Annotated in this window: 205 protein-coding genes, 1 tRNA gene, 1 other RNA gene and 4 pseudogenes (1 of these 211 running past the window's edge); 117 read left to right on the forward strand and 94 right to left on the reverse strand. The window is 66.3% G+C overall.

The window, feature by feature from the left end:
- Nucleotides 1–284 carry the start of a mitochondrial fission ELM1 family protein gene (locus B6S44_RS23795; protein ID WP_129159361.1) on the reverse strand. The gene continues 700 nt to the left of window position 1, outside the view, so the window shows 284 of its 984 coding nt (coding positions 1–284); its start codon is at nt 282–284; its stop codon lies off the left edge, out of view.
- 47 nt (nt 285–331) lie between these two features.
- On the opposite strand from B6S44_RS23795, the gene B6S44_RS23800 reads away from it, so the two are divergent.
- Nucleotides 332–835, forward strand: coding sequence for an Lrp/AsnC family transcriptional regulator (locus tag B6S44_RS23800; protein ID WP_129159362.1), 504 nt, complete (start codon nt 332–334; stop codon nt 833–835).
- Between the two features lie 122 nt (nt 836–957).
- Here the strand turns inward: B6S44_RS23800 and B6S44_RS23805 are convergent, their stop codons facing one another.
- The 4 genes from B6S44_RS23805 to carB form a co-directional block, all read right to left on the reverse strand.
- A complete protein-coding gene (locus B6S44_RS23805) occupies nt 958–1,434 on the reverse strand; it encodes a hypothetical protein (protein ID WP_129159363.1) in 477 nt (158 codons plus the stop codon).
- Between the two features lie 4 nt (nt 1,435–1,438).
- A complete protein-coding gene (locus tag B6S44_RS23810; RefSeq protein WP_129159364.1) occupies nt 1,439–1,921 on the reverse strand; it encodes a hypothetical protein in 483 nt (160 codons plus the stop codon).
- 73 nt (nt 1,922–1,994) lie between these two features.
- On the reverse strand, nt 1,995–2,468 hold the full coding sequence (greA, locus tag B6S44_RS23815; RefSeq protein WP_129159365.1) for a transcription elongation factor GreA: 474 nt from the start codon (nt 2,466–2,468) through the stop codon (nt 1,995–1,997).
- Between the two features lie 102 nt (nt 2,469–2,570).
- A complete protein-coding gene (carB, locus tag B6S44_RS23820) occupies nt 2,571–5,903 on the reverse strand; it encodes a carbamoyl-phosphate synthase large subunit (protein ID WP_129159560.1) in 3,333 nt (1,110 codons plus the stop codon).
- A 280-nt stretch (nt 5,904–6,183) separates the two neighbouring features.
- Between carB and B6S44_RS23825 the strand changes: the two genes are divergently transcribed.
- Nucleotides 6,184–7,245, forward strand: coding sequence for a methyltransferase domain-containing protein (locus B6S44_RS23825; protein WP_129159366.1), 1,062 nt, complete (start codon nt 6,184–6,186; stop codon nt 7,243–7,245).
- 78 nt (nt 7,246–7,323) lie between these two features.
- On the opposite strand, the gene B6S44_RS23830 is transcribed toward B6S44_RS23825, so the two are convergent.
- A complete protein-coding gene (locus tag B6S44_RS23830; RefSeq protein ID WP_129159367.1) occupies nt 7,324–8,535 on the reverse strand; it encodes an MFS transporter in 1,212 nt (403 codons plus the stop codon).
- A 137-nt stretch (nt 8,536–8,672) separates the two neighbouring features.
- Between B6S44_RS23830 and B6S44_RS23835 the strand changes: the two genes are divergently transcribed.
- Entirely contained in the window at nt 8,673–9,020 is a 348-nt protein-coding gene (locus tag B6S44_RS23835; RefSeq protein WP_129159368.1) for an ArsR/SmtB family transcription factor, read from the forward strand.
- On the opposite strand, the gene B6S44_RS23840 is transcribed toward B6S44_RS23835, so the two are convergent.
- Entirely contained in the window at nt 9,021–10,403 is a 1,383-nt protein-coding gene (locus B6S44_RS23840) for an amidohydrolase family protein (protein WP_129159369.1), read from the reverse strand.
- Nucleotides 10,404–10,546: 143 nt separating this feature from the next.
- Here B6S44_RS23840 and zigA point away from each other — a divergent pair, with 143 nt between their 5' ends.
- Genes zigA through B6S44_RS23855 form a run of 3 tightly spaced genes read left to right on the forward strand, consistent with a single transcriptional unit; the run spans nt 10,547 to nt 13,547 of the window.
- A complete protein-coding gene (zigA, locus tag B6S44_RS23845) occupies nt 10,547–11,761 on the forward strand; it encodes a zinc metallochaperone GTPase ZigA (RefSeq protein WP_248309736.1) in 1,215 nt (404 codons plus the stop codon).
- A gap of 37 nt (nt 11,762–11,798) precedes the next feature.
- Nucleotides 11,799–13,097 carry a YncE family protein gene (locus tag B6S44_RS23850; protein WP_129159371.1) on the forward strand — a complete coding sequence of 433 codons (1,299 nt, stop codon included), beginning with the start codon at nt 11,799–11,801 and terminating at the stop codon, nt 13,095–13,097.
- Nucleotides 13,098–13,142: 45 nt separating this feature from the next.
- On the forward strand, nt 13,143–13,547 hold the full coding sequence (locus tag B6S44_RS23855) for a GtrA family protein (RefSeq protein WP_129159372.1): 405 nt from the start codon (nt 13,143–13,145) through the stop codon (nt 13,545–13,547).
- Here the strand turns inward: B6S44_RS23855 and B6S44_RS23860 are convergent, their stop codons facing one another.
- On the reverse strand, nt 13,548–14,045 hold the full coding sequence (locus tag B6S44_RS23860) for an anthrone oxygenase family protein (RefSeq protein WP_129159373.1): 498 nt from the start codon (nt 14,043–14,045) through the stop codon (nt 13,548–13,550).
- Nucleotides 14,042–14,755: a class I SAM-dependent methyltransferase gene (locus tag B6S44_RS23865; RefSeq protein ID WP_129159374.1), complete on the reverse strand. Its 714-nt coding sequence runs from the start codon at nt 14,753–14,755 to the stop codon at nt 14,042–14,044. Before B6S44_RS23865 ends, B6S44_RS23860 begins: the two co-directional genes overlap by 4 nt.
- 154 nt (nt 14,756–14,909) lie before the next feature.
- On the opposite strand from B6S44_RS23865, the gene B6S44_RS23870 reads away from it, so the two are divergent.
- Both B6S44_RS23870 and B6S44_RS23875 read left to right on the forward strand, forming a co-directional pair.
- On the forward strand, nt 14,910–16,166 hold the full coding sequence (locus B6S44_RS23870) for an SAM-dependent methyltransferase (protein WP_129159375.1): 1,257 nt from the start codon (nt 14,910–14,912) through the stop codon (nt 16,164–16,166).
- 2 nt (nt 16,167–16,168) lie between these two features.
- The gene (locus B6S44_RS23875) at nt 16,169–16,978 is read left to right on the forward strand and encodes an inositol monophosphatase family protein (RefSeq protein WP_129159376.1); all 810 of its coding nucleotides are present in this window, start codon (nt 16,169–16,171) and stop codon (nt 16,976–16,978) included.
- Nucleotides 16,979–17,002: 24 nt separating this feature from the next.
- On the opposite strand, the gene B6S44_RS23880 is transcribed toward B6S44_RS23875, so the two are convergent.
- The 6 genes from B6S44_RS23880 to B6S44_RS23905 all read right to left on the reverse strand — a co-directional run bounded on the left by B6S44_RS23880 (nt 17,003) and on the right by B6S44_RS23905 (nt 19,543).
- Nucleotides 17,003–17,413 (reverse strand): GNAT family N-acetyltransferase, encoded by a 411-nt coding sequence (locus B6S44_RS23880; RefSeq protein WP_248309737.1) that lies wholly within the window; start codon nt 17,411–17,413, stop codon nt 17,003–17,005.
- 300 nt (nt 17,414–17,713) lie between these two features.
- On the reverse strand, nt 17,714–17,947 hold the full coding sequence (locus tag B6S44_RS23885; RefSeq protein WP_129159378.1) for a hypothetical protein: 234 nt from the start codon (nt 17,945–17,947) through the stop codon (nt 17,714–17,716).
- Between the two features lie 136 nt (nt 17,948–18,083).
- Complete coding sequence (locus B6S44_RS23890; protein WP_057190805.1) at nt 18,084–18,293, reverse strand: cold-shock protein; 210 nt, start codon at nt 18,291–18,293, stop codon at nt 18,084–18,086.
- A 170-nt stretch (nt 18,294–18,463) separates the two neighbouring features.
- Nucleotides 18,464–18,679, reverse strand: coding sequence for a hypothetical protein (locus tag B6S44_RS23895; RefSeq protein ID WP_129159379.1), 216 nt, complete (start codon nt 18,677–18,679; stop codon nt 18,464–18,466).
- An 83-nt stretch (nt 18,680–18,762) separates the two neighbouring features.
- The gene (locus B6S44_RS23900) at nt 18,763–19,173 is read right to left on the reverse strand and encodes a VOC family protein (protein ID WP_129159380.1); all 411 of its coding nucleotides are present in this window, start codon (nt 19,171–19,173) and stop codon (nt 18,763–18,765) included.
- A gap of 34 nt (nt 19,174–19,207) precedes the next feature.
- Nucleotides 19,208–19,543 carry a cupin domain-containing protein gene (locus B6S44_RS23905; protein WP_129159381.1) on the reverse strand — a complete coding sequence of 112 codons (336 nt, stop codon included), beginning with the start codon at nt 19,541–19,543 and terminating at the stop codon, nt 19,208–19,210.
- 165 nt (nt 19,544–19,708) lie between these two features.
- Between B6S44_RS23905 and B6S44_RS23910 the strand changes: the two genes are divergently transcribed.
- Nucleotides 19,709–20,296, forward strand: a complete 588-nt coding sequence (locus tag B6S44_RS23910; protein WP_129159382.1) for a MarR family winged helix-turn-helix transcriptional regulator — start codon at nt 19,709–19,711, stop codon at nt 20,294–20,296.
- Nucleotides 20,297–20,547: 251 nt separating this feature from the next.
- A complete protein-coding gene (locus B6S44_RS23915) occupies nt 20,548–21,486 on the forward strand; it encodes an IS110 family RNA-guided transposase (RefSeq protein WP_129159383.1) in 939 nt (312 codons plus the stop codon).
- 80 nt (nt 21,487–21,566) lie between these two features.
- Here the strand turns inward: B6S44_RS23915 and B6S44_RS23920 are convergent, their stop codons facing one another.
- Nucleotides 21,567–22,466, reverse strand: a complete 900-nt coding sequence (locus B6S44_RS23920; protein ID WP_248309738.1) for a DMT family transporter — start codon at nt 22,464–22,466, stop codon at nt 21,567–21,569.
- Between the two features lie 92 nt (nt 22,467–22,558).
- On the opposite strand from B6S44_RS23920, the gene B6S44_RS23925 reads away from it, so the two are divergent.
- Nucleotides 22,559–23,491, forward strand: coding sequence for a LysR substrate-binding domain-containing protein (locus tag B6S44_RS23925; protein ID WP_129159384.1), 933 nt, complete (start codon nt 22,559–22,561; stop codon nt 23,489–23,491).
- 111 nt (nt 23,492–23,602) lie between these two features.
- Complete coding sequence (locus B6S44_RS23930) at nt 23,603–25,648, forward strand: hypothetical protein (RefSeq protein WP_129159385.1); 2,046 nt, start codon at nt 23,603–23,605, stop codon at nt 25,646–25,648.
- A 26-nt stretch (nt 25,649–25,674) separates the two neighbouring features.
- Here the strand turns inward: B6S44_RS23930 and B6S44_RS23935 are convergent, their stop codons facing one another.
- The 3 genes from B6S44_RS23935 to carA all read right to left on the reverse strand — a co-directional run bounded on the left by B6S44_RS23935 (nt 25,675) and on the right by carA (nt 28,191).
- The gene (locus B6S44_RS23935) at nt 25,675–26,517 is read right to left on the reverse strand and encodes a prephenate dehydrogenase (protein WP_129159386.1); all 843 of its coding nucleotides are present in this window, start codon (nt 26,515–26,517) and stop codon (nt 25,675–25,677) included.
- 184 nt (nt 26,518–26,701) lie between these two features.
- The gene (locus B6S44_RS23940) at nt 26,702–26,971 is read right to left on the reverse strand and encodes a YARHG domain-containing protein (RefSeq protein WP_129159387.1); all 270 of its coding nucleotides are present in this window, start codon (nt 26,969–26,971) and stop codon (nt 26,702–26,704) included.
- The gene (gene carA / locus B6S44_RS23945; protein WP_129159388.1) at nt 26,971–28,191 is read right to left on the reverse strand and encodes a glutamine-hydrolyzing carbamoyl-phosphate synthase small subunit; all 1,221 of its coding nucleotides are present in this window, start codon (nt 28,189–28,191) and stop codon (nt 26,971–26,973) included. The genes B6S44_RS23940 and carA overlap by 1 nt, the downstream gene beginning before the upstream one ends.
- 134 nt (nt 28,192–28,325) lie before the next feature.
- Between carA and B6S44_RS23950 the strand changes: the two genes are divergently transcribed.
- Nucleotides 28,326–28,787, forward strand: a complete 462-nt coding sequence (locus B6S44_RS23950) for a GatB/YqeY domain-containing protein (protein ID WP_129159389.1) — start codon at nt 28,326–28,328, stop codon at nt 28,785–28,787.
- Here the strand turns inward: B6S44_RS23950 and B6S44_RS23955 are convergent, their stop codons facing one another.
- Nucleotides 28,788–29,174, reverse strand: a complete 387-nt coding sequence (locus tag B6S44_RS23955; protein ID WP_129159390.1) for a BrnA antitoxin family protein — start codon at nt 29,172–29,174, stop codon at nt 28,788–28,790. It lies immediately after the preceding gene.
- The gene (locus tag B6S44_RS23960) at nt 29,153–29,428 is read right to left on the reverse strand and encodes a BrnT family toxin (protein ID WP_129159391.1); all 276 of its coding nucleotides are present in this window, start codon (nt 29,426–29,428) and stop codon (nt 29,153–29,155) included. Before B6S44_RS23960 ends, B6S44_RS23955 begins: the two co-directional genes overlap by 22 nt.
- A gap of 250 nt (nt 29,429–29,678) precedes the next feature.
- Here B6S44_RS23960 and B6S44_RS23965 point away from each other — a divergent pair, with 250 nt between their 5' ends.
- The 3 genes from B6S44_RS23965 to rpoD all read left to right on the forward strand — a co-directional run bounded on the left by B6S44_RS23965 (nt 29,679) and on the right by rpoD (nt 34,436).
- Nucleotides 29,679–30,176, forward strand: a complete 498-nt coding sequence (locus tag B6S44_RS23965; RefSeq protein ID WP_129159392.1) for a hypothetical protein — start codon at nt 29,679–29,681, stop codon at nt 30,174–30,176.
- A 160-nt stretch (nt 30,177–30,336) separates the two neighbouring features.
- A complete protein-coding gene (gene dnaG / locus B6S44_RS23970) occupies nt 30,337–32,229 on the forward strand; it encodes a DNA primase (RefSeq protein WP_129159393.1) in 1,893 nt (630 codons plus the stop codon).
- A gap of 194 nt (nt 32,230–32,423) precedes the next feature.
- Complete coding sequence (rpoD, locus tag B6S44_RS23975; protein ID WP_129159394.1) at nt 32,424–34,436, forward strand: RNA polymerase sigma factor RpoD; 2,013 nt, start codon at nt 32,424–32,426, stop codon at nt 34,434–34,436.
- A 63-nt stretch (nt 34,437–34,499) separates the two neighbouring features.
- On the opposite strand, the gene B6S44_RS23980 is transcribed toward rpoD, so the two are convergent.
- Nucleotides 34,500–34,745: a DUF2798 domain-containing protein gene (locus B6S44_RS23980; RefSeq protein WP_129159395.1), complete on the reverse strand. Its 246-nt coding sequence runs from the start codon at nt 34,743–34,745 to the stop codon at nt 34,500–34,502.
- Nucleotides 34,746–34,976: 231 nt separating this feature from the next.
- Between B6S44_RS23980 and B6S44_RS23985 the strand changes: the two genes are divergently transcribed.
- The 3 genes from B6S44_RS23985 (at nt 34,977) to B6S44_RS23995 (ending at nt 36,346) form a co-directional block, all read left to right on the forward strand.
- Nucleotides 34,977–35,246 carry a hypothetical protein gene (locus B6S44_RS23985; protein WP_126109468.1) on the forward strand — a complete coding sequence of 90 codons (270 nt, stop codon included), beginning with the start codon at nt 34,977–34,979 and terminating at the stop codon, nt 35,244–35,246.
- 63 nt (nt 35,247–35,309) lie between these two features.
- Nucleotides 35,310–35,921 (forward strand): LysE family translocator, encoded by a 612-nt coding sequence (locus B6S44_RS23990; protein WP_129159396.1) that lies wholly within the window; start codon nt 35,310–35,312, stop codon nt 35,919–35,921.
- Nucleotides 35,921–36,346 carry a secondary thiamine-phosphate synthase enzyme YjbQ gene (locus B6S44_RS23995; RefSeq protein WP_129159397.1) on the forward strand — a complete coding sequence of 142 codons (426 nt, stop codon included), beginning with the start codon at nt 35,921–35,923 and terminating at the stop codon, nt 36,344–36,346. The genes B6S44_RS23990 and B6S44_RS23995 overlap by 1 nt, the downstream gene beginning before the upstream one ends.
- A 4-nt stretch (nt 36,347–36,350) precedes the next feature.
- Here the strand turns inward: B6S44_RS23995 and B6S44_RS24000 are convergent, their stop codons facing one another.
- The 3 genes from B6S44_RS24000 to B6S44_RS24010 all read right to left on the reverse strand — a co-directional run bounded on the left by B6S44_RS24000 (nt 36,351) and on the right by B6S44_RS24010 (nt 37,745).
- Nucleotides 36,351–36,917 carry a TetR/AcrR family transcriptional regulator gene (locus B6S44_RS24000; protein ID WP_164985942.1) on the reverse strand — a complete coding sequence of 189 codons (567 nt, stop codon included), beginning with the start codon at nt 36,915–36,917 and terminating at the stop codon, nt 36,351–36,353.
- Nucleotides 36,908–37,279 carry a hypothetical protein gene (locus B6S44_RS24005; RefSeq protein ID WP_129159399.1) on the reverse strand — a complete coding sequence of 124 codons (372 nt, stop codon included), beginning with the start codon at nt 37,277–37,279 and terminating at the stop codon, nt 36,908–36,910. Before B6S44_RS24005 ends, B6S44_RS24000 begins: the two co-directional genes overlap by 10 nt.
- Before the next feature lie 151 nt (nt 37,280–37,430).
- The gene (locus B6S44_RS24010; protein ID WP_129159400.1) at nt 37,431–37,745 is read right to left on the reverse strand and encodes a hypothetical protein; all 315 of its coding nucleotides are present in this window, start codon (nt 37,743–37,745) and stop codon (nt 37,431–37,433) included.
- Nucleotides 37,746–37,988: 243 nt separating this feature from the next.
- Between B6S44_RS24010 and B6S44_RS24015 the strand changes: the two genes are divergently transcribed.
- On the forward strand, nt 37,989–38,276 hold the full coding sequence (locus B6S44_RS24015; protein ID WP_129159562.1) for an HlyU family transcriptional regulator: 288 nt from the start codon (nt 37,989–37,991) through the stop codon (nt 38,274–38,276).
- Nucleotides 38,277–38,548: 272 nt separating this feature from the next.
- Nucleotides 38,549–39,763 (forward strand): putative bifunctional diguanylate cyclase/phosphodiesterase, encoded by a 1,215-nt coding sequence (locus B6S44_RS30145; RefSeq protein ID WP_129159401.1) that lies wholly within the window; start codon nt 38,549–38,551, stop codon nt 39,761–39,763.
- A gap of 1 nt (nt 39,764) precedes the next feature.
- Here the strand turns inward: B6S44_RS30145 and B6S44_RS24025 are convergent, their stop codons facing one another.
- Nucleotides 39,765–40,787 carry a 2-dehydropantoate 2-reductase gene (locus B6S44_RS24025; RefSeq protein ID WP_129159402.1) on the reverse strand — a complete coding sequence of 341 codons (1,023 nt, stop codon included), beginning with the start codon at nt 40,785–40,787 and terminating at the stop codon, nt 39,765–39,767.
- A gap of 191 nt (nt 40,788–40,978) precedes the next feature.
- Here B6S44_RS24025 and B6S44_RS24030 point away from each other — a divergent pair, with 191 nt between their 5' ends.
- A complete protein-coding gene (locus tag B6S44_RS24030) occupies nt 40,979–42,202 on the forward strand; it encodes an MFS transporter (protein ID WP_129159403.1) in 1,224 nt (407 codons plus the stop codon).
- Between the two features lie 144 nt (nt 42,203–42,346).
- Here the strand turns inward: B6S44_RS24030 and B6S44_RS24035 are convergent, their stop codons facing one another.
- From B6S44_RS24035 to B6S44_RS24045, 3 genes are all read right to left on the reverse strand, one after another.
- Nucleotides 42,347–42,766 carry a VOC family protein gene (locus B6S44_RS24035; RefSeq protein WP_129159404.1) on the reverse strand — a complete coding sequence of 140 codons (420 nt, stop codon included), beginning with the start codon at nt 42,764–42,766 and terminating at the stop codon, nt 42,347–42,349.
- 137 nt (nt 42,767–42,903) lie between these two features.
- A complete protein-coding gene (locus tag B6S44_RS24040; RefSeq protein ID WP_129159405.1) occupies nt 42,904–43,290 on the reverse strand; it encodes a hypothetical protein in 387 nt (128 codons plus the stop codon).
- Between the two features lie 231 nt (nt 43,291–43,521).
- Nucleotides 43,522–44,334 (reverse strand): helix-turn-helix transcriptional regulator, encoded by an 813-nt coding sequence (locus B6S44_RS24045; RefSeq protein ID WP_164985943.1) that lies wholly within the window; start codon nt 44,332–44,334, stop codon nt 43,522–43,524.
- Nucleotides 44,335–44,404: 70 nt separating this feature from the next.
- On the opposite strand from B6S44_RS24045, the gene B6S44_RS24050 reads away from it, so the two are divergent.
- From B6S44_RS24050 to B6S44_RS24075, 6 genes are all read left to right on the forward strand, one after another.
- Nucleotides 44,405–45,430 (forward strand): methionine synthase, encoded by a 1,026-nt coding sequence (locus B6S44_RS24050; RefSeq protein ID WP_129159407.1) that lies wholly within the window; start codon nt 44,405–44,407, stop codon nt 45,428–45,430.
- Nucleotides 45,431–45,440: 10 nt separating this feature from the next.
- Nucleotides 45,441–45,812: a hypothetical protein gene (locus tag B6S44_RS24055; RefSeq protein WP_129159408.1), complete on the forward strand. Its 372-nt coding sequence runs from the start codon at nt 45,441–45,443 to the stop codon at nt 45,810–45,812.
- A complete protein-coding gene (locus B6S44_RS24060; RefSeq protein WP_129159409.1) occupies nt 45,805–46,215 on the forward strand; it encodes an acyl-CoA thioesterase in 411 nt (136 codons plus the stop codon). Before B6S44_RS24055 ends, B6S44_RS24060 begins: the two co-directional genes overlap by 8 nt.
- A 362-nt stretch (nt 46,216–46,577) precedes the next feature.
- Nucleotides 46,578–48,980, forward strand: a complete 2,403-nt coding sequence (locus tag B6S44_RS24065) for a methyl-accepting chemotaxis protein (RefSeq protein WP_129159410.1) — start codon at nt 46,578–46,580, stop codon at nt 48,978–48,980.
- 134 nt (nt 48,981–49,114) lie between these two features.
- Complete coding sequence (gene mbfA / locus B6S44_RS24070; RefSeq protein WP_129159411.1) at nt 49,115–50,107, forward strand: iron exporter MbfA; 993 nt, start codon at nt 49,115–49,117, stop codon at nt 50,105–50,107.
- 40 nt (nt 50,108–50,147) lie between these two features.
- A tRNA-Ile gene (locus tag B6S44_RS24075) sits at nt 50,148–50,223 on the forward strand.
- A gap of 274 nt (nt 50,224–50,497) precedes the next feature.
- On the opposite strand, the gene B6S44_RS24080 is transcribed toward B6S44_RS24075, so the two are convergent.
- The 6 genes from B6S44_RS24080 to B6S44_RS24105 all read right to left on the reverse strand — a co-directional run bounded on the left by B6S44_RS24080 (nt 50,498) and on the right by B6S44_RS24105 (nt 57,198).
- Entirely contained in the window at nt 50,498–50,866 is a 369-nt protein-coding gene (locus B6S44_RS24080) for a hypothetical protein (protein WP_129159412.1), read from the reverse strand.
- 322 nt (nt 50,867–51,188) lie between these two features.
- Nucleotides 51,189–52,958 (reverse strand): glycoside hydrolase family 2 protein, encoded by a 1,770-nt coding sequence (locus B6S44_RS24085; protein ID WP_129159413.1) that lies wholly within the window; start codon nt 52,956–52,958, stop codon nt 51,189–51,191.
- On the reverse strand, nt 52,958–54,103 hold the full coding sequence (locus tag B6S44_RS24090) for a hypothetical protein (protein WP_129159414.1): 1,146 nt from the start codon (nt 54,101–54,103) through the stop codon (nt 52,958–52,960). The genes B6S44_RS24085 and B6S44_RS24090 overlap by 1 nt, the downstream gene beginning before the upstream one ends.
- Nucleotides 54,100–54,954, reverse strand: coding sequence for a carbohydrate ABC transporter permease (locus B6S44_RS24095; protein ID WP_129159415.1), 855 nt, complete (start codon nt 54,952–54,954; stop codon nt 54,100–54,102). The genes B6S44_RS24090 and B6S44_RS24095 overlap by 4 nt, the downstream gene beginning before the upstream one ends.
- A complete protein-coding gene (locus B6S44_RS24100) occupies nt 54,951–55,841 on the reverse strand; it encodes a carbohydrate ABC transporter permease (protein ID WP_129159416.1) in 891 nt (296 codons plus the stop codon). Before B6S44_RS24100 ends, B6S44_RS24095 begins: the two co-directional genes overlap by 4 nt.
- A gap of 73 nt (nt 55,842–55,914) precedes the next feature.
- Nucleotides 55,915–57,198: an ABC transporter substrate-binding protein gene (locus tag B6S44_RS24105; RefSeq protein ID WP_129159417.1), complete on the reverse strand. Its 1,284-nt coding sequence runs from the start codon at nt 57,196–57,198 to the stop codon at nt 55,915–55,917.
- Nucleotides 57,199–57,356: 158 nt separating this feature from the next.
- Between B6S44_RS24105 and B6S44_RS24110 the strand changes: the two genes are divergently transcribed.
- Nucleotides 57,357–58,382, forward strand: a complete 1,026-nt coding sequence (locus B6S44_RS24110) for a LacI family DNA-binding transcriptional regulator (RefSeq protein ID WP_129159418.1) — start codon at nt 57,357–57,359, stop codon at nt 58,380–58,382.
- A 396-nt stretch (nt 58,383–58,778) separates the two neighbouring features.
- Here B6S44_RS24110 and B6S44_RS24115 read toward each other — a convergent pair whose 3' ends face one another.
- Nucleotides 58,779–59,483: a LysR family transcriptional regulator gene (locus B6S44_RS24115; protein WP_248309739.1), complete on the reverse strand. Its 705-nt coding sequence runs from the start codon at nt 59,481–59,483 to the stop codon at nt 58,779–58,781.
- 193 nt (nt 59,484–59,676) lie between these two features.
- Here B6S44_RS24115 and B6S44_RS24120 point away from each other — a divergent pair, with 193 nt between their 5' ends.
- From B6S44_RS24120 to B6S44_RS24170, 11 genes are all read left to right on the forward strand, one after another.
- Nucleotides 59,677–60,510 carry a transporter substrate-binding domain-containing protein gene (locus tag B6S44_RS24120; protein ID WP_129159419.1) on the forward strand — a complete coding sequence of 278 codons (834 nt, stop codon included), beginning with the start codon at nt 59,677–59,679 and terminating at the stop codon, nt 60,508–60,510.
- Nucleotides 60,511–60,573: 63 nt separating this feature from the next.
- Nucleotides 60,574–61,236: an amino acid ABC transporter permease gene (locus B6S44_RS24125; protein WP_129159563.1), complete on the forward strand. Its 663-nt coding sequence runs from the start codon at nt 60,574–60,576 to the stop codon at nt 61,234–61,236.
- Complete coding sequence (locus tag B6S44_RS24130; RefSeq protein WP_129159420.1) at nt 61,233–62,027, forward strand: amino acid ABC transporter ATP-binding protein; 795 nt, start codon at nt 61,233–61,235, stop codon at nt 62,025–62,027. The genes B6S44_RS24125 and B6S44_RS24130 overlap by 4 nt, the downstream gene beginning before the upstream one ends.
- Nucleotides 62,024–62,779: an SDR family NAD(P)-dependent oxidoreductase gene (locus B6S44_RS24135; RefSeq protein WP_129159421.1), complete on the forward strand. Its 756-nt coding sequence runs from the start codon at nt 62,024–62,026 to the stop codon at nt 62,777–62,779. Before B6S44_RS24130 ends, B6S44_RS24135 begins: the two co-directional genes overlap by 4 nt.
- Nucleotides 62,776–63,903, forward strand: a complete 1,128-nt coding sequence (locus B6S44_RS24140; RefSeq protein WP_129159422.1) for an enolase C-terminal domain-like protein — start codon at nt 62,776–62,778, stop codon at nt 63,901–63,903. The genes B6S44_RS24135 and B6S44_RS24140 overlap by 4 nt, the downstream gene beginning before the upstream one ends.
- Nucleotides 63,904–64,002: 99 nt before the next feature.
- Nucleotides 64,003–65,283 (forward strand): NAD(P)/FAD-dependent oxidoreductase, encoded by a 1,281-nt coding sequence (locus B6S44_RS24145; protein ID WP_129159423.1) that lies wholly within the window; start codon nt 64,003–64,005, stop codon nt 65,281–65,283.
- Between the two features lie 104 nt (nt 65,284–65,387).
- Nucleotides 65,388–67,142: a thiamine pyrophosphate-binding protein gene (locus B6S44_RS24150; RefSeq protein ID WP_129159424.1), complete on the forward strand. Its 1,755-nt coding sequence runs from the start codon at nt 65,388–65,390 to the stop codon at nt 67,140–67,142.
- Between the two features lie 427 nt (nt 67,143–67,569).
- A complete protein-coding gene (locus B6S44_RS24155; protein ID WP_129159425.1) occupies nt 67,570–67,770 on the forward strand; it encodes a hypothetical protein in 201 nt (66 codons plus the stop codon).
- A 198-nt stretch (nt 67,771–67,968) separates the two neighbouring features.
- A complete protein-coding gene (locus tag B6S44_RS24160) occupies nt 67,969–69,255 on the forward strand; it encodes a flavin-containing monooxygenase (protein ID WP_129159426.1) in 1,287 nt (428 codons plus the stop codon).
- 79 nt (nt 69,256–69,334) lie between these two features.
- On the forward strand, nt 69,335–69,751 hold the full coding sequence (locus B6S44_RS24165; protein ID WP_110490447.1) for a RidA family protein: 417 nt from the start codon (nt 69,335–69,337) through the stop codon (nt 69,749–69,751).
- Nucleotides 69,752–70,020: 269 nt separating this feature from the next.
- Entirely contained in the window at nt 70,021–70,695 is a 675-nt protein-coding gene (locus tag B6S44_RS24170) for a DUF1028 domain-containing protein (protein ID WP_129159427.1), read from the forward strand.
- A 15-nt stretch (nt 70,696–70,710) separates the two neighbouring features.
- Here the strand turns inward: B6S44_RS24170 and B6S44_RS24175 are convergent, their stop codons facing one another.
- The 6 genes from B6S44_RS24175 to B6S44_RS24200 all read right to left on the reverse strand — a co-directional run bounded on the left by B6S44_RS24175 (nt 70,711) and on the right by B6S44_RS24200 (nt 76,514).
- Nucleotides 70,711–71,664 carry a LysR family transcriptional regulator gene (locus B6S44_RS24175; protein ID WP_129159428.1) on the reverse strand — a complete coding sequence of 318 codons (954 nt, stop codon included), beginning with the start codon at nt 71,662–71,664 and terminating at the stop codon, nt 70,711–70,713.
- A gap of 72 nt (nt 71,665–71,736) precedes the next feature.
- Nucleotides 71,737–72,885 (reverse strand): acetylornithine deacetylase, encoded by a 1,149-nt coding sequence (gene argE / locus B6S44_RS24180; RefSeq protein ID WP_129159429.1) that lies wholly within the window; start codon nt 72,883–72,885, stop codon nt 71,737–71,739.
- Nucleotides 72,886–72,926: 41 nt separating this feature from the next.
- Nucleotides 72,927–73,625, reverse strand: coding sequence for an ABC transporter ATP-binding protein (locus B6S44_RS24185; protein ID WP_129159430.1), 699 nt, complete (start codon nt 73,623–73,625; stop codon nt 72,927–72,929).
- Nucleotides 73,612–74,412 (reverse strand): ABC transporter ATP-binding protein, encoded by an 801-nt coding sequence (locus B6S44_RS24190; protein WP_129159431.1) that lies wholly within the window; start codon nt 74,410–74,412, stop codon nt 73,612–73,614. The genes B6S44_RS24185 and B6S44_RS24190 overlap by 14 nt, the downstream gene beginning before the upstream one ends.
- A gap of 4 nt (nt 74,413–74,416) precedes the next feature.
- Nucleotides 74,417–75,586 (reverse strand): branched-chain amino acid ABC transporter permease, encoded by a 1,170-nt coding sequence (locus tag B6S44_RS24195; protein ID WP_465246140.1) that lies wholly within the window; start codon nt 75,584–75,586, stop codon nt 74,417–74,419.
- A gap of 10 nt (nt 75,587–75,596) precedes the next feature.
- Nucleotides 75,597–76,514, reverse strand: a complete 918-nt coding sequence (locus B6S44_RS24200) for a branched-chain amino acid ABC transporter permease (RefSeq protein WP_129159433.1) — start codon at nt 76,512–76,514, stop codon at nt 75,597–75,599.
- A gap of 307 nt (nt 76,515–76,821) precedes the next feature.
- Here B6S44_RS24200 and B6S44_RS24205 point away from each other — a divergent pair, with 307 nt between their 5' ends.
- Nucleotides 76,822–77,958: a branched-chain amino acid ABC transporter substrate-binding protein gene (locus B6S44_RS24205; RefSeq protein ID WP_129159434.1), complete on the forward strand. Its 1,137-nt coding sequence runs from the start codon at nt 76,822–76,824 to the stop codon at nt 77,956–77,958.
- Nucleotides 77,959–78,179: 221 nt separating this feature from the next.
- On the opposite strand, the pseudogene B6S44_RS24210 reads toward B6S44_RS24205, so the two are convergent.
- Nucleotides 78,180–78,284: pseudogene (locus B6S44_RS24210) on the reverse strand (NAD(P)-binding domain-containing protein); the annotation flags it as partial.
- Between the two features lie 202 nt (nt 78,285–78,486).
- Nucleotides 78,487–78,597, reverse strand: a pseudogene (locus B6S44_RS24215) (SDR family oxidoreductase); the annotation flags it as partial.
- A 205-nt stretch (nt 78,598–78,802) separates the two neighbouring features.
- On the opposite strand from B6S44_RS24215, the gene B6S44_RS24220 reads away from it, so the two are divergent.
- The 7 genes from B6S44_RS24220 to B6S44_RS24250 all read left to right on the forward strand — a co-directional run bounded on the left by B6S44_RS24220 (nt 78,803) and on the right by B6S44_RS24250 (nt 87,565).
- Nucleotides 78,803–81,643 carry a heavy metal translocating P-type ATPase gene (locus B6S44_RS24220; protein WP_164985944.1) on the forward strand — a complete coding sequence of 947 codons (2,841 nt, stop codon included), beginning with the start codon at nt 78,803–78,805 and terminating at the stop codon, nt 81,641–81,643.
- Nucleotides 81,644–81,734: 91 nt separating this feature from the next.
- Entirely contained in the window at nt 81,735–81,974 is a 240-nt protein-coding gene (locus B6S44_RS24225) for a heavy-metal-associated domain-containing protein (RefSeq protein ID WP_129159435.1), read from the forward strand.
- A gap of 196 nt (nt 81,975–82,170) precedes the next feature.
- Complete coding sequence (locus B6S44_RS24230; RefSeq protein ID WP_129159436.1) at nt 82,171–83,670, forward strand: ABC transporter substrate-binding protein; 1,500 nt, start codon at nt 82,171–82,173, stop codon at nt 83,668–83,670.
- A 74-nt stretch (nt 83,671–83,744) separates the two neighbouring features.
- Complete coding sequence (locus tag B6S44_RS24235; RefSeq protein WP_129159437.1) at nt 83,745–84,689, forward strand: ABC transporter permease; 945 nt, start codon at nt 83,745–83,747, stop codon at nt 84,687–84,689.
- Nucleotides 84,679–85,554, forward strand: a complete 876-nt coding sequence (locus B6S44_RS24240) for an ABC transporter permease (protein WP_129159438.1) — start codon at nt 84,679–84,681, stop codon at nt 85,552–85,554. The genes B6S44_RS24235 and B6S44_RS24240 overlap by 11 nt, the downstream gene beginning before the upstream one ends.
- Entirely contained in the window at nt 85,551–86,600 is a 1,050-nt protein-coding gene (locus B6S44_RS24245) for an ABC transporter ATP-binding protein (RefSeq protein ID WP_129159439.1), read from the forward strand. The genes B6S44_RS24240 and B6S44_RS24245 overlap by 4 nt, the downstream gene beginning before the upstream one ends.
- The gene (locus B6S44_RS24250; protein ID WP_129159440.1) at nt 86,597–87,565 is read left to right on the forward strand and encodes an ABC transporter ATP-binding protein; all 969 of its coding nucleotides are present in this window, start codon (nt 86,597–86,599) and stop codon (nt 87,563–87,565) included. The genes B6S44_RS24245 and B6S44_RS24250 overlap by 4 nt, the downstream gene beginning before the upstream one ends.
- A gap of 43 nt (nt 87,566–87,608) precedes the next feature.
- Here B6S44_RS24250 and B6S44_RS24255 read toward each other — a convergent pair whose 3' ends face one another.
- Both B6S44_RS24255 and B6S44_RS24260 read right to left on the reverse strand, forming a co-directional pair.
- Complete coding sequence (locus tag B6S44_RS24255) at nt 87,609–88,799, reverse strand: nickel/cobalt efflux transporter (RefSeq protein ID WP_129159441.1); 1,191 nt, start codon at nt 88,797–88,799, stop codon at nt 87,609–87,611.
- A 137-nt stretch (nt 88,800–88,936) separates the two neighbouring features.
- Nucleotides 88,937–89,491: a GNAT family N-acetyltransferase gene (locus B6S44_RS24260; RefSeq protein ID WP_164985945.1), complete on the reverse strand. Its 555-nt coding sequence runs from the start codon at nt 89,489–89,491 to the stop codon at nt 88,937–88,939.
- Between the two features lie 111 nt (nt 89,492–89,602).
- Here B6S44_RS24260 and B6S44_RS24265 point away from each other — a divergent pair, with 111 nt between their 5' ends.
- From B6S44_RS24265 to B6S44_RS24280, 4 genes are all read left to right on the forward strand, one after another.
- Nucleotides 89,603–89,887 carry a metal-sensing transcriptional repressor gene (locus B6S44_RS24265; protein WP_110489659.1) on the forward strand — a complete coding sequence of 95 codons (285 nt, stop codon included), beginning with the start codon at nt 89,603–89,605 and terminating at the stop codon, nt 89,885–89,887.
- A gap of 62 nt (nt 89,888–89,949) precedes the next feature.
- Nucleotides 89,950–90,597, forward strand: a complete 648-nt coding sequence (locus B6S44_RS24270) for a hypothetical protein (protein ID WP_129159443.1) — start codon at nt 89,950–89,952, stop codon at nt 90,595–90,597.
- A 117-nt stretch (nt 90,598–90,714) separates the two neighbouring features.
- Nucleotides 90,715–91,170, forward strand: coding sequence for a MerR family transcriptional regulator (locus tag B6S44_RS24275; protein ID WP_129159444.1), 456 nt, complete (start codon nt 90,715–90,717; stop codon nt 91,168–91,170).
- 466 nt (nt 91,171–91,636) lie between these two features.
- Nucleotides 91,637–92,770, forward strand: coding sequence for an acyltransferase family protein (locus B6S44_RS24280; protein WP_129159445.1), 1,134 nt, complete (start codon nt 91,637–91,639; stop codon nt 92,768–92,770).
- Between the two features lie 241 nt (nt 92,771–93,011).
- Here the strand turns inward: B6S44_RS24280 and B6S44_RS24285 are convergent, their stop codons facing one another.
- The 4 genes from B6S44_RS24285 to B6S44_RS24300 form a co-directional block, all read right to left on the reverse strand.
- Nucleotides 93,012–93,458, reverse strand: coding sequence for a hypothetical protein (locus tag B6S44_RS24285; RefSeq protein WP_129159446.1), 447 nt, complete (start codon nt 93,456–93,458; stop codon nt 93,012–93,014).
- 189 nt (nt 93,459–93,647) lie between these two features.
- Nucleotides 93,648–94,667: an amino acid ABC transporter substrate-binding protein gene (locus tag B6S44_RS24290; protein ID WP_129159447.1), complete on the reverse strand. Its 1,020-nt coding sequence runs from the start codon at nt 94,665–94,667 to the stop codon at nt 93,648–93,650.
- Nucleotides 94,668–94,759: 92 nt separating this feature from the next.
- Nucleotides 94,760–95,944 carry a cystathionine beta-lyase gene (gene metC / locus B6S44_RS24295; protein WP_129159448.1) on the reverse strand — a complete coding sequence of 395 codons (1,185 nt, stop codon included), beginning with the start codon at nt 95,942–95,944 and terminating at the stop codon, nt 94,760–94,762.
- 144 nt (nt 95,945–96,088) lie between these two features.
- Nucleotides 96,089–96,964 (reverse strand): LysR substrate-binding domain-containing protein, encoded by an 876-nt coding sequence (locus B6S44_RS24300; protein ID WP_129159449.1) that lies wholly within the window; start codon nt 96,962–96,964, stop codon nt 96,089–96,091.
- 175 nt (nt 96,965–97,139) lie between these two features.
- Between B6S44_RS24300 and B6S44_RS24305 the strand changes: the two genes are divergently transcribed.
- The 12 genes from B6S44_RS24305 (at nt 97,140) to B6S44_RS24360 (ending at nt 108,453) form a co-directional block, all read left to right on the forward strand.
- A complete protein-coding gene (locus B6S44_RS24305) occupies nt 97,140–98,594 on the forward strand; it encodes a methyl-accepting chemotaxis protein (protein ID WP_129159450.1) in 1,455 nt (484 codons plus the stop codon).
- Nucleotides 98,595–98,661: 67 nt separating this feature from the next.
- On the forward strand, nt 98,662–99,129 hold the full coding sequence (locus tag B6S44_RS24310) for a response regulator (RefSeq protein WP_110488886.1): 468 nt from the start codon (nt 98,662–98,664) through the stop codon (nt 99,127–99,129).
- A gap of 115 nt (nt 99,130–99,244) precedes the next feature.
- Nucleotides 99,245–99,526, forward strand: coding sequence for an STAS domain-containing protein (locus tag B6S44_RS24315; protein ID WP_129159451.1), 282 nt, complete (start codon nt 99,245–99,247; stop codon nt 99,524–99,526).
- A 7-nt stretch (nt 99,527–99,533) separates the two neighbouring features.
- A complete protein-coding gene (locus tag B6S44_RS24320) occupies nt 99,534–99,893 on the forward strand; it encodes a response regulator (RefSeq protein WP_126109519.1) in 360 nt (119 codons plus the stop codon).
- Nucleotides 99,894–99,901: 8 nt separating this feature from the next.
- A complete protein-coding gene (locus B6S44_RS24325) occupies nt 99,902–102,169 on the forward strand; it encodes a chemotaxis protein CheA (RefSeq protein ID WP_129159452.1) in 2,268 nt (755 codons plus the stop codon).
- Nucleotides 102,170–102,172: 3 nt separating this feature from the next.
- Nucleotides 102,173–102,676 carry a chemotaxis protein CheW gene (locus B6S44_RS24330; protein ID WP_057190852.1) on the forward strand — a complete coding sequence of 168 codons (504 nt, stop codon included), beginning with the start codon at nt 102,173–102,175 and terminating at the stop codon, nt 102,674–102,676.
- Between the two features lie 75 nt (nt 102,677–102,751).
- The gene (locus B6S44_RS24335; protein ID WP_129159453.1) at nt 102,752–104,698 is read left to right on the forward strand and encodes a methyl-accepting chemotaxis protein; all 1,947 of its coding nucleotides are present in this window, start codon (nt 102,752–102,754) and stop codon (nt 104,696–104,698) included.
- Nucleotides 104,699–104,771: 73 nt separating this feature from the next.
- Nucleotides 104,772–105,572: a CheR family methyltransferase gene (locus B6S44_RS24340; RefSeq protein ID WP_129159454.1), complete on the forward strand. Its 801-nt coding sequence runs from the start codon at nt 104,772–104,774 to the stop codon at nt 105,570–105,572.
- Entirely contained in the window at nt 105,569–106,162 is a 594-nt protein-coding gene (locus B6S44_RS24345) for a chemoreceptor glutamine deamidase CheD (protein ID WP_129159455.1), read from the forward strand. Before B6S44_RS24340 ends, B6S44_RS24345 begins: the two co-directional genes overlap by 4 nt.
- Nucleotides 106,162–107,268 (forward strand): chemotaxis-specific protein-glutamate methyltransferase CheB, encoded by a 1,107-nt coding sequence (cheB, locus tag B6S44_RS24350; protein WP_129159456.1) that lies wholly within the window; start codon nt 106,162–106,164, stop codon nt 107,266–107,268. Before B6S44_RS24345 ends, cheB begins: the two co-directional genes overlap by 1 nt.
- Nucleotides 107,269–107,380: 112 nt before the next feature.
- Nucleotides 107,381–107,767 (forward strand): response regulator, encoded by a 387-nt coding sequence (locus tag B6S44_RS24355; RefSeq protein ID WP_110488895.1) that lies wholly within the window; start codon nt 107,381–107,383, stop codon nt 107,765–107,767.
- A gap of 128 nt (nt 107,768–107,895) precedes the next feature.
- A complete protein-coding gene (locus B6S44_RS24360; RefSeq protein ID WP_129159458.1) occupies nt 107,896–108,453 on the forward strand; it encodes a glutathione peroxidase in 558 nt (185 codons plus the stop codon).
- 114 nt (nt 108,454–108,567) lie between these two features.
- On the opposite strand, the gene B6S44_RS24365 is transcribed toward B6S44_RS24360, so the two are convergent.
- From B6S44_RS24365 to fliK, 6 genes are all read right to left on the reverse strand, one after another.
- Nucleotides 108,568–109,983 (reverse strand): mannose-1-phosphate guanylyltransferase/mannose-6-phosphate isomerase, encoded by a 1,416-nt coding sequence (locus B6S44_RS24365; RefSeq protein WP_129159459.1) that lies wholly within the window; start codon nt 109,981–109,983, stop codon nt 108,568–108,570.
- A gap of 103 nt (nt 109,984–110,086) precedes the next feature.
- Nucleotides 110,087–110,632 carry a molybdopterin adenylyltransferase gene (mog, locus tag B6S44_RS24370; RefSeq protein ID WP_129159460.1) on the reverse strand — a complete coding sequence of 182 codons (546 nt, stop codon included), beginning with the start codon at nt 110,630–110,632 and terminating at the stop codon, nt 110,087–110,089.
- Nucleotides 110,633–110,640: 8 nt separating this feature from the next.
- Nucleotides 110,641–111,648, reverse strand: coding sequence for an NAD-dependent epimerase (locus B6S44_RS24375; RefSeq protein ID WP_129159461.1), 1,008 nt, complete (start codon nt 111,646–111,648; stop codon nt 110,641–110,643).
- A gap of 61 nt (nt 111,649–111,709) precedes the next feature.
- Nucleotides 111,710–112,840: a GNAT family N-acetyltransferase gene (locus B6S44_RS24380; protein WP_129159462.1), complete on the reverse strand. Its 1,131-nt coding sequence runs from the start codon at nt 112,838–112,840 to the stop codon at nt 111,710–111,712.
- Nucleotides 112,837–113,118 (reverse strand): EscU/YscU/HrcU family type III secretion system export apparatus switch protein, encoded by a 282-nt coding sequence (locus B6S44_RS24385; protein WP_129159463.1) that lies wholly within the window; start codon nt 113,116–113,118, stop codon nt 112,837–112,839. Before B6S44_RS24385 ends, B6S44_RS24380 begins: the two co-directional genes overlap by 4 nt.
- Nucleotides 113,115–114,653 (reverse strand): flagellar hook-length control protein FliK, encoded by a 1,539-nt coding sequence (gene fliK, locus B6S44_RS24390; protein WP_129159464.1) that lies wholly within the window; start codon nt 114,651–114,653, stop codon nt 113,115–113,117. Before fliK ends, B6S44_RS24385 begins: the two co-directional genes overlap by 4 nt.
- 119 nt (nt 114,654–114,772) lie before the next feature.
- Between fliK and B6S44_RS24395 the strand changes: the two genes are divergently transcribed.
- Nucleotides 114,773–115,783 carry an aldo/keto reductase gene (locus B6S44_RS24395; protein WP_129159465.1) on the forward strand — a complete coding sequence of 337 codons (1,011 nt, stop codon included), beginning with the start codon at nt 114,773–114,775 and terminating at the stop codon, nt 115,781–115,783.
- 118 nt (nt 115,784–115,901) lie between these two features.
- Here the strand turns inward: B6S44_RS24395 and B6S44_RS24400 are convergent, their stop codons facing one another.
- The gene (locus B6S44_RS24400; protein WP_129159466.1) at nt 115,902–116,312 is read right to left on the reverse strand and encodes a DUF2000 family protein; all 411 of its coding nucleotides are present in this window, start codon (nt 116,310–116,312) and stop codon (nt 115,902–115,904) included.
- On the opposite strand from B6S44_RS24400, the gene B6S44_RS24405 reads away from it, so the two are divergent.
- Nucleotides 116,311–117,195, forward strand: coding sequence for an AraC family transcriptional regulator (locus tag B6S44_RS24405; RefSeq protein ID WP_129159467.1), 885 nt, complete (start codon nt 116,311–116,313; stop codon nt 117,193–117,195). The two genes, B6S44_RS24400 and B6S44_RS24405, sit on opposite strands and share 2 nt — an antisense overlap.
- A gap of 7 nt (nt 117,196–117,202) precedes the next feature.
- Here B6S44_RS24405 and B6S44_RS24410 read toward each other — a convergent pair whose 3' ends face one another.
- On the reverse strand, nt 117,203–117,526 hold the full coding sequence (locus B6S44_RS24410) for a hypothetical protein (protein WP_129159468.1): 324 nt from the start codon (nt 117,524–117,526) through the stop codon (nt 117,203–117,205).
- 82 nt (nt 117,527–117,608) lie between these two features.
- Complete coding sequence (locus B6S44_RS24415) at nt 117,609–118,250, reverse strand: TetR/AcrR family transcriptional regulator (RefSeq protein ID WP_129159469.1); 642 nt, start codon at nt 118,248–118,250, stop codon at nt 117,609–117,611.
- Nucleotides 118,251–118,351: 101 nt separating this feature from the next.
- On the opposite strand from B6S44_RS24415, the gene B6S44_RS24420 reads away from it, so the two are divergent.
- The gene (locus B6S44_RS24420; protein ID WP_129159470.1) at nt 118,352–119,092 is read left to right on the forward strand and encodes an SDR family NAD(P)-dependent oxidoreductase; all 741 of its coding nucleotides are present in this window, start codon (nt 118,352–118,354) and stop codon (nt 119,090–119,092) included.
- Between the two features lie 12 nt (nt 119,093–119,104).
- Here B6S44_RS24420 and B6S44_RS24425 read toward each other — a convergent pair whose 3' ends face one another.
- On the reverse strand, nt 119,105–119,908 hold the full coding sequence (locus tag B6S44_RS24425) for an MBL fold metallo-hydrolase (RefSeq protein WP_129159471.1): 804 nt from the start codon (nt 119,906–119,908) through the stop codon (nt 119,105–119,107).
- Nucleotides 119,909–120,101: 193 nt separating this feature from the next.
- Between B6S44_RS24425 and ettA the strand changes: the two genes are divergently transcribed.
- A complete protein-coding gene (gene ettA, locus B6S44_RS24430) occupies nt 120,102–121,754 on the forward strand; it encodes an energy-dependent translational throttle protein EttA (RefSeq protein ID WP_129159472.1) in 1,653 nt (550 codons plus the stop codon).
- Between the two features lie 68 nt (nt 121,755–121,822).
- Here the strand turns inward: ettA and B6S44_RS24435 are convergent, their stop codons facing one another.
- The 4 genes from B6S44_RS24435 to B6S44_RS24450 all read right to left on the reverse strand — a co-directional run bounded on the left by B6S44_RS24435 (nt 121,823) and on the right by B6S44_RS24450 (nt 125,310).
- Nucleotides 121,823–122,785: an SDR family oxidoreductase gene (locus tag B6S44_RS24435; protein WP_248309740.1), complete on the reverse strand. Its 963-nt coding sequence runs from the start codon at nt 122,783–122,785 to the stop codon at nt 121,823–121,825.
- A complete protein-coding gene (locus tag B6S44_RS24440; protein WP_129159474.1) occupies nt 122,782–123,663 on the reverse strand; it encodes an SDR family NAD(P)-dependent oxidoreductase in 882 nt (293 codons plus the stop codon). Before B6S44_RS24440 ends, B6S44_RS24435 begins: the two co-directional genes overlap by 4 nt.
- Before the next feature lie 83 nt (nt 123,664–123,746).
- Nucleotides 123,747–124,316: a TetR/AcrR family transcriptional regulator gene (locus tag B6S44_RS24445; protein WP_129159475.1), complete on the reverse strand. Its 570-nt coding sequence runs from the start codon at nt 124,314–124,316 to the stop codon at nt 123,747–123,749.
- An 88-nt stretch (nt 124,317–124,404) separates the two neighbouring features.
- The gene (locus B6S44_RS24450; RefSeq protein WP_129159476.1) at nt 124,405–125,310 is read right to left on the reverse strand and encodes a LysR family transcriptional regulator; all 906 of its coding nucleotides are present in this window, start codon (nt 125,308–125,310) and stop codon (nt 124,405–124,407) included.
- 90 nt (nt 125,311–125,400) lie between these two features.
- On the opposite strand from B6S44_RS24450, the gene B6S44_RS24455 reads away from it, so the two are divergent.
- Nucleotides 125,401–126,324, forward strand: coding sequence for a hypothetical protein (locus B6S44_RS24455; protein ID WP_129159477.1), 924 nt, complete (start codon nt 125,401–125,403; stop codon nt 126,322–126,324).
- Nucleotides 126,321–127,334, forward strand: a complete 1,014-nt coding sequence (locus tag B6S44_RS24460; RefSeq protein WP_129159478.1) for a DUF2891 domain-containing protein — start codon at nt 126,321–126,323, stop codon at nt 127,332–127,334. Before B6S44_RS24455 ends, B6S44_RS24460 begins: the two co-directional genes overlap by 4 nt.
- Before the next feature lie 28 nt (nt 127,335–127,362).
- On the opposite strand, the gene B6S44_RS24465 is transcribed toward B6S44_RS24460, so the two are convergent.
- A complete protein-coding gene (locus B6S44_RS24465) occupies nt 127,363–128,508 on the reverse strand; it encodes an alpha-hydroxy acid oxidase (RefSeq protein WP_164985946.1) in 1,146 nt (381 codons plus the stop codon).
- A 429-nt stretch (nt 128,509–128,937) separates the two neighbouring features.
- On the opposite strand from B6S44_RS24465, the gene B6S44_RS24470 reads away from it, so the two are divergent.
- The 3 genes from B6S44_RS24470 to B6S44_RS29475 all read left to right on the forward strand — a co-directional run bounded on the left by B6S44_RS24470 (nt 128,938) and on the right by B6S44_RS29475 (nt 131,877).
- Nucleotides 128,938–131,139: a glycoside hydrolase family 3 N-terminal domain-containing protein gene (locus tag B6S44_RS24470; RefSeq protein WP_129159480.1), complete on the forward strand. Its 2,202-nt coding sequence runs from the start codon at nt 128,938–128,940 to the stop codon at nt 131,137–131,139.
- 350 nt (nt 131,140–131,489) lie between these two features.
- Nucleotides 131,490–131,693 (forward strand): cold-shock protein, encoded by a 204-nt coding sequence (locus B6S44_RS24475; protein WP_057190882.1) that lies wholly within the window; start codon nt 131,490–131,492, stop codon nt 131,691–131,693.
- A 13-nt stretch (nt 131,694–131,706) separates the two neighbouring features.
- Complete coding sequence (locus B6S44_RS29475; RefSeq protein WP_164985947.1) at nt 131,707–131,877, forward strand: hypothetical protein; 171 nt, start codon at nt 131,707–131,709, stop codon at nt 131,875–131,877.
- A gap of 300 nt (nt 131,878–132,177) precedes the next feature.
- On the opposite strand, the gene B6S44_RS24480 is transcribed toward B6S44_RS29475, so the two are convergent.
- Nucleotides 132,178–133,041, reverse strand: coding sequence for a DMT family transporter (locus tag B6S44_RS24480; protein ID WP_129159481.1), 864 nt, complete (start codon nt 133,039–133,041; stop codon nt 132,178–132,180).
- An 84-nt stretch (nt 133,042–133,125) separates the two neighbouring features.
- Between B6S44_RS24480 and B6S44_RS24485 the strand changes: the two genes are divergently transcribed.
- Nucleotides 133,126–134,556, forward strand: coding sequence for an aminotransferase-like domain-containing protein (locus B6S44_RS24485; protein WP_129159482.1), 1,431 nt, complete (start codon nt 133,126–133,128; stop codon nt 134,554–134,556).
- Between the two features lie 14 nt (nt 134,557–134,570).
- On the opposite strand, the gene B6S44_RS24490 is transcribed toward B6S44_RS24485, so the two are convergent.
- Together B6S44_RS24490 and B6S44_RS24495 are read right to left on the reverse strand one after the other, a co-directional pair.
- The gene (locus tag B6S44_RS24490) at nt 134,571–134,957 is read right to left on the reverse strand and encodes a type II toxin-antitoxin system VapC family toxin (protein ID WP_129159483.1); all 387 of its coding nucleotides are present in this window, start codon (nt 134,955–134,957) and stop codon (nt 134,571–134,573) included.
- Entirely contained in the window at nt 134,954–135,202 is a 249-nt protein-coding gene (locus B6S44_RS24495) for a type II toxin-antitoxin system VapB family antitoxin (RefSeq protein WP_129159484.1), read from the reverse strand. The genes B6S44_RS24490 and B6S44_RS24495 overlap by 4 nt, the downstream gene beginning before the upstream one ends.
- A gap of 193 nt (nt 135,203–135,395) precedes the next feature.
- On the opposite strand from B6S44_RS24495, the gene B6S44_RS24500 reads away from it, so the two are divergent.
- The 3 genes from B6S44_RS24500 to metH are packed head-to-tail and all read left to right on the forward strand — an operon-like array spanning nt 135,396 to nt 141,077.
- Nucleotides 135,396–136,409 (forward strand): ArsR/SmtB family transcription factor, encoded by a 1,014-nt coding sequence (locus B6S44_RS24500; RefSeq protein WP_129159485.1) that lies wholly within the window; start codon nt 135,396–135,398, stop codon nt 136,407–136,409.
- Entirely contained in the window at nt 136,409–137,320 is a 912-nt protein-coding gene (gene metF / locus B6S44_RS24505; RefSeq protein WP_129159486.1) for a methylenetetrahydrofolate reductase [NAD(P)H], read from the forward strand. The genes B6S44_RS24500 and metF overlap by 1 nt, the downstream gene beginning before the upstream one ends.
- A gap of 4 nt (nt 137,321–137,324) precedes the next feature.
- Entirely contained in the window at nt 137,325–141,077 is a 3,753-nt protein-coding gene (gene metH / locus B6S44_RS24510; protein ID WP_129159487.1) for a methionine synthase, read from the forward strand.
- A 27-nt stretch (nt 141,078–141,104) separates the two neighbouring features.
- On the opposite strand, the gene B6S44_RS24515 is transcribed toward metH, so the two are convergent.
- Entirely contained in the window at nt 141,105–141,992 is an 888-nt protein-coding gene (locus tag B6S44_RS24515) for a LysR family transcriptional regulator (protein ID WP_129159488.1), read from the reverse strand.
- Nucleotides 141,993–142,109: 117 nt separating this feature from the next.
- Between B6S44_RS24515 and B6S44_RS24520 the strand changes: the two genes are divergently transcribed.
- Nucleotides 142,110–143,309 (forward strand): MFS transporter, encoded by a 1,200-nt coding sequence (locus B6S44_RS24520; RefSeq protein WP_129159489.1) that lies wholly within the window; start codon nt 142,110–142,112, stop codon nt 143,307–143,309.
- 200 nt (nt 143,310–143,509) lie between these two features.
- Here B6S44_RS24520 and B6S44_RS24525 read toward each other — a convergent pair whose 3' ends face one another.
- On the reverse strand, nt 143,510–143,695 hold the full coding sequence (locus tag B6S44_RS24525; RefSeq protein ID WP_129159490.1) for a hypothetical protein: 186 nt from the start codon (nt 143,693–143,695) through the stop codon (nt 143,510–143,512).
- On the opposite strand from B6S44_RS24525, the gene B6S44_RS24530 reads away from it, so the two are divergent.
- On the forward strand, nt 143,694–143,918 hold the full coding sequence (locus tag B6S44_RS24530) for a hypothetical protein (protein ID WP_129159491.1): 225 nt from the start codon (nt 143,694–143,696) through the stop codon (nt 143,916–143,918). The genes B6S44_RS24525 and B6S44_RS24530 overlap by 2 nt on opposite strands.
- A 154-nt stretch (nt 143,919–144,072) precedes the next feature.
- Here B6S44_RS24530 and B6S44_RS24535 read toward each other — a convergent pair whose 3' ends face one another.
- From B6S44_RS24535 to gstA, 3 genes are all read right to left on the reverse strand, one after another.
- The gene (locus B6S44_RS24535) at nt 144,073–145,782 is read right to left on the reverse strand and encodes a Na/Pi cotransporter family protein (protein WP_129159492.1); all 1,710 of its coding nucleotides are present in this window, start codon (nt 145,780–145,782) and stop codon (nt 144,073–144,075) included.
- A gap of 298 nt (nt 145,783–146,080) precedes the next feature.
- Nucleotides 146,081–146,470, reverse strand: a complete 390-nt coding sequence (locus tag B6S44_RS24540; RefSeq protein WP_129159493.1) for a nuclear transport factor 2 family protein — start codon at nt 146,468–146,470, stop codon at nt 146,081–146,083.
- Nucleotides 146,467–147,078 carry a glutathione transferase GstA gene (gstA, locus tag B6S44_RS24545; RefSeq protein ID WP_129159494.1) on the reverse strand — a complete coding sequence of 204 codons (612 nt, stop codon included), beginning with the start codon at nt 147,076–147,078 and terminating at the stop codon, nt 146,467–146,469. Before gstA ends, B6S44_RS24540 begins: the two co-directional genes overlap by 4 nt.
- A gap of 124 nt (nt 147,079–147,202) precedes the next feature.
- Between gstA and B6S44_RS24550 the strand changes: the two genes are divergently transcribed.
- The gene (locus B6S44_RS24550; RefSeq protein WP_129159495.1) at nt 147,203–147,568 is read left to right on the forward strand and encodes a winged helix-turn-helix transcriptional regulator; all 366 of its coding nucleotides are present in this window, start codon (nt 147,203–147,205) and stop codon (nt 147,566–147,568) included.
- A gap of 59 nt (nt 147,569–147,627) precedes the next feature.
- Here the strand turns inward: B6S44_RS24550 and B6S44_RS24555 are convergent, their stop codons facing one another.
- The 3 genes from B6S44_RS24555 to B6S44_RS24565 form a co-directional block, all read right to left on the reverse strand.
- A complete protein-coding gene (locus B6S44_RS24555; RefSeq protein WP_129159496.1) occupies nt 147,628–148,098 on the reverse strand; it encodes a VOC family protein in 471 nt (156 codons plus the stop codon).
- Between the two features lie 201 nt (nt 148,099–148,299).
- Nucleotides 148,300–148,647, reverse strand: a complete 348-nt coding sequence (gene grrA, locus B6S44_RS24560; RefSeq protein ID WP_129159497.1) for a GrrA/OscA1 family cyclophane-containing rSAM-modified RiPP — start codon at nt 148,645–148,647, stop codon at nt 148,300–148,302.
- A 307-nt stretch (nt 148,648–148,954) separates the two neighbouring features.
- A complete protein-coding gene (locus tag B6S44_RS24565) occupies nt 148,955–149,434 on the reverse strand; it encodes a hypothetical protein (RefSeq protein WP_129159498.1) in 480 nt (159 codons plus the stop codon).
- 118 nt (nt 149,435–149,552) lie between these two features.
- On the opposite strand from B6S44_RS24565, the gene B6S44_RS24570 reads away from it, so the two are divergent.
- Entirely contained in the window at nt 149,553–149,939 is a 387-nt protein-coding gene (locus B6S44_RS24570) for a hypothetical protein (protein ID WP_129159499.1), read from the forward strand.
- A 38-nt stretch (nt 149,940–149,977) separates the two neighbouring features.
- Here B6S44_RS24570 and B6S44_RS24575 read toward each other — a convergent pair whose 3' ends face one another.
- The 8 genes from B6S44_RS24575 to B6S44_RS24610 all read right to left on the reverse strand — a co-directional run bounded on the left by B6S44_RS24575 (nt 149,978) and on the right by B6S44_RS24610 (nt 158,623).
- Nucleotides 149,978–150,934, reverse strand: coding sequence for a sensor domain-containing diguanylate cyclase (locus B6S44_RS24575; RefSeq protein WP_129159500.1), 957 nt, complete (start codon nt 150,932–150,934; stop codon nt 149,978–149,980).
- A gap of 88 nt (nt 150,935–151,022) precedes the next feature.
- Nucleotides 151,023–152,255: an ABC transporter permease gene (locus B6S44_RS24580; protein ID WP_129159501.1), complete on the reverse strand. Its 1,233-nt coding sequence runs from the start codon at nt 152,253–152,255 to the stop codon at nt 151,023–151,025.
- On the reverse strand, nt 152,252–153,001 hold the full coding sequence (locus B6S44_RS24585) for an ABC transporter ATP-binding protein (protein WP_129159502.1): 750 nt from the start codon (nt 152,999–153,001) through the stop codon (nt 152,252–152,254). The genes B6S44_RS24580 and B6S44_RS24585 overlap by 4 nt, the downstream gene beginning before the upstream one ends.
- Before the next feature lie 11 nt (nt 153,002–153,012).
- Nucleotides 153,013–154,680: an efflux RND transporter periplasmic adaptor subunit gene (locus B6S44_RS24590; protein WP_129159503.1), complete on the reverse strand. Its 1,668-nt coding sequence runs from the start codon at nt 154,678–154,680 to the stop codon at nt 153,013–153,015.
- Nucleotides 154,681–154,794: 114 nt separating this feature from the next.
- Nucleotides 154,795–156,651, reverse strand: a complete 1,857-nt coding sequence (locus B6S44_RS24595) for a patatin-like phospholipase family protein (RefSeq protein WP_129159504.1) — start codon at nt 156,649–156,651, stop codon at nt 154,795–154,797.
- 84 nt (nt 156,652–156,735) lie between these two features.
- The gene (locus B6S44_RS24600) at nt 156,736–157,524 is read right to left on the reverse strand and encodes an N-acetylmuramoyl-L-alanine amidase (RefSeq protein ID WP_129159505.1); all 789 of its coding nucleotides are present in this window, start codon (nt 157,522–157,524) and stop codon (nt 156,736–156,738) included.
- Nucleotides 157,521–158,267 (reverse strand): TerB family tellurite resistance protein, encoded by a 747-nt coding sequence (locus B6S44_RS24605; protein ID WP_129159506.1) that lies wholly within the window; start codon nt 158,265–158,267, stop codon nt 157,521–157,523. The genes B6S44_RS24600 and B6S44_RS24605 overlap by 4 nt, the downstream gene beginning before the upstream one ends.
- A gap of 56 nt (nt 158,268–158,323) precedes the next feature.
- Nucleotides 158,324–158,623, reverse strand: a complete 300-nt coding sequence (locus B6S44_RS24610) for a glycine zipper domain-containing protein (protein WP_129159507.1) — start codon at nt 158,621–158,623, stop codon at nt 158,324–158,326.
- 313 nt (nt 158,624–158,936) lie between these two features.
- On the opposite strand from B6S44_RS24610, the gene B6S44_RS24615 reads away from it, so the two are divergent.
- On the forward strand, nt 158,937–159,593 hold the full coding sequence (locus B6S44_RS24615) for a lytic transglycosylase domain-containing protein (protein WP_129159508.1): 657 nt from the start codon (nt 158,937–158,939) through the stop codon (nt 159,591–159,593).
- A gap of 153 nt (nt 159,594–159,746) precedes the next feature.
- Nucleotides 159,747–160,150: RNase P RNA component class A (gene rnpB / locus B6S44_RS24620), an RNA gene on the forward strand.
- 60 nt (nt 160,151–160,210) lie between these two features.
- Here rnpB and B6S44_RS24625 read toward each other — a convergent pair.
- Complete coding sequence (locus B6S44_RS24625) at nt 160,211–161,164, reverse strand: MBL fold metallo-hydrolase (RefSeq protein ID WP_129159509.1); 954 nt, start codon at nt 161,162–161,164, stop codon at nt 160,211–160,213.
- A 120-nt stretch (nt 161,165–161,284) separates the two neighbouring features.
- A complete protein-coding gene (locus tag B6S44_RS24630) occupies nt 161,285–161,710 on the reverse strand; it encodes an organic hydroperoxide resistance protein (RefSeq protein ID WP_129159510.1) in 426 nt (141 codons plus the stop codon).
- Between the two features lie 206 nt (nt 161,711–161,916).
- Between B6S44_RS24630 and B6S44_RS24635 the strand changes: the two genes are divergently transcribed.
- The 10 genes and pseudogenes from B6S44_RS24635 to B6S44_RS24680 all read left to right on the forward strand — a co-directional run bounded on the left by B6S44_RS24635 (nt 161,917) and on the right by B6S44_RS24680 (nt 172,648).
- The gene (locus tag B6S44_RS24635; RefSeq protein ID WP_282568201.1) at nt 161,917–162,405 is read left to right on the forward strand and encodes a MarR family winged helix-turn-helix transcriptional regulator; all 489 of its coding nucleotides are present in this window, start codon (nt 161,917–161,919) and stop codon (nt 162,403–162,405) included.
- A gap of 386 nt (nt 162,406–162,791) precedes the next feature.
- The gene (locus tag B6S44_RS24640; protein WP_129159512.1) at nt 162,792–163,250 is read left to right on the forward strand and encodes a division/cell wall cluster transcriptional repressor MraZ; all 459 of its coding nucleotides are present in this window, start codon (nt 162,792–162,794) and stop codon (nt 163,248–163,250) included.
- On the forward strand, nt 163,247–164,251 hold the full coding sequence (rsmH, locus tag B6S44_RS24645) for a 16S rRNA (cytosine(1402)-N(4))-methyltransferase RsmH (protein ID WP_129159513.1): 1,005 nt from the start codon (nt 163,247–163,249) through the stop codon (nt 164,249–164,251). Before B6S44_RS24640 ends, rsmH begins: the two co-directional genes overlap by 4 nt.
- A gap of 2 nt (nt 164,252–164,253) precedes the next feature.
- Nucleotides 164,254–164,643 (forward strand): cell division protein FtsL, encoded by a 390-nt coding sequence (gene ftsL, locus B6S44_RS24650; RefSeq protein WP_110488944.1) that lies wholly within the window; start codon nt 164,254–164,256, stop codon nt 164,641–164,643.
- A complete protein-coding gene (locus B6S44_RS24655; protein ID WP_129159514.1) occupies nt 164,640–166,436 on the forward strand; it encodes a peptidoglycan D,D-transpeptidase FtsI family protein in 1,797 nt (598 codons plus the stop codon). The genes ftsL and B6S44_RS24655 overlap by 4 nt, the downstream gene beginning before the upstream one ends.
- Nucleotides 166,437–166,599: 163 nt before the next feature.
- Nucleotides 166,600–168,072 carry a UDP-N-acetylmuramoyl-L-alanyl-D-glutamate--2,6-diaminopimelate ligase gene (locus B6S44_RS24660; RefSeq protein ID WP_129159515.1) on the forward strand — a complete coding sequence of 491 codons (1,473 nt, stop codon included), beginning with the start codon at nt 166,600–166,602 and terminating at the stop codon, nt 168,070–168,072.
- Nucleotides 168,069–169,493, forward strand: a complete 1,425-nt coding sequence (locus tag B6S44_RS24665) for a UDP-N-acetylmuramoylalanyl-D-glutamyl-2,6-diaminopimelate--D-alanyl-D-alanine ligase (protein ID WP_129159516.1) — start codon at nt 168,069–168,071, stop codon at nt 169,491–169,493. The genes B6S44_RS24660 and B6S44_RS24665 overlap by 4 nt, the downstream gene beginning before the upstream one ends.
- A 17-nt stretch (nt 169,494–169,510) precedes the next feature.
- Nucleotides 169,511–170,593, forward strand: a complete 1,083-nt coding sequence (gene mraY, locus B6S44_RS24670) for a phospho-N-acetylmuramoyl-pentapeptide-transferase (RefSeq protein WP_129159517.1) — start codon at nt 169,511–169,513, stop codon at nt 170,591–170,593.
- The gene (murD, locus tag B6S44_RS24675; RefSeq protein WP_129159518.1) at nt 170,593–172,023 is read left to right on the forward strand and encodes a UDP-N-acetylmuramoyl-L-alanine--D-glutamate ligase; all 1,431 of its coding nucleotides are present in this window, start codon (nt 170,593–170,595) and stop codon (nt 172,021–172,023) included. Before mraY ends, murD begins: the two co-directional genes overlap by 1 nt.
- A gap of 163 nt (nt 172,024–172,186) precedes the next feature.
- A pseudogene (locus B6S44_RS24680) lies at nt 172,187–172,648 on the forward strand (cupin domain-containing protein).
- Here B6S44_RS24680 and B6S44_RS24685 read toward each other — a convergent pair.
- On the reverse strand, nt 172,645–173,157 hold the full coding sequence (locus B6S44_RS24685; RefSeq protein WP_129159519.1) for a DinB family protein: 513 nt from the start codon (nt 173,155–173,157) through the stop codon (nt 172,645–172,647). The pseudogene B6S44_RS24680 and the gene B6S44_RS24685 sit on opposite strands and share 4 nt — an antisense overlap.
- Before the next feature lie 96 nt (nt 173,158–173,253).
- Between B6S44_RS24685 and B6S44_RS24690 the strand changes: the two genes are divergently transcribed.
- The 5 genes from B6S44_RS24690 to murB all read left to right on the forward strand — a co-directional run bounded on the left by B6S44_RS24690 (nt 173,254) and on the right by murB (nt 178,579).
- Nucleotides 173,254–173,874 carry a TetR/AcrR family transcriptional regulator gene (locus B6S44_RS24690; protein ID WP_129159520.1) on the forward strand — a complete coding sequence of 207 codons (621 nt, stop codon included), beginning with the start codon at nt 173,254–173,256 and terminating at the stop codon, nt 173,872–173,874.
- Nucleotides 173,875–173,988: 114 nt separating this feature from the next.
- Nucleotides 173,989–175,128 (forward strand): FtsW/RodA/SpoVE family cell cycle protein, encoded by a 1,140-nt coding sequence (locus tag B6S44_RS24695; RefSeq protein ID WP_129159521.1) that lies wholly within the window; start codon nt 173,989–173,991, stop codon nt 175,126–175,128.
- Nucleotides 175,125–176,225, forward strand: a complete 1,101-nt coding sequence (murG, locus tag B6S44_RS24700) for an undecaprenyldiphospho-muramoylpentapeptide beta-N-acetylglucosaminyltransferase (RefSeq protein ID WP_129159522.1) — start codon at nt 175,125–175,127, stop codon at nt 176,223–176,225. The genes B6S44_RS24695 and murG overlap by 4 nt, the downstream gene beginning before the upstream one ends.
- A gap of 21 nt (nt 176,226–176,246) precedes the next feature.
- A complete protein-coding gene (murC, locus tag B6S44_RS24705) occupies nt 176,247–177,659 on the forward strand; it encodes a UDP-N-acetylmuramate--L-alanine ligase (RefSeq protein WP_129159523.1) in 1,413 nt (470 codons plus the stop codon).
- Nucleotides 177,656–178,579 carry a UDP-N-acetylmuramate dehydrogenase gene (gene murB, locus B6S44_RS24710; RefSeq protein WP_129159524.1) on the forward strand — a complete coding sequence of 308 codons (924 nt, stop codon included), beginning with the start codon at nt 177,656–177,658 and terminating at the stop codon, nt 178,577–178,579. Before murC ends, murB begins: the two co-directional genes overlap by 4 nt.
- Here the strand turns inward: murB and B6S44_RS24715 are convergent.
- Entirely contained in the window at nt 178,534–179,454 is a 921-nt protein-coding gene (locus tag B6S44_RS24715; protein ID WP_129159525.1) for a DMT family transporter, read from the reverse strand. The genes murB and B6S44_RS24715 overlap by 46 nt on opposite strands.
- A 104-nt stretch (nt 179,455–179,558) precedes the next feature.
- Between B6S44_RS24715 and B6S44_RS24720 the strand changes: the two genes are divergently transcribed.
- From B6S44_RS24720 to recN, 8 genes are all read left to right on the forward strand, one after another.
- A complete protein-coding gene (locus tag B6S44_RS24720; RefSeq protein ID WP_129159526.1) occupies nt 179,559–180,077 on the forward strand; it encodes a MarR family winged helix-turn-helix transcriptional regulator in 519 nt (172 codons plus the stop codon).
- 110 nt (nt 180,078–180,187) lie between these two features.
- A complete protein-coding gene (locus tag B6S44_RS24725; protein ID WP_129159527.1) occupies nt 180,188–181,102 on the forward strand; it encodes a D-alanine--D-alanine ligase in 915 nt (304 codons plus the stop codon).
- Nucleotides 181,099–182,034 (forward strand): cell division protein FtsQ/DivIB, encoded by a 936-nt coding sequence (locus B6S44_RS24730; protein ID WP_248309741.1) that lies wholly within the window; start codon nt 181,099–181,101, stop codon nt 182,032–182,034. The genes B6S44_RS24725 and B6S44_RS24730 overlap by 4 nt, the downstream gene beginning before the upstream one ends.
- Nucleotides 182,031–183,356: a cell division protein FtsA gene (ftsA, locus tag B6S44_RS24735; protein ID WP_129159529.1), complete on the forward strand. Its 1,326-nt coding sequence runs from the start codon at nt 182,031–182,033 to the stop codon at nt 183,354–183,356. Before B6S44_RS24730 ends, ftsA begins: the two co-directional genes overlap by 4 nt.
- 128 nt (nt 183,357–183,484) lie before the next feature.
- Nucleotides 183,485–185,191, forward strand: a complete 1,707-nt coding sequence (gene ftsZ, locus B6S44_RS24740) for a cell division protein FtsZ (protein WP_129159530.1) — start codon at nt 183,485–183,487, stop codon at nt 185,189–185,191.
- A 319-nt stretch (nt 185,192–185,510) separates the two neighbouring features.
- A complete protein-coding gene (gene lpxC, locus B6S44_RS24745) occupies nt 185,511–186,458 on the forward strand; it encodes a UDP-3-O-acyl-N-acetylglucosamine deacetylase (RefSeq protein WP_129159531.1) in 948 nt (315 codons plus the stop codon).
- Between the two features lie 279 nt (nt 186,459–186,737).
- Nucleotides 186,738–187,652, forward strand: a complete 915-nt coding sequence (locus tag B6S44_RS24750; protein WP_129159532.1) for an outer membrane protein assembly factor BamD — start codon at nt 186,738–186,740, stop codon at nt 187,650–187,652.
- Between the two features lie 59 nt (nt 187,653–187,711).
- Nucleotides 187,712–189,400, forward strand: a complete 1,689-nt coding sequence (gene recN, locus B6S44_RS24755; RefSeq protein ID WP_129159533.1) for a DNA repair protein RecN — start codon at nt 187,712–187,714, stop codon at nt 189,398–189,400.
- 6 nt (nt 189,401–189,406) lie between these two features.
- Here recN and aidB read toward each other — a convergent pair whose 3' ends face one another.
- Entirely contained in the window at nt 189,407–190,225 is an 819-nt protein-coding gene (gene aidB / locus B6S44_RS24760) for an AidB family quorum-quenching N-acyl homoserine lactonase (protein ID WP_129159534.1), read from the reverse strand.
- Between the two features lie 226 nt (nt 190,226–190,451).
- Between aidB and B6S44_RS24765 the strand changes: the two genes are divergently transcribed.
- Together B6S44_RS24765 and B6S44_RS24770 are read left to right on the forward strand one after the other, a co-directional pair.
- A complete protein-coding gene (locus tag B6S44_RS24765; RefSeq protein ID WP_129159535.1) occupies nt 190,452–191,543 on the forward strand; it encodes a Cj0069 family protein in 1,092 nt (363 codons plus the stop codon).
- Between the two features lie 236 nt (nt 191,544–191,779).
- Nucleotides 191,780–193,870: a DEAD/DEAH box helicase gene (locus B6S44_RS24770; protein WP_129159536.1), complete on the forward strand. Its 2,091-nt coding sequence runs from the start codon at nt 191,780–191,782 to the stop codon at nt 193,868–193,870.
- A gap of 60 nt (nt 193,871–193,930) precedes the next feature.
- Here the strand turns inward: B6S44_RS24770 and B6S44_RS29480 are convergent, their stop codons facing one another.
- Entirely contained in the window at nt 193,931–194,080 is a 150-nt protein-coding gene (locus B6S44_RS29480) for a hypothetical protein (RefSeq protein WP_164985933.1), read from the reverse strand.
- A gap of 112 nt (nt 194,081–194,192) precedes the next feature.
- On the opposite strand from B6S44_RS29480, the gene B6S44_RS24775 reads away from it, so the two are divergent.
- The 3 genes from B6S44_RS24775 to B6S44_RS24785 are packed head-to-tail and all read left to right on the forward strand — an operon-like array spanning nt 194,193 to nt 197,141.
- A complete protein-coding gene (locus B6S44_RS24775; protein WP_129159537.1) occupies nt 194,193–195,419 on the forward strand; it encodes an extracellular solute-binding protein in 1,227 nt (408 codons plus the stop codon).
- Nucleotides 195,420–195,471: 52 nt separating this feature from the next.
- Nucleotides 195,472–196,341 carry a carbohydrate ABC transporter permease gene (locus B6S44_RS24780; protein WP_129159538.1) on the forward strand — a complete coding sequence of 290 codons (870 nt, stop codon included), beginning with the start codon at nt 195,472–195,474 and terminating at the stop codon, nt 196,339–196,341.
- Entirely contained in the window at nt 196,338–197,141 is an 804-nt protein-coding gene (locus tag B6S44_RS24785) for a carbohydrate ABC transporter permease (protein WP_129159539.1), read from the forward strand. The genes B6S44_RS24780 and B6S44_RS24785 overlap by 4 nt, the downstream gene beginning before the upstream one ends.
- A gap of 127 nt (nt 197,142–197,268) precedes the next feature.
- On the opposite strand, the gene B6S44_RS24790 is transcribed toward B6S44_RS24785, so the two are convergent.
- Nucleotides 197,269–198,078, reverse strand: a complete 810-nt coding sequence (locus B6S44_RS24790; protein WP_129159540.1) for a DUF2189 domain-containing protein — start codon at nt 198,076–198,078, stop codon at nt 197,269–197,271.
- Between the two features lie 180 nt (nt 198,079–198,258).
- Nucleotides 198,259–198,516 carry a hypothetical protein gene (locus B6S44_RS24795; protein WP_129159541.1) on the reverse strand — a complete coding sequence of 86 codons (258 nt, stop codon included), beginning with the start codon at nt 198,514–198,516 and terminating at the stop codon, nt 198,259–198,261.
- Between the two features lie 22 nt (nt 198,517–198,538).
- Between B6S44_RS24795 and ligA the strand changes: the two genes are divergently transcribed.
- Complete coding sequence (ligA, locus tag B6S44_RS24800) at nt 198,539–200,689, forward strand: NAD-dependent DNA ligase LigA (protein WP_129159542.1); 2,151 nt, start codon at nt 198,539–198,541, stop codon at nt 200,687–200,689.
- Between the two features lie 239 nt (nt 200,690–200,928).
- Here ligA and pepT read toward each other — a convergent pair whose 3' ends face one another.
- On the reverse strand, nt 200,929–202,158 hold the full coding sequence (gene pepT, locus B6S44_RS24805; protein ID WP_129159543.1) for a peptidase T: 1,230 nt from the start codon (nt 202,156–202,158) through the stop codon (nt 200,929–200,931).
- A gap of 25 nt (nt 202,159–202,183) precedes the next feature.
- On the reverse strand, nt 202,184–203,212 hold the full coding sequence (locus tag B6S44_RS24810) for an AraC family transcriptional regulator (protein WP_129159544.1): 1,029 nt from the start codon (nt 203,210–203,212) through the stop codon (nt 202,184–202,186).
- A gap of 72 nt (nt 203,213–203,284) precedes the next feature.
- Between B6S44_RS24810 and B6S44_RS24815 the strand changes: the two genes are divergently transcribed.
- The 5 genes and pseudogenes from B6S44_RS24815 (at nt 203,285) to B6S44_RS30150 (ending at nt 207,454) form a co-directional block, all read left to right on the forward strand.
- Complete coding sequence (locus B6S44_RS24815) at nt 203,285–204,499, forward strand: MFS transporter (RefSeq protein WP_129159545.1); 1,215 nt, start codon at nt 203,285–203,287, stop codon at nt 204,497–204,499.
- A gap of 85 nt (nt 204,500–204,584) precedes the next feature.
- Nucleotides 204,585–205,448 carry an AraC family transcriptional regulator gene (locus B6S44_RS24820; RefSeq protein WP_129159546.1) on the forward strand — a complete coding sequence of 288 codons (864 nt, stop codon included), beginning with the start codon at nt 204,585–204,587 and terminating at the stop codon, nt 205,446–205,448.
- Nucleotides 205,449–205,465: 17 nt separating this feature from the next.
- Nucleotides 205,466–206,176 carry an AzlC family ABC transporter permease gene (locus B6S44_RS24825; RefSeq protein WP_129159547.1) on the forward strand — a complete coding sequence of 237 codons (711 nt, stop codon included), beginning with the start codon at nt 205,466–205,468 and terminating at the stop codon, nt 206,174–206,176.
- Nucleotides 206,173–206,472, forward strand: a complete 300-nt coding sequence (locus B6S44_RS24830) for an AzlD family protein (RefSeq protein ID WP_129159548.1) — start codon at nt 206,173–206,175, stop codon at nt 206,470–206,472. Before B6S44_RS24825 ends, B6S44_RS24830 begins: the two co-directional genes overlap by 4 nt.
- 32 nt (nt 206,473–206,504) lie before the next feature.
- Nucleotides 206,505–207,454, forward strand: a pseudogene (locus B6S44_RS30150) (PLP-dependent cysteine synthase family protein).
- Nucleotides 207,455–207,712: the final 258 nt, after the last annotated feature.

Raw genomic sequence — 207,712 nt, forward strand, 5'->3', positions numbered from 1 at the left:
CCGTTCGAGGCCTTCTTGACGGCGCGCAGATAGGCGACGGCGCGCCGGCCCGAGGCGATGGCGATGTCGGGGAAGGGGGCCCGGATCGGGCTGCCCGGCCGGTCGGGGGCCTCGCGCGGGTCGATCGGTCCGCGCGGCATCAGCCAGCTCCAGGGCCGGCCTGGATTGATCCGGCGGATCTCCGGGGTGACGCCAATGCGCTCGGCGACGCCGAGGCATTGCACCTCGTCGCCGGCCTTGCCGTCGGTCAGCACCCAGAGGGAAGGCGTCGATTCTGGCGGCACGGCGGACTGGCCCGGGTTTGACGTGGTCGACGCCTTGTATCGCGTCGATGGCGCGTCTACACCAGCGCGGCTGTTTTTCAGGAGGATTTGTGCGCGCCAAACTCGACGAGATCGATCTCCGTATTCTGGCGGAGCTGCAGAGCGACGGGCGCATGACCAATGTCGAGCTCTCGAGCCGGGTCGGCATCTCGCCGCCGCCCTGCCTCCGGCGCGTGCGTGCGCTCGAAGAGGCCGGCGTCATCACCGGCTACCGGGCGCTGCTCGACGAGCGCAAGCTCGGCATCGAGGTTGTCTGCTTCGCCTTCGTCCATCTCGCCAGCCAGGCCGAGGCCGATCTCGCCGCCTTTCAGGAGCGGATCCGCGAATGGTCGCTGGTGCGCGAGTGCTGGACGCTTTCGGGCGATATCGACTTCATTCTGAAATGCGTCGCGGCAGATCTGAAGGCCTTCCAGGACTTCGTCGCCGACCTGACGGCGCTGCCGAATGTGCGCAATGTCCGCACAGCGCTGGCGCTCGACCGGGTCAAGGACGCGCCGATCGCGCCGCTTTAGATATGGCGTCATGCTCGGGCTTGACCCGAGCATCTCAGGCCGGATGAGGCTTTGATCAGCGCCTTCTCGTCGAGAGATTCTCGGGTCTGCGCTTCGCTCCGCCCGAGAATGACGCTTGGTGGCTAACCCCCGACCGCGCGCCTGATCCATTGGGCGTTGCTGGCAACGAGCGCCTCTATCCTGCGCTGATCAGCGTCCGGCCGATACCAGGCCCCGCCGGAGCTCGGAGCCATGATGGCGAGGATCGGGTAGCGGGCGATCTCGCGGCCATCGGAACCGATCAGCACCGCCTCGCTTTCGAGCGTGTCATTGCCAAGCGTCGCCGCCGCGCCGCCGGCATAGCTCGTCAGATAAAGGCCGGTGACCGTGACCTGCAGGATCGCGCCACGCCGGCCATCGGCTGTGCGAAGGCTGGCGAGCTCGCGTTCCAGCATCGGCTTGATCTGGGCTGCGGTGGCGCTCTGGCCTTTGGCCGCAAGGAGGGCAGTATCGACGCGAATCGTATGGATTGCGGTGGGCGAACCAGTCCGAGCCGTCGTCTGGCAACCCGCCAGCAAGGCGGCGGCGAGGCCCGTCAGGATGATCCGGCGCGTGAGCATGGCGTCAGGCGCCGAGATAGCGCCCGATCCACTGGGCGTTGTTCTCGAGCAGGGCAGCGACGCGCCGCTGGTCGACATCGGGCCGGTACCAGGCGCCGCCCGAGGATGAGAGCAGCATCGAGCGGATATCGCGGCTGAAGAGGACGCGGCCGCGGTCGATCACCTCGGCGACGCTGTCCATATTGTCATTATCGCCACCATCGCCGGCGCCGCCGGTGCCGGTCGCGGTGTTGAGCCAGAGGCCCTGCACCGTGACGTAAAGGGTCGGGCCGCCGCGCTGGCGCAGTGGTGCGAGTTGGCGGGCGAGTTCCAGTTCCAGCGCGCGAGCAATCCTGGGCGCGTTCTCGCCCCAGCCCTGCGGGCCGAGCCGGCGCGCATCGACGCGGATCCCGCCGACGGCGATGCCTTGCGCCAGAGCCGGAAGCGAAGCGAGCCCGCCGGCGGCGAGCACGGCGGACCCGGTGAGAAAAGCGCGGCGCGTGGTCATGGGGCGGTCTCCGGCGGCAGGCTGATCTCTAATCTAGGGATTGCCGCCGGGCTGGCCAAGTCGCTCCGCTGTTTCAGCGGAAGGCGACGCTGACGACCTCGTAGGACTTGCCGCCGCCCGGCGTGTTGACGTGGACGGAATCGCCGACTTTCTTGCCGATCAAAGCGCGCGCGATCGGCGAGCCGATCGAGACCTTGCCGGATTTGACGTCCGATTCCGGCTCGCCGACGATCTGATAGAGCTTCTCTTCCTCGGTATCGTCGTCGATCAGCTTGACGGTGGCGCCGAACTTGATCGTGTCGCCGCCGAGCTTGCTGACATCGATGATGTCGGCGCGGCCGATCAGCGATTCAAGCTCCATGATGCGGCCTTCGTTCAGCGATTGGGCCTCCTTGGCGGCATGATATTCGGCATTCTCCGAGAGGTCGCCCAGCGCGCGCGCCTCGGCGATCGCCTGGATGATGCGCTGGCGGTCGACCTGCTGGCGCTGCTTCAACTCGACCTCGAGGGCGACGAAGCCGCCCGCCGTCATAGGAACCTTTTCCATCGTCCCGTCCCAGTTGCAAAAAGCGATTGCGCACGCGCCGGCCATGGCCAACGCGCCCGCATCGCTTTCGATCGTCAGAAAACCAAATCGCCGCGCGGCCGGTCAGGCGGCGCGGGCGAAATAGGATTGCAGCGACCTCACTTCGAGATCGCCGCTGCTATAGGCCTTGATGCCCTCTGCCGCGGCGATCGCTCCGGCCAAGGTGGTATAATAGGGCACCTTGTGCAAGAGGGCTGCGCGGCGCAGCGAGCGCGAGTCCGCCAGCGCCTGTGGGCCGTCGGTGGTGTTGAAGACGAGCTGGATCTCGCCGTTCTTGATCGCGTCGACGACGTGCGGCCGGCCTTCCAGCACCTTGTTGATCTTGCTGGCGCGGATGCCGTGTTCCTGCAGCAGGCGCAAGGTGCCGCCTGTGGCGACGACCTGGAAGCCGAGCTCGGCCAGCATCGCCATCGCGGGCAGGATGCGCGGCTTGTCCTCGTCGCGGACCGAGACGAAGACCGTGCCCTTGACCGGCACCTTCGAGCCGGCGCCGAGCTGGCTCTTGGCGAAGGCGACGTCGAAGGAGCGGTCGAGGCCGATGACCTCGCCGGTGGAGCGCATTTCCGGGCCGAGCAGGACGTCGACGCCGGGGAAGCGGGCGAAGGGGAAGACCGCCTCCTTCACGCCGACATGCTCGAGCTTCTCCTGCTTCAGGTTGAAGCTCGCGAGCTTCTCACCCGCCATCAGCCGGGCGGCGATCTTGGCGATTGGCTGGCCGATGACCTTGGCGACGAAAGGCACGGTGCGCGACGCGCGCGGATTGACCTCGAGCACGTAGATCACGCCGTTCTGGATGGCGTATTGGACGTTCATCAGCCCGCCGACGTCGAGCGCCAGTGCCATGGCGCGGGTCTGGCGCTCCAGTTCGGCGATGGTCTCAGGGCTGAGCGAGCGCGGCGGCAGCGAGCAGGCCGAATCGCCGGAGTGGATGCCGGCTTCCTCGATATGCTCCATGATCCCGGCGATGAAGGCGTCCTTGCCATCGCAGAGGCAGTCGACGTCGACCTCGATCGCGTCCGACAGATAGCGGTCGAAGAGCAGCGGGTTCTTGCCGAGGACGGTGTTGATCTGCCCGGTCTTGTCGTTCGGGTACTTGGCCTTGACCTCGGAGGGGATCAGCGAGGGCAGCGTGCCGAGCAGATAGTCCTCGAACATCACCTCGTCGCGGATGATCGCCATGGCGCGGCCGCCGAGCACATAGGACGGGCGCACCACGAAGGGCAGGCCGAGCTCGGCCGCGATCATGCGCGACTGCTCGACCGAATAGGCGATGCCGTTCTTCGGCTGCTTGAGCTGCAGCTTGTCGAGCAGGCGCTTGAAGCGGTCGCGGTCCTCGGCGAGGTCGATCGCGTCGGGCGTGGTGCCGAGGATCGGGATGCCGGCCTGCTCCAGCGCATGCGCCAGCTTCAGCGGGGTCTGGCCGCCGAACTGGACGATGACGCCATGCAGCGTGCCGTTCTGCTTCTCGGTCTCGAGGATCTCGAGCACGTCCTCGGCGGTCAGCGGCTCGAAATAGAGCCGGTCCGAGGTGTCGTAATCGGTCGAAACCGTCTCGGGGTTGCAGTTCACCATGATGGTCTCGTAGCCGGCGTCGCGCAGCGCGTAGCAGGCATGGCAGCAGCAATAGTCGAACTCGATGCCTTGGCCGATGCGGTTGGGCCCGCCGCCGAGGATGACGACTTTGTTGGCGGAGGAGGGCTGTGCCTCGTCGGCCGGCTTACCGGCGAATGGCATGGCGTAGGTCGAGTACATATAGGCCGTCGGAGAGGCGAACTCGGCGGCGCAGGTGTCGATACGCTTGAACACCGGGCGCACCTTCAGCGAGCGGCGGAGCGTGCGGACCTCGTCCTCACTCTTGCCGGCGACGGCGGCGAGGCGCTTGTCGGAGAAGCCCATCGCCTTGAGCTGGCGGAAGGCGATGGGCGTCTGCGGCAGGCCGTGCTTGCGGACCTTTTCCTCGGCTTCGACGATGCCGCGCATCTGCTCGAGGAACCAGGGATCGATCTTGCAGCTCTCGTGGATCTGCTCGTCGGTGAAGCCGGCGCGCATCGCCTGCGCGACCTGGAGGATGCGGTCCGGGGTCGGCGTCGAGAGTGCCGCCTTGATCGCATTCTTGTCGTCGCCGTGGCCGACGCCCTCGATCTCGATCTCGTCGAGCCCGTCGAGGCCGGTCTCGAGCGAGCGCAGCGCCTTCTGCAGCGATTCCTGGAAGGTGCGGCCGATCGCCATGGCTTCGCCGACCGACTTCATCGCGGTGGTCAGCGTCGGCTCGGAGCCCGGAAACTTCTCGAAGGCGAAGCGCGGGATCTTGGTGACGACATAGTCGATCGTCGGCTCGAACGAGGCCGGGGTGGCGCCGCCGGTGATGTCGTTCTCGATCTCGTCGAGCGTGTAGCCGACGGCGAGGCGCGCTGCGACCTTGGCGATCGGGAAGCCGGTCGCCTTGGAGGCCAGCGCGGACGAGCGCGACACGCGCGGGTTCATCTCGATGACGATCATCCGGCCGCTCTCGGGATCGACCGCGAACTGGACGTTGGAGCCGCCGGTCTCGACGCCGATCTCGCGCAGCACCGCCAGCGAGGCGTCGCGCATGATCTGGTATTCCTTGTCGGTCAGCGTCAGCGCCGGGGCGACGGTGATCGAATCGCCGGTGTGGACGCCCATCGGGTCGATGTTCTCGATCGAGCAGACGATGATGCAGTTGTCCGCCTTATCGCGGACGACCTCCATCTCGTACTCCTTCCAGCCGAGCACACTCTCCTCGATCAGCACCTCGCTGGTCGGCGAGGCGTCCATGCCGCGCTCGACGATGTCGATGAACTCGCCCTTGTTGTAGGCGATGCCGCCGCCGGTGCCGCCCATGGTGAAGGACGGACGGATGATCGCCGGCAGGCCGATATCCTCCAGCGCCTCCAGTGCGGCGCCGAGCGTCTTGACGTGGTGCGAGCGCGGAGTCGACAGGCCGATCTTGGTCATCGCCTCGCGGAAGCGCTCGCGATCCTCGGCCTTGTCGATTGCGTCGGCGGTGGCGCCGATCATCTCGACGTCGAATGTCTCCAGCACGCCCATCTTCTGCAGCGACAGCGCGCAGTTCAGCGCGGTCTGGCCGCCCATGGTCGGCAGCAGGGCAAAGCCGCCGGGCAGGACGTTGCGCTCCTTCTCGATGATCTTGGCGACGATCTCGGGCGTGATCGGCTCGACATAGGTCGCGTCGGCGAGGTCCGGATCGGTCATGATCGTCGCCGGGTTCGAGTTGACCAGGACGATGCGGTAACCCTCGGCCTTCAGCGTCTTGCAGGCCTGGGTGCCGGAATAGTCGAACTCGCAGGCCTGGCCGATGATGATGGGGCCCGCGCCGATGATCAGGATCGTCTTGATGTCTGTGCGCTTGGGCATGGTCTCGACCGGTTCCGTGCGGGCGCGCACGGCCCGTCCGATCGAAAGGAGCGGAGGCCAGCGCGTGCCCAAAGATGAATGCTAGGCGCTCGCTATAGACGGGGGAGGCGGCGGGGGGAAGCGGAAAGCGCTTCTTCCTGTCATGCGCGCACAGGTGGCGCATTTCTCCCTTTGCGCAGTTGAGCGTTGCCGAACGGGGTATAGCATCCGCTTCCGCGATGGCGTCGAGCCGGTTCGCGTCAGCTCCGGCCACGCCCTCCCCAACCAGAGGAGCTTGGCCATGCGTCAATCCGATCCGCAAAAGCTCGATGCCCTTGTCGGACGTCTCGTCGGAGACGTCGGAGCCTGCGTCACCGGTTCCCTCATCGTGCTCGGCGACCAGCTCGGCCTCTACCGGGCCATGGCCGACGGCGAGCCCGTCACGGCAGCGGAGCTCGCCGGCAGGACTGGCCTGAAGGAACGCTATGTCCGCGAATGGCTCTCGGCCCAGGCCGCCGCCGAGTACATCCAATACGACGAGGGAAGCGACAGCTTCAGCCTGTCGCCGGAGCAGGCCATGGCCTTCGCCGAGGAGGGCAGCCCGGCCTTCTTCGCCGGCGCCTTCGAGATCGTCCAGTCGATGTGGGTCGATGAGCCCAAGGTCGAGCAGGCCTTCAGGACCGGCACAGGGCTGGGCTGGCACGAGCACAGCAACTGCCTGTTCCGCGGCACCGAGCGCTTCTTCCGGCCGGGCTACAATACCAACCTGGTGAGCAGCTGGATTCCGGCGCTGGACGGCGTCGCGGCCAAGCTCGAAGCGGGAGCGGTGGTCGCCGATGTCGGCTGCGGCCATGGCGCCTCGACCATCCTGATGGCGCAGGCCTATCCGAAGTCGCGCTTCTACGCCTTCGACTATCACGGTCCCTCGATCGAGAAGGCGAGGGAGATAGCGGACAAGGCCGGCGTCGGCGACCGCATCGTCTTCGAGCGGGCCAGCGCCAAGGATTTCCCGGCGGCGAGCTATGATCTCGTCGCCATGTTCGATTGCCTGCACGACATGGGCGATCCGGTCGGGGCGGGCCGCCATGTCAGGGAGACGCTGGCCGAGGACGGCACCTGGATGATCGTCGAGCCGTTCGCCCATGACAATCTGAAGCAGAACATCAACCCGGTCGGCCGAATCTTCTACGGAGCGTCGACGATGATCTGCACGCCGGCCTCGCTGTCGCAGGAGGTCGGGCTGGGCCTCGGGGCGCAGGCGGGCGAAATGCGTTTGCGCAAGGTCGCATTGGACGCCGGCTTCACCCGGTTCCGCCGCGCCACCGAAACACCGTTCAACATGGTGTTCGAGGTCCGGGCCTGAATCTGACGGCTGCCGAAAAGCAGAACCCGCTCGCCATGATGGCGAGCGGGTCGATGCGGTTAACTCAGCCGGTCGTGGTCAACGCACGGGCGGGGCGATCGCGATTTCGCTGACACGGGCTGCATCACGCGCGGCCGCCTTGCGTCGCCGCGTCGCGATCAACAGCAGGGCAAGCGCACCGAGTTCGCAGGCCGCGCCGACGAAGCCGAGCTCCCAGGAGGCGCCATGGCGCAGCACCTGCTGGCCGAGTGCGGCTCCCGCGGCGATGCCGACATAGAGCGCCGAGGCATTGAGCGAGAGCGCGACCACGACGGCATCCGGCGCCATCGCGGCGAGGCGCGACATCTGCGAGGGATGCCCGGCCCAGCCGGCGCCGCTCCAGACCATCAGGATCACCGGCAGGACGAAGATCGCGATTGCGGGCGGCAGCGTCAGCGCTACGAGCGAAGCGGCGGCCAGCGAGGCGGCGAGCAGGGTGAGCACGAAGGTCAGCGTCGGCACGGGGCCGAAGCGGTCGCTGGCCTGGCCGCCCCACTGGTTGCCGAGCGCCGAGCCGATGCCTGTGATGACCAGCGTGGCGCTGAGCCAGTGGCCGGAGATGCCGGCATGGGCCGAGAGGAAGGGCGCGACATAGGTGTAGAGCGTGAACGCGCCGGTGGTCCAAAGCGCGGTTGTGCCGAGCGCGAGCAGAACGTCGCCACGGCGCGCGACCTGCAGCCGCTCGCCCAGCGTGTTGGCGCCGCGCGGCAGCCCGGCCGGCATCTTGAACAGCAGGCCGGCGAGAGCGACCGCGCCGAATAGCGCCACGACCAGGAAGGCGAAATGCCAGCCGAGCGTGGCGACGGCGGTGCCGAGCGGCACGCCCAGGATCAGCGAGACGGTCATGCCGCCCGTGACGAGCGCGATCGCACGGGCCCGGCGCTCGGGCGGCACCAGGGCGACCGCGACGGCGTTCGCCGCCGGCATGAACACGCCCGAAGCGAGCGCCATGACGATGCGCGCCAGCATCAGCGAGGAGAAATCGCTGGTGAAGGCGGCGACGAGATTGGCGAGCGTGAAGACCGTGAGCGAGCCGACCAGCACGAGCTTGCGGTCGAGATTGCCGAACAGCGTCGAGAGCACCGGCGAGCCGATGGCGTAGGCGATGGCGAAGATCGAGATCAGCAGGCCGGCCGTATCGACGCTGACGCCGAAAGCGGCAGCGAGATTGGGCAGGATGCCGGTGATGACGAGGCTGCCTGTGCCGATGGCGAAGGCGCCGCCGGCCAGCAGAAGAAGACGGATGTCCATGGCAGAGCGCTCCGTGGGGAGTTGCCGACTATTTCAATGATCGTTGAATCATGGGCGCCAGCTGGCCATGAGTCAATCCTAAATTCAAGGATCATTGAAACTTGTCAGGAGCGGCCGAGGCAATTAAGCCTGAGGTGATGAAGCAGCTCTTCCATCCGGAGATCGAGGACGTCCTGCCGGCCGACGTCTTCGCGGCGCTGGGCGACCCGATCCGCCTCGGCATCCTGGTCTCGCTCGCCGATTGCGACGAGATCGACAAGGCGCGCTGCGGCGCCTTCACCGAGCTCGCCTCGCCCTCGCTGCTCTCCTACCACTTCGCCAAATTGCGCGAGGCTGGGATCACGCGCTCGCGGGCGGAGGGGACTGTGCGTTTCCTCAGCATCCGCCGCGAGGAATTCGACCGGCGATTCCCCGGACTGCTCGACACTGTGATCGAGACGGCGCGGCGCGATCCTTCGGTGCCGCGCGCCAAGCTCGACGTCTGATCAGCCGCAGCACGGGCAGCCCGGGCCGAAGACGGCGCGGCTGCCAAGCGCCGCCAGCCTTCCGCGCCAGCCGGGGACATGCTCCCTGATCCGTGCCATCGTCCTGTCGCGGTCGAGGCGGGTCGGGCGGCCATCCTCGACCAGGATCGCGCCATCGACGATGCTCGTCACCACGTCGCTGGCCCGGGCGTAATAGACCAGCGCGGCGTAGCCGCCGTAATAGGGCTGGAGATGCGGCCGGTCGATGTCGACCATGATCAGGTCGGCCCTCTTACCCTTTTCCAGCGAGCCGATTTCGTCCTGGAGGCCCATGACGCGGGCGGCGCCGATCGTGTGCAGTTCCAGCGCCTGCGCGCAGGAGAGGGCGGTGGGGCTCCCCAAGCGCAGGCGCATGGCGTTGAGGGCATTGCGCATCCCCTCGAAAGGGTCGTTCAGCATCCAGTCGGTGGCGAATCCGGTCGGGATGCCGCGGGCCATGATCTCATCGAGCGGCGGATAGCGCCCACGGCGCGGATAGATCGTCGGGCAATGCGCGTAGGCCGCGCCCCTTTCCTGGACGGCGTCGAGATCGCCCGTCCCGGCGAAGACGAGGTGGGCGAGCACGACATCCGGGCCGAGCATGCCGACATCCCTGAGGAACTCGACCGGGCCGCAGCCATGAACCGCCTTGACCTGCTCGACCTCGGCCGCGCTCTGGGCAGCGTGGATATGCATGCCGATCCCGAGCCGGGTCGCCTCGGCGCGGGCCGTCCTCAGCAGATCGGCTGAGCAGGTGTCGGTCGCATGGGTGCCAATGCGCGCGGTGATGCGGCCATCGGCGGCGCCATGCCAGCGCTCGGCGAAGGTGACGCCATCGCGCAGGCGTTCCTCGCCGATATCGGGATGATGCGTGTAGTCGCCGCGCCACAGTTCGTGCAGGCGGACGTCGAAGACCTTGTGGGCGATCTGGGCGCGCAGGCCGCAGGCCTCGACCGTCTCGGCGAGCCGGTGCGGCGCGTACCAGATGTCGTTGATGGTGGTGATCCCAGCTTGGAGCATGTCGGCACAGCCGGCTTCCGCCAGCAGCGCCCACTCATCCTCGCCGATGTCCTTCTCCATCCGGAAGGCGACTTCGAGCAGCGCCGCCTTGGCGGCGTGGTCGTCGGTCTGGCTGCGGAAGACCAGCGAGGCCGCGTGCGAATGGCAGTTGACGAAGCCGGGCAGCACCGCCCGCCCGGAGCCGCCAATCGTGCGGGCAGGCGCCCAATGTCCCTCCGGCTGGCGTGGACCGGCATGGAGGATGCGCCCGCCGGTGATCGCGACCTCGCCGTCGGGGATCACCGGCATGCCGGGGCTGACCGGATAGAGGAATTCGGCGCGCACCAAGAGGTCGATCTCGATCATGGTGCGGGCTCCTCCATCGGGGTGGGAGGGCGAGCTTAGGGCGCGTGCTGTGGAAGGCCAGCGACGCTCCTGCACCGCAGCCTTGCGTCCGCAATCCGCTCTCGCTATGAAATGTTACAACGTAACAAAATATGAGATCCGAGATGGACTCCCGCCTTCCCGTCACCGTGCTCTCCGGCTTTCTCGGCGCCGGCAAGACGACGCTGCTCAACCACGTCCTCAACAACCGCGAGGGCCGCAAGGTCGCGGTCATCGTCAACGACATGAGCGAGGTCAATATCGACGCCGATCTCGTGCGTTCCGGTGGCGGTGACCTCTCGCGCACCGACGAGAAGCTGGTCGAGATGAGCAATGGCTGCATCTGCTGCACCTTGCGCGACGATCTTCTTGCGGAGGTCGGCCGGCTCGCCCGCGACGGACGCTTCGACTACCTCTTGATCGAAGGCACCGGTATCGCCGAGCCGCTGCCGATCGCGGCGACCTTCGAATTCCGCGACGAGGACGGTTTTTCGCTCTCCGACCTCGCCCGGCTCGACACCATGGTGACGGTCGTCGATGCGGTGAACCTGCTGAAAGACTATGGCTCGCGCGATTTCTTGCGCGAGCGCGGCGAGACGGCCGGCGAGGGCGACGAGCGCACCTTGATCGATCTCCTGGTCGAGCAGATCGAGTTCGCCGATGTCGTTGTGCTCAACAAGGTCGGCGATGCCGGGCCGGAGGCGGTGGCGCAGGCAAGGCTGGTGATCCGGGCGCTCAACCCGGATGCACGCCTGATCGAGGCTGATTTCGGTCGCGCGCCCCTGGACGCGATCCTCGATACCGGCCTGTTCGACCATGAGAAGGCGCAGGAGCATCCGCTCTGGCACAAGGAGCTCTACGGCTTCAAAGACCATGTGCCGGAGACCGAGGAATACGGCATCGCCTCCTTCGTCTACCGGGCGCGCCGGCCCTTCCACCCCGAAAAATTCAATGCCTTCCTCGCCCAGAGCTGGCGAGGGCTGATCCGCGCCAAGGGGCATTTCTGGCTGGCAACCCGGCCCGAATGGGTCGGCGAGATGTCGCTCGCCGGCGCGATCTGCCGCACCGAGGCGATGGGCTTCTGGTGGGCCGCCGTGCCGCGTCCGCGCTGGCCCGACCATCCGGAATGGAAGGCGATCCTGAACCGTCATTGGCATTCGGTCTGGGGCGACCGCCGGCAGGAACTGGTCTTCATCGGTTCCGGCATGGACGAGGGCGCCATCCGCGCCGGGCTCGATGCCTGCCTCCTCGGCGAGACGCCGACCATCGCCTTCAAGCCCGAACGCTATCGCGATTTGCCCGACCCGTTCCCGGCCTGGCGCCGGGCCACCGCCGCCTGAGGCTTCATCCCCTTACCGTCCGCTTCTGGAGACTGCCATGCGTCCGCTTTCCCTGTTGTCCACGTTCGCCATCTCGGCCGTGCTTTCGAGCCTGCCGGCACTCGCCCATGATCATGCCGTGCTGCGCGGCCGGCTGGTCTTCGCCGACCATGAGAAGCCGGTCGTGCGTGTGCTCGATCTCGACACCGGCGAGGTCACGCACAGCTTCGACCTGCCCAAGGCCAATCCCGGCTTCGCCACGGCGCAGGGTGGCCGCTTCGTAGTGATCAAGACCGGCGACGATGCCGGTACGATCCGCTTCCTCGATACCGGGCTGACGATCGAATCGCATGGCGACCACAACGACATCGAGAAGGGACCGGTGAAGCTCGTCGACCTCGTGCTGACCGGCCAGAAGCCAGCCCATGTCATCTCCGGCCATGGCCAGCTCGCGCTGTTCTATGACGGCATCCGTCCCTGGGACGGCCAGAGCACGGCGAAGGCGGTGCTGGTTGCAATCAATGATCTCGCCAAGGACAAGCCGGCGCTGACGGAATGGCCGAGCCCGGGGCCGCAGCACGGCATCGTCGTGCCGATGGGCGAGGGGCGCTGGCTGATGTCGGTGCCGAACCCGGTCTATGTGAAGGGTGAGGATCGCAGCGCCTCGTCGCGGCCGGACGGGTTCGAGATCCTCGACCGGGCGAAGGGTGGCTGGGCCAAGCTCGCCTCCTTCAACGATCCGGCCAAGGCCGACGCGTCCTGCAAGCTCTATCACGGCCATGCCGCGGCTGATGGCCAGCATGTCTTCGGCTGTGCCGAAGGGGAGGGCGGCGGCATGCTGGTGCTGTCGCAGGCTGGCGGCAAGTTCAGCGCGCACAAGCTCGCCTATCCGGACGAGCGCCGGATCAGTGCGATCAAGGCCAGGGTCGGCGCCAAGTTCATGGTCGCCAATTACGGCAAGACCTCACCCTATGACGGCCTGATCCGGGTCGATCCAACCGCCAAGTCGCTGTCTGCTACCGATATCCTGCCGATGCCCGGCGGCCAGTCGGCCTGCCAGTTCGAACTCTCCGGCAACGGCAGGCGGCTCGCCAATCTGACGCCGGACGGCAAGCTTCGTGTCTACGACGTCGCCGCCTGGAAGGAACTCGCCAGTTTCGACGCCGTGCCGGCCTTCGACTGCCAGTACGGTGCCAGGACGCCGACGCCCTCGCTCGCGGTGGTCGGCGGCAGCGCGTATGTCAGCGATCCCGGCAATGGCCGCATCCGCGAATACAATCTCGAGACACTGAAGCAGGCGCTCGACCTGCCGGTCGAGGGCATCCCGGCCAACCTCGCCGGCAGCGATGCGGGCTGAACGCCTGTAGGCTTCCGTTCAGCATCCGGGGTATAGGCACCCCGGATGCTGCAACGTCTTCCTCGCCAGAGCCGCCAGGTCGTCGCCTACGCCTTCTCGGGCGTTATGGCGGCGGTTGCGCATTACGGATTGCTGATCGGCCTGGTCGAGCTCGGCGGGGCCGACCCCGTTGTGGCCTCGCTGGCCGGTTTCGTGCTCGGTGGCGTGGTCTCTTATGTGCTGAACCGCTGGCTCACCTTCGAGGCGACCCGGACCCATGGCGAGGCGAGCTGGCGCTTCGGCCTGATCGCCTTCGGCGGCTTCCTGCTGACCGGTGTGCTGATGCACCTCTTCGTCAAGGTCGCCGGTCTGCCCTATCTGCCGATGCAGGTCGTCACCACGCTGATCGTGATGATCTTCACCTTCGCCGGGCACAAATTCTTCTCCTTCGCCGATCGCGAAGGCGCCTGATCAGGCCTGGCCGGCGGCGTAGAGCGCCCAGCCGACCAGCAGCAGGCTGACAAAGCTCGCGAGCGTGCGGACATGGTTCCACATCGTCCACGGACCGGAATAGTGCTGCCAGAGTGTCCGCGCTTGCTCGGGATCGGCCGGGATCGTGGCGATGGCGAGCGCCTCGTTCATCGGCACATTGGCGACGATGGTGATAAGGAAGGTGCCGGCCAGATAGACGATGGCGGCGAGCGCCAGCAGCAGCGCGACCTGCCCGGCGCCTTGCTTCCACCACAGCCCGGCGGCGACCAGCGCCACCACCGGCGTGCCGAAGAAGGCCGGGAAGAAGATCGCGTTGCGCACGACGATGTTGATGCTCTGCATCGAGGCGATCGCGGCCTTCGGATCGGCCGCGTCGAGCGCCCACATCACCGACATCGAATAGGCATAGAAGAAGCCTGCCATGGCGCCGGCCAAAACCAGCGTGACGATGGTGAGGGTGAGCGCGAGCGCGGTCATGGCCTTGCAGCCTCCAGCGTCAGCGGCTTGCGTGCCGAAAAGGCCATGCGATGCGGGTTATGGCCGAAATTCGTGCGGCGTGTGACACCCTTGAAGCCGGCCGCCTCGACCAGCGCGGCGATGCCGACGGCGCTGTAGGTCGAAAGACCGTACTGGGCGCGCAGCTTGCGGTAGTCCGAGAAGACGGTGCGCACCAGCCCGCCGAGCGCCGCGACGAGGAAGCCGCCGCGCCAGGCGAAGCCGAGCAATTCGGTCGCGTCGGTCAGCGGCGAGAGGTCGGGCGGGATCACGTCGGCGAGGATCAGCTCGCCGCCGGGCTTGAGCTTGGCGAGCCAGGTGGCCAGCGCTCGCTTCAACTCATCTTCGCCGAGATACTGGATCAGCGAATTGGCGACGACGAGGTCGAGCGAATCATCCGGCAACGCCTCGACCTCCTCCGGCGAGACGACCGAGAGATTGGCGAGCGCGCCGAAACGGGCCTTCAGTCTGTCGCGGACGGTCGGGGCCGCTTCGCAGAGGATCAGCTTGCCGCTGGCCGCGGCGACGAGATCGGCCGAAAGCGCTTCGCCGCAGCCGACATCGAGCACGGTTGCGTCCTTGGACGGCACGGCGGCGGCGATATCCTGCGCAATGCGGCGATAATGCAGGGCCTTGTGGCGATCCGAGACGTAGATCGCATGCTCGCCGTTCCAGAAATCGCGCCAGGACATCGGGTCTCCGTATCGAGAACGGCGCGGGCAAGCGCCTTCGCCCTAAGCCCTAGCATGACCGCGGCGACTGTGGAGTCAGGTTGATTGCACGCAGGGTTTGTGCTGCCTCAAATGAGCCAATAGCCTGCGCCGACCGACCGGAGCCGTGCCGACCATGCTGCTTTTGCCGAAACTCCTGAAGCGCTCGATCCGCAAGGGACGGCTCACCGTGATCGCGCCGGACGGGACGCGGCATGTCTTCGGGCCGGGCCGGACCGAGTTCACCTTCGCCGGCAAGCCGGTCGTCGCCGGCGAGGTGACGGTGCGCTTCAAGGATACGAAGATCGAGCGCGAGCTCTTCCTCAATCCCGAGCTGGCGCTGGCCGAAGGCTATATGGATGAGCGTATCGAATTCGAGGACGGCTCGACCATCCATGACCTTTTGACGCTGTTCTGGATCCAGCGCAGCGAACTGCGCAAGCACCCGCTGCAGGCTGCGATCCGGAAGATACGCTTCAAGATCCGGCGCTGGCGGATGCACAATCCGCTCGGCGTCGCCGGCAAAAAGGTCAAGCACCACTACGATATCCCGACCGATTTCTACCGGCTCTGGCTCGACGAGACGATGACCTATTCCTGCGCGTACTGGCATTCTCCTGACGTAGGCTTGGAAAACGCGCAAAAGGCCAAGCTCCGGCACCTCGCCGCCAAGCTGAAGATCGAGCCGGGGATGCGCGTGCTCGACATCGGCTCGGGCTGGGGCGAGCTTTCGATCTATCTCGCCAAGGCCTGCGGGGCGAAGGTGACCGGGCTCAACGTCTCGCCGGACCAGATGGCAGCGGCGCAGAAGCGTGCCGAGGCGGCCGGGGTCGGCGATGCCGTCAGTTTCATCAACAAGGACTATCGCGAGCTGACCGGGACCTTCGACCGCGTCGTCTCGGTCGGCATGATGGAGCATGTCGGCGTCGCGCATTACCTCGAATATTTCGAGAAGATCCGCGACCTGCTGACCCCTGACGGGATCGCGCTTGTCCACTGCATTGGCCGCGTCGGCCCGCCCGGCTTCACCGGCCCGTTCTTCGATAAATACATCTTCCCCGGCGGCTATGCCCCGGCGCTGTCGGAAGTCTTCGCCGCGGTCGAGCAGACCGGGCTCTGGCATTCCGACTGCGAGTTCTGGCGCCGGCATTATCACTGGACGCTGGAAGCCTGGCGCGAGCGCTTCATGGCGCACCGGCCGGAGGTGGTCGCCATGCTGGGCGAGCGCTTCGCCAGGATGTGGGAGTTCTACCTCTCCGCCTGCTCGATCTCCTTCGACATCGGCGGCGACATGGTCTTCCAGCTGCTGCTCGGCCCGCACAAGAGCGCCGTGCCAGTGATCCGGGACTACATCACCGAAGCGGAGGCTGAGCTGGAGCGGCGGGGCTTCTGACGATGGCGGGACAGGAGCTGATCGGGCAGGTCTCTGACCTGCTGCGCGAGGTCGCGGCCGAGGCGGTGATGCCGCGCTTCCGCAAGCTGTCGGAAACCGAGGTCCGGGTGAAATCGCCGGGCGAAGAAGTCACGATCGCCGATGAGGAGGCGGAGCGGTTGCTCACCGCCGGGCTCCTGGCGCTCCTGCCGGGATCGCGGGTGATCGGGGAGGAGGCGGTCTCGGCGCAGCCGGAGCTGTTGCAGGGGCTCGGCGAGGGCACGGTCTTCGTGGTCGACCCGGTCGACGGCACCGCCAATTTCGTCAAGGGCAGCCCGTGCTTTTCGATGATGGTGGCGCTGCTGCAAGAGGGCGAGCCCGTCGCCTCGTGGATGCTGAGTCCGGCGACCGATATGCTCTACGTCGCCGAGCAGGGCTCCGGGGCCTGGGGCAATGGCGAGCCTGTCAGGGCAGGCCAGCCGCCGCAGTGGAATGCGCTGCGCGGCGGCGTACTCACCCGCTTCCTGCCCGCCGAGATCAAGGCGCGGGTTCAAGCCAATGGCCGGGATCTCGCTGCCATCCTGCCGGGCATGCACTGCGCCGGCGAGGAGTATCCCGCGATCGTGCGCGGCGAGCAGCACTTCGTGGTGTTCTGGCGCGGCCTGCCCTGGGACCATGCGCCGGGCACGCTCTTCCTCGAAGAGGCCGGTGGACGGGCGGCTCGTTTCGACGGGCGCCCCTACAGACCGGCCGAGCAAGGCTTCGGCATCCTGGCGGCGCAATCGCCGGAGCTATGGGACGAATTGCAGCGGCGGCTTTTCGCCGAAGCTTAGGGTAGGCCTCGCCCACGCAGTGGATCAGGGCCTGCGCCAGACATAGCGGATGTCAGGCTCGCGCTCTTCATTGCGCGCGCCGTCGGTCAACTCGGCTTCGACGAAGCCTTGCCGCTCATAGAAGCGCCTGGCGGTGGCGTTGCGCTGAAACGTCCACAGGTTGAGGTCGGAGCAGCGCCCCTGTGCGACGTCCAGCAATGTGCTGCCGATACCCTGGCCCTGATAGGCCGGCAGCACGTAGAGCTGATCGATCCAGCCATCGCGGAAGGCGATGAAGCCGGCCAGCGTCGGACCGCCGAAGATGCCCCACAGTTCGCATTGGTCGAAGACGACGCTCCGGAAATAGGCGCGGTCTTCCTCGGGTGTATGGAGCCCGGCCAGCCAGGGCAGCCGATCATCGAAACTTTGGCGGTGCACGGCAGCCACGGCGTCCATGTCACTGCGCTGGAGCCTGGTCGGGGGACTGAGCATTTCCCCGAGTAGCAGAGGCTCGCTCAGCTCGGCAACGGCTGGTCGGTCGCACTCGAAGCCTCGCCGGCTTGGCGCCGCGAGGGGTTGAGGCAGAACGCCATCCGAGGGAAGGCGCGGGGCCAAGGCAGCGTCGCAGTCGATGGATGCGTGTCGAATCTCGATGTCGATATGTCGAGGCAGCGTCACTCGCCGCTGCCTGAACCCGCGCGACGGCAGAATTGAAGGCGGGGATACTCGCCACCGAGGCGAGCGGCCGGCTCGCGGTCAGGCGCGGACGATTTTGCGGCGCGCCTTGGGCTTGGCGGGTGCCAGGGCCTGCGCCTCGCGCTCCAGCGCTTCCTTTTGCAGCCGCAATTGCCTCAGCTTCGCTGTATTCGCATCGCGGGCCTGGGCGATGCTGTCAGCCTCGGAGATGATCCGGCTGCGGGCGAGCGACTGGGTCTGCACCTTCAGGAAATTGTTGTCGGCGTCGGTGCGCTGCTTTGAATGTTCAGCCAAGATGGCCTCCCGCTGGTTTCGATGGTGGGGTCAGGCGCATGAAAAAAGGCCAAGCATACGCTTGGCCTTCCCTTGGAAGTCATTCCAGTCAGTGGTGCCGGTACATCCATGGTCACCGCGACGAATGACGTCCGGATCACGCAGCCTGAAGCTGCTCGGCGGCCATCTTGCCAGACTTGTTGTCGCGAGCGACTTCGAAACTGATCTTCTGGCCTTCCTGCAGATCGCGCATTCCAGCGCGCTCGACAGCGGAGATGTGGACGAAGACGTCCTGGCTGCCGTCGTCAGGCTGAATGAAGCCGAAGCCTTTGGTGGAATTGAACCATTTCACTGTGCCGGTGGCCATTGAAGAACCCTCCTATTGGCAATACCTGTCGTCCGCCATGCGACTGCTCGGCGGATTCAGAACGATTTCGAAAGGGGGGAGTTCATCAGAAGCGTGCCGAAGCACGAAAATAAAACCGACCGTCCAAGCAAATATCGACAAGAGCAGACTACGTTTTTCTGGGCGAGATGTCAATCATCGCTCTTGCTTTTCATTTCCGCTGCGTCGAATTCGGGGCCTGAACTCGGGTTTTTAGTGAACGAAGACCAGGTTTTTGACCCGAGTCCAGTGAGGTTTCGTAGTATCGCCTGCTTCTTTATTTTCCATAGGCCGGGTGCGGCAAAGCGATTGAGCGGGCTTGCGCCCCACCGTTTCAAATTGACGATCACCACACCGGCCAGGGCCATGGCGCGCTCGAAGCGCTCCACCAGCGAGACGTCGCTTTCATCCCGGCCCCTCTCCTTCTCGGAGAGGGGCTCTTCGGCGTATCTCAGCCCGCCGGCATTGCGGACATGTCGGCGAAGACCGCCTCGAAAGTGTGGCCGTCGGCGTCCTCGAAGGCGCGATTGTAGAGCCAGCCCAGATCGGTCGCCGGCCGCGGATCGGCCTTGCCGCCGGCTACGGCTGCCGCTGCTACGGTCGCGTCGACCTCCGCGCGGCTGTCGAGCGTGAGCGCCAGCAGCACCTGTGCGCCGGCATGGGCGTCGGCGACGGGCTTTGCGGTGAAGGTCGCGAAATAGTCGCGGCTCAGCAGCTGGAAGGTGATCGTCTCGGACCAGACCATGCTCGAGGACTGGTGGTCGCTGAAATCCGGGTTCTGCGTGCAGCCGATCGCCTCGTAGACGCGGGTCGCGGCGGCGAGCTCGGCGACGGGCAGATTGACGAAGAGCATCTTTGGCATGGTGGTTCTCCTTCTTGCTCGGGTGGGGTGATTGTCAGAGGTTCTGCTGCAGGATCCGCCCGTTCGGGTGGACGCAGATGAGCTCCAGCCGGCCTTCGCCGACATTCTCGAAGCGATGCGGAATGTCGGGCGCGGCGACGACGATGTCGCCGGCATGACCCCGGGTGGTCTCGCCGCCGACGGTGAACTCGGCCTCGCCCTTCCGGACGATCCAGGTCTCAGAATAGGGATGAACGTGCAGCATCGAGCCCTGGCCCGGCTCTGCATCGACGATGAAGAACGAGACCGGACCGCCGAGCGCTTCGCCTTCGAAACGCACCGTGCGGTTGGCACCGCGCTGCTGATCTTCGGACCGAAGGACGTTGAACATAGCTGCCTCCCTGGTTGATTGCGGTGTGAATTATCTTTGCAGGAAGATATTTAGTTGAGAAATATCTTCTCGTCAAGATAATTATCTTCGTGTCGAGATATCTTGGCCGGAGAGCACACGCCGTGTATGTCTCGCTGTCGGGGCAGCGACAGCCAAGGCTCGGAAATGACAAACGAATCAGGAAACCAGGAAGGTGCAGCGGAGGATCATGTCGACCGGCTGCGCCGGCTATGGGCACGGGAGCTGCCGGATTTGAACACCGAACCGATGGCGATCCTCGGCCGCGCCTTCCGGCTCGGCAACATGGTCCGGCCGAGCATCGAGGCGACCTTCGCCGGCTTCGGGCTCGACCGCGGCGAGTTTGACGTGATCTCGACCCTGCGCCGTTCCGGCTCGCCCTACCGGCTGACGCCGACCGAGATGTACGCGCTCTTGATGATCTCCTCGGGTGGGCTGACCCACCGGCTCGACCGGCTGGAGAAGGCCGGGCTGATCCGGCGCGAGAAGTCGGCGAAGGACGGGCGCAGCGTGCAGGTGGCGCTGACCGATGCGGGCGCTGTGCTGGCCGAGCAGGCCTTTCGCACGGACATGGCGAGCGAGCTGGCTTTCCTCGATCCGCTCGATGCTGGGGAGCGGGAGGTGCTGGCGGGGTTGCTGCGGAAGCTCATTCTCGGGATCGAGGCAGACCTGCAACAGCGAGACGAAGAGCGCGGGGAACCCTCTCCTGGAAGGAGAGGGCAGGGTGAGGTGTAGGCGGTAAGACCAGTTCCGTGAGGCCCAAACGCGCGGTTGGGTTCAGGCTAACGTTTTCAGTCCGAACACCTTGTAACTCTGCCACGGCCGCAGCTGTTAAGGTTCCGGCTGCGGTGACGGGCGCAAGACCGGGAACACCGAGGGCGTCCGAGCCCGTGGGTGAGTTTTGGTCAGCGCCCGTCGTTCCATCGACCCCGAACAGTCGCTTGGGCCGCGCGAAGCGAAGCCCGTTTGCGCAAGGATGGGATCGGATGGACGCTGGTGTGATCGTCGGGATCGACGTCTCGAAGGCCCGGCTGGACGTGCATGTCCTGCCGATGGAGGAGAAGTTCGCCGTCGCACGTGACGGGGATGGGATTGCAGCGCTCGCGGACAGATTGACCGGGCTGGCGGTTGCGGCCGTCGGGGTCGAGGCGACGGGCGGCTTCGAGACGATCGTGGCGGCCGGGCTCGCGGCGGCCGGATTGCCGGTCGTGGTGGTCAATCCGGCACAGGTGCGTGCCTTTGCCAAGGCGCTCGGCCAGCGTGCCAAGACCGATCCGATCGATGCGGCGGTGATTGCTCGCTTCATTATGGCGACGCGGCCTGCGATCCGCGCGCTGCCCGACGAGGAGACCCAGCTTCTGGCCGATCTCGTCGCGCGCCGGCGCCAGATCGTGACGATGATCGGGGCCGAGCGTCAGCGCGAGAAGCGGGCGCCTGTCCGCGTCAGGCGCAGCATCCAGCGTCTGGTCAAGGCACTGGAGACGGAGCTCGCCAGCCTCGACAGCGACATCGATGACAGCGTGCGTGGCTCGCCAGCCTGGCGCGACAAGGAGGATCTGCTCGCCTCCGTGCCGGGCGTCGGCAAGACCGTCGCCCGCACGCTGATCGCCGAGCTGCCCGAGCTCGGCACGCTCGACCGGCGGCAGGTCGCGGCTCTGGTCGGTCTTGCGCCCTTTACGCGTCAGTCCGGTCAATGGCGGGGCAAGAGCTTCATCGGCGGCGGCCGGACGAGCGTGCGCGCCGCCCTCTTCATCGCCGCCATGGTCGCCGCCCGCCACAACCCCGCCCTCAAGGCCTTCCGCGACAAACTCGTCGCCGCCGGCAAGCCCAAGCTGGTCGCCCTCGTCGCGACCGCCCGAAAGCTCGTCACCATCCTCAACGCCATCCTGCGGGACAGACAGCCATGGCGCGCTCAAACCGCTTGACAAGCAAGACAGTCGCTCACCCTACCCTCTCCTTCCAGGAGAGGGTTCCCGCGTTTTGCTGGTCGAGGGCGCAGGGCCGCTCACCGCTTCAGGTTGACGATGACCACTCCGGCCAGCGCCATGGCACCGCCGATCAGGCCGAGCGTCGTCGGGATCTCGCCGAGCCAGAAGAAGCTGATCAGCATCGCCGCCGGCGGCACGCAGTACTGGAAGTTGGCGGCGCGGGCGGCTGGCAGGCGCGACAGGGTGATCGCCCAGGTGCCGTAAGCAACGACGCTCGAGACCAAAGCGAGCCAGACCACGGACCAGATCGCCTGCGCCGGGGCTGCCGGCAATTGCTCCAGCGCGCCGGGCAGGAAGGGCGTGAGCGCAAGCCCGCCGAGCGCCATGTTCCAGGCCGCGACGGTGAGCGGCTTGTGGCGGGCGAAGAGCGGCTTTTGCACCACGGTCGAGACCGAGTTGCACAGGGCGGCGCCAAGGATCAGCAGGACGCTGACGCCGATATTGAGGTCGAGCCCATTGCCGAGCGCGATCACGCCGATGCCGGCGAAGGCGAGTGCCGTGCCGAGCCAGGCGATCAGGCTGAAGCGCTCGTTCAGGACCAGCATGGCGAGCGCCGCCGTCATGATCGGGTTGGTGTTGATGATGAAGCTCGCCGCGCCCGCCGGCACGACGCGCTGGCCGAGATTGAGGAAGATCGCATAGAGCGCGATGAAGACGATGCCGCCGGTGAGGAAGCGCCAGATGTCGGCGCGCTCGGGCAGCTTCGGACGCATCACGATCAGGAAGAGCGCTGCGAAGATGCCGGCGATGGCAAAGCGCAGGGCCGCGAGTTCGAGCGCGCCGAAGCCGGCAAGGCCGGCCCGGATCGCGGGGAAGGAGGAGGCCCAGGCGATCACGGTGAAGGGGATGGTGAAGAGCAGCATGGCATCGAGGGTGGAGCCGGGCCGGGTGGGCGCGGCGGAGGATACGGTTGTCATGATGAGCCCCTTTCGGGCGAATGACGGTTCGCCCCGATAGACGCCTCGGCGAGCTGATTGACAAACGAGTAATTCGATGGCGAGCTGTGAGCATGGATCACAGCTCGCCACTTCCGCCATTGGACACTCTGCGCGCCTTCGAGGCCGCCGCCCGCTCCGGCAGCTTCTCGGCCGCGGCCGAGGCGCTGAACCTCACCCATGGCGCGATCTCGCGGCAGGTCGCCAAGCTCGAGCACTGGCTGGGCTTGCGCGTCTTCGAGCGCCAGGCGCGCGGGGTCGCGCTGACGCCGGAGGGGCAGCGCCTGTTCCAGCGCACGCAGGAGGCCTTCCAGGTCTTCGCCGACTCATCCGACCGCTGGAGCGAGCCGCGCGGGGCGGCAGTGGTGCGCTTCAGCGCGACGCCTTCCGTCTGCTCGCTCTGGCTGATGCCGCGCTGGCAGCGCCTCGAGAGCGGCGATCCCGCCGTGCGGATCATGCTGCAGGTCGACCATCGCAAGGTCGACCTTGAAGAGGAGGGTATCGACCTCGCCATTCGCTGCGGCCGCGGCGGCACGCCGGGGCGGGTCTCGGTGCAGCTCTTCGAGGAATGGTGCTATCCCGTCGCCTCGCCGGAGCTGGCGAAGGCGATCGGCGACGGCAAGCCGGAGCGCTTCCTCGACCAGCCGCTGATCCATGACTCGGACGCCGCCGGCTGGCGCGCCTGGTTCAATGCGCAGGGGCTCGATTTCCGGCCGCGCCAGCAGGACCGGCGCTTCGAGGATTACAACCTCGTTCTCGACGCCGCCGCCTCAGGGCTCGGCGTGGCGCTGTCGCGCCCGCCTTTGGCGCAGGCGCAGGTCGATGCCGGGCGGATCGCCAGGGTCGACCAGCGCACCGCGCTCAACCCGGTCTCCTATTGGCTCGACCGGCCGATGGGCCAGCCGCGCCCGGCGGCGGTGGCGCTGGCGACTAGGATCGCGACCGAGGCGGGCCTGCCGGCGGCCAAGCTGGCGGGCTTCCTGCGGCAGGAGGCGAAGGCGGCGTAAAGGGCGTGCGATGCGCCACCGATCGATGTGAACACCCGTTCATACCTTAATTGACGCGGGTTGCATCGGAGCCTCATCTTTCTCGCAGGGGTTGAGATTACGGGGCGCGCGATGCCGAAGCTGGGGCTGTTCTACCGGGGCCAGGTCGACGACGAAGATATCTTCACGACGGTCTATGACGGCACGAGATGGGCGGGTGACACCAACATCGCCAGCCAGCGAGGCGGCATCAGCCCGAGAACATGGGATCCACCCGCCGCCTGCCTGCACAATAATCGCCTGTGCCTGGTTTATGCCACCCGAGGTGATGGCGACCTCTATATGTCGCTCTACGATGGCTCCACCTGGTATGGTAACGAGAAAATCGGCTCCATCGAGGGGGAAGTCAGCCCGAGTTCCGTCCGGGGCCCAGCACTGATCACATACAACAACACATTGTACTTGATCTATATTAGCGGAGGAGCCGACCATGCCCTGCGCTGGTCCCGGTTCGACGGTAGGCGCTGGCAGGGCGATGAGGCGATTGTCACGGTAGCCGGCAGCACACTGAAATCGAACAGATCACCAGCAGCGGTCGTCTTCAACGACAAGCTCTATCTGATCTACAGGGGCGCGAGCGTCACCTCCGACAAGCTGTATATCGCCTGGTTCGACGGCCAGAGCTGGAACGGCGATACGTCAATCGGCGATCAACCCGGTGGGGTCGATCCCTGGTCCGACGAGGCTCCCACCGCGGCGGTGTTCAACGACAAGCTCGTCCTCGTCTACAAGGGGGCGACAGTACCGAACCTTTATATCTCGCGCTTCGACGGCAGCAGCTGGTCGGGAGACGTCGAATTGTCCGACGAGCCCGGCGGCCTCGATGCCAAGAGCGATGCGGGCCCGAGAGTGCTGGTCTTCGAAAACAAGCTCTGGCTCATCTATTGCGGGCACCGTAATCGCTCGTTCTTCGTATCCTGTTTCGATGGCGCCACCTGGTCCGGCGATGTGGCCGTCTCGAACCAGGCGGGCAATGTCGATCCCGAATCGGATGCGGGTCCCGCTCTTTCGCTGATGCCGTTTCCAAATCCGGTGGTGAATGTCCGCGACGTGCCTCAGGGCAGGGTCATGGATATGCGCACGAAGCCGATGCCGGCGGCGGTGTATCATGCTGAAAAGACCGGGATGGTGATGGTCAAGACGGGTCCGGAGGCGGTGACTGCGCCTGGCCTGGGTGGCGATCAGCCATCACCGATTCTCGACCCCTTGATCAGCGACATCAGCCTGATGGGGACGCATGACAGCGCTGCGATCAATCCTTGGCTGCGGACGTTCTACGCTTGCCACAACATGACGGTCACGGAGCAGCTTACGGCCGGCGTTCGTGTGCTCGACGTCAGGTTGAAGGTGAAGAAGTCGGGATCCGCCTTCGCGTTCGGAACCTGCCATGGCGCAATCGGCCTTGGCTTCGCGGCGAATGAATATCAGTCGTTCGAGTCGCTTTTGGACGAGTGCAAGGCATTCCTGTCACGGCAGCGCACGGAATTTCTGGTCATGTCGCTCAAGATCGACGACTGGAACGGCTTCGATTCAGGGCGCGATGGACCTGCCGTCTTTGACGCGCTGCGCGCGCTGCTCCAGGACTATCCGGTCATCACCAACAAATCCGCCATCCCCCATCTCAGCGAGGCGATGGGGAAGATTTACCTGCTCAACCGCATCAATGGCGAGCTCTCGCTCGGCGTGCCGATAGGCTGGCCCGACAACACCAACGGCACCTGGTTGCCGCGCACCAGCGACCGCGAGTTCGATGTCTACGTCCAGGACCGTTACAAGGGGCTGCCGGTTATCGCGGGTCCGGAGAAGTTCCGGCTCTTTGTCGACGCGGTCGGACAGTCCCGCCAGCGCGGCCAGATGCTGATCAATTTCGGCAGCGCGACCTATTTCGGCGTCGGCGGTATCAACATTCACCGCGGACTTCTGCGCCATCTCGGCGTGACGGCCAACCGGCCTTCCTTCTTCGGCTGGTCGTTGTTCGACTATGTCGACCTCGCCTACCCGACCAGCGTCTATCCCGCACTCACCTGCACTCAAATGATCAATGCGGCGACCTCCAATTATCGGGATTTCCCGAGTGGCTATGTCGTCTACACCGACGGACGCAATGAACAATTGTGACCGGGAAGAAGAGCCGGCGAGGTGACTTAACTGCCGCGCGTGCCTTGCTCCGCGAGTTCCGGCGCGAGATGGGTGCCCCGGTCGGCGCCGGCGCGCATCGTGCTCCGCACGTCGCGATCTCCGGTCTCGTCGAGATGCGCCCGCATCTCCTCGGCCAGGGCGAAGAAGCGGTCGCGCACCGGCCGCGCATGGGGGTTGGCCTGCTCGATCGCCATGAAGACGCCGGGGCTGTCATGGCGCACCATCTCGGTCGCGCGCATCAAGAGGTCGAAGCTCGCCGTGGTCATCCGGCGCGGCAGAGGCTCCATCCTGACCAGGATCTTGGCGATGAGATGAGTCAGGCCCTGGACCAGCGCCGCCTCGCGATCATGCGCCTCCGGCGTCGTCATGATGACCTTGAGCCCGAGCACGCGGCGCAGGAAGGCGGCGATGCGCCAGGCGCTGGCGCCGCGGATCGGGCAGATCGCGATCTTGAGGCCGGCAATGCCGTCGCGCCCGCTCTGCGGGCCAAAGAGCGGATGCGTGCCGACGATCTCGACGTCATCGGGCAGCTCGGCCAGCATGGTCATGGCCGGGCCGATCTTGACCGAGCCGACATCGACGACGATCGCCCCGGCATGCAGATGCGGCCGCAAGGCGGCGATCGCCTCGGAGAGGGCGGAAACCGGCACGGCGAGGATGACGATGTCGCAGGCGGCGATCTCGGCCGGATCGGCGGCGATGATGCCGCCCGCGGCTGCGTCGGCCGGCAGTGCCGGATCGAATGCCAGCAGGCGGCAATGCGGCTTGAGATGGCGGGCGATCAGGCGGCCGAAGGCGCCAAAGCCCATCAGGCCGACGGAAGGATTGATTTTGTTCGGGATAAGCATCGCGTGGTCCTCGGGAGGGGCCGCGATGCCGGGTGACTGCCTGATTTCAACCGCCAGCGCGGCGGTTGAGCATGGGAGTGCGACCGCCTTCTATGAGGACGGCGCGTAATAGTTGCGGGCGAGGCAGGTCGCTTGGTTCATGCTTGGCTTCAAGCGCAAGCAGTCCGGGCTGTCAACCGCAGCTTCATCTTGGGCAGTTGTTCTCGCGCTCGCGCCGCTGGATGTCGGCGATATCGGCGCGGTTGCGCGCCGTCAGCGGCAGGTCGGCGACATTGTCGTATTTGCAGCCCGCATTGTCGCCGAACGCCTTCCTGGCTCGCTCTGTCTTGAAGCAGTAACCGGCCTCGAAATAGATCGCATTGCGCTCCCCCCAGAGTTCGTCACAGGGGAACGCTGCCATCGCCGGCTGGTGCAGCAACGCGAAAGCCAGGCAGGCTGCCGGAAGGCGCGGCATCAGGCCGCCTTCTTCGCCTTCTCCGCTTCCATCAGCTCGACGAAGCGGGTGAAGAGATAGTGGCTGTCCTGCGGGCCGGGCGAGGCCTCGGGATGGTGCTGGACGCTGAAGGCCGGGCGGTCGTTCAGGGCGATGCCGCAATTGCTGCCATCGAAGAGCGAGACATGGGTCTCGGTCGCGTTGGCCGGCAGCGTCGCCGGGTCGACGGCAAAGCCGTGGTTCATCGAGACGATCTCGACCTTGCCGGTGGTCTTGTCCTGAACCGGATGATTGGCGCCGTGATGGCCCTGCTTCATCTTCAGGGTCTGGCCGCCGATCGCGAGCGCCAGCATCTGGTGGCCGAGGCAGATGCCGAAGGTCGGGATCTTCCTGTCCAGCAACTCCCGGATCACCGGCACGGCATATTCGCCGGTTGCGGCCGGGTCGCCCGGGCCGTTCGACAGGAAGACGCCGTCGGGATTGAGCGCGAGGATGTCCTTGGCTGATGCGGTCGAGGGCACGACCTCGACCTCGCAGCCGGCCTTGGCCAGCAGGCGCAGGATGTTGCGCTTGACGCCGTAATCGATGGCGACGACGCGATGCGCCGCACTCTCGCGCTTGCCGTAGCCGCGCGGCCACTGCCAGGGCGTCTCGTCCCAGTCATAGCGCTGGGTCGCGGCGACGAGCGGGACGAGGTCGAGCCCGGCCATGTCGGGCAGGGCAGCGGCCTCTTTCTTCAGGCGCTCGATGTCGAAATTGCCGGCCGGGTCATGGGCGATGACCGCGTTGGGCATGCCGTTCTCGCGGATCAGCGTGGTCAGCGCCCGGGTGTCGACGCCGCAGATGCCGACGATGTTGCGGGCCTTGAGCCAGGCATCGAGATGCTTGGCGGCGCGCCAGTTTGAGGGCTGCGTGACCTCGGCATGCAGCACGATGCCGCGCACGCCGGAGGAGGCGGCGGCGTTCACCGTCTCGGTGTCCTCCTCGTTGACGCCGACATTGCCGATATGCGGGAAGGTGAAGGTGATGATCTGCCCGGCATAGGACGGGTCGGTCAGGATCTCCTGATAGCCGGTCATCGCCGTGTTGAAGCAGACCTCGCCGGGCGCCTGCGCGATCGCGCCGAGGCCGAAGCCTTCGAGCACGGTACCGTCGGCGAGTACCAGCACGGCGGTCGCGCGCGGCTCGCTCCAGCCTTCTTGCCCGCCTTGCGCGGCGGGGTTTCCTTCGTGAGCGGTCATGTCTATGTCTCGTCCAGGCCGCTGGAAGCTGCGGCAAGCGTGAAGGCTGCGCGCGGGTGGCGCTGCCGGTCTGGAGCGCGAGCCTTAATCAGGCGCCCGCGCCCCGTCAATGAATGAAGAAGGTTTGCAACATCATGTCCAACCTGCGTGAGCAGTTCACCGCCGACCTCAAGACCGCGATGAAGGCCGGCGAGAAGGGCAAGGTCTCGACCATCCGCCTCGTCCAGGCGGCGCTGAAGGACAAGGACATCGAGGCGCGCGGGGCCGGCAAGGGCGAGGCGACGCCGGACGAAATCCTCGCTCTGCTGCAGAAGATGATCAAGCAGCGCCAGGAATCGATCGCGATCTACGACGCCAACAGCCGGCCGGAACTGGCTGACGGTGAGCGCGCCGAGGTCGCGGTGATCTCCGCCTATCTGCCGGCACAGATGAGCGACGAGGAGATCAAGGCTGCGATCGAAGAGGTCATCGCCGAAACCGGCGCGGCCTCCGTCAAGGACATGGGCAAGGTGATCGGCGCGCTGCGCGGCGCCTATGCCGGCCAGATGGATTTCGCCAAGGTCTCACCTATGGTAAAGCAGCTGCTCGGCGGCTGATCAGCCGGAGCGGCGGCGCTCGGTCGACTTCGTCTTCGCGCGCTGCTTCGAGGCCGACATGTATGAACGCAGGACGGCGTTGATTCGCTTCTGGTAGCCGGTGCCGCCGCGCTTGAAGAAATCCAGCACGTCCTCGTCGAGCCGGATGGAGATCGGCTGCTTGCGCGCGGGCCGCGTTATCTCGACCTGCGACCAGTCGATGTCGAGCAGCCCGTCCCAATCGGGATCGGAACGTGCGGCCTGCTCGATCTCCTCATCGCTGAGTGCGTCGACGTGTGTCCAATCGGTGCGGTCTTTCACGCGTTCGAGACGGCCGTCCTCATGCTCGACGATGTAAGAGTTATCGTCGAGTTCGGCGATGAAAGTTACGATGTGTTCTCGTTCCATCGGTTGCGCTCTTCGCGTCTGGCTGCGCGGGCCGAGATGATCCGGATCCGCTGGTCGCGCACTGTATAGATTACGGCGATTAGCCGACCCTCCACTCGCCCGATCAGGACACACCGCTGTTCAGCGTGCGGGCCTTGTGAGCGATATTCAAAGCCGTTCACATCGCTGAACGCCTTAAAGGCGATACCGTGCTTGCGAATATTGGTGGCGTTCTTGTCGTAGTTCCATTCAAATCGCGTTTCGGACGCTTCCATGGCTGTGACGCTCGCTGCCGGTCAGATCGATGATTCTGTTCATCGGGCTTCTCCTGTTTGAGCGCGGCATGATCGCGACCGCGGCGGATTACCGCCTTTGCAGCAGGTGGCTCATGCTTGCTGCAACGCCGTAACTGTATATACGATTGTATCGTTGTCAACGGTAGAGACTTCGGCTGCGGAGAGTCGATCCGCGAGCGCAGTTTTTTGCTAAATTGAGGGGTCAGCGTTTTAGCAAGGGAGGAGGCCGATGCCGAAACCTATGATCGCCATCCTGGCGCTCGGCCTCGCCTTGCAAGGCCCGGCAGCTCTCGCTCAGTCTAAGGGCTGGAGCACCGGCTACCAGATGGGTACGTCCTATGCCGGGGTGAGCGGCGCCGATGGGACGCGGCTCACCTTCTATTGCGGGGATGCGGCAGCTGCTCGTGCCAACCCGGCGATTGCGAGCGGCCCCTATCTGATGGCCGTCCTGCCCAAGACGCAGCTAAAAGACGCCTTGCCGTCGGCGATCGAGATCGTGGCTGACGGCAAGGCGACGCGCGTGCCGGTCAAGGCCCAGTCAGGCATGGACGAGGTCGAACTGACCTGGACGCCAAGTCGCGACTTTGGTCTTTCGGAGATGCAGCTGGTGGTGGTGAGCCTGCGCGAGGCGACGCGGATTGAATTGCGCGCCGCCGAGGCCTCGGTCCTGCTGCCGACGGAGGGCGTGGCGACGGCCCTGGCGGACGATCCGCTGCGCTGTCCGTGAGCAGCCTTGGCGCTGCCGCCCTATTCCGACAGTCGGGCACGCTCCTGCCTCACATCGCCAGCGGGGTCCGCTATCACGGCGCTGTGGAAAGGGCAGATAAGAGTGGGCGCGCTGCGATCGGTGATTGGCACAAGCTCTCCGCATCGCCAGATAGGAAGCCATGAAGTTCCCGCCCTCCGTCCTTGAGGAGATCAAGGCGCGGCTGCCAGTCTCGGCGGTCGTGGGCAAACGCGTGCGCCTCGCCAAGGCAGGGCGCGAATGGAAGGGGCTCTCGCCCTTCAATGCCGAAAAGACGCCGTCCTTCTTCGTCAACGACCAGAAGGGCTCCTTCTTCGATTTCTCCTCCGGCAAGAACGGCGACATCTTCAAATTCGTGATGGAGACCGAAGGGCTCTCCTTTCCGGAAGCGGTCGAGAAGCTCGCCTCGGAAGCCGGGGTCGCCTTGCCGAAAGTCTCTTTCGAGACGCAGGTGCAGGAGGAGAAGCGCAAGGGGCTCCACGAGGTCGTCGAGCTCGCGGCGCGCTTCTTCGAGGCCGAGCTGCAATCCGAGCGCGGCGGGCTGGCGCGGCGCTATCTTTCCGGGCGCGGGCTGGAAGCGCAGGCGCGCCAGCTCTTCCGCATGGGCTATGCCCCGCCCGACCGCTTCTCGCTGCGCGACCATCTCGCCGGCAAGGGCGTCGGCGCCGATGCGATGATGGAGACCGGGCTCCTGGTGCATGGCGAGGAGATCGCCGTGCCCTATGACCGCTTCCGCGACCGGATCATGTTCCCGATCCACGATGCGCGCGGCCGGGTCGTCGCCTTCGGCGGCCGGGCGATGAGCGCCGATGTCCCTGCCAAGTACTTGAATTCGCCAGAGACGCCGCTCTTCCACAAGGGCGCGCTGCTGTTCAACCACCACAATGCCCGCAAAGCTGCGCACGACACCGGCCAGGTGATCGTGGTCGAGGGCTATGTCGACGTCATCGCCATGACGCTGGCCGGCTTCCCGCAAGTGGTGGCGCCGCTCGGCACGGCGTTGACGGAAGACCAGCTCGGATTGCTATGGCGCATGGCCGAGGAGCCGGTGATCTGCCTCGACGGCGACAAGGCCGGCCGCAAGGCGGCGGGCAGGGCGATCGATCTGGCGCTGCCGATGCTGGAGCCGGGCAAATCGCTCTCCTTCGCGCTGCTGCCGGAAGGGCAGGACCCGGACGATCTCGCCCGCTCGGGTGGCAAGCAGGCGGTTGCCGAGGTGATCGGATCGGCAAAGCCACTGGTCGATATGCTCTGGGCGCGCGAGTTCGAGGCGAGCCAGCTCGATACACCCGAGCGGCGCGCTGCCTTCGAGCGCAGGGTGAAAGAACCGCTCGGCCTGATCCGCGACGAGGCGACGCGCCGGCATTACCGCCGCGAGATCGACGAGCGCGTCGGCCAGCTCTTTGCCCCGGCGCCGCAGCAGGAGCGTTTCGAGGGGCGCCGGCAGAGTGGGTTCGGCGGCAATGCGCGCGGCGGGCGCGGTTTTCAGCGCGGCCCGGAGAGGCAGCCGCTGTCGCAGGTGCGCGCGAGCCCGCAGCTCACCAATTCAGCGATGCTGCAGCGCCGGCATGGCGAAAACCCCCGCGAGGCCTTCATTCTGCTGGCGCTGGCGAGCCATGCGGATCTGGTCATGCGCTGTGTCGACGAGATCGCCGAGCTCGCGCTCGACGGGTTGGCGGCCGAGCGTTTCCGCCAGGCGCTGCTAGAAGCGGCCTTCGACGGCAGCTTCGACCAGGAGGCCTTCGGGCGCAGGCTGGAGCAGACCCGGGTGGCCGAGGCGAGGGCGGCGTTGCTCGCCGTCACCCAGCCGGCCGAGCGGCTGAAACTCTTGCAAACGGCTGATCTGGAATCGGTTTTTGATTCGATTCGTCAGGCTCTCGTCTTGCATCATCGCGCACGAACGCTACATAGCGAGCTGAAGGCAGCCGAACGCGCATTGGCTGACGAACCAACGGAAGCCAATTTCGCCTGGATGAAGGACGTCAAGGCCCGCCTCGAAGCAGTCGAGGGGACCGAGGCCAATCCCGAGGACTGACCAGGCTGGCTGCTTTGCTCGTTCGTCGGCAGATCCGGGGTGACTTTCGAGATGGTGCACGATTCATCAACGATGGTCGGCGCTATCTGTGACGGATGAGTAGGTTGGGGTGCGCGGCAGCAACGGCAGCCGCGGCGCCCTTTTCTGCGTCGGAGCGGCTGCATCCGACGCGCAAGATGGCGGAGCGCTGATTTATGGCGACCAAAGTGAGCGAGCGGGACAAGTCCGAAGCGGGTTCCCCCGAAGCGCCCCCGAGCACGGACAGCCCCCTGCTGGATCTCACCGATCAGGCCGTCAAGCGGATGATCAAGCTCGCCAAGAAGCGCGGCTATGTCACCTATGACGAATTGAACGAGGTTCTGCCGTCGGAGGAGTTCTCCTCCGAGCAGATCGAGGACGTGCTCGGCCAGCTCAGCGAGCAGGGCATCAACGTCGTCGACAACGAAGATCCGGAAGCTGCCGGCGAGGAGCGGGCGGCGCGCGGCAAGGAAGGCGAAGAGGACGAGCCCGAAGGCGGCGACATGGTCGAGGCGCAGCGCTCGGCGCTGCCGGTCGAGACCAAGCGCAATCTCGAGCCGACCGAGCGCACCGACGATCCAGTGCGGATGTATCTGCGCGAGATGGGCTCGGTCGAGCTGCTCTCGCGCGAGGGCGAAATCGCGATCGCCAAGCGTATCGAGGCTGGCCGCGAGGCGATGATCGCGGGCCTCTGCGAGAGCCCGCTGACCTTCCAGGCGATCATCATCTGGCGCGACGAATTGATGGAGGGCAAGGTCCTCCTGCGCGACATCATCGACCTCGAAGCGACCTATGCCGGCCCCGACGGCAAGAATCCGGACCAGCTGCCGGGCGAGGGTGAGGAGCCGGCCGAGGCCGAGGAGGCTACACCCGAGGGCGAGACCCCGCCCGAGGGCATGGACGACGACGACATGGAGAACAACGTGTCGCTCTCGGCCATGGAAGCCGAGCTGAAGCCGCGCGTGCTCGAAACCTTCGACTCGATCGCCAGCAACTACACCAAGCTGCGCCGCCTGCAGGATCAGGACATCGCCAACCGGCTGGAGAACACCAAGCTCTCGCCGTCGCAGGACCGCAAATACAAGAAGCTGAAGGACGACATCATCACAGCGGTGAAGTCGCTTTCGCTCAACAACAACCGCATCGAGGCGCTGGTCGAGCAGCTCTACGACATCAACAAGCGGTTGATTTCGCATGAAACGAGACTTCTCCGTCTGGCCGAGAGCTATGGCGTTGGCCGCGAAGACTTCCTGAAGCAGCATATCGGCGCTGAGCTCGACCCGAAATGGCTGCTGCGCGTCTCCAAGCTCGGCTCGCGCGGTTGGAGGGAGTTCGTCGCGCAGGAGAAGGAGCGCATCCGCGAATTGCGCGAGGACGTGCATACCCTGGCGTCAGAGACCGGCCTGGAGATCCAGGAGTTCCGCAAGATCGTGCTGATGGTCCAGAAGGGCGAGCGCGAGGCCAGGCAGGCGAAGAAGGAGATGATCGAGGCCAATTTGCGCCTCGTGATCTCGATCGCCAAGAAGTACACCAATCGCGGCCTGCAGTTCCTCGACCTGATCCAGGAGGGCAATATCGGCCTGATGAAGGCGGTCGACAAGTTCGAGTACCGCCGGGGCTACAAGTTCTCGACCTACGCGACCTGGTGGATCCGCCAGGCGATCACCCGCTCGATCGCCGACCAGGCCCGCACGATCCGCATCCCGGTGCACATGATCGAGACGATCAACAAGATCGTCCGGACCTCGCGCCAGATGCTGCACGAGATCGGCCGCGAGCCGACCCCGGAGGAGCTGGCCGAGAAGTTGGCCATGCCGCTGGAGAAGGTGCGCAAGGTCCTGAAGATCGCCAAGGAGCCGATCTCGCTCGAGACGCCGATCGGCGACGAGGAAGATTCGCATCTCGGCGACTTCATCGAGGACAAGAACGCGATCCTGCCGATCGACGCGGCGATCCAGTCGAATCTGCGCGAGACCACGACGCGTGTGCTCGCCTCGCTCACCCCGCGCGAGGAGCGCGTGCTGCGCATGCGCTTCGGCATCGGCATGAACACCGACCACACCCTCGAAGAGGTCGGCCAGCAGTTCAGCGTCACCCGCGAGCGCATCCGCCAGATCGAGGCGAAGGCGCTGCGCAAGCTCAAGCACCCGAGCAGGAGCCGGAAGCTCAGGAGCTTCCTGGACAATTGAGAACCCGGAAGGTCCGGAGAGATTCAAAAGGGCGGCGTGAGCCGCCCTTTTTTGTTGCGGAGATCACCCCGCCGGCGCGACGAGCATTGCGGTGAGCCGACGGGCCATCGGCAACGCCAGCAGCAGGACCGGGAAAGCGATCAGCCAGCTTAGGCCCCAGGCGCCGGGCCAGCCTTGCAGGAAGGCCGGCGTCGGGCCGAGGACACGCAGCGTCGAGATGCCCGAGACGATCAGGGTCATCAGGCCCGACAGGATCAACGGGGTGACGAGCGCGCCATAGCGCGCCGGCAATTTGCGGGAACGAGTCATGGGAACATCCGTAAGGACAGGCCGCGCCGTCATGGCCTCATTGCATCCTGGCGGCACTTAAAGCCGAGGGATGCGTTGCCTGACGTGAGACGCTTACGGCCGTCCAAAAAGGGACGCGCGGGGCTCACCTAGGTCGGCGGCGAGCAGGAGGCAAGCAGAATCTGCTCAGTCCGCCACAGTTCTGCTAAGGTCACCGCGAGGATGGTGATCTTTGCTTTTGGAGGAGCGCGCATGACCGGCATCCCTGATCCCGCCCAGATCGAAGCCGCCCAGGTGGCGGTGCAGGCGGAAGTCGAGAAGGAAGCACAGAAGCAATCGGGTTCGGTCACAGATGTGCTCGGCAGCGCCGCCGACATCGCCGGGAATGTCATGTTCGAAGGGGTCGGCGAGGTGGTCTACGCTGCAGTCGGGACTGTGGCCGAAGGCGTGGGCACCGTCGCGGTCGCGACCGGCGAGGCGGTCGTCACGGTGATCGGCGGCATCTTCGAGGGGCTGGGCTAGCAAGGCGTGCGCGACCGCGATATCGATGCGGCTCCGGCAGCGTCGCTGGAGCTGGAGTGAAGCATGTCCCTCGAATTCCTGCTGACCTCGCTGATCATCGTCGCTTCGCCCGGGACGGGCGCGATCTACACCATCGCCGCCGGGCTGACGCGCGGGGCCAAGGCCAGCGTGCTCGCCTCCTTCGCCTGCACGCTCGGCATCGTGCCGCATCTGCTCGCCGCGATGATGGGCCTCGCGGCCCTGCTGCACGCCAGCGCGCTCGCCTTCGAGATCGTCAAATATGCCGGTGTCGCCTATCTGCTCTGGATGGCCTGGCAGACGCTGAAGGAGCAGGGTGCGCTCAGTGTCGAGACCAAGGCCGACAAGCGTTCGGCCTGGCGCGTGCTGGTCGACGGCATCGCGATCAACGTGCTCAATCCGAAGCTCTCGATCTTCTTCGTCGCCTTCCTGCCGCAGTTCATCGCCGCCAATGAGGCGAGCCCGATGGCGCGCATGCTGGAACTCTCGGGCGTGTTCATGGCGATGACCTTCATCGTCTTCGCGCTCTACGGCCTGTTCGCAGCGGCGATGCGCGACAAGGTGGTGACGCGGCCCAAGGTCATGGCGTGGCTCCGGCGCACCTTTGCGGCTGCCTTTGTCGCACTGGGCGCCAAGCTGGCGCTGACCGAGCGCTGATGGCAGGTAAACAGACCTGCCTCGCGATCGAAACGCGCGGGACGGGGCTTTACGAATTCACCGACGCCGTCGCCCGCTTCGTGCGCGAGGCGGCGGTCGATCTCGGCCTGTTGACGCTGTTCGTGCGCCATACCTCCTGCTCGCTGCTGATCCAGGAGAATGCCGATCCGGACGTCAGGCGCGACCTTGCCGCTTTCTTCACCCGGCTCGTGCCGCCGGCTGACGATCCGGCGATGGCTTATCCCACCCATCGTGCCGAGGGGCCGGACGACATGCCGGCCCATATCAAGGCGGCGGTGCTGCCGGTCTCGCTCTCGATCCCGGTGAGCGGCGGCCGGCTGGCGCTCGGCACCTGGCAGGGCATCTACCTGTTCGAGCATCGCACCAGCCCGCATCGGCGCGAGGTCGTGCTGCATCTCGCCTGAGCTGTCAGCCGCCGGTGGGTGGGACGAGCAACCGCATGAACGTGCCGTAGCATTCGTGCAGGTCGTCCGGCGACAGGCCGAGATCGAGCTGCTGGAAACCGATGAAGGCGGCGTATTCGACGCGGGCCAGAGCGACGGCCTCGCTGGGCGTGAAGCGCCCGCTCTCGCTATGGAGTTTCTCAAGATAGCCGATGCGCTCGCGGTCGACCTCGGCGCAGATTGCTGCGACGCTGGCATCGAGCTGGGCGAGGCGTCGCACGCCCTGCTCGATGCGAATGTCGAGGGCCAGCGCCATCCGGTCGAGCGCGATCAGCCTGTCCTGCGCCGCTCCGCCCTTGTCGGCCTCCTGCATCAGGTGGAGCGTATGGGTCTCGCGCCAATGCAAGGCGAGCGCGGCGAGATAGGCCTCGATCGCCGGAAAATGCGCGTAGAACGAGCCCTTGGTCTTGCCAGCGCGACGGCAGAGCGCCTCGATCGTCAGCCCGGCCGGTCCTTGCTCGGCGAGCGCGGTGAGGCCGAGCGCGAGCCAGTCGGCCCGGCGGAAGCGCGGGGGAGGGAGAGTTACTGCCACAGGCCGATCGCACCGCTTACGGTGATCGCTGCGAACAGCGCCCATTGCGGGAAATGCGCGATCCGCAGGCGGAACAGGCCGACCATTGCGAGGCTCCAGAGGCAAAACAGCGCGGCGCCGACCGTCGCGAACAATGCGAGGTCGCGGCTGCCAAGGCCGACCGCGACGAGGCCGAAAGCGAGTGCCAGTGCAGCGAGCACGATCGTCACCAGATGCCAGCAATAGTACATGGTGAATTTCGGCACGGCATGCAGGCGCTCGGTTGCCAGCAGGGGCGCGGCGACATGCCGGCCACCAAGAATGAGGTGGATCAGCGTGGTGGCAGCGGCAAGCGCGGCGGCGATTGCAAGCCAAGCGTTCATGATGGCCTCCAAAATAGTACCATCTAGTATGGTATTATTTCGAGCTGAAGTGCAAGGCTGCTGATGTGGGGAGGCGATATTGGGAAAGGGGACGATTTTCCCGCTCCCGACGGGAACGGCGTAACGCTGCTTTTCCAGCCGACCGGGGGGCTCACCGCCCGGCGTAGTAATCGGGCTCCGGCGGCGGCTCCCAGGACTGCCCGGTGGCGATCAGGCAGCTCACGCCATGTGGCAAGGTCGCGAACAGGGTGAAGGAGCCATTCGGAGCGGCGAAGAGCTCGATCACGTTGCCGTTCGCGGCAAGGCCGTAGCCGATCCTGCGCTCGCCATAGAGTTCGTGCAGTTGTGTCGTCGCCATGCGGCGATCGGCGCAAGGGATACCGGCAGGGGATTGCGCGCGTGCCGTAGCGGACATCAGCGGCAAGGCCAGCAAGATCGGCAGAAGAAGTTTGAGGAAGCGCGTCATAGCTGCTCCTGCGACAGAGCGGGCCAAGAAGAGCGCGAAAGGTGGACGGGCCTCTATTCCGCCCTGTCTTCATGAAACATGGTGATGCTGGCGCCGTTTCGCCAGTGGCCTGTACCGCAGCAGACGCGCAAGCTCGTGCGGCGGGTCGCCATCGCCATTCTTCAGGCTCGCGAGGGATGGCATGGCCCCTTGGCCAAGCGGCCAACATCTGCGCTATACAGCGCGGGTCAGACGGAGCCCGCCATGTCCTTTCTCAAATCCCTGTTCGGTCGCAAGGAAGCCAAGCCGGCCGGCCCCGCCGCGCCGCTGAAGAGCACGGAGTACAAGGGCTTCACCATCCATGCGACGCCGTTCCCCGAGGGCGGGCAGCAGCAGCTTGCAGGCGTGATCGAGAAGGAGATCGACGGCGAAGTGAAAAGCCATCGCTTCATCCGCGCCGATCGTTTCCCTGGAGCCGAGGAGGCGGCGGATTTCGCCATCATCAAGGCCAGGCAGTTGATCGATGAGCAAGACGAACGCCTGTTCAAATAAGGATTTACGAAAGTCTCCGCACAATTGAGAGAATTGTTTCGTTTAGACATGCAAGGCAATTGATTTAAATTTTAATATTCAAGTGAATATCGTTGTTCCGTTGGGATAATCAAAGAATTTGACTTGAATTATACCGGTGTCGTGAATTGTTTCTCGATGAACCGCTTTGGTATTTGGATTGGGCCGCCGGCTGGGTTCCTGCCATTTAAAACTTTATTCGGTTTTTCGGGCTTTGATACCGTCACTTCGCCTGTCGGATCGAGACCGTTTTCATGCCTCCGAAGCCCCCCGGTGATCAGAAGCCGGACACATCCCAGGATATGGGGCCCGGCTCCGGCAACGATAGCTGGTTTCGCGAGCTCGTGGCGCGGTTGCCGATGGCGCTCTACACGACCGACGCCGACGGGCGCGTGACCTATTTCAATGAGGCCGCTGCCCGGCTCGTCGGGCGCGAGCCTGAGCTCGGCCGCGATCGCTGGTGCATCAGTCACAAGCTGTTCCGGGCCGACGGCTCTCCCTTGCCGCTCGAGGACAGTGCAATGGCGGTGGCGCTGCGCGAGGAGCGCGAGGTGCGTGGCGTCGAGGCACTGGCCGAGCGGCCCGATGGCAGCCGCGTGCGCTTCATGCCGCTGCCGACGCCGCTCTACGATGCCGCGGGCAAGCTCACCGGCGCGATCAGTCTGCTCGTCGACGTCACGTCGGGCGCGCAGGCCGGGCCAAGTGCTCCGAGCGACCGCCATCATCTCGCCGAAGATCTCGAGACGGCGATAGCGCAGAAGCAGCTGCATCTGCACTACCAGCCGGTCTTCTCGGCGGCAGGAGTTCTGACCGGCTTCGAGGCTCTGGCGCGCTGGGTGCACCCTGAGCGGGGCGTGGTCCCTCCCTCCGAGTTCATTCCGGCGGCGGAGGAAAGCGGGCTGATCCTGCCGCTGGCGCGGGAGCTGTTGTGCCAGGCCTGCACCGAGGCGGCGACCTGGGAGAAGCCGCTGCGCATCGCCGTCAACGTCTCGCCGTTGCAGTTCCGTCACGGCGACCTGCCGGGGCTGATCGACGAGATCCTGATCGAGACGGGCCTCGAGCCGGAGCGGCTCGAGCTCGAGATCACCGAAGGCGTGATGATCACCGATTTCGATCGCACCATGCTGGTGCTGCACCGGATCAAGGCGCTTGGCGTGCGCATCGCGCTCGACGATTTCGGCACGGGCTATTCCTCGCTCTCCTATCTGCACATGTTCCCGCTCTCGACGCTGAAGATCGATCGCAGCTTCGTCGCCAATCTCGGCGTCGCCTCGGAGGCGGCGGCGATCACGCGCGCGGTGATCGCGCTCGGCCATGCGCTCGACATCGAGGTGGTGGCGGAAGGCGTCGAGACGCGCGAGCAGCTCGACTTCCTGATCGACGAGGGCTGCAACTACATGCAGGGCTACATGCTCGGGCGCCCGCTCCCCGCCGAGCAATATGCCGACCTGACCGGGCGCAAGGGCTGAACTAGCCCCTCCTGGCGCTTGTTCGCAATTCAGCCAGCAGGGCCTTGCCGCTCCAGTTCTGTCTTCCGCCGCTCGCTTCGGCTGCATGGACGAGCGCGACGAGCCGCTCGTTCGCCGGCGCCCGCTGGCCGAGCCGCTCAGCGAGGCGGACTATCTCGCCATTGATCCAGTCGACCTCGGTCGGGCGGCCTGCGGTCAGGTCGTCGGCCATGGAGGAGCGGGCCAGCGGATCGATCGCCAGCATCCTACGGGCCAAGCGCGTGAAAAGCGCGTCGGGCAGGCGCAGCAGCCACGGAATCCATCGCGCCGGCAGTGGCGTCAGCCGGGCGGGCACGATCCCGGCCTGCGAGAGCAGCTCGAGCGCCTCGGCTTGAGCGAGCGCAAGGCAGCGGCGATAGTCGCGCTGCCCGAGCTCCTGCTGCAATGGCAGGCCGGAGAGGGCGTTGACGGCATTGTTGAGGTTGAAGAGCAGCTTGGCCCATTGCACCGGCAGCATCTCGCGATGCCGGCGCAGGGCGAAGCCGGCACGGGCGAAATCGGCGAGAAAAGGGGCCAGCTCGGCTGCGTCCTCGACCTCGGGCTTGCCTTCCGAAGCCTGATGAAAGGCGCCGGGGCCGCGCCTGACCACGTTGAACGGCACCATGCCGGCGAGCACGGTGCGGCCGGGCAGGGCGGCGCGTAGCGTATCGGCATTGCCGAGGCCGTTCTGGAAGCTGATCACGACCGCATCTGGCCGAATTACAGCCGCAAGCTCTGCCGCGGCCTGTGCGGTGGCACCCGATTTCACCGTGACGAGGACGAGACTGGCGGTCGCTGCTGCGTTCGGATCGGCCCCGAATGCGATGGCATCCGGCGCAACCTGCCAATCGCCGCCGGCATAGTGCGTCAACGTCAGGCCATGCGCCCGGAGCTCATCGCCAACGCCGCGGCGGCCAACAAAGCCGACCTCGGCGCCGCCGGCGGCGAGCCGTCCGCCGAGATAACAGCCGATCGATCCGGCGCCGTAGATGCAGATCCTCGCCATCACGCTCCCGGGGACAAGGCGCACAGCATGCCGGGCGGGCCGCTTCAATGGCAAGCGCTGAGGGCAAAGTGGCGCGATGCACCCACATCCGCGCTGCACCGCCCCGGCGCCCGCGCGCTTGTGGCGGCGTTCAACGCTGCCTAATGCTCGGGCAGAGAGAAGATCGTTCTCCGTCGGGCTCGCGAGGAAACATGGACGCCCAGGACGCGCGCTATGCGCCGGATTCGCCCTATGCCTGGTTCAGGCTGGCGCTTGCCCTGCTGATCGGGACGGTGGCCTGCGTCGGCTCGTGGTCGGCCGTGGTGGTGGTGACGGCGGTGCAGCGGGAGTTCGGCGTCATGCGCGCCGATGCCTCGTTGCCCTACACCTTCGCCATGATCGGCTTCGGCATCGGCAACATCGTCATGGGGCGCCTGGTCGATCGCTTCGGCATCATGTGGCCGATCGTGCTCGGCGCATGCTTGCTGGCCGCCGGCTATGCACTGGCATCCATATCCGGCACGCTCTGGCAGTTCACGCTGGCGCATGGCTTCCTGATCGGGCTCGGCGCCGCGACCGGGTTCTCGCCGCTGATCGCCGACCTGTCGCACTGGTTCAAGCGCTATCGCGGCCTCGCCGTCGTCTTCGGGGCGTCGGGCAGCTATCTCGCCGGCATGTTCTGGCCGCAGCTGATCAACTGGGGCGTCGAGACGCATGGCCTGCGCACGACGCATCTGTGGCTCGGCATTGCGGCGTTCGCGGTGATGATGCCGCTGGCGCCGCTGTTCCGACGCCGGCCGAATGCGGCGACCCTGGCGGCGGCCGAGGTGACGAGCGCCGGCGCACGCGGCAGCCTCGGGCTGTCGCCGAACCAGCTGCAGCTGCTGCTGGTCGTGGCGGGCTTCTGCTGCTGCGTCGCGATGTCGATGCCGCAGGTCCATATCGTCGCGTATTGCAGCGATCTCGGCTATGGCGTGGCGCGCGGCGCCGAGATGCTGACGGTGATGATGGCACTCGGCATCGTCAGCCGCGTCGGCTCGGGGTTCGTTGCTGACAAGATCGGCGGCACCGCGACGCTGGCCCTGTCCTCGCTGATGCAGGGCATGGCGCTCTTCCTCTATCTCTGGTTCGACGGGCTGAGCTCGCTCTTCGTCGTCACCGCCATCTTCGGCCTGTTCCAGGGCGGGATCGTGCCGATGTATGCGGTGGCGATCCGCGACTACATGCCGCCGCGCGAGGCGGGGGCGCGCATCGGCGTGGTGATGTCGGCGACGATCTTCGGCATGGCCTTCGGCGGCTGGGTCTCGGGATTGATCTTCGACGCGACCTCGTCCTACCGGCTCGCCTTCCTCAATGGCCTCGCCTGGAACCTGGTCAATCTCGCGATCGTCTGCTGGCTGATGCTGAAGGCGCGACCGAAGCTGGCGGTGGCGTGACACCCACAGCCCTCATCCTGAGGAGCAGACGTCAGGCTGCGTCTTGAAGGATGCTCCAGCTGGTTCTGGAGCCTCCGGAAGCATCCTTCGAGACGCCGCTTCGCGGCTCCTCAGGATGAGGGCTCCACTTGGTCCGGCTCTCGGTCAGGCCGAGGCAGCACCCGGCCGGTAGGTGCCGAAGCACCAGATGTGGCCTTCCGGGTCCTTGCAGATGAAGTCGCGGCTGCCATAGGTCTGATCGCGCGGCTCCATGCAGATTTCGGCGCCGGCCTTGCGGGCGCGCTCGCAGAGCGCATCGATATCGGTCGTCGCGATATAGGGCGAGGCGGTGGTGCCGCCGAGCTCGGCCGGTGTCTGGACGAGCTTGGCGAAGTCGGTGCCCTCGCTCGAGCCGAACATCACGATGCCTTCGCCGAGGCGCAGCTCGGCATGCAGGACCTTGCTGCCATCATCCGAGAGGAAGACGGCGTGCTTCTCGAAGCCGAAGGCCTCGACGAGCCAGTCGACCATCTTGACTGCATCGCGGTAGCGCAGGCTGAAATAGATGGCGGCGGGTTGCGACATGGCTTTCTCCTGTTCGGCGGCCCCAGAGAAGTGGGTGGGATGGTCGCCGTCTTGAACGAATCGGACGTCAGGCCGGCTCCAGAATGTCCCGCGGCCGGCATCGCTGCCGGCCCTCTAAGTTCGCCGAGAGCTCCCGCTCAGAAGCGTCGCGTCCGCATCGTGCCGATGCGGGGATCGCGCAGCATCAGCCGGCCGAAATGAAGGGCCTGCTCAACGGTCTTCGCCGGCACGACAGCGATCTCGGCATCCTCGCCGGACTCGATAATCCGCTTCATCACGAGCTGGTGGGTGTTCGGCTTATGCTTGCTCTCGTCCCACGGAATGAACTGCATGTTGATCGCATCGCGCAGGCTGTCCATGCCGGTGAAGTTCAAGTAGATGCACTCGCCGCGATGATACGTCAGAAAGATGCCGCAATCGGGCAGGGCTTCATCAGTGAAGTGGAGGGTCACTTTGCCGTCCGCGACCTTGGCGGTGGCAGCATGGACGAGGTCGAGTTCGACCGTCTGCTGGTGAGCAGTCATGGTAGGCTCCTTTGGTTCCGAGCAAGCGGCTCAGCGGCGCGTCCGATACGATATCGCAGCGGCATGCGTGTCGACTAGCGGGTCACGTAAAGTATATCAACCAGTATTATTTGCCTGAATACCGAGCCCGCAGCGCCTCGATCGCAATTCGGCATGGACGACCTTGCTTTCTCCTGTTCGGCCGCCCCAGAGAAGCGGGTCGGATGGTCGCCGTCTTGAACGAATCGGACTTCAAGCCGGTTCCAGAATGCCGTCGCGGCCGGCATCGCGCCGCGTCAGCGCCACTGGCGGCAGGCCGCTTAGCGCGGTGAACTCGCGGGTCAGATGAGCCTGGTCGGCATAGCCGGCCTCGTGCGCGATCCCGGCCCAGCTCCGACTGCACGGCATCGCGGCAAGGCGGCGCGCATGCTCGAAACGCTGGATACGGGCGATGGTCTTCGGCCCGGCGCCGGTCTCGCTGGCGAAACGCCGGGTCAGGTGGCGCTCGCTCCAGCCAGTGGTCGCTGCAAGCTCGCGCATGCGGCCCCTGCCGCGCCGCGCTGCCAGCCAGGCGAGGCCGGCGGCGACTTCCGGCGACAGGCTGCGCCCGCGCGCCAGCCTCTGGCCGATGACGCGGTCGAGCAAAGCGAAGCACTCGGCCCAGGACCGGCACTCGCGCAGGCGCGGACCGAGATGGCGCAACTCGCCGAGATCGTCGAGGTCGACGATGCGGCCGGCCATGTCGCGCTGGTCGAGCTGGAAGAAGCCATAGGCGCCGGCCAGGGTGAAATCGACCTGCACACAGGCGGCGAGGCCGGTGGAGGAGACCAGGACGGGGCGGTCGATCAGGCCGGCTGCGAAGCCTTGCGGCGCGGTGCTTTGCCCGCCAGCGACGGACAGCGCGAAGGGTGCGGCGAAGTTGACGATCAGCGGCAAGACGAGCACGGGCACTTCGCGACGCAGGACCGGCTCGGCGCGGTGCTCGCGATAGCCGGTGTAGCCGAGCACGGCGCCCGCCAGATCGCGCCGCGGCGGCGCCCGCACCAGTTCCCAATCCGCCTGCATTGCCGGCCCCGTGGTGTTCGGCCGATAGTGGCCCCTATCGGATGTCGGCTCAACGGCAAAGGGAAACGCCATGCTTCTGACCACGCTCGCCGGCAGCCTGCCGAAGCCGCTCTGGCTGGCGGAGCCCGAGCGGCTCTGGGCGCCCTGGAAGCTGGACGGAGAGGCGCTGGAAGCCGGCAAGCGCGACGCAACCATTCTCTCGGTCAAGCTGCAGGAGGATGCCGGGCTCGACATCGTCGGCGATGGCGAGCAGGCGCGGGTGCATTTCGTCCACGGCTTCCTCGCCAATCTCGACGGCATCGACTTCGCCAAGAAGACGATCATGGGCATCCGCAACAACCGCTACGAGGCGGAGGTGCCGACGGTGACCGGGCCGATCCGGCGCAAGGGCGCGGTCCACCGGATGGAGGCGGAAGCGGCGCGGGCGCACACGAAGCGCAAGCTCAAGTTCACGCTGCCGGGGCCGATGACGATCGTCGACACCATCGCCGACGAGCACTATGGCCGGCGCGAGGACCTTGCCATGGCCTTCGCTGCGGCCCTGAACGAGGAGGCGAAGGAGCTTCAGGGGCTCGGCGTCGACGTGATCCAGTTCGATGAGCCGGCCTTCAACGTCTATATGGGCGCGGTGGCCGAGTGGGGCATCGCCTGCCTGGAGCGGGCGGCGCAGGGGCTGTCCGTCACCACGGCGGTCCACATCTGCTATGGCTACGGCATCAAGGCCAATATCGACTGGAAGGCGACCCTCGGCGAGCAATGGCGTCACTATGAGGAGACCTTTCCGGTGATCGCCAGGAGCTCGATCGACCAGGTCTCGCTCGAATGCCGCAATTCGAAGGTGCCGCTCGAGCTGATCAGGCTGCTTGACGGCAAGGATGTGCTGGCGGGTGCGATCGACGTCGCCAGCAACGCCATCGAAACCCCGGAAGAGGTGGCGGCGACGATCCGCGCAGCACTCGCCTTCGTCGCTCCCGAGAAGCTCTACCCTTGCACGAATTGCGGCCTGGCACCGATGCCCTTCGATGTCGCCTATGGCAAGTTGGCGGCGCTTGCGGCCGGCGCCGCCCTCGTACGCCGAGAGCTCGGCCGCGGCTGAAAGGATCACGATGCCGCGCCTGATGCAATTCGAGCGCCGCCACGAGCGGCTGGTGCCGATACGGCGCTTTGCCTTGCGCATGGGGCGGGCGATGCTGCTCTGGCTGGCGCTCACCATGGCCGGCCTCGGCATCGGCATGATCGGCTATGCCGCCAGTGAGGGCATGAGCGCGACCGACGCCTTCGTTAATGCAGCGATGATCCTCTCCGGCATGGGGCCGGTCAGCGAACTCAAGAGCGAAGCAGGCAAGCTCTTCGCCGGCGTCTACGCGATCTTCTCAGGCCTGTTTGTGGTGATAGCTACAGGCTTCGTACTGGCGCCGATCCTGCATCGTGTGCTCCACTCCTTCCATATCGAGGAAGGGAAGGGCAACGATGACTGAGCCTGGCGTCAATCCTGCCGAGGAACCGTGCGGCACGCTGACCGTGCGCACCATCGCCATGCCGGCGGACACCAACGCCAATGGCGACATCTTCGGCGGCTGGGTGATGTCGCGCATGGACCAGGCCGGCGGCATTGCCGGGGTCGAGCGGGCGCAGGGACGTGTGGTGACCGTCGCGGTCGAGGCCATGACCTTCATCCGCCCGGTCAAGGTCGGCGACGTGCTCAGCGTCTACACCTCGGTCAAGTCGGTTGGCCGGACCTCGATGAAGATCCAGGTCGAGGCCTGGGCCAAGCGCTTCCGCACTACGCTCCACGAGAAGGTCACCGACGCGAGCTTCACCTTCGTCGCGATAGACGATGACGGCCGGCCGCGGCCGGTGCCACCGGTGTCGGAAGGCTGATTTTCGCGCCCCAAATCCTAACGGAACCTGAACCGGCCCGCAGGCCGAGTGATTCAGAAGAATCCGGCAACTTAAGCGTTCTTTAAGCGAACCTCCGCAATTCTGCCGTCGATCGATCCATCGGGATCGGTCGGCCTGGGGCTGGGAGGTCCTGCATGATCGATCGCCGTCGCATGTCGGCCGGCGTGGTCCGGCTCGCGCCGCCGCTTGCACGCGGCACGATCGAGCCGGCGAGCCTTTGCCCCGCATTTTTCCAAGCGCATCCATTTCACGGCTGACCATCGTCGGCCGCCGCCTCTCGTCCGTGATCCGCTACCGGTCAGCGCCGCGCTGCCGGGCTTGTCTTCAGGAGTACCGTGTCAATGTCGAAGACTGAGAAGCCTGCGCGCCAGAAGGCGTCGCGTGTCGGCATCGCCGCCCGCATCTATGCGGCGCTCGGCGTCCTGACGGTGTTGACGATCGCAGCTTCGCTGGTCGCATGGTTCTCCTATGGCCGGGTCGGCAGCACGGTTGCCGACATGGTCGAGCGCAAGATGCCGGTGGTCGAGCTTGCGCTTGAACTGTCGCAGGCCGCCACGGCCTCGACGGCGCTGGCGCCGCGCTTCATGGAAGTGCAGAGCGTGCGCGAGCGGGCGGCCCTGACCGGCGAGTTCGACAAGGTCGAAGCCCGGCAGTTCGACCTGGTTCGCAAGATCGGCGAGCAGGGCAATGTCGACAACAAGAAGGCTCAGAGCGCTCTCGACGGACTCTCGCGCCAGATCAACGACATCAACGACCTGACCGGCGAGCGCCTGCGCGTCGCCTCGGAAGCGGCAGCGGCGCTGGAGAAGCTCGGCAAGGCCTACGACGCCTTCGTCAAGGCGGCGAGCGGCGAGGCCGAGCAGGCCAAGTTCGCGGTGACCTTCGGGCTCGACGATCTCGCCGTGCTTTCCGGCGAGGCGCTGACCGGTGCGGTCAAGACGCTGATGGACCGCGACTTCGCGATCTTCGACCTGGCCCGCACGCTGCAGGCCAATGTCAACGAGATGGTCGGCGTTCTCCGCGAGATCGCGCAGATCAACGACAAGGAGAAGCTCAGCCTTGCCCGCGAGCGCTTCAACGGCATCGCCTATCGGCTGCGGACCCTGCTGGCCGACGCCGAGAAGATCACCTCGAACAAGGCGCGAGCCAAGACGGTCGAGGACCTGATCGCGGTCGGCGAAGGCAGCGAGGGGCTTGTCGATATCCGCACCCGCGACATCACCACCCGCGAAGGCATTACCCGGGGATTGAAGGAGGTTGATCAGGCGGCCGCCCAACTGCGCCGCGAGGTCGATGGACTGGTGCAGGGTGCGCGCGGCGAGGCGCAGGCGGCCGTCGTTTCGACGCAGGCGCTGATCGAGACGAGCAAGCTCTGGCTCGGCATCATCGGCCTTGGCTCGCTCATCGTCGCGCTGGCGCTGGCGCTGTTCTATGTCCGGCGCCAGATCGTTGGCCGCCTCAACCGGCTCTGGGCTGCGACCCGGGCGATCGCCGATGGGCAGCTCGAAACCCAGGTCGAGACCAAGGGCAATGACGAGATCGCCGACATCTCGAAGAGCGTCCTGCTCTTCCGCGACAATGCGGTGGCGCTGCGCGCTGCCGAGCTCGCCAAGGTCGAGGACGAGGAGCGCGCCCGCGAGCAGCGCCAGCAGATGATGGCGGAGCTCGGTGAAGCCTTCGGCGTGGTCGTCGCGGCGGCGGCTCAGGGCGATTTCAGCCGGCGTGTTGCCGCCAACTTCGCCGATGCCGAGCTCAATGCGCTTGCCGGTTCGGTCAACGAACTGCTGGAGACGGTCCAGGCCGGCCTGTCCGAGACCTGCGAAGTCCTCGGCCACCTGTCGGACGGCCGCCTGGTCGCCCGCGTCGAGGGCCGTTACCAGGGCGCCTTCGCCGAGCTCAAGAACGGCACGAACAGCCTGGCAGGCGAGTTCGAGAGCACGCTGGCGCGCCTGTCGGAGACCGTCTCGGCCGTGCGCAGCGCGACCAGCGAGATCCTCGACGGCGTCACCGATCTCGCCGAGCGCACCAGCGAAGAGAGCAACGCCGTCTCGGTGGCGACCAACCAGCTCGGCGCCTTCGCCAGCAATGTCCAGAAGACGGCCAAGGACGCCGCTCAGGCGGTCGGCATGGCCCAGAGCGCCGAAGAGCGCGCCCAGCAGGGTGAGCAGGTCGTCGCCTCGGCGCTGGAAGCGATGCACCGCATCCGCGTCTCCTCCAGCAAGATCTCTGAGGTGATCTCGATGATCGACGAGATCGCCTTCCAGACCAACCTGCTGGCGCTCAACGCCGCGGTCGAGGCGGCTCGCGCCGGCGATGCCGGCAAGGGCTTCGCGGTCGTCGCCAGCGAGGTGCGCAGCCTCGCCAAGCGCTCGGCCGACGCCTCGAACGACGTCAAGAAGCTGGTCGAGGCGGCCCATGGCGACGTCAAGGTCGGCGTCGGCCTGGTCGAGCAGAGCTCGGCCGTGTTCGGCAGCATCCTGACCTCGGTCAACGATCTCTCGGCGCTGATGAACGGCATCTCGCAGACCGCCCGCGGCCAGGCGACCGATGTCTCGACGATCAACCGCGAAATCGACGGCATCGGCACCATGGCGCACCAGAACGCGGCGCTGGTCGAGGAGACCAACGCCGCGCTCGCCTTGACCGACGAGCAGACACGCTCGCTCACCGAGCACATCTCCCGCTTCAGCTTCCGCGAGGGCGGAGCGGGCGAGCACGAGGACGAGCACGCCAGGGCCGCGTGACGCCCGGCGCGAACGACAGCATCCATCCTGCAGTCCGACGCCCTCCGCCGCAAGGCGGGGGGCGTTGCGCTTGTCCGGCTTGCGAAGTCGAGAAGCGATCTCTATTTTAGAATAATTCTAATAAGGAGATCGCGATGCTGTCCTCGCTCCTGCCCCCAGGCCTCAGTGGCCGGCGCCGCTTCGACAGCCTGAGTGAGCGCGAGATCCTGGCGCTGGCGGTTGCCTCCGAGGAGGAGGATGGCCGCATCTATGCGGTCTATGCCGAGAAGCTGCGCAAGGAGTATCCGGCCTCGGCAGCGGTGTTCGACGGCATGGCGACGGAGGAGGACGAGCACCGCCGCCGCCTGCTCGAGGACTACCGGCGCCGCTTCGGCGAGGTGGTGGTGCCGATCCGGCGCGAGCATGTCGCCGATTTCTACCAGCGCAAGCCGGTCTGGCTGGTCGAGACGCTCGGGCTCGAGCGTATCCGCGAGGAGGCGGCGGCTATGGAACGCCAGGCGCGCGACTTCTACGTCGCCGCTGCCGGACGCAGCACGGATGCCCAGACGCGCAGCCTGCTCGGCGACCTGGCGCAGGCGGAGGCCGGGCACGAGAGCAGGGCTGACGCACTCGCCGAGGACAATCTCACTGGCGATGCGAAGTCGGCGGAGGACGACGCGGCGCGCCGGCAGTTCCTGCTGACCTGGGTCCAGCCGGGCCTCGCCGGGCTGATGGACGGCTCGGTCTCGACACTGGCGCCGATCTTCGCCACCGCCTTCGCGACGCAGAATACGTGGACGACCTTCCTGGTCGGCCTCTCCGCCTCGATCGGCGCCGGCATCTCGATGGGCTTCACCGAGGCGGCGCATGACGACGGCAAGCTTTCCGGCCGTGGCTCGCCGCTGAAGCGCGGGCTGGCATCTGGCGTGATGACGGCGCTCGGCGGCCTCGGCCACGCCTTGCCCTATCTGATCCCATCCTTCTGGACGGCGACGGCGATCGCGCTCGCGGTGGTCTTCGTCGAGCTCTGGGCGATCGTCTGGATCCAGAACCGCTACATGGAAACGCCATTCGCCCGTGCCACCTTCCAGGTCGTGCTCGGCGGGGCGCTGGTGCTGGCGGCAGGCATCCTGATCGGCGGTGCCTGAGCCCGTTGCCGCTGCGCCCGCCGGATGCTAGGCGTGCTGCGGGCCGGTAGCTCAATGGTTAGAGCTCGCTGCTCATAACAGCGCCGGTGCCGGTTCGAGTCCGGCCCGGCCCACCATTCCGTTTCAGATCAATGCACTAGCCAGAGGATCGTGCCGGTGGGACATTCTGGTGGCGCATTCTGGTGTTCAATCCGGCCTACCTGCAGCGTTCCAAAAGCGGCATCTTCTATCTCCGCTGGCCGATTCCCCCGCGGCTTCATCCGGCCAACAAGCCGAGCACGCTGAGAATGTCGTTGAAGACCCGAGACCCGAAGCGGCATTGCGCCTCTCGCCATCCGCCAGCCAGTCAGCGGAACGGTTGTTCGAAGCCGGTGCGAAGCGGGGTATGCGCTACGACGATATCCGGTCGCTGCTGAGGTAGCATTTCCAAGGCCTATTCGACCCACGCGCGGAGCATATCGCTGCATTAGGGCGCTTGAGATCGACCCCGTCGAAATGCATCGCCAGCTCAACCATGGAGGCCGTGCGCGAGCGCTTCATCTCGCTCGGCAGGAAGCTCATCGTCTCGTAGATCTCGATCTTCTGCCCGAGCTCCTGCTTGTTACCGGCGGGAGCCTCGGCGATCAGCAGCGCGAAGGTCCGCGCCATCGAGCGCGCGCCTTCCGCCAACTGGCGGCCGTTCAGGTCGGCCTGGTCCGCATGGACCCGGTCGCCGTCATGGTCGAGCAGCAGCGCATGCGCCAGCGCCGACTGCCACATCGGGAACATCCGGGCATGTTCGGTGCTGAGCCGATAGGCCGGGCATAGCGCGCGAGGTGATCTCGCATCGGGCGCGCATCATCTTCGGCTGCCGCACCGTCGTTCATGGTCTTCATCGGAAATCCGTTCCGGTTCGAGAGCCCGGAACGGCTTGATCTGCTCATTCCCGGGGGTTCCCGTCAGCGGGTTCCGAAACTGCTTTCTCCATCAAGACATCCGCCGAAGGAGCTCGGATGCGATCAATCTCGCCTCTTGGGAACGGGCGTCTTTTGCCCATTGCCGACTCTCAGGACGTCCGCTTTACGGCCGTCTATCCGCTGAATCAGGTCCGCCATTCGGCGAAGAGCCCCGCCAGCACGGCGAAGGCCAGTTTGCGGGTTGTCTTGTCTTCTGCAATCAGGCCTTTTCGGTTGAAGCCCTTCTGGAAGCCGGTCTGGCGGCGCTCGGTCCGGAAATCGTAGAGCAGCCAGGCGGCGATCCCGGCGACATAGGGCGTCGCCGCCAGTCGCCTGACCTGCTGGCGATAGAACTCGGCCTGCCAGTCTTCCGTGAACAGGACGCGGCCGGCGCCGCGATGGCCGGACAGCGCATCGGCGCCGGTTTCGGAGACGATCACCGGCTTGCCGGGGTTTGAATTGGCCAGCAGGCGATCGAGCCCCGAGAAATCCGGTTCATACCAGCCGAAATACTCGTTGAGACCGATCACATCGAGATGCTCGGCGAGCCGGTCCTCGATGGCGAAGGTCTCGCGGTTGATCAGGCAGGCGGCGCCGACCAGGCGGGTCGGATCAGTGCGCCTGGCGGCCTGTGCGAGCCGCGACATGAAGGCGAGGCGCGCATCCGTGTCGGCGTTCTCATTGCCGACGCCCCAAAGGATCACGCTCGCGCGGTTGATGTCGCGGGCGATCAGCTCGCGAAGCTGGTTCTCGGCATCGGCATAGGTCTCCGGATTGTCGAAAGCGATCGCCCAGTACACCGGGATCTCTGCCCAGAGCAGCAGCCCCATCTCGTCGGCGATCCGCGCGACATGCTCATGATGCGGATAATGCGACAGGCGCAGGAAGTTGCCGCCGAGCTCTTTGACGTGGTGAAAGCGGCGGCGCACATCCGCTTCGGTGGAGACCTTGCCGAGCGCCAAGTCGTCCTCGTGGACGCAGACGCCCTTCAACCGGATCGTCTCTCCGTTCAGCAGGATGTCGGTGCCACGCGCCTCGATCGTGCGGAAGCCGATGCGCTCACTGATCCGGTCCGCGCCGCAGGAGAACTGGACATCGTAAAGCCGGGGAGCGTCCGGGGACCATAATTGCCCTGCGAACGGCGTCGTCACCTCACCTTTGCCGTTCCGGATGGGCACGGAAAGCGACAGACCGAGTTCGGGGATGTCGACCTGCGCGGTCGTATTCGACGCGTCGGATAGAACAACTGAAAACCGCACCTCCCGCCCTCCGGGCAGCAGCATGGCCTGCGCCTGGCGGATGAACACCGCCGGCAGGCGCATCAGCGAGATGTCGCGATAGAGCCCACCATAGTTGAACCAGTCGATATGCTGCATCGGCACGCGGTTCGGGGAGCGCCGGTTCTCGACCATGATCTGCAGACGATTGCGGCCGTCTCGCAAGTTGTCCGTCACATCGAGGCTGAACGGTGTCGAGCCGCCGCGATGGCCGCCGACATAGCTGCCGTTGACGAAGACGAGCGCCGAATAGTTGGCTGCACCGATATTGAGGATCGATCGCTCGCCGGCCGGGCCACGCTGCCAATCGACATGACGCGTGTACCAGGCCGCGCCCTCGAAATAGGTCCATTCCGGCTTCAGCACGTTCCAGCAGGACGGCACGGATACGAGCTCGCCCGCCTCGATCTCGTAGTCGCGCGGATGCGACCATTGCGAAGGCGGCGTCTCGTCGAGCAAGAACCATTTCTGCCGCAGGCCCTCGTCGAAGAGATCGAGCGTCAGCCGCCAGTCGCCATCGAGCGAGAAGACAGGCCGGCCGTGGATCGGCACATAGGCTTCGGCGCCGACGAGCCCGGCGAGATAGGGCCGGGCATAGTCCTCGTCGTGGAGATGCTGGAAGGGATCCTCCGCCGCCATCACCGTGCTCCGAGCCGGTAGCCGATGCCGATCATTCGCCGGAAGCGCCAATTCCAGCGTCCCGGGAACAGCACGTCGGCGATCATCGCGATCGTGATCCAGCGGAACCAGGTCGCGAAGGTGTTGGAGAGCCCCTGGGGCTCCTCATAACCTCTCACCCAGCCATCCTGCCGGCGCGTGCCGGTGCGCACGTCGCAGAAGCCACCATCGCCGTTCTGGTCGGCGAGCAGCGCGTCGAGCAGGGTCGAGAGCCAGCGGCAGATATCGTCGCGGCGATAGTCGAGCAGCACGAGGCCGTGGACGAGGACATCGACCGCGTCGACGTCGATACAAGCGGAATCGACGCGCGGCGGCAGCGAAAGGACATAGTTGACGGAGCGGTCGAAGGCCGCCGGGATGCGGCCTTCATGATACCAGATGTGGAAATTGTGCATGGAGCCGGCAAAAGCGTGCAGAAGCCGGGTCGCGTCCGAGAGCTGTCCGACGCCCCAGAAGCCGGTGCTCGGCTCGCGGTTGCGGTCGTGCCAGCCATAGAGGATTTCCAGCGCCGCATCGACGCGGGCCTTGATGGCGGCATCCCCGTCCCGGCGCAGGAGCAGGAAGAAGCCCGCCAGGTTGACGATGTTGTTCCCCTCCTGCCAGGGGTCGTTGAGGTCGCGGTCGGCGAGCCAGGCCTTGAGCGTCAGCGGATCGAGGAAAGGTTCGACGAAAGCCAGGTTCGGACGACGGCCGGGATCCAGCACGTCGAGCGCGCCAAGCGTGTAGTTGGTGACGTGGAAGTCGATATAGCGCCAGGTCTCGTCCCGGTCCGCCTTCTTGAACACCGCCTCCTCGGTCATGCCCGGCACGCGGACAATGCCGTCGGGGCGGCGATGTGCTTCGAGCCAGGTGACGAGCGCAGTCCTCTCGGCCTCGGAGAAACCCGCGAGCCCGCCGATCAGGTCGAGGCACATGATGCCGTTATAGGTGCCGTAGAGGCTGACGCCCGGCCAGCGGGTATGGTCCTGCGCCGCCGAGATGCGCATGACGCCCCGTGGTTCACCCGGCACCTGCAGCGTGGCGAGCCAGCCGAGCGAACGCAATCTTGCGGTCTCGATCGCAGCAGTGCGGCTGGTCTCGGATACGGCATCGAACATCAGGCTCATCCCTTTACGGCTCCGCTCGCCATCCCCGCCATCACCCGCTTCTGGGCGAGCAGGAACAGCCCCGCCATCGGCAGGGTGGTGATGACGGCGAGCGCCATGATTCCCTGGAAATTGGCACCCAGTTCGGTGTTCATCGAGAGCAGCGCCACCGGCAGCGTGTAGGTGTCCGGCGACGTCGAGATCACCAGGATCGGAAACCACTGGGCCCAGTTGAGCAGGAAGGTGATCAGCGCCACCGTCGCCGTGATCGAGGAGGCCATCGGCAGGACGATGCGGAAGAGGATCTGCACCTCGTTGGCGCCGTCGATGATCGCGGCTTCGATGACCTCGCCCGGGATCTTCCGGAAGAACTGCTCGAACAGGAAGAACTGGATCGGGCCGAGCGCCAGGAAGAGCACGATGCCGGCATAGGAGCCGAGCAGGCCGAGCTTGAACATCACCAGATAGACCGGGATCACCAGCAGCATGTAGGGGTACATGATGGTGACGAGGAAACCGTAGCGCAGCGCGGTGAACCCCGGCAGATGCGGCTTGCGCGTCAGTGCGTAGGCGCCCAGCGCGGTGACGACGACGCTCAGTACGGTCGAGGCCGTGGTGATCGCCAGTGAGTTGGCGATGTAGCGTGCCAGCGAGACGCCGCCGAGGCTGGCGATCTCCGTGAAGATCGAGAAATCGAACGTTTCCGGCAGGAGGCGCAGCGGGTCGTCCATGATCGCCCGCGTCGAGCGGAAGGCGCTGACCAGCATCCACCAATAGGGATAGAGGAAGGCGAGCCCGACCAGCCCGGCGAAAGCATACGCCGCTATCTGGGCCGGGCGGCTGATCCGCGTCATCTGGGCATCGGCACTCATCGCGCTACCTCCCTGTCGCCGAGGCGATAGATGCTCAGCGACACACCGATCACGATCAGGAAGAGGACGCTCGCCATGGCGGTGGCCTCGCCGTAACGGCCCTGATCGAAGAGCTGGTAGGCGTAGTAGGAGACGAAGTTGGTGGCCTCGTTCGGCCCGCCCTTCGTCATCACCACCACGACGGTGAAGGTCTTCAGGAACTGGATCAGCGCATAGACGGTGTTGATGATGAAGGCCGGCTTGAGTTGGGGCAGGATCACATAGCGCCAGCGCTGCCAGGCCGTGGCGCCGTCGACATGCGCCGCCTCTTCCAGAGCGCGATCGCGAATGGCGAGGTTGGCGTGGAAGATCAGCATGTAGAAGCCGGCATGGTGCCAGAGCTCGGCGATCAGCAGCGATATCATCGCCGTCGGACCGGTGGTCAGCCCGGCGAAAGCGGGAAGGCCGACGACATCGAGCAGCGCGTTGATCGCGCCGAAGGAGCGGTCATAGAGCCAGCGCCAGACGACGTAGCCGGCTACGTCCGGCGTGACCACCGGGAGAAACAGGGCGAGGCGCAGGAGAAGGCCGCCGCGCTTCAGGAGCGGTGAATCGATCAGCACCGCCATGCCGAAGGCGAAGCCGACATTCACCGCGACCGCCGCCGCCGTATAGAGGAAGGTGCGCAGCAGCGAGGCCAGGAAAGCCGGATCGGCGAAGATCGCGGCGTAGTTGGCGAAGCCGATATAGGTCGGGCTCGGTCGCAACGCCGTCGCCGATGCGGTGAACGACACCGTGATCGACAGCACGATCGGCCAGATGCCGAACAGGATCGTCAGCACCGCGAAGGGCAGGACGAAGAGGTAAAAAATCCGGTTATGCCAGACCGTTTCAAGGGTCGTGGTCATGTTGTCTGCCCTTTGGGAGGATGCTCGGCAGCAGGCCGCGCCAGGCGCGGTCTGCGATCGGATGACGACCGGGCTATTTGCCCTTCAGCTTGGCCGCGAGCTCGCGCATCTCCTTGGCCGTCTCCGCGATGAACGGCTTCCAGTCTGCCGGCGGATTGGCGATTCCGGAGAGCAGCTTCTTGTGAAAGGCCGCTTCGAGCTCGGGATAGAAGGAATGCACCGCCTCGGGGAAATCATAGGCGATGAGCGGCGCCTCGGCCTTGGCGAAATACTGCGAGCGCGGCGACAGGGCTGCCACTTCAATGTCACCGCGCACGGCCGCGCCGACATTGTCGAGCGAGGCCTGCTGGGCCGCCTTCGTCAGCATGAACTGGGCGAATTCCTGCGCCAGCGCCTTGTTGGGCGCGTTCTCGGGGATGGCGACGCCGCGCATGCCGCCGATGACGACATGGTTCTTCTCGTCCGGCGCGAATTTCGGCCATTTACCGACGAGGAAGTCGCCGTTCAGGACCTTCTCGCCGTCCCATTTCTTCACGTTCCAGTCGCCGACCCGGAACATGCCGCCGCGGCCACCCTCGATCACCTGGTACATCTCGGTGAAGGAGTGATTGATCGTGTCCGGCGCGACGAATTTGTAGCTCGTATAGGTCTTGAGGAACTCCTCCAGCACCGCCGCATGGCGCGGCTCGTCGATGGTGATCTTGCCCTCGGGGTCGATCAACGTATGGCGCAGGCCGGTGCCGAAGCTGAACAGGTCGAGGATGTGGATGAGGTCGCGTGGCTTGGCGGCCTCGAGCGCGAAGCCGAAGGTGTCGGCCTTGCCGTTGCCGTCCGGATCATTGTCCCGGAACTTGGCCGCGACGCGCTTGGCGTCCTCCCAGGTCTCGGGGAAGTTTTCGCCGACCTTGTCGAGCCAGCTCTTGCGGACGCCAAAGCCCATCTGTACGCGCTGGATCGGGATGATGATCTGTCGATCCTTATAGGTGGCGACCTTGAGATCGTCCTCGGTCAGGAAGGCCTTGTCGGTGACCTTGCCGAGCAGCGGCTTGAGGTCCGAGACCTTGCCGGTCTGGTCCTGGATGCGGATGACGCGCTCGTAGTTGTTGAAGATCAGATCCGGCGCCGTATCGGTGTTCAGCGCGCTGATGACGCGGCCGAACCATTGATCGGTCGGAAAGCTCAGGGACTTCACCGTCACACCGGGTCGCTGCCTGGCGAACTCGGCGGACATCGCGTTGAACCATTTGAGGCCGTTGTCGCCGAGATCATGCCAGACCGTCAGCGTCTGCGCTGCGGACGGCAGCGCACTCGCCAGCACCATGCCCGCCGCGGCAGCGATGTTCTTCAAGAAACCCATGGCTTCCTCCCATGAACGCTATTGAGCTGCGTCCTTCTGCTGCCCCGCCCATCAATGGGCTTGAGCGAGATTGAGGGTAAACGTTTACCCTTGCTGCACCCTATGACCTCCCGCTATAGAAGTGCAAGCGTTTTGTGGGCTTGGATCGAACGACTGCGATGACGATGCGGCGCACGGCGCTCAAGCCGCCCGATGCCCAGCAGGCATCGATTGCCAATGTGGCCGAACGGGCCGGCGTCTCGATCGCGACCGTCTCGCGCGTGCTCAACGGTGTCGCGAACAAGGCCTCGCCCGAGACGGTCGCCAAGGTCAGGCAGGCGGTGGCCGAGCTCGACTATCGCCCCTCCAGCGCCGGCAAGTCGCTTCGGCAGAAGCAGAGCAGGCTCGTGGCGGTGCTGGCGGCCAACCTGGCCAACCCGACCATGGCGGCGATCGCCGCCTCGACCGAGGTGGCACTGCGCAAGCAAGGGCTGGTCATGGTGCTCTGCGACACCCATGACGACCCGGATCTGCAGGACGAGTATCTGCGCGAGATGCGGGCGCAGCAGGCACGGGCGATCGTCTTTCTCGGTGCGGTCGCGAGCCCCATGCTGGACATGATGCGAGGCGGCTCCACGCCTCTCATCTTCGTCAACCGCCGCGACCCCGGCGACCCCGATGGCGACTTCGTCGGCATCGACAACGCGCAGGCCGGCCGGGATGTCGCCGCGCACGCGCTGGAGCGCGGCGTCAGGCGCCCTGCGCTCATCCACGCCCCGCTCGCCTCATCGGCGACACGGGCCCGAGTCGTGGCCATCACGGAAAGTTTTGCCGCGGCGGGATGTCCGATCCCGCCCTCCCTGATCCTCGGGCCGCCCGAGAGGGAGCATCTGGCGATCGGCTATGCTGCAGCCGGCATGCTGCTTCAGAACGGCGACCAGTTTGACGCCCTGATCTGCACGGGCGACCTGATCGCCTTTGGCGTGCATCGCTTCATCGAGGAAACCGCCGACCCAGCCCCGCCGCCGATCTACGGTTTTGACGACAACCCGCTCAACGATTGGGTCGCCCCCTGGCTCTCGTCAGTCCTGATCCCCTACAGCACCTTCGGGCAGGCCGTCGCCGAGCTCATTACGGGGGATCTGGTGGGGACTGACCGGCAGCGCGTTCTGCCTCACAGGCTGATCGAGAGGCGACGGTCTTAGGTCACGTTTCAGCTGCACGAACGCGAACATGCCAAGCCGGCGAAACGCTCTGTTCTAGCTCAACGGGAGTGGCGGGTGTGAAACATCTCTTTCCGCGATGCCCGCCATTGGGCGCCAATCCAACGTCTGCCGATGGCGCAAGGGTCCCCCACGTTAGGCGAGCTCGCGGCGCTATGCGAAGGGCAATTGCAGCCTATCGCGGCTGCGGCTTGCGATAGTTTCGAGTTTCCCTTGTCACCCATTCGCGGAAAGCCATGACGCTGTGCAACTGCGCCTTTCGCTCGGGATAGACCGCGAAATACGAGTCTCCTGACAATATTGGCGGGCCAAACGGCATATGGAGTTCATTGCGGGTGAGCTCCGCTTCGATATAGCAGGTCGGGACAATGGCGATGCCTATGCTTGGAGCGCGGCATTGATCAGCATCTCGGTATGCGCAAAGCGCGTTCCCTGGATTCGCCCCTGGTAGTTGAGCCCCGACAGGCGCAGCCAATGCAGCCATATGCTGGGACGGCTCGCGTTCTGAAGCAGGGGGAAGCCGGCAAAGTCCTTGTTCTCCAGCCTCGTCCCAAGCGGGATCAGCTTGGATGAGGTCACGACGGCGATCTCTTCGGCGAACAATTCGACCGATCTTGCATTGAGCCATGTCCCCACGCCCCGCAGGATGGCGACGTCCAGTCGCGTCGTCTCGAAGTTGAGATCGGCGGGCGCCAGCGTGACCTCGACAGGAATATCCGGATGCGCGTGGATGAACGTCTCGATGCGCCGGGGCAGCCAACGGGCTCCCAGGGTAGGGTGAGTGCCGATCATCAGCGAGCTGTCGACGGAGCGCCCGCGCACGGCATCGATGGTGATCTCCTGGAGCTTGTCGAGTGTCCGCGCAAGCTCGCGATAGTAGTTCGCGCCCACTTCCGTCAAAACGAGGCGCGGCCCGGATCGATGGAAGAGGGGGACTCCGAGAAATTTTTCGAGATTATGGATCTGCCGGCTGATGCCGCTCTGCGTCAGCCCGAGATCTTCGGCCGCCTTCGTGAAATTCATGAACCGTGCGGCGGCCTCGAACGCATGCAAAGCTGATAGCGACGGCAGATAGCGTCTCATGAGAACCTCGCGGTTATCATGATAAAAAATCATCATAGAGGAAATTTTCAACGTTTTTGTTTCGCCCCGGGCTCATTCAAACTCTCTTCTACCGGCTCATGAAAATTGAGCATGAGCAACTGATCCGAGGGGGACAGTGCCGTGCTCCGGCGTGCAAAATCGAAGCCGCAAGCGAACCGGAGAGGGGAAGAGTATGGACAGGCGCGAATTCAACAAGCTCGTGGGCCTGAGCGGGCTTGCCGCCGCAGCGGGTCTCTACACCGGCAAGGGCGCTCTCGCTGCCGGCTCGCTGGAGCGGGTGAAATCCTCCGGCACCTTGCGCATCGGTGCCGTTGCCGACGGCGCTCCCTACTATCAGAAGATGGTGACGGACGGCAGCTGGCGCGGCTTCTACATTGATATCTGCAAGAAGCTGGCGGACGATCTCGGGGTCAAGATGTCGATCCTGGAAACGACCTGGGGCAACTCCGTGCTGGATCTCCAGGCCGACAAGGTCGACGTCTTCTTCGGCCTGAATCCCACGCCGGAGCGGCAGAAGGTCATCGATTTCTCCGGCCCGGTTTTCAAGAACGCCTTCACGATGGTAACCAAGAAGGGGCTCGGCGCGAAAAGCTGGAGCGACTTCAACAAGCCTGAGATGCGGATCGCCGTTGACGCGGGCTCTTCCCATGACGCCGCGGTCACGCGCCTTGCGCCGCAAGCGCAGGTCTCGCGCCTGAAAACCGCGAGCGACGCAACCGCCGCCCTGCAGGTCGGGCGCGTCGATGCCCAGTGCCTCGTACTGATCCTGTCGCTTTCGCTGCGTGCCAAGAATGCTGCGCTCGGCGATATCGTGATGCCGACGCCGCCCGACTTCACGACATCGAATGCGGGCTTCCGGCGCGAGGCCGATCAATCCTGGCGCGAGTTCGTCGACGGCTGGATCAGCAAGCAGCGCGACAGCGGCTTCATCAAGAACGCGGTCGTGAAGAACATGGAACTTGTCGGCGTCAAGGAAAGCGACTTCCCCCCCGGTTTCGAAATCTGACCATCCGGTATGGCGGGGCTGCGGCCCCGCCACGCCCGATTTCGGTCACGGGAATTCACGACCATGTATGAATGGGATTTTTCGATCCTGTGGGGCTACCGATGGTTGTTCCTGCAGGGGCTGGGTGTGACCGTCGCCTTCACGGCCGCGACCATTGCCGGCGGCCTGACCATCGGCATGACGGCCGCCATCTGCCTCCTGTCGCGCTTCAGGATTCTGCGCGGTATCGCGCTTGGCTTCATCGAGATCTTTCGCTGCACGCCCGTGCTGGTGCAGCTGATCTGGTGCTACTACGCGCTGCCGATGATTGCGGGCATCGAAATGACGCCGATCACGGCCTCTCTTCTCGCCTTGTCCTGCTATGGCGGCTCGTTCTACGCCGAGATCATCCGCGGTGGCATCGTCTCGATCGATGTCGGTCAGTCTGAAGCGGCCTCGGCCTTGGGGATGCCGCCTGGGCTCGCGATGCGTCGCATCATCCTGCCCCAGGCGTTGCGCCGGATGTTGCCGGCGCTGATGAACCAGTCGATCCTCCAGTTCAAGAACACCTCGCTCGTGTCGGTTCTGGCCGTCCCGGACCTGGTCTATCAGGGCCAGATTGCCGCGCATGACAGCTTCCGCCCGCTGGAAACCTATACGGCCGTGGCTGTCGCCTATTTCGCGATCCTTTTCCCGCTGACGCTCTATGTGCGCAGCCGCGAACGGCGCCTGGGAGCTGCCCGATGACGGCGAAAGCATCGATGATCGAGATTGCGCGGCTGCGTAAGCGCTTCGGCCAACTCGAAGTTCTCAAGGATATCAATCTTCAGGTCGAGCAAGGCGGCGTCGTCGCGTTGCTCGGGCCGTCAGGCTCCGGCAAGTCGACGCTGTTGCGGTGCATGAACCTGCTCGTGCATCCCGACGACGGCACCATCCGCGTCGGCGAGACCACCTTCCGGTTCGGCCGGTCCATGGAACAGCTGAAGGCAAAGTCGCTGGCGGCGTTCCGCTCCCGCACCGGGATGGTGTTCCAGAGCTTCAATCTCTTCCCGCACATGTCCGTCCTCGGCAACGTCATCGAGGCCCCGATCCATGTGAAGGGCCTGGACCGAAAGATCGCGATCGACCAGGCCATGGCCCAGCTCGAAAAGGTCGGACTTGCGGACCGGGCTGCGCAAATGCCCGACACCCTGTCCGGTGGGCAGAAGCAGCGCGTGGCAATCGCCCGCGCGCTGGCCATGGAGCCCGAGGTCATGCTGTTCGACGAGGTGACCTCGGCCCTCGATCCCGAGCTGGTCGGCGAAGTGCTGCAGGCGATCCAGAAGCTTGCCGCGGACGGCATGACGATGGTCATCGTCACCCATGAAATCCCCTTCGCGCGCGATGTCGCGGATCGCGTGGTCTTCATGCGCGACGGCTATGTCGTCGAGGAAGGGCCGGCCCGGGAAGTGATCGACACCCCCCGCATGGATGCGACCCGCACCTTCCTCAGTCACTTCCATCGTGTAGGTGACCGTACGAGCACTGCCACGCCATGAGTGCTGCCCGGCGCATTTACTTGGTGACGGGGGCCGCGAGCGGCATTGGGCAGGCGACGGCACTCGCATTGTCGGGCCCCGGTGCCGGACTTCTGCTCCATACACGCGCCAACAAGGCCGGTCTTGAGGCCGTCGCCCGCGCGGCATCGGAATGTGGCGCCGATGTTGCGACCGCGCTCGGCGATCTCGCCGATCCGGGCTGCCCGGTCGCGTTGGTGGAAGCCACTGCCGCTCGCTTTGGCCAGCTCGACGCCCTGATCTGCGTCGGCGGCGCAGCGCGGCGTGGCCCCGCGAGCGCCCTGTCGCAGGAGATGCTTCACACAGCACTCGACGAAAGCGCCCTTGCCCTCGTCGCATTCCTCAAAGCCGCACGCCCGCTGCTCATGACGAGCGCGGCGCCGCGGCTCATTGCCACCTCGTCCTTCACGGCTCATCTGTTGCGTAGCGATCTCGACGCCTTTGCGGCAACGGCTGCCAGCCGGGCCGCGCTCGAAACCACTGTTCGGCTCCTGGCGCGCGAGGTCGCGGCGGATGGCATCACCATCAACGCCGTGGCGCCGGGGCTGATCCGCAAGGATGAGGGGCAGGGTAGCAAGCTGTCGCCCGAAGCCATCGCGCGGATGGAAGCCATCGTCCCGATCGGGAGGCGCGGCACACCCGAAGAAGTCGCCGCGGTCATCGCCTTTCTCGCCTCGCCGGCAGCATCCTACGTCACCGGTCAGATCTGGCACGTCAATGGAGGGCTCTTGTGAGCACCGCAACCATCGAACGCATCAGAATTTTCCTGATCGAAAGCCCGATCAAGATGCAGCGGCAACAGGGCGTCGGCGACGTTAAGGGTACGGTCAAGCGCGTGCTGGTCGAGCTGACCTCGTCGTCTGGGATCGTCGGCTGGGGCGAGGCTGCGCCCTGGGAGGTGTTCACCGGTACGGCCGAGGCTGCGGTCGCGGCTCTCGACATCTATCTGCGTCCGCTCGTCATCGGCGCGCGGGTCGATCGCATCCGAGCGCTCACCTTGCTGATGAAGAAGGCGCTTGTCGGCCATGGCGAGGCCAAGCTCGCGATCGAAACGGCGATGTTCGACATCCTGGGCCAATCGTCGGGCCTCTCGATCGCCACCCTGCTCGGCGGGCGCGTTCGCGACACGATCCCGCTGTCCTTCTCGATCGCGGACCCGGATTTTGACGCGGACATGCGCCGCATGGAGGAGATGGTCCCCAAGGGCAACCGCATCTTCAAGGTCAAGACCGGCGTGAAGAGCCACGAGGAGGATGTGGCGCATCTCGAAGCGATGCGAAATGCCTTCGGTGATGCGATCGACCTTCGCATTGACTACAATCAGGCGCTCCAGCCGTTCGGCGCGATCAAGAAGCTGCGCGACGTCGACCAGTTCAAGCCGACCTTCATCGAGCAGCCGGTGCCGCGGGACTGCCTGACGGCGATGGCTTCCTTTGCCGCAGACCTCGATACGCCGATCCTTGCTGACGAAAGCTGCTTCGACATGCACGACCTGCAGGAGGTGATCAGGTTGCAAGCGGCTGATGCCATCTCGGTCAAGCTCATGAAGGCGGGCGGAATGCTCAACGCGCAAGCTTTGATGGCATTGGCCGATCTCGCGAGCCTGCCCGGCTATGGCGGCACGCTCTACGAGGGCGGCATCGCGCTGGCTGCCGGCACGCAGTTCATCGCTGCGACGCCGGGCATCTCGCTCGGCTGTGAATTCTACATGCCTCATCACGTTCTCACCGAGGATGTGCTGGAGGAGAAGATCGCGAACCGCAATGGCGAGGTCGTCGTGCCGGACGGCCCTGGCCTGGGGATTCGCGTGTCCGAGAGATCGCTGAGATCGAACGCACGCATTCTCGCGGAACGCTGACGCTCGACTGAAATCCATCACGGCTCGTCCCAACCGCTCACGGCCTCCGTCGTGAGCGGAGAAGAGAGCTATTGCCCGAAGACTGAGAGGAAACGGCTTATGCCCGGCGTCGCTCCAACGCATTGCCTGATCATCGGCAGCGGCATCGTCGGCGCCTGCAGTGCGCTGGAGCTGGCGCGCGCGGGCCATGCCGTCACCTTGATCGACAGCGGAGAACCTGCGGGGCGGCAGTCTGCCAGCTATGGCCATGGCTGCTGGATCAGCCCGGCTTCGGTGGTGCCGATGTCGATACCCGGCCTGTGGAAGAAGGTCCCGGGATATCTGCTCAACCCGCACGGACCGCTGGTCATCCGGTGGCGCCATTTTCCGCGGCTCGTGCCGTGGCTGCTGCGCTTCTTCCGGGCGGGTTCCTCCGTGCCGCGCGTCGAGGCGACGGCCAGGGCGCTGGACCGGTTGCTCCACGATAGCCCGGAACGCCATGAGGCGCTGAGCCGCGAGGTCGGCGCGCCCGAGCTGATCCGGCGCGAAGGGCTGCTCTATGCCTATCCCGACAGGCGGGCCTTCGAGGCGGAAAGCCTGTCCTGGCACCTGCGGCGGATGACGGGATTGCGATGGCGTGAACTGGACGCAGCAGCCCTGGCCGCGCGGGAGCCCGATCTCGACAAGCGCTACGCCTTCGGTGTCCTGGCTGAAGATGGCGCGCATTGCACCGATCCGGCGGCCTATATCGCAGCGATCGTCGCGGCGGCGTGCGCCCATGGCGCCAAGGTCAGAAGGGCGACGGCCCGCGAGATCCTCAGCGACGGAGCACGTGTCCGCGGCGTACGCACTGATACCGGCGTGATAGCCTGCGACCGAGTCGTCATCGCGGCAGGGGCTTGGTCGAAGCGCCTCGCGCGCTCTGGGGGCGACCGCATCCCGCTGGAAAGCGAGCGGGGCTACCATGGCGTCATCGCGCTGGACACTGGCGGCCCTCGCCATCCGGTGATGCCAAGCGACGGCAAGATGGCGAACACGCCGACAGCAGCTGGGTTGCGGTTGTCCGGCCAGGTCGAGCTGGCATCGCTCGACGCGCCGCCGAACTGGAGCCGCGTCGATATTCTGGTGGCGCATGCGCGCGGAACCTATCCTGCGCTCGCCGGTACGCAGGAGAGGCCTGTCGACCGATGGATGGGCCATCGGCCATCGACGCCTGACAGTCTGCCGGTCATCGGTCGCTCATCCCGCTCGCCCGACATCTTCTACGCGTTCGGACACGGCCATGTCGGCTTCGCCGCGGCCCCGGCGACGGGGCGTATCGTCGCCCAGCATGTCGCTGGCCTGCCCGATGCGCCCGACATCGCGGTGTTTTCGCCGCGCCGCTTCCGGCTTCTGGCGTGAGCGCCTGCGAATAGCGGCCCGGAAACCCCGCCGGCCGCCCCGGCATTGCCGATGCCGCCATCGCGCCGATCGGCCCAATCCCTTGCTTTTCAGGAGACGAGAGAATGCGTGGTGCAGATATCCTGGTCGAGATGCTGATCGGCTACGGCGTCGAGGTGGTATTCGGCGTTCCGGGCGATACGAACGTGCCGTTCTATGAGGCCCTGCAACTGCAAGAAGGCCGCATTCGCCATGTCATGGCGCGTGACGAGCGCTCTGCGGGCTATATGGCCGATGCCTATGGCCGTTTCACCAGGAAGCCCGGCGTATTCGAATGCCCGTCGGGCGCGGGGGCGATGTATTCGCTGCCGCCGGTCGCCGAATCCAACGGATCCTCGGTTCCCGTCATCCTGCTGACGATCGATATCCCCTTGCCCGGCGAAGGGCGCGGCGTGCTGACCGAGCTCGATTGCGCGCGCCTGTTCGAACCAGTCACCAAAATGTCGGTGCAGGTGAAATCCGCCGAGAAGCTGCCGGAGATCATCCGCCGGGCTTTCCGCGTCGCCTGCTCCGGCAAGCCCGGCGCCGTCCATCTGCAGATCCCGGAGGATATGTTGCTGGCGGAGGTCGATCCGGCTCGAATCTCGCTGCATGTCGAGAGCGAATGCATCGAATTCCCTGCTTATCCCACGCTGCCGCCCCCGGAGAAGCTCGACACGATCATCTCCTTGTTGACCGGGAGCAAGCGCCCCCTGATCGTCTCCGGAGGCGGGGTCAATCGCTCCTGCGCCGGCGCGCAGGTGACGGAGCTGGCGGAGCGGCTGAACATACCGGTTTGCACGACGATGACCGGGCAGGGCACGATGCCGGACGACCACTACCTCGCGGTCGGCGTCATCGGCGACAACGGCTTTCACCCGCATGCGAACTGGGCGCTGGAACATGCCGATTTCGTGCTCTTCATCGGCTCCCGCATGGGCTCGGTCGTCACGATCGGCTGGACCTTCCCCAAGATCACGCTGAACAAGCGCGTCGCCCAGATCGACATCGACCCAGAGATCATGGCGAACAACTACGAGAATGTCGTCTCGGTCCAGGGCGATGCCGGCCTCGTTCTGGCGCGGCTGATCGATCTGGTCCCCGCCGACGTCGATGCTGGCAGGTCGCAGGAATGGGTCGATCAGCTCAACGATCTGCGCGCCAATTTCTGGGCAAATGCCGAAGCCCTGCTGAGCTCGGAAGCCACGCCGCTTCGTCCGGAACGCGCCGTACGCTGCTTCAACGAGGCGCTGGAACTCTATGGCAAACCGGCTTTCATCTATTCGGATGCGGGCACCCCGACGCCGCATATGACGCGATTCCTGAAGCTCAAGGATCGCAAGACCCGCTTCGCGATTCCGCGCGCGTTTGGCGGCCTCGGCTCGGCGTTGCCCGCCACCGTCGGCGCCTGGTTCGCCGACAAGGAGCGCCGACCCATCGGCATGTTCGGAGATGGCTCCTTCGGGATGTCGGTCGGCGAACTGGAAACGCTCGTCCGGCTGCAGGTGCCGGCCATCCTGCTGCTGTTCAACAACGGCACCTTCGGCTGGATCAAGGGCCTCCACCGGTTGAAGGGTCACAACCAGTGCTTCGGCGTCGACTTCACGCCGCCGCGCGGCCAGGCGATCGCCGAAGCCTTCGACGTAAAGGCCTGGACCGCGACGAATTCCCAGGAGCTCGATGCGGCGTTGGCAAGCGCCTTCGCCCATACCGAAGGGCCGTGCCTGATCGACATCCATGTCGAGTCGATCGCGGACCGGGTGCCGCCGGTCTATTCCTGGCTGAACAAACGCGGCCGCGATCCGCTCAGCATCGACGCGGAGGATGTGCGCTATTTCTAGCGGTGCAGAGGTGCTGGTCAGGCGGTGAGTGTGTTTGACCAGCACCAATCAGAATCGTACCGCTCGGCGTCAAACTTGCCTCCAGAGAGCGGAGCTGCGTCGCGACGGCGAGGCGTCGAGGCCGTCCTGGTGAGGTCCTTGGCAACGCCGCAGATGCCCTGGGCGTGGCGAGCGATCGCCCACGGCGGCATCGGCGACAACGATCACATCCATACACTCGTCAGCGAGGCGGCGGCCGAGATCATCCGGCTTTCAGTTCCGGGGACCCTGACGCGGCAAGGGGCGATTGAGGTCACCCCTTAGTCGGGTAATTCATTTCGGCAGTATCACCTGGAACCGGGCCGTCAGATGGTTGAGACCCATCCTGTGGCAATAGTTTAATAGCAGCTCCGGTTTGTCGAGGCCGCGCCGCTGCGGAAACGTCGCCATGAGCGTGGCGGAATTCGGCCTCTCCAGCATGAGCTTGACCTTCTGGACCCGCTTGCGCGATCACGAACACTCGGAAGCCACCAGCCGCGCCCGGAAGCAAAGCTTCGCGCCAAACATGGAAATTGAGATTCGCACGAGAGCTGACGTCATCTCGTCGCTTCGGCAAATGCACTTGGGTGCTCGCACGACATTGGACTGAAGCCGACCCAGCCGTCCACCGCGGTCGTGGTCTCGCGAGACGTAACGTGCGTAGCCCCCCAGGTTTGCTGCGTTTAGGCGAATCCTAATCACCACTGCAAAATTTCGTATTTTTCCTCAACTGACGCCGCCGCTAGACCAAAGCCGGGGTTGGGGTTCCCGCAACGGGAAACCCTCCGGATTCGGCAAGAGGCGATCAATGTCAGTTGAGCAGATCGACACGCTCGTCGTCGGCGGCGGCCAGGCGGGGGTCGCGATGAGCGAGCATCTCGGCCGGGCCGGCGTGCCTCATGTCGTTCTCGAGAGAAGCCGCATCGCCGAACGCTGGCGCTCCGAGCGCTGGGACTCGCTCGCCGCGAACGGGCCGGCCTGGCACGACCGCTTTCCGGGCCTCACCTTTTCCGATGTCGATGGTGAGGTCGGCCCTAACGACTTCCCGTCGAAGGAAACGGTTGCCGACTATTTCGTCGCCTATGCCAAGAAGATCGCGGCCCCGATCCGCTGCGGCGTCGAGGTCCGGCATGTCGAGCGGCTGGCCGGCCGGCCGGGCTTCCGCGTCGAGACATCGGCGGGGATGATGGAGGCCAACCGGATCGTGGTCGCGACCGGCCCGTTCCAGTGCCCGATCGTTCCCAAGGTGGTTCCGCCGGAAACCGGCGTGCTGCAGATGCATTCCACCGCTTACCGCAATCCCGGCCAATTGCCTGAGGGTGCCGTTCTGGTCGTCGGGTCTGGCTCTTCGGGGACGCAGATCGCCGAGGAATTGCTGGATTCGGGGCGGCGCGTCTACCTGTCCGTCGGGCCGCATGATCGCCCGCCGCGGGCCTATCGTGGCCGCGACTTCTGCTGGTGGCTGGGCGTCCTAGGCAAATGGGATGCGGCTGCGCGGGAGCCGGGCACGGAGCATGTCACGATCGCGGTGAGTGGGGCGAATGGCGGTCACACGATCGATTTCCGGCGCCTGGCGGCACGAGGACTGCTCCTCGTCGGGCGGACGCAGACTTGCGAGAACGGCGTGGTCAGCTTTGCCCCCGACCTCGTCGAGAATCTTCGGCGCGGCGATGCGAATCTTCACGCCTTGCTGGATGAGGCTGATGCCTATATCGCCCGCAATGGCCTCGATTTGCCGGAGGAACCGGAGGCGCGCGCCATCGTCGCGGATTCCGATTGCGTGGCAAATCCCATCGCCTCGCTCGATCTGGCGCAGGCCGGGATCGGCACGATCATCTGGGCGACGGGTTTCACCGCCGACTACAGCTGGATGAAGGTAGACGCCTTCGACGCCAATGGTCGCCCGCAGCACCAGCGCGGCGTCTCGTCCGAGCCCGGCATCTACTTCCTGGGCCTGCCCTGGCAGTCGCGGCGCGGCTCGACCTTCATCTGGGGCGTCTGGCACGACGCCCGATATCTGGCGGACCAGATCACGATCCAGCGCAGCTACGCAGCCTATCATGATGCCATGCAGCGCGAACTCGAGAGCGCATGACTGTCGAACAGGAACTCGAGTTCGGCGCATGGGCCTCCGGGCCGTTCGCGCCGCGCATGGTCTGACCAAGGAGGCCGAGATGGCGCATACCCGCATCCGCAAGTTCAACACCAAGGACACCTATCCGGAGCAGAAGCTCGACAACGACCTGGCGCAGGCCGTCGTCACCCGGGGCGGCCGGATCGTCTGGCTGCGCGGCCAGTGCCCGCAGAACCTCGACGACGCCGTCAACCTCGACAGCCATGACCCGGTCGAGCAGACCCACAAGGTCATGCAGAACATCAAGCAGCTGATCGAGGAAGCCGGCGGCGAGATGGCGCATCTGGTCAAGGTCGTCGTCTACCTGACCGACGTCCGCCATCGCGAGGCCGTTTACCGCACCATGGGCGAATACCTCAAAGGCGTGCACCCGGTTTCGACCGGGCTCGTGGTGCAGGCGCTGGCCCGGCCGGAATGGCTGGTCGAGATCGACGGCACGGCCGTCATTCCGGATTAAGAGCTCCTAACAGAACCTGGAGGGATCTCGATGGGCTTTGGCGGAGTCGAATGCCAGGAGAAGCGCGCAGCCGATACCGTGGGTATCGGCAAGTCGCTTCGACGCCGCAGTCGGCCCGCCAAAGCCCACCTGCGGCGCCGGGAATTCGCCCGCCCGCGGCGTCGCGCCGCTTGCCGATACCAGCGGTATCGGCTTCACGACACTCCTGGCGGATCGACCGAATTGCCGGCGTCGAGACCCCTCCAGGTTCTGTTAGGAGCTCTAAGCCGATGACCTTTTCCTTGGTCGCCCGCTGCGCCCGGACCGGCATGTTCGGTGTCGCGATCTCGTCCTCTTCGCCTGCGGTCGCGGCGCGCTGCTCCTATGCTCGCGCGGGCGTCGGTGCGGTCGCATCGCAGAATGTCACCGACCCGACCCTGGGTCCGTTGACCCTCGACCTGATGGAAGAAGGCCGGAGCGCGGCGGAAGCGATCGCCGAAGTCCAGAAGCGCGGCCGGTTCATCGAATACCGGCAGGTGCTGGCGGTCGACCGGAACGGGATGACGGCGATCCATTCCGGGCCGAACTCGCTCGGGATCTGGACATCGGCGCAGGCCGAGAACGTCGCCTCGGGCGGCAATCTCCTCGCCAATGACGGCGTGCCCCAGGCGATCGTCGACGGCTTCCTCGCAAGCACCGGCCATATCGGCGACCGGCTGATCGCCGCCATGCGCGCCGGCCTGGCCGCGGGCGGCGAGGCGGGGCCGGTCCGCTCGGCGGGGCTCAAGATCGTCGACAAGGTCAGCTGGCCGGTCGCCGATCTGCGCTGCGACTGGACGGAGGACTGCCCGATCGAGGCGATCGCGACGGCCTGGGACGTCTACAAGCCGCAGCTCGACGCCTATATCCAGCGCGCGCTCGATCCGCGCGCGGCGCCGTCCTACGGCGTTCCCGGCGACGAGTGAGAGCGCGACAGTCGTCTACGGGTCGATCCGCGTGCGCTCGGTCATGGCGGGCGCGACCATGCCGGGGATGTAGGAGCGCGATATGCGCGCCTGGCAGTGGGCCTCGAACGCCGCGATCAGCCTCGACTTGGCCAGCGTGCGTAGCGTCGCGACCCCGATCGTCATCGGACGATGCTGCCCCGCCAGCCGGATCGAGACCAGCTTGCGGCCATCGAGCGCCTGGTCCGAGCGCGGGCGGACGTTGAACAACGCATAGCCGGCGCCGTTGGCGACCATCGCCCGGACGACGTCGGGATAGGATGACCGTGCTGCGATCGTAGGCGTGATGCCGGCGGACATGAACAGGGCGACGAAATACTCCCGGCTCAAGGGCAGATCGAGCAGCACCAGCGGCTGATCGGCAAGCTCTTCCAGCGTCACGGCGCTCTCGCGTGCGAGAGGATGCGTCTCGGCGACGACGATATAGGGCGGCAGGCTGACGAGCTGCGAAAACTCGATATCCTCGGGAATCTGGAGATCATAGGTCAGGGCCAGATCGATCTCGGACCGCCGCAGCCCCCTGAGCAAATCCTCCTGATGCCCCTCGATATGCAGGATTTTCGTGTCGGGAAAGGCGGAGACGAAGCCCTGCGACAATTCCGGGACCAGCATCGGGGCCAATGTCACCATGCAGCCCAGGGACAGCGTGCCGCGCACCAGCCCGCTCGTTTCGTCGGCGACGGTGTAGAGGCTCTCGGCCTGGGCGACGACGCGCTTGGCCTCGGCGAGCAGCGCCCGGCCAACCGGCGTCAGCGACAGCCCCTGGGCATGGTGGCGAATGAAGAGTTGGGCCTTCAGCTCGCGTTCGAGATGCGAGATCGCCGTCGAAATCGAGGGCTGGGAAATATGGATTCGTTCGGAGGCGAGGGTGATGCTGCCCGTTTCGCCGGCCGCGATGAAATATTCCAACTGACGTAGGGAAAAGCGCATGCGGCAGCATAAAGCACGACGAGCACGTGCGGCAAAGCGCGGCCATATTCGCGAGCCGGGCGGCCTTATGCTTCAGGCAGCGATCCTGTCGAGCAGCCGCTCCATGAACCGGTCGCAGGCGGCGAGCTGGTCGAGCGTGATGAACTCGTCGGGCTTGTGACCCTGATCCATCGAGCCGGGGCCGCAGACCAGCGCGGGCACGCCGAGGCGGCTGGAGAACAGGCCGCCTTCCGTTCCGAAAGCGACCTTGTGCGTCGCCCCGTCGTCGAGCAGCGCGGCGACGAAGCGGACGGCCTCTGACTCCGCCGGTGTCGCAAGGCCCGGATAGTCGTTCAGGCGCTCGATCCTGATCGCGGCCTCGGGATGGGCCGCCTGCCGAGCGGCGGCCAGCGCAGCCGCCTCGTCCATCAGGGCGTCGAGGATTGCGGCCGGATCGTCGGCGGCGACATTGCGGATCTCGAAATCGACGCTGCAAAGCGAGGGCACGATGTTCAGCGCCGTGCCGCCCGCGATCAAGCCGGCATGGAGCGTCGTGTAGGGAATGTCGTAATCGTCGTCGCGCGCGCCGCTCTGCGCCAACTCGTCCTGCCGCCGCCGCAAGGCCGCGACGAAATCGCAGGCCAGATGGATGGCGTTGAGCGCTTTCGGTGCCAGCGCGGAATGGCCGGGAACACCGCAACAGGTCGCCCGCGCGGCGAGCTTGCCCTTGTGCCCCGTCGCGATGCACATCTGCGTCGGCTCGCCGATCACCGCGAGCCTGGCGGCGAAGCCCCGGGCGGCGAGGAGGTCGATCAGGGAGCGGACGCCGACGCAGCCGATCTCCTCGTCATGGCTCAGGGCGAGGTGCAACGGTGTCGCGAGATCGCGCGATGCGGCGCGGGCGGCCAGCGCCAGTGCCGAGGCGACGAAGCCCTTCATGTCGGCCGTGCCACGCCCGAAAGCGCGGCCGTCGGCGATCCTGAGCTTGAACGGGTCGGAATTCCAGGGCTGGCCTTCGGTCGGCACCACATCGGTGTGGCCGGACAGCATGATGCCCGGTTTGTCGCGCGGGCCGATGGTCGCGAAGAGGTTGGCCTTGCGTCCGCCCTCCGCCTCGACGAGCTCGCTCTCGATGCCGTGCTGGGCGAGGAAGGCGCGCACGAAGTCGATCAGCGGGCGGTTCGGATCTCTGCTGACGGTGGAGAAGGACACCAGCTTTTCGAGGATCGCCAGCGTGTTCATGCCCAGACCTTCACGCCGATCGCCGCGCGCTGCTGCGGAAATCAGAGATAGAGATGGCGAACGGCATCGCTGCCCAGAAGCTCCGCTGCGGTGCCGGAGGCGACGACGCGGCCCTTCACCAGCATGATGCCGCGATTGGCGATCGACAGCGCCGTCTCGGCGTTCTGCTCGATCAGGACGACCGTCGTGCCACGGCGGTTCACCTCGGCGACCGTGTCGAAATACTCGTCGATCAGTTTCGGCGAGAGGCCGAGCGACGGCTCGTCCATGATGACGAGCTTAGGTTTGCCGACGAGCGCGCGCGCCAGCGCCACCATCGCCTGCTCGCCGCCGGAAAGCGTGCCGGCGCGCTGGCCGATGCGGTCGCGCACACGGGGGAAGAGCGTCAGCATCTCGTCCAGCCGGTCGGCGAAATCCGCCTTCAGGCCCTGCGCCTCGTAGCCGAGGCGGATATTGTCGCGCACCGAGATATCGGCGAAGAGGCGCCGCCCTTCCGGCACGAAGCCGATGCCGAGCCCGCTCAAAGCCTCGGTACGCAGGCTCGAAAGCTCCCGCCCCATGATCTCGATGCGCCCCTTCGCGAGCGGCAGCAGCGCCGATATCGCGCGGAAGGTCGTGGTCTTGCCGGCGCCGTTGGGGCCGAGGATGCAGACCAGCTCGCCTTCGCCGACATGGAAGGAGACGTCGCGCAGCATCGCGACGACGCCGTAATTGGTGTCGACCTTGTCAAGCTTGAGCATTCTGCGCCGCCTTTCTGCCGAGATAGGCTTCCTGCACCCGCGGAATGAGACGCACCTCCTCATAGGAGCCCTCGGCCAGCTTCTGGCCGTAGTCGAGCACCAGCACGCGATGCGGCAGCGAGGCGACGAGCCGCATGTCGTGCTCGATGATCATCATCGCGAGTTCCGGCCGCTCGGCGCAGAGCGCGCGGATGTCGTCCATCAGCGCGTCGGTGTCGGCGTCGTCCATGCCGGAGGACGGTTCGTCGAGCAGCAGCACCTTGGGTTCGCTCGCCAGCGCGCGGGCGATCTCAAGGCGCCTACGGTCGGCCTGCGGCAGTTCGGCGGCAGGGCGGTGGCGTTGCTCGTAGAGCCCGCGCGAGACGGCCTTGAGCAATCCTTCAGCGATGGCGGCCGCCTCGGCGAGTTCCGCTTCGGCCTTGGACCGCCGCAGGATCACGTCGAATATCCCGGTCTTCATATGGGTGTGACGACCGATGATGACGTTGTCGAGCACCGACAGGTCGCCGAACAGCCGGCTCGACTGAAATGTGCGGGCAATGCCCTTGCCGACAATGCGATGCGCCGGCTGGCCATTGAGCCGTTCGCCGGAGAGGCGCACCTCGCCGGAGGAGGGGACATAGATGCCGGTGATGATGTTGAGCAGCGTCGACTTGCCGGCGCCGTTGGGGCCGATGATGCCGAGGATCTCGCCCTTGCGCAGGGTGAAGTCGACCTCGGCCATGGCGACGAGGCCGCCGAAGCGCATCGTCAGGCCGGAGCCTTCGAGGATGACGGGAGCGGACATGAGCTCAGCCTCCGTAGCGCCGCAGCCGCTGCGGGAAGATGCCCTGCGGGCGGATCATCAGGAAGGCGATCACGGTCACGCCGAAAAACAGGATGCGGTAATCGGAAAAGGCGCGCAGCTTCTCCGGCAGCATTGTCAGCAGGAAGGCGCCGACGATGACGCCGAGCGTGTTGTCCATGCCGCCGGCGATCACCATCGTCATGATCGTCACCGAGACGAGGAAGGTGAAGTTGTCGGGCGAGATGAAGCCGACATAGAAGGCGTAGATCGTGCCGGCAAAGCCCGCGAGGAAGGCGTCGACCACGAAGGCGAGGACCTTGTACCAGGTCGCGTTGATGCCCTGGCAGCGGGCCGCCAGTTCGTCCGCCCGCAATGCGTTCCAGGCGAGCCCGATCCGCGAATGATGCAGCCTTGCGGCAAAGAGGATCGAGACCCCGACGAGCGCGGCCGAGAGATAGTAGAAATTCGCCTGCGATGGCAGCGAGTGGCCGAAGATGACGAGCGGCGAGGCGAAGGAATGCCCGAACAGCTCCGGCGCCGGAATGCCGACCAGTCCGTTCGGACCGCCGGTGAATTCGAGATTGTTGAGGAGCTGGTGGACGACGACGCCGAAGGCGATGGTGACCAGCGCAAGATAGCTATCGCGCGTACGCATCGAGGGCACGCCGAGCACGAAGCCGAAGATCGTCGCGACCACCGCCGCCGCCGGCAGCGCCAGCCAGAAGCTGACATCCCAGTTCAGGGCGAGCAGCGCCGAGGCGTAGGCGCCGATGCCGTAGGAGGCTCCGGTGGCGAAGTTCGGAATGTTGGCGCTGCCGAGCTGGAAGTTCAGCGCCAGCGCCAGCACCGCATAGAGCTGCGCGATGATCAGCAGGTGAAGTGCATAGGTGCTCTTCTCCAGCAGGAAGGGGAACAGCAGCACGATCGCGATGCCCAGCAGCGTCGCAAAGCGAGCTTGCGCCGAGAAGGCGCCCTCGATCCGGGCCTCGACCGTGGGCAGGCGTTGCAGCCCGACCAGCACGATGGCGAAGAAGGCGAGCAGCCCGACGACCACGCGCCAGTCTTCGGCCAGCAGGAACTGCCTGAGGAAGGCGGCGCTGCCGATCTCGGTGAGCGCAACGATGGAGAGAGCGGTGGCGGCGCCAGAGGTTCCGCGCGTCGCTGTCACGGACACGGACATCGGCTCAGACCTTTTCCACGATTGTGCGGCCGAGCAGGCCGGCCGGCCGGAAGACGAGGACGCAGATGACGAGCAGGAACACGAAGACCAGGCGATAGGAGGCGCCGTTCGGGACCGTAGCCTGAACCAGCGTGTCGAGACCGGCGATGAGCAGGCTGCCGATGATCGCGCCCGGCATGGAGCCGAGCCCGCCGACCACCGCGGCCGAAAAGCCGATCAGGCCGACATCGACGCTGAAGTCGAAGCGGACGATGCCGGCATAGCCCGCGAAGAACAGGCCGCCGATGGCGCCGATGGCCGAGGCGATGAAGAAGGTGATCTGGAAGATCCGCGCCGGCGAGATCGAGATGAGGCGCGCCGCATCCCTGTCCTGCGACACGGCCTTGATGTGGAGGCCGAGCCGCGTCCGCTCGAGCATGTAGAACAGCAGGCCGACCGAAAGGACCGAGACCAGGATCGCGACGAGGTTGAAGGCCGGGATGGTGACGCCGAGGACTTCGATGCTGCCGGGCACGAGCCTCGGCACTGCGTGAGGGTTCGATCCTTGCGGGTACAGATGGCGGATCAGCTCGCGCAGGACGATGCCGAGCGCGACGGTGGCGACCAGCGCCATCATCGCAGGAGCATTCTGGAAGCGCTTGATCACGAGATAGTAGAGCACCACGCCGAGCAGGCCGGTGACGATGACGGCCAGCAGCACCGAAAGCACGATGGCCGCCACTGCAGGCGAGCCGCCGACGGATGCGCTCACCGTCTGCACGGCCGCGAGCGCCAGGAACGGGGCCAGCAGCGACACGTCGCCATGCGAGAAATGGATGATGTTGAGGACACCGAAAAGCAGGCTGAATCCGACCGCGACCAGTGCATAGATCGAGCCGAGCGTGATCCAGTTCAGGAGCTGCTGAACCAGTTGCTCTGTCATTCACATCCCCTCGCGTTTGCATCGCCCCAGCCGGGACGTGCCGCAACTGATTTTCGCTGTGCACCAGAACCGAAGCCGGCAAGAGTCGCAATTTCGGAATCCCTGCTTTGCTTGTCTTGAGGCAAGTCGCGCTCGCCCGTCATTCGCCGGCTTGTGAGGCTCCGGGCGGCCTGCTTCGGCAAAACGGAAGCTCTGGGCGCAAAATATCCGATTTGCTTCGGGTTTCCTGAAGGGCAGATGGTCGAGCCACGATGTCGTCGGTGACGCTCACGGAGCCGGACACATCCAATTCCTTGAGGAGGGGATCATGCCTTTCAACCCGAATACCGGAGAGAAATCCCTGGGCGCGTTCATCCGCGTGGCCATCGTGGGGACGGCGCTCGCCTTCGCCTCGACCACCGCCATGGCGCAGGAAACGATCAAGCTCGGCTTCATCGGCCCGCTGAGCGGCGGCAACGCCCAGCAGGGCCTGTCGGCCCGCAACGGCTTCCAGCTCGCCATCGACCAGGCCAACGCGTCGGGCCTGCCGTTCAAGATCGAGCCGGTCATTCTCGATGACGCCGCCAACCCGCAGACCGGTGTCGCGGCCGCGATCAAGCTGACAAACGACCCGCAGGTCATCGCGGCGGCGGGCCACTGGAACAGCGGCGTTGCCCTGGCGACGATCCCGGTGTTCCAGCGTGCGGGCGTGCCCTTCATCGTCTGGGGTGCGATCTCGCCGAAGATCACCGAGCGCAACAATCCGATGGTCTCGCGCGTCGCGACGACGCTGGTGAACACCAATGAGCCGCTGGCCAAATGGGCGGCGGAGAAGGTCGGCAAGAAGATCGCGATCGTCTCCGATACGAGCGATTACGGCGCGGCCAACACCCAGAACTTCGAGAAGTTCTACAAGGCGGCCGGCGGCAGCATCATCGCCACCGAGGCTGCTCCCGTCGGCACCACCGACTTCCGCGCGCTGCTGACGAAGATCAAGGCTGCGTCCCCCGATGCGATCTATTTCGGCGGCGTCGTGACCGAAGCCGGGCTGGTGCGCCAGCAGATGGTCGAGCTCGGCATGAAGCAGCCGATGATCGGCGTCGACGGCTTCCACGATCCGGCCTTCATCAAGATCGCCGCCGCTGCTGCCGAGGGCACGGTCGTCGGCATCGCCAAGGAGAAGGACAATCCGCAGGTCGCGAAGCTCAGGGACGACTATGCAGCCGCCAAGTTCGCCGAGCCGTCGACGACCTACACCAAGAACGCCTACGACACGGCGAACATCCTGATCGCGGCGATCAGGAAGGCCGGCACCAAGGACAAGGTCGCGATCGCCAAGGCCATTCGCGAAACCCAGCATGACGGCGCGTTGGGCCACACCAGCTTCGACGAGAACGGCCAGACCAAGCTGCCGGTCGAACTCGAACTGCGCACGGTGAAGAACGGCGCCTGGGCGGCCTACTGATCGCCATCAGCAGCAAGGCATGGCTGCGCCGGATGAGCGGAGCCGGTCTCATAGCGGGCTCGCAGACAATGCGAGCCTGCTTTGACTGCTTTTCAATGCGCTTGCCTCAATACGATTGCGAGCGGCCCCGACCAGACATTTCAAAGAGTCGCCGCGGGGCCAGTCCAACCCGTTCGCCTTGACGGTCGAGGTGATGCCGGAATCGTGCCTGCAGGAGGCTCCTCGGGCGGCCGGCGGCTCGCGACGGTCACGTCGATGTTTTTACGGGCGAAGGCTTGGGCGAGGGCCTGGCCAATCTTACCGAATCCTACAATCGCATAGCTCATAATACGTTTCCGATCCGTGTTGATATTGCTTCCCCGGCCTTCAACGACGCTGGGTGTTCGTTCCGCTGTGTGGCGACCTTCGCGTAGACGTCCCGTCGTGAACGACTTCCACGCGGCGGGCGGGCCGTTCAGCGCGGAAGTCGTTGCACCATGGACACGCTGGTTGCCGCCGATCGGCCACTTGCCGCGATCCGGCGCGATTTTCCAGCCCATTCACGAAGCTCGAATCGTCCGAGGCAAGAAACAGCGCGGCCGTCGCAATTTCCTCAGGGCGCCCCATCTTTCCCCGCGGGATCAGGGATTCGAACATCCGCGCATCGCCGCATATGCTCGACAAGATATGGCTACCGCCGGCTCAGAAGATCTCTGTGATCGTCGGCTACTGGTTGCTCGAGCTGCCATGGCCAGACCGCTATGCGGCGAGCTCGGCCCACGGTCTCAAAAAAAGTTAAAAAACCCTCTTGCTCCTCTAGTGGCTAGAGGAATTAGCGTCCCTCGAACAGCATGAGGAGACCGCCATGTCTTCGGCCACGATCGCCGCTTCCGAGACCCGCCAAACCCTGACCTGGAAGGTCGAGGGCATGGATTGCGGCAGCTGCGCCGCAACGCTGAGCAAAGCGCTCGAGAACCTGCCTGGCGTCAGTGACGTCGCGGTCTCGGTGCCGCGCGAGCGCCTGACGCTAGCTCTTGCCGGCCAGGCCACCAGCCGCGAGCAGGTCGAGGAGCGCGTTCGCAAGCTCGGCTTCGGCCCGACCCTGCTCAGCCAGAAGGGCGAGGGGACACAGTCTGTGCAGGCAAAGCCGGCGCAGGCCGAGCCCGCCGATGCCTGCGGCTGCGGTCATGATCACGGTCACGATCATGCTCAAGGGAAGGATCACGGGCATGACCATGGCGGGCACGGCCACGGACACGCCGCCCAAGCTCATGATCATGCCGGCTGCGACCATGACCATCACGGCCATGACCACAAGCACGGCAAGGGCAGCGACCACACCGCCCATGCGCACGATCACGCCGGCTGCGGCCATGATCACGACCACGGCCACGATCATGGCAAGGCTCACAGCCATGCGGCCCGCACCCACGACCATAATCACGACCACCACGACCATGCGCACGGCGCCTGCTCGCATGACCACGGCCATCACGACCACGGCCAAGCGGTGACCGTCGCTGCGCACTCGGCCGATCCCGACCGCGTGAGCTGGAAGGTCAGCGGCATGGATTGCGCCAGCTGCGCCGGCACCATCCGCACCGCGCTCGAGCGCCTTCCCGGCGTGCAGGACATCGCGGTCTCCGTCACCAACGAGACGCTCTCGCTCAAGCTCGCTCCCGGCGGTACCAGCTCCGACACGATCACCGCGCAAATCGCCAGGCTCGGTTACAAGCCGGAACTGCAGCAGGCCACGGTCACCGCGATCACACGCGCCGCCGAGGCGCCGAAGCGCTGGTGGCAGACCAACAAGGGGCGTGTTGCGATCACCGCGGCCGCACTGCTCGCCGTCGCCTACATCGCCGGCGAGATCGTGCCCGCCGCCTCCTTCTGGTTCTTCGTCGCGGCGACGCTGCTTGCGATCGCACCGATCACGCGGCGTGCGATCGCTGCCGCCCGGGCCGGCGCGCCCTTCACCATCGAGATGCTGATGACGATCGCCGCCACCGGCGCGCTCTTCATCGGCGCGATCGAGGAGGCAGCCGTGGTCGTCTTCCTCTTCGCCGTCGGCGAGGTGCTCGAAGGCGTCGCCGCCAACAAGGCCCGCTCCGGCATCCGCGCGCTCGCCGCGCTCGTGCCGAAGACCGCCTGGCTCGACGAGGGCGGCAACGTCCGCGAGGTCGAGGCCGAGGCGCTGCGCATCGGCCAGACCGTGCTGGTGCGCCCAGGCGACCGCGTGCCGGCCGACGGCACCGTACTCGAAGGCCATTCCGGCGTCGACGAATCGCCGATCACGGGTGAATCCGTGCCCAAAGCCAAGGAGCCGGGCGCGCCGATCTTCGCCGGCTCGATCAACCAGGAAGCGGCGCTGCGCGTCCGCGTCGAGAAGGCGGCCGAGGACAACACCATCGCGCGCATCGTCACGCTGGTCGAGGAGGCCCAGGATGCGAAGGCGCCGACCGAGCGTTTCATCGACCGTTTCTCCCGGGTCTACATGCCGATCATCGTCGGGCTCTCCGTGCTGGTGGCGGTGCTGCCGCCGCTCGTCGCGGGCGGCGACTGGAACACCTGGATCTATCGCGGGCTGACCCTGCTGCTGATCGGCTGCCCCTGCGCCCTCGTCATCTCCGTGCCGGCCGCAATCGCCTCGAGCCTGTCGATGGCTGCCCGGCACGGCCTGCTGGTCAAGGGCGGGGCGGTGATCGAGGAGCTCTCCCGCGTTCGCGCCGTCGCCTTCGACAAGACCGGCACCCTGACCTGGGGCCGGCCGGTGGTCACCGACATCGTGCCGCTGCAGGGCGATGCCCGGGCTTTGCTCTCGCTCGCCGCCGCGGTCGAGCGTGAATCGAGCCATCCCCTGGCCCGCGCCATCGCCGAGCGTGCGGATGACGACCGTGCGCCGAAGCTCGCCGCCAGCGCTGTGCGCGCCGTCGCCGGCAAGGGCATGGAAGGCGCAGTCGCCGGCGCCCGCATCTTCATCGGCGCGCCGCGTTTCGCCGCCGAGCGCGGGACGCTGGAGGAGGCCGTCTCCCGGCAGATCTCCGCCCTCGAAGAACAGGGCAAGACCGTCGTCGTGGTGCAGAAGGAGGCGCAGGCGGTCGGCCTGATCGCCCTGCGCGACGAACCGCGTCCCGATGCTCGCGCCGCTGTCGCCGAACTGCGCGGCCTCGGCATCACTCCGATCATGCTGACCGGCGACAATCGCCGCACTGGCGAGGCCATCGCCCGCGATCTCGGTGTCGAGGTCGAAGCCGAGATGATGCCGGAGGCCAAGGTCGAGGCGGTGCGCAGGCTCGCGGGGCAAGGCCCGGTCGCAATGGTCGGCGACGGCATCAACGACGCGCCGGCGCTCGCCGCCGCCCATGTCGGTATCGCCATGGGCTCGGGCACCGACGTCGCGCTCGAGGCCGCCGACGCGGCGCTGCTGAAGAGCCGGGTCGGCGATGTCGGCAAGCTCGTGCGACTCTCGCGCGGGACCATGGCCAATATCCGGCAGAACATCGCGATCGCGCTCGGGCTGAAGCTGGTCTTCCTGGTGACGACGGTGACTGGCACGACCGGGCTCTGGCTCGCCATCCTCGCCGACACCGGCGCGACCGTGCTCGTCACGCTCAACGCACTGCGCCTGCTCGGCTTCTTCCGCGACGGCGAGCGCACTACCGGCGACACCGAGAGGCGTGGAGGCGAGGCGATCGCCTCCGCCTGACGCACCGCCGGGCGGGGCAAAAAAGCCTCTTGACCTTGCCACGATGGGAAGCCGCAGAACCTTGGAAGTCCTGTCCAAACGGAGCCCTGCCATGTGCACTTGCCAGACCCATACCGCCGCCGCTGAGCCCATCGACGCGGCTCTGACCTTCAAGGTCGAGGACATGACCTGCGGCCATTGCGCCGGCACCGTGAAGTCCGCGCTCGAACGCGGCCTGCCCGGCGCGATCGTGACGGCAGACCCGGCAGCGCGCCTGGTCTCGATCTCCGGCACGAGCGACCGCTCCGCCGCTGCGCGGCTGATCAGCGAAGCCGGCTACACGCCGGCCTGAACAAGCCGAGCCCGATCATGTGAGCCCGGGACGGAAACGACGATCTGAAGGTGGCGCGCCGATGCGCCGTCCTGTAGAGCCTAGGAGCATCTGTTATAACGTAACATTCAAACGGAAACCTACCGACCTCGCAGTCCGAACGTCCATCAGAGACGGGGCGACGAGCCGGAAGGTCTTCAGAGGAGGGGTTTGAACCATGCATAAGACACTCATCCTGGCTTTCGCCTGTGCTGCGGCCTGGCCCGCAGCGGCTCTCGCCCAGAGCGGCGGCAAAATCATCATTGCCGAGAATTTCGCGCCCAAGGCCGGCTTCGCGCTGGAAACCGACGACGCCAACGTCCTGTCCAAGGCCGGCTGCCTCGAGCCGCTGACCCGGATCGACTTCGACGGCAAGCTGCAGCCCTCGCTCGCCGAGAGCTGGACGCAGGCCGGGCCCGATACCTGGGACTTCAAGCTGCGCAAGGGTGTGACCTTCCAGGACGGCAAGCCGCTTACGGCCGCTGCTGCTGCCGCCTCGCTCAATGCCGTGCTCAAGGTTCCGACGCCGGCTCGCGCCTTCTCACCGCGCGTGATCAAGTCGGTAGAGGCGGTCGGCGAGGACATAATTCGGGTCACGACGCCGTCGCCCTCGGTTCTGACGCCGCTCCGGCTTGCCGCCGCCAATGCCGGCATCCTTTCGCCGGCAGCCTACAAGGACGGCAAGATCGATCCGGTCGGCACCTGTACCGGCCCCTTCGTCATCACCCGCGTCAACGGCCAGCAGAGCCTGAGCCTGAAGCGGAATGATGGCTACTGGGGCGGCAAGGTCGCGCTCGCCGAAGCCGAGATCAAGTTCATCCCGGACGCGAACGTCCGCGCCACGCAACTGCGCACTGGCGAGGCGGACGTCGCCGGCGCCGTGCCGGCCTCGACGTTGGCCACGCTGAAGCGGACCTCTGGCATCAAGGTCGTGACGCTCGCGACCCCGCGCACGACAACGCTGCTGGTCAACGTCAAGAAGCCCCCCTTCGACAACGAGAAGGTCCGCCAGGCCCTGCAGCTGGCGCTCGATCTCGAAGGCATCGCCGCCAGCGTTTATGAGGGCTCGGTCCAGCCCGCGGTCGGCCCCTTCGCGCCGCACGAGCCCTGGGTCCAGAAGGCGGCAAAGCCGGCCAGCTACGACGTCAAGAAGGCGCAGGCTCTGCTCGCCGAGGCCGGCATCAAGCCGGGCAGCCTCGATATCGAGATCATGGCCTATAGCGAGAAGATCGAATTCAAGGATCTCGCGGCGATCCTGCAGGATCAGTTCAAGGCCGCCGGCGTCAGCGCCCGCATCCGCCTCGCCGAATACAAGGCGCTGGAGCCCGACATGATCGCAGGACGCTACGACGTGGCGCTGATCTCACGCAGCCATCTGGTCGACGTCGCTGATCCCGCAGGTTACCTCCAGTCCGACTATGGCTGCGGCGGCGGCTTCAACCTGTCGCAGCATTGCGACAAGGATTTCGACGCAAAGCTGGCCACGGCGACGGCGGAGACCGATGCCGGCAAGCGCTACGCCGTCTATGCCGATCTGGCGCAGCATTTGCAGTCGAAGGCCGTGAACGTCTTCGTCATCCACGAGGCCGGCAATGACGGCTACAAGACCAAGGTCAGGAACTACCGGATCCATCCGCTCTATCAGTACACGCTGACCAAGGATCTCTCTGTCGACTGAAGGCGACGGACAAGAACGACGCCGGGCGCCGCACCGCACGGCGCCCGGCCGCCAGAACGCAAGGAGCCCAGCCGATGTGGCACTTCGCTCTCCGCCGCGGCACCGTCCTGTTGCTGACGCTGTTCGTGGTCTCCGTCGTCGCCTTCCTGATCCCCTATATCGGCGAGGGCGATCCTGCCCTGCTGGTCCTGCGCGCCCGCATCGCCGACCCGAATGTCGACCCCGCCACGCTCGAGGCGATGCGCCGCCAGCTCGGCCTCGACCGGCCGCTGGCGATCCAGTACCTCGCCTGGCTCGGCGACGCGCTGCGCGGCGATTTCGGCCTGTCCTTCATCCGCCGCGCCCCGGTCGGCGACATGCTTGGCGGCGCGCTTCTCGTCTCGATCACGCTGGCGCTCTCGGCCCTGCTGCTCGCCCTCCTGGTCTCGGCCCCGCTCGGCACGCTGGCGGCGATGCGCCCCGGCGGCCGGGCCGACACCGCCGCGACGCTGCTGACCCAAACCCTCATCGCCATTCCCGAATACTGGATGGCGCCGATGGGCATCCTGATCTTCGCGCTCTGGCTCGGCTGGCTGCCATCGGCCGGCTGGGACGGGCCGGCCTCGCTCGTCCTGCCGGCACTGGTCCTGGCGCTGCGCCCGCTCGCCTATTTCACCCGCATCATCCGTGCCGCGATGATCGACGTGCTCGACGCGCCCTACATCACGGCCGCCCGCAGCCGCGGCCTCGGCATGACCCAGACGGTGATGCGCCACGGCCTGCGCAATGGCGCCATGCCGGTCATCACCCTCTTTGCGCTCTGGCTCGCCGGCCTGCTCGGCGGCTCGGTCGTGGTCGAGGTCATCTTCGCCATCCCTGGCATGGGCCGGCTGATCTACGAGGCGGTGATCAACAAGGACATCCCCGTCCTGCAGGCCGGCTTCGTCGCCATCGTCGCGCTCGCCGTCGTGATCAACACGCTGGTCGATCTCGCCTATCTCGCCATCAATCCGGCCCTGAGGCACAGCCATGGCGCTTGAAGCAGCTTTACCGGATGCCGCCGCGCCCTCCCGCTCGCCGGTGAGCCCGCGCCACTCGCGCTTTTCCCGCCCGCACTGGACGCTCGTCGCCGGCGCGCTGCTGCTGCTCCTGGTCGCCTTGGCGCTCTGCCTCGGCCCTACGCTTGCGCCCTACGATCCGACGGCGCAGGCACTGATCCGCCGCTTGAAGCCACCGAGCGAAGCGCACTGGCTCGGCACCGACCATCTCGGCCGCGACGTGCTCAGCCGACTCCTCGTCGGCGGCCATTTCGCCGTCGTCATCGCCGCGGTGACGCTGACCCTGTCGGTCGTCTTCGGCACGCTGATCGGGGTGATCAGCGCCCGCAAGGGCGGTTTGGTCGACGAGGTCGCGATGCGCGCGGTCGACCTGCTGATCTCCTTCCCCGAGGTCGTGGTGGCGATCTTCCTGGTCGCGCTGCTCGGGCCCGGCTACGGCACGCTGATCCTGGCGCTGACCATCGTCGGCTGGACCCCCTTCGCCCGCCTCGCCCGCGGACTCGCCATCGAGATCAATGCCAAGCCCTATATCCGCGCCGCCGAGATTCTTGGTTGCTCGCGCCGCTTCATCATCCTGCGCCACATCATCCCGAACGCGATCGGCCCGATCTCGGCGATGGCCTTCCTGCGCTTCGGCCACAAGATGATCACCGTCGGCGGCCTCTCCTATATCGGCCTCGGCATCCAGCCGCCCCATGCCGACTGGGCGGCGATGATGGCGGAAGCACAGCCCTATATCGAGCGCGCGCCGTTGCTGGTCGTCTGCCCCGGGCTGGCGATCTTCCTGACCGCGCTCTCGGTGACCTGGATTGGGCAGGGACTCTCGCAGACGGGAGACAAGCCATGAGCGTCGTCGTCTCGCTCGCCGAGCGCCGGGTCACTGCCGCTCCGGCCGAGCCCTTGCTCGCGATCGAAGACCTGCATGTCGCGATCGGCCCGTCCGGCCGCGCCGCGCCGGTGATCGAGGGCATGAACCTCGAGATTCGCCGCAGCGAGATCGTCGCGCTGGTGGGTGAATCCGGTTCCGGCAAGAGCCTGACCGCCTTGTCCGCCACGCGGCTCCTGCCACGCGCGGCCGAGATCACCAGGGGCCGTATCCGTTTCGATGGCGAGGACGTGCTGGCGATGGGGCCGCGCGCCCTCGACGGCCTGCGCGGCAACCGCATCGGCATGATCTTCCAGCAGCCGCAGGCCATGCTCGACCCGACCTGCCGCGTCGGCGACCAGGTCGCCGAAAGCCTGCGCCTGCATCGTGGCCTGTCGCGCGAGGCGGCCGGGGCGAGGGTGGTCGAGCTCTTCCGCGAGGTCGGCATCCCGGCACCCGAGGCGAGGGCCCGCGATTTCCCCTATGCCTTCTCGGGTGGCATGGCGCAGCGCGTGATGATCGCCGCGGCGCTCAGCGCCGATCCGGACCTGCTCATCGCCGATGAGCCGACCACGGCGCTCGACGTCACCGTCCAGGCCCAGATCCTGCGCCTGCTCCACGAGCAATGCCGGCAACGGCGCATGTCACTGCTGCTGATCTCGCACGATCTCGGCATCGTCGCCGCCTTGGCCGACCGGGTCGCGGTGATGTATGCCGGCCGCGTCATAGAGGAGGGGCCGGCGCGCGCGATCCTCTCGGCTCCGCGCCACCCCTATACCCGCGCCCTCGTCGAGTGCTCCCTGCTGAAGCGCGATGCCGGCGGCCGGCTGGTGGCGTTGCCGGGCAGCGCGATCTCGGCGCGCGAGCTCTCGCATGGCTGCCGCTTCCAGCCGCGCTGCGCCATCGCGGCCCAGAGCGCGCATAATCACGACTGCTGCAGCAGCGAGCCGGCGCTCGCCTGCTGCCACGGCTCGCACAAGGCGCGCTGCTGGGCGGTGAAGCCGGAGCCCGAGGAGGCACAGCAATGAGCCTGCAACCCGCCACCGCCTTCCTCGACGCCCGTGACATGGTGAAGACCTATCCGGCTCCCGGCTGGCTGACGCGCGGCCGCCGCGTGAACTCGGTCGATCACGTCTCGCTCTCGATCGCCAAAGGCGAAGTGCTCGGTCTCGTCGGCGAATCCGGCTGCGGCAAGAGCACGGTGGCGCGGCTGCTGGTGCGGATGGACCGCGCCGACAGTGGTCTGATTCGGATCGGCGGGACCGAGATCGGCGGGCTCGCCGGAGCCGATCTGCAGGCGCTGCGCCGCAAGGTCCAGCTCGTCTTCCAGGACCCCTTCGGCGCGCTCGACCCGCGCATGCGGCTGGGCGAGAGCCTGGAAGCGCCGCTGCACGCCCACGGTATCGGTGACCGCGGCCAGCGCCAGGCCATCGCCCTCGACATGCTGCGCGAGGTCGGGCTGGACCAGAGTTTCTACGATCGTCTGCCGCGCGAATGCTCGGGCGGCCAGCTTCAGCGCGTCGTGATCGCGCGTGCTCTGATCCTGAAGCCCGAGCTGCTCGTCTGCGACGAGCCGACCTCGGCGCTCGACGCCTCGCTGCGCTCGCAGGTCCTCAACCTGCTGATCGACCTCAAGCGCCGCTTCGGGCTGACCCTGCTGATGATCTCGCACGACCTGCGCGTCGTGCGCGAGCTCTGCGACCGCATCGCCGTGATGTATCTCGGTGAGATCGTCGAGCTCGCGCCGGCGGCCGAGCTCTTCGCCAATCCGCGCCACCCCTATACGCGCGCGCTCATCGCCGCCTCGATGCTCGATAATCCGGACCTTTCGGCAGCCGGCGTCGCGCTGCGCGGCGAGCCGCCGAGCCCGCTCAATCCGCCCTCGGGTTGCCGCTTCCATGGCCGCTGCCCGCAGGCCGTGGCTCTGTGCGCGCAGAGCCATCCCGCCTTCGATCCGGCCGCCGGCCACGCAGCCCGCTGCCATTTCACCTGAAAAGTCGGTACCCGGAACGCCGAAGCGCTCCGGGTCGCGATGCTCAGCCCGCGCTCGGTGCGGTCGTTATAACGGCAGCCGCCGGCTTGCCCTGCTGCTGCGCCTGCAGGCCGCTCCAGCCATGCCAGCCAGTATAGAGCCCGACCAGGATGATCAGCGCGCTGGAGAAATAGGGCGCCCGCGCGGCCGCGGTCGAGAGCCAGCCGACCCGCTTGGTCGCCTGGCGCACGCCGATTGCCGCCACTGCACCGACCGTGACCAGCGTGATCGCCAGTCCGATCGAGAAGCAGAGCACCAGCACCGCCCCCAGTGAGAACTCGCGCAGCTGGATGCAGAGCAGCAGCACGGTGATCGCTGCAGGGCAGGGGATCAAACCGCCGGTGAGGCCGAACAGGACGATCTGCCAGGTGGTGACATTGCGGCCGACGAAGCGCTTGCGGATGTCGTTGGCATGCGACAGCGCATGGGCGTCCATGTAGCCGTCATTGGCGAGCTCAAGGCCCTTCTGCTGCCGGTGCAGCGGATCGCCGCCCTCGCTGCCCTGCAGGAAGGAGACGTCGTAGCCGTGCTCGTGGTCGCCGTGATCGAGGCTGAGCCGCACCATGAAATCATAGGGCTCGGCCACCTTCTCGACCGATTCCATGTAGCCGTCGCGGTCGACGAAGGTGAAGCGCTGGGTGCTGCCGTCGGGGCGCTCGGTGGTGAGCGTCACATACTCGCCCTGCCACTGGTCGCCGCTGATCACCGTCAGGCGGAAGTTCGCGGGCTTCTCCGGCGTGACCTCGAGCGCCATGAAGCCGTGCCCGGTGTCGATGCGGTGGCTCAGCGCCACCTTCGCCTTGTTCTGCTCGTAAGCCTCGACCTCGCGGGCATAGCGCTTGGCCTCCTGCTGGTCACGCCAGGTCCGGTGGAACATCCAGGCGGCGATGGCGATGATGATGACGGCGGAGACGAGCTGGAAATAAGGTTCGGTGGTTTCGGGGTCGAGCCCCTTGAACAGGTACATGCCGCCGAGCGCGATCCCCCAGACGATCGCCGTATGCGAGATTGTCGCGGCGAGGCCGAGCAGCACGGCCTGGAAGACGGTGCCGCGCACCGCGACGATGAAGGCCGCCATCATGGTCTTAGAGTGGCCGGGCTCGAGCCCGTGCAGCGCGCCGAGCAAGATGGCGGTGGGGACAAAGAACCAGGCGTTGGCAACGCCTTGCTGGAGCAGCTCCGTGAACGAGGTCATGTTGGTCCCGTCAGTTCGGCCGGGCACCACATCGCCGCGCCCGCCCGCAAAGGGGCCGTCGGCCGAGGATGGCGGTGCCCGATCCTCGCTTGTCCTGACCGAAGGCGGCGCGCGGACTCCTGCCGGCGCAGGCCCGGTCAGGGGGAATTCGACAAGGATTTGTCGAAATGGATGTAGGCCTCTCGCTCGACGATCTCGGCATAGCCGCGTCCGCGCCAGAAGCCGAGCGTCGCCGGCGCATCGGCGCTGGCGTGCAGATAGAGCGTGTCGTAGCCGAGGCGGTGTGCCTCGCTTTCGGCGGTCTCGTTGAGCCAGCGACCGATCCGCCGGCCGCGCTGGTCGGCGCGGACATAGACACGCACGAGCTGCGGCACCTGATCGGGCTGCGGATAGCGCGCCACCAAGTACGCGGCGAGATTGGACTTCCAGCCGAGATGATAGAGGCCGGCGGTCGCGACGATCGCGTCCCCAGCATCCCGCACGGTCCAGAACGCGCCGCGATTATGCGCGCTGTACCAGGAGCGCGCCGGCTCCGCGGTCAACGAATCGAGATCGGCATGCCAGTCCGGCCGATAGTCAGTGCTGTAGTATTCCTTGATAACCGCGAGGCAGAAGGCCCGCGCCTCGGCATGCCGGGCATCCGGCTGGTCGGGAAGCTGCTCGAGCGCGAGCATGGGGCGGGTCTCGGACATCTGTCTCATTTCCGCAGCTGGCGAAGGCTGCTCGACGCCACCGGCCACGTCCATCTTGCCGGTTGGCGAGAAATGTTATATCCCCTCCCCCAGGATAGGATCAAGCCAAAAATGGAACCGCACGAGCACATCCATCATCAGCGCCACCCCGAGATCATCACCCGGCTGAAGCGGGCAGAGGGGCATCTGCGCTCGACGATCGACATGGTGATCAATGTTCGCTCCTGCCTGGAGATCGCCCAGCAGCTCCAGGCGGTCGAAAGCGCCATCGCCAATGCCCGCAAGATCCTGATCCAGGAGCATATCGACCACTGCCTCGAGGAAGCCGCCGGCCACGTTCCGGCCGACGCCCGCGAACTGCTCAAGGAATTCAAAGCCGTCACCAAATTCCTCTGACGGCATGCCAGCCCCCGGCCGGCGGGCTACCGCCGGCCTTAAGACTGCAGAGGAGAGCACTCATGTCGCAGCCTGCCTCAATCCATATGGGCCACGGCCAGATGGTCGACATCGTCACCGTCGGCCCTGATGCCTGGGAGCTCGTCTTCAGCGAGGCGGGCGTCGCCGGCTACAAGGCTCCGCCGCTCGCCGAGGTCGAGGTGGATGCCATCGACGCCTCGGGCCGCATCCACCCGCTCGCTGTTTCGGCCGGCAGCAACGGCTCCCGCGTCAAGGCGAGCGGCCATGTCGCCGGCGCCTACCGGGCGCGGGTGCGCGTCCTCCACGGTGACCATTTCCACACACGGGAATCGCTGCTGCCGGGAGCCGTAGCCATCGCGCCAGCGCCAGGGCCGAACGGTGGTGCGCTCGCGCGCTTCGATGGCGGTCTCGATATCGAATTGAGCTGGATCGATCCGACGCGCTGGCAGCTCGCCTTCCTGCGGGACGGCAAGCCGGCAAGTGCGCCTGCCCCAACCACCGTCGTCGCGCAGGCCGTGGGGCCGCGAGCCGAGGACTACCAGATCCGGAACCTTGCGACCGAATCCGGCTCCAGCGGCGAAACGCTGATCGTCGGGGGCAAGATCAAGGATGCGACCTGCGCCCGGCTCACGGTGAAGGGGGTGGCGGGCGAGCAGGTCCGCAGCATCCCGATCGTCCCGGCTGCCTGAGGCCCTCGGACGGGTGCATCGGCCCCGCGGCGCTCGTCTTCCGGCGTTGCGCCAGGCCCGCAAAAGGAATGGGATGCGGCAAGGTTTTTGCCTTGCCGCGACGTGTGGGAGGTGGCCATGGATGAACTGCCGATCGGCGAACTATCCCAGGATACCGGCGTCAAGGTCCCGACGATCCGCTTCTACGAGCAGATCGGCCTGCTGAAGGTGCCTCGGCGCACGAGCAGCAACCGCCGCTACTATAGCGGCGACGACGTCAAGCGGCTGCGCTTCATTCGCCATTCCCGCGAACTCGGCTTCGAGATCGACGACATCCGCGCCCTGCTCGCCATGTATGACGAGCCGCAGTCCTCATGCGAGAGCGTCCACGGGATCGCCAAGCGCCATCTCGACCAGATCGAGCTGCGCATCAGCCAGCTCCAGGCGCTGCGGGGCGAGTTGCGGCGCATGGTCCACGAAGGTCAGCACGGTCGCATCAGCGATTGCCGCATCATCGAGGTGCTCGCCGACCACGATCAGTGCCAGCACGATCACGCCCGCGCCAGCGTCAGTGCGGAAAGACAACCCTACTGACCGCCGGCGCTCAATCGGAGCGTCGCTGGCTTTTTGTGGTCCGTGTAAGGCATAGCGTTGGAGACGCGATCTACGCTGCCATGTCTGCTCTCACAAGCGGCCGGCGTCAGCTGAAGGAGATTCCGCTCGGCTTCGTCACGGTGCTCGGTTTCTCGCTCGGCCTGGCGATCTTCGTCGTGTGATTTATATAGCGATTTCAATCGTATACGTGTTCGCAGATTTGTCCGGCCCGGCCCACCATTTGAATTGCTATCCATATGGTATTCCTTCTTTTGAACTCATCCCCGCGCCGGATTCCGAGGTTGTTCTAGCCCTGCCCCGGAAGGAGTTTTGCGACGGCGTGCTTCGCTGGGCGCTCCCGATTTGCGACGATTGTTGTTGAAGAACTGAAGGCCTGATCTGAACTTCCCTTTCCGCGGCTGAGGCATTAGGACTTCCAGCACGGGGCCTTCGCTGTGGGACATTTATGTTGAGCTTCCATGCTTCCGGCAGGAACGCAGAGATAGAGGCTCTTCGAGCGGTCGCCGTTATCATCGTCATTATCGGCCACGGGGGCGAGCTGCTGGGGTGGAAAGAGGCGCCATTCGCAAGGGTTCTAGCCTTTTTCGGCGGCGTCGATCTGTTCTTCGTGATCTCGGGGTATGTGATCGCGTCGGCCTATGTGGGCCAGTTCACCAAGGTCGTGGGCGACAAGAGTGCTTATTGGCGGCTTGTCGTTGCGTTTTGGATCAGGCGATTCTATCGGATCCTCCCCAGTAGCTGGCTTTGGCTGATCATCGTTATTGTCCTTGCTACCACCTACAACTCCACGCAGGTTTTTGGCGGGGTTCGAGGGGGCTTAGGAGATTTTATCGCCGTCGTTCTGAATATCGCGAACTTCCACTTCGCGAAATGTGTCGTGCCTGATGTTTGGTGCGGGAGCAACGGGGTATACTGGAGCCTTTCTCTAGAGGAGCAGTTTTACTTCTGTTTTCCATTTGTTTTGCTTTTGCCGCGCCGATACATGGTGTTGTGCCTGTCAGTAATTATTGTTATTTATCTCTTCGTTCCTAGAACAACGATGATCTGGTTTACCCGGATTGACGGCATCAGTTTAGGAGTTTTGCTCGCGATTTTCCGTTCCAGCGAAGTGTACGCGCTAGTCGAGCCTCGGTTATTTACCTCACGGCCTGCGCGGTTGTTCGCTGCCGTGTTTCTTATCTCGGCGATCGTCATCGTGCCGGGATCAACGGGTTTGGTTTCGTTCTATCCATCAGTCGTGGTCGGCGTATCTGGATTGTTGGTGCTGATTGCCTCTTACGATAAAAGCTATTTGTTCGCCTCCGGCATTTTACGGACGGTACTTGTTTGGATCGGAGAGAGGTCTTTCGCCCTTTATCTCATTCACAACCCCGTCTTTTGGTTCATCCGGGAAACGCAAGCTCGGCTGTTCTCCGTCGAGACGCTTTCGCCCGCAGTGTTATGCGCAGTTGCAGCGCTTCTGATGGTTGCCTTGGCTGATCTCAATTACCGTTTCTTTGAAACGCCACTGCGCAACAAGGGCAAATTGGTGGCGACGAAATTCGCCGCTGCGGAGCAGCCGGTCAGGCAAGCCGCATAAACATTACCTTCCAGTCTAACCGCCAAAACCACCCGCTTTGCCCGGGTTTTTCTGTGCCCAGAGCATCAGAATGAATTCCTTCATAGCTGGCCGCATCTCGTGAGTTGAGATGCAGGCCTGGCGGCAGTGTGAAGGAGGGGCATGGTCGGGGCAACCGAGCCCGCATCGGTCACCGACACCGCAAAAAAAAGCGGCCGGGGTTCTCCGGCCGCTGTCTTCAATCCTGTGCGGGCTGTCCGCCTTACTTGAACGCGATCAACACACCGTCGGCGCCGATCGTCGCCTGCAGGCCCTGGCGGCGGGTGTCGAGGCTGAGGGTCACGCCCTTGTCGTTCTTGAGCCAGACGCGGCCCTGGCCGGCGCGGCCGACGGCCCAGCCTTCCTTGAGCTGGACGTAGGGGCCGGCAAGGTCATTGCGGGTTGTCAGGCCGTAGACGCGCCCGCTCGCGACGACGCGCGCTGCGCCAATGCCGCCGATGCCGAGCCCACCGACCGAGATCGGATAGGAGCGGCCGCGATAGGTGAAGGTGCCGCCGCCGAGCTCGCCGGAGGCGATGAAGGCGACGGAGATCTGCTCGATCTTGACCGTGCCGGTCTGTGGGCCGAGCGTGCGGGGCTGGGCCACGGCCGTGCCTGTGACGAGGGCAAGCGCAGCAGCGCCGGCGAAGAGGGATTTGATGGCGGGCACGGTCAGTACTCCTTGGTGATGCAACGGAGTCTACAACTGCCGGGACGCCCGGCAGTTCCGTGCGCCCGCCTCGCCGCCTAGCGCGCTTTCCGTTCAGCCGGACTCGGCTGAACGAAGAGAATTCGCGCAAAATCAAAGGGTTGAGCATGTTCTCGCCGCAAAAGTGGTGACCACTTTTACGGAACATGCTCAGCGGAACGGCGGGCTGTACTGGATGCCGCCCTTGCTCCAGAGCTCGTTGGGACCGCGGGCCAGCTGCAGGCGCGAGCTCTTGCCGAGATGGCGCTCGAAGCTCTCGCCGTAATTGCCGACGGCCGAGATGACGCGCACGACCCAGTCGTTCGTTACGCCCATCGCTTCGCCCATTTTGCCGTCGAGGCCGAGGAAGCGCTTCACCTCCGGGTTCGAGGACTTCAGCATCTCCTGGACGTTGGCCTTGGTGATGCCGAGCTCCTCGGCATTGATCAAAGCGAGCACGGTCCAGCGCACCAGGTTGAACCAGGTCTCGTCGCCAGTGCGCACCCAGGGGCCGAGCGGCTCCTTGGAGACCACTTCAGGCAGGATGACGTGATCGTCGAGGTCCTGCAGCTTCATCCGGACAGCCGAGAGCGCGGAGATGTCGGTCGTGTAGGCGTCGCAGCGGCCGGATTCGTAGGCTTTCAGCGCCTCCTCCGATGTGCCGAAGGCGGCCGCCTCGTACTTCATCCCGAGCTTGCGGAAATAGTCGGCGAGGTTGAGCTCGCTGGTGGTGCCCTGGGCGACGCAGACCGAAGCGCCGCCGAGCTGGGCGGCGGAGGAAACGCCGAGCTTCTTCGAGACCATGAAGCCCTGGCCATCATAGTAGTTGACGGTGGTGAAGGTGACGCCCTGGCCGGCATTGCGCGACAGCGTCCAGGTCGTGGTGCGCGGCAGGACGTCGATCTCGCCGGCCTGCAAAGCGATCAGCCGGTCCTTCGAGGTCAGAGAGACGAAGCCGGCCTTCTCGGTGTCGTTGAAGATGATGGCGGCGAGCGCCCGGCAGATGTCGATGTCGAAACCCTGCCAGCGGCCATTGGCATCCTGCGTCGAGAAGCCGGCAACGCCGGGGCTGGTGCCGCAGATGATCTTGCCGCGGTCGCGGATCATCTTGAGCGTGTTGGCGTCGGCGGGCGCGGCGAAGCCGGCGGCCAGTGCCAGCGCAGCCGTCAGGCGAAGCAAAATCCGTTTCATCGTTGATCCCCTGTTGTTGTTTTCAGGCAAAGCTCTCCCGCCGCGGCGGAAGCGCTGCCTCCGCCGCGTTCGTCGTCTTCAGTCTTCCTGTCTCAGGCGACCTTGGCGGCCGCCGGCTGTTCCAGCGCGATCAGCAGCGCGTCGAGATCGTTCCAGAGGTCGTCCGGATCCTCGAGGCCGATGCTGATGCGCAGTGCCGGACCCGGATAAGGCCAAGGCGCAACGGTGCGCTCGCCGTCGAGTGCCAACGGCGCGATCAGGCTGCGCGTACCGCCCCAGGAAGCGCCGATGGCGAAGACCTTGAGCGCGCTCAGCGCTGCTTCGAACAGGGCGTCGGGCGCGGGCTTCAGCACGACGCTGAACACGCCGGAGGAGCGGCCCATGTCGCGCTTCCAGAATTCATGGCCGGGGCAGGAGGGCAGGGCAGGATGCAGCACCGTCTCGACCGCGGGCGAGCAGGTGAGGCGCCGGGCGAAATCCTCGGAGACCTCGCCCATATGGGCAAGGCGCAACGCCAGGGTTTCGAGGCCGCGCAGAGCGAGCTGGCATTCGTCGGGCGAGACGCCGACGCCGAAGCCGCGCAGTGTCTCCTTCAGCTTCTCGCGCAAGCCGAGATCGGCGACGGTGACCGAGCCGAGCAGCAGATCGGAATGGCCGCCGACATATTTGGTCAGCGCCTCACAGGCGAAATCGGCGCCATGCGCCAAAGGCTTGAAGATCAGCGGCGTTGCCCAGGTGTTGTCGCAGCCGACGAGCACACCCTTCGCCTTCGCCGCCTTCACGATGGCCGGCACGTCCTGCACCTCCATCGTGTTCGAACCCGGCGATTCGACCCAGACCAGCTTGACCCGCTCGTCGATCAGTCCGGCGATGCCGGCCCCGATCAGCGGGTCGTAGACGTCGTAGTCGATGCCGCGCGGCTTCAGGTACTCGTCGCAGAAGCTGCGCACCGGCTGGTAGACCTGATCGGGGATCAGCACCTTGTCGCCTGGCAGCAGCACCGAGAGCATGACGATGGTGACCGCCGCCTGGCCGGAGGGGACGAGCACCGTGCGTACGCCGCCATGCAGGGCGGTGAGCTGGGCCTCCAGCGTGCGGGTCGTCGGGGTGCCGTGCAGCCCGTAGGTGTAGCCGTCGAAGCCGCGATGCCTGCGGGCGAAGAAGCTCGCCGCATCGGGGTAGACGATGGTCGAGGCACGGTGGGTCGGCACCGTCAGGCTGGCATAGCCCTCCTCGTTGACGGCCGGATGGTGAACGCTGCGGGTGGTGTCGTGCATGGGGGCTCCTTTGAAGGGCATGTTCCCTCCGCGGCGCCCTGCCGGCTATCAGCGAAAACTTATGGCTCGATGCCTGAATGTTATGATTTCCAGTCTTGCGCGAATTCTTGTCGTTCGACCGATTTCGGTCGAACGGAATGCGCGCTAGCGGACTTCCATCAGGCAGTCGATGAAATCGCGCACCAGCTGCGATTTCGGTCGGTCGAGCGGCAGGATCAGCAGGCTGCGGCTCTGCACCTCCGGCTCGAACGGGCGCAGCACCATCCGTGACGGATCGGCGCCGGCGACCGCATAGGGGCTGACCAGGCCGATGCCGACCCCTTCGGCAACCAGGGAGCAGACCGTCGCCGCATAGATCGTCTCGACCACGACACGCGGCTTGACGCCGGCCTCGTCGAAGATGCGGTCTAGCCGCTGGCGGGCGCGGTCCTCCGGGACATAGGCGATGAAGGGGACGCCATCGAGATCGGCCGGGCCGATCACCTCCTTTCCCGCCAGCGGATGGCCGAGCGGCATGGCGCAGAGCGCCCGCGGCTGGACGAAGGGTTGGTGGAGGACGCCGGATGTGTCGATCTCGTCGGCGGCGAGGCCGATGTCGAAGGCGCCTGAGGCGACCCCGTCACGGACGTCGCGCGAGGGCAAGACCATCAGCGTCACCGCGATGTCCGGGCGCCTGTCGCGGAAGCGGCGCACCGCCCGAGGTACCAGCGAGGAGCCGAGCGCCGAGAGCGAGCCGATGCGCAGTTGCCCGGCGCCGTGGTCGCGGATGCGGGCGGCGGTGGCGCGAAGCGTGTCCATGCCGAGGAAGGAGGCCTGGACCTGGGCGTAGAACAGCTTGCCCTCGGGTGTCGCGACGATGCGGTTGCGGATGCGGTCGAACAGCATGAAGCCGAGCGAGCGTTCGAGCTCGGCGATGGCGCGGCTGACTCCGGGCTGGGTGACACCGAGGAGCTCGGCGGCGCGCGAGATCGTGCCGGCCTTCATCACCGCGGCGAAGGTTTCGAGTTGTCGGCTGTTCAAGCGGTGCGCGCCCCAGGCTGTCGTACGACGGCAGCCTAGTCGTGGTGCCGGGCGGAGGGAACCGCGCGAACACGGGCCCGGGACGCGATTTTACGGAAGGATCCCCCTTAACCGCGGGTTTACCCTGTTTCCGTAGGGTCGCCGGGCAGAACTCCAAGATGAAAGCGCAGCGTCAATGCACGCACAGGCCCTGAAGCTGCCTGATCCTGCCAATGAGGATGCGCCGAGCGCAGGGGCTGCGGCTCAGGCCGTGCGCGAGATCGCCGAGCGTTTCGGCAAGCTCAGCGCCGAGATCACCGATATGTCGGGACGTATCGGCGACGTCAATGCCGAGCTCGACAGGCAGACAGACGGGTTGCACCGCATGGTCGCCTCGGTCGATCAGGTGTCGCGCTCCAATAAGGCGATCCAGCATTCTGCCGAGGCCGCCCAGGAGGCGGCGTCCGTGGTCAAGAGCGGGCTCGAACGCGTCACCGGAGCGGTCCGGCAGGGCCTCAATGCGGCGCAGAACGATATCGCCGAACTGTCCGATGGCGCGCAGTCGATCTCGCAGGCGCTGAACGAAGCGGTGAGCCGGGCGCACAAGGTCCGGGAGGCCAGCGAAGCGATCCAGACGATCACGCGCGAAATCCAGCTGCTGTCGATCAATGCCGGCGTCGAGGCCGCGCGCAGCGGTGTCGCCGGCCGTGGCTTTGCCGTGATCGCCGCGGCGGTGAAGCAGCTCGCCGAGCAGACCCGAGACGCCACCTCGGCGAGCGCCAAGCAGCTCGACGCGCTGGTCGCGACCGTCGACCAGCTTGCGAAGCAGAGCGAGGCGAATGCGCAGGCCGCCCGGCGCGCCAGCGAGGAGAGCCAGGGCATTTCGCAGCAGATCGGCGAACTCGATCATTTCGGTCGCTCGGTGGTCGGGCTGATCAGCGAGATCGACTCGATCTCGACGCCTGCGCGCGAGAACGCCGTCGCCTTCGCGCAGGTCGGCAACGAACTGAAGGATTTGGCGGCGGGCGTCGATCAGTCTGGCCGCAACCTCGAGGTCGCGGCACGGCGAGGGGCGTCGCTGGTCTCGACCAGCGAGGCGATTCTCGGCGCGATCGCGGGCTCCGGCGTGCGCACGCCGCAATCGGACATGATCGAGATTGCCGTCGAAGCGGCAGCGACGATCTCAGACCTGTTCGAGCAGGCCGTGGCGAAGGGCGAGGTCGGCCTGGCCGAGCTGTTCGACGAGGCCTACCGGCCGGTCCCGGGCAGCGATCCCCAGCAGTTCATGAGCCGCTTCACGGCCTTGACCGACCGATTGCTACCGCCGGTGCAGGAGAGGTTGCTGACGGTGAACAAGCGCATCGTCTTCTGCGCAGCCATCGACCGCAATGGCTACCTGCCGACGCACAACCGCAAATATTCGCAGCCGCAGGGATCGGACCCGGTCTGGAACAACGCCAATTGCCGCAACCGCCGGATCTTCAACGATCGCACCGGGCTTGCTGCGGCGCGCAACCAGAAACCGTTCCTGCTCCAGACCTACCGGCGCGACATGGGCGGCGGCAATTTCCTGGTGATGGAAGACCTGTCGGCGCCGATCTTCGTCCGGGGCCGCCACTGGGGCGGGGTCCGGTTCGGGCTCAGTGTCTGAGAGGCGGTAGGGGAACCGGAGCGGTCGTCTCCAGTGTCGTGTTGAGTACGCGTTTCGAGTTGCTGACATGCATATCGCGCCATCCTTCCCCAATCTCTCGGTGCTGCTGATCGATCCCAGCCCGCACTATCGGCGGATCATCCGCACCATGCTCTACCAAGCGCAGCTGCAACGCGTCTTCGAGGCGGCCGACCTCTCCACCGCCGCGACGACCTTCATCCAGAAGCAGCCCAACATCGTGATGCTGGACTGGGACCTGCCCGATGGCGACAGCCTGAAATGCCTGGCCTCGATCCGCTCGTTCAAGACCTCGCCCTTCGCCAAGGCGCCGGTGTTGGTGATGATGGAGAAGCCCGACCGGCGCTCGGTGGTGCAAGCCGCCAAGCTCGGCGCGCACGAGATCATCGTGAAGCCGATCTCGCCCAATAATCTCTGGCTGCACCTGTCCGGCATCATCAACGTGCCGCGCAAGTACAAGGAAGCGAACGGCGCCATCACGCTGGTGCCGCGCGCGATCAGCAACAGCCTGTTCTGAAGCAGGAATTGTTGCCCCGGAATGGCCATAATCCTTCCCGCGACAGCGCGAGCTTAGCGAAATTTTTACTAATCCTGCAGATTCTGCCTAGTCACCAGTCACAGGGCGCGCCGCCGTGGTCATCACCGTCTCCCTTCCGCCTTTCCTCGGCCGATCAGAGGCTGCTGCGTTCCGCAATCAGCTCCTCGTCGCGCTGGAGCAGAAGGAAAGCATCGCAGTCGAGTGCGCCGAGGCCGGCCCGTTCCCGAGCCTGTGGATTCAGCTCATGCATGCGGCTGCGACCAGCGCCAAGGCGCGCGGACTCAGCGTCACGCTCAAGGCGGTGTCCGAAGAATGCCGCCAGTCCTTTCAGGCGATCGGGTTCGACCCGGCCCAAAGCGCCCTCGTTCTGGAGTGATGCCGCGATGAAGATCCTCGCGATCGACGATACCAAGACCCTGCTCAGCCTGCTCAGCATGACGCTGCGCAATGCCGGCCACGAAGTGGCCGAGGCAGAGAACGGCGAGGAGGGGCTGGTGCGTTTCGACCAGTTCAAGCCAGATCTCGTCATCACCGATCTCAACATGCCGATCATGGACGGCATCGAATTCACGCGCGCCTGCCGCGCGCGAGCGGCAGGCCAGAACACGCCGATCATCGTGCTGACCACCGAGAATGGCGCAGAGATCAAGGCGGAAGGCCGCCGCGCCGGCGCCAGCGCCTGGATGGTCAAGCCGTTCGAGCCCAACACCCTGCTCGGCCTCGTCGCGCGCTACCAGAACTGAGGCGGTCTATGGATCCGTTGGCGGAACTCAAGCAGACTTTTTTCCAGGAATGCGATGAACTCCTCGGCGCGCTGGAGCAAAAGCTCCAGTTGCTCGATGAAGGTTCGACCGATCCCGAGGACGTCAACGCCGCCTTCCGCGCCATCCACTCGATCAAGGGTGGCGCAGGCGCTTTCGGCTGCACCGACCTTGTCGGCTTCGCACATGTCTTCGAAGCTGCGCTCGACCATTTGCGCTCGGGCCGCGTTGCGCTCGGGGATGCGCCATTCGCCCTGTTCCTGCGCTGCTCGGATGCGGTCTCCGATCTCGTCAACGCTGCGCGCAACGACGAGGTCGCGCCGGTGCGCCCCGATTTGCTCGCGGCGCTCGAGCAGGTCGGGCAGGCCAAGGCGGCGCCGTCGGCCGCTCCGGCCGCGCCCGCGGCCGATGCACCGCCCGGCATTGCTGCACTCGGCAACCTCCTTGCCCTGGTCGACTCCAAGATGGGCGCGCCGGCACCGGCGGTGCCCGCCAAGGAGGATGACGGCTGGGACGACGAGCCCGTCGTCGCTGCGCCGGTCCGCAGGCTCGGCTATGACGTGCGCATCAAGATCACACCGGAAGCCGACCTGTTCCGCCGGGTGATCGAGCCCCGCGTGGCGATCGGCATCCTGCCGGCGGAGGAGATCGTCTCGGTCGCCTGCGATCTCAGCCATGTCCCGCCACTCGAGGCCCTCGACGTCACCGATTGCCATATGCGCTTCGAGGTGATGCTGCGGACTGCATTGTCGGCCGAGGAGATCGTCTCGAAATTCGACTTCACCCTCGCCAATGAGGAGTTCGAGGTCGAGGTCCTGGCGGATGCCGAGATCGAGACCGCCCCCGCGGTTCCGGCCGAGGTGCCGCAAAGCGTCGCTGCCGACCTGTCGGCGATCCTTGCCCGGCTCGGGCCGAGCGCCGATGCCGCGCCGGAGCCCGACATTCACCCCGTCGCTGCCGTGGTTCCGGTCGCCGCTGCCGCAGTGGCCGCAGCCCCAGCGGCGCCGCGTGCGCCGGTGCGCCCCGCCGCCAACGATACCGTCGCAGCCCGCCAGCGCCAGGCCGTCAGCGTCCGCGTCGATCTCGATCGAATCGACCGGTTGATGAACCTGGTCGGCGAGATTGTCATCACCCAGTCGATGCTGGTCGAGTGCGTGCGCTCGCTGCCCTATGACGTCTACGCCAAGACCGCCGAAGGCATCCTGACCCTGTCGCGCCAGACGCGCGAGTTGCAGGACCACGTCATGGCGGTGCGCGCCCAGCCGGTGAAGGCGGTCTTCCAGCGCATGCCGCGCCTGGTGCGCGAGCTCGCGCAGACGCTCGGCAAGGAAGTGAAGCTCGTCCTCGAAGGCGAGAACACCGAGGTCGACAAGACGATCATCGAGGAACTGGCCGATCCGCTGACCCACATGATCCGCAATTCGATGGATCACGGCGTCGAGACGCCGGAGGAGCGCATCGCCGCCGGCAAGCACCCGGAAGGCACAATCAAGCTGATCGCCGAGCATCGCGCCGGCCGCATCGTCATCTCGGTCACCGACGACGGACGCGGAATCGGTCGCGACAGGCTGCTGGCCAAGGCGAAGTCCCGTGGCCTTGTCGGCGCCGACGAGAAGCTCGCGCCGGAGGAGATCGATCAGCTGATCTTCGCCGCTGGCCTGTCGACGGCGGACGCGGTCAGCGACATCTCCGGCCGCGGCGTCGGCATGGATGTCGTCCGCCGCAATGTCGAATCGCTCGGCGGCCGTATCAGCGTCGATTCCGAGCCCGGCCGCGGCTGCAAGTTCACGCTCGCTTTGCCGCTGACGCTCGCCGTGCTCGAAGGCATGGTGATCCGCTGTGGCGACGACCGCTACGTCATCCCGATCGCCAGCGTGATCGAGACCCAGCACCTCGCCAACACGCCGATCGAGCACCTGACCTTCGGCCAGGAAGTGCTGCGCTGGCGCGGCGAGATCACGCCGCTCCACCGGCTCGGGGCCGTGATGGGCTCGGCCGGCACGCGCGACGAGAACATCATCATCATCGCGGAGACCGAGCGCGGCGGCAATGTCGGCATCGCCGTCGACGAGATCGTCGGCCAGCAGCAGGTCGTCGTGAAGAGCCTCGAATCGAATTACGGCACGGTCAACGGCGCCTCCGCCGCGACCATTCTGGGCGACGGCCTCGTCGCCCTCATCCTCGATGTCGACTCGATGTTGCGCTTGGCCGCATCGGGCGTCCGCCAACCCGTTCCCGAACTCAAACTGGCTGGATGAACCATGTCCCTGCAGCTCAGCGAAAAGCACTTCACCTCGGCGCAGCCTGAGTCCGCGGCGCGCCGGATCGTCACCTTCCGGGTCGGCGACCGTACCTTCGGTATCGATGTCGGCATGGTCCGCGAGATCAAGGGCTGGCAGGCGACGACGCCGCTGCCGCATGCGGCGCCGCATGTGCGCGGCGTGCTCAACCTGCGCGGCGTCATCCTCGCGGTCTACGATCTGCGCACCGCGATCGGGCTCGGTAGCACCGAGGCCACTGCGACCCATGTCATCGTCGTCGTCGACGTCGAGGACAAGACCGCCGGCCTCTTGGTCGACTCGGTCTCCGACATCGTCGACGTCCCGGTCAGCGCGGTCCGTCCGGCGCCGGATCTGGAGCGCGACGAGCATGGGCTGATCGAAGGCCTCGTCCTCCTCGACACCGAGATCGTCGCCTTGCTCGACCTTGCGGCGGTGATCCGTGACGGCGGTGACAACCAGGACAAGCAACTGCGCGTCGCCTGAGCATCCGATGGCCCCAGGCAGCGCCCAGCCGGTAGGCCAGAGATCAGTCCGATCGCCTGAGAGACAAACGAGCCGATGAGCCAACTGGGCGTCCTCTCGAAACTATCGGTCAAGCTGCCGGCGCTCTTCGCCGGCGGCGCTGCCGTTTCGGGCGGGCTCGTCGCATTCGCGGTTCAGCAGAGCGCAGCCGCAAAGCTCGGCGCCCTCGGCCTCTCCAGCCAGCAGGCCGATGCAGCATTGTCGGCGCTTACAAGCCTGTCGCTGCCCTTCGGCGCTGCCGGCCTCGCCATCGCCGCCGGCCTCGGCTGGCTGACGGCCCGTTCGCTGACGCGGCCGGTGACGGCGCTGCGCGAGGGCATGGAGAAGCTTTCGGAAGGCGCTGCAGAAGACATGCCCGGGCTCGCCCGCCGCGACGAGATCGGCGATCTGTCGCGGGCGCTACGCCAGGTCCAGGAGAGTTCCCTCGAGGCAGGACGCATCCGCACAGCGCTCGACGGCTGCCGCACCTGCATCATGGTCTGCGATGCGCAGGACCGCGTCGTCTACGTCAACAAGTCGCTGCTGAGCTTCTTCAGCGGGGCGCAGGAGGATTTCCGCGCCGCCTTCCCGGGCGTCTCGGCCAAGGACATGCTCGGCAAGGTGCTGGAGCTGTTCGCCGGCACGCAGGGCGTTCCAGAAGCCCGCACCATGCGCGTGCCGCTCGGCCGGCGCATGGTTGCGCTGACGCTGACCACGATGACGCAACCTGGCGGCCAGCGACTCGGCTCGACGATCGAGTGGCGCGAGCTGACCGAGGAATTGCGCGCCGCCGATGAGGTCGCGGCTGTCGTCGCCGCGGCGGCCGGGGGCGATTTCTCCCGGCGCGTGCCGCTTGCCGGCAAGCCGGAAGCGCTGCAGCGCATCGCCGAAGGCATCAACGAGATCAATACGATCGTCGAGGCTGCCACGAACGAATTCGCGGCGGTTCTGTCAGGGCTCAACGAGGGCGACCTGACCGGTCGCGTCGACGGCGCCTATGACGGCCGCCTCGGCGAGCTGAAGGCCGGACTCAACCAGACGCTGGCGCGGCTGACGCAGACGGTCTCCGGCATCCAGGTGGCGACGGCACAGGTCGCCGCGACGGCCGGGGAGATCAGAGGCGGCGCGGAAGACCTAGCCGGTCGCACCGAGCAGTCGGCTGCTGGGCTGGAAGAGACGTCGGCGACGACCGGCCAGCTCGCGACCTCGATCGGACAGAGCGCCAGCCGCTCGCGTGCCGCGACCGCGCTTGCCGGGGAGGCGATGGCGGTCGCCGGCAGTGGTCAGGAAGCCGTGGCCGAGACGATCGGCGCGATCGGGCGGATGGAGCAGTCATCGGCGCGGATTGCCGAGATCGTCTCGGTGATCGACGGCATCGCCTTCCAGACCAATCTGCTGGCGCTCAACGCCGCAGTCGAAGCGGCTCGCGCCGGCGACGCCGGCAAGGGCTTCGCCGTGGTCGCGAGCGAGGTCCGCACGCTGGCACAGCGCTCCGCCACCGCCGCCAAGGACATCAAGGGCGTGATCGCCAATTCCAACGCTGAGGTCGCCGAGGGCGTGCGCCTGGTGCGCCGGACCGGCGAGACGCTCGGCCGCATCGTCACGGCGGTGGAGCAGGTCTCCGCCACCATCTCGGAGATTTCGCAGGCAAGCGCCGAGCAGGCGACCGACATCGCAGCGATGAGCCGGTCCGTCGCGGCGATGGACGAGGCGACCCAGCAGAATGCGGCGCTGGCCGAGCAGAGCGCCGGCTCGGCTGCGAGCCTCGCCGAGCAGACGCAGGCGCTGCGCGAGCTCGCCAGCTTCTTCCAGCTGGGCAGGGCGGTCCAGGCGCGACCAGCCTCGATCGAGCCGAGCTGGCAGCGCCCGGCCGCCGCGAACGTGCCGACCGAGCCGCGACGCCTGCCCGTTCGCCACGACACCCATTCCGCCGAAGCCCGCCTCGTCACTCCGCGCCGCCGCGTCGCCGGCGGAGGACGGAAGGACGAGTGGGCCGAGTTCTAGTTCTTATCGCCAAGGCCGAAGCATGCTTGCGCCTCAACCTGCCCAGTCAGACACCACGCTCAGCCGGGACGACATGGCCCTTGTGGCCAAGCTCGTCTACGAGCATGCGGGTATCGTCATCCGCGAGCACAAGGAGGCGATGGCGCGCGGACGGCTGGCGCGGCGCGTCAAGGTGCTTGGCCTCGGCTCGATCGCGGAATACTGCGCCTATCTGCGCACCGCGTCGGCAGTGGATGAAATTCCCGAGCTGATCAACGCGGTCACCACCAACCACACTGCTTTCTTCCGCGAGCGCCACCATTTCGACCACCTGCGCAAGGACGTGCTGCCGCGTCTGATCCAGGAGCGGGCGGGCCGGCGTGGTCGCATCCGGATCTGGTCGGCGGCCTGCTCTTCGGGCGAGGAGCCCTACAGCGCCGCGGCGATCTCGCGCGACGTGATCGGCCATCGAAGCGACCTCGACTTCAAGATCCTGGCGACCGACATCGATACCGACATCCTCGACAGGGCCGCCTCCGGGCAATACCCCACCGACCAGTTCGAGCGGCTGCCGGCCGATCTGCGCCCGCTGCTCAAGCTGGAAGGCCAGAACGGGCGCGGCGAAGCGCGCATCGCCGATGAGCTCAAGCGGCTGATCGCGTTCAAACGGCTGAACCTGATCGAGAGCTGGCCGATGAAGGGGCCGTTCGATGTGATCTTCTGCCGCAACGTCTTCATCTATTTCGACACGCCGACCAAGGCCGCGATCCTCGACCGCTACGTCGCGCTGCTGCAGCCCGGCGGCTTCCTCTATCTCGGCCATTCTGAATCACTGCCACAGCCGCACCCGCAACTGCGGCTGATCGGCCGGACGATCTACGAGCGCACGCCATGAGCCTGAACCGATCCTCACGGCGCTATTTCGATCCGCGCTTCGAAGCCACCATCATCACGGTCGCGCCGGGCGAGCACGAGATCACCGCGGCGAAGGACGAGATCGTCGCCACCGTGCTCGGCTCCTGCGTCTCGGTCTGCATGCGCGACCCGCAGATCGGTGTCGGCGGGCTCAACCATTTCCTGCTGCCCAAGAACAATGGCGGCACCGATACCCATGCCGGCGAGCGCTATGGCGACACCGCCATGGAAGTGCTGATCAACGGGCTGCTCAAGCGCGGCGCCAGGCGCGGCCAGCTCGAGGCCAAGGTCTTCGGCGGTGCACGCGTGCTCTCTGGCGCCACCATGCTGGCGATCGGCGAGGGCAATATCATCTTCGTCAATGAGTTCCTCGCCCGCGAGGGCATCCCGGTCGTCTCCAGGGATGTCGGCGGCACGCGCTCGCGCCGGATCCACTACCAGCCCGCGACCGGGCGCGCCTGGGTCCAGCATGTCCAGCAAGCGGCGCGCGATCCCGAGCGCGAGCAGGAAATGGCCTATCTCAACCGCCTCAAGACCCAGCCTGTTGCCGGTGAAGTGGAGATCTGGTGATGAGCGTGCTGACCTCCGGTGGCCCGGTCAAAGTCCTCGTCGTCGACGATTCTGTGCTGATGCAGAAGTTGATGACGCAGATCATCAACTCGACCCCCGGCTTCCAGGTGATTGGCGTCGCCGGCAGCGCCGAGGAGGGCTGGGACGCGATCCAGGAATTGCGTCCCGACATCCTGACGCTCGACCTCGAACTGCCCGGCCGGCATGGGCTCAAGCTGCTCGCCCGCGTGCTGAAACAGGATCCGCTGCCGGTGCTGATCGTCTCGGCCTTTGGCGGGCCGGGTGCCGACAACACCATCCAGGCGCTGGAGCTCGGCGCGATCGACTTCATCGAGAAGCCGGATGGGTCGACCCATACGCTCGAAGGCTTCATGAAGCATGTCGCGGCGGCGCTGCAGCGCGCCTCGGCCAGCCGGCGCCTGATGGCGGCTGCGAAGGAAATGGTCACGCAGCAGCGGCCCCAGAGCGCTCCGGCCCGGCCCGTCGCGGTGCATATGCCTGCCAACCACGGCAAGGTCGCGCTGATCGCGATCGGCGCCTCGACCGGCGGCGTGCCGGCGGTGCAGACCGTGATGCGCGATGCCGCGCATCTGCGCCTGCCGATCGCCGTGGTCCAGCACATGCCGGCCGGCTACACGGCCAAGTTTGCGGCGCGGCTTTCGGCTGCGACCGGGCTCGACGTGCGCGAGGCGGCCGATGGCGATCGCCTGCGGCCGGGCATGGCGGTGGTCGCGCCGGGCGGCACGAAGCATCTCGAGATCGAGGAGCGGCGCGGCGAACTCGTTTGTGTCGTCAAGGAGGGGCCGCTGGTCAGCGGGCATTGCCCTTCGGTCGACGTGATGTTCCATTCGGTCGCCCGCTCGCTCGGCAGCCACGCGATCGGCGTCCTGCTCACCGGCATGGGCCGCGACGGCGCTGACGGTTTGTTAGCCATGCGCAAAGCCGGTGCTGCGACGTTAATCCAAAGTGGCGAGACCTGTGTGGTAAACGGGATGCCGAAAGCCGCGTTCGAGTTGGGCGCCGCTGATCGGGTCGTACCGCTCGACCAGATCGGGGGAGCCATCGCGGGATTGCTGGGCGAGCGCCCGCAGCAGCGCACCGCGTAGATCATCGCGCGTCCAAACGGACGCGGTCACGATGATCTATTACATTGTTATCGCATCGGATTCCTCCGAAAAGTGGAATCCACTTTTCGGTCCGATGTTATGGGAGAGTGCCATGTCAAAGGCGAGAAGCGAGTACCGCATCCTCGTGGTCGACGACCAGAAGAGCATGCGCGGACTCGCGACCTACTTCCTCAAGCAGATCGAGTTCCAGGACATCGACGAGGCCGAGAACGCCCGCGAAGCCCTGATGAAGATGCAGACCAAGCGCTACGATCTGCTGCTGCTCGACTGGAACATGGACGGGATGAGCGGCATCGACCTCCTGCGCGCCATCCGCTCGGTGCCGGAGCTCAACCAGATCAAGATCATCATGGCGACCTCGGAGCGCTCGGTCGACAAGATGGACGAGGCGACCACCAACGGTGCCGACCACTACGTCGTGAAGCCCTATGAGCTGCGCGATCTCGAGGTGCGCGTGAAGAAGGTGCTGGCCTGCTGAGCGGCCGGCCGAATTGAGAATGAATGACGCCTCGGCCTATGCCGGGGCGTTTTCGGTTCCGCTCGCGGATATCTTACTTGGCGAGTAGGCTAATCCGGCAGTAGCCTGGCACCATCGCGGAGCTTCCCATGCGCTTCCATCGCCGCCAGATTCTCGCTCTTCTCGCGCTCGCACCGGCCGCTCCGGCGCTGGCCGCGCAGGGGGAAAGCAATGCCTATGCCTTCAGCTTCGACCGGGCCGAAGGCGGGCGCATCCCGCTCTCGGCCTATCGCGATAAGCCGATTCTGATCGTCAACACGGCGACGCAATGCGGTCTTGCCGGGCAGTTCGCCGGGCTCGAACAGCTCTGGCAGCGCTATCGCGACCGCGGCCTCGTCCTGATCGCGGTACCGAGCAACGATTTTGGCGGGCAGGAGCCGCTCGACGGCGCGGCGATCGCCGAGGTGGTCCGCCAGAGCCATGGCGCGAACTATCCGATCACACAGAAGAACGTGGTGCGCGGGCCGGAGGCCCATCCGTTCTATCGCTGGGCGGCGAACCAGCGCCCGACCGAGCTGCCGAACTGGAATTTCCACAAATACCTGATCGGCCGCGACGGCAGCCTAATCGGCAGCTTCAGTTCGCGGATGGATCCGCTCTCGCCGGAGCTGATCCGCGCGATCGGGCAGGAGCTGGAGAAGGGCTGAGCCCTACCTGTCATTGCGAGGAGCGTAGCGACGAAGCAATCCAGGAGCGGCAGAGCTCTGTAAGTCTGGATTGCTTCGCTGCGCTCGCAATGACGATGCGGCGCCCGGGTGCTCTCAACTACGTGCGTAAATATCCTCGATGCGGATGATGTCGTCTTCGCCGGTATAGCTGCCGACCTGGACCTCGATCAGTTCGAGCCCGATCTTGCCGGGGTTCTTCAGCCGGTGGGTGCAGCCGATCGGCAGGTAGACCGACTCGTTCTCGTGGACGAACCGGACCGTGCCGTCGAGCGTGACCTCGGCCGTGCCGGTGACCACGACCCAGTGCTCGGCGCGGTGGAAATGCTTCTGCAGGCTGAGCTGGCCGCCTTCCTTGACGTGGATGTGCTTGACCTGGAAGCGGCTGCCGATGTCGATGCGCTGGTACCAGCCCCAGGGCCGGTAGATGCGCAAATGCTCGCTGGCCTCGGGACGCCCTTCCGCCTTCATCTGCTCGACCAAGGTCTTGACCTTGCCGGCTGCTGCCATCGAGGCGACGAGCACGGCGTCGCGGGTCGAGACCACGACGACGTCGTCGAGCCCGACCACGGTGGTCAGCACCTCCTCGCTACGGATCAGCGAGCGGCGGGTGTCGAGCGCGACCGCCGGACCTTCCAGCACATTGCCGTTGTCGTCCTGCGGCTTGATCGCGTGGATCGAGTCCCAGGAGCCGACGTCGGACCAGTCGAATGAGGCGGCGAGCATGCCGGCATGGGAGGTGCGCTCCATCACGGCATAGTCGATCGAGATCCTGGTGGCGCGGCTGAAGCTCTCGGGATCGAGCCGAAGGAAATCGAGATCGCGCTTGGCGCGGCCAACCGCGGATTCGGCCGCCGACAGCACCGCCGGCGCGTGGCGCGCCAGTTCCTCGCGCATGGTGCCGACCGAGAACAGGAAATTGCCGCTGTTCCAGAGATAGCCGTCGGCGAGGTACTGCTTCGCCAGGTCGAGCTTGGGCTTCTCAACGAAGCGTTCGAGGCGGTTGGCGCCGGGCTCGGGCAGCGCTTTGCCGGGGGCGAGGTAGCCGTAGGCCGTCGAAGGATTCGTCGGCTTGATGCCGAGCGTCATGATCAGTCCGCTGGCGGCAAGGCCGGCGGCGCGCTTGCAATCCTGGCGGAAGGCCTCGGCGTCGCCGACGACATGGTCGGAGGCGAGCGCGACACAGACCGCATCGGAATCGCGCTTCTCCGCCATGACCATGCCGACGGCGATGGCCGCAGCGGAATCGCGCCGCTCGGGCTCGAGCACGATCTCGCCCTGGATGCCGAGCGCCAGCATCTGCTCGGCGGCGATGAAGCGGAAATCATTGTTGGTGATGACGATCGGCGGGCCGAAGGCCGGGTCGGCGAGGCGCTGCAGCGTCGCCTGGAAGGTCGAGAGACCGTCCTCCAGCAGCGGGATGAACTGCTTCGGCATGGTGTCGCGCGACAGCGGCCAGAGGCGGGTGCCGGAGCCGCCGGCCATGACGAGAGGGACGATCTTCATAGCCATGAACGGTTTCCGGCGGGATCTGACCCCTGACTTCTACAGCACCGAAGCTACTATCCGATAAACGCTCATAAGGAGAGGCCGGTGGTGTCGATCGGGGTATCGTTCACCCTTTCGGCTTCTGCCCCGGCCGGAAGGCGACGATCACCGCGGGATCCGTCTCCAGATAGGGTCCCTCGATCAGGTCGATGCAATAGGGGATGGCCGGCATCACCGCATCGAGACATTCGGCGATGGCGCGCGGGCGGCCGGGCAGGTTGACGATCAGCGACCTGCCGCGAATGCCGGCGAGCTGGCGCGAGAGGATCGCGGTCGGCACCTTGGCGAGGCTGACCTGGCGCATCAATTCGCCGAAGCCGGGCATCAGCTTGTCGATCACGTCTTCGGTCGCCTCGGGCGTGACGTCGCGCGGGGCAGGGCCGGTGCCACCGGTGGTGACAATCAGGCAGCAGCCCTCCTTGTCGGCGAGTTCGATCAGCGTCTGCGCGATGCCGTCGCGCTCGTCGGGGATGACGCGCGTGATCGCCTGCCAAGAACTGGTCAATGCCTTGGCGAGATAGTCGAGGATGGCCGGTCCGCCCTCGTCGGCATAGACGCCGGCCGAGGCGCGGTCGGAGACGGTGACGATGCCGATCTTCGCAGGTGACGCCATGGTTTTCCTCAGACGCGGTAGAAGTCGCGATACCAGCGCACCATGCGCCCGATGCCCTCGGCGAGCGGGGTATGCGGACGGAAGCCGACCGCCGCCTCCAGCGCCGAGACGTCGGCGGCAGTGCGCAGCACGTCGCCGGGCTGGCGCGGCTTCATCTCCATCACGGCCTTCTTGCCGACCGCCTGCTCGATCGTGGCGATGAACTCCATCAGCGGCACGGGATCGGAGTTGCCGATATTGTAGAGCCGCCACGGTGCCGAGGAGGTCGCGGGGCTAGGCTCATCGCTTGACCAGGCGGGGTCCGGGGCGGCGATCTGGTCGAGCACGCGGACCACCGCTTCGACGATGTCGTCGACATAGGTGAAGTCGCGCTCGTGCCGGCCCTCGTTGAAGACCTCGATCGGCTCGCCGGCGAGGATTTTCTTGGTGAAGGTCATCGGCGCCATGTCGGGCCGGCCCCAGGGGCCATAGACCGTGAAGAAGCGCAGGCCCGTGGTCGGCAGCCCGTAGAGGTGGCTATAGGAATGGGCCATGCCCTCATTCGCCTTCTTGGTCGCGGCATAGAGGCTGACCGGGTGGTCGACATTGTCCTCGACGCGGAAGGGCGTGCGGGTGTTGGCGCCGTAGACCGAGCTCGATGAGGCATAGACGAGATGCTCGACGCTATTGCGGCGGCAGCCTTCGAGGACATGGCCGAAGCCGGTCAGGTTGGAGTCGAGATAGGCCTGCGGGTTCTCGATCGAGAAGCGCACCCCGGCCTGGGCGCCGAGATGGACGACACGCTCGAAGCGGCCCTCGGCGAAGAGCCTGGCCATGCCGTCGCGATCGGCGAGGTCGAGCGTCTCGAAGCTGAAGCGGTTGTGGCCGTCGAGGCGGGCGAGCCGCGCCTGCTTCAAAGCGGGATCGTAATAGTCGTTGAGATTGTCGATGCCGACGACCTCGTCGCCGCGTTCGAGCAGAACCCGGGCTGTCTCATTGCCGATGAAGCCGGCAGCCCCCGTCACCAGAACGCGCATGATCCTCCTCGCGCCCGTCGCGCTGTTGCGGATACGTCTATCGAGCAGCTTGCGATTTCGGTCAACGCGCGCCGGCGCGGTCGCGCCAGCGCCTTAGTTGCAGTCGCGCTGCCGCCGCGAGCCGGGGCAGGGCGGCGGAGCGACCGGCGAGCGCGACGATGGCGTTCGCCATCTCCTGCCGTTCGCCCCAGGGATAGGCTGATGGATCGACCCGGTCGCCAGCGCCGCTGTCCAGCCGGAACGGGCGGCCCACGGCGAAATCGGCGCGCAGCATTTCGATGGCCAACGCCCGGCCCGGCGAGAGGCGGGCCTTGCTCTCGTCATAGGCGATCTTGAGAAAGTGCGACTGCCCGGCGAGATCGAGCAGCAGTCCGCCGGCGATCGGCACGCCATCCAGCCGCAGCAGGTCGATACGGGCGCCGTCGACGGCGGCGAAATTCCTGACGATCTCGCGGATATAGGCGCCGTGCCGCGGCAGGCCAGCGAGCGCGGTGCCCCTGCTGCCCTTCCAACCGGCCGCTTCGAGCGTTAGGAAATCTTCCAGCGCGGCGACGGCGTCAGTGCTGCGATGGCGCTCATAGGCGAGCGTGCCGGCCTTCTCGATCTGGCGATGCTGCTGCATGCGCTTCTTGTAGCCCTGGCCGAGGGCGCGGCGCAGATTGCGCTCGGCATCGTCTCCCGGCTCGGGGACCAGCATCGGCCGCTGCCAGCGCTCGAAGCTCGTGACGATGCTGCCAGTTGCCGCCAGCGCGGACTCGATGGCGGCGAAGACCTTACCCTGCATGGGTAATAGCGGCAGCTTCAGGATCTTCGGCAGATCCGGCGCCTCGACGATGGCGCGCACCAGCGCCAGGGCGACGTCGCTTGCGCGTTCGCGGTCGAGCACCGGGGCCGAGGAAACTTCGTAGAGCGGCACCAGCGGCGCTTCGAGGACCTGTATGAGGCCGCTGTGGAGGGTGCGCACCCGGCGCAGGGCCCAGAGGCCGAGCAGGCGCTCACCTTCGACTTCATGAGCCGTCAGGACGACGATGTCGTCGCTGGCGATGCCGAAGTTCAGCGCAGCCGCGACGGCCGCCGGCGCCATATGGAGATTGGGCGCGTCGGCCCGCTGGCAGAGATCGGCGAAGGCTTCGGCGTAGGTTGCGCCATAGGCCGCCGCCGGCAGGCGGCTGACCGCGACAGAAGCGGTCATGGGCGCAGCGGACCGCCACTGCGGCGGCGCAGGCCGAGCACGAAGGCGATCACCTGCGCGGTCGCAAGATAGAGCTCCTCGGGGATGGTGTCCTCGAGCTCGACGGCCGAAAGCGCCTGCGCCAGCACGGCGTTCTGCTCAATGGCGATGTCGTGCTCGCGCGCGGTCTCGATGATCTTCTCCGCGACGACGCCATGGCCCTTGGCGGTGACGCGCGGTGCACCCTGGCCGTCATATTCGAGCGCGACGGCGAGCGGTAGCGGGAGGGGCCGGCTCATGAGCGGCGGTCCAGGAACTGGCCGGCGCTCGCCTTGGCCTGCTGCGGATGGCCGGTGAAGACCTCGAACTCGGCGCTGTCGAAACGCGATCTGAGGAGGGAGGTCTCCAGATCGGGCGTCGCCTGACGCAGCAGGCGGCTGGTCTCCTCGCGCTCGGCCCAGAAGGAGACGCCGATGGCGCGGCCCTGCAGTGTCACCACGCCCTGAAGCGCGCCGAGTGGCTCGACATCGAGCGCGAAGCGCACCCGCCAGAGCGGCGCATCGGGTGTCGCGGAGCCAGCCTGAGGCGGATCGCGCTCGATCTCCAGCGGCAGCACGGCGGTGCCGTTCGGAAGAGCGAGCGGAATTTCGGTGAGCCAGCGCGCCTGCGGCTGCTGGTCGAGCCGTGCGGCCTCCTGCGGCAGCGAGGCGTATTGGGCGAGCGCGATACGATCGAGCGCCGCCTCCGCCTGGCCGAACAGCGTCTGCGCGATCGCGGCCGGGCGCGCCGCGCTGGTCAGGCTCGGCTCGGTGGCCGGCTGTGGCGTCAATAGGCCGTCGCGCGGTGGGGCAGGGCGCGCCTTGGCCGACGTCGATTCAGCGGCGTCCTGCTCCGGCGTCGTGCGCAGGGCCGGGCGTCCGGGCTGCGGCGCAGTGTCGGTCGTGCTCTCGCCAGGAAGGGGCAATCTCGGCGTTGGCGCGCCCTCGACCGCGGGCTTGAGCAGGTCGCGCAGGCTCTGTAGCGCCGCTTTGAGGTCGGTCTGCGGCGTCGGAGCCTCTCCCGCCGCTTGCCGCGCTTCGAAGAAGACGCCGGAGCGAGCGATCGCAGCCTTCAGCGCTTCGGGCGTGACTGGCCTGGCCTCCGCTGGCAGCCGCTGGGCGAGGATCTGATCGACCAGGGTCATCAGCGGCTTCGGCAAGGTGAGTGCGACCGAGCCCTGCGCCAGGCTGCCGAGATTGGCGAAGAGCGGGGCGAAGCTGTCCTGCCGCCCGAGCGCGGCGCCGAGCAGTGGTCCGGCGACCGCGCGCGGCGAAGCGGGTGCGACCTGCGGAGCGACAGGTACGGTGGTTGCCGTGGGGGGCGTGCGGCCGGCCTGCAAAGCAGCGGGGGCCGTCGACGCCTGTGCGGTTGCAGCGGAAGCGTTCGCCAAGGTCGGCGCTTGTGTCGGCTGCGGCACCGGTGGCGTGGTGCCGACCGTCGGTTGTCCGGCAGGTGCCGAAGGGTTGGCGCTGCCGGTCGGCGCAGGACGAATCCCGACCAGTGTCGCCTGCAGCGGCGCGCCGGGCTCTGCCGGCGCTGCGAGCTTGAGCATCAGGCTGGCGCCCGGCTGCAGGGCCGCTTGCTTCGCCTCGGGGCCGGCGAGCACGAGCGCGACCTTGACGCCGTTGACCAAAGCGGTGGCTTTGCCGTCAGCATCGAGCGAGACCAGCTTGGCTTCCACGGTCTTGCCGGCGGCGAGACCGCCATTACCGCTCATCGCCGCGAGCAGGGTCGCGAGGCTCTGGCTCTTGACGAGCGCGGCGAGTTGCGCCGGATCGGGCGGGATGGCTGCCATCCGGGCAACCTGCCACGAAATGTTAAGGATTCTCTTGCGCTGGGCGGCGTTGCGCTGGCGGCGCTGGTGCGGGCGCCTGCTCTGCGGCAGGTTTGCCCGCCTGTTCAGGAGAGATCGTCATGGATTATCGCGCGCTCGGCCGTTCCGGCCTCAAGGTCTCGCCGCTCTGCCTCGGCACGATGATGTTCGGCGCGCAGACCGAGGAAGCCGATGCGCGGGCGATCATCGACAGCGCCACCGCAGCCGGCATCAACTTCATCGACACCGCCGACGTCTATGCGGACGGGCGCTCGGAAGAGATCACCGGCCGCGCCATCGCCGGCAATCGCCATGGCTGGGTGCTGGCGACCAAGGCCGCGAATGCGATGGGCGAGGGGCCGAATCAGCGCGGACTCTCGCGCAAATGGCTGATCGAGGCCTGCAACGCCAGCCTGAAGCGGCTCGGCAGCGATTTCATCGACGTCTATTACCTGCACAAGGAGGATCACGAGACGCCGCTCGCCGAGACGATCAGGGCGATCGGCGACCTCGTGCGGGCCGGCAAGATCCGCTATTTCGGCGTTTCGAATTATCGTGGCTGGCGCGTCGCCGAGATCTGCCGGCTCTGCGACGATCTCGGCATCGACCGGCCGGTGGTCAGCCAGCCCTATTACAACGCGATGAACCGCATGCCCGAGGTCGAGCACCTGCCGGCCTGCGGCTATTACGGGCTCGGCGTTGCCAGCTACTCGCCGCTGGCGCGCGGCATTCTGACGGCGAAATACGAGCCCGGCCAAGCGCCGCCCGAGGGCACGCGAGCTGGGCGCGCCGACAAGCGCATCATGCAAACGGAATGGCGCGAGGAATCGCTGGTGATCGCCCGCACGATCCGCGACCATGCCGCGGCGCGGGGCCTGACGCCCGTGCAGTTCGCGGTCCGCTGGGTGCTGAACAACAAGCTCCTGACCGCGGCTGTGGCGGGCCCGCGTACCATGGAGCAATGGCAGGGCTATCTCTCGGCGCTCTCAGCCGATTTCACCGCCGAGGACGAAGCTCTGGTCGATTCACTTGTGCCGGCGGGGCATCCCTCGACGCCGGGCTACAGCGATCCGGCCTATCCGCTGGAAGGGCGGCTGGCGCGGACGGGGTGAGGCCGGACGGCGCACCAGCCCGTCATTGCGAGGAGCAAAGCGACGAAGCATCGAGGGGCGGCAGAGCTCTATGTCCCCATGGATTGCTTCGCTGCGCTCGCAATGACGGTGCGCCGCTCTACGGATGCAGTTTCAGCCCCTTGATCGCCTTGTCGACCGCCTTGCGCTCGCCATGCAGCGCGATCCCGACCAGGTCGAGCGCCTCGGTCGCCACAGCCTCGACCGCGGCGCGATTGGCCTCGTCATGGCCGGTTGCGAACAGCTCTCTGGTGTAGAGCGAGGGCGTCAGGCCGGCTTCCTTCGCTCGCCGCAACACGCGGGTGAGGTCGGCCGAGGTCGCGGCGAAGACCAGGATCGGCTGGCGCACCAGCGGACCGTAGACCTTGCCCGAGCCGTCGCGGTAAGCTTCACCACCGAGGTCCGGCGCGGCGGCGACCAGCCCGCCCGACAGGAACGCGGTGACATTGAGCTTCTGCCAGGCGGCGAGCTCCTCTTGGACGATGATGGCAATCTTGGTGTCGAAGCGCATGCCGACAGCGATAGAGCCCGGCCAGCCCGGCGGTCTTGAACGTTTGTGCGCGGCCGTTTCGCGGGGCGACTGGATTCGTACCGCGCCGGACGGCGAGGGGCCGGAGCGCATCGAGGCCTTCTTCAGCGGCCATGCCTATGACACGCACCGGCACGACACCTATGCGATCGGCTACACGATCAGCGGGGTGCAGAGCTTCGACTATCGCGGCGCGCAGCGGGATTCGACGCCGGGCGACCTGATCGTGCTGCATCCGGACGAATTGCATAATGGCCGGGCCGGGATCGAGAGCGGCTTCCGCTACCGCATGGCCTATGTCGAGCCGGGCTTGATCATGGCTGCGCTCGCCGGGCGCGCCAGCGCGATCCCGTTCATCGGCAATGCGGTCTGTCGCGATGGCAGCCTGATGCGGGCGCTGGTCGGCCTGCTCGGCGATGTCGAGCATGGGCTGGAGCCGCTGGAGCGCGATGCGACGGTCGGCGCGCTGGCCGAGGCGCTACTCCGGCTCGATCCGTCCTGCGCGCTGAATGGCGCGGAGACACCGGCGATGCGGGCCTGTGAGCGGGCGCGCGATTTCCTCAGCGAGAGCCGGGACGAGACGATCGATTCCACGATGCTGGAGGTGGTCACCGGGCTCGATCGTTATGCGCTGGCACGGCAGTTCCGCCGCCGCTATGGCACCAGCCCGCATCATTACCTGGTGATGCGCCGGCTGGAGCGGGCAAGACTCTTGATCCGTCGGGGTGAGCCCTTGGCGGAGGCTGCTGCGGCGAGCGGCTTTGCCGACCAGAGCCATATGACCCGGCATTTCCGCCGCGCTTATGGGCAGTCGCCCGGCCGCTGGCGGGCGATGCAGGTCGGTAGGGTGCCTGAAGCCGCCTGAGCGGCGCTCAGTTCAGGATACAGAAACCGCCGACGACCACTTGCGAGCGGCACCAGACACGCGCTTCCACGGACTGCGTGCCGCGAAGATCAGCCGTCTCGACCGCGGCGGTGGCAGCTGGCGTCGCGATGCGGAGAGGCTGGCTTGCTGAGGCGTTCTGTGTCTGGCGGCTGCGCAGCGTCGGCGTGACCACGACATGAGAGCCGTCACGCTGGCCCTGGCCGGCATGGGTGGTGGACGAGCGGCCGCCACCGAAGCGGAACTTGGCGGCTTCGGCGCTCGCCGGCAGCAGGGCGACAGCGAGGGCGGCGACGGCGAGACGACGGATCATGCCAGGCTCCATTGCGCGGCATGATTGTGCCCGACCGGGCCCGGACTGCCCAGCAAAGCCTCGGATCAGGCTGAGCAAGGCGTTAAACCGATAGCGTGGGCTGTGCGACCTTCATGCCCGGGGCTCTGGTCAACCCGTCCCAGGCCAACATCGCCCCTTGCGCCACGGCTTCGAGATCGGCGCGGGCCGCCCCGTCACGCGCGCGGATCGACATGCCCTGTTGCACCGTGATGTAGAAGGACGCGATCGCTGAGACGTCGCACGACGCGGGAAGCGCGCCTTTCGCAGCCTCGGCCCGCAACCGGGTCTCCAGCAGCCCTTGCATCTCAGCGCGGGCGTCGCGCAGTTCGCAGGCGGCCTCCTCGCTCACTCCGGCTGCCTGGATGACGGAGAGCACGACCATGCAGCCTGCCGGTTTGCCGGGGCGGGTGAAGAGCCTGGCCGACCCCATCAGATAGGTCTCGATCGCCGTGCGCGCGTCCGGAGCAGCAGCGAGCGCGGCGCCGAAGCCGCCGCCTTCGTAGTCGTCGTAGAGCGCCATCGTCTCGCGATAGAGCGCCTCCTTGCTGCTGAAGCAGGCGTAGAGGCTGGGCGCGTTGATGCCCATCGCCGCGGTGAGCTCGCTCATCGAGGTGCCCTGATAGCCCTTCTCCCAGAACAGCAGCATTGCCCGGTGGAGGGCTTCTCCCCGGTCGAAGGCACGTGGGCGGCCTCGTTCGGCCATGGCTGTCACCTTTCTGTATCGACCGATAAATAAATCTCTTGACGTCCTGGGGCAAGCGCATCATCTGTATTTGTATCAATCACTACAGATATGGGTGATCCATGACGACATTGGCAGGCAAGAAGGCCCTGGTGACCGGCGGAAGCCGCGGCATCGGCGCGGCGACGGCGCTCAGACTGGCGCAGGACGGAGCGGATGTGGCGCTGACCTATGAGCACGCCCGCGACAAGGCCGAGGCGGTGGCCGCGCAGATCCGGGCGCTCGGCCGCAAGGCGGTGGTGCTGCAGGCCGATAGTGCCGATCCGGCAGCGCTGACGGGCGCGGTCGACAAGGCGGCGGCCGAGTTCGGCGGGCTCGACATCCTCGTCAACAATGCCGGCATCTGGCATTATGGCGAGGTCGGCAGCTGGGATCTCAAGGAGATCGACGCGATCATCGCTATCAATGTCCGGGCGGTGATCGTCGCCTCGCAGGCTGCCGCGAAGCACCTGCCCGATGGCGGGCGGATCATCACCACCGGCTCATGCCTGGCCGAGCGCGTGATGGAGCCGGGGATCGCGCTCTATGCGATGAGCAAGGCGGCGCTGATCGGCTTCACCAAGGGCCTCGCCCGCGATCTCGGGCCGCGCGGCATCACCGTCAACATCGTCCATCCCGGCCCGACCGATACCGACATGAACCCCGCCGATGGCGAGCATGCCGAGGGCCAGCGCGCCAAGATGGCGATCCCGCGCTATGGCAAGGCGGAAGACATCGCCGGCCTCGTCGCCTATCTGGCGAGCGAGGAAGGGCGCTTCATCACCGGTACCGGGATCGCCATCGATGGCGGGGTGAACACCTGAGCGCTACGGCGCTCAATGCCCGGGCAGCACGATGATCGTCGGCTTGGCCGGCAGTGCGGCCTTTGACAGCACGATCTCCGGCCGGTCGCGCCGCTCGACCGGCCAAAGATCTTGAGAGCGGCTGAGGAAGCGGTTGAGCGTGCCGCCGCCGAAGAAGTGCATGGGGATCATCACCCTGGCCTGCAGGGATTTCAGCACCTCCAGCATGCCTTCCTGGTCGAGCGTGTAGCTGCCGTCGACCGGGAAGAGCACGATGTCGACCCGCCCGAGCGCGCGCAGATGGCCGGGTTCGAGCGGGTGATGGAGATGGCCGAGATGGGCGATGCAGAGCTCGCCGACCTCGAAGACGAACATCGAGTTGCCGTCGAAATCGGTGCCGCCGGAATAGGTGCGGATATTGGTCGGGACATTGCGCACGCGCATGTCTCCGAACGTGAGGTCATGGGCGGCGGGGCCCTTGCCGGATGGGTCCCAGCCCGGCAGCACCTGCTTGATGGCGGGATCGGGCGCGCGCGAATAATGCGTCGAATGCGCCTTGTTCATCGTCGCGATGTCCGGCGTCACCGGCGGGCGGACATAGTCGTTGTAGTCGGTCGCGACCTTCACCCCGCCCGGCGTCTCGATCAGGAAGGTGGCGTGGCCGATGAAGGTCAGCCGCACCTCGTCCTTCGCGAGGTTCACGCGCTGGATCGGCAGACGGTAGCTCGCCATTTCCGGCCGGCAGCCGGGCTCGTTCGCCTGGGCGAGGACTGATGGCGCGAATGCGGGCGCCAGCAGCAGTGCCAGCCCCATCGCGGCTCGGGACAGAAAGCGCATCGTTCCACTCCGCCCATTCGTCTGCCGCAGGCTGAGGCAAAAAGCCTGCCCATGAAAGACCGGATATGCAGGGCTGGCGGAGTTGTGAGCGTCGGTCGGTTCTGAAGGTTGCGGCTCGGCATCCGCCTCGCTACATACGCGCCAGATTTCCCCATAGCCCGAACGCCAGCCGCAAGCGGAGCCCGCACGCCCCATGTCTCGTCAGTTCATCTATCATATGCGCGGCCTGTCGAAGACCTATCCGGGCGGCAAGCAGATCCTGAAGGACATCCATCTCTCCTTCTACCCGGACGCCAAGATCGGCGTGCTCGGCGTCAACGGCGCCGGCAAGTCGACCCTGCTCAAGATCATGGCCGGCTTCGATAAGGAGTGGACCGGCGAGGCCTGGGTCGCCGAGGGCGCGCGCGTTGGCTACCTGCCGCAGGAGCCCAAGCTCGACGAGAGCCTGAACGTCCGCGACAACATCATGCTCGGCGTCGCGCCGCAGAAGGCGATCCTCGACCGCTACAACGAGCTCGCCATGAACTATTCGGACGAGACCGCCGACGAGATGACCAATCTCCAGGACGAGATCGAGGCCAAGGGCCTGTGGGATCTCGATTCCAAGGTCGACCAGGCGATGGATGCGCTGCGCTGCCCGCCGGACGACTGGGAGGTCGGCAAGCTCTCGGGCGGCGAGCGCCGCCGCGTCGCGCTCTGCAAGCTCCTGCTGGAACAGCCTGAGCTCTTGCTGCTCGACGAGCCGACCAACCATTTGGACGCCGAGACCACGGCCTGGCTCGAAGGGCATCTCAGGACCTATCCGGGCGCGATCCTGATCGTCACCCACGATCGCTACTTCCTCGACAACGTCACCAGCTGGATCCTCGAGCTCGATCGCGGCCAGGGCATCCCCTATGAGGGCAACTACTCGGCCTGGTCGGTGCAGAAGCAGAAGCGCCTCGCCCAGGAAGGCCGCGAGGACGTCTCGCGCCAGAAGACCCTGGAACGCGAGCAGGAATGGGTCTCGGCCTCGCCCAAGGCGCGCCAGGCCAAGAGCAAGGCGCGCATCCAGCGCTATGACGAGTTGGTGCAGAAGGCCTCGAACAAGGGGCCGGACACCGCCCAGATCGTCATTCCGATCGCCGAGCGGCTCGGCAACAACGTCGTCGATTTCGAGGAGCTGTCGAAGGGCTTCCAGGACAAGCTTTTGATCGACGGGCTCAGCTTCAAGCTGCCGCCGGGCGGCATCGTCGGCGTGATCGGCCCCAACGGCGCCGGCAAGACGACGCTGTTCAAGATGATCACCGGCGTCGAGAAGCCCGATGCCGGCACGATCAAGATCGGCGAGAGCGTCCAGCTCGGCTATGTCGACCAGAGCCGCGACTCGCTCGACGACAAGAAGAATGTCTGGGAGGAGATCTCGGGCGGCAACGACATCATCTATCTCGGCAAGAAAGAAATCAATTCAAGGGCTTATTGCTCGGCCTTCAACTTCAAGGGCGGCGACCAGCAGAAGAAGGTCGGTTCGCTCTCGGGCGGTGAGCGCAACCGCGTCCACCTCGCCAAGATGCTGAAATCAGGCGCCAACGTCCTTCTGCTCGACGAGCCGACCAACGACCTCGACGTCGATACGCTGCGCGCGCTCGAAGAGGCGCTGGAGGATTATGCCGGCTGCGCCGTGATCATCAGCCACGATCGCTGGTTCCTCGACCGCATCGCGACCCACATCCTCGCCTTCGAGGGCGACAGCCATGTCGAATGGTTCGAGGGCAACTTCCAGGACTACGAGGAAGACAAGCAGCGCCGGCTCGGCATCGATTCCACCATCCCGAAGCGCATCCAGTACAAGAAGTTCACGCGCTGAGCGGTTGGTTTAGGATTCAAAAGGGCCCGCGCTCCGGAAACGGCGCGCGGGCTTTTTCTTGCCTCGCTTTATGCAACGCTCGCCAAGTCTGTGGCGGCCGGCCAGCTCACGCCGGTGAGTTCTTCCGAGACGCGCCAGAGGCGGGCGGCGACGGCGGTGTCCTGTGCTTCATTACCGATCCTCGCCTCGCCGACCGGACCTTTCAGCTCGAACATGTTCTGCGGCCCGTAATAGCCGGCCGGCTTCGCATCGGGCGCGGTCGCGGCGAACAGGGTGGGCAGCGCGCCTGCCGCGGCCGATTGCGACATGAACGGCGCGAGCAGCGCCGAGAAGCGTTCCGCTATGCCGGGTTTGCCGCCGCGCCCGAGCCGCGGACCGCTCGTCTGCAGGTCGGTGATGGCGTAGCCGGGGTGGGCGGCGTTGCTCATCAGGCCCCAGCCGAGGGCGTCGCTCTTCCGCTGCAATTCGAAGGCGAACAGGATCATGGCGAGCTTGGACTGGGCATAGGCGCGCCAGGGCTTGTAGCTGTTTCGCCATTGCAGATCGTCGAAATGGATCGCGGCCAGCAGCCGGTGCGCGCCGCTGCTGAGATTGACGACGCGGCTCCGGTCGCCCTTGCGCAGCAACGGCAGCAGCCGTGCAGTCAGCGCGAAATGGCCGAGATAGTTGGTGCCGAACTGCAGTTCGAAGCCGTCGCGGGTCTCGTGCCGGGTCGGCGGCGTCATCACCCCGGCATTGTTGATGAGGAGGTCGATCGCGTCCCAGCTGTCGGCGAGCCTGTTGGTGAAGGCTTCGACCGCGCCGAGATCGGCAAGATCGAGGTCGTCATAAGAGATCGTGGCGTCCGGCACGGCGGCGCGGATGCGCGTCAGCGCGTCCGTGCCCTTGGCGGGATTGCGTCCGGTCAGCAGCACTCTGGCGCCGGCTGCCGCGAGCGCCAGGGCGGTCTCGTAGCCGAGGCCGCCGGTCGCGCCGGTGATGACGACGCGCCGGCCTTGCTGGGACGGAATATCTTTCGCGGTCCAGCTCACGGCCGGGCCTCCCCGCCGAGCAGCTTCTGCAGGGCCGCGAGGTCGGTGCCGGCGAAATCCGAGGAGCGGCTGACATCCGCCCATTCAGCCGCCTGCTTCTGCCGCTCGGCCTCGGCCTGGGCGAGGACGAAGAGCGCGTCGCTGCCGAGGACGAGATGGGCCGGCAGGGTCTCGCGCCGGCTGAGGTCGAGGATGATCTGGGCGATCCGTTCGGGATCGCCGATCTCGTTGCCGACATAGGCCTTCAGCAGATCGAGCACGGCGCCGACGCTGGGCTGGTAGTCCGGCATCACGGCTGGCGCATTGCCGCGGGCGATCTCACCCCAGCCGGTGCGCATGCCGCCGGGTTCGACCGAGACGATGCTGATGCCGAGCGGGGCGACCTCCTTGGCGATGACCTCGGTAAAGCCGCCGACCGCCCATTTCGCCGATTGATAGGCGCTGAGGCCCGGCGTGCCGGTGCGCCCGCCGACCGAGGAGATGTTGAAGATCTGGCCGGCGCGCTGGGCCCGCAGCACCGGCAGCGCGGCGCGGGTGAGGTTCACGACGCCGTAGAAATTGGTCTCGATCTGGGCGCGGAAGCTCTCGTCGCTGGTCTGTTCGAAGGCGACGGCGTGGCCGTAGCCGGCATTGTTCACGAGCACGTCGAGCCGGCCGAAGGTGTCGAGCGTGAAGGCCACGGCCGCGTTCGCGGCCGCCATATCGGTGACATCGAGCGTGAAGGAGAGCAGCGTGTCGGGGTATCGGGCCTCGAGATCGGCGAGGCGGCCGGGATCGCGCGCGGTCGCGACGACATTGTCGCCGGCGGAGAGTGCCGCCTCGGCGATGGCGCGGCCCAGGCCGCGGGAGGCGCCGGTGATCAGCCAGGTCTTGGTCATGAGATGTCCTCTCGACATTGTGAGTGAGTACTTGCTCATTTAAATCAGTCAGATGGGCCCAAGCGGTCCGTCCTCGGTAAATGTCAGGCGGAAATGCCGTCCCAGAAGACGGCGAAACCGGTCTTTCTGTAGTGCTCGTGCCGGGTCGGCTCCTGCGCGATCAGGTCGAGCGTCATGGTGCCCATGGCATCCAGAACCGCGCCGATGAAGCTCTGCGGCTGATTCTTGAGCACGCCGTCCCGGTGGCCCTGCTCGAACATGGCGCTGATCTCGGCGAAAGCCGTGGCGGCCTTGCCGCGGGTTTCCGGGGTTATCCGGTCGGAGACGGCGAGCTGCCGCAGGGCCTTGCGCTTGGCGGGGAACTTCGCGCCCCAGTCGATGAAGCCGTTCCAGAAGTGCTCGAAACGGTCGCGCACGCTGCCATTGGCCGGGTAGGAGGGCACGGTGAGCTTGGCGAAGTCGGTCTTCAGCTCGAGGTAGAGCTGGTTGAGCAACTCGTCCTTGTTGGCGAAATAGGTGAAGAGCGTGCCTTCGGCGAGGCCGGCCTCCCTGGCGATCTTCGCGGTCGGCGCGCCAGTCCCGAGCTCCGCCACAAGCTTGCAGGCGGCGGCCAGGATCGCTTCGCGCTTCGCTTCGCTGAGGGGACGGGCCACGATCTGTTCGAACCGGAATGAGTGAGTGATTGCTCATTTATCTGGATGCGACAGCCAGCGGAGTCAAGGCCGCCGACGTTCGATTTTTTCAGAGCGAGCGTCCGACCCGCTCGATCGTCGCCAGGAACCAGGACAGGGCCGGGTCGCTTGTGGCGCGGCGGCTATGCAGCAGGTCGATCGCGAAGGGCGGGGCGTCATAGGGCAGGGGAATGAGCGCGACGCCCGCGATCGCAGCAAAGCGCCCGGCGATGCGCCTTGCCATGGTCGCGACGAGATCGGTGCTGGCCACGGCGAAGGGCACGGCCACGACATGGGCGAGCGTGACCGCGACCCGGCGCCTGCGGCCCTCCATGGCGAGGATGGCGTCGACGACGCCGGGCGAGCCGTCGCCGCCGGCGGCGGAGAACAACGCATGCGGCAGCCGGAGATAGTCGTCGGGCGTGAGCGGTGCGGCGTACGCCTTGTCGCGAATGCAGACGAAATCCTCCTCGAACAGCCTGTGCCTGACGATGCGTGCGGAGTGCGGCAGATGGCCGCCGATCAGCGCATCGACATCGCCGCGTTCGAGGGCGGCGAGGCTGGCTGCGGCATCGCCGATCGGCCTGACGATGAGGTCGATGCCGGGCGCCTCCTGCCGCAGCAGGGCGACCAGCGCCGGCACGACGACGAGGTCGCCATAGTCGGTCACGGCGATGGTCATGCGGCGGCGCGCCGTCGCCGGCTCGAAACCCGCATCCGGCGCGAGCGTCTCCCTGATCCGGGTGAGCGCCTCGCCGATCGGCCGGGCCAGCACCAGGGCCCTAGCGGTCGGCTGCATCCCCGCGGCCGTGCGGATGAAGAGCTCGTCGCCGAACAGGGCGCGCAGGCGCGTCAGCGCGCTGCTCATGGAAGGCTGCGCCAAGCCGATGCGCCGGCCGGCACGGGTGACGTTGCGCTCCTCCAGCAGCGCTTCGAAGGCGACGAGGAGGTTGAGATCGACGGCAGCCAAATTCATCTGGACAATAGTACCGATAGTAAAAATCGATTTCCACAATGGCATGCGAGCTGCTGAAAGAGGCGTGCTTGAAACGACCGGACGAGGCGCATGCGAGCATCCCTGTCGCGCCTCGTGCCGCGCGGGCCGACGATCCTGGCGCTCGGCGTCCTCGTCGGCCTGGCCTTTCCGGCGCTGGCCGAACTGGTCCGGCCGTCGATGCCGGTCATGATCTTCATCATCGTGCTCGGCACGCTGCTGCGGACCGACGGAAAGGCTGTCATCGCTGTGCTCGGCCGGCCCGCGCTCTCGCTGCTGCTTCCCGTCATCGTCATGGTCGCGTGCCCGGTCCTGATCGGCCTGATCGCCCATCGTCTCGGCCTCGGCGCCGAGCTCGCGCTCGCCCTCGTGCTGGCGACCGCCGCTCCGCCATCGAGCGGCACGGCGGCAGTGGCGCGGATGCTTGGGCTCGACGGTACGGTTCCGCTTGCCGTGACGCTGCTGTGCATGGCGCTCGCGCCGATCACCGTGCCGCTCCTGGCCGACTGGTTCGGCGGGATCGGACTCAACGCCGTCGACCTCGCCTTGCGCCTGGCTTTGCTGGTCGGCGGCGCCGAGGGCGTCGCCTTGCTGCTGCGGCGCTTTGCGGGATCGCAACTGCACAGTCATGGCGAAGCAGTCGACAGGATCGTGGTCGCAGCGCTGCTCGTCTTCGTCGTCGCCACCATGGCGGGCGTGCGCGCGCAGATCGAGGCGGATTGGCAAAGCGCGCTGCTCTGCCTCGTGCTCGCCTTTGCCTGCAATATCGGCCTGCAGGGTGCCGGCGCCTTCCTGTTGCCCGGCGCGCTCGCCGAGCGACTGACCGTCGGCCTCATCCTCGGCAACCGTAATGTCGGGCTGGTCTGGTCGGCGCTCGGCGCCGCGGCCTCGCCACGCATGGCGCTGTTCTTCGCGGCGACGCAGTTGCCGATCTATCTCACCCCGCGCCTGATCGACATGATCATCAGCTACGCCAGAGCAAGGAAGCCATCATGACCGCCGCCCGTTTGACGGAAGAGCTCGCGCTCCGTTTCGCCCGCATCGCGCTCGGGCATGTCGGGCGCGAATACCCCAACAAGCCGGATCATACGCTGGCGGGACCGCAGGACGCGCTGACCCCGCGCGAGCTGCACCCGATCTTCTATGGCAGCTATGACTGGCACTCCTGCGTGCACAGCTACTGGATGCTGGCGCGGCTATTGCGGCGCTACCCCGGCTTTGAGGCGGCTGCCGATATCCGCGCGCTGTTCGACGCGCAGCTCACGCCGGAGAAGGTCGCGGTCGAATGCGCCTATCTCGCCGCTCCGACCGCGCGCGGCTTCAAGCGCCCCTATGGCTGGGGCTGGCTCTTGAAGCTGGCGGCGGAACTGAGTCTGCTCGACGACAAAAGCTGGTCGCAGAACTGCGCACCGCTGGCCGAGGTCTTCGCACAGCGCTTCCGCGACTTCCTGCCGCTCGCGACCTATCCGGTGCGGGTCGGGACGCATTTCAACACCGCTTTCGGCCTGCGGATGGCGGCGGATTATGCGACCGTGACAGCGGATGGCGACTTCGCGACATTGCTGCGCGACACGGCCCTGCGCTGGTATGGCGACGATACCGATTGCCCGGCCTGGGGTGAGCCGAGCGGCGACGATTTCCAGTCCTCGGCCCTGATCGAGGCCGAATGCATGCGCCGCCTGCTCGCAGCCGATGCGTTCCTGTCCTGGTTCGACCGTTTCCTGCCGAGACTCGCGCGCCGGGAGCCGGCGACGCTGTTCCGGCCCGCGACCGTCTCCGACCGCAGCGACGGCAAGATCGCGCATCTCGACGGGCTGAACCTCAGCCGCGCCTGGTGCTGGCGGGCGCTGGCGGGCGCGCTGCCGGAGGGCGATGCTCGCCGCGAGGTCGCGAAGACGGCTGCGGCAGAGCATCTCGCCGCGGGAATTCCGCATATCGCCGGCGACTATATGGGCGAGCACTGGCTCGCCAGCTTCGCCGTTCTCGCTCTGGAAGAGGAGCCCTGAGCGCAAGGGCTCCGAGAATGGCGGGGCCTCAGGCCTTGCCCTTCACCAGGATGTTGCCGTCGACATCCTGGATGTCGCGCTTGCCGCAGAGGGCCATGGTGATGTCCATCTCCTTGCGGATGATCTCGAGCGCGAGCTTGACGCCCTCTTCGCCCATGGCCCCTAACCCATAGAGGAAGGGGCGGCCGATCAGCACGCCGCGGGCGCCGAGCGCCACCGCCTTCAGCACGTCCTGGCCGGAGCGGATGCCGCCATCCATCCAGACCTCCATGCGCCCACCGACCTGCTCGACGATGCCGGGCAGGGCCGCGATCGAGGAGACCGCGCCGTCGAGCTGGCGTCCGCCATGGTTGGAGACGATCAGCGCGTCGGCGCCGCTCTGCGCCGCGAGCTCGGCATCCTCGGCGTCGAGGATGCCCTTCAGGATCAGCTTGCCGCCCCAGCGGTCCTTGATCCACTTGACGTCGTCCCAGCTCAGCGTCGGGTCGAACTGCTCGGCCGTCCAGGCCGAGAGGGAGCTCATGTCGCCGACGCCGCTGGCGTGGCCGACAATGTTGCCGAAACTGCGCCGCTTGGTGCCGAGCATGCCCAGGCACCAGCGCGGCTTCAAAGCGAGGTTGATCAGATTGGCGAGCGTCGGCTTCGGCGGCGCGGAGAGGCCGTTGCGGATGTCCTTGTGGCGCTGGCCGAGGATCTGCAAATCGAGCGTCAGCATCAGCGCCGAGCAGCCGGCCGCCTTGGCGCGGTCGATCAGACGCTCGATGAAGGCCCGGTCGCGCATCACATAGAGCTGGAACCAGAACGGCTTGTCGGTGTTCCCGGCGACGTCCTCGATCGAGCAGACGCTCATGGTCGAGAGCGTGAAGGGCACGCCGGCCCGGGCGGCGGCCTTTGCGGCGAGGATCTCGCCATCGGCGTGCTGCATGCCGGCGATGCCGATCGGCGCGAGCGCCACCGGCATCGAGACCTGCTCGCCGATCATGGTCGAGGCGAGCGCGCGGTTGGTCATGTCGACGGCAACGCGCTGGCGCAGCTTGATTCCGGCGAAATCGGCCTCGTTGGCGCGGTAGGTGCTCTCGGTCCAGGCGCCGGAATCGGCGTAGTCGTAGAACATGCGCGGGACGCGGCGTTTTGCCAGCAGACGCAGGTCCTCGATGGTCAAAAGCTGGGCCATGGTCGCCAAATCCCGCGTTTTCTCCGTGTCGCTCGGTCGCATGGAACGAGGTGGGAGGCAACCGGGGGCGGCCATGCGCCCGAGGGCGATCGTTTGAACCGCAGCATCATTCTCGCCTGTAGGCCGCGGGAGCCCTCCCCCCTTGTGGGGGAGGGTTGGGAGGGGGGTATCGCACCCGCAGTCCTTGCTGCGCCAAGCTGGGCGCAGGTCGAGGGTGGCTTACCCCCCTCTCTAGCTCTCCCCCACAAGGGGGGAGAGAACAGGTCGCGGCTCCCTAGCGAGTGGTGCGCATCTTCGAGCGATTGTCCTGGCATCACGGCCTCGCTTCAGCTCGTGTTCATCGCGCTGCGGCGATGGGGCGGTTGAGCCCGGCGGCCCGATCCTGTAGGGGCCGCTCATTCCTTCCGTCCGTTCAGCGAGACATCTCTCATGCTTCTGCGGCTCGTCGCTGCATTCCTGTTCTGCGGCCTTGCGACCTTTGCTCATGCGCAGCAGCAGGGCGTCGGCTGGAAGCAAGGCCGCGAGGCCACCGAGATCGAGCGCAAGATCAATGCGCTCATCGGCAAAATGACGCTGGAGGAGAAGGTCGGCCAGCTCCACCTCTCCGGGCGCGGCGAGGGTTTCGACGTCAATCAGGTCAAGGCCGGCCGCATGGGCGCGGTGATGAACTTTGTCGTGCCGCAGGAGGTCCGGCAGGTGCAGGAGGCGGTGCGCCAGTCGCGCCTCAAGATCCCGCTGATCATCGGGCTCGATGCCGTCCACGGCTTCTCGACCTATTTTCCGCTGCCGCTCGGCCAGGCTTCGAGCTGGAATCCGGAGCTGATCGAACAGGCGGCCTATTGGACCGGACGCGAGGCGCGTGCCGCCGGCGTCAACTGGACCTTCGCGCCGATGGTCGACATCTCGCGCGATCCGCGCTGGGGCCGTGTGCTGGAGGGCGCGGGCGAGGACGCCTATCTCGCCGGCATCATCGCGGTGGCGCGCACCCGCGGCTACCAGCGTGGCGGGGTCGCGGCGAGCGTGAAGCATTTCGTCGGCTATGGCGCCGCCGAGGGCGGGCGCGACTACAACTCGACCTGGATCCCGACGAGCCAGCTGCACGACCTCTTCCTGCCGCCGTTCAAGGCCGCCTTTGATGCCGGCGCGATGACGGCGATGGCGGCGTTCAATGCGCTGAACGGCATGCCGGCCACGGCCCATCGCGGCATGCTGACCGATCTCCTGCGCGGGCAATGGGGCTTTCGCGGCTTCGTCACCTCGGATTTCGGCTCGATCACCGAACTGCGTTTGCACGGGATCGCCAAGGATGACGCCGAAGCCGCGCGCAAGGCGCTGCTCGCCGGCATCGACATGGACATGATGGGCGACGTCTACCACAAGCACCTCGCCAACGAGGTGAAGGCGGGCCGCGTGCCGGTGAAGGCGCTCGACGAAGCCGTCCGGCGCGTCCTGCGGGTCAAATACCATCTCGGCCTGTTCGAGCAGCCGGATGTCGACGTCGCCGCGGCGCCCTCCCTGATGCAGACCGAAGAGGCTCGCAAGGTCGCGCGCCAGGCGGCGCGCGAGGGCGTGATCCTGCTCAGGAACGACAAGCAGACGCTGCCGATCGCGCCCGCCGTCAAGTCGGTCGCGGTGATCGGCGCCATGGCGGTGCCGGAGGACGAGCGCGTCTGGACCGATCCGGCGGGTCTTGGGCGCCGCGTCGTCCAGCCGCTTCCGGAAGCGCTGCGCGAGCAGCTGCCAGCCGACGTCACGGTCGCTTACGAGCCTGCTTTCGCCAAGAACTGCGGCACCGAGTTCAAGGACAAGGACGCGGCGCTGAAGGCCGCCGCCGCCGCCGACCTCGTCGTCGCCATGCTCGGCGAGGATTGCGAGTTCATGGGCGAGGGCGCCTCGCGCACCGATCTTGGTCTGCCCGGCGTGCAACAGGAACTGCTCGAGGCGCTGGTCGCGACCGGCAAGCCGGTGGTGCTGGTGCTGGCGACGGCGCGGCCGCTGGTCCTCACCTGGGCCGACAAGAACGTCGCGGCGATCGTCCAGACCTTCCATGGCGGCACCGAGGGGCGCGCGGCGATCGCCGAGGTGCTGGCCGGCAAGGTCAACCCGGCGGGGCGCACGCCGATGAGCTTCCCGCGCTCGGTCGGGCAGATCCCGATCTATTACGACCAGCTGCCGACCGGCCGGCCGCAGAAGATCCGCCAGCGCTATGAATCGATCTACATGGACGAAGCCAACGAGGCGCTCTACCCGTTCGGTTTCGGCCTGTCCTATAGCCGCTTCGCCTACGCCAATCCGCGTGTGACGAACGGCCGGGTGCCGTTCAATGGCGCGACCGAGGTCGCCGTCGACGTGACCAATCAGGGGGATCGCGACGGCCAGGAGGTGGTACAGCTTTATATCCGCCAGCCGGTGGCGGAGCGCTCGCGGCCACTGCGCCTGCTCAAGGGCTTCGACAAGATCGCGCTCAAGGCCGGCGAAACGAAGACAGTCAAGTTCAAGCTGGAGGGCAAGGCGCTCGGCGGCCATGATGATGCCGGCCGCTACCAGCTCGATCCCGGCACGATCGAAGTTTATCTCGGTGGTTCCTCGCTGGCTGCAGCGAAGACGCAGTTCGAGCTGACTCAGCGCTAGAGCCTTTCCGCGTTTCTCCTAATCGCAGAAAGGCTCCAGATCCTTATTTTATCGCATTTTCTTCACGCGAACCGGTATCCACTTCGCTCGAAAACGCTCTAGTGCCCGTATCGATCGGCTTGTACTACAAATCGATCGGTAAAACTGTCGTGATCATGAGGTGAGGACCGGTGTTGTTGAACAGGTTGCTGCGAACCGATTGGTTGCGGCTGTGGCGGACGTAACGGAAACTGCCGTCGCTTTCATCTCGACAAGCTTGCATTTTCGGTCAATCCTTGCTGCGCGGGGCCTTTTCGACGTCGATGCCGAGGGGCTCCGTTGCGACCACGGATGCTCCAAGGGATGCGGCGATGGCGACCGGAACCGTCAAATGGTTCAATACCGAGAAGGGCTACGGCTTCATTCAACCTGCTGATGGCGGCAAGGATGTGTTTGTGCACATCACGGCCGTCAAGGAAGCGGGCCTGATGTCCCTGACCGAGGGACAGAAGCTCTCCTTCGACCTGAAAACCGAGCGCGGCAAGACCGCTGCTGGTGACCTGAAGCTGCTCTGACGCAGCTGCGGGCATGATCGAGGTGACGAAGGCTGCGCCTGCGGCGGTGAAGACTGCGCCCAAAGCCGGCAGGCTCGTTGCCACATTGACAACCGGCCCTGACCGGCACGGCGGCCACGCGTTCGTGACAGGGCGCACTGCTGCGGCTCTTGATCTCGACATATTCGGTGTCCTGGCGACCTGATGCGCGGCGTTCGCGCGTCGTTTGCAGGCTTGGCCCATGGAAGAGACACGCGCGGGGAAACCCCTCTTTTCCGGCTTCTTCCGCGAAAGGTTGATCGCTGAGGCTCTTCCCTTCCCCCTTGTGGGGAAGGGTATGGGGATGGGGGGCGTCCCGCTTGGTGATCGTCAGCAGAAGACGAGATCTGGCAGCCGCGACGGCTTCATCGTGTTCGCCCGATCGTCTCGGCTTTGCGACCCCCACCCCTGCCCCTCCCCACAAGGGGGAGGGGTTCGCCCGTGCCCTACCCAACTGTACTTCGCGCTAGCGCGCGTAGCGCCTCGCTCCCGCGACGCAGAGGACCACCGCGGCCGAGGTCGCGACCATCTGCCAGCCGACCGTCTCGCCGAGCAGCAGGCCGGCCAAAGCCAGGCCGAAGAAGGGCTGCAGCAATTGCAGCTGCCCGACGGCGGCGATGCCGCCCTGGGCCAGGCCGCGATACCAGAAGACGAAGCCGATCAGCATGCTGAACAGCGAGACATAGGCGAGGCCGAGCCAGGCGCCGCCACCCACCTGCCCGAACGAGGCCGGCAGCGTCGCCAGCGTGAGGCCGGCCATGATCGGCAGCGACAGGACCAGCGCCCAGGAGATGACCTGCCAGCCGCCGAGATGGCGCGAGAGGCGCGCGCCCTCGGCATAGCCGAGCCCGCAGACGATGACGGCGGCGAGCATCAGGAGATCGCCGACCGGGGAGGCGGCGATTCCTTGCATCCAGGCGAAGCCGACGACGCAGAGGCTGCCGAGGATGGCGAAGAGCCAAAAGGCCGGGCGCGGGCGCTCGCCGCCGCGCAGCACGCCGAAGATCGCGGTCGCCAGCGGCAGCAGGCCGATGAAGACGATCGAGTGGGCGGAGGTGACGTGCTGCAGCGCCAGCGCGGTCAGCAGCGGAAAGCCGACGACGACGCAGAGTGCGACCACGGCGAGGGGCACCAAGTCGGCCGGGGCAGGCCGCTTCTGGCGCAGCGTGAGCAGGAGGGCGAGTCCGAGCAGGCCGGCGATGGCGGCGCGTGCGACGGTGAGGAAGACCGGGTCGAAATCGGCGACGGCGACGCGGGTCGCCGGCAGTGAGCCGCTGAATATGACGACGCCGATGAAGCCGTTGAGCAGGCCGTTCGCAGTCCGGTCCATGATACCTCCTGGGGCCGACCTGCATGCGGCGAAGGCCTGCGGATTTCCAGAGACAGTCCGGTACAGTTCGGGCAAACTGTGCTGATGTCGGAAGCAGGACAGATTAAGGATTCCGCCGGTTCTGCGGCGGCCGGCGACACCCTCGTCGGGCGCGTCATGGCGACGATCCGGCAGCGGATCGCCGGGCGAACGCTGGCGCCGGGCGCGAAGCTGCCCTCGATCCGCGGCCTTGCCGAGAGCATGGGCGTTTCGAAGTCGACCGTGGTCGAGGCCTATGAGCGGCTGGCGGCGGAGGGGTCGATCCAGGCCAGGCGCGGCTCCGGCTTCTATGTCCGGCGGCTACCGCCGCTCTCGCTCGCCGATGTCGCACCAAAGCTCGACCGGGCCGTCGACCCGCTCTGGATCTCCAGGCAATCGCTCGATGCCGGTGTCGGGAGCCTGCGACCAGGTTGCGGCTGGCTGCCGCCCGACTGGATGCCGGAAGCCTCGATCCGCCAGGCGCTGCGCCGGCTCAGCCGGGCCGAAGCCGGGACATTGGCGGAATACGGCACGCCGCTCGGCCTGCCGGCGCTGCGCCATCTGCTCGCCCATCGCCTGGCCGAGCGCGGCGTCGAGGCCTCGCCGGACCAGATCGTCCTGACCGAGTCGGGCACGCAGGCGATCGACCTGGTCTGCCGCTTCCTGCTCGAGCCCGGCGACACGGTGCTGGTCGACGATCCCTGCTACTTCAATTTCAATGCGTTGCTGCGGGCGCATCGGGCCAAAATCGTCAGCGTGCCCTATACGCCGTCAGGTCCCGATCTCGCCTTGTTCGCGCAGGCGCTGAGCGAGCACCGGCCGCGGCTCTACATCACCAACTCAGCCCTGCACAACCCGACCGGCGCGACGCTCTCGGCCGCGACCGCACATCGCCTGCTCAAGCTCGCCGAGCAGGCCGGGCTGACCATCGTCGAGGACGATATCTTCGGCGATCTCGAACCGGAGGCGGCGCCGCGGCTCGCCGGGCTCGACGGGCTGGAGCGGGTGATCCAGATCGGCAGCTTCTCGAAGACGCTGTCGGCTTCGGTGCGCTGCGGCTACATCGCGGCGCGGCGAGACTGGATCGAGGGGCTGATCGATCTCAAGGTCGCGCTCTCCTTCGGCGGCGGGCGGCTCGCAGCCGAACTGGTGCTCGACCTGCTGAAGGACGGCAGCTATCGCCGGCATGTCGAGGCCCTGCGCCAGCGCCTGGGCCGAGCCATGGCGGAAACGCGGGGCCGGCTCGCCGAGCTCGGCATCGAGCCCTGGCTGACCCCGCGCGGCGGCCTGTTCCTGTGGTGCCGTTTGCCGGGAGAGCTCGACGGCGCCGAGATCGCCCGGCATGCGCTTAGCGAGGGGGTCGTGCTCGCGCCGGGCAACGCCTTCAGCCTATCGCGGACGGCCCGGCATTTCATGCGCTTCAACGTGGCGCAGGCCGCCGACCCCAGGATTTTCAGCGTGCTGCGCGCGGCGATGCGGGCGGCTTCGCGGTCCTGATCCGAAGCGGATCGCTACGCCACCTGAATGTCAGTCTGGGAGAAATCATTGCCCTTGAAGAGCAAAGGCTCGCCACTCGCTTTCGCCAGGGCATAGGCGAAACAATCGCCGAAGTTCAGCCCCGCCGGGTGGCGCCCCTTGCCGAAATCGAGGAAAGCCTGACGCGCCAGATCACCGTGCTCCACGGACACCGGTTCAATGATGATCCCCGCGCGCCGGAAGAACGCTTCGGCCTGGCGCATTCCCTCGGGGCCAAGCTGATGTTCGATGACCATCGACAGTTCGACATAATTCGCGACGCTGATCCGGCACGCTTCCGCCGTGTGGATACGCCCGACGAAAGCTTCGGCTTCAGGCTCGCGGTACAGGATCGCGACGAGTGCCGACGTATCGATGATCATTTAGGAATGCCGTTTTCATCGTAAAGTAGGTCTGCATGATCGACATGCGGGCCTTTAGCGGTGGCGGCGGCCCGATCGGCGATTTGCAGAAGCTCTTCGACGCTTGCCCGCCCCTTGAGTCGCTCGATCTTGCTCCAGCGCTCCCGCAGGGCTTCGGTCACGACACGGGTCATGCTTTCGCCAGTGGCGTGAGAGATCGCCTGGGCGAGGCGATGGGCTTCGGGATCTTTGATACTCAGACTCATGATGTTTCTCGTTCTAGAAGTATTCCATATTTTCTATCATTCTACCAGGCGGCTAATCGAATTCAAGCGATCTGCAAAGCGTCCGATGGAGCCGCAAACATCGATGTTGGTGGGTAGCGCGGGCTTGCAATATCTCCGCGCATAACATAAAGATATCTTTATATCTTTCACAGAGAAATCGAGGCCGCTCCCAGTGACCCGCCCCTCCCATCATTCGCTGCCGACCTTGCTGGCCTGCCTGCGCGCGGCGGGCGAGGAAACGCGCCTGCGGATTTTGGCGTTGCTGGCGGAAGGCGAGCTCTCGGTCTCTGATCTCACCGATATTCTCGGCCAGTCTCAGCCACGCATCTCGCGCCATCTCAAGCTGATGGCGGAGGCCGGACTGCTGCGCCGTTCCCGCGAAGGCGCATTCGCATTCTTCCGGCTCGACGATGGGACGGCGGGCGGCGCGCTGGCGCTGACGCTTGCCCGCGATCTCGATCCCGCCGACCCTGTTCTGGCGGCCGACCGTGAGCGCCTCACCGCGGTGCGTGCGAGTCGGGCCGCGGCGGCGCAGTCCTATTTCGCCAATGTCGCGCGCGAATGGGACCAGTTGCGCTCGCTGCATGTGCCGGACGCAGCCGTGGAAGCGGCTGTCGAGGCCGCCGTTGGCGAGACGCCAATGCAGGCGCTGCTCGATCTCGGCACCGGTACCGGGCGCATGCTGGAGCGGCTGGCGCCAAAGGCGGCGCGCGCCGTCGGCGTCGATGCCAGTCACGCCATGCTGGCGGTGGCGCGGGCCAATCTGGAGAAAGCGGGGCTGTCGCGGGTCGAGCTCCGGCAGGGCGACATCTATGCGTTGCCCTTCGCGCGCGGCTCCTTCGACCTGGTGATCGTGCACCAGGTCCTGCATTTCCTCGACGATCCGGCGCGCGCGTTGCGTGAAGCGGCGGCGCTGCTCTCGCCCGGTGGCCGGCTGATTCTGGTCGACTTCGCCCCGCATGAGATGGAATTTCTGCGTACCGAGCACGCTCATCGCCGGCTCGGCTTCGAGAAGGACGAGATCGCCGCCTGGTTCGCCGAGGCCGGTCTCGAATGCGATCTCGCCAAGGAGGTCACGGCGCCTGATGGTGCTTGCGGCCAGCTTGGCGTCATGCTCTGGCGCGGGCGTGACCGGCGCCTCCAGGGTGATTTTCCGCTTCGCCAATTCGATCGTGAGGTTGCGTGATGAACGCGTTCCGTCCCAGCCGCCACGGCTCGCGCCGTCCGCGCGTCTCCTTCGAGTTCTTCCCGCCGAAGAACGAGGAGATGGCGGTCAGCCTGTGGGAGAGCGTGCGCCGGCTCGAGCCGCTCGGGCCGGCCTTCGTCTCGGTGACCTATGGCGCCGGCGGCTCGACCCGCGAGCGCACGCACAACACCGTCAAGCGCATGGTCGACGAGACTGGCCTGAAGCCGGCGGCGCATCTGACCTGCGTCTCTGCGACCACGGACGAGGTCGACGAGGTCATCCGCGCCTATTGGGCGGCGGGCGTGCGTCATATCGTGGCGCTGCGCGGTGACCCGGCCGGCGGCCTCGGCAGCACCTATGAGCCCCATCCGCAGGGCTATCACCAGACCTCCGACCTGGTCGCCGGCATCCGCAAGGTCGGCGATTTCGAGGTCACGGTTTCGGCTTACCCCGAGAAGCATCCGGAAGCGGCCTCGCTCGACGCTGACATCGACGCGCTGAAGAAGAAGGTCGATGCCGGCGCAACCCGGGCGATCACCCAGTTCTTCTTCGATAACGACGTCTATTTCCGCTATCTCGACAAGGTTCGCGCCAAAGGCATCGAGATCCCGATCCTGCCTGGCATCGTGCCGGTTCAGAACTTCAAGCAGACGGCGAATTTCGCCCGCAAGACCGGGGCGAGCGTGCCGCAATGGCTGGCCGATCGCTTCGAGGGGCTCGAGGACGATGCGGCGACGCGTCGTCTGGTCGCCGCGGCGGTCTGCGCCGAGCAGGTGCTTGACCTGATCGATCGCGGCGTCTCCGACCTGCACTTCTACACGATGAACAAGGCCGACCTGGTCTATGCGATCTGTCATCTCGTCGGCCTGAAGCCGGAGAAGGCGCAGGCGCAGCAGGTGGCGGCGGAGTAAATTGATGTCCGACTACAAGCCCACTCCCGTCGACGGCGCCGAGATCGAGCGCGCCCTGCGCCAGGCCGCCTCCGAGCGCATCCTCATCCTCGATGGCGCGATGGGAACGCAGATCCAGGACCTGAAGCTGACCGAAGCCGATTTCCGCGGCGAGCGCTTCAAGGGCTGGAACCACGACCTCAAGGGCAATAACGACCTGATCGCCCTGACGCTGCCCGACGCGCTGCGCGACATCCATCTCGCCTATTACCGGGCCGGCGCCGACATCGTCGAGACCAACACCTTCTCCGGCACCTCGATCGCCCAAGCCGATTACGGCATGGAGGCGATCGTCTATGAGCTCAACGTCGAATGCGCCCGGATTGCGCGCGAGGCGGCGGAGATCGCCCGCAAGGAAGACGGACGGCGCCGCTTCGTCGCCGGCGCGATCGGCCCGACCAACCGGACGCTCTCGATCTCGCCCGACGTCAACAATCCCGGCTTCCGCGCCGTCACCTTCGACCAGGTGCGCGAGTCCTATGCCGAGCAGGTGCGCGGCCTGATCGACGGTGGCTCGGAGCTGCTACTGATCGAGACGATCTTCGACACGCTCAACGCCAAGGCTGCGATCGTCGCGATCCAGGAGGTTTTTCGCGAGAAGGCGATGAAGCTGCCGGTGATGATCTCCGGCACGATCACCGACCTCTCCGGCCGCACGCTCTCGGGCCAGACGGTCGAGGCCTTCTGGAACGCGGTGCGCCATGCCGACCCGCTGACCATCGGCCTGAACTGCGCCCTCGGCGCCCGCGAGATGCGCGCCCATATCAAGGACATGTCGCGCGTCGCCGGCACGCTGGTCTGCGCCTATCCCAATGCCGGCCTGCCCAACGAGTTCGGCCTCTATGACGAGCGGCCGGAAGCGACCGCCAAGATGCTGGCCGAGTTCGCCGATGCCGGCTTCGTCAACATGGTCGGCGGCTGCTGCGGCACCACGCCCGGCCACATCCGCGCGATCGCCGAGGCCGTCGCCGGCAAGGCGCCGCGTAGCGTACCCGAGCCCAAGCCTTATCTCAGGCTCGCCGGGCTCGAGCCGTTCACGCTCGACGAGACCATTCCGTTCGTCAATATCGGCGAGCGCACCAACGTCACCGGCTCGGCCAAGTTCCGCAAGCTGGTCACCGCCGGCGACTTTGCCGCCGCGCTCGACGTGGCGCGCGACCAGGTCGCCAATGGCGCGCAGGTCATCGACATCAACATGGATGAGGGCCTGCTCGATTCCGAGAAGGCGATGACCGAGTTCTGCAACCTGATCGCCTCGGAGCCGGACATCAGCCGCGTGCCGATCATGGTCGATTCCTCGAAATTCCATGTGATCGAGGCCGGCCTCAAGACGATCCAGGGCAAGCCGATCGTCAACTCGATCTCGATGAAGGAGGGCGAGGCGGCCTTCCTCGAGCACGCCCGCATCTGCCGGCAATATGGCGCGGCCGTCGTGGTCATGGCCTTCGACGAGACCGGCCAGGCCGACACCTATCAGCGCAAGATCGAGATCTGCACGCGCGCCTATAAGCTCCTGACCGAGCAGGCGGGATTTCCGCCCGAGGACATCATCTTCGATCCGAACATCTTCGCGGTGGCGACGGGCATCGAGGAACACGACAACTACGGCAACGACTTCATCAACGCGACCCGCACGATCCGCGAGACGCTGCCGCACGCCCATATCTCAGGCGGTGTCTCGAACCTGTCCTTCTCGTTCCGCGGCAATGAGAAGGTCCGCGAGGCGATGCATTCGGTCTTCCTGTACCATTGCATCAAGGTCGGGATGGACATGGGCATCGTGAATGCCGGCCAGCTCGGCTCCTATGACGACCTCGATCCCGAATTGCGCGAGCTCTGCGAGGACGTTGTCCTCAACCGCCGCAAGGATTCGACCGAGCGCCTGCTCGACGCCGCGCCACGCTTCAAGGGCGACGGCTCGACTGCGGTTTCTGGCAAGGACCTCGCCTGGCGCGAAACCGATGTGCACGAGCGCCTCAAGCATGCGCTGGTCAACGGCATCACCGAGTTCATCGACCGCGATACGGAAGAGGCGAGGGCGCAGGCAGAGAAGCCGCTTCATGTCATCGAAGGGCCGCTGATGGCCGGGATGAACGTCGTCGGTGACCTGTTCGGCGCCGGCAAGATGTTCCTGCCGCAGGTGGTGAAGTCGGCCCGCGTGATGAAGCAGGCGGTCGCCTACCTCATGCCGTATATGGAGGAGGAGAAGCGCCTCAATGGCGGCGGCGAGCGCTCGGCCGCCGGCAAGGTGCTGATGGCGACGGTGAAGGGCGATGTCCACGACATCGGCAAGAACATCGTTGGCGTCGTGCTCCAGTGCAACAATTACGAGGTCATCGACCTCGGCGTGATGGTGCCGACGCAGAAGATCCTCGACACGGCGCGCAAGGAGAAGGTCGACATCATCGGCCTCTCGGGTCTGATCACGCCCTCGCTCGACGAGATGGTCACCGTCGCCTCCGAGATGGAGCGCGAGGGCTTCGACATTCCGCTGCTGATCGGTGGCGCGACGACGAGCCGCGTCCATACCGCGGTGAAGATCCATCCGGCCTACAATCAGGGCCAGACGGTCTATGTCACGGATGCCTCGCGCGCTGTCGGCGTCGTCTCCAGCCTGCTCTCGCAGGAGCAGAAGGGGCCTTACGTCGAGGGCATCCAGGCCGAATACGAGAAGGTCGCCGCCGCGCATCGCCGCTCGGAGGCCGACAAGCAGCGCCTGCCGCTGGCGAAGGCCCGCGCCAACGCCTTCAAGCCGGACTGGACCGGCTATCAGCCGCCGAAGCCGACCTTCCTCGGCACGCGCGTCTTCCGGACCTATGATCTTGCGGAGCTCGTGCCGCTGATCGACTGGACGCCGTTCTTCCAGACCTGGGAGCTGAAGGGCCGTTACCCCGCCATCCTCGATGACGAGAAGCAGGGCGAGGCGGCGCGCGCGCTTTGGGATGATGCGCAGGCGATGCTGAAGCGCATCGTCGAGGAGCGCTGGTTCAATCCGAAGGCGGTTGTCGGCTTCTGGCCGGCAAACGCGATCGGCGACGATATCCGCCTCTATACCGGCGAGAGCCGGCAGGAGACGCTCGCCACCTTCCACGGCCTGCGCCAGCAGCTCTCCAAGCGCGACGGCAAGCCGAATATGTGCATCTCCGACTTCATCGCGCCGGAAGGCATCGAGCGGCCCGATTATGTCGGTGCCTTCGTGGTGACCTCGGGAGCCGAAGAAGAGCGCATCTCGGAGAAATTCGCGCGCGACAACGACGATTACCGCTCGATCATGGTCAAGGCGCTGGCCGACCGCATCGCCGAGGCCTTCGCCGAGCGCATGCATCAGCGCGTGCGCACCGAGTTCTGGGCCTATGCGCCGGACGAGAGCTACTCGAACGAGGACCTGATCCGTGAGGAATACCAGGGCATCCGCCCGGCGCCGGGCTATCCGGCCCAGCCCGACCATACCGAGAAGGCGACGCTGTTCGAACTGCTTCAGGCCGAGCGCCGTGTCGGCGTCAAGCTGACCGAGAGCTATGCGATGTGGCCGGGTTCCTCGGTCTCCGGCCTCTATCTCTCGCATCCGGAGGCCTATTATTTCGGCGTCGCCAAGGTCGAGCGCGACCAGGCCGAGGATTACGCGGTCCGCAAGGGCATGGATATCCGCGAGGTCGAGCGCTGGCTCTCGCCGATCCTGAACTACGAGCCGAGCGCTTACGCGGAGGCGGCGGAGTAACCGCCGCCGTCTCGTTGCGAGGCGATGTCATGCGGTCAGGAACTCTTCCGCCGCAAAATCGACGAAGGCGCGCAATTTGGGTGAGGCATACCGGCTCGCGGGCCACATGACGCTGAGCTTCGTTCGCGCCTTCAGGTAGTCGTCGAGGACGCTGATGAGCGAGCCGCGCTGCAATTGTTCGGCGACGGATAGATCGGGAACGCAGGCTATGCCGAGCCCGCTTTCGGCGAGGCCGATTTGCGCTTCGAGCGCGTTCGTCACCACGCTGATCGGCATGTCGATCAGCACGGGCTCGCCCTTTCTGGACAAGGGCCATTGGTCGAGCTTGCCGGTGGAGGCGTAGCGATAGACGAGGCGGGAATGCCGGGCGAGATCTTCCGGCGTTTCCGGCTTCCCCATCTCGCGGAAATACTCCGGCGAGCCGACGATCGCCCGGCGGAAATAACCGAGTGTGCGGGTCATCAGCCGGGAATCGGCATGCTCTCCGGTACGGATCACCACATCGAAGCCCTCGCCGATCACATCGACTATCCGGTCGGTGGCATCCAGCTCCAGCTCTACCTCCGGGTAACGTCGTTTGAACGCGGCGAGTTTCGCCATCGGCATCATGCTCATCGACGGCAAGCTGACACGCAGCTTGCCTTGCGGCGCCGTTTGGCTCTGTGACAGCTCCAGCTCGGCAGCTTCATATTCGCAGAGAATGCGCCGGCAGCGTTCGAGGAAGATCGCGCCCTCCGGTGTCAGCGTGACGCTGCGGGTCGAACGGTGGAACAGCCGTGCGCCAAGCCGATCCTCCAGACGCGCCACGGCCTTGCTGACGGCCGATGCCGAGATGCCGAGCTTGCGGCCGGCTTCAGTGAAACCACCGGCATCGGCCGCATGCACAAAGGCGAAGAGCGCTCCAAGGCTGTCCATACCGCGATCAATCATGCATGACGGAAATGTCCAAAGTGTTGTGAATTGTGTCCTGTTTTTCGGTTATTGGGAACCGACTACCTCAAGCGCCCACACATCTTCGAAAGCGCTCTGCCCATGACATCCGCGACGAACACGATATCGGCAGGCTCGACAGGTGCGAGGCTGCCGCTCGGCGGCCTGCTGGCGCTCGCCATGGCCGCCTTCATCACGCTCCTGACCGAAATCCTGCCATCGGGACTGCTCCCGCAAATGGCTGAGAGCCTTGGACAATCCGAGGCGCTGATCGGCCAACTCGTTACCGTCTACGCGGTCGGCTCGCTCCTCGCGGCTATTCCCTTGACGATCGCCACACAGAATTGGCGGCGGCGTACGCTGCTGCTGATCGCCATTGGCGGCTTTGCTGTCGTCAACACGGTGACGGCCATCTCCGACAGCTATGTCGTCACGCTGGTCGCGCGTTTCGTCGCCGGCATGAGTGCAGGCCTGCTCTGGGCACTGGCGGCTGGCTACGCCGCGCGGATGGTGCCCGAGCATCTGCAGGGTCGCGCGATCGCCATCGCCATGGTCGGTGCGCCGCTTGCCCTCTCGCTCGGCATTCCGGCGGGAACACTTCTCGGCACGATCCTGGGCTGGCGCTGGACCTTTGGCGTGATGAGCGGGCTGACGGTGCTCCTGGTCTTCTGGGTGCTGGCCAAGGTGCCCGATTTTCCCGGCCAGAAGCGGGGTCAGGAATTCGGGCTGAAGACGGTCTTCGTGCTGCCGGGCCTGCGGCCGGTCCTGTTCGTGGTCTTCGCCTATGTGCTCGCCCACAACACCCTCTACACCTATATCGCGCCTTTCCTGGCGCCGGCCGGGATCAAGGACCGGACCGATGCCGTGCTGCTGATCTTTGGCATCGCGTCGCTGTTCGGCATCTGGATCACCGGCGTCTTGATCGATCGCTGGCTGCGCGAACTGGTTCTCGCGAGCATCGCGCTGTTCGGTCTTTCCGCGCTGGCGCTGGGTGTTGCGGGCACGATGCCGGAGGTGGTCTATGGCGCGGTTGCCGTCTGGGGGCTGGCCTTTGGCGGGGTCGGGACCCTGTTCCAGGCCGCGTCCGCCAAGGCTGCCGGCAATGCGGCGGATGTCGCGCAGTCGATGCTGGTCACGACATGGAACCTCGCCATTGCAGGTGGCGGCGTGGTCGGCGGATTGCTGCTGGGCAGTTTCGGTGTGGCGACCTTTCCGTGGGTGCTGGCGGCGCTTCTCGCCGTAACATTCGTGGTTGCATGGTCTGCAAAGAGCGATGGCTTTCGAGCCGTCACACCCAGATAACTCCCATTGGCGCCGTGAAGGGGCAGGCGCGGGGAACCCTCTCCCGGAGGGAGAGGGCAGGGTGAGGGGTAGGCCGTTTGCCCAGTTCCGCGAGGCCTGACCGCATGGTCGGGTTCAGGCTCACGTTTCCAGTCCGAACACCTCACCCCTACCCCTCTCCTTCCAGGAGAGGGGATCCCGCGCCCCTCCAATGAAGCTGCTCACCCGCCGCAACGCTGTACCATCACAGCAAAGCCCTTTTGCCCGCCGGCGAGCGGGAAGTTTTTAGTCTCACCCTCGATGCGCAGCGTGAGGCTCTGCCCCTTGCGCAGCACCGAGTGGAGGGCCGGCGTCAACGTCGTCATCGCCTCGAAATGATTGCCCATCTCGTCGCTGACGAGCTTCATGCGCAGATCGGCCTCGCCGCCGCTCGACGAGAACCTGGCGGTGGTGGCGGTGCTGATCGTCCGTCTGCGGCATCTCATAGAAGACGACGATACCCTCGCCATCCTGCCGGATCCCCCAGCTCAGACCGTCCTTGGCCAGAGCAGCGGCGGTCTGGAGCGCCAGAGCGGGCGCCAGCAGGAAGATTGCCCTCGGGATCATCGTCGTTGTCCTTGTCGCCATTGATCGCCGCGCCCTTGCGCCGGACAGGCGACAATTCGCGGCTTGCACCGTCATTGCGGATGGCTTCGCTGCGCGCCCGATGACGGCAAAATCGAGCGCGCATAGCAAACAGGCCGCCCGAAGGCGGCCTGTCCACAACCCGGTGATGTCAACCTGTTCAGGCCGGAACGGCGGCGGCGCCGAAGTCGCCGGCTTCGCGGGTCTGCTTGCCGGTTTCCGTCACGGGCACGACACGCGAGACCGAGCGGCGCTCTTCATCGATGCGCTCGATCAGGAAATAAGCGCGTTCGGCCGAGCCGAGCAACGCCAGGATCGCGCCGCGCTCGACCCAGGGCAGCTCGGCGCCGAGGCGCAGGCAGCGCTCGCGGACAGCCGTGAGGGCGGAGATGCGCGGCTCGGCCGCGGCGGAGACGGCAGGCGCGTCCTGCCCGGCCGGAACGATGGCGCGCATCGCCTCGGCGACCTGATCGACGACGCTGTCGACGATCTCGCGGCCAGGCGCGCCGAAGGGCTGGCGCTCGATGCGGCGGGCGATCTGGTAGAGCGTCTCGCCGAGGCTCGCGGTGAAGTCCTCCTCCTCGATCAGGCTTGCGACCAGATCGGCGCGGGCATAGGGCATTTCGGCGCTGAACATGCCGGAGGTGTAGGCGCGGATGTCGCGGTTGAGCACGTCGATTGCAGTGTAGAGCTCGTCGCTCTTCTCCGGCGCATCCGGCTTGTTGCGGGCGATGTCGAGGAAGAGATGCGCCGCCTGGAGATAGCGGCCGGTCTCCTGCTGGATGTTCGCGACGGCATGGCCATGATCGGTCGCCTTGGCGAGGAAACGCGGCTGCGAGTAATCCTCGCGCTCGTCCGTCGCCGTGGCGCCGACCTTCATCAGCACGCGCTCGAAGACGCCGACGAAGGGGAAGAGCAGGACGGTGTTGAAGATGTTGAAGAAGGTCGAATAGAGGCCGATCGCGACCGGGATGAGCGGGAAGGTTTCCTTGCCATCCTTGATGACCGGCACGCTCGGATCGCCGCCGAACCATTGCATCGCCCAGGTCAGCACGTCCATCGAAACGAAGAAGAGCGGGATGGTGATTGCGACGCCGATGATGTTGAAGGAGATATGGGCGTAGGCGGCGCGCTTGGCGTTCTTGGTCAGGTTGAGCGAGGCCATCCAGGAGGTGATGGTGGTGCCGAGGTCGGCGCCGAGCGAGAAGGCGACGGCGGTCTTCCAGTCGAGGATGCCGGCGGCGCCGAGGCCCATGACGATGCCGATCGTCGCCGAGGAGGAGTGGATCATCGCGGTGATGCCGGCGGCGATCAGCACGCAGTAGAGCAGGCCGATATAGCCGTCGGCCTTGAGCGAGGAGATGACGCCCATCACCTCCGGCATCGCGCGCAACGGGCGCAGGCCGCCGGTCATCAGGTTGAGGCCGTAGAAGATGAGCGCGAAGCCCATGCAGGCGAGCGCGATGTTCTTCACCTTGTCGGTCTTGGCGAAGATGTGCACCAGCGCGAAGATACCGGCGAGGAACAGGCCGAGCGGGCCGAGCGGCAGGGCGATCAGGCCGTTGCCGAGGGTCGTGCCGATATTGGCGCCCATGATCACGCTGATCGCGGGGCGCAGGCCGATGACGCCGGCGTTGACGAGGCCGACGACCATGACGGTCATCGCGGTCGAGGACTGGATGATGCCGGTGATGAAGGTGCCGGCCAGGACGCCCTTGACCGGCGTGCCGGCGATCTTGGCGAGCAGCGCCCGCATCTTGTTGACGGCGAGATTCTGAATGCCGTTGCTCATGAATTCGAGGCCGAGCATGAAGATGCCCAGGCCACCGATCACAGGCACGATTACCTGCGTGAAGATATCGACTTGCATGCTCTCGACTCCGTCAGGGGCGCTGCAGCGCTTTTCGGTCGGTCGGCACGGTCAAGGCTGTCCTGGCGAGCATCAGCCCGCGCAATCCTTGTGGAGCACGCGCGATGACTTCGGCCGACGTCCCCACCAACCTCGGCAAGTCCTAGGCAGGTCGTGCGACAATCGGGTGACTATGCGGCACTGCACCTGACGGCGAGAGCAACTGGTGCGATCTTCGATCTTTCGGGTCGCAATCACAGCAGCGTCGCGCCTTCCGGTTGCAGCCGAAAGGCGCGCGCTTGACTGTAGAAGATCGATCTCAGACTGCAGGTTCGTCGAGATCGAAGTGGAAGACCTTGGCGATGAGGCGCCAGTGCCCGTCGAGCCTGACGAAGCTCAGGAGATCAGTGAAGCGCTTGGGGCCGATGGCACATTCGACGCGGGCGAAGGCGGTCACCGGCCCGGCGAACTCGATCGAGAGGATGCGATCGCGGCGTGCCTCTCCCCGGCTGGCCGGGGAGGGACGTCTTTCGACCATGGGCAGGTAGGCATCCATGGTCAGATGGGTGAGGTTGCCCTCGCTGGCGCAGGCATAGATCGCCTGTGGATGGAAGACCCCGGCGAGCTTGCCGGCATCGCTGTGGTAGAGGCCGTCGAAATAGCACGTCAGCACCTCGACGAGTTCGGCGTAGCGGGGGTCGGCGCTCACTGGAGCAGGCCCTCGGCGCGCATCGCCTCCTGTACGCTGGCGCGGGCGCCAATCCGTTCCATGAAGGCGCGCAGCTTCGGGAAGGCGTCGAGCGGGACGCCGCGGCTGTCGGACCAGTTGACGATGGTGAAGAGGTAGCCGTCGGCGACGGTGAAACGCTCGCCGAGGAGGTGGCTGCGATCATCGGCGAGGAGGGCTTCGATATAGGCGAGCTTCCTGGCGACGCGGGCCCGCGCGGTCGCCTTGCCATCCTCGGTGGTGTCGGGGAGGAAGAGCGGCGTGTAGGCCTTGTGAAGCTCGCTGCCGATGAAGTTCATGACCTCCTCGAGCCTGACGCGCTCGAAGCTGCCGGGCTTCGGCGCCAGATCGGCAGCGGGGGCGAGGTCGGCAATGTAACGGGCGATGATCGCGCCTTCGGTCAGCACGATGCCGTTCTCGAATTGCAGCGCCGGAACATAGCCCTTCGGGTTCAGCGCGGCGTAATCGGCGCCGGTCTCCGTCTTGCCGGCCAGAAGATCGACCTTCTCCAGGCTGAAAGGCAGCCCAGCCTCGCGCAGGGCGATATGGGGCGACAGCGAGCAGGCGCCCGGCGAGTAGTAGAGCTTCATGGCGGTTTCCTCATCCGCGTTGACGATGGCGGAGAGCTAGGCGGAAGTAGTTACCTCTGTATACTGGGTAACTTGTCGTAACTGCGTTTTCCGGTATCCTCCCGGTAACCGGAGGACCGTAGCTATGGCCTTGAAACTCAGGAAGAACCGCGCCGCGGCGCAGCCCGAGACCTGCAATGTCGGCGCCTGTATGCAAGTGCTCGGCGGGGCCTGGACGCCGAACGTGATCTGGTTCCTGAGCGGCGGCCCGCGCCGCTTCGGGGAACTGCGGCGAGATATTCCGGCGATCTCGGCCAAGATGCTGAGCGCGCGCCTACGGGCGCTGGAGGGCAAGGGCGTCGTCCGGCGCAAGGTGGTGCCGACGAGCCCGCCCTCGACGGAATATGCGCTCACCGAACTCGGGCAGGAGTACGTACCGGCGATCCTCGCGATTGCCGAGGTCGGCGCCAAGCTGAAGGCGCAGGCCGCGGCGCGAGCGCAGGCAGCCTGAACCCTTTCTAAGATGCAATTCCGGACGCGAAACCGCTTCGCACTGTCGCTGGAATGGCTTCAGCCCTTCGCCGCAGCTTCCAGCCCGGCGATGTCGAGCTTGACCATCTGCAGCATCGCCTTGGCGACGCGCTGGGCCTTGGCTCGGTCGGGATCGCGGATCAATTCGCCCAGGCGCTTGGGCGTGATCTGCCAGGACAGGCCCCAGCGATCCCTAAGCCAGCCGCATTGCTCGATCATGCCGCCTTCGGCGAGCGCATCCCAGAGCCGATCGATCTCGGCTTGCGTTTCGCATTCCACCACGATCGAGAAGGTGTGGTTGAACGCATCGGAGCGCCATGCCTCGAAAGCCTGGTAACGTTGGCCGCCGATGGTGAAGGAGGCAATCTTGACGCTGCCGGCCGGCCCGCTCGGCGACTCCGCGGGCAGGGCGCTGGTCCATTCGAGCGCCGAGTTCGGGATCAGCGAGGTGTAGAGGCTGATCGCAGCCTCCATGTCCTTATCGAACCAGAGATTCTGGGTGACCTTCATCGCGATGCTCCCTGCTGCGCCATCAAGCCAGAGATAGGCCTGACGCTGCAAGGACGAACGCGGGGAGAAGGTTCCGACAAGGGCAGGGCGATTTTTCTGCTTGGGCCGTAAGGGGCGAGGGCGCCTCACCCCTCTTGGCATTGCTCACGCACCCCATGGGGGTGGAGTGGCCTCACTTCGCAGCGAGGCCGCTGCGTCAGCTCACCAGCGATCGTAGCGGGGGCGACCATAGCCGTCGCCATATCCGCGCCGGTAACCGTAACCGCCTCCATAGCCGCCACCGTAACCACGTCCGTAGCCGCGCCCGTAACCACCGCCGTAACCGCGCCCGTAGCCGCCACCGCGGCCATAACGCTGGCGATCCATATTGTTCTGGATGATCTGCATCCGCCGCAGCTTCGCGTCGCTGGCGGTGAACTCGGCCGGCAGCCTGTCGAGTTGCTGCGCGGTCGCGGAGGGAAGCGATCCGGTGAGCTCGGCAGCAGATGCGGTGCTGACCGCCGTGGCGGAGCCGATGAGCAGGGCAGCGGCGATCAATAGATGTCGCATGAAAGGTCTCCTGATTTTGTTGAGGCGATGATCGCAGTCGCAATTGCAACGCCACCTGAACGGAATTGTTCGCTCGCGTTCAGCGAACGCGCGGGTCACGCGGCCGCTTCAGGCAAAAGCACGAGGGCCTTCAGCCGAATCTGCCCGCTTGCGGACGATGGTCTAAAGAAGGTTGCCGAAAGGTTGCGGCGCTGGCGAAAGCGAGTTCGGCGCCAGATGGACGGCGCGTCGCAGGACGGAGGGGCGTTGGCTAGCCGTGATGTCTGCTCAGGGGCCGAATGCGGACATTGGGCAACGGCTATATCTGCTATTGAGCGGCCAGTTTTGCCGTGCTCAGCTCCAAGAGTTCGGGAAAGGGTTCGCCGCCCCCACTGCAGAGAGCAAGATTACTCGTTGTGATCTCCGCTTCAAAGCTTCCAGGCTTTTCTGGCTTTGGTGTCACGACTACTCGCATGGTCTTGGGAACCGGAATGATGTCGCTGACAGTCCAGCTCACACAATAGCCAAATTGCGGCTTTCCGGTGAAGAGCGCTCGTGACTTGTATGGCCCTGCGAAATGGGCGTCGCGGATTTTCCATTGCCCCCGCAACCAGTCTCTTCCGAGGCTGTGAGTATTGACGATCAAGTGCGCTACCCGCTTGCGGATCAGGGCGCTATCCGGGGGCTGGACACTTGCTTCCGTGGCTGCGCCCTGTTGGCCCCCCGACCGGACTTCCTGTTGGGCCTGCTGAGATACGCAACCCGTGAGCATGTATAGAACAGTGGTGCAGACAACGAAACGAAGCATCGAATCCCCCTTTTTGGCGAAGCAGGGTACAGCATATTGGTCGGACGTCCGCTAGGGTCGCAAAAGGACGCAATAGATGTAGGATCGCGCGATGCACGGCTCCCCTACGCTACGAGGGATGGCGTCGGACGCTCCCGCTTACGTCCTTGAAAACCTGTCGCTAGTCGGCCCCGCCAAGGCAGTCGGCTATCTGCCCCTTCGGACCGTCGCGGAGGTGCTGGGGCTCAACGTCGAGGATCTCATCACGCAGGCAATGGCTCGCGGGCTCAGAGCTATCTCTATCGGGCCGCACCATTGCTGCATCAAAAGCGGGGCGCTTTACGTTTTCGATGCGGCCGCTCTTGAGGCAGTTTTGCGTGTCGGGTCCGCTACGCTCGACCAAGTCGAAGCACCGACCGATCCCGAGATGTTCGTACGGTTCATTGCCCGCGATTGGTTCGCGCCTGACCACCCGATCATGCCAATCATCCGCGCCGCTTTTGCCGATCATCTAAGGTCCACTTAGGGTCGGAAGCCGACGCTCCGACGCATTAAGCTGCTAGCTCAAACCGCTCGCAACCTTCCGGCGCGAGCCATCGCCTCGTCTCTCGCCGCCTCGACCGGATCGCCGAACAGGCGCAGGCAGTTGCGGCCGGCGGCCTTGGCGACGTAGAGCGCGGAATCCGCTTCGGCGAAGCGTCGCTCCGGATCGTGCAGCAGGCCCGGCCGCAGGATGGTGGCGCCGATCGAGGCGCTGACCGCGATGGTGTTGTCACGCCAGGTGACCGGGCGCGCCAGCGCCTGCTGCGCCTGCTCCAGCCGATGGAGCAGATAGGGGCGGCCGGCGGCCGAGCAGAGCAGCAGGCCGAACTCGTCGCCGCCGATGCGGGCGATGATCGCGGCGTCGCTCAGCGAGGTCTCGAGCCGCATCGCGAGCTGGCGCAGGCACTCGTCGCCGGCGGCGTGGCCGAAGCGGTCGTTGATTGGCTTCAGATTGTCGAGATCGACGATGGCGAGGGCGCCGAGCGCGCAGTTGTCGCCAGTGTGGTGGCGCAGATCGGAGAGCTGCATCTCGAAGGCGCGGCGATTGGCGAGTCCGGTCAGCGGGTCGCTATAGGCGAGCCGGCGCAGGCCCATCCACATGTCCTTCTCGCCGGTGATGTCCTGCTTGGCGCCGTGGATGCGGACCGGCCGGCCATGCTCATGCGTGACAGAGGCGGAGAGGCGCATCCAGCGCTCGGCGCCGGCGGCGGTCAGTATCCGGGCGTCCATGCTGAAACCCTGTCCGGATGCGATCAGCCGGCCACGGAGGCGCTCCATCTCGGCACGCGAGTCATTGTGATAGAGGTCGACGATCGAAGGGCGGTGGATCGCCGAGCCGCGCGGCAGGCCGAACAGGTCGTAGATGCCGTCGGTCCAGCTCAATTGCGTATCGGCCAGCCGGCATTCCCAGGCGCCGATGCCGGCCATCAGCGCAGCCTGGTCGTAAAGGCGTCTGGCTTCGGCGTCGGAGAGCGGCATCAGCGGGAATGGCCTCGCACCGCACGACTCACGCGGCCTTTCGAAGCTAGTTTCGCAAGCGTTAACGAAGGCTTCCCGTTGCGTCCGCTCACTCGCGCCTTAGCGCCTCGATGGGGTCGAGCCGCGCCGCCTGCCGGGCGGGATAAAAGCCGAAGAAGACGCCGATCAAGCCGGAGACGCCGACGGCGACCAGGATCGTTTCCGGCGAGATCACGAAGGGCCAGCCGGCGAAGCGGGCGATCCCCGTGGCGGCGCCGATGCCGAGCGCGATGCCGACGGCGCCGCCGATGGTCGCCAGTGTCGTCGCCTCGATCAGGAATTGCGAGAGCACGTCGCGCTGGCGGGCGCCGACGGCGAGGCGCAGGCCGATCTCGCGGGTGCGCTCGGTCACCGAGACCAGCATGATGTTCATGATGCCGATGCCGCCGACCAGCAGCGAGACGCCGGCGACGGCCGCGAGCAGCCAGGAGAGGGTGCTCGCCGCCGCGGTCGCGGTGTTGGCGATCTCGGTGAGGTTGCGGACGATGAAGTCGTCTTCCTGATCCTCGGCCAGGCGATGGCGCTGGCGCAGCAGCGCGCGGGTCTGCTCGATGCCGGGATTGATCGCGTCCTCGCTGGCGAACTTGACCATGATGGTCTGGACCGAGCGGTCACGGGCGTAGTTGCGGCCGATGATCCGGCGCCGGCCGGTGTCGAGCGGCACGAAGATGACGTCGTCCTGGTCCTGGCCGAGCGCAGACTGGCCTTTGCCCGCCATCACGCCGATGACCTTGAACGGCACGTTGCGGATGCGGAACATCTGGCCGAGCGGATCGCTCTCGCCGAACAGGTTCTTCGCCACCGTCTGGCCGATGATGGCGACGATCTCGCCGCGGCGCAGCTCCTCGGGCTCGAACAGGCGGCCCTCGGCGAGGCCCCATTCGCGGGCGGCGAAGAAATCGAGATCGGTCGCGGTGATCGTCGTCGACCAGTTGGTGCCGGCATAGACGGCCTGGGCGCGCGTGGTGATCACCGAGGCAGCGGCGGTGACGTTCTCGACCTCGTTCAGGACGGCGCGTGCATCCTCGTCGGTCAGCGTCGAGGATGCGCCGGCCCCCAGCCTGACGCCGCCCTGCGTGACGTTGCCGGCCTGGATGATGGCGAGATTGGCGCCGAGCGACTTGATCTGGCTGTCGACGCGCTCGCGGGCGCCCGAGCCGATCGCGACCATGGCGATCACGGCGGCGACGCCAATGATGATGCCGAGCATGGTCAGGCCTGAGCGCAGCGCATTGGCGCCGATGGCGGAGAGGGCGGAGCGGATGGCTTCCAGCAGGTTCATTCGGCAGCCTCCGGCAAGGGGGAAGCCGTATCGTGCGCGGCGAGGGCGGCGCGCGCGTCGGCAGGCTCCTGGCGGGTGTCGGCGATGACATGGCCGTCGCGGAAGCGCACGACCCGGCGGGCATGGCGGGCGACCTCGGCATCATGCGTCACCAGCACGACGGTGACGCCCTCGCGGTTGAGGTCCTGAAAGAGGGCGAGGATCTCGAGCGCGGTGCGGCTGTCGAGCGCGCCGGTCGGCTCGTCGGCGAGGAGCAGGCGTGGCTGGTTGACTAGCGCGCGGGCGATCGCGACGCGCTGCTGCTGGCCGCCGGAAAGCTGCATCGGCCGGTGATGGGCGCGGTCGGCGAGGCCGACGCGGGCCAATGCGGCAAGCGCACGCTCGCGCCTCGTTTTGCCGTCGAGCCCGGCGTAGACCATCGGCAATTCGACATTGGCGCAGGCGTCGACGCGCGGCAGAAGATTGAACTGCTGGAAGACGAAGCCGAGCTTGCGGTTGCGGAGTGCAGCGAGCCCGTCGCTGGAGAGTGTCTCGACCGCGACGTCGTCGAGCCGGTAATGGCCGCCGGTTGGCCGATCGAGGCAGCCGACCAGGTTCATGAAGGTCGACTTGCCGGAACCCGACGGTCCCATCACGGCGACGAGTTCGCCGGCCTCAATGTCGAGCGAAACGCTGGCCAGCGCAGTGACGCGGCCGGAATCGAGATCGTAGACCCGGGAGAGATCGCGCACCTTGATCAGCGCCATGGCTGCGGCCCTCAGAACAGGCGCGGGCCGCGCGGGGCGGGACCGCGGCTGGCGGGCGTCGGCTCGGCGGTGCGTGGGCCGCCGCCGATTACCACCTCGATGCCATCGGTGATGCCGGCCGCCGGCAGAACCTGCGTGAAGGCGCCGTCGCTCGGGCCGAGCCGGATAGCGATCGGCTTGGGCTGCCCCTCGCCATCGAGCACGTAGACGCGGCCGGGTGTTACCTCGCTCTGCGCCGCTGGCCGCCCCTCCTGCATCAGCGCATCGAACTTGGCGCGGCGCTCTGGGTCGAGCACGGCGACAATCTTGGCGCGGAGCTCTGTGCGGGCGGCGCGGAAGGCGGCGCGGCGCTCCTCTTCGGACAGGCCGGCCATAGCCTGGCGGCCGCCGGTGCGCTGCTCGGACATGATCGCGGCGATCGCCTGCTTCTGCTCCGGTGTCGGCTGGACCTCCTCCTCGATGCGCTCGCGCAGGGCTCCGGCAGCGCGACCGCCGCCTCCGCTGCGTCCGACTTGTGTCTCGGTCGGCGCGCTGGCGGGCAGGGCGGTCGGCCCACCGAGCGGGCGGAAGCGCAGCGCCGCATTGGGCACGCGCAGCACGTCCTGCCGGTCGTCGGTGACGATCTGGAGATTGGCGGTCATGCCTGGCAGCAAAGCCAGGTCACGGTTCTCGACGCGGATGACACCGGTATAGGTGACGACGTTCTGGATGGTCTGGGCGCCGAGGCGGACCATCTGCACCTTCCCCTGGAAGGTCCGGTTTGGATAGGCGTTGACGCTGAACGAGACCTCCTGGGCGACCTTGAGCCGGCCGACATCGGCCTCGTCGATATTGGCGTAGATGTCGATGGTGCGCAGGTCCTGCGCGATCTGGAACAGGACCGGCGCCGAGAGCGAGGCCGCGACAGTCTGGCCGAGATCGACCTGGCGCTGGACGACGACGCCGTCGACCGGCGAGCGGATATCGGTGCGCTCGAGATCGATCAGGATGTCCTTCAGCTTGGCGTCGCGCTGGGCGATCAGCGCCTCGCCAGACTGGACCTGGCCTTCCGCCAGCGCGATATCGGCGTCGAGCCCGCTGATCTCGGCCTGGAGCGAGGCGATCTGCGCCTCGTTCGAGGCGAGCGTCGCGGTCTGGATCTCGACCTGGGTGCGGGCGCTGTCGAGACCCTGCTGCGCACCGGCGCCGCGTGTGAACAATTCGTTCTGGCGGTCGAAAGTGCGCTTGGCGTCGGCGAGCTGGGCACGGGTGCGGTCGCGCTGGGCCTCGAGGTCGTTGACGGTCGAGTTCGCCTTGGTCCGCGCCACCTTGGCCCGCGCGAGCTGGGCGCGCTTGACGACGAGATCGGCCTTGGCCTGCTGCAGGTCGGCGGCGGCAGCGTCACGGCGGGTCTTGATCTGGTCGCTGTTGAGGCGGGCGACGACCTGGCCGGCCTTCACCTGCGAGTTATAGTCGGCGAGGATTTCGACGATCTGGCCAGAGAGCTGCGAGCCGACCACGACGGTGGTCATCGGCGTCAGCGTACCGGTAGCGCGCACCGAGGCCGTGATCCGGCCGCGGTCGATCGCGGCGGTGCGATAGGCGACGTCATTGGCTGCGCCGCCGGTCGGCCGCAGTGCGAAATAGCCAGCCGCCAGCGCGCCCGCGCCGACCACCGCACCGATTGCCCAGAGACGCACGTCCGTTCACCCTCCGAGGCCGGGGAAATGCCAGCCTTCCACTGTCGCACATCATGCCAGATTCAGGCGGTGCAGACGAGTTAACTCGCTGCAATGTTGCGGAAAGCTGGTGACTCAGCGGCTGATCCAGATTTCAAGGAAATTCGGCAAGATGTCTTTCGATTGCTGGGGCACCACACCGGTCCGAACGACCCGTGTGGCGTTGATGTCGTCGGCCAGACGTTGCGCGGCGGCTTTCTCAGTATCCGAGCGGTAGCGTACCTCGTTCTGACCCACCGCCTTGGGGGTCCTCTCGCCACCTTGCAAAGCGCCTGGAGCTTTCCAGCCCTCCGCGACGATCTTGGCGCCGAAGTCCTTCATCTGTTCGCGCGTCAAGCTTCCCGCGAACTGCGTCCACACCGTATAAGGTTGACGATTGAAGTCCTGAGAAGTCGCCGCCGTCCCGTTTGATCCCGATGTTGGCGGTTTGGCCGATATCCCGGCCGTTTTTAGTTGTTCCGTCAAATTTTCAGCGTTTATGCTAAGGCGAAGAACGTCTTTCTCCAAATCCTGGTTCTTGATTTGCAGGCCTTTTGCCTGCTCTGCAAGGTCATTGAGGCTTTGGAATTGGCTTTTCTCGATGACGATAATCTGGTCATACGTCTTCATCGCGAGATAGCCCGCCGTGACGAGAATCAGCACCGTCAATGCGACCAGAACTTCACTGGTCCAGTCCCGGATATTCAAAAGGCCGATGCGGCGTTTGCGGGCTTCGCAGGCGATGCGCTCATACGCCTCGCTCTCGAAGCCAGGATCGCCAGGCTCGGTGGCATCGGCGGCACGATCTTGCGCATCGGCGGGCGGCGAGGGGGTCCACAACTTCTTTCGGAGAAGGGCGCTCCTGGCGACGCCGCGGCCATGTTCGACCAGGATGTCGACTTCACGTTCCGAGAACGAATCGAGATCGGTTCTGATCGATTGCAGGCGGGTCTGCGCTGTCGCCGACAAGCGTGAGAACGGTGAAACCGCTGCGATCGAGACATAGACGCCGCTGGTCGCCTCTCCGAGGGCGTCGATGCGCTCCAGGGTCGACTGGGCAGTGCGATGCATCAGGATGTCAGTGGCGCGGACATTGCGTGAGATCGGTCCGGTGAACTCGTTCTTGAGGGAGGTGCTGAAGGCGCCGCCGGCGTCGCTGACTATAATGGTGTCGATGCATCGATCTTGCTGGTCGGCGAGGGCACGGAATTTGTCGAAGCCGAGATTGTCGTAAACCCCGCCATCCGTCAGAGCGATGGTGCTGAACCCGCCTTCGGAGGTTCCGCCGATCTGGTCCCATTTCAGCTCGACCGGCGGGAACATCGGTGGGAAGGCGCTCGACGCGGCGACGGCGAGGCTCAGCCGGATATTGCCGCTGGGATAGGATTGCGCCGGAGCTGTCTTAGGGCCTCCCTGCTCCGCTTCGCCGGGTCGATAGTGCTCCAGCCGATGAATGGTGAAGTGCTCGTCGGAAAAGCTGCAGAGATCGCCGGCGTTGAAGCTGGTCGCCAAAAAATAGAAGCGCGGGTCGTCGGGGCTGCTGGGAGCGATATCGCGCAGGCGCGCCTTCTTTGTTAGCCGTTCATACTGGCGCTGCAGAAGTGCAGTTCGGCCATAGCCGAGCAAACGCGGTAGAAGGAAGGCGCATGATAGAACCCAGCGTCTGAGGACGCTGCCCCGGATATCCCATTCTCCGATCGCGCGAAGTTCGCTGCACACATCATCGAACTGCCGTTGATCGGTGCTGACGTAGCGATCCCAGTTTAGCGCGAGATGTGCGGCTGTGATGCTTCCCCCCGAAACTGAAAAAACCTCTCTTACTTTGCCGAGCAGGCGGGCCTCGCGCAGTGCGGTGATGACGCCGAGATGGAAGAACGTCGCGCGCAGTCCGCCGCCAGATAGGCAAAGAGCTATGTTCTTGGCAGGCGCGCCAACCTTTTCGTTGTGCGACATCAAACCCTGGCCCTGTTACCTTACGGGAGGGCAGCTTGTCTTAGGTCGCGCTTTACGACAATCGCTACTATTCGCCTGTCGTATTCACGCCGTCCGCGCTTCCTGCGTCAGCGCCAGCAGGTCGCGCAGCGTGGTGATCGTCGAGCCGTCGGCTACGCCATCGACCTTGTCCGGCCGCCAATGGCGCTGGAATGCGGCGACGACCGCTTCGAAGCGGTCGTCATAGGTACCGTCGACCGAGACGCCGTAGCCGAGCATCGCGAACATCGCCTGCAATGCCTCGACCGGCGGGCCGGCGTCGCCGCGGGCGAAGAAGCGGCCGCCCTTGATCGGCGCGGGCTCGATCCAGAGGCCGACGCCGCCCTCGGCGAAGCGGCGCCAAGGGAATGTCTCGCCGGGGTCGATCTTGCGGCCGGGCGCGATGTCGGAATGGGCGAGCACGCGCTCGGGCGGAATCTGCCAGCGCTCGCAGATGTCGCGGCAGAGGTTCAGCGTCGCGGCGATCTGCGCTTCGGGAAAGTCGGGCAGGCCGCCGGGATGGCCGGGGTTGGCGATCTCGATGCCGATCGATGCCGAGTTGAGATCGGTCTCGCCGGCCCAGTGCGAGGCCCCGGCATGCCAGGCGCGGCGCGCTTCGGGCACCAGCTGGAGGGTGTGCCCGTTCTCGAAGACGAAGTAGTGCGAGGAGACCTGCGAGACCGGGTTGCACAGCCACTGCAGCGCCTCGCCGGCGTCGGGCATGCCAGTATAATGCAGGATCAGCGTGTCAGGTCGGCGGTGGGTCGAGCCGTCACTGAACTTGCGCTCGCCATGGTTGGGCGAGGGGAAGACCTTGGCGGCGAAGCGGCTATCGGGTTCGAGGACGAGGCTCACGCCGATTCCGCCTGCTTTCGCCCGATGCCGCGTTCCTTCTCGATCGCGTCCCAGGCGGCGTTGATGGCGGCGAGGCGGCGGGTCGCGATGCAGATCGCTTCCTGCGGCAGGCCGCGGGCGATCTCGCGATCGGGATGGTTCTCGATGACAAGGCGACGGTGGAGCTGCTTGAGCTCGCCATCGCTCATCTCGCGGTCGGCGCCGAGCACGATGTAGGGATCGTCGCGGCGGCGCAGATGGCGCGCCTCGATACGGGCGAAGCCGGCCTCGTCGACCCTGAAGATCGTCGCGACATCGCGCAGATAGGCATGCTCGTGCTCGTGGATCGCGCCATCGGCGGCGGCGATCAGGAACAGGCCGTCGAGCACGTCCTCGATCAGCGCCGGCTCATCGCGGAAGGCTTCGGCAATCTGCTGCGCATAGGCCTCGAAGCCGGCGCTGGTCTGCTTGGCGAGATCGAACAGGCGCTCGATATGGGCCTGCTCATCGGGAGGTACGGTGACGATGCGCTGGAAGGCCGCGATCTCGTCGCGCGTCACCACGCCGTCGGCACGCGCCATCTTGGCGGCGAGCGCGACCAGACCGGTCGTGAAGATCAGCTGCTTGGGCGCGGGCCCGAACAGCGCTCCTTCACGATCGACCAGCACATGCCCGGCCACGGCGCCGACGAGCGCGCCGAGCGGTCCGCCCAAGGCAAAGCCGAGGCCGCCGCCGCCCAATGCTCCCCAGAAAGACGACTTCATCGCTCATCCAGCCATGGCCGTTCCGGGCCATGGCATCTGCGTAGAATGCCAGCGGCTCAGCGGCAATAGAGGCGGCCGTAATAGTCGCGGTAATAGCCGTAGGGGCAGCCGCCGTAGCCGTCGTCATAATAGTAGCCGCCGCGGCGATAGGGCGAGGTCGCCGAGCCGATGATCGCGCCACCGGCTCCACCGATCGCAGCTCCGGCCAGCGCGCCGCCAGCCCGGCCGGTGGCGAGCCCACCGATCACGGCGCCAGTGGCCGCGCCGACCAACGCGCCGCCGCCGACACGTTCCTCATGCGGGGTGCAGGCGCCAAGGGCGAGCCCGACAGCCGCGATTGCCATCCATGTCTTCATCTCATTCCCCCTTCTCGGGTCGCTTGCAGCGGCACGATCCCAGCCTCAGCCGACTTTTTGCATTGCGACCGGGAATTGCGGTCGCAGTGCGGCGATGATTTGGCGTGCCGCCATAACTGCGTCAACGCCGGGCAGGGTGAATCGTTCCGCCGGTCAATACATGATAATTACTGCTCTCGAAATGAGGCTAAAGTATTTGCAGGCGCTCGGTAATGGCTCGGTTATCTGTCGTATCGGCCAGATTGTCGTCACATTCATCTTTCATTGCACCGCACCGTTTTGCGCTGCACAAGAAAGATGAGGCTTCCTCTGCATGAACAAAATCTCCGGTAGCGGCTGCGCCGCCTTCGCGATTTGCCTGGCCTTTCTTCAACCCGCTTCCGCCCAGGTGAACGCCGAGACCGACGCCCGCGCCTTCATCGTGCGGGAGGCCGAAATCCGGCGCCAGGCCGCCGCTGCCGAGCAAGGCCAGGATCCGCAGAAGGAGACAGCCGAAAGCGCCCAGACGAAGGGCGGACGCAAGGCGCAGGCCAAGGCTGGCAAGATCGTTCGTGAGGCCCGTACACCACTCGCGGCGCCCGCCGGTTCGGAAGGTCTGCGCGCGCTGGTCGCCCGGCATGCCGCGGCCAATGGCGTGCCGTTCTCGCTGGCCGATGCCGTGGTCCGCATCGAGAGCCGCTACAATCCGCGTGCTGCCAATGCCGGGAACTTCGGCCTGATGCAGATCCGCCATCAGACGGCGCGCGGGGTCGGCTACAGCGGCGGCGCGGCCGGCCTGCTCGATGCCGACACCAACGCCCGCTATGCCATGAAGTATCTCGGCCAAGCCTACAAGCTCGCCGGCGGCGACACCTGCCGCACCGTGATGAAGTACCAGAGCGGCCATATGGCGACCCGCATGAGCGGCGCCAACCGCACCTATTGCGGCAAGGTGCGCACCATCACCGGTGCGAACCAGGCCAGCAACTGAGCTCTAATCCGGCAGATCGCTTCGCGATGCCGGATTCATCCATCGTTGAAAATCAGGCACTTGCGTGATTTTCAACGAGCGGAATACGCAATCCCTCGACGGGATTCCGTATGCGCTTGACGGCTCCGGCCTTTACAGCGCACAGGGGGCCGGCCAGTCGGCCGGACGGCCGCTCCCGCAAGAGCTCAGGTTCTTTCGGGGGAGGAAAGTCCGGGCTCCACGGAAACACGGTGCCGGATAACGTCCGGCGGGGGCGACCCCAGGGAAAGCGCCACAGAGATCGAACCGCCTGCGGCTTCGGCCGCAGGTAAGGGTGAAAAGGTGCGGTAAGAGCGCACCGCGGACCCGGCAACGGGGACGGCATGGCAAGCCCCACCGGGAGCAAAACCGAATAGGGACGATGCTCGCCCGCAAGGGGGAGGGGCCGGTTTCCAGGCCCGGTCGTCCGGGTTGGTTGCTCGAGGCGCGCAGCAATGCGCGTCCCAGAGGAATGGCCGTCACGTCGGGGGAGCAATCTCCCGGCCATCCAAAACCCGGCTTACAGGCCGGCTGGCACCCTCATCGCAGCGAAAAGGGCCGGGAGCGATCCCGGCCCTTTCGTGTTTGCGGGGCTGCGATCAGAGCGTGTAGCTCCACTCCGCTGCGGCGAAGCGGTAGCCATTGCCCTCCTTGCCGATCCGGCCGAAGCCGGGGAAGGGCATGTGAGCGCCGCTGATCACCAGTTTGTCGGCTGCCGCCATGTCGAGCATGCGCCGGCGCGAGGCGACCGCCTGCTTGGCATCGGCGTCGAAGGTGAAGGTGATCTCGGGCTGGGCGGTCTGCAGCACGACATTGTGGATGCAGTCACCGACGAGCAGGAGCTGCTGGTTGCCGGAGGACAGCCGCAGGATGCTGTGACCCGGCGTATGGCCGGGCGCGTGCTCGAGCGTCAGGCCCGGAGCGACCTCGCCCGCCTTCACCTTGCGGGTGCGGTTTGCATAAGGCGCCAGCGCGCCACGGGCCGAGGCGAAGAACGGTTTCACCTCCGCCGGCACCTGGCTGAGGATGCCGTCATCATGCCAGAAGGCGTGTTCGGCCTCGTGGATGATCAGCTCGGCATTGGGGAAGCGGGCGGTCTTCTCGGCTGTAAGCAGGCCCTCGTGATGATCCGGGTGAGCGTGCGTCAGGATGATCGCGTCGATCTGCGCCGGCTCGATCCCGGCGGCGCGCAGGTTGCTCTCGGCCCGGCCCATGGTGTTGCCCATGCCGTTCCAGGCGCCCGAGCCGGTGTCGATGAGATAAGTCCGGTCCTTGCTGTTGACGACGAAGGCGTTGACCGAGGTCGGCAGGCTCTCGTCGAGGCCGGCGCCGGCGATGAGCTGGCCGACCGTCGCCGGTTCGACGCTGCTGAAGGATTTGGCGCCGAGCGGGACGTAGCCGTCGAGGATCGCGGTGATCTCGAGGTCGCCGAGCTTGCGGCGATAGATTCCGGCCACTTGGTTGCCGGAGAGAGGGGCGCGGGCTGAAGCTGGCAAAACGGGCGCAAGCGCAGTGGCCGCGGCCGCTGCGAGGAAATGGCGGCGATCGATCATGGGATGTTCCAGAGGCTTTGAGGTTGAGGCTTCCGGAAACGAGGCCGGCCGGACGGCGGGCCAAATCGTCTCACGGCCGGAGGGATGCCCGGCCGTGAGGATCAGATGGGTGGCGCCGGCTCAGGCCGCAACCGTCAGTTCGACATCGATGTTGCCCCGGGTCGCATCCGAGTACGGGCAAACGATATGGGCCTTCTGGACGAGGTCTTCGAGCTTGGCCTTGTCGATCCCGGGCGCCGAGATCGTCAGCTTTGCTGCGATGCCGAAGCCCTTGCCGTCGTCACGCGGGCCGATGCCGACATCGGCGCTGACGCGGGCGTCGTCCGGGATCTTCACGCCCTCCTTGCCGGCGGCGAATTTCAGCGCGCCGAGGAAGCAGGCGGAATAGCCCATGGCGAAAAGCTGCTCGGGATTGGTGCCCTCGCCGCCGCCGCCGCCGAGCTCCTTCGGCGTGTTCAGGACGAGCTTGACGTTGCCGGTGTCGGTCGCGGCCTGGCCTTCGCGACCGCCGGTGGCGGAACCATGGGCGGTGTAGAGGATCTTCATAACTGCTCTCCTTGCTGGGCGGCCCGTCCGCCGTGGTTGATGCGAATTAGATTGTGCACAATCAAATTGTCTGCAATTCAAATTTCCGTGAACGGGCAGCGCTCGGTGCGATGAAAGAGTATCTTGGATCCATCGCAGGGTGAGACTGTTTCATCGGCGGGTTGTTCCAATCCGATCGGATCGCTCCCCCTGCCCAAGGAGCCATGATGGGGTCGACTGACGGCAAGGCCATGACAAAGGATGCGAAGGCGACATCGGTGCGTGGGCTCGACGAGCAGATCTGCTTTGCGGTCTATTCGGCCGCTCATGCCTTCAACCGGGCCTATCGGCCGTTCCTGGCCGAGCTCGGGCTGACCTATCCGCAATATCTGGTCATGCTGGTGCTGTGGGAGCATGACGGCCAGAGCGTGAAGGCGATCGGCGATCGATTGATGCTCGATTCCGGCACGCTGACGCCGCTGCTGAAGCGTCTCGAAGGCAACGGTCTCATCCTGCGCAAGCGCGGCCGCGAGGACGAGCGTCAGGTTCTGGTCGAGCTGACCGAGGCCGGCCGCGCCTTGCGCGAGAAGGCGAGCCTGTCGGCCAATCCCGTGCCCTGCGCGGTCGAGGATAGCGGTGTCCCGCCGGGGCGCTTGCTGGACGATGTGCGGGCCCTGCGCGAGGCGCTGCTGCGCAGGGCGGCGGCGGAGGACTGAAGCCCGGCCGGGCAGGGGCGTGCACCTCGAAAATATTTCTTCGCAGACCCGCTAGGTCGGGCGGCCGCATTGGGTCGCGCCGAGCCCTCGTGCGCGCCGGAAATCCTCGTCTTTACGGATAGTTAACCTTAACGGGCTGTGATGCTTTCAGGCTCGGGCAGACCTCTGTCTGCAGCGTCGGATCCGTTGACGCCCATATTGTCCCATGCTATCCCAAATTATCCCGTCGAGACCGACAGGCAAGCAACAAGTCAGAGCCCGTGTGCCGCGCGGATTTTGGCTGATGGCTCCGCCATGTCGGGATCGACGGGGGTATCGATCACCGGCGCCTGCCGGCGCGCCTCGCGCCGTCAGAGTCCGACTGGAAGTCCGACCAGGAGGCGGCGTTGACGGACCGCTTCGTCTCCCATTTCACCAACAGGCTGGACGCCAAGGGGCGCGTCTCGATCCCGGCTTCGTTCCGGGCCGTGCTGGCGAAGGACGGCTACGAGGGGCTCTACGTCTATCCGGCGCTCGACCAGGCCAATCTCGATTGCGGCGGCCATGCGCTGCGAGCGACGATCGACGAGATCCTGTCGCGTTTCTCGCCCTTCTCCGAGGAATGGGAGTCGCTCTCGACGGCGCTGAACGGCACCTCCGAGGTGTTGAAGGTCGACCCGGAAGGGCGGATGATGCTGAGCGAGGCGCTGAAGGCGCATGCCGGCATCGGCGATACCGTCACCTTCGTCGGGCAGGGCCACAAGTTCCAGATCTGGGAGCCGGAGCGCTTCAAGGCGCATCTCGAGGATGCCAGGGGAAAGCTGCGCGACGTCCGGCGCATGCTCGGCGCGAGGACGGTGCCATGACCGGCGAATCCCACATTCCCGTGCTGATGGACGAGGCGCTCGATGCGCTCGCGCTCAAGCCAGGCGGCCGCTATCTCGACGGCACGTTCGGCGCCGGTGGCTATTCGCGCGCACTGCTGGAACGCGAGCCGGAGGCGACGCTGCTCGCACTCGATCGCGATCCGACCGCGATAGCCGGTGGCGCCGACCTCGTCCTGGCGATGGGCGGGCGGCTGACGCTGGCCGAAGCCCGTTTCGGTGCGCTGGCGGAGGAGGCCGAGCGCTTCCAGATGGCGCCGCTCGACGGCGTCGTCCTCGACATCGGCGTCTCCTCGATGCAGCTCGACCAGGCCGAGCGCGGCTTTTCCTTCCGTTTCGACGGGCCGCTCGACATGCGCATGGCGGCGAGCGGCCAGAGCGCCGCCGAACTCGTCAACGAGGCCGATGAGGGCGTGCTCGCCAACATCATCTATCACTATGGCGAGGAACGGCGCTCGCGCGCCGTGGCGCGCGCCATCGTCGAGGCCAGGCGCAAGGCGCCGATCACGACGACGAAGCAGCTTGCCGACTTAGTTGCGGGCATCGTCCGGGGCGAGCCCGGCGGCGCGCATCCGGCGACGCGGACCTTCCAGGGCCTGCGCATCGCGGTCAATGACGAGCTCGGCGAACTGGTCAGAGCGCTGCATGGCGCCGAGGCCGTGCTGAAGCCGGGCGGGCGGCTGTCCGTCGTCACCTTCCATTCGCTCGAGGACCGCATCGTCAAGCAGTTCTTCGCCGAGCGTTCGGGCAAGGCGCCGACCGGCTCGCGCCATGCCCCGGCCGTGGCACAGCCGCAGGCGACGTTCAGCCTCGTCATCAAGGGGCCGGTCGCGCCGTCGGAGGCCGAAACCAGAGCCAACCCGCGGGCCCGCTCGGCCAAGCTGCGCGCTGTGGAGCGTACCGACCTTCCGCCACGCGCGCCCGATCCCGATCTCGTCGGGCTCGCCGTTGTGCCCGCGCCGCAAGCCCGCCGGAGGAGCTGAGCATGATCAAGCTCTTGCATATCGTTGCCATCGGCGCGCTGGTGTCCTCGGCGCTCTATGCCTACTCGATCAAATACGAGACGACGCTGCAGGCCGAGCAGCTGCAGAAGCTGAAGGCCAAGGCCCAGCGTGAGCGCGAGGCGATCGCGGTGCTCAAGGCGGAATGGCAGTTCCTCAACCGGCCCGAGCGCCTGCAGGCGCTGGCTGACAAGCACCTGGACCTGCAGCCGCTGGCGATCACACAGATCGTGCGCCTGTCGGACATCCCCAATCGCGGGCCCAAGGTCGATTCGATCGGCCGCAAGCTGGAGGACCTCGGCCTCGGCCTGCCGACCGAGACGCCGAAAGACCGCAAGAGCAACGCCGTGACGACGCCGGGAGCCCGCCCATGAGCCAGGAGCTCGACCAGCACGCCGCGGCGCCCGAGATCGGTGCCGCCGCGATCGAAAAACCCGTGGTCGCGAAGCGCAAATGGCGCTTCCGTACCGAATGGCTGCGCGACGTCTTCCGGATGAGCGGCGAGAAGAGCGAGCCGCGTGTCGGACTCGTCATTCTCGGCTTCAGCGGGCTGTTCATAGCGATCGTCGCCAGGCTCGTCATGCTGGGAGCCTTCCCGAGCGACCAGGTCGGCCTGCGCCGCGCGACCTCGACCGCGATCTCGGCGGCTCGGCCCGATATCCTCGACCGCAACGGCATCCAGCTCGCGACCGATGTGCGCACCGTCTCGGTCTTCGCCGAGCCGCGCAACATCCTCGACAAGGACGAGGCGACCGAGCTCCTGACGGCGGTGCTGCCCGACCTCAACGCCAAGGAGCTGCGCGACAAGCTCGGCACCAAGAAGGGTTTCGTCTGGGTCAAGCGCGAGATCACGCCGCGCCAGCAGGCGGAGGTCCACAGGCTCGGCATTCCCGGCGTCGGCTTCGTGCCCGAGAACAAGCGCGTCTACCCGAACGGGAACGTCGCCGCCCATGTGCTCGGCTTCGCCAATGTCGACAACATCGGCATCGCCGGCATGGAGAAGTACATCGACTCGCAGGGGCTGCAGGACCTGAACGGCGCGGGCTTCGCTGTGCAGGCTTCCGACCTCAAGCCGGTGCAGCTCTCAATCGACATGCGCGTCCAGCATCTGGTGCGCGACGAGTTGGTCAAGGGCATCGAGAAATACCGGGCGATCGCTGCGGCCGGCGCCATCATGGACGTCAACACCGGCGAGGTGATCGCGCTGGTCTCGCTGCCCGATTTCGATCCGAACAATCCGGTCGACGCGCTGGAGAAGGACCGGATCAACCGGATGAATGTCGGCGTCTACGAGATGGGCTCGACCTTCAAGGCGCTGACCATCGCGATGGCGCTCGATTCCGGCAAAGCCAACATCAATTCGAGCTACTCGACCGCCGGCGGGATGATGCGGTTCGGCCGCCAGGTCATCAAGGAATACCACGGTACCGGCCGCACGCTGACGGTGCCGGAGGTATTCCTGCATTCGTCGAACATGGGTTCCATCAAGATGGCGCTCGCCGTCGGCGTCGAGGGTCACAAGGCCTTCCTGAAGAAGATGATGCAGCTTGACCGGATGACGACCGAACTGCCGGAGAGCGCCGCCCCGATCGTCCCCGGACGCTGGGGCGAGATCAACACGGCGACGATCGCCTTCGGCCATGGCCTTGCGGTCGCGCCGCTCCAGGCACTGGCGGCGGTCGGCGCCCTGGTCAATGGCGGCTACCTGATCAGGCCGACCTTCCTCAAGCGCACCGAGGAAGAGGCCAGGAAGGACGCGGTCCGCGTGATCAAGCCCGAGACCTCCGAGGCCATGCGCTTCATCATGCGGCTCAACGGCGACAAGGGCTCGGCCCGGTTCGCCAACATTCCTGGCTATTTCGTCGGCGGCAAAACCGGCACGGCCGAGAAGGTCATCAACGGCCGCTACGCCAAGAACAAGAACTTCACCACCTTCACGGCGATCGCGCCCTCGGACAAGCCGCGCTATGTCTTCCTCGCCATCTATGACGAGCCGAAGGGCTATGCCGAGAGCGGCGGCTACTCGACCGCGGCCTGGAACGCCGGCAAGACCACCGGCAAGGTGATCGAGCGCGCGGCGCCGATCCTCGGCCTGGCGCCGCGCTTCGATCCGCCGCTATCGCCGTTCCCGCTGATGGCAAGGCTGAACGCCTGGGGCTCGCGCTGAGCCCGCCCGCAAATTCGTCAGGGCGGGCTGCGAATGGCGTTTGTCTGCGCTTCGGTGCTCACGTACTTGAGTACGCTCCGCTCCGATGCTCGAAAAACCCCATTCTCGCCACGCCCTGACGAATTTTCGAACGGACTCTGTGCCGAAGGACCTTGGTAGTGAGATGACCCAATCCGGTTTTAGCCTCGGCCAACTCTTTCCCGGGGCGTTTCCGGAGTCGGGCGAGCGCCGCGTCAACGGCCTCGCCTTCGACAGCCGCAAGGTCTCGGGTGGCGATGCCTTCGTCGCGCTCGCCGGCGCCAAGGCTGATGGCGCTCGCTTCATCGCCGATGCGGTCCAGCGCGGTGCGGTTGCGATCGTTGCCGGTGGGCCGCGTCCTGCCGACCTGCCGGCCGAGGTCGCCTATGCGCAGGTCAACGACTCCCGGCTCGCACTGGCGCTGGCTGCGGCCAAGGTGCATCCGGGCCAGCCGGGCACTGTCGTCGCCGTCACCGGCACAAGCGGGAAATCCTCGGTCGCCGAGTTCACCCGCCAGATATTCATGGCGCTCGGACGCAAGGCAGCGAGCGTCGGCACGATCGGCATCGTCACCGAAGGCGGGGCCGATTACGGCTCGCTGACCACGCCCGACCCGCTCTCATTGCACGCTTCGCTCGACAGGCTTGCGGGTGAAGGCGTCACGCATCTGGCCATGGAAGCCTCCTCGCATGGGCTCGACCAGCGCCGGCTCGACGGGGTGAGGCTCTCGGCGGGCGCTTTCCTCAATCTCGGCCGCGACCATCTCGATTACCATCCGACCGTCGAGGATTATCTTGCTGCCAAGCTGCGGCTCTGGGAACTGCTGCCGGCCGGCGCGCCGGTGGTGATCAATCGCGACGAGCCTTATGCGGACAAGGCCGAGGCGGCGGCGAAAGCTAGCGGCCATCCTGTGATCGGTATCGGCCGGGGCGGCGATCGCCTGAAACTGCTCGATGTCGCCCGCGAGGGCTTCTTGCAGCGTTTGACGGTCGAAGTCGATGGAATGAGGGTGGAGGTCGTGCTGCCAACGGTGGGCGACTACATGGCCGGCAACGCGCTGGTCGCCGCCGGGCTGGCGATCGCGACCGGCGAGGACCCGGTAGCCAGTGTTCAGGCCATTGCCGGTCTCAAGGGCGTTCCCGGCCGGCTCGATCGTGTGGCTGAGCACAATGGCGGGCTCGTCGTGGTCGACTATGCCCACAAGCCCGACGCGCTTGCCGCCGTGCTGAAAACCTTGCGGCCCTATGCCAGCGGCCGGCTGATCTGCGTCTTCGGCTGTGGTGGCGACCGCGATCGTGGCAAGCGCCCGCTGATGGGTGGGATCGCCGCCGATGGCGCCGACATCGGGATCGTCACCGACGACAATCCGCGCAGCGAGGATCCGACGGCGATCCGCGCCGAGATCATGGCTGCCGCGCCCGAGCGCCTGACCGAAATCGGCGATCGTGCCGAAGCGATCGCTGCCGGTGTCGCCATGCTGCAGCCTGGGGATGTCCTGGTCGTTGCCGGAAAAGGCCATGAAAGCGGCCAGATCGTCGGCGATCGGACCTTGCCGTTTTCGGATCATGAGGTGGTCCGAGAGGCGATCGCGGTTTTGGCTGGGGGAAGACGGGGATGACCACCGAACCGCTGTGGACCGGCGCGCGCCTGATCGAGGCGATGGGCGCCCGTTCGCAAGGGCCTGTGCCGGCCGCCGTCACCGGCGCCTCGATCGACACGCGCACGCTCGAGCCAGGCGATGCCTTCTTCGCGATCAAGGGCGAGCGCGACGGGCATGACTTCGTCGCGGCTGCACTCGACAAGGGCGCGGCGCTCGCCGTCGTCGACGAGGCACATGCGGGCGCCTTCCCAGCGGATGCGCCGCTTGCCGTCGTCCCCGATGTGCTGCGCGCGATGGAGCAGGCCGGCATGGCGCGCCGGGCCGAGCTCTCGGCCAAGGTCGTCGCCGTGACGGGCTCGGTCGGCAAGACGGGGACCAAGGAGGCGCTGAGACTCGTGCTCTCGCGCCAGGGCAAGACGCATGCACCGGTCGCCTCCTACAACAACCATTGGGGCGTGCCGCTGACGCTGGTGCGGACGCCGCGCGACGTGCGCTACGGCGTCTACGAGATCGGTATGAACGCGCCGGGCGAGATCCTGCCGCTGGCGAAGATGGTCCAGCCCGACGTCGCCGTGATCACCACGATCCAGCCGGTGCATCTGGCCGCCTTCGAGTCACTGGAGGGGATCGCCCGTGAGAAGGCGGCGATCTTCGGCGGGCTTAAACGCGGCGGCACGGCGATCATCAATGCCGACATCCCGCAGTCTGGCCTCTTGCGCGAGTTGGCGCTCGCGGGCGGGGCAGGGCGCGTCATCTCCTTCGGGGAAAGTGAGAATGCGGATGTGCGGCTGCTCGGCTGCGCGCTGAAACCGGATGTCTCGACCGCCAATGCCAGCGTGCTGGGCCAGGCGGTGACCTACAAGCTCGGCAGCCCGGGCAAGCACATCGTTCTCAATTCGCTCGCCGTGCTGGCTGCGGTCGAGGCGCTCGGCGCCGATCTTGCTCTGGCCGCGCTGGCGCTCTCCGACCTCACGCCACCGGCCGGGCGCGGCGCGCGGCAGGTGCTGCACGCACCGGCCGGCCCGTTCACGCTGATCGACGAGAGCTATAACGGCAACCCGGCCTCGATGCGGGCCGCGATCGAGAATCTCGGCCGCATGCCGGTGTCCGGCAGGGGGCGGCGCATCGCCGTGCTCGGCGACATGCTCGAGCTCGGCGAAACCGGGCCGGAGCTGCACAAGGGGCTCGCCGATGCGGTCACCGGCAACGGTATCGACCTCGTCTTCGCCTGCGGTCCGCTGATGAGAACCCTGTACGACGCCTTGCCATCGCACCGCCGCGGCGCTTATGCCGCACAGGCGACCGGGCTCGAGCCCTATGTGCTCGACGCCCTCCGCGCCGGCGATGTCGTCACGGTGAAAGGCTCGCTCGGCACGCGCATGGGGCCGATCGTCAAGGCGATGACGGCTCGCTTCCCGGTCGTCCAGGCCGACGACTGAGTAAGGAATAGAGTTCGATGCTGGTCTGGCTTGCCGATTTTGCGGGGACGTTCCCGATCCTCAACGTCTTCCGCTACATCACCTTCCGTGCCGGTGGAGCGACCGCGACCGCGCTGCTCTTCGTCTTCTTCTTCGGGCCGTGGGCGATTTCCTGGCTGCGGCTCAAGCAGGGCAAGGGCCAGCCGATCCGCACCGACGGGCCGGAATCGCATCTGGCCAAGCGCGGCACGCCGACCATGGGCGGCCTGATGATCCTGACCGGGCTGTTCGTCGCAACGCTGCTCTGGGGCAATTTGCGCAACCCTTACGTCTGGATCGTGCTCGGCGTGACCGCGACCTATGGCGCGATCGGCTTCTATGACGATTTCCTCAAGGTGACGAAGCAGTCGCACAAAGGCTTCTCCAGCAAGGCGCGCCTCGGCCTCGAGATCGTCATCGCGCTCGCCGCCTGCACCGCGATCATGCAAGTCAGTCCGCCTTCGATCGCGAGCGGCTTCGCCATGCCGTTCCTCAAGGAGCTGATGATTCCGCTCGGCATCCTGTTCCCGGTGGTCACCGCCTTCGTCGTGGTCGGTGCCGGCAATTCGGTGAACCTGACCGACGGGCTCGACGGGCTCGCCATCGTGCCGGTGATGATCGCGGCCGGCACCTTCGGCTTCATCGCCTACCTCGCAGGTAACGCCATCTTCGCCAACTACCTGCAGATCCACCATGTGCCTGGCGTCGGCGAACTTGCCGTCATCTGCGGCGCGATGATGGGGGCGGGGCTCGGCTTCCTCTGGTTCAACGCGCCGCCGGCCCAGATCTTCATGGGCGACACCGGCTCGCTCGGCTTGGGCGGCATGCTCGGCACCATCGCGGTCGCGATCAAGCACGAGGTCGTGCTCGCCATCGTCGGCGGCCTGTTCGTGGTCGAGGCGCTCTCGGTTATCATCCAGGTCGCGGTGTTCAAGCGCACCGGCAAGCGCGTCTTCCTGATGGCGCCGATCCACCACCATTTCGAGAAGCTGGGCTGGACGGAGCCGCAGGTGGTGATCCGCTTCTGGATCATCTCGGTGGTGCTGGCGCTGGTCGGCCTCGCCACGCTGAAGCTGCGTTGATGACGCCAGTCACCGTCTTTGCGGGCAAGACGCTTGCCCTGTTCGGCCTCGGCGGCTCGGGGCTGGCGACGGCGCGCGCGCTCATTGCCGGCGGGGCTAAGGTTGCCTGCTGGGACGATAATCAGGCGAGCCGTGACAAGGCGACCGCCGAGGGGCTGTCCGTCGTCGATCTCGCCTCTGCCGACTGGTCGGGCTTTGCCGCCTTCGTGCTCTCGCCCGGCGTGCCGCTGACCCATCCGGCGCCACACTGGACGGTCGAGAAGGCCAGGGCGGCTGACGTTCCGGTGGTTGGCGACATCGAGTTGTTCTTCCTCGAACGGGCGAAGATCGCGCCGACTGCGCCGGTGATCTGCATCACCGGCACCAATGGCAAGTCGACGACGACGGCGCTGATCGCGCATGTGCTCGAGGCCGCCGGGCGCGATGTGCAGATGGGCGGCAATATCGGCACCGCCGTACTGGCGCTGGAGCCGCCGGCTCTGGATCGCATCCACGTTGTCGAGTGCTCGACCTTCCAGATCGACCTCGCTCCTTCGATGAAACCGACGGTCGGCATCCAGATGAATCTGACGCCTGATCATCTCGACCGGCATGGCACCTTCGAGGCCTATGGTGCGATCAAGGAGCGGCTGGTCGCGGCCTCCGACATCGCGGTGATCGGTGTCGATGACGAGCCGTCGAAGCAGATGGCGCGTCGCCGCGCCGCATCTGGCAAGCCGCTGGTCAAGATCAGCGGCGAGCAGCCGCTCGACGAGGGCGTCTTCGCCGGCGTCACCGCCAATGCGGGCCAGCTCGACACGCGGATCGTCGAGGTCAGGGATGGCAAGCCGAAGGTCGTCGCCAATCTCGCCGGCATCGGCTCCCTGCGCGGCAGCCACAACGCCCAGAATGCGGCCGCTGCCTTCGCTGCCTGCGCGGCGCTCGGTCTAACGACCGAGGAAATCGCCGCCGGTTTCAGAAGCTATCCCGGCCTGAAGCATCGGATGGAGGAACTCGGCCGCATCGGCCGTGTCGTCTTCATCAATGATTCCAAGGCGACGAATGCCGACTCGACCGAGAAGGCGCTGACCTCCTTCCGTGAGATCTTCTGGATCCTCGGCGGCAAAGCCAAGGAGGGCGGGATCGAGTCGCTCAGGCGCTATTTCCCCAACATCGCCCACGCCTATCTCATCGGCGCGGCGAGCGACCTCTTCGCCGCGACCTTCGACGACGATGGCCGCGTCGCTTACGAGCGCAGCGGCACGCTCGACGTCGCGGTCGCCGCCGCGACGAAGGCTGCACTGGCGCAAGAGGGGGCAGGGGAGATTGCCGTGCTGCTCTCGCCGGCCTGCGCCTCCTACGACCAGTTCCCGAATTTCGAGGTCCGCGGCGATGCCTTCCGGGCGCTGGTCAAGGCGTTGCCGGGGTTTGAGGCAGTCGCAGCCCGCTAGCGGCCTTTTCGTCATTGCGAGGAGCGTAAGCGACGAAGCAATCCAGGGGGAGGTAGAGCTCTGCCGCCCCGGATTGCTTCGCTGCGCTCGCAATGACGGTTCAGCCGAGCTGAGCCTCTGTCGAACCGTGATAGGTTGGGTCAACCATCAGAAGGCGCCCACCATGCCCAAGATCGACGTCGCGGCCATGCCGGAGCGCAAGGGCTCGGGCTATCCAAAGCCCTTCGACGCCCCCTGCGCCGAACGTATCCGCAAGCGGCTAGGCAATGCCGGTGGCTTGAGCGATTTCGGCATCAACCTGATGCGTTTGCCGCCGGGCGGCTGGTCGAGCCAGCGGCACTGGCATTCGCATGAGGACGAGTTCGTCTATCTGCTCGAAGGCTAACTGATTCTGGTCGAGGACGAAGGCGAGACCGTGCTGCGCGCTGGCGATTGCGCTGCCTTCGCCAAGAACAGCGGCAATGGCCACCACCTGATCAACCGGTCGAACAAGGTCGCGGTCTATCTCGAAGTCGGCAGCCGCCATGGGGCTGACCTAACCACCTGTTCCGACATCGACATGATGAGCTCCAATGCCGACGGGCGCTTCGTGCACAAGGACGGCACGCCCTATCCCGAGGCTTAAGCGGCAGTGCTTTGCGCACGTCGCGCCGGCTCCGACTGGTGCAGGTAGACGGCGAGCGTGTCCCAGGGCGGCATGACCTTGAGCTGCCACAGGATGCGGCAGACCTCGCCGCGATGAACCGCCGAGTGCAGGGCGACGTGCAGGAGCATCTCCTGCTTGGTCATACGACCCTTGTCGCCATCGGTGAAGCTAAAGGCGACCGCTTCGGAGAGCGCCTCCGGCGAGGCCGTCCGAACGTAGCCCTGGTACCAGCGATCAGTCGCAGCGACCGATGCCCGGAGTTCATCCAGGGGCGGCGTCTCGACCGTGTTGTCCGAGGTGTAGCCATGGTCCACGCCGGTCAGGTGCGCGGCGAAGATCTCGGCCACGACATGGTAATGGCTGATCAGCCGCAGCGCGGTGTTGCGCTCGGCCGCCTGCGTCGTCCCGTCGAGCAGCGCCAGCTTGTCGAGCAGGTCATTATTCGCCCAGGCTTGGTAGCCGTACAGGGTTTGCAGCATCTCGCTCATGATCGATGGCCCCGCCGATAAAATGTGAGTAATGTCCTCATATTCGGGGGCGGGGCGTCCAATTTGTCTACTCGCATTGCCAAAGATCGGCTCTCGATGCGCAAGGAGCCGCGCCAGGCCCGGTCGCGGGCGACGGTTGAGGCGGTCGTCGAGGCCGGGGCTCGCATTCTGAGCGAGCAGGGCTGGGGCGGCTTCACCACGAATAAGGTCGCCGACACCGCCGGCGTCAGCATCGGCTCGCTCTATCAGTACTTTCCCGATAAGCTGTCCCTGGTCGACGCGATCCGGCGGCGGCATATCGATGACAGTCTCGCTGCGGTCCGGAGCGCTCTCGCCGAGACACAATCCCTCCTCGCGTTCACCGAAGCCCTCGTGAGCAACATCATCGAGGCGCACAGCATCCATCCGGGATTGCACCGTGTCCTTCTGGACGAAGCGCCGGGCCTTGAGGCGTATCGGGACCAGAACAGTCAGATCGAGGCGCAGTACCTCGCCCTCTACACCGAAGCGGCGAGCGCCTATGGAGCGCATGATCGGGGCGTTCCCGCCGCGACCGTCGGCCTCGTCATTTCCGATGCGATCGATGGCGTGATCCACAATGCGGCGCGTCGCGGCAGGCTGCGCGAGCCCCAGTTGCGGGACGAGCTCGTCAGGATGATCTGCTCGTATCTCGCGGATCGTGATGAGGTCGTGGTGGACAAGCCGCGGCGACCCTGAGCTGGCACGCGCGATCGTCGGCATCGGAATCAATCGGTTAACCATTCATTGACAGAGTGATTCGCCGGAGCGGGCGCCTTCGATCTGCCTGCTCGTCGACGGAGCCTTGGAACGATGGTCTCGCGCGCAGAACCCAGCCTGAGCAGCCGCTGGTGGTGGTCGATCGACCGCGTCATCCTGACGACGCTTGTGACGCTGATGGTCTCCGGCGTGGTGCTGCTGATGGCGGGCGGGCCGCCTGTCGCCGAGCGGCTGGGCCTATCGACCTTCCATTTCGTCAACCGCCAGGTGGTCTATCTGCTGGTGGCGCTGGCGATCTTCCTCTCGACCTCGCTGCTGGCGCCGCGCCAGGTGCGGCGGATCGCGCTGGTCATCTTCCTGTTTTCGCTCGCCGGCGTGATCGGCACGCTCTATTTCGGCGTCGAGGTCAAAGGCGCCAAGCGCTGGCTGACGCTCGGGCCGCTCGGCTCGATCCAACCCTCCGAATTCCTGAAACCGGCCTTCGTCGTGCTCGCAGCCTGGGCCTTCGCCGAAGGCCATCGCCGGCCCGAATTGCCGGGCACGATCATAGCCTTCCTGCTGTTGCCGATCACGATCGTGCCCTTGGTGCTGCAGCCGGATTTCGGCCAGACCATCCTGGTCACCCTGGTCTGGGCCGGGCTGTTCTTCGTCGCCGGCCTGCACTGGTTCTGGGTATTGGGGCTCGGTGGCATCGGCGCCGTCGGCCTGTTCATCGCCTATGAGCTCGTGCCGCACGTGCGCGCCCGTATCGAGCGCTTCATGGACAAGGGCTCGGGCGACACCTTCCAGGTCGACACCGCGCTGGAGAGCTTCGCCCAGGGCGGCTGGTTCGGCAAAGGTCCGGGCGAAGGCACGGTGAAGCGGATCCTGCCCGACGCGCACACCGACTTCATCTTCGCGGTCACCGCCGAGGAGTTCGGCATCGTCGTCTGCATGGTGCTGGTGCTGCTCTTCGCGATCATCGTGCTTCGGGCGCTGTTCGTGGCGCAGCGCGCCGAGGATCCGTTCGTACGCCTTGGTGTCACTGGCCTCGCCTTGCTCTTCGGCATCCAGGCCGCGATCAACATGATGGTGAACCTGCACATGATGCCGGCCAAGGGCATGACCCTGCCGTTCATCTCCTATGGCGGCTCCTCGCTGATCTCGCTGGCGCTTGGCACCGGCTTCCTCCTGGCGCTGACCCGCAAGCGGCCGCGCGCCGAGAGCTTCGGCAAGCCGGAGCGCAGTTCGTGAGCGCAGAAGCGCAGGCGCCGCTCGTCGTGCTCGCCGCCGGCGGCACGGGCGGGCACCTCTTTCCGGCCGAGGCGCTGAGCCATGCCCTGCACGGTCATGGCGCCAGGGTGGCGCTGATCACCGATACGCGCGCCGCCGAATACGCCGGCAACTTCCCGGCTGAGTCGATCCATGCGGTGCCGGCGGCGACGCCATTTGGCAAATCGCCGATCGCTATGGCGAAGGCGGCGCTGGTGCTTGTGCGCGGAGGGCTCGCGGCGCGCCAGGCGATCAAGCAGCTGAAGCCGGCCATCGTTGTCGGCTTCGGTGGCTACCCGACGGTGCCCCCGGTCTTCGCCGCGGCGCTGATGGGTGTGCCGACCATGGTGCACGAGCAGAACGCCGTGATCGGCCGGGCCAATCGTTTCCTCGCCAGCCGGGTCAAGGCGATCGCCACAGGTTTCGCCGAAGTCGGGGGGCTAACGGCGGACCAGGCACAAAAGTGCACGCAGGTCGGTAATCCTGTGCGGCCCGCGGTGATCGAGGCGGTCTCGCCCTATGCCGAGCCGGACGGACGTATCAATCTCCTCGTCTTCGGCGGCAGCCAGGGCGCGCGGGTGATGGCCGACATCGTCCCGCCAGCGATGCAGTTGCTCTCGCCCGAGGAACGCAGCCGCCTGTCGATCGTCCAGCAGGCGCGGGCCGAAGACGACGAGCGGGTGCGGAAGATCTATGCCTCTCTCGGCATCAAGTTCGAGATTGCGCCCTTCTTCAAGGACCTGCCGGCGCGGATGGCGGCGGCGCATCTGGTGATCGCACGCTCGGGCGCCTCGACCATCGCCGAGCTCACGGTGATCGGCCGGCCGTCGTTGCTCGTGCCGCTGCCGGGCTCGCTCGATCAGGACCAGGCCGCCAACGCCGCCGTGCTCGCCAGGGCAGGCGGGGCGATGATGATCCTGCAGAATGATTTCTCGCCGCGGCGCCTCGCCGCCGAACTGTCAGTGCTCCTTGCCGAGCCGTTGCGCTTGACGGCGATGGCCCAGGCGGCCAAGAGCGCGGGCATACCGGATGCGGCCGACCGCCTGGCGCGGCTCGTGCTGCAGACCGCCCAGAACTGATCTTTCAGGACGCGATACATCATGAAACTGCCGCCGAAGCTCGGCTCCATCCATTTCGTCGGCATTGGCGGCATCGGCATGTCCGGCATCGCCGAGGTGCTGCACAATCTCGGCTACAAGGTACAGGGCTCGGATGCCTCCGACGGCGCCAACGTCAAGCGCCTGGCGCAGAAGGGCATCAAGACCTTCGTCGGCCACAAGGCCGAGAACATCGGCGATGCCGAGGTGGTCGTGGTCTCGACCGCGATCAAGCGCGACAATCCCGAATTGATGGCGGCGCGCGAGCAGCGCCTGCCGGTGGTGCGCCGCGCCGAGATGCTGGCCGAACTAATGCGGCTGAAATCTTGCGTCGCCATTGCCGGTACGCATGGCAAGACGACGACGACCTCGCTGGTCGCGACGCTGCTCGAAAAGGGCGGGCTTGATCCGACCGTGATCAATGGCGGCATCATCAACGCCTATGGCACCAACGCCCGCATGGGCGAGAGCGACTGGATGGTGGTTGAGGCCGACGAATCCGACGGGACTTTCCTGAAGCTGCCGGCCGACGTCGCGATCATCACCAATATCGACCCGGAGCATCTCGACCATTTCGGCTCGTTCGACGCGATCAAGGCGGCCTTCCGTGCGTTCGTCGAGAACCTGCCCTTCTACGGTTTTGCCGTGATGTGCATCGACCATCCGACCGTGCAGGAGCAGGTCGGGCAGATCGAGGACCGCCGCGTCATCACCTATGGCGAGAACCCGCAGGCCGACTTCCGCCTGCTCGATATCGACCTCTCCGGTGGCCGGTCGAAGTTCACGCTGCTCATCCGCGACCGCAAGCGTGGCCGCGAGGAGGTGGTGCGCGACCTCATCATGCCGATGCCGGGTCATCACAACGCGCTCAACGCGACCGCCGCGATCGCCGTCGCCTATGATCTCGGCGTGCCGGTGGAGCAGATCCGCGCCGGGCTCGCCGGCTTCGGCGGGGTGAAGCGCCGCTTCACCAAAACCGGCGAGTGGAACGGCGCGCTGATCTTCGACGATTACGGCCACCACCCCGTCGAGATCGCCGCCGTGCTCAAGGCGGCGCGCGCCTCGACCAAGGGCAAGGTCATCGCGGTGATGCAGCCGCATCGCTATAGCCGCCTGTCCAGCCTGTTCGCCGACTTCGCCGCCTGCTTCAACGATGCGGATTCGGTGATCATCGCCGATGTCTATGCCGCCGGCGAGCAGCCGATTCCGGGCGTGGACCGCGATTCGCTGGTGGCGGCGATCAAGGCGCGCGGCCATCGCCATACGCTGCCGCTCGAATCCCCGGACAAGCTCGCCGGCATGGTCGCCGAGCTGGCCGGCCCGGGCGACTATGTCGTCTGCCTCGGGGCGGGCAACATCACGCAGTGGGCTTATGCGCTGCCGGGGGAACTGGCGGCGCTGGGGACCTCCCGGTGAGTTTCCCCGACCTCTCAGCCGACATCCTCGCTGCCGCGCCCGAGTTGCGCGGACGGCTGCTCGCCAATCAGGAGATGGCGGGGCTGACCTGGTTCCGCGTCGGCGGGCCGGCGCAGGTGCTGTTCACCCCGGCGGACGAGGCCGATCTCGCTTATCTGCTGGGTAAGCTGCCGGCCGAAATCCCGGTCACGGTGGTCGGGCTCGGCTCGAACCTGATCGTGCGCGATGGCGGCATTCCCGGCGTTGTCATCCGCCTCGCCGGCAAGGCCTTCGGCGAAATCGCCCGCGAGGAGGGCGATCGGCTGCGCGCCGGGACGGCTGTGCCGGATGTGAAGGTGGCGCGCGCCGCTGCCGACGCTTCGCTCGACGGCCTCGCCTTCTATCGCGGCATTCCCGGCTGCATCGGCGGGGCGCTGCGCATGAATGCCGGTGCACATGGCGGCGAGACCACCGACGTTCTGGTCGAGGCGCGGGGCGTGACGCGTGCTGGTGAGATCGTCACCTTCTCGCATGCGCAGATGGGCTTCACCTACCGCAACTCGACCGCGCCGACCGATATGATCTTCACCTCGGCATTGTTCCAGGGCCGGCCGGGCGACCAGGCCGCGATCCTGGCCGAGATGGACCGGGTGACCTCGGCGCGCGAGGCGGCGCAGCCGATCAAGGAACGTACCGGCGGCTCGACCTTCAAGAATCCGGAAGGCGGCAAGGCTTGGCAATTGATCGATGCGGCCGGCTGCCGCGGCCTGCGCGTCGGCGGGGCGCAGGTCTCCGAGATGCACTGCAACTTCCTGATCAATACCGGCGGCGCTACCGCCGCCGATATCGAGGGACTGGGTGAAGAGGTCCGCCGCCGGGTCAAGGACAACTCAGGCTATGAGTTGCACTGGGAGATCAAGCGGTTCGGCGTCGCGGCCTGAGCAGGCGGCGCCGCTTCGGCTGACTTGCGCCGCGACAGCAGGATGCCGGCGACGGTCGAGCCGAAGATGATGGCGATGCCGAGCCATTGCTGGACATTGAACCATTCATTGAGCAGGGCGGCGCCGAGGAAGGTCGCGACCAGCGGGCTGAGCAGGCTCAGGAAGGCGACGCCCGTCCCGATCGTGGCGATGCCGCGCACCCAGAGCCAGTAGGCGAAGGCGGTGCCGATCACGACCAGATAGGTCAGTCCGGCGAGATTGCGCACGGTCGGCATGGGCGGCAGGCCCTCGACCGCGAGCGCGACCGGCAGGAGCAGCAGCCCGCCGAGGGTGAGCTGCCAGGCGGCGAGCGCGAGCGGCGTGCCGACCTTGCCCCAGCGCTCGATCAGCACGGTGCCTGTTGCCATCGAGGCAGCGCCGACGAGCGCGGCCGCGACGCCGATCGCATCGAGCTGCACGGTATCGTCGATCACCAGGAGGCCGACGCCGATCGTGCCAGCGAGTGCGGCGAGCACCTGTCCAAGGCCGGGCCTGCGTAGCAGCAGCGGCCAGGCGAGGAAGGCGACGAGCAGCGGCTGCATTGAGCCGAGCGTCGCAGCGAGCCCGCCCGGCAGGCGCGAGGCGCTGAGGAAGAGCATGCCGAAGAACAGGCCGATATTGGCAAAGCCGATGACGGCGAGCGGCAGGAGCTTGTCGCGCGGCGGCAGGCCCGGCCCGAGCAGCATCAGGAGGATACCGGCGGGCAAAGCGCGCAGCGCCCCGACGAGCAGCGGGTGCTCGACCGGAAGCGTCTGGGTGAAGACGACATAGGTCGAGCCCCAGAGGATGGGCGCCAGGATCGTCGCGAGCAGGATGCGGGTCTTGGTGTCGGCCATGGCGGCCTCCCTTTGCATCGAGGGTGTTGTGGCGTAGGATTATTCTACGGCATATAATTCGATATCGAATTACTTGATGACGGATAATTAGGCGCGGGATTTCCATGAGTCAAGCTGATGAGGCGAATGGGCAGGGCGGGCCACTGGATTCGATTCTGGCCCAGTGGCGGCTGGCCCGGCCGGACATCGACCCCAGCCCGATGGCGGTCTGTGGTGCGGTCTGGCGCGCAGGCGAGCGCATTCGCCAGGGACTGGCCGGCAATCTCGCCGGGGCCGAGCTCGACTTCGCCGGCTTCGACGTGCTGATGACCTTGCGCCGCCAGGGCGAGCGCGGCGGCTCGTTGACCCCGTCCGAGCTCGCCAAGGACATGATGCTGTCGACCTCGGCGATGACGAATCGGCTCGACCGGCTGGAGAAGCGCGAGCTGATCGCAAGGCAGGCCGATCCGCAGGACAGGCGCAGCCTGCGCATCCTGCTGACGCCCGAAGGGTTCGCGCTGATCGAACGGCTCGTGGTCTCGCATGTGGCGACGGAGGAACGGCTGCTTTCGGCGCTCGGAGCGTCCGAGCGCGACCAGCTCAAGGCCCTGCTGGCCAAGGTCGCGGCCGGCGAAGTGGAGTGAGTCCTGCGCGCAACAGAGGCGCTTCCATTAACCGACGAGGCGCTTCGTTAACGCGTCGTTAACCATGTCGGCTCAGGTTCGGCCCGAGGAGTTCGGTGTCAGGAACCTTGATGAGCAAGCATGTCGCAGTGCTGATGGGCGGATGGTCGGTCGAGCGTGAGGTCAGCCTCAGCAGCGGCGCGGCCTGTGCTCGGGCGCTCGAAAGCGTCGGCTACCGCGTCACGCGCGTCGAGGTCGGCCGCGACGTCGCCGACGTCCTGACCAGGCTGAAGCCCGAGGTTGTGTTCAACGCCCTGCATGGCCGTTTCGGCGAGGACGGCACCATCCAGGGCATGCTCGAGATCCTCGGCATTCCCTATACCCATTCCGGCGTGCTCGCCTCGGCGCTCGCCATCCGCAAGGACAAGGCCAAGATGGTCGTGTCGGCGGCCGGCGTCCCGGTCGCGCACGGCATCAGCGTCTCGCGCTTCGAGGCCGCAAAACGGCACCCCCTGCCACCGCCCTATGTGATCAAGCCGATCGACGAAGGCTCATCTGTCGGGGTGGTGATCGTTAAGAAAGGCCGCGAGCACCCACCCCAGGAGATCGCCCGGCCGGACTGGCCCTGCGGCGAGACCATGCTGGCCGAAACCTTCATCGCCGGACGCGAACTGACCTGCGCGGTGATGGACGGCAAGTCCTTGGGGGTAACGGAGATTCGGGCGGCGACGGGCGAGTTCTACGACTACGACGCCAAATATGCCAAAGGCGGTTCAATCCACATCTGCCCGGCTCAAATTTTACCGAATATTTACCAGCGGATCGAAGAGTGTGCGTTAACGGCGCATCAAGCAATCGGGTGCCGCGGCGTCAGCCGTTCAGACTTCCGCTACGACGACGAGAGCGACACGCTCGTCTGGCTGGAAGTCAACACGCAGCCGGGCATGACCGAGACTAGCCTGGTGCCCGAATTAGCCGCCCATGCGGGCATGAATTTCGGTGAGCTCGTCAGATGGATCGTGGAGGACGCCTCCTTAAATCGGTGAAGGTGGAACCGGTGTTTGCCGGCGCCAACCTGCCGATGCGCGTGACGGGGCCTCAGCTCCTCGTCGGCGAGCGCTCGCGCCGCTGGTTCCGCGGCTCGCGCCGCAGCGCCGTCGCGGTGCCGCTGGCCGAGCGGCTGCCGAGCGGCCTCGGCTCCTGGCTGGCGATCGCCTTCCTGGCGCTCACGGGCACGACCGGAGCGATCCTCGGCGGCCATTACGAGACCTTCCGCGAGATCTATGGCGAGCCCAGGCATGCGCTGGCCCGGGCCGTCGGGCTCGGCATCGACCGCATCACCATTTCGGGTCTGAGCGGGCTTTCCGAGATCGAGGTCCTGGTCGCGGCCGGCATCGATCCCAAGATCTCGCTCGCCTTCTTCGATGCGGACGAGGCCCGCAAGCGGCTCGAGGCCACGCCGATGATCCGCGAGGCCTCGGTCCGCAAGCTCTATCCCGGCGAGATCTCGATCAATCTCACTGAGCGCGAGCCCTATGCGCTCTGGCAGGTCAAGGGCGAGCTTTTCCTCATCGCCCAGGATGGCACGGTGATCGACAAGATGGACGATGGCCGTTTCGCCAACCTGCCGCTGGTCGTCGGTGCCGACGCCAATCTCAAGGCAAAGGACTATCTCGCGCTGCTCAGCGAGGCCGGCCCGTTCGCCGCGCGCATCCGCGCCGGTAGCCTCGTCGCCGGCCGGCGCTGGAATCTCAAGCTCGATACCGGCGCCGACATCAGGCTGCCGGAGCAGGGCGCCGGCGCCGCGGTGAAGCGCCTCGCCAGCCTCGAGCAGGACTTCCGGATCAGCGAGAAGGATTTGATCGCCATCGACATGCGCCAGCCTGACCGCGTCACCATGCGCCTGACCGAAGAAGCCGCGACCGCGCGGGCCGAGCAGCTCAAGAACAAGACGAAGAAGAAGGGCGGCGAGGCATGAGCTTGACCTCGCAGGGCCTGACGCCGCGGATGCGGCCCTTGTCGTCGCGCAAGAGCGCGACCTTGTCGATTCTGGACATCGGCACGAGCAAGGTCGTCTGCCTGATCGCAGAGCTCAACCCGGCTGAAGCGAACGAGCGGCTGCGCGGGCGTACCCATGTCGCGCGCATCATCGGCATCGGCCATCAACGCTCGCTCGGCCTGAAGGGCGGGGCGATCATCGATCTCGAAAGCGCCGAGCGGGCCATCCGCGCCGCCGTGGATGCAGCCGAGCGCATGGCCAAGGTCGAGGTCCAGTCGGTGATCGTGAACCTCACCGGCGGACGCCTGAATTCGCAGCATTACGCCGCCAGCGTCGATCTGCGCGGCGGCTCGGTCGGCGACTCCGACGTCAAGCGCGTGCTTGCCGCTGCGGCGAACCATGCCATCCGACCGGGCAAGGCGGTGCTGCATGCGCTGCCGACCGGCTACGCACTCGACGGCTCGCCCGGCGTGCTCGATCCGCGCGGCTTGATCGGCGGCTCGCTCTCGGTCGACATGCACGTCGTGGCGTCTGAATCGGCTGCGGCGCGCAATGTCATGCTCGCGGTCGAGCGCTGCCATCTCGAGGTCGAGGCGGTGGTCGCGACACCTTACGCGGCGGGGCTCTCGGTCCTGGTCGACGACGAAGCCGAGATGGGCGTCGTTGTGGTCGACATGGGCGGCGGCACGACCTCGCTCGGCGTCTTCTCCGGCGGACACCTGACCCATGCCGACGCGATCGCGGTCGGCGGCAATCACATCACCATGGACGTGGCGCGCGGGCTCTCGACCCGGGTCTCCGCGGCCGAGCGGCTGAAGACATTGCATGGCTCGGCGATCGCCAGCCCGTCCGACGAGCGCGACATGATTGCGGTGCCGCAGGTCGACGACGACGAGCGCGACATGCCGAACCATCTCTCGAAGTCGCATCTGGTGCGGATCATCAAGCCGCGCGTCGAGGAAATCCTCGAACTGGTGCGCGACCGGCTGAAGGCGGCGGGCTTCTCGGCCGAGGCCGGGCGGCGCGTGGTGCTCACCGGCGGCGCCTGCCAGCTCACCGGCACGCCGGAAGTGGCGCGGCGCATCCTCGGCGGCCAGGTCCGCACCGGCCGGCCACTCGGAATCAAGGGCCTGCCGGAAGCCGGCAAGGGCCCGTCCTTCGCGGCGGCGGTCGGCCTGCTGGTCTATCCGCAGGTCGCGCATGTCGAACATTTCGAGCCGCGGGCAGGGGCGTCCTTCTTCGCCCATGCAACCGACGGCTACTTCTCCCGCGTCGGCCGCTGGCTGCGCGAGAGTTTCTAGAGTTGCGGGCCGCGGCGCCGAGAGGCGAGGCGACCCGGGGTGAGCTTTAACAGAACGGGGCCACGGCCCCTGGCGTGGAAGACGGGACGGCCCGCCAGGAGCCGGACAAGACAGTGAAAGAGGCAATCATGGCGATGAACCTGCAAGCCCCGGACATCCGGGAACTGAAGCCCCGGATCACCGTGTTCGGTGTCGGCGGCGCCGGCGGCAACGCCGTGAACAACATGATCGAGGCCGGGCTCGACGGCGTCGACTTCGTCTGCGCCAACACCGATGCGCAGGCACTCGCACTCGCCCGCGCCCCGCGCATTATCCAGATGGGCCTCCAGGTCACCGAAGGTCTCGGCGCCGGCTCGCAGCCGGAAGTCGGCCGTGCGGCGGCCGAAGAGGTGATCGACGAAATCCGCGATCATCTCGCCGGCGCGCACATGGTCTTCATCACTGCCGGCATGGGCGGCGGCACCGGCACGGGCGCGGCTCCCGCGATCGCCCGCGTCGCCCGCGACATGGGTATCCTCACCGTCGGCGTCGTCACCAAGCCGTTCCAGTTCGAGGGCCAGCGCCGCATGCGCATGGCCGAGGCCGGCATCGGTGAGCTCAACGAAGCGGTCGATACGCTGATCGTCATCCCGAACCAGAACCTGTTCCGTGTCGCCAACGAGAACACCGGCTTCGCCGACGCCTTCGGCATGGCCGACCAGGTGCTCTACTCCGGCGTCGCCTGCATCACCGACCTGATGGTCCGTCCCGGCCTGATCAACCTCGACTTCGCCGACGTCCGCGCCGTGATGCGCGGCATGGGCAAGGCGATGATGGGTACCGGCGAGGCCCAGGGCGAGAAGCGCGCGCTCTCTGCCGCCCAGGCCGCGATCAACAACCCGCTGCTCGACGATGTCTCGATGAAGGGCGCGCGCGGTCTGCTGATCTCGATCACCGGCGGGCGCGACATGAAGCTCTATGAGGTCGACGAAGCCGCCACCCGCATCCGCGAGGAGGTCGATTCCGAGGCCAACATCATCGTCGGCGCCACCTTCGACGAGGCGCTTGAAGGCACGATGCGCGTCTCGGTGGTCGCCACCGGAATCGACAAGCCGATGAGCGCCCATGGCGAACTCGACCCGACCGAAGCCCGCATCGCCGAGGTCGCCGAGCGGCTGAAGGCCGAGGCGCGGCTGCGCTCGGCCGTTCCGAATGTCCGCACCTCGGCTGCTGCCCCGGCTCCGGCTCCGATGCCGGCCCCCGTCGCCGAGACCATGATGCCGGAACCGGTCCGCGCTCCGGCTCCGGCGGCCTATGCCGCCGATGTCCGCATCGAGCCGGTCCAGCCGCGCCCGGCGATGATGGCGCCACCGGTCGCCGAGACTCGCGCTCCCGAAGCATCGGTGCCGCATTTCGAGGACAGCTTCATCCCGCCGGCCCCCGAGCGCGCGGTCATCCGCCCGACCCGCATGCCGCGGGTCGAGGACCTGCCGATGCCGGCCCAACACCAGATCGCGCAGAGCCGCGGCGCGGTGCCTGCTCCCGCACCGGCTTCGGCCGAGCAGAAGCGCATGTCGCTGATGCAGCGCCTCGCCTCGGTCGGCTTCGGCCGCAAGGAGGATGACTACGCCGATGTCCCGGTGGCGCCTGTTCCGGCTCCGGCTCCGCGTCCGGCGCCTTCGGTCGCTGCGGCTGGACCGAGCGCTGCCCATGCCGAGTTCATGCGCCGTCCGCCAGCGCCAGCCACCCGGCCGGCCCAGGGGCAGCTCGATCAGCTCGGCCGTGCAGCGCCGGCGCGCAACACGGAAGAGGACCAGCTCGAGATTCCGGCTTTCCTGCGCCGTCAGTCGAACTGAGCTTTCCGACTCCGGTTCAACCGGTTTAAAGACATGGCCCGGCGGAATCTCCGCCGGGCCTTTTTTAACGCCTGAAAAACCATAAACATCAATCAGATGGTTAAGTTTTTCTGGCTTCGTAACCTCTGTTACAGAGCGAAAGAAAGCGTGATTTTGAAGCCAGTGCGCCTGCGCGTATCTTGCAGCGCATCACCGGGTAGGGGGATTCGGGATTAATCCCGAGTTCGCTGCAAATCAGGGAACCGCGTCGATCGTCGAACCAGGTTGCGCCGCGAGGCGCCGGCCGGAAGATTGTCGCGTTTGAGATTGGATACAGAGTATGATGGCTGAACGGCAGACGACCCTACGCTCGCCCGTGACCCTGCAAGGCATCGGCGTTCATTCCGGGGCTCCCGCCTGCCTCACGCTGCGGCCTTCCACTGCCAATTCCGGTGTCGTCTTCCTGCGCAAGGGACTGGACGGCGGCCATGAGCAGCTCATCCACGCCCGCCACAACAAGGTCAGCGCCACCGAGCTGTGCACGGTGATCGGCGACCAGACTTCCGGCTCCGTCGCCACGATCGAGCATCTGATGTCGGCCTGCGCTGGCCTCGGCCTCGACAACGTGCTGATCGAGATCGACGGTCCTGAAATGCCGATCATGGACGGCAGCGCCGCCGAGTTCGTCGCCGCCATCGAGGCGACTGGCCTCGTCGCGCTCGGCGCGACCCGTCGCTATCTCAAGGTTCTGCGCCCGGTGCGCATCGAGCACGGCCGCGCCTTCGCCGAGCTCGCTCCTTCCGAGAACGGTTTCCGCCTCGACGTCGAGATCGACTTCGACACCCCGGCCATCGGCCGCCAGCGCAAGATCTTCGATCTGGATCCCGAGGCCTATGCCCGCGAGATTTCCCGCGCCCGCACCTTCGGGTTCATGCGCGATGTCGAGCAGCTCTGGAAAGCCGGCTTCGCGCTCGGCGCCTCGCTCGACAACACCGTCGCGATCGGCGACGACAAGGTGATCAACCCGGAAGGCCTGCGCTACGCCGACGAGTTCGTGCGTCACAAGGTCCTCGACGCCGTTGGCGACTTGGCTCTGGCCGGTTATCCGATCCTCGGCGAGTTCCGCTCCTATTGCGGTGGTCACCGCATGAATGTCCGGATCCTCGAGGCCCTGTTCGCCGACCGCGCCAACTACGCGATCGTCGAGGCCCAGCCGGTTTACGGACACCACGCCGTGCAGATGGCGGCTGGCCCGATGCCTGCTGCGCTCGCGCCCGATCTGCACTGAGCAGGGTATTACGCGACGCCACGCCTTGCATTCGCCCGTTTCCTGTAGGAAACGGCGATCGCACTGCATGAAGCGCCCGTCACGCTTGGCGAAAAGGCTGCTTCTGAGCTAGAGCATGTTCCGCAAAAGTGGGAACCACTTTTGCGATGAGAACATGCTCCAGCACTAAGTTGGCGCGAATTCTTGACGTTCGACCGTTCCGGTCGAACGGAAAGCGCGCTAAGCCAATTCGCGCGCTCTTGTCGAAGGGGCGTCACAAGGACGGATGAAGTGAGCGTCATGCGGCTGAAGACATTCAATCCCGGCGAATCGACCAGCGGCGGCAAACGCCTGGTGCTGGCCCTCGCCCTCGCGGCCGCGCTCGGCGGCTGCGACACGATGAGCGCGCTCAACCCCTTCGACCGTCCCGAGGTTTACAAGCCTGAGGTGGTGGCGGAGGTCCCCGCCGACAAGCTCTACAATGAGGGTCTCGCCCGTCTCCAGAACGGCGACACCGAAGGCGCGAACAAGAAGTTCGACGAAATCGACAAGCAGGCTCCGTTCTCGCCCTATTCGAAGAGGGGCCTGATCATGGCTGCCTACGCGAATTACGAGGCGGCCAAGTACGACGACGCCATTACCGCCTCGAAGCGCTTCCTGGCGCAGAACCCGGCAAGCCCGGACGCGGCCTACGCGCAGTACATCCTGGCGATGTCCTATTACAACCAGATCCCGGACGCGACGCGCGACCAGGAGCGCACAGACCTGGCGCTGCGCGCGATGCAGGAGCTGCTCGACCGCTATCCGAAGTCGGAATACGTGATCGACGTGCGCGAGAAGATGCTGGTCGCGCGCGACCAGCTCGCCGGCAAGGAGATGAATGTCGGCCGCTTCTATCTCGAGAAGCGCAATTATACCGGCGCCGTCGGCCGCTTCCGTGACGTCATCACCAAGTACCAGACCACGCGCCATGTCGAGGAAGCGCTGATGCGCCTGACCGAGGCCTATATGGCGCTCGGCATCACCAATGAGGCGCAGACCGCCGCCGCGGTGCTCGGCCACAACTTCCCGGATAGCCCCTGGTACAAGGACGCCTACACGCTCCTGGAGAGCGGGGGCCTGCAGCCACGCGAGGATCGCGGCTCCTATATCAGCCGGGCCTTCAACGGCTTCACGCGCGCAGTCGTGGGGATAACTGGTCTCGGCCGCCTCTAAGTCGGTCTGCTGGTGCCCCGGCGAGGCCATCTCCTGCCGGCACAAGGGAGCTGAGTTGCATGCTCGCTCAGCTCTCGATCCGCGACATCGTACTGATCGACCGGCTCGACCTGGGCTTTGAGGGCGGGCTCAGCGTGCTGACCGGCGAGACCGGCGCCGGCAAATCGATCCTGCTCGATGGATTCGCGCTGGCGCTAGGCTCCCGCGGCGATGGCGGGTTGGTCCGCCATGGCGAGACGCAAGGGCAGGTCAGCGCCGTCTTCGACATACCGATGTCGCATCCTGCGCGTGTGCTCGCGCAGGCGCAGGAGATCGACACCGACGGCGACCTGATCCTGCGGCGCGTGCAATACGCCGACGGCCGCACCCGCGCCTTCGTCAACGATCAGCCGGTCAGCGTGCAGATCCTGCGCATGATCGGCGCGGCGCTGGTCGAGATCCATGGCCAGCATGACGACCGGGCGCTGACCGATCCTGCCCAGCACCGCACCATCCTCGACGGCTTCGGCGAGCTCGCCGAGCTGGCGGGCGAGGTCACCCGTGCCAGCGAGGCGCTGAAGAAGGCGCGCCAGGCCCTGCAGAGCCAGCGCATGCGGGTCGAGACAGCGCGCAAGGAAGCGGATTTCCTGCGCCATGCCGTGGCCGAGCTCGGCAAACTCGCCCCCGGGCCTGGTGAGGAGGAAGCTCTCGCCAGCCAGCGCCAGGGTATGATGGCCGCCGAGAAAGTGGCCCGCGACATTATCGAAGCCTATGAGGCGGTCGGCGGCACAGCCTCGCCGGTTTCAGCGCTGTCGGGCGTGCTGCGCCGCCTGGAGCGCCGCGCCGCGCAGGCGCCGGAGCTGGTCGACCCCTCAATCGCCGCGCTGACCACGGCGGTGGTCGCGCTGGAGGAGGCAGGCGAGACACTGCAGGCTGCGGTGCGCGCCGCCGAGTTCGATCCGCGCGTGCTGGAGCGCGTCGAGGAGCGGCTGTTCGCGCTGCGCGCGGCCGCTCGCAAGTTCGATGTCCCCGTCGACGCGCTGCCGGCGCTCGCCGAAACCATGGCGGCAGACCTCGCCGCGCTCGACGAAAGCGAAGGCTCGCTGAAGCGGCTGGAAGCGGAGCTAGCCGAGGCCGAAGCGGCTTATGTCGCGCTCGCGACCGCGCTCTCGGCTGGCCGGGCGCGGGCGGCTTCGGCGCTCGACGCTGCGGTCAAGGCAGAACTGCCGCCGCTCAAGCTGGAGCGCGCCCGGTTCATCACGCAGATCGACAGCGATCCCGATGCGCGCGGGCCTGAGGGTTTCGACCGCGTCGAGTTCTGGGTCGAGACCAACCCCGGCACGCGGCCGGGCCCGATGATGAAGGTCGCCTCGGGTGGCGAGCTCTCGCGCTTCATGCTGGCGCTCAAGGTCGTGCTGGCCGAGCGCGGCTCGGCCCCGACGCTCGTGTTCGACGAGATCGACACCGGCGTCGGTGGCGCGGTGGCCGATGCGATTGGCGAGCGGCTGGCGCGGCTGGCAGCGCGGGTGCAGGTCGTCTCGGTGACGCATGCGCCGCAGGTCGCGGCCAAGGCCGGGCAGCATTTCCTGATCGCCAAGTCGGCCCATGGCGGGGAGGGCGCGGATGAGCGCACCGTCACCCGCGTCTCGCCCTTGCAGGACGGCAGCCGGCGCGAGGAAATCGCCCGCATGCTTGCCGGCGCCTCGATCACCGAGGAGGCGCGGGCGGCGGCCGGCAAGCTACTGGATGCCGCGGGCATACGGGGCTGAGGTTGGTCAGGCCGGGATCAGTTCGTACCCCGAGCCGTTCTCGACGACACGCCTGAAGCCCTCGATATGGCCACCTGACACGATCCAGCCGTCGCGCGCGGCGCGCTTGAGGATGGCGCGGCGGGAGGTGACAGCGGTGGCGCCGTCGAAATCGTAGATCAAGCCGACATCAGGATCCGAAGCCTGCAGGTCGGACAGATGCAGCGCATCGCCCCAGAGCAGAAGGCTTTCCTCGCCTTCGATCAGATAGCCGCTATGGCCGAAGGTATGACCGGGGAGGGGGATCAGCGCGATACCGGGCCGCACGGTGCCGGCTGCGACGGGGTGGATGCGGCCGGCATAGTGCTTGTTTACAGCCGCCGCGACGGCAAAGCCGCCCTGCCTGTTCTGCGGCGTCTGCGCGCGATTGGCCTCGTCGCCGAAGAAGGCGAGATCGGCTTCCGGCACGATGATCTCGGCATTGGGAAAACGGGCGCGATCACCGTCGAACAGTCCGAGCACATGGTCACCGTGCAGATGCGTGATCAAGACACGCTCGACCTGCTCTGCGGCAATTCCCGCGTTCGCCATGACGGCGGGCGCATGGCCCATCGCCTCACCCCAGGACGGACCCGTGCCGGCATCGACGAGCGTGATCCCGTCGGCATCCTTCAGGGCGAAGCAGTTGACCGGGATGCTGACCTTCGGCTTGCCCCAGCGCGCGACCGCTTCGTCAAGGGCGGCCTGGCCGCCCGCATGGACCAGGACGTCCAGCGGCGCCTCGAAGATACCGTCATGCAACGCCAGCACGTCGTACGAGCCGAACCGCCGCCAAGTCTCGCCCATGTCCGCTGGCCCCTCTCTAGTACACTCTTCTTGGATCACGCAGCTCTCGCCGCCGACACCGGACCCTAGGCCCCGTGGCTAGCTTTGACGGGTGCTGACCTTGATCACATAGCGTATCGCATTTATGAATCGCGTGTCGGGGTGTCGCAGGCCCCCGGCGTCGCAAAGACGGTTCCCGTCCAAGTCCTGCTCGCGATCTGCATGATCATGCGGACGGAGCACGATGATGAGCGCGGAGCCGTTTTCTGTATCCAGGTGTACAGCTCGCCTCGGCCGTATCGCTATCCTCTGGCGCGGTGACGAAACCGAACGCCGCGGCGCCACTCTACAAGCCAGCCGGTTCAAGGATGTTTTCGCGGCGCTTGCCAATCTCGGCGTCGATGCGGAGCCGGTGGTTTACGAGGACGATGTTCTCGACGCCGTGCGGTCACAGCTCGCCCGGCTCGATGGCGTGCTTGTCTGGGTCAATCCGCTTCACGACGGGCGCAACCGCGCCAAGCTCGACGCACTCCTTCGCGAAGTCGCGGAGCGCGGCATCTGGGTGAGCGCCCATCCCGACGTGGTTCTCAAGATGGGCACCAAGGAGGTGCTTCATCGTACCCGCACGATGAGCTGGGGCTGTGATACGGCTCTCTATCGAACGGTCGATGCCATGCGCGCCGAGTTGCCGGCGAGGCTTGCCGCTGGTGCGCGCGTGATCAAGCGCAATCGGGGCAATGGCGGCCAAGGCGTTTGGAAGGTCGAGGTGCTCGCGACCACAGATGGCCGCCCGAGCGTGCGGGTCCTGGACGCCACCAAGGCCGAACCGGAGGAGACGCCCCTGGAAGAATTTCTGAAGAGGTGTGCGGCGTATTTCGAGGATGGTTGCGTCATCGATCAACCGTTCCAGAAGCGTCTGAGCGAAGGCGTGGTGCGCTGCTACATGGCGGGCGATCGCTGTGCCGGCTTTGGCCACCAGAAGGTCAAGGCGCTCATTGAAGCTCCGGCCGCGCGCGCCACGGCCGGAGCGCGGCTTTACACCTCGAAAGCCGATCCACGCTTCCAGCGCTTGCGGCGGTTGATGGAAGACGAATGGACACCGCAATTGATGTCTTCGCTGGACCTCGCGCGGCGCGACCTGCCGATGATCTGGGATGCGGACTTCATGCTTGGCGGGCGCGGCGTTGATGGGACCGACAACTACGTGCTTGGCGAGATCAACGTCAGTTCGGTGTTTCCGATTCCGGACGAGGTAGCGGAGGAGATCGCGCAGCGCGTTGTCGATCGGCTGAAGTCGAAGCCGGACCTAGCGGCGGCGCAGACTGTAGTTGAGCGTTAATGCGTTCGCGCCCTAGACAATATTGCCGGAAAGCGGAGCTGGTGGAGCCTGCAACGAGCCGACAATGAACCGGGCGGCATGGCCGGCCTCCACTGCCGCATACGGGGTGGGCCGATGATGCATTCCCTTTTCCGGCGATTTCCTCTATGTGCGGCAGCAACTGCGCGCCGCATCCGGCGCCGCCCCTCGATCTGCATGCCGCCAGCCCGCCGGTTGCAACCTAAGGCCTGACATCAATGTCCTTCATTTCCACGAGTGCGCCGCTCGCGCGTGCGCTCGCCGACCGCAATTACAATGAGCCGACGCCGGTCCAGGCCGCCGTGCTGGAAGAAGCCGCCGCCGGCCGCGATCTCCTGGTCTCGTCGCAGACCGGCTCGGGCAAGACCGTGGCCTACGGGCTCGCCATCGGCGCCGACCTGCTCGGCGAGGCCGAAGCCCTGCCGCGGGCCGAACGGCCGCTGGCGCTGATCGTTGCGCCGACGCGCGAGCTCGCCCTTCAGGTCCAGCGCGAGCTCAGCTGGCTCTACAAGCAGACCAATGCCCGCGTGATCTCCTGCGTCGGCGGCATGGACCCGCGCCGCGAAGCGGCCCTGCTCGACGAGGGCGCCCACATCGTCGTCGGCACACCCGGCCGTCTGCGCGACCATATCGAACGCCGCCGCCTCGACGTTTCGGGCCTGCGGGCGGTCGTCCTCGACGAGGCCGACGAGATGCTCGATCTCGGCTTTCGCGACGATCTCGAATTCATCCTGAAGTCCGCGCCGGCAGAGCGCCGCAGCCTTTTGTTCTCGGCGACACTGCCGAAGGCGATCATCGCCCTGGCGCGCAGCTATCAGCGCGATGCCCTGCGCATCGAGGTCGCTGGCGGCGAGCGCGGCCATGCCGATATCGAGTACCGCGCCATCCGCGTCTTCCCGAAGGAGGCCGAACTCGCGGTCGTCAACCTGCTGCGCTTCCACGATTCGCCGACCGCGCTGGTGTTCTGCAATACCCGCAACGCCGTGCGTCATCTCGAGGCGATCCTGCTGGAGCGCGGGTTCTCGGCCGTGGCGCTCTCGGGCGAGCTCAGCCAGAGCGAGCGCAATTCTGCGCTGCAGGCTTTGCGCGACGGAAGGGCACGCGTCTGCGTCGCGACCGACGTCGCGGCGCGCGGCATCGACCTGCCGGGCCTGACGCTGGTCATCCATGCCGAGCTGCCGAACGATCCCGAGGTGATGCAGCATCGCTCGGGCCGTACCGGGCGCGCCGGCAACAAGGGCACGAGCGTGCTGCTGGTTCCGGCCTCGCGCCGGCGCAAGGCCGAGATGCTGATCTCCGAGGCCAAGATCGAGGTGAGCTGGGCCGGCCCGCCGACGCAGGACGAGATCCGCGCCCTCGACGAGCAGCGCCTGTTGAGCGATCCCCTGCTCTCCGGCGAGGCGAGCGAGGACGATGCGCCGATGGTCGCAGCCCTGCTCGCGGGGCGCTCGACGGAGGAGATCGCGGCGGCGCTCGTGCGTGTCTATCGTTCGCGCCTGCCGGCGTCCGAGGAGGTCGGCGATCCCAACTTCGGTCGTGACGAACGCCGCCCCGTGCGCAGCGCCGAGGACTATGCAAGGCCGCGCGAGCATGGTGGCGCCGAGCGGCCGGAACGCCGCGAGAGGTCGGGTCCGCGTGGCGATACCGTCTGGTTCCGCCTCAATATCGGCCGCAAGGATGGCGCCGATCCGCGTCAGCTCCTGCCGATGCTGTGCCGGCGCGGCAAGATCACGCGCGACGAGGTCGGCGCGATCCGCATCTTCGACAAGGAGACCAAGGTCGAGATCGATGCCGAGGTCGCGGAGCGCTTCGCGCAACTCGCCAAGGCTGTCGACCGCGACAAGATCATCATCGAGCCGGTGACCGGCGAAGAGGAGCGCCGCCCGGCCAAGCCCTTCGCCGAGAAGGCGAGCCATGCGCCGCGCGCGCCCTATCCGGCCCGCGAGCAGCGCGACGAGCGTTCGTCCGCCCCGGCGCGCAAACCCTATGAAGGCAAGGGCAAGCCGTTCGGCGCCAAGCCTTATGATCCGGCGCGGCGCGACCGCGAGCCGGCCTATGAGGAGACCGCGATCCTGCGGCCCGAGCGGCCCTTCGACAAGAAGAACGAGCCCGGCGCCAAGCCGTTCGCCGGCAAGTTCAAGGGCGGCAAGAAGCCTTTCGGCGCTCCGCATGGCGGCGAGCGGCCGGCTTCCGGCGACGCACGGCCTGCGGGCAAGAGCTTCGGCGAGAAAAAGCCTTTCGGTGCGAAGAAGCCTTTTACTGGCAAGAAGCCTTTCGCCAGCAAGAAGCCGCGTCGCGACGATCGCTGAGGCCGGGCATTCCCTTCTCCCCTTGCGGGAGAGGGGATATCGCGCATGCCCCTCTGCGGATCAGCGCAGGCCGAGGAATGACAGGATCGCGAGGACGACGACGATCAGGCCGACGATGTAGATAATGTTGTTCATGGCGGAGCCCCCTCCGGTTGCGTTGCCGTCGCATCGCAACGGCTGATGATCGGTGCGGCAGCGCCGCAGCACCATTCGAACGCCGCGCCGCGCGGGATTGTTCCGGAACCGTCGCATAGCTGTTGCACTCGCCAGCCATCCGCTCCCACAATGCCCGGCCGGGCAGAGACCCGGACGGGGGATCGCTATGAGGACGATGGGTAAGGCGCTCGGCGCCATGTTGATGTTGGCCGGGCTCGCCTTGCCCGCCGCCGCGCAGGACCGGCTGGTGATCGCCGGGCGCGATGCCGGCTTCGCTCCGGCGCTGGCCAAGATGGTCGAGCTCTACCAGGCCAAGAATCCGAGCGTGAAGATCGAGCGGCTCGAGCTCGGCGGCGGCCCGCTCTATGAGCGCCTCGCCGTCGGCGCGCGCGAGAAGACGGCGGCGACCGACGTCGCGATGCTCGACGACATCTGGGCGCCGGAGTTCATGGCGCGCGGCTGGCTCACCGATCTCGGCACGGTCGGCGGTCTGCCGGGCGAGTTCGTCAAGTCGGCGATGGACGTCTCGCGCCACGACGGCAAGCTCTATGCCGCGCCCTTCGTCGGCAACATCGCCATGTTCGCCTATCGCAAGGACCTGCTCGCCAAGCACGGCTTCGAGCGGCCCAAGACCTGGAGCGACGTCGTCAAGGCGGCGCAGGTGATCCAGGACAAGGAGCAGGGCATCTCCGGCCTCGTCTTCCGCGGCATCAAGGGCAACCCGATCGTCACCTCCTTCCTGCCGGTGCTGTGGGCGCATGGCGGCGACGTCGTGAGCGCCGACGGCAAGGCCGTGCTCGATACGCCTGAGGCCGAGAAGGCGCTGACCCAGTTCCTGTCGTTCAAGGCGCTCGCGCCGAAGGGCGTCGAGACCTACAACGCCACCGAACTGCGCGATGCGATCCAGCAGGGCCGCGCCGCGATCGCAGTCGAGATGTGGTCGTCCTGGGCCGGCACGCTCGACGGCAGCGCGTCCAAGGTCGCCGGCCAGGTCGAGGTCGTCGCCTCGCCGGGCGAGGTCAAGGGTCCCGCGCCGATGCTGGGCGCCTGGCTGCTCGCCATCCCGGCCGACTCGCCGAACAAGGCGCGCGCCGCCGACTTCATCCGCTTCGTCACCAGCGCGGAGAACCAGAAGCTGATCGCGTTCGAGACCGGCAACCCGCCGACGCTCACCGCGCTGTTCAACGACAAGGACCTCGTCGCCAAGTATCGCTGGTATCCGGCGCAGCTCGAGGCCCTGAACGTCGCGCAAGCCCGTCCGCGCATCAGCCAGTGGGCCCGCGTCGAGACCATTTTGGGCGACTACCTCCAGCTCGCCCTGATCGGCCAGCTGCAGCCAAAGCAGGCGCTGACCGAAGCCAACGCCCAGATCGCCCGCGCCCTGTCGCGCTGATCGTCACACGGGCCGCCTCGCACCGAGGCGGCCCGCTTTCCGTCTGGACGTAATGACCGCCTCACGCCGCCTGCTGCCCTGGCTCCTGCTCACGCCGGCGCTCCTGATCTTCGCCGGGCTGACGCTCTATCCGCTCGGGCGGACGCTGGCGCTCTCGCTGTTCGCGACCGATTATGGTTTCGAGAACGCCAAGTTCGTCGGGCTCGAGAATTTCCAGGAGCTCTGGGACAGCCGCTTCTTCCGGCAGGCGGTGACCAACACCGTCGTGTTCACCGTGGTTGCGACCGTGCTCGAGGTCGCGGCGGGCCTGGGGCTGGCTCTGCTACTCAATCGCGCCTTTCCCGGCCGTACGCTGGTGATGACGCTGCTGCTCGCGCCCTTCGTGCTCTCGACCATGGTCGTCACCGCGATCTGGCGGGCCTGGTTCCACTTCGACCTCGGCTTTCTCAACAACCTGCTGCGCGCCGTCGGCCTGCCGGGCGTGCCCTGGCTGTTCGATCCCAATCTCGCGCTCTGGTCGATCGTGCTGGTCGATCTCTGGCAGACCGCGCCCTTCGCCTTCCTGATCATTTTCGCCGGGCTGCGGCTGATCCCGCAGGACGTCTACGAGGCCGCCCGCGTCGACGGCGCCGGGCCGTGGCGGCGCTTCCGCGACATGACGCTGCCGCTGCTCGCGCCCTATCTCTTCGTCGCGGCGCTGCTGCGTTCGGTCGACAGCTTCAAGCTGTTCGACAAGGTCTACGCCATGACCGGCGGCGGGCCGGGGCAGGCGACAGAGACGGTCTCGATGTTCGTCTACCGTCAGGGTTTCCGCTTCTTTGATATCGGGCTGGCTTCGGCCGCCGCCGTGGTGATGATCGTCGTCGCTGGGCTGCTCGCCGTGGTCTATGCGGCCTCGCTGCTGCGGGGAGCGGGCCGATGATCCGGATCGTCGCCGCCTTTGCGCTCTGTGCGCTCTCGCTGATCCCGCTGCTCTGGATGGTCGCGACCTCGCTCAAGCCGCCGGCCGAATACGTCTCGACCTCGATCGCGCTCTGGCCGCAGGATCCGACGCTGGCGCATTACCGCGTGCTGCTCGACAGCGGGATGTGGCGGCTCGGGCTCAACAGTGTCGTGGTGGCGCTGGGCACGGTCGCGCTCTCGCTATTGGCCGGCCTGCCGGCCGCCTATGCGCTGGCGCGCTTCGAGCTGCCCAAGCGCTTCGACATCGTCTTCCTCGGCTTCGTGCTGGTGATCAAGCTGGCGCCGCCGATCGCGCTCGCCATCCCGCTCTATCAGGTGCTGCGGGCGCTCGGGCTGCTCGACACCCATCTCGGCCTGATCCTCGCCAACCAGATCCTGGCTCTGCCCTTCGCGATCTGGATGCTGCTCGGTTTCGTGCGAGACGTGCCCTATTCATTCGAGGAGGCGGCGATGCTCGACGGCGCCGGCTTCGTGAAGCGGCTGCTCCAGATCGTCGTGCCGCTGCTGATGCCGGGGCTGGTCGCGACCGCGGTCTTCGTTGCGATCATGAGCTGGAACGAGTTCCTGTTCGCGCTGCTCTTCATCCAGACGCCGTCGAAATTCACCCTGCCGGCCTTCATCGCGACGCTGATCAACGAGGACGAGACGCTATGGGGCAAGCTCTCGGCGATGGGGCTGATCGCCTCGCTGCCGGTGCTGCTCGCGGTCGGGCTGGTCAGGCGCGGGCTGACGCGCGAGGTGTCTGTGGATCAGCATTGAGGGAAGAAGGCGTCATTCTCGGGCGAAGCGAAGCGGAGACCCGAGAATCTCGTGACGATAAGGCGCCCCTATGAGCGCCTCATTCGGCCTGAGATGCTCGGGTCAAGCCCGAGCATGACGCCAGCGCCTACTGCGGCACGACCTTGCGATAGAAGTGCCAGCTGGCATGGCCGAGCACCGGCATCACGATGATCAGGCCGACGAGCACCGGCAGGCTGCCGAGCACCAGAAGCGCCGTGATCGTCAGGCCCCAATACATCATCACCCGCGGGTTCTTCTCGACGGCCGCGACCGAGGTGCGGACTGCCGTTGCCATGTCGACGTGCCGGTCGAGCATCAGCGGGAAGGAAACCACGGTTATCGAGAAGACGACGATCGCGAAGAGCAGGCCGAGCGCGTTGCCGAGGATGATCAGCGTCCAGCCGTTCACCGTGGTCAGCAATGGCGTGGCGAAGCTCTCGAAGGAATCCAGCGGCACGTCGCCCATCAGCCAGCGATAGATGATCCAGGCGCTGAACAGCCAGGTGAGGAAGGCGCCGGTCAGGAGCGCGCCGAGCAGTGCGATCTGGCCGATGCCGGGCGAATGCAGCACGTCGAGCGCGTGCTTCCAGGACGTGTCCATGCCGAGCTCGCGGCGGCGGCTGATCTCGTAGAGGCCGATCGCGGCGAAGGGGCCGAGCAGGGCGAAGCCCGAGGCCAGCGGGAACAGCAGCGGGAAGATGTTGTAGCTCACCGTCAGCCGGGCGAGCAGAATCCCTGCGATCGGATAGATCAGGGCGATGAAGAGCAGATGGCTCGGCTGGGCCATGAAGTCGGAATAGCCCTGCCTCAGAGCATCCTTGATGTCGGCGATGCCGATCTCGCTGACGGGCAGGGCGTCGGTGGGCGCAGCATCGTTCGCCGCCATCTGGGGATGATGGATATGGGTATCGGCCATGGCGTTCTTCCCGGTTCGGCCCGGTTCGCCTTGGCGGTCCTGACGCAATCCTCCGGTCAAGACCTGCGAGGCGTCGAGCATCCATTGTCAGCGGGAGAAGCCTACACCCGACGCGCTCCTGCCACAAATCGGCGTAGCCAAATCGTGAAACAGGAGCTTCGCAGGAAACTTCCCCTGAACTCAGAGGCTGTCAGTGACCATGGACAAGGCTTGGGTGAGGTCAAACCGTCCGAATGCCAGGAGCGTTGCGCCGCCGATACCGCTGGTATCGGCAAGCGATGCGACGCCGCAGTCGGCCGGTTTCACCTCACCGCGCAGCGGCGTGGCGCTTTTGCCCGATTGCGGCGTCGCTCGCCACGGCCAAGCCGGAAGGCTTGGCCGCACGAACTCCTGGCACTCGGACAAAATCGCCGACGCCCAAGCCTTGTCCATGGTCACTGACAGCCTCTAAAACTGCGCCATGGCCGACACTGTTCCCACCCCCGTCGAAGATCTGACGCCCGAGGATGCGCGCGCCGAGCATGAATTGCTCGGGCCCGAGATTGCTGCCGCGAATGCCGCCTATCACAGCGACAGCGCGCCGATCATGGACGACGCGACCTTCGACGCGAAGTTCCGCCGACTCACTGCGCTGGAAAACGCCTTCCCCGAGCTCAAGGGGACTGAGGCGCTCTCCGACAAGGTCGGCGCCAAGCCATCGGGCAAATTCGCCAAGATCCGGCATCGCGTGCCGATGCTCTCGCTCAACAATGCCTTTGCCGACGAGGACATCGCCGACTTTGTGACGAGGGTCAGGACCTTCCTCGGCCGCAAGGACGACCAGCCGATCGCCTTCACCGCCGAGCCGAAGATCGACGGGCTCTCGCTGTCGTTGCGCTACAAGAAGGGCGAACTGGTCAGTGCCGCGACGCGCGGCGATGGCGAGGAGGGTGAGGATGTCACTGCCAACGCCCGCACCATCTCCGAGATTCCGCACCGGCTGAAAGGCAAGGACGTGCCTGATGTCGCCGAGGTACGCGGCGAGATCTATCTCGGCCATGCCGATTTCGCGGGGATCAACCAGCGCCAGCGCGAGAAGGAGGAGCGCGAGTTCGCCAATCCGCGCAACGCGGCGGCGGGCTCGCTGCGCCAGCTCGACGTCTCGATCACCGCAAGCCGGCCCTTGCGCTTTTTCGCCTATGCCTGGGGCGAGATGCCGGAATTGCCGGCGCCGACGCAGTTCGGCGTGGTCGAGGCCTTCGCGCGCTGGGGCTTCAAGACCAACCCGCTGATGGCGCGCTGCGAAACCGTCGAGGAACTCTTGGCGCATTACCGGTCGATCGAGGTGCAGCGTGCCACGCTCGGCTATGACATCGACGGCGTGGTCTACAAGGTCGATGAACTCGCGCTGCAGGCTAGGCTCGGCTTCGTCGCGCGCGCCCCGCGCTGGGCGATTGCGCACAAGTTCCCGGCCGAGCTGGCGACGACCGTGCTGGAGGCGATCGACATCCAGGTCGGCCGCACCGGGGCGCTCTCGCCGGTCGCGCGTCTGAAGCCTGTGACCGTCGGCGGCGTCGTCGTCACCAATGCGACGCTGCATAACGAGGACTATATCCGCGGCTTCGATTCGAAGGGCCTGCCGATCCGCGACGGCAGCGACATCCGCATCGGCGACACGGTGACGGTGAAGCGCGCCGGCGACGTGATCCCGCGCGTCGAGGCGGTCGATCTCGCCAAAAGGCCGGCGGACGCGCAGCCCTATGTTTTCCCGACGAGGTGTCCCGTCTGCGGCTCGGACGCGGTGCGCGAGCACAATCCGCGCTCGGGCAAGGAGGATGCGGTGCGCCGCTGCACCGGTGGGCTGATCTGCGCGGCGCAGGCGGTCGAGCGGCTGAAGCATTTCGTTTCGCGCGACGCGCTCGACATCGATGGGCTCGGCGACAAGCAGATCGAGTTCTTCCATGCGGATCCCGATCTGCCGGTGAAGCAGCCGGCCGACATCTTCACGCTGGCTGAGCGCGACGGGGCGAACCTCAAGAAGCTCAAGGACAAGGAAGGTTTTGGCGCGACCAGCACCAAGAAGCTGTTCGAGGCGATCGACGATCGGCGCGCACCACCGCTCAACCGCTTCATCTTCGGGCTCGGCATCCGCCATATCGGCGAGACCAATGCCAGGCTGCTGGCGCGCCATTACGGCTCGTTCGATGCTCTGCAGGCCGCCTGTCTTGCTGCCGAGAACCCGGAGAGCGAGGAGCGCGCGGCGCTCGACGCGATCGACGGCGTCGGCCCGACAGTGGTCGAGGCGCTGCTGCAGTTCTTTGCCGAGGAGCACAACCAGCAGATGCTCGCCCGGCTGCTGGTAGAGGTGACGCCGCAGCCATTGGAGGCAGTGGCCTCGTCCAGTCCTGTCGCCGGCCAGATCGTCGTCTTCACCGGCGCGCTCGAACGCATGACCCGCGACGAAGCCAAGGCGATGGCCGAACGGCTCGGCGCCAAGGTCGCCGGCTCGGTTTCGTCGAAGACCGATCTGCTGGTGGCGGGGCCGGGCGCCGGCTCGAAGCTCAAGGATGCCGCCAAGCACGGCGTCAAGGTGATCGACGAGGCCGGCTGGTTCGAGCTGGTGGGCGGGTAGGCTCACCGCAGCCGAGATTACCTCATTGCAAAATGAAGCGCGCGGGGAACCCTTCTCCCGTGTGGGAGAAGGGCAGGGATGAGGGCCTGCCCTATTCGCAGAAGGCGTAGCGGAGGCCGCTCGTCCTAACAATCAGCGGCGGTCCCTCACCCCTACCCCTCTCCCATCCGGGAGAGGGGTTCCCGCGCTTGTTCGGGCTGCTTTAGCCCAGCGAAAGCCCTTGGCTACCGGAGCCACTTTTACCTTTGCTCCGCCGCCAGCGTGCAGATCATCCGCGCCACCTCGTAGGACTTCTCGAAAGCCGGCACCGGCAGGAACTCGTAGCGCGAGTGGAAATTATAGGCGCCGGTGAAGAAGTTCGGCGTTGGTAGGCCGCGGGCCGAGAGCGCTGCGCCGTCGGTGCCGCCGCGCATCGGAATCTGCTTCTTCCTGATCTGCAGCGTCTCAAGCGCGCCGAAGAGCAGTTCGACCGGGCGGTGGTCGTCGCCGAGGCTGTCATGGATGTTGCCATAGGTGTCGCTCACCTGGCACTCGACGCGGCCGGTCGGATAGAGCGCGGCGAGCTCGGCGGTGACCTCAATGAGCCGGCGCTTGCGTGCTTCGAAGCTCTGCTTGTCGAAGTCGCGGATCAGCGCCCCGAGCCTGGCCTCGCTGGCATTGGCGGTGATGGTGTTGAACCAGACATAGCCTTCGCGGCCTTCGGTGTTCTCCGGCGTATGTGAGCGGTCGAAGCGGCCAATGAAGTCTTGGGCCATCAGCACCGGGTTCACCAGCACGCCCTTGGCCGACATCGGATGGGTGCTGACGCCGGTGAGGGTGATCTCGGCGCTCGCGGCATTGAAGTTCTCGATCACGACTTCGCCGAGCTCGCAGCAGTCGATCGTGTAGGCGAAATCGCAAGGGAAGCGGGAGAGATCGAGCACCTTGGCGCCGCGCAGGCCGATCTCCTCGTCCGGAACGAAGGCGACGACGATGTCGCCGTGCCGATCCTGCGGGCCGAGAGTGGCGAGGAGCGTCATGATCACCGTGATCGCCGCCTTGTTGTCGGCACCGAGCACGCTGGTCCCGTCGCTGGCGATGATCTCGGCGCCCTGCCAGTTGCGCAATTGCGGATGCTCGGCCACACGCAGCCAGATGTCTTGCTCGCGGTTGAGGCAAAGGTCCTCGCCCTCGAAACGCAGCAGCTGCGGGCGGATCTCGGGCGAAAGCCCGGCATCGAAGGTGTCGAGATGGGCGATGAAGCCGATCGGCGGGGCGCCCGCCACTGTGCCGCGCTTCAGCGCCGTGACGGTGGCGCGATCGTCGATGACGACGTCGTCGAGGCCGAGCGCGCGCAACTCGCCAGCCAGCAGTTCGGCGAGCTGTTGCTGACCCGGCGTGCTCGGCAGCGTCGTCGCCCTGATATCGCTCTGGCTGGCGATCGAGACATAGCGGAAGAAGCGCTCGATCAGCTGCTGGCGGATGCTCATGATTGTCCTGTCGTGTGCATGGTGGTCAGCGGTCAACGGCTCGCTCTGCAGTCCTATTGGCAGGGGAGGCGTCGATCGGCCGGGTCGCGCGTGTCGGCGGCTCGGCATTGCGGAAATGGCTCGGCGATTTGCCGATCACCCGCTTGAAGGCACGGCTGAACGAGGCTTCGGAATCATAGCCGAGGCGGCGCGCCACCGCCGAGATCCGCATCCGGTCGCGCTCCAGCCATTGCCTGGCCTGGTGCATCTGGACCTGCGCGACATAGCGGGCGGGCGTTTCGCCGACGACACTGGCAAAGCGCTCGGCGAAGGCGGAGCGCGAGGCATGCATCACCTTGGCGAGGGCATCGACCGTCCAGTCCTCGCTCGGATTGAGATGGATCGCGGCAAGCACGCGACCGATATCAGGGTCGCGGGCGGCGGCGACCCAGCCGGTAGCCGTGCCGCAGCCACGCTCGACCCAGGACCTGATCAGGGCGGCAGCGACGACGTCGGCGAGGCGGGTCAGGATGCCGCCGGCGCCGACGCGGTCGAGGGCAAGCTCGCAGGCCATGGTGGTCAGCAGCGCCGGGATGGCGGGTTCGTGCACCGCCATCTCGTGCACCCACATCAGCTCCGGCATCATCCGCAGCATCGGATGCTGCGCGTCGACGTTGAAGCAGAGGCTGGCGCTGAAGAACAATGTCGCCTCGCCGTCGCCCCCTCCTGCGCCACCGCCGCGCGCCTCGGCGATCTCGCCGCAACAGTGCTGGAAGGCACAGTGCCCGTTAGGCGTCGCCGAGATGCCGGGCTCGCTGGCGAGCGCATGCTCGACGCCACGCGGCATCAGCACGGCATCGCCCTGTTCGAGCCGGACCCACTCGCCCTCGGGTGTGCGCAGCCAGCAACCCTGCTCGGCCATGAAGTGGAAACGTGCGGCCGATTGAGCCGGAAACAGCAGGCACCAGGGCGTGGTCATCTGGTAGCGGGCATAGTCGACGCCTTCGAGCCTCAGGCCGCGAAGCATCTCCGACAGCGGGTCCGGCGCCGATCTTCTGGACGATTGGTCAAGCATGCCGGGTTTTCTAGCATGGAAGCTCCAGAGGGTCACGCCTAACTCCGGTGTCCGATCTTCCTGGAGCGACCTATGTCGGATTCCTTGTCAGCCACAGCCGATGCCGAGCTTGTCGGTATCGTGCCCGCAGAACGCACAGACGCCGCCTGGCCGGCGGTGTTCGCGCTCGCCATGGGTGTGTTCGCGCTGGTCAGCGCCGAATTCCTGCCCGCCAGCGTCCTGACCTCGATCGCCGCCGATCTCTCGATCAGCGTCGGCGCCGCGGGGCAGACCGTCACGGTGACCTCGCTGGTCGGCGTCGCCGCCGCCATCTTCACGCCGATCCTCACCAGCCGGTTCGACCGGCGCCTGGTACTCTGGACGCTGCTGTCGCTCCTGGCGGTGTCGAGCCTGGTCACGGCCATGGCCAATGGCTTCACCATGCTGCTCGCGGCGCGCTTCCTGCTCGGCATCGCCCTCGGCGGCTTCTGGTCGATGGCGCCGGCGCTGACGCTGCGGCTCGTCCCGGCGCAGTCCGTGCCGCGGGCGCTGGCGCTCATCTCGGCCGGCGTTTCGGCCGCCTTCATCGGCGGCGGGCCGCTCGGAGCCTATCTCGACGCGCTGATCGGCTGGCGCATGGTGTTCGGGCTGTCGGCCGGGCTTGCCGGCGTCGCGTTGCTGGCGCTGCTGGTGACGATGCCGGCCCTGCCGCCGCAGACTGCGCCGCGGCTGGGCACGCTGGGTGTCCTGCTCTCGCGCCCGAGCATTCGGCTGATGCTGATCTCGGTCCTCGTCATCATCTCCGGACAGTTCACCGGCTTCACCTATATCCGGCCCTTCCTCGAGCATGCGCCTCAACTCGGCGTCGCGGCGATCACCGTGGTGCTGCTCGGATATGGCCTCGGCAATGTCATCGGCAATTTCGCCGGCGGCGCCGTCGCGGGGCGCGGCGTCAAGCTTGCGATCGTCTCCTTCGCGCTGGCAATCGGCCTGCTGGCGCTGGTCATGATCCAGTTCGGCGCTTCGCCGATCGTGGCGGGGATCGCGGTCGCGTTCTGGGGCTTCGCCTTCGGCTTCGCGCCCGTCGGCTTCCAGACCTGGATGGTTCGCGTCGCGGCCGACCATGCCGAATCGGCGAGCGGACTTGTAACGGCGGCCTTCCTGGTCGCGATCGCCAGCGGCGCGGTGCTCGGTGGGCTGCTGGTCAACCATGTCGGCGGCCTCGGCCCGATCGGCTACATGGCGGTGGCGACGCTCGCCGGAGCCCTGCTGGTGCTGGTCGCCGGCAAGGAGCCGCCGCGTCCCTGAGATCGATAAAATGGCGACGGTCGCGTGATCGTCGCCATCACTTTTCTTCAAGACATCAAGGCGCGGTTCCGCTCTATCTTGCGCCATGGATCTGATCAGCCAAGGCGACGCATTGCTGGAGATGCCGCTCCAGACGGGGGAGCATGCCCGCCTGTTCACGGCCGCGCGTTTCTCCGGGCTGGAATGCCTGTCGGCGAAATTCTCGACCCATACCTATTCGCCGCATGCCCATGAGACCTATGCAGTCGGCACGATCCTGGAGGGCTGCGAGCTCTGGCATGCCCGCGGCCGCAAGCTCTTTGCCCGCACCGGCGACCTCGTCTTCAACCACCCGCTCGACGTTCATGACGGCGCGCCGAGCGAGGGCGGCTATCGCTACCGGATGACCTATCCGACGATCGAGCTGATGCGTGAGGTCGCGATCTCGCTCACCGGCGACCAGACCATCGGCACGCCCTTCTTCCCCGAACCGACCGTGCAGGATCCGGAAGGTTCGGCCCTGTTCTCGAAAGCGCATCGCGCGCTGGAGGAGGGCGGCGATGCGCTTGCCGGCGAGGAAGGTCTGCTGCGCGCCTATGGCTGGTGCCTGTCGCGCCATGCCGATCTCTCCGTGCGCGAGATCGGGCGCGAGCACGGGCCGATCTCGCAGGCCAGGGAATTGCTCGAGCAGCGCTATGACGAGGACCTGTCGCTGGCGGACCTCACCCAGCGCTCGGGCCTGCCGCGGCATCACCTGATCCGGGCCTTCCGACGCGAAACCGGGCTGACGCCGCATGCCTATCTCGTCGATGTCCGCGTCCGCCGCGCCCGCGAGCGGCTGCGGCGTGGCGAATCCCCCGGCGCGGTCGCGGCCGCCACCGGGTTCTGCGACCAGGCGCATCTGACCCGCGCCTTCAAGGCGAGGCTCGGCGTGACGCCGGGCGTCTTCCGCGCCGCCCATCACGGCTGACGACATCAGGAAATTCCATGTCCTGGAAAGACGAAGCCCGTGCAGGGCTCAACGACATCTGGCCGGCAGCGCTGGCTGCCGTGCCGATCGGCCTGCTTTTCGGTGCACTTGCGGCCGGCAAGGGGCTGTCGCCGCTCGAAGTCTTCCTGATGAGCGTGCTGGTCTTCGCCGGCGGGGCGCAGTTCGCCGCGGTCGAGCTCTGGGCCAGCCCGGCACCGATCGTCGCGCTGGTGTTCTCGACCGCACTGATCAATGCCCGCCACATCCTGATGAGCGCCTCGATCGCGCCGAAGCTCAAGGGCTTCTCGACGGCGCAGACCTTCGGCGGGCTCTACTACATGGCGGACGAGAACTGGGCGCTGGCCGAAAAGCGGGCGCGCACCCATCCGGTCACGCCCGCCTATTGGTTCGCCATGATCGTGCCGTTCGTGCTTGGCTGGCTGACCACCTCGACGACGGGCGCGATCATCGGCGCCGCGCTCGGCGACCCCAAGCGCTATGGCGCCGACTTCGCCTTCACCGCGTTGTTCATCGCGCTGACCGCCGCGTTCTGGAAGGGCCGCGTCACCGCCTGGACGGTAGCTGCGGCCGGTATCGCCTCGGCGCTGGCCTACAAGCTCGCCGGGCCGCCCTGGCATGTGCTGGCGGGCGCGCTCTGTGGCCTCGCCGCCGCCTGGATCGCCGCTGGTGACCTCGCCGAGAAACCCGTCGAAAGCCCGGCCGAATGACCCTCGACCCGATCAATCTCGCCGCCTTCCTCGGCATGGCGCTGGTGACCTATCTCACCCGCATCGCGGGCCTGGCCCTCGTCGGCCGACTCAATCTCTCAGCCCGGGCGCAGGCTGCCTTCGACGCGATCCCGCCCGCCGTGCTGATCGCGGTGATCGCGCCGAGCGCGCTCGCGACCGGTTGGCCGGAAACGGTCGCAGCCTTGGTCTGCGGCCTCGCCGCGACGCGGCTGCCGCTGCTCGGCGTGGTTGCCGTCGGCGTCGCGACCGTGGTTGCCTTGCGCATGGTGGCCTGAGGCTGGCCGGGAGAGAACGCATGCGCCCTGTGATGGACTCTATCGTCGATGCAATCGGCGGCACGCCGCTCGTGCGCCTCGATCGCTTGACGCGGCATCTCGGCGTCAGCGGCACCATCCTCGCCAAGCTCGACTACCTCAATCCTGGCTTCTCGAAGAAGGATCGGGCCGCGCTCGGCATCATCGAGGAGGCGGAGCGCGCCGGCACATTGAAGCCCGGTCAGACCGTGGTCGAGCTCACTTCCGGCAATATGGGCACCGGGCTCGCAATCGTCTGTGGCATCAGGGGCTATCCCTTCATCGCCGTGATGTCGAAAGGCAATTCTGAGGAGCGCGCCCGGATGATGCGGGCGCTCGGCGCGGAAGTGGTGCTGGTCGACCAGCTGCCGGGCTCGGTGCCGGGCCAGGTTTCGGGCGGCGATCTCGCACTCGTCGACGGCGAAGCCAAGCGGATCACGCAGGAGCGCGGCGCCTTCCGCGCCGACCAGTTCCACCGCGACGGCAACTGGCGGGCGCATTACCGCACGACCGGACGGAGCTCTGGGAGCAGAGCGGCGGGACGATCGACGCGTTCGTCGATTTCATCGGCTCGGGCGGCAGCTATGCCGGCGTGACCAAGGCGCTGAAGGAGCGCAGCCCGGCGGTCCACTGTTATGTGGTTGAGCCGGCCGGCGCCGCCGCCGCGGCGGGCGAGACGGTCTCAAGGCCGGATCACCCGATCCAGGGCGGCGGCTATGCGATGGCCGATCTCGCCTTCCTCAAGGACGTGCCGGTCGACGGCTATCTGCAGGTCACCGGCGATGAGGCGCGTGAGACGACGCGGCTGCTGGCGCGGTTCGAGGGGATCTTCGGTGGGTTTTCGGCTGGGGCGAATGTCGCGGCGGCGCTTCGGCTTCTGGCTGGAACTGGGGCCGGCAAGACGGTGGCCGTTATCATCTGCGACTCCGGGTTGAAGTACCTGTCGACTGATCTGTGGGGGTAACAGGCTGCAAGGAAGAGCGCGGGGAACCCTCTCCTGTAAGGAGAGGGCAGGGTGAGGTGTAGGCCGTTGGACCAGTGCCGCGAGCGCTGACCGCGCGGCCGGGTTCAAGCCAACGATTCCGCTCCCGAACACCTTGTAACTCTGATTTTGCCTCATCTGCTACACTGGCGGGTGCGGTGGCAGGCGGAAGACCGACGACCCTCAGGGACAGCAAGCCCGTGGGTGAGCCAGGGTCTTCGCCTGCCGATCCATCGACCC

This window comes from Allobosea sp. Tri-44, assembly GCF_004123845.1.
Taxonomy (GTDB): Bacteria; Pseudomonadota; Alphaproteobacteria; order Rhizobiales; family Beijerinckiaceae; genus Allobosea.

Coding starts and splice junctions, on each gene's coding strand:
- B6S44_RS24245 (WP_129159439.1), top strand. CDS start 85,551: ATGAGCGTCGTCGTCTCGCTCGCCGAGCGCCGGGTCACTGCCGCTCCG.
- B6S44_RS23840 (WP_129159369.1), bottom strand. CDS start 10,403: ATGATCGAGATCGACCTCTTGGTGCGCGCCGAATTCCTCTATCCGGTC.
- murC (WP_129159523.1), top strand. CDS start 176,247: ATGAAACTGCCGCCGAAGCTCGGCTCCATCCATTTCGTCGGCATTGGC.
- B6S44_RS23950 (WP_129159389.1), top strand. CDS start 28,326: ATGTCCAACCTGCGTGAGCAGTTCACCGCCGACCTCAAGACCGCGATG.
- metC (WP_129159448.1), bottom strand. CDS start 95,944: ATGCACGACACCACCCGCAGCGTTCACCATCCGGCCGTCAACGAGGAG.
- B6S44_RS24725 (WP_129159527.1), top strand. CDS start 180,188: ATGAGCAAGCATGTCGCAGTGCTGATGGGCGGATGGTCGGTCGAGCGT.
- B6S44_RS23985 (WP_126109468.1), top strand. CDS start 34,977: ATGACCGGCATCCCTGATCCCGCCCAGATCGAAGCCGCCCAGGTGGCG.
- B6S44_RS24055 (WP_129159408.1), top strand. CDS start 45,441: ATGCCGCGCCTGATGCAATTCGAGCGCCGCCACGAGCGGCTGGTGCCG.
- aidB (WP_129159534.1), bottom strand. CDS start 190,225: ATGGGCGAGACTTGGCGGCGGTTCGGCTCGTACGACGTGCTGGCGTTG.
- B6S44_RS23965 (WP_129159392.1), top strand. CDS start 29,679: ATGCCGAAACCTATGATCGCCATCCTGGCGCTCGGCCTCGCCTTGCAA.
- ftsA (WP_129159529.1), top strand. CDS start 182,031: ATGAGCTTGACCTCGCAGGGCCTGACGCCGCGGATGCGGCCCTTGTCG.
- B6S44_RS24515 (WP_129159488.1), bottom strand. CDS start 141,992: ATGGACAGCCTTGGAGCGCTCTTCGCCTTTGTGCATGCGGCCGATGCC.
- B6S44_RS24265 (WP_110489659.1), top strand. CDS start 89,603: ATGGAACCGCACGAGCACATCCATCATCAGCGCCACCCCGAGATCATC.
- B6S44_RS24635 (WP_282568201.1), top strand. CDS start 161,917: ATGGGGTCGACTGACGGCAAGGCCATGACAAAGGATGCGAAGGCGACA.
- B6S44_RS23890 (WP_057190805.1), bottom strand. CDS start 18,293: ATGGCCACCGGCACAGTGAAATGGTTCAATTCCACCAAAGGCTTCGGC.
- B6S44_RS24820 (WP_129159546.1), top strand. CDS start 204,585: ATGGATCTGATCAGCCAAGGCGACGCATTGCTGGAGATGCCGCTCCAG.
- B6S44_RS24570 (WP_129159499.1), top strand. CDS start 149,553: ATGGCGTCGGACGCTCCCGCTTACGTCCTTGAAAACCTGTCGCTAGTC.
- B6S44_RS24550 (WP_129159495.1), top strand. CDS start 147,203: ATGGCCTTGAAACTCAGGAAGAACCGCGCCGCGGCGCAGCCCGAGACC.
- B6S44_RS23860 (WP_129159373.1), bottom strand. CDS start 14,045: ATGACCGCGCTCGCGCTCACCCTCACCATCGTCACGCTGGTTTTGGCC.
- B6S44_RS24345 (WP_129159455.1), top strand. CDS start 105,569: ATGAGCCTGAACCGATCCTCACGGCGCTATTTCGATCCGCGCTTCGAA.
- B6S44_RS24685 (WP_129159519.1), bottom strand. CDS start 173,157: ATGAGCGAGATGCTGCAAACCCTGTACGGCTACCAAGCCTGGGCGAAT.
- ettA (WP_129159472.1), top strand. CDS start 120,102: ATGTCTCGTCAGTTCATCTATCATATGCGCGGCCTGTCGAAGACCTAT.
- B6S44_RS23980 (WP_129159395.1), bottom strand. CDS start 34,745: ATGACTCGTTCCCGCAAATTGCCGGCGCGCTATGGCGCGCTCGTCACC.
- B6S44_RS24695 (WP_129159521.1), top strand. CDS start 173,989: ATGGTCTCGCGCGCAGAACCCAGCCTGAGCAGCCGCTGGTGGTGGTCG.
- ftsL (WP_110488944.1), top strand. CDS start 164,254: ATGATCAAGCTCTTGCATATCGTTGCCATCGGCGCGCTGGTGTCCTCG.
- B6S44_RS24520 (WP_129159489.1), top strand. CDS start 142,110: ATGACATCCGCGACGAACACGATATCGGCAGGCTCGACAGGTGCGAGG.
- B6S44_RS23835 (WP_129159368.1), top strand. CDS start 8,673: ATGAAGCAGCTCTTCCATCCGGAGATCGAGGACGTCCTGCCGGCCGAC.
- B6S44_RS30145 (WP_129159401.1), top strand. CDS start 38,549: ATGCCTCCGAAGCCCCCCGGTGATCAGAAGCCGGACACATCCCAGGAT.
- B6S44_RS24450 (WP_129159476.1), bottom strand. CDS start 125,310: ATGAATTTGGCTGCCGTCGATCTCAACCTCCTCGTCGCCTTCGAAGCG.
- B6S44_RS24170 (WP_129159427.1), top strand. CDS start 70,021: ATGACCTTTTCCTTGGTCGCCCGCTGCGCCCGGACCGGCATGTTCGGT.
- B6S44_RS24255 (WP_129159441.1), bottom strand. CDS start 88,799: ATGACCTCGTTCACGGAGCTGCTCCAGCAAGGCGTTGCCAACGCCTGG.
- B6S44_RS24150 (WP_129159424.1), top strand. CDS start 65,388: ATGCGTGGTGCAGATATCCTGGTCGAGATGCTGATCGGCTACGGCGTC.
- B6S44_RS24125 (WP_129159563.1), top strand. CDS start 60,574: ATGTATGAATGGGATTTTTCGATCCTGTGGGGCTACCGATGGTTGTTC.
- grrA (WP_129159497.1), bottom strand. CDS start 148,647: ATGCGACATCTATTGATCGCCGCTGCCCTGCTCATCGGCTCCGCCACG.
- B6S44_RS24175 (WP_129159428.1), bottom strand. CDS start 71,664: ATGCGCTTTTCCCTACGTCAGTTGGAATATTTCATCGCGGCCGGCGAA.
- B6S44_RS24465 (WP_164985946.1), bottom strand. CDS start 128,508: ATGGCCCAGCTTTTGACCATCGAGGACCTGCGTCTGCTGGCAAAACGC.
- B6S44_RS23875 (WP_129159376.1), top strand. CDS start 16,169: ATGGCGGGACAGGAGCTGATCGGGCAGGTCTCTGACCTGCTGCGCGAG.
- mbfA (WP_129159411.1), top strand. CDS start 49,115: ATGCTGTCCTCGCTCCTGCCCCCAGGCCTCAGTGGCCGGCGCCGCTTC.
- B6S44_RS24230 (WP_129159436.1), top strand. CDS start 82,171: ATGCATAAGACACTCATCCTGGCTTTCGCCTGTGCTGCGGCCTGGCCC.
- B6S44_RS24585 (WP_129159502.1), bottom strand. CDS start 153,001: ATGGCGCTGATCAAGGTGCGCGATCTCTCCCGGGTCTACGATCTCGAT.
- B6S44_RS23955 (WP_129159390.1), bottom strand. CDS start 29,174: ATGGAACGAGAACACATCGTAACTTTCATCGCCGAACTCGACGATAAC.
- B6S44_RS24375 (WP_129159461.1), bottom strand. CDS start 111,648: ATGCGCGTTCTGGTGACGGGGGCTGCCGGCTTCATCGGCAATGAGACA.
- greA (WP_129159365.1), bottom strand. CDS start 2,468: ATGGAAAAGGTTCCTATGACGGCGGGCGGCTTCGTCGCCCTCGAGGTC.
- B6S44_RS24480 (WP_129159481.1), bottom strand. CDS start 133,041: ATGGACCGGACTGCGAACGGCCTGCTCAACGGCTTCATCGGCGTCGTC.
- B6S44_RS24460 (WP_129159478.1), top strand. CDS start 126,321: ATGACCGCCGCCCGTTTGACGGAAGAGCTCGCGCTCCGTTTCGCCCGC.
- B6S44_RS24780 (WP_129159538.1), top strand. CDS start 195,472: ATGACCGCCTCACGCCGCCTGCTGCCCTGGCTCCTGCTCACGCCGGCG.
- B6S44_RS24555 (WP_129159496.1), bottom strand. CDS start 148,098: ATGAAGGTCACCCAGAATCTCTGGTTCGATAAGGACATGGAGGCTGCG.
- B6S44_RS24095 (WP_129159415.1), bottom strand. CDS start 54,954: ATGAGTGCCGATGCCCAGATGACGCGGATCAGCCGCCCGGCCCAGATA.
- B6S44_RS24690 (WP_129159520.1), top strand. CDS start 173,254: ATGCGCAAGGAGCCGCGCCAGGCCCGGTCGCGGGCGACGGTTGAGGCG.
- ligA (WP_129159542.1), top strand. CDS start 198,539: ATGGCCGACACTGTTCCCACCCCCGTCGAAGATCTGACGCCCGAGGAT.
- B6S44_RS24830 (WP_129159548.1), top strand. CDS start 206,173: ATGACCCTCGACCCGATCAATCTCGCCGCCTTCCTCGGCATGGCGCTG.
- dnaG (WP_129159393.1), top strand. CDS start 30,337: ATGAAGTTCCCGCCCTCCGTCCTTGAGGAGATCAAGGCGCGGCTGCCA.
- B6S44_RS24490 (WP_129159483.1), bottom strand. CDS start 134,957: ATGATCATCGATACGTCGGCACTCGTCGCGATCCTGTACCGCGAGCCT.
- B6S44_RS24340 (WP_129159454.1), top strand. CDS start 104,772: ATGGCCCTTGTGGCCAAGCTCGTCTACGAGCATGCGGGTATCGTCATC.
- B6S44_RS23805 (WP_129159363.1), bottom strand. CDS start 1,434: ATGCTCACGCGCCGGATCATCCTGACGGGCCTCGCCGCCGCCTTGCTG.
- B6S44_RS24415 (WP_129159469.1), bottom strand. CDS start 118,250: ATGGCCGAACGAGGCCGCCCACGTGCCTTCGACCGGGGAGAAGCCCTC.
- rsmH (WP_129159513.1), top strand. CDS start 163,247: ATGACCGGCGAATCCCACATTCCCGTGCTGATGGACGAGGCGCTCGAT.
- B6S44_RS24485 (WP_129159482.1), top strand. CDS start 133,126: ATGTCGGAAGCAGGACAGATTAAGGATTCCGCCGGTTCTGCGGCGGCC.
- B6S44_RS24385 (WP_129159463.1), bottom strand. CDS start 113,118: ATGAGCCGGCCCCTCCCGCTACCGCTCGCCGTCGCGCTCGAATATGAC.
- B6S44_RS23825 (WP_129159366.1), top strand. CDS start 6,184: ATGCGTCAATCCGATCCGCAAAAGCTCGATGCCCTTGTCGGACGTCTC.
- zigA (WP_248309736.1), top strand. CDS start 10,547: ATGGACTCCCGCCTTCCCGTCACCGTGCTCTCCGGCTTTCTCGGCGCC.
- B6S44_RS24160 (WP_129159426.1), top strand. CDS start 67,969: ATGTCAGTTGAGCAGATCGACACGCTCGTCGTCGGCGGCGGCCAGGCG.
- B6S44_RS24050 (WP_129159407.1), top strand. CDS start 44,405: ATGCTTCTGACCACGCTCGCCGGCAGCCTGCCGAAGCCGCTCTGGCTG.
- mraY (WP_129159517.1), top strand. CDS start 169,511: ATGCTGGTCTGGCTTGCCGATTTTGCGGGGACGTTCCCGATCCTCAAC.
- B6S44_RS24715 (WP_129159525.1), bottom strand. CDS start 179,454: ATGGCCGACACCAAGACCCGCATCCTGCTCGCGACGATCCTGGCGCCC.
- murD (WP_129159518.1), top strand. CDS start 170,593: ATGACGCCAGTCACCGTCTTTGCGGGCAAGACGCTTGCCCTGTTCGGC.
- B6S44_RS24440 (WP_129159474.1), bottom strand. CDS start 123,663: ATGACCAAGACCTGGCTGATCACCGGCGCCTCCCGCGGCCTGGGCCGC.
- B6S44_RS24220 (WP_164985944.1), top strand. CDS start 78,803: ATGTCTTCGGCCACGATCGCCGCTTCCGAGACCCGCCAAACCCTGACC.
- B6S44_RS24085 (WP_129159413.1), bottom strand. CDS start 52,958: ATGGCGGCGGAGGATCCCTTCCAGCATCTCCACGACGAGGACTATGCC.
- metF (WP_129159486.1), top strand. CDS start 136,409: ATGAACGCGTTCCGTCCCAGCCGCCACGGCTCGCGCCGTCCGCGCGTC.
- cheB (WP_129159456.1), top strand. CDS start 106,162: ATGAGCGTGCTGACCTCCGGTGGCCCGGTCAAAGTCCTCGTCGTCGAC.
- B6S44_RS24155 (WP_129159425.1), top strand. CDS start 67,570: ATGAGCGTGGCGGAATTCGGCCTCTCCAGCATGAGCTTGACCTTCTGG.
- B6S44_RS24120 (WP_129159419.1), top strand. CDS start 59,677: ATGGACAGGCGCGAATTCAACAAGCTCGTGGGCCTGAGCGGGCTTGCC.
- B6S44_RS24815 (WP_129159545.1), top strand. CDS start 203,285: ATGTCGGATTCCTTGTCAGCCACAGCCGATGCCGAGCTTGTCGGTATC.
- B6S44_RS24135 (WP_129159421.1), top strand. CDS start 62,024: ATGAGTGCTGCCCGGCGCATTTACTTGGTGACGGGGGCCGCGAGCGGC.
- B6S44_RS23855 (WP_129159372.1), top strand. CDS start 13,143: ATGCTGCAACGTCTTCCTCGCCAGAGCCGCCAGGTCGTCGCCTACGCC.
- B6S44_RS29480 (WP_164985933.1), bottom strand. CDS start 194,080: ATGGTGCTGCGGCGCTGCCGCACCGATCATCAGCCGTTGCGATGCGAC.
- B6S44_RS24810 (WP_129159544.1), bottom strand. CDS start 203,212: ATGCTTGACCAATCGTCCAGAAGATCGGCGCCGGACCCGCTGTCGGAG.
- B6S44_RS23905 (WP_129159381.1), bottom strand. CDS start 19,543: ATGTTCAACGTCCTTCGGTCCGAAGATCAGCAGCGCGGTGCCAACCGC.
- B6S44_RS24030 (WP_129159403.1), top strand. CDS start 40,979: ATGGACGCCCAGGACGCGCGCTATGCGCCGGATTCGCCCTATGCCTGG.
- B6S44_RS24360 (WP_129159458.1), top strand. CDS start 107,896: ATGCGCTTCCATCGCCGCCAGATTCTCGCTCTTCTCGCGCTCGCACCG.
- B6S44_RS24310 (WP_110488886.1), top strand. CDS start 98,662: ATGCATATCGCGCCATCCTTCCCCAATCTCTCGGTGCTGCTGATCGAT.
- B6S44_RS29475 (WP_164985947.1), top strand. CDS start 131,707: ATGATCGAGGTGACGAAGGCTGCGCCTGCGGCGGTGAAGACTGCGCCC.
- B6S44_RS24240 (WP_129159438.1), top strand. CDS start 84,679: ATGGCGCTTGAAGCAGCTTTACCGGATGCCGCCGCGCCCTCCCGCTCG.
- B6S44_RS24015 (WP_129159562.1), top strand. CDS start 37,989: ATGTCCTTTCTCAAATCCCTGTTCGGTCGCAAGGAAGCCAAGCCGGCC.
- B6S44_RS24400 (WP_129159466.1), bottom strand. CDS start 116,312: ATGCGCTTCGACACCAAGATTGCCATCATCGTCCAAGAGGAGCTCGCC.
- B6S44_RS23850 (WP_129159371.1), top strand. CDS start 11,799: ATGCGTCCGCTTTCCCTGTTGTCCACGTTCGCCATCTCGGCCGTGCTT.
- B6S44_RS23995 (WP_129159397.1), top strand. CDS start 35,921: ATGGCAGGTAAACAGACCTGCCTCGCGATCGAAACGCGCGGGACGGGG.
- B6S44_RS23930 (WP_129159385.1), top strand. CDS start 23,603: ATGCCGAAGCTGGGGCTGTTCTACCGGGGCCAGGTCGACGACGAAGAT.
- B6S44_RS24330 (WP_057190852.1), top strand. CDS start 102,173: ATGTCCCTGCAGCTCAGCGAAAAGCACTTCACCTCGGCGCAGCCTGAG.
- B6S44_RS24325 (WP_129159452.1), top strand. CDS start 99,902: ATGGATCCGTTGGCGGAACTCAAGCAGACTTTTTTCCAGGAATGCGAT.
- pepT (WP_129159543.1), bottom strand. CDS start 202,158: ATGAGCATCCGCCAGCAGCTGATCGAGCGCTTCTTCCGCTATGTCTCG.
- B6S44_RS24475 (WP_057190882.1), top strand. CDS start 131,490: ATGGCGACCGGAACCGTCAAATGGTTCAATACCGAGAAGGGCTACGGC.
- B6S44_RS23880 (WP_248309737.1), bottom strand. CDS start 17,413: ATGGACGCCGTGGCTGCCGTGCACCGCCAAAGTTTCGATGATCGGCTG.
- B6S44_RS24275 (WP_129159444.1), top strand. CDS start 90,715: ATGGATGAACTGCCGATCGGCGAACTATCCCAGGATACCGGCGTCAAG.
- B6S44_RS24765 (WP_129159535.1), top strand. CDS start 190,452: ATGAGCGCGGAGCCGTTTTCTGTATCCAGGTGTACAGCTCGCCTCGGC.
- B6S44_RS24035 (WP_129159404.1), bottom strand. CDS start 42,766: ATGTCGCAACCCGCCGCCATCTATTTCAGCCTGCGCTACCGCGATGCA.
- B6S44_RS24270 (WP_129159443.1), top strand. CDS start 89,950: ATGTCGCAGCCTGCCTCAATCCATATGGGCCACGGCCAGATGGTCGAC.
- B6S44_RS24655 (WP_129159514.1), top strand. CDS start 164,640: ATGAGCCAGGAGCTCGACCAGCACGCCGCGGCGCCCGAGATCGGTGCC.
- B6S44_RS24060 (WP_129159409.1), top strand. CDS start 45,805: ATGACTGAGCCTGGCGTCAATCCTGCCGAGGAACCGTGCGGCACGCTG.
- B6S44_RS24280 (WP_129159445.1), top strand. CDS start 91,637: ATGTTGAGCTTCCATGCTTCCGGCAGGAACGCAGAGATAGAGGCTCTT.
- B6S44_RS24355 (WP_110488895.1), top strand. CDS start 107,381: ATGTCAAAGGCGAGAAGCGAGTACCGCATCCTCGTGGTCGACGACCAG.
- carA (WP_129159388.1), bottom strand. CDS start 28,191: ATGACCGCTCACGAAGGAAACCCCGCCGCGCAAGGCGGGCAAGAAGGC.
- B6S44_RS24495 (WP_129159484.1), bottom strand. CDS start 135,202: ATGAGTCTGAGTATCAAAGATCCCGAAGCCCATCGCCTCGCCCAGGCG.
- B6S44_RS24080 (WP_129159412.1), bottom strand. CDS start 50,866: ATGTGGCAGTCGGCGCTGGCGCATGCGCTGCTGCTCGACCATGACGGC.
- B6S44_RS23910 (WP_129159382.1), top strand. CDS start 19,709: ATGACAAACGAATCAGGAAACCAGGAAGGTGCAGCGGAGGATCATGTC.
- B6S44_RS24420 (WP_129159470.1), top strand. CDS start 118,352: ATGACGACATTGGCAGGCAAGAAGGCCCTGGTGACCGGCGGAAGCCGC.
- B6S44_RS24065 (WP_129159410.1), top strand. CDS start 46,578: ATGTCGAAGACTGAGAAGCCTGCGCGCCAGAAGGCGTCGCGTGTCGGC.
- B6S44_RS24405 (WP_129159467.1), top strand. CDS start 116,311: ATGCCGACAGCGATAGAGCCCGGCCAGCCCGGCGGTCTTGAACGTTTG.
- B6S44_RS24190 (WP_129159431.1), bottom strand. CDS start 74,412: ATGTCCGCTCCCGTCATCCTCGAAGGCTCCGGCCTGACGATGCGCTTC.
- B6S44_RS24615 (WP_129159508.1), top strand. CDS start 158,937: ATGAACAAAATCTCCGGTAGCGGCTGCGCCGCCTTCGCGATTTGCCTG.
- B6S44_RS24595 (WP_129159504.1), bottom strand. CDS start 156,651: ATGTCGCACAACGAAAAGGTTGGCGCGCCTGCCAAGAACATAGCTCTT.
- B6S44_RS24470 (WP_129159480.1), top strand. CDS start 128,938: ATGCTTCTGCGGCTCGTCGCTGCATTCCTGTTCTGCGGCCTTGCGACC.
- B6S44_RS24010 (WP_129159400.1), bottom strand. CDS start 37,745: ATGACGCGCTTCCTCAAACTTCTTCTGCCGATCTTGCTGGCCTTGCCG.
- B6S44_RS23940 (WP_129159387.1), bottom strand. CDS start 26,971: ATGCCGCGCCTTCCGGCAGCCTGCCTGGCTTTCGCGTTGCTGCACCAG.
- B6S44_RS24720 (WP_129159526.1), top strand. CDS start 179,559: ATGAGTCAAGCTGATGAGGCGAATGGGCAGGGCGGGCCACTGGATTCG.
- B6S44_RS24165 (WP_110490447.1), top strand. CDS start 69,335: ATGGCGCATACCCGCATCCGCAAGTTCAACACCAAGGACACCTATCCG.
- B6S44_RS24580 (WP_129159501.1), bottom strand. CDS start 152,255: ATGAACCTGCTGGAAGCCATCCGCTCCGCCCTCTCCGCCATCGGCGCC.
- B6S44_RS23935 (WP_129159386.1), bottom strand. CDS start 26,517: ATGCTTATCCCGAACAAAATCAATCCTTCCGTCGGCCTGATGGGCTTT.
- B6S44_RS24110 (WP_129159418.1), top strand. CDS start 57,357: ATGACGATGCGGCGCACGGCGCTCAAGCCGCCCGATGCCCAGCAGGCA.
- B6S44_RS24425 (WP_129159471.1), bottom strand. CDS start 119,908: ATGCGCTTTCTGTCCCGAGCCGCGATGGGGCTGGCACTGCTGCTGGCG.
- B6S44_RS23895 (WP_129159379.1), bottom strand. CDS start 18,679: ATGGCCCTGGCCGGTGTGGTGATCGTCAATTTGAAACGGTGGGGCGCA.
- B6S44_RS24455 (WP_129159477.1), top strand. CDS start 125,401: ATGCGAGCATCCCTGTCGCGCCTCGTGCCGCGCGGGCCGACGATCCTG.
- mog (WP_129159460.1), bottom strand. CDS start 110,632: ATGGCGTCACCTGCGAAGATCGGCATCGTCACCGTCTCCGACCGCGCC.
- B6S44_RS23830 (WP_129159367.1), bottom strand. CDS start 8,535: ATGGACATCCGTCTTCTTCTGCTGGCCGGCGGCGCCTTCGCCATCGGC.
- B6S44_RS24530 (WP_129159491.1), top strand. CDS start 143,694: ATGCGCAGATCGGCCTCGCCGCCGCTCGACGAGAACCTGGCGGTGGTG.
- B6S44_RS23870 (WP_129159375.1), top strand. CDS start 14,910: ATGCTGCTTTTGCCGAAACTCCTGAAGCGCTCGATCCGCAAGGGACGG.
- gstA (WP_129159494.1), bottom strand. CDS start 147,078: ATGAAGCTCTACTACTCGCCGGGCGCCTGCTCGCTGTCGCCCCATATC.
- B6S44_RS24040 (WP_129159405.1), bottom strand. CDS start 43,290: ATGACTGCTCACCAGCAGACGGTCGAACTCGACCTCGTCCATGCTGCC.
- B6S44_RS24790 (WP_129159540.1), bottom strand. CDS start 198,078: ATGGCCGATACCCATATCCATCATCCCCAGATGGCGGCGAACGATGCT.
- B6S44_RS24365 (WP_129159459.1), bottom strand. CDS start 109,983: ATGGCTATGAAGATCGTCCCTCTCGTCATGGCCGGCGGCTCCGGCACC.
- B6S44_RS24630 (WP_129159510.1), bottom strand. CDS start 161,710: ATGAAGATCCTCTACACCGCCCATGGTTCCGCCACCGGCGGTCGCGAA.
- B6S44_RS24750 (WP_129159532.1), top strand. CDS start 186,738: ATGCGGCTGAAGACATTCAATCCCGGCGAATCGACCAGCGGCGGCAAA.
- B6S44_RS24105 (WP_129159417.1), bottom strand. CDS start 57,198: ATGGGTTTCTTGAAGAACATCGCTGCCGCGGCGGGCATGGTGCTGGCG.
- B6S44_RS24770 (WP_129159536.1), top strand. CDS start 191,780: ATGTCCTTCATTTCCACGAGTGCGCCGCTCGCGCGTGCGCTCGCCGAC.
- B6S44_RS24005 (WP_129159399.1), bottom strand. CDS start 37,279: ATGAACGCTTGGCTTGCAATCGCCGCCGCGCTTGCCGCTGCCACCACG.
- B6S44_RS24225 (WP_129159435.1), top strand. CDS start 81,735: ATGTGCACTTGCCAGACCCATACCGCCGCCGCTGAGCCCATCGACGCG.
- B6S44_RS24185 (WP_129159430.1), bottom strand. CDS start 73,625: ATGCTCAAGCTTGACAAGGTCGACACCAATTACGGCGTCGTCGCGATG.
- B6S44_RS24305 (WP_129159450.1), top strand. CDS start 97,140: ATGCACGCACAGGCCCTGAAGCTGCCTGATCCTGCCAATGAGGATGCG.
- fliK (WP_129159464.1), bottom strand. CDS start 114,653: ATGGCAGCCATCCCGCCCGATCCGGCGCAACTCGCCGCGCTCGTCAAG.
- B6S44_RS24575 (WP_129159500.1), bottom strand. CDS start 150,934: ATGCCGCTCTCCGACGCCGAAGCCAGACGCCTTTACGACCAGGCTGCG.
- B6S44_RS24335 (WP_129159453.1), top strand. CDS start 102,752: ATGAGCCAACTGGGCGTCCTCTCGAAACTATCGGTCAAGCTGCCGGCG.
- B6S44_RS24525 (WP_129159490.1), bottom strand. CDS start 143,695: ATGAAGCTCGTCAGCGACGAGATGGGCAATCATTTCGAGGCGATGACG.
- B6S44_RS24320 (WP_126109519.1), top strand. CDS start 99,534: ATGAAGATCCTCGCGATCGACGATACCAAGACCCTGCTCAGCCTGCTC.
- B6S44_RS24200 (WP_129159433.1), bottom strand. CDS start 76,514: ATGACAGAGCAACTGGTTCAGCAGCTCCTGAACTGGATCACGCTCGGC.
- B6S44_RS24115 (WP_248309739.1), bottom strand. CDS start 59,483: ATGAGACGCTATCTGCCGTCGCTATCAGCTTTGCATGCGTTCGAGGCC.
- B6S44_RS24250 (WP_129159440.1), top strand. CDS start 86,597: ATGAGCCTGCAACCCGCCACCGCCTTCCTCGACGCCCGTGACATGGTG.
- B6S44_RS24660 (WP_129159515.1), top strand. CDS start 166,600: ATGACCCAATCCGGTTTTAGCCTCGGCCAACTCTTTCCCGGGGCGTTT.
- lpxC (WP_129159531.1), top strand. CDS start 185,511: ATGATGGCTGAACGGCAGACGACCCTACGCTCGCCCGTGACCCTGCAA.
- recN (WP_129159533.1), top strand. CDS start 187,712: ATGCTCGCTCAGCTCTCGATCCGCGACATCGTACTGATCGACCGGCTC.
- B6S44_RS24625 (WP_129159509.1), bottom strand. CDS start 161,164: ATGATCGATCGCCGCCATTTCCTCGCAGCGGCCGCGGCCACTGCGCTT.
- B6S44_RS23990 (WP_129159396.1), top strand. CDS start 35,310: ATGTCCCTCGAATTCCTGCTGACCTCGCTGATCATCGTCGCTTCGCCC.
- B6S44_RS24610 (WP_129159507.1), bottom strand. CDS start 158,623: ATGAAGACATGGATGGCAATCGCGGCTGTCGGGCTCGCCCTTGGCGCC.
- B6S44_RS24205 (WP_129159434.1), top strand. CDS start 76,822: ATGCCTTTCAACCCGAATACCGGAGAGAAATCCCTGGGCGCGTTCATC.
- B6S44_RS24100 (WP_129159416.1), bottom strand. CDS start 55,841: ATGACCACGACCCTTGAAACGGTCTGGCATAACCGGATTTTTTACCTC.
- B6S44_RS24290 (WP_129159447.1), bottom strand. CDS start 94,667: ATGAAACGGATTTTGCTTCGCCTGACGGCTGCGCTGGCACTGGCCGCC.
- B6S44_RS23915 (WP_129159383.1), top strand. CDS start 20,548: ATGGACGCTGGTGTGATCGTCGGGATCGACGTCTCGAAGGCCCGGCTG.
- B6S44_RS24825 (WP_129159547.1), top strand. CDS start 205,466: ATGTCCTGGAAAGACGAAGCCCGTGCAGGGCTCAACGACATCTGGCCG.
- B6S44_RS23900 (WP_129159380.1), bottom strand. CDS start 19,173: ATGCCAAAGATGCTCTTCGTCAATCTGCCCGTCGCCGAGCTCGCCGCC.
- B6S44_RS24090 (WP_129159414.1), bottom strand. CDS start 54,103: ATGAGCCTGATGTTCGATGCCGTATCCGAGACCAGCCGCACTGCTGCG.
- B6S44_RS24775 (WP_129159537.1), top strand. CDS start 194,193: ATGAGGACGATGGGTAAGGCGCTCGGCGCCATGTTGATGTTGGCCGGG.
- B6S44_RS24535 (WP_129159492.1), bottom strand. CDS start 145,782: ATGCAAGTCGATATCTTCACGCAGGTAATCGTGCCTGTGATCGGTGGC.
- ftsZ (WP_129159530.1), top strand. CDS start 183,485: ATGGCGATGAACCTGCAAGCCCCGGACATCCGGGAACTGAAGCCCCGG.
- carB (WP_129159560.1), bottom strand. CDS start 5,903: ATGCCCAAGCGCACAGACATCAAGACGATCCTGATCATCGGCGCGGGC.
- B6S44_RS24565 (WP_129159498.1), bottom strand. CDS start 149,434: ATGCTTCGTTTCGTTGTCTGCACCACTGTTCTATACATGCTCACGGGT.
- B6S44_RS24785 (WP_129159539.1), top strand. CDS start 196,338: ATGATCCGGATCGTCGCCGCCTTTGCGCTCTGTGCGCTCTCGCTGATC.
- rpoD (WP_129159394.1), top strand. CDS start 32,424: ATGGCGACCAAAGTGAGCGAGCGGGACAAGTCCGAAGCGGGTTCCCCC.
- B6S44_RS24380 (WP_129159462.1), bottom strand. CDS start 112,840: ATGACCGCTTCTGTCGCGGTCAGCCGCCTGCCGGCGGCGGCCTATGGC.
- B6S44_RS24665 (WP_129159516.1), top strand. CDS start 168,069: ATGACCACCGAACCGCTGTGGACCGGCGCGCGCCTGATCGAGGCGATG.
- B6S44_RS23810 (WP_129159364.1), bottom strand. CDS start 1,921: ATGACCACGCGCCGCGCTTTTCTCACCGGGTCCGCCGTGCTCGCCGCC.
- B6S44_RS24605 (WP_129159506.1), bottom strand. CDS start 158,267: ATGAAGTCGTCTTTCTGGGGAGCATTGGGCGGCGGCGGCCTCGGCTTT.
- B6S44_RS23920 (WP_248309738.1), bottom strand. CDS start 22,466: ATGACAACCGTATCCTCCGCCGCGCCCACCCGGCCCGGCTCCACCCTC.
- B6S44_RS24395 (WP_129159465.1), top strand. CDS start 114,773: ATGGATTATCGCGCGCTCGGCCGTTCCGGCCTCAAGGTCTCGCCGCTC.
- B6S44_RS24260 (WP_164985945.1), bottom strand. CDS start 89,491: ATGTCCGAGACCCGCCCCATGCTCGCGCTCGAGCAGCTTCCCGACCAG.
- metH (WP_129159487.1), top strand. CDS start 137,325: ATGTCCGACTACAAGCCCACTCCCGTCGACGGCGCCGAGATCGAGCGC.
- B6S44_RS24045 (WP_164985943.1), bottom strand. CDS start 44,334: ATGCAGGCGGATTGGGAACTGGTGCGGGCGCCGCCGCGGCGCGATCTG.
- B6S44_RS23800 (WP_129159362.1), top strand. CDS start 332: ATGGCGCGTCTACACCAGCGCGGCTGTTTTTCAGGAGGATTTGTGCGC.
- B6S44_RS24410 (WP_129159468.1), bottom strand. CDS start 117,526: ATGATCCGTCGTCTCGCCGTCGCCGCCCTCGCTGTCGCCCTGCTGCCG.
- B6S44_RS24130 (WP_129159420.1), top strand. CDS start 61,233: ATGACGGCGAAAGCATCGATGATCGAGATTGCGCGGCTGCGTAAGCGC.
- argE (WP_129159429.1), bottom strand. CDS start 72,885: ATGAACACGCTGGCGATCCTCGAAAAGCTGGTGTCCTTCTCCACCGTC.
- B6S44_RS24025 (WP_129159402.1), bottom strand. CDS start 40,787: ATGGCGAGGATCTGCATCTACGGCGCCGGATCGATCGGCTGTTATCTC.
- B6S44_RS23925 (WP_129159384.1), top strand. CDS start 22,559: ATGGATCACAGCTCGCCACTTCCGCCATTGGACACTCTGCGCGCCTTC.
- B6S44_RS23960 (WP_129159391.1), bottom strand. CDS start 29,428: ATGGAAGCGTCCGAAACGCGATTTGAATGGAACTACGACAAGAACGCC.
- B6S44_RS23865 (WP_129159374.1), bottom strand. CDS start 14,755: ATGTCCTGGCGCGATTTCTGGAACGGCGAGCATGCGATCTACGTCTCG.
- B6S44_RS24235 (WP_129159437.1), top strand. CDS start 83,745: ATGTGGCACTTCGCTCTCCGCCGCGGCACCGTCCTGTTGCTGACGCTG.
- B6S44_RS24145 (WP_129159423.1), top strand. CDS start 64,003: ATGCCCGGCGTCGCTCCAACGCATTGCCTGATCATCGGCAGCGGCATC.